The following is a 230,686-nucleotide window of genomic DNA, read 5'->3' as shown; positions in this document are numbered from 1 at the left end:
GCTCGGTAAATAGACAAGATAATATCCTTTTTTATCAGGATTAAGGTTACGGATCTTATGTCTTATAACAGGTTTTTTTATTTGAGGATGATAATTTTCAAAATGAAAACCTATTTTCCTTGCACTTGGAACATAGTATTTAAGAATAAGTTCCCCAAGAAAATCTTTTTTCTCAGGTTTTGGAGTCTCAGAAAAACTCATGGAAGCCTGATGACTAAGTTCAATCATTGGGAGTTTTTTCAACTTGCAGGCCCAACCCGTTAAAGGTTCATAGTCATTAATGATCAGATCATATTGTCTTAACTCTAATTCATTGATGGTTTTTACGGCCTGAAAAAATTTATTTTCAGTAAATGTTTTCCTATAGGATAAACCGCCGGTTTTATTATAGAGCAAAGAAATACCCTTATACTGAAAGTTAATATCGAAATCGGCCTTTAATTGCGATTGATGACCGCTGATTAATGTATCAACCGAAGCGTATTTTTTAAGAATAGGAATAATCTCCTGAGCTCTCGCCACATGCCCATTTCCTGTCCCCTGAAATGCATATAAGATTTTCATTCGGAAAAATTAGTTACTATTTTCAAAAGATCACTGGTATCAAGATCCTGAATTTCTTCTGTTTCATCATCTTGAAGCAAATGTTTATGATCATCATAATAGAAAATCTTCCATTCCTTGTCATGATATTCCAAGGCTGATAAATTTTCTATCCAGTCTCCCGAATTAAGATAAGTACAAGAGCCTTTTTTATTGACAACTTTACGGATTTGAGGTTGGTGTATGTGACCACAGATGACATAATCATAATGATTGTCTATTGCCAGTTCAGAAGCAGTTAATTCAAAGTCTCCAATATATTTTACCGCCTTTTTCACATTGTTTTTGATTTTTTTCGAAAATGAGTATTTTTCTCGTCCCATTTTCTCTAAGACCCAATTTACAACATTATTAATAACAATCAGCATATCATATCCCTTCCCACCAAGTTTTGCAATCCACTTGGAGTGTTGAACTGACGCATCAAATACATCACCATGAAAAATCCATGTTTTCTTTTGATCGATATTAAGACAAATTTTGTTACAGACCTTGAGCTTACCTAGTTCAAAATCGGTAAACTTCCTGAACATCTCATCATGATTTCCAGTGATATAGTATACCTCTGTATTTTTAGTGGCAAACGAGAGGATTTTTTTTATAACCTTTAAATGAGGTTTAGGGAAGTAAGACTTTTTAAATTGCCAGATGTCAATGATATCACCATTCAAAACCAGAATTTTGGGTTGAATTGAATTCAGATACCTTAGTAACTCTTTAGCCTTACATCCATAAGTTCCCAAATGCACATCCGAAATAACAACTAACTCAACATTTCTTTTCATAGTTTTATGCAAAGAAACTAATTGAAAGTTAACTGTATATGAATGTTATATTATTTTTTATAAAGAATTCATTAACTCCTCAGTAATTTCCATATTGTGATACACGTTCTGTACATCGTCATCTTCTTCAAAACGGTCAAGCATCTTCATGTTGGCTTTAAACTGCTCTTCAGTAACTTCTTTCGTATTGTTTGGAATTCTTTGAAGTTCCGCACTTTTAACTTCAATTTTAAGCTCATCCAGCTTATGAGATAAAGAACCAAAGTCTTCAAAAGCAGTGGTAATCATTATTTCTTCTTCATCTTTATCAATATCTTCTGCCCCTCCATCAATCATCTCCATTTCAAACTCATCCCAGTCCATTTTAACATGAGCAGGATCAATATAAAAAATACCCTTTCTGTCGAAGATAAATGCCAATTCACCATTCTTTCCAAGGTTACCATCAAACTTATTAAAAATAGCTCTTACATTCGCTACTGTTCTTGTTGTATTATTCGTTGTACACTCTACAAAAAATGCGACTCCTCCTTGTCCGTAACCCTCGTAAGTTACCTCCTCATAGTTTTCAGCATCCGCTCCACTTGCTTTTTTAATTGCTCTCTCTACATTATCTTTAGGCATGTTTGCCCCTTTTGCATTTTGGATACATCTTCTTAAAGCTGGATTTGCTTCAGGATCTGTTCCACCAGCTTTTACAGCTAATGCAATGTCTTTACCAATTTTAGAAAAAGTCTTGGCCATCTTATCCCAACGGGCCATTTTAGAAGCTTTTCTATATTCAAACGCTCTTCCCATTTTTATTTTTAAATTTTCAACAAAATTAGTTAAAAGTATACGAAAAAAAAATACCTCCAAAAAAATTGGAGGTATTCATTATTTAGAAAAATTAATTATTTTTTCTTTTTAGCTGTCGCTTTTTTAGCTGGAGCTTTTTTCTTAGCTGTAGCTTTTTTCTTAGCAGTAGCTTTCTTAACTGGAGCATCAGCGTAATCTTTCTTAGCGATTGTACTCCACTGGCTGTCATCTTCGATAGCAGTTACAACTACTTTTCTATCAGCTTGTCTTTCAGCATCAGAAGCCGTTGCAGGAACTGTAGCTTTAGCTTTACCAACACCTACTGATTTAACAGAGTTAGGATCAACACCTCTTGCATCTAAAGCAGCAACTACAGAAGCAGCTCTTTCTCTAGATAACTTCAAGTTGTAAACTTCAGAACCTTTAGCATCTGTTCTACCTTCTAATAGATAGTGACCTCCATCTTTTTTGATGATATCAGCAGCTCTATCCAATGCTGGTTTAGATTCAGCTTTGATTGTAGCTTTGTTGAAATCGAAATAAAGATTTCTGAATTCTTTTTCTACTTCAGTAGCAGTTTCTTTCTTAGGCTTAGGACATCCGTTGTATTCTGGTAATCCAGGAACTGTAGGACAAGCGTCATCTTTATCTAAGATACCGTCTCCGTCTGTATCTGGCCAAGGACAACCGTTGTTTTCAGCTGGACCTGCAACTGTAGGACAAGCATCATCTTTATCGATAACACCATCACCGTCAGTATCTGGCCAAGGGCAACCGTTGTTTTCAACTGGACCTGCTACATCTGGACATTGATCGTCTTTATCTGGAACTCCATCACCGTCAGTATCAGGACATCCTTGGAATTCTGGTAAACCTGGAGTATCAGGACAAAGATCATCTTTATCTAAGATACCATCCTTATCTCTATCTCTGTTACCAAATCTAAATAATAAAGATGCAGAAGCCTGCCAGAAGTTAGCAACGTTAGATTTATCACCAGGAGTTGATACGTAATCTCCTTGAACACCTAAACCGAAGTTTTTAGTTACCCAGAAGTTAGCACCTGCACCAGTAGAAACTGTAAAGAAGTTAGCTTTACCATTTTCGTTACCAGCATCTCCGTTGTATACTGTCTCTCCATCAACAGATTGTCTTGGGAAAGTAAGAGCAGTATAGTCATGTCTTAAATAGTTGGCACCAACTCTTAAGTAAGGGTCAAACCAAGATTCCTCGTCCCATAAAAGACCTGCAGCTTTAGCTTGGAAACCAAGACCTGTCATCAACATAAATTCTTTCCCCATGTTGAATCTTTTATTATCAACATTTCCTACGGAAGTCTGCCAGTCAATTACTAAACCTTTACCGATGTTTCTAGCAACAGTAAGTTTAGATAATGGAGGAGTAATAGAGAAGTTGTTCATATTGAACATTGTCTTCGTTAAATTTTTTGCAGCAAAAGTATTACTAAAGTCGCTTCGTACTGCCTTATGGTTCTCCGCATGAGCACCAACTCCGATCAACCACGGATTGTTGGTAGTCTGAGCGAATACAGTAGAAGCAACAGTAAGTGCCAATGCTGAAATTCCTAATTTTAGATTTTTCATAGAATTAAATGATTAAATAATTGATATTGCAAAATAAATATAATTTTTCTTTATATACAAAGTTTTTTGAATGATTTTTAACTTTTCTTTAATATTCTATCCAGGGTTCGTTTATTTTCTCTATCTTTTATCGCTTCCCTTTTATCAAAAAGCTTTTTCCCTCTTGCCAAGGCTATTAACACCTTTGCTTTTCCACTATCATTAATATATAACTTTAGAGGTATAATAGTGTTCCCTGCATCTTTTAACTTTTTCTCGAATTTTTGTAATTCTTTTTTGTGCAAGAGCAATTTCCGTTCCCTTTTTGTCTTATGATTGTAAAAAGTTCCTAATTTGTACTCATCGATCATCATATTAATGATGTATAATTCCCCATCAATAAACTGACAGAACGATTCTGTAATAGATGCTTTGGAAGAGCGTAAAGATTTTATTTCTGTCCCTGTTAAAACCATTCCTGCTTCAGTTTCTTCCATGATTTCATATTCGAAACGCGCTCTTCTATTTAATATGTTGACTGTTTTTTCGATCTTCATTAGATTAAAATTTCATTTGAAATATACAAAAATACCTTTCATTTAAAAACTTGACTATTACATTATTATAAAATACCCAAATTCTTTTCGTAATTTTGCGCCAAATTTACAAAACTATATGTTAACAGTATCTAACTTATCTTTACAATTCGGGAAAAGAGTTCTTTTTGACGAAGTAAACATCATGTTTGCTAAAGGAAATTGTTATGGGATTATCGGAGCTAATGGAGCGGGAAAATCAACATTTCTTAAAATATTAACTGGAAAACAAGACCCAACCACAGGAAGTGTATCATTAGAGCCTGGAAAAAGAATGTCTGTTTTAGAGCAGGATCACTTTGCATACGATCAATATAATGTTCTTGAAACAGTACTTAGAGGTAACAAAAAATTATTCGAGATAAAGGCAGAAATGGATGCCTTATACGCAAAAGAAGATTTCTCTGATGAAGATGGTATTAAAGCCGGAGAGCTAGGTGTTATTTATGATGAGATGGGAGGATGGAACTCAGAATCTGATGCACAGACTATGCTTTCCAATGTTGGGGTAAAAGACGATATGCATTGGCAGATGATGAGTGAACTTGAAAACAAGGACAAAGTAAAAGTTCTTTTGGCTCAAGCTCTTTTTGGAAACCCTGATGTATTGATTCTGGATGAACCTACGAATGACCTTGACATTGACACGATCTCTTGGTTGGAAAACTTCCTTGCAGATTATGAAAATACAGTTATTGTTGTATCTCACGACCGTCACTTCCTGGACACAGTTTGTACACATATCGGAGATTTAGATTATGCAAAACTTAATCTTTATACAGGTAACTATTCTTTCTGGTATCAAGCTTCTCAATTGGCAACAAGACAAAGAGCTCAGGCTAATAAGAAGGCCGAAGAAAAGAAAAAGGAACTTCAGGATTTCATCGCAAGATTTAGTTCAAACGTTGCTAAAGCAAAACAGGCAACAGCTAGAAAGAAAATGATCGACAAACTGAACATTGATGATATTAAACCATCTTCAAGAAGATATCCTGCAATTATTTTCGAGATGGAAAGAGAAGCTGGAGATCAAATTCTAGATGTAAAAGGTCTTGAAAAAACAAAAGACGGAGAATTACTTTTCTCAAATATTGATCTAAACCTTAAGAAAGGAGATAAGGTTGCTGTACTTTCTAAAAACTCTTTGGCCATTACAGAATTCTTCGAAATTTTAGCTGGAAACGTTGAAGCTGATAAAGGAGCAGTTGCTTGGGGAGTTACTACTAATCAGTCGCACATGCCTTTAGATAATACCAATTTCTTTCAAGAGGATATTAATTTAGTTGACTGGTTAAGACAGTTCACTAAAAATGATGAAGAACGTCATGAAGAATTTATGAGAGGATTCTTAGGAAGAATGTTATTCTCAGGAGATGAAGCTTTAAAATCTTGCAAAGTACTTTCAGGAGGTGAAAAAATGAGATGTATGTTCAGTAGAATGATGCTTCAGAAAGCCAACATTTTGTTACTTGATGAACCGACCAACCACTTAGACTTAGAGAGTATTACAACATTGAATAACTCTTTATCTAATTTCAAAGGAAATCTTTTACTGGCATCGCATGACCACGAAATGCTTCAAACGGTCTGTAACAGAATCATCGAATTAACTCCTAACGGAATTATTGACAGAGAAATGAGTTACGACGAATATCTTGCTGATAAAAAAGTAAAAGAATTAAGAGAAAAAATGTATTCTTAAATAATAAGACAACATAAAAAAACAAAAAAATCCTCAAATTAATTTGAGGATTTTTTTGTTTGGTACAAATTCTATTTTGTAAGTTTTGTCGTTGGCAAAGTAACGGTTCCCGGATCTTTCCATAAACCATCTTTTTCCGCTCTTTTCTTAATATTCTGAGCTCTTTTTTCACTATCCGGGTGAGAGTTGAACATCTTTTGAAAACCAGACTGAGTACTTCCTGAAGAAAGTAACGCTAATTTTTTAAATGCTGTATATTCTGCTACTACATTGTATTTATTCGCTTTCATAAAATCATAAGAGTAAGCATCCGCTTCTGATTCCTGTTTTTTACTATGGGAAGCATCTAAGAATGCATTTGCCATCTTACCTACCTGACTGTCATTAAGAGTAGCGACAGTAGATGAAGCTGAAGATGCAGCATCTAATGCTGCTGCTTTTAAATAAGCAGATTTAATAGCGTCTTTTGTGTCTTGATTCTTTACGTGACCAATTTCGTGACCTATTACAGCTAGTAATTCGTCATCCGTCATAACATCCATCAGAGATGAGAACACTCTTACACTTCCATCTGCACAGGCAAAAGCGTTTATATCTGTTACTTTATATACTTTGTAATTAAGATTAAGTCCGTCCTGTGATTTATGTTTACCAAAAAGCTTGTTCAGCCTAACTGTATATGGATCTTTCGCTCCTGCTACAGCATTGTTCTTATCCATCCAATCAACTGATTCTTTAGATAATTTCACAGCATCTTCGTTCGTAAATGTTAATGCTTTTGCTCCTTTAGTAGCTACATCTGTAATTTTTCCTAGGCTAATCTTTTGCCCTTGAAATGTATGTACTGCTCCAATTAAGCATACACATAGAATAATTTTTTTCATATTTAATTAAATTTTGGTTTAGGCAGCGAATATATCATTTTTTTAACGAAAAAAATCCTTTTCCGAAAAATTCCAGAAAAGGACTTACACCTAATATTAAGAAACCACTTTACACAATAAATAATGATGCAATTGATGTTGCATCACTGCCACTCAAAACTTCGTCATAAGCGGCAGATCCTGCTGCGGCTCCAAATGCAGTCGCGGTATTATATCCACCTTGGTTTGTGTTATCTTCACCTGCGTAAACAGCGTTAGTAGCGGAAGGCATATTTCCACCATTTGCTAATTCTATCCAACCTTTATTAGCTCTCATTCTTCTCACTTGCGAAGCATGCCTTGCTTCTACGGAATGAATTTGTAGAGCAGCCTGTAAGACCACTTTATTCGACATTACATTTCCAGCCTGTCCTTTGTATGCTCTTACTCCTGTATCCTCAAAAGCTTGCGCCAGGACAAGAAATTGATTGTAATCTGTAAATGGAGAGAAATTACCTCCAGCCGTAAAATCAAAATTAGGCTTTACTCCAGGCGTTACGCCTAAAGAGGTAAGAGTACTTTTCAAGAAACCTACATGCGCAGACTCATGCTTAGAGATCTGCATAAAAACTGTACGGTCAACATTAGGAATCAAACTTGCAGTAGACAGTCCGATCGCATAATATTCGTTTTCCAAATACTCTAAGGTCAAAGCTAATTGTAATGCTTCCGTTAAAGCACTTTTTAAAAAACTTCCAGGAACCGTTACATTTTGAGTTTCAGCTTTTGCAGGAGTCGATATAGCAAGTCCTAATCCTAAAGGGACTGATGCAATAGCTGCTTTTTTACCAAATGATGAAATATTGGTAAGCGTTTCTAATCTTGAAGCTTCTGTTGTAAAAAATTTATCATCAGAAAATTTATCTAGTAATTTTAGAATGTTCATAATAGTACGTTTTAAAAGTGAATAATTTAGTTAATGCCTCTTTCCTTCCATGTAAATGGAGTTTTTATAAATCCTCCAGCTGCCATTACCACATCTTTTGGTTCTTTAGCTACATCTAATCCGTTGGCATCAATCACATCATCTCCGGAAAAATCTGCTGATCCAGGATTAATAAGATTTCTTATTGCCGATGCATGTCTTGCTTCTACTGAAACAATTTTCCCTGCAATCACTAAATATTCTGGATTTGTAATATATTTTCCTGCTGCATTATAGGCCGCAACACCCGTGTCTTCAAGAGCTTTTGCTGTAGCCAGTACAGAACTTCTATTATTAAAATTTACACTTGGATATTGAAATTCAAGTGTTGGCAGTACATTAGCTGTTACTCCACTTATTGCCGCTTTAAAGAAATCACGGTGTATCACTTCATGATGGTACAGATCTGTAAACAATTCTTTTTCAGCGGTTGAAATTCCTGAGTAAAAATTATTGACCACTTTCGTATAAAAATCTGCTTCCAACTGTTCAAGGGCATAAGCATAATTTAATACACCTACATCTCCTTTTCCAAGATCGAATACCTGGTTATCCACCATCTGGAAATCATCATCATCACACCCCACTAATGCAAGGCCTGCCATAGCCAGACCAATGCCACCTAGTTTCAAGAAGTTTCTTCTGCCTGTATCCAGGGTGGTTCCCTGGTTAGAAATATTAATTGTCTTTTTCATAATATTAATTTTAAAGTGTTTAGTTATTTAATATCATTTACGACAATTAATTAAGTTTGGATTTACTAAATCTAAAATTTTATTAATTTTTATTAAAGTTTTCTTATTTCACTTATTAAATACATAAAAATCATGAGTCCGAATATTTAAAATAAATTGAAACTAAAATCAAATTTTCGTGTTATAAATTCTTTATTTTATATTCTCATATTAACAGTTTATCATTACTTTTTAAAATATATTTTCCCTATTTTTGTGAAATGAGTCAAAAATGGATTTTCAGACCTGAACCCGATGAAGAAGTTGTGGACAGATTAAGTTCGTCACTTGGTTTTGGAACTTTTGAATCTAAGCTTCTCGTTCTCAGAGGAATTGACAATTATCAAAAGGCCAGAGAATTCTTTAAACCAAATCTTACCGATATACACAGTCCGTTTTTAATGGCTGACATGCAAAAAGCCGTGGAGCGGATTGCAACCGCAATTGAAAATGGCGAAAAAATATTAGTTTACGGCGATTATGATGTAGATGGAACTACAGCCGTTGCTTTGATGTATTTATACCTCAGCAAAATAGTTCAAAAAAAATACCTTGATTATTATATTCCGGATAGAAATTCAGAAGGGTATGGTATCTCAACAGAGGGAATCGATTTTGCAAAAGAAAATGGATTTTCATTAATCATTGCTTTGGACTGTGGTATAAAAGCGATTGATATGATCAGCTACGCTCAGAATCTGGGTGTGGATTTTATTATCTGTGATCACCATTTACCTGGTGATGAAATCCCCAATGCCGTTGCTGTTTTGGATCCCAAGAGAAATGACTGCAGGTATCCTTTTAAGGAACTTTCAGGATGTGGTGTGGGTTTCAAATTATGTCAGGGATTAAATACAATTTATAAAATTCCGGATGCAGAATTATTTGAACTAACGGATCTTTTAGCTATTTCTATTGCTGCTGATATTGTTTCAATGACAGGAGAAAATAGAGTTTTAGCTAAAATGGGATTAAAAACCCTTAGAAAAACAAGAAATCTAGGATTAAGACTTTTAATTCCTGAAGATAAACTTTCCCATTTTGAAATCTCAAACATTGTTTTTGAGATCGCTCCTAAAATTAATGCTGCAGGAAGAATTTCACATGGCAAAGCTGCTGTAGAGCTGATGGTTTCGGATAATCTGAAACATGCTCATCAGATCGTAAGTGATATTATGGGACTTAACGATGAAAGGCGTGAGCTGGATATGAACTCTACGCTTTCTGCACTGAATCAAATTATTGAATCACAACAGGAGACGAAACTTACCACGATCGTTTACCACCCGGAGTGGAACAAGGGCGTCATTGGTATTGTAGCTTCCAGACTTATTGAAACTTACTATAAACCAACACTTGTTTTTACAGATGGTAATAATGGGGAGATGGTAGCTTCAGCAAGATCTGTATCGGATTTCGACGTACATGAAGCATTAGACCTTTGTTCAGAATATTTTCTGAAGTTTGGCGGACACCATGCTGCTGCAGGACTTTCAATGGAGAAATCCAAATTTGAAGCTTTCAAAGAAAAGTTTGAAAAAGTAGTCGCTGAGAAAATACAGGAACATCAGAAAGAGTCTTCTATTATAATAGATTCTGAAATTGAAATCGATGATATTAATAGAGAGTTTATTAATTTTCATAGAAAATTAGCTCCTTTTGGTCCACATAATATGAAACCCAATCTGGCTTTAAAAAATCAGAAGCTTTCAGGATATATAAAAACAATGGGGAAAGATAACAACCATGTTAAGTTTTATATAAAACAAGAATCTACCGGCAGGAATATTGAATGTGTTGGTTTCAAGTTAGGACAGTTCTCAGAAGATTTCAGAAACAAATATTTTGATTTAGCATTTACTTTAGAAGAAAATCACTGGAAAGGCAATGTAACGCATTACCTCAATATAAAGGATGTAAAATTTAGAGATTAGTCTTTAATTTAATAATGAAAAAAATAGGCCTCTTTTTCGGTTCGTTTAATCCAATTCATATTGGACATCTTATTTTAGCCAATTATATTTTAGAAAATTCGGATATGGATGAATTGTGGTTTGTTGTAAGTCCACAAAATCCATTTAAAGATAAAAAATCATTATTAAAAGATCATAACAGGTTAGACATGGTTCAGGCTGCCATAAAAAATTATCCCAACATGAGGGCTTCAAATGTAGAGTTTTCTCTACCGAGGCCAAGCTATACTATCGACACCCTTACCTATCTTACAGAAAAGCACCCGGACTATTCTTTTAGTTTAATTATGGGTGAAGATAATCTGGATAATCTTCATAAATGGAAGAATTATGACCTGCTGATCAAGAATCATCATATCATTGTTTATCCAAGAGTTTTTGAAGGTGAGAAAAAAGATTCAGAATATTTACAGCATGAAAATATTTCATTGATCAAGGCTCCTGTTATTGAGATCTCAGCCACCGAAATTCGCAATATGGTCAAGCAAGGTAAAAATGTCAGACCTATGCTTCCGCCAGAAGTTTTTGAATATTTGGATGGTAGCAGTTTTTATAAGTAATTTTGCAATTCAGGAAATGGGTTTGAGGATTTATGGCTTAGACTTATAATTTATAATTTAAGAAATGAACTTCATCGAAAAATTTTTCTCAAAATATTCTCAGGAAAAAATCATTAAATGGTTTAAACAAATCTGTATTGCAGAGGCAATTTCTTGTTTCCTGCTCTATGGTGTTGCCATGATCTGGAAAAGATATGATGATGAGGGCTTACTTCCCACAATTTTTATTATCGTAGTTGGAAATATCCATGGTCTTTTCTTTACCATTTATCTTTTGCTTTGTTTACCTGTGAGAAAAATTTTCAAATGGGATGATGAAGATTTCGTATTTGCACTACTTTCAGCATTCTTTCCTTTTGCCACGATATGGGTAGATAAAAAACTTGCCCGCTTCGACAGAGAATAAAAAAAGAGGCTTTAGATAGGCCCCTTTTTGTTTTTAATAATCTCTTTTCACATGTCCCGTTCCATTTACGGTGTGTGACGCTCCTGCACTATCCGTGTACGTTCCATTAAATGTAAAATCTGTGTAAGTTCCTACAGCTCCAGCGCTGGTTACTGTAAATGTGATCTGATTAGTAGTTCCATCAACAGTTATATTTTGGTATGCATTCGAATTATTTGTAACGGTTAAATAGTAATTATTTACCAGAACGCTGCCTGCAAGTAAATCCGCACCCTCATATCTAAAATAAGTTCCTACAGGAACAGGGCTTTGCGCTGAACTAATTAAGTTAGGTGAAACACTAATATTACTTAATATAAGCCTGGTAGCTTGATTATCTACTTTATAACTAATGAACTCTGAAACTGTATTACAGACTACAATATCTCCAAGATTTGTAATAGGCGCAGTTCCGGTAAAGTTAATCTCGCCACTTGTTTGAATATTAGTAATATCAATACCTTCCAATACAAACTGTTGATTACTTGAACATCCGAGAGAATTGATTGAAAAAGTTCCATTGGTCACTGGAACCACAATAGTCTGAAAATAATTTATTGCTCCGCCAAATCTAAGACTAGCAAAACCATCTGTGACATCAGCTCCAGAACAGGTTTTCAATGTTCCTTTGATCGTATACTGATTGGTTGAACTTGTTAAAGAAATATCGGGCAGTACAGTAGTAGCTCCTACGGGAAATGGCCCTACTGTTGAGCTATAAACTACCGTATTGCAATTGTCATAAATTTTTAGTTCAAGAGGCTCACCAGCAGGAACAACTCCCGAAACCATACCATCCCCATCTGTAATTCCATAACTTTCATAAGTCTGCGAATTTCTTTTTAATCCTATCATTGCATTACTCAATGGTTGGCCAGCAGCATTTTTCACTGTAACCTTTAATACCGCTTGCGGAAATTGTGCATCACAGTTCCACCAGGAGAAGTGACTTACATTGCCCACATACGTATTTCCAACTTTAGTTGCGGAACCTTCTTCCTGCCACATTCCTGTAATTTCACTAAATGACCACAAAGGGATTGTATTCGGTGAAGTTGCTAATTGAGCAGCATCTAGTGGGACAGTAATTTCTGCTGTATGACCGGTAGCAATCTGTAGATTTTGTCCAGAACTTCCCGTTAACTGTACATGAAGCATTCCATAGGTTTCCATAACTCTTGAATTTCCGTTCAAATTTGTTGCTAAAAAAGATCCAGGCATTAATTCGTTCAGATACTGATTGGAAGGACTTAAGTGGAATAATGCAACATCCACATTTCCACTATAGGCGTTTCCGGAAACATCATTAAAACTTCCGTCAAATTTCACTTTTGTTCCGTTCGAAAGAGAAACTGTCGCTGTAGCCCCAGAAGTAATGGATGCTGTAGTAATCGCAGGGATCATCATAATGTTTACCCTACTGTTTCCATTTGTAGGAACTAAAGTACGTGAAGCATTGATATAACCCGCCTTAGTTACTTTGATAAAAGCAAAGTTTTCTTTCACCTCGGCATTTTTAATTATAAAAAGACCTTTAGAATTTGTCTGCACTGTACTTGTTCCAATACTAACTGTTGCTCCGGAAATAGGACTTCCGTTCGTACTTAATACTAATCCCTGAAAATTTCTCTGAGCAGTATTTCCGAAATTAAAATTGGACTGCGGATTTGGCGTGATGTCAGATTCCATGTTAAAATCACTTATACACGAAAATAAGATCAGTAGTATTAATAAAAATAAAGGATAAATTTTTCTCATAAATTATTAATTTTTTATTGATACTAAAGTAGTCATAAAATAGAATACGAAATTACATTCTCCTTTTTATGTTAATTTTTTCAAATTTTCAGTTTTGATGTAACAACTTTAGCCGTCAAGTTGTCTAATAATAGAGTCAATATAAGGAAGGAAAAATTTTCAATTGAAATTTTAGTAACTGAAAATCAATACTTTATAGATGAAATAAAAACATTTTAAGTACTTTGTATTGCATAATACTAGATTTATTATATATCTTTGTAATGTTAAATAATAACAAATACAAGCTATTAACAAATAAAAAATAGAATCATGAAAACGTCCATTCTCTTTGCAGCCATATTTTTCACTGGATTTGTTTTTGCCCAACAGAAATCAGATACACTAAAAACTAAAAATATAGAGGGTATAAACTTAAAGAAACAGGTCTTCAAAAAACAAAGCGACCGCTTTATTTATGATGTTGCCTCTTCCCCTATTGCTAAAGGGACAAATACCTTCAACTTATTAAAGCAGACTCCAATGATCTCCAGTATTGATGGGAAAACATTAAAAATAATGGGGAAATCAGAAGTTGTTATTTACATCAACAATAAAAAATCCAATATGGATGCGGAGGCATTAATTGAAATGCTTAAAAACACACCATCTGAAGATATCCAGAAAATTGAAGTAATCACTGTTCCAGGTAGTGAGTTTCAAGTTGAATCTAATGACGGGGTAATTAACATTGTGATGAAAAAAAGCAGAAACAACGGTTATAATGGAACTTTAAAAATGCAAAATGAGCAGGCTTATTATAACAATCCTTCTGCAAGTGCTTCTTTCAATTTCCGAAAAGACAAATTAGCAGTTAACACAAATATCAGTACTGGAAGCTGGACAGACAGAGAAAAGTATAGACTTTCTAATGGAAACTCCACTTTTAAAAATGAGTCTTTTGGATTTAATGATGATCCAAATAAAAACTTTGGTGGTAGCGTGAATATTGATTATGAAATTACCAAAAAGCAAAGTCTGGGTTTCACATATAATATGAGATACAATAAAAGTTTCAATTCTATTCTGGATATTACAAACATTCAAAATGGGGTCTTAAAAAACAGAACTGTAAATAATGAAGATGCCCAGACAAGAAATCATTCTTTTAATTTAAACTATGAAATAAAAACGGATTCGTTAGGAAGTAAACTAACTTCTAATATCTCCTATTTATGGTTCAACAGAGACAAATCGAGCATTAATGAAACATTTCCCTTTTATAATGATGACGATAATAAATACGGGGCATTTAAACAATGGGTTCCGCAGATCATTAACAATTACGCAGCCAATGTAGATTACATCAAAAAAACAGCAAAAGGGAATTCATGGTTAATGGGAATTAGCTATAATAATACAAAAACAGACAACGATACCAGACAGGATGTTTATACAAAAGCAAGCGACAGTTTTGTAAATGATTTCGATCAAACCAATCATTTCATTTATAAAGAAAATATTCTAGGTCTTTATCTTACTTACGAAAGAAAATTAAGTGAGAAATTATCCGGAAAAATAGGAACCCGTTATGAGATGACCAGAAGTACTGGTGAGATATTAGGAAAAACAGGTTTTGATAGAAACTATAATAACCTGCTTCCGTATCTTAATTTCAACTATGCAATTAATGCAGACAATAATATAAGCTATACTTTTTCCAGCAGAATAAGAAGACCTCGATTTTGGGAATTAAATCCATCCAGAACTTATTTTACACCAGACAACTACACTCAGAACAATCCGTTCGTTTTAGCTTCTAAATATTATAATCAGGAAATCAATTATATGTTTAAGAATGCTTTCTATGCAAACCTAAGTTTTAACTATGTAGAAGATGCCTCAAACCAGGTGCCTCTGCAGGGGACTGTGACAAAACCTGAAAAAGATGAGAATGGAAAGATAGAACTTGATTCTAATGGGGATCCTATTATGGTTACTACAAAGTTTTTAAGATACATCAGAACTAATTATGGTAATAATAAGCAGCTTGGGTTGACATTGGGAATGAATAAATCCTGGTTCAAAGATATCTGGACAACGAATTACTCAGTTAATCTAGCTTATGCTATGTATTCCGGCACCGTATCTGAAGATCCAACTTCAAGACCCGTACCTGGCCAGACAGAAGTACTTACTCCTTATGTTATCGATGTGAAAAACTTTAATTTTTCTGCTCAGTTCAACAACACCATTCGTCTTTCGTCTAAAAAAGACTGGTTCCTGGGAATTAACTACTTCTATGCTGGAAAAAGCAAAATAGAAATTGGAGAATTAGGAACAAGACAAAGCCTGGATCTTAATATCAAAAAAATCGTAGGCGATTGGACCGTTTTGGTGGAAGTATATGATGTATTTAATCAAAACTTCAATAAAATAAAAGGTATTCAACCTGATGGAAGCTTCAACAATGTAACCAATTTTGAGTATCCAAGAATTTTCAGTGTAGGGGTCACCTATAATTTTGGAAATCAAAAACTGAAAAAAACCAGAGAAATGAAATCAGCCAATGATGCTGTAAAATCTAGAACTTAATATAATAAACTTCTTTAAGATTCTGTCTTAAACCATGTTCAGAATCGAAACCTCAACTTAAAAAAATAAATTCATGAAGACGCCACTACTCATCGCAGCTATATTTTTTACCGGACTAGCTTTTGCTCAGGAAAAAAAAACAGATTCAGTAAAAACTAAAAGTATAGAGGGAGTTACTTTAACGAAACAAGTATTTAAAAAGCAAAGTGATCGCTTTGTGTACGATGTTGCCGCTTCGCCTGTTGCTAAAGGAAATACAACATTTGATCTATTAAAACAAACTCCATTACTTTCATCTACCGATGATAAGACATTAAAAATTGCAGGAAAGAATAATGCTATAATCTATATCAATGGTAGAAAAACCAATATGGACGCTGATTCATTAGTTCAATTTCTTAAAAACACACCAGCAGAGAATATCCAAAAAATTGAGGTTATTACAGTTCCGGGAAGTGAGTACCAGGTAGAATCATCTGATGGGATCATCAATATCGTTTTAAAGAAAAAAATGAGTGATGGATTAAGTGGTAACATGAGAATGTCTAACTCTCAAAATAAGTTCAACGGAAGCGATGCCAGTTTTTCAGCCAATTACAGAAAGAATAAATTAGGAATCAGCGCTAATCTTAGTGGTGGCGAAAATATCGGTGCACAATCTTATATTTTAAGAAATGGAAATAGTTTATCATCCAATGAATCTGTAGGTGATATTAATGATCCAAATAAAAACCTTGGCGGTTATTTAAACATTGATTATCAATTAACAGAGAAGAGCAATCTAGCTTTATCTTGGAATACTTGGGCTAATAAAAGTTATAATTCTACAGTAAATTTATTTAATACTATCCGCTCTTATGATGATAAGAAAAAAGATTACATTACTAATTATACTAATTCCAGAAACAAGGAAGATGCAAGATCTTATAACAATTCAGTCAACTTAAATTATGAATTAAAAACCGATTCTTTAGGAAGTAAATTGAATGTAAATGCTGCTTATCTTAATTACAAAAGATTTCAGTTTACTGATAATAAAACTTATCTCGCCAATTCACTTGGCCAAGACACAGGTCTTAGTCAAACCATTTATCAGAACCTTCCACAGATAATCAATAATTTTTCTGGGACAGTAGATTATATCCAGAAATTAAAAAATGATTTTACGGTTTCAATAGGAGGAAATTACAATAAAACGAAAACGGATAATGACACTAAGAATGACACTTATAGGGTAAATCCCCCTGCTCCAATAAAAAAAGAAGAACACATGCCTAATCATTTTATATATGATGAAAATATTTATGGAGCCTATTTAACAATAGAAAAAAAATTCTCCGATAAGCTTTCTGGGAAAGTCGGAGCAAGGTATGAAATTACAAAAAGTTTAGGGACGGCTAACGCTCCTCTAAATCCAGATAAGACGATGCAATACCAAGAAATAAAAAGAAATTATAATAACTTTTTACCCTATCTAAGTTTCAATTATGCTATTAATGACAGCAATAATATATCATATTCATTTTCAAGTAGAATGAGAAGGCCTAGTTTCTGGGAAATAAATCCAGTTCGAAATATTTTAACCGATGATAATTACACTCAGAATAATCCGTTTGTAAAGGCTTCTTCTTCCTATAACCAGGAATTAACCTATATGTATAAAAGCTCCTATTTCTTGATTTTGAATCATTCATATTATAAAGATCAGATTACTCAGGTTCCATTACAGGGTTATCCCGTAGCACCGGATGGAACAGTTGGACCAAGAAATGTATTGCGTTACATTAGAACAAATTTCGGGGATAAACAAGAAATGTCTGCAATGTTAGGAATTCAAAAATCATTCTTTAAACAATACTTGACCACTAACTTCAACATTGGTTTTCAACATAACATCAATAATGGCAGTCTTGATACTGATCCAACAACCGGAGAGAGATTTAAAAATAAAGAAGGTGAGTTTATTACGTATACAAACAATATCAGATCTACAAGCATGGTCATTCAAACTAATAACACAGTACGTCTTGATAAAAAGAAAACATGGTTCTTAGGCGTAAATTATTTCTTTGTTGATAAACAGCAAATAGAACTTGGAATGCTGAAGAACTTAATGAGCTTGGATCTTAGTTTGAAAAAAATCTGGAACGAATGGACTTTTGCACTCAATGTAAATGATGTTTTAAAAACAAATATTGTAGAAATTGAAGATTATCAAGCCAATGGAAACTACAATTATGTAAGAAACGATCAATACAGAAGAGGTATGACTTTAAGCATCACTTACAATTTTGGTAATCAAAAAGTTAAAAAAGTAAGAGACATCGAGGGTGCTTCCGACGCCATCAAAAGCAGAACAAGATAAAAAAACATTCATTTCTTCATATCAATTATTTTATGGTAAGCTCGCTGATTTCTCAGCGAGTTTTCTATCTTTAGCCTGTATGAAAAATTTAATTATCATTTTTAGCTGGTCGTTAATACTGCTGTTCAGTATTGGTTGCAAGAAAAAAACGATTGATCTCGGTAATAAAATCTCTTTCGAAAGTCAGGAAAATATTTCTTACGGCAATGATTCTGAGCAGAAAGTGGATCTGTATATTCCTTCTAATTTAAATTACAAGCCCGATGTCTTTCTTTTTATACATGGCGGTGGCTGGCGTAGTGGAAACAAATCTCAACTCACATTTTTCGCTTTATCTATGATGCAAAAATTTCCAAAAGCCATTTTTGCGAATATCAATTACAGATTAGCATCAACGACCCATTTTGCCATTCCAAATCAGACCGATGACATCAGCAGTGCTATTGAGCATTTAGAAAAAACATTAAACTATAAACCAAGATTTGTGCTTTTAGGTAACAGTGCTGGTGGTCATTTATCAATGCTCTATGCCTATAAATTTGATAAAGATAAAAAAGTAAAAGCTGTTATTAATATTGTAGGACCTTCCGATCTGGCAGATTCTGGTTTTAAAAAATATTTCGATTATGCATTTGTTGAAAAGCATTTAATCAACCCAAAAGTTCTTTCTTCAGGAATATCTATGACCAATTTTATCAGTCCTGTGAAATGGATCAATACTACCTCAGCTCCTACGCTTTCTTATTACGGAAAAAATGACCAGGTCATCCCAATGTCACAAAAGGTAATTTTAGATTCTATTTTAGACAAAAACGGGATATTTCACGAGTCTTTTGGCTTTAAAGGAGGACATTTGGATTGGGACAAAGAAAATAACAGCTCTTTTCTAATTACCAAAATTGATCAGTTTCTGAAACAGGTGGACAAAAAGTAAACGCTCTGAACAGGTCAAAGCGTTTTTTTATTTAAATATTTAATTCTGATTCTTTAATATTTAAGAGCTTTTTTAGCTTCAAGGGCTGTAGTATTCAAAGTAGAAAGACATTTGGTAAAATTGTCCATATTTCTCAAGTCCCAAAAAGGTAGAAGAACTACAACGGAAAAATCTGTTTCCGGATCGTAAAGCATAGTTGAAAGATAACCCTCCGTAGCTCCATTATGCCCATATCCCACTCCCGGAACATATGAACATCCTAATGCATAATCAGAAGTTGTTGCCGGTCCTTTACTTTTTTTCATTTGTTCTACACTTGATGCATTAAGAACATTCTGACTTTTCATCATACTTCTTATGTAATCAGAAAGTGTAAGCATGGTCCCTACACCATTTCCCTCTGCAACATGAGCACTTGCATTTTTCTGATCGGTTATTTCATTATGATCTGTATATTTAATAAAGCCCTTTACATAAGGAATCGGCAACTGCTGATCAGGTGCCAATTCGGGGAATTTAATATCTAACGGAATCTTCGAAGAAGGTCCTACAATATGATCGTACATATAATTTCCATACGTTTTAGAAGTGTTTGATTTCTGAGAATAAACTCTTGAAATTATCTCTCCTAAAATTGAAAATCCTGTATTTGAATAATGATATACTGTATTGGGTAAGCCATACGTAAGATTATGATCTGTTAGAAGTTTCACATATTCCGTAGAAGTAAATTGATGATCGGGAAAATTCTCAAGCATATAATCTGCATAGGTTTCCCCATTTACATTGTATTGAGAGGTATCGTTTGTTACATCATATATTCCTGCGTTATGTTGTAGAATCTGACGAATGGTAATCTGATTTTTATTCGGAAAATTCCATTCTGCAGTATTGGGTACATAAGGAACATTTGTTCCGGGAATATTAGCTGTAATTTTATCATCAAGATGAAGCCATCCGTCCTGCATCATTTTTAAAATAGCTGTAGAGGTAAAATTTTTGGTATTACTCGCAAAACGAAAGTTCGTTTTCTTAGTTACAAGAGTTCCATTATTTCCCGTCACTGTACTAAAATAAGTTCCTTTTGGAGAAACAATATAAACACTTAGTGACGGAACATCTGTATTCAACTCTTTCTGAAGATCTGTATGAATCTTCCTTATCGCCGTATCGAGATCAGTTTGATAGTCTTCAACTTCACTACTCTTACACCCCAGGAAAGCGAGTAAGAATAGTGAGATTGATGCAATTTTTAGTTTTTCCATGGTTATATCGTTAATTTTTAGTTTTATTCTGATTTCATAATCTCCGTTCTTTCAGAAATCCCATTGGCATTAAACGCTTCAATTTGGAAATAGTAAGCATCTGTTCTATCCGCCCCTGTGAAAAAATATTCATTTTTGCCGTAAACCATAATGCTTCCATACAATTTATCCGGAGATTTCCCCCAATAGATAACATAGCCATCAGCTTCAGAATTCTGTTGCCATTTCATCCAGATACTTCTTCTTTCACCATATTTTTTGGCATCAGCCCGTAAAGGAACAAAGTTCTCGACTTTTGCAGGTTTTGTGCCTTCTCCTTTTCCGAATACTCTAAAGCCACTTAATGCAAATTTTCCTGTAGGCATTTTCAAATTTTCTATTTTTAGGAATCTTGCTTTAGCCGGTTTTTCAAGTTCTACATAATCGTGTGGAACATCCTTGGTATTTTTACTTTTATCTACAATAACATTCCATTTTTTACCATCGTTCGAACCATAGATTTTATACTGATGCATCTTTCCTAATGTCTTTCCTAAAAACTCTACATCCTGATCAGCATAATTAATCTGAATAGCATTGATAGTAGATACATCACCCAGATCAGTCTGAAACCATTCACCTTTATTTCCTGTTTTAGCACTCCAATATGTTTTTATATCTTCATCCACGGCATAGTTTGAGTGATAACCACCTAAAGTCGAAGAAACCTGAACCGGCTTATTATAGTTCAACAACATCCATCCCGTAAAAAGACCTTTGGAAAAATCTTTACCCTGAGCATATTGCGGAAGGTAAGTTGGATAATCTCCGTATGATGTATTGCAATACATTACATCATCTTTATCAAAACCTGCAGGCCAGATCCCCAACCTTCTTTCAAAATTATTTTTAGTGGAAATAAAAATCGTTGAAATATGCCACCAGTTTTTATAATTATCCTCAAAAGTTGCTCCATGTCCGGCTCCTCTTGCAAAACCACCAGGTTTATAGGAGAATGGATTATGCTGCTGGTATTCGAAACCCTCAAGAGGATTTTTACTGACATATACTCCATCAGAATAACCACTAAATTCGGTAGCCGGAGCTCCATACTGCATATAATATTTGTTATTATGTTTTGTCATCCAGGCACCTTCAACAAAAGGCTGTAGAAACACATTATCGTTGTATTCTCCAAAACGCTCCCAACCATGATCTTCAGGTTTTAATCTTAATATTGGTTTTACAAAACCTTCAGACTGTAAAGTTTTAACTTTTACCTCGGTTCCTAATAAAGGCCATTCATTACTTGAACCCCAGTATAAGTATAATTTATTTTTATCTTCATCATAATGAAAAGCCGGATCCCAAGCTCCAACTTTTAAAGTATCTACTGCAATTTTCCAGTCATCTTTGGTCGGATTGGTACTTTTCCAAATTGGAAAATCCTGTTCCCAGGTAGAGCCAAAAACGTATAGGGTATCTTTCATTGCCCAAACTGCAGGTGCATTAAGATCGTGAGTATATTTATTATCTCTAAGAAATTTCCTTTTTACAAACTTCCAGTCAAGCATATCATCACTATACCAATAGCCTTCCTGATTGGTGGAAAAAAGAAATAATTTATTTTTAAAATTAACAATAACAGGATCGGCCGTAGCTCGATGCTTCCCTTGCTTTGAAAAAGACTCAAAAGGAGTATATCCATAGTCTATATTAATTGGGTTGCAAAATGTTTTTTGCTGAGCATTCAAACTGATTCCCAATAAAACAGCTATCATAAATAAGTACGTCTGCATCTTCATAATTTTTACTTAAAATACAAATTTAACTAACTTTTTTCGGTTTTACCCACATAAAGCCGTCTAAAAGGTAATGGGGCAGTTTATACCGAATCATGAAACTCCAATTTTTCATAAAAAAACTTCTAACCCATTTTCAGAATTAGAAGTATTACAACTTGGATAGGAAATCCAAGCAATTATTTTTTATACAATAAATTATTTCCTAGGAAGGAAAACTTCTGCCAACATACAACGGGCACTTCCACCCCCATTTACTTCGATTGTATTTAAATCTGAATAAATGATTTCACAATATTTTTCAATTGCTGAGATCTGGTCTATGGTTAATGATTCATAAGCAGTCTGACTCATTATCAAGAATTTCTGTCCCTCTTTATTTTGGACCTGAAGCATATTTCCTGCGAACTGCTGCATCTGTTCTTCAGAAATTTCAATAATTTCCTTTCCTGAATTTTTAATCGTTTCAATTACCTTGCTTCTTTCCAGTTCACTATCGATGCAATCTAAGCAGATTACTACAAATTTGTCTGCAACACACATCATAACATTAGTATGATAGATAGGAAGTCTTTCTGAACCTACCGTTTGAAAAGAATGGAAAACAATAGGCTCGAATCCATATTTTGCGCAAAAATCTCTGAATAATTTTTCATCAAGTCTTAGAGAAACAGATCCATATGCAATCTTATTATCATGATCGAAGATCATACTTCCAGTTCCCTCTAAAAAATGTCCCTGAATTTCAGGAAGTGACCAATCATCAATTTCGGTTATTTCAAAACCTTTATTTTTTATTGTTTCTAAAATATCCTCTCTTCTTTCTACTCTTCTGTTTGAAGCGAACATAGGGTATAAAACTACTTTTCCATCATTATGGAAGCTTACCCAGTTATTGGGGAAGATAGAATCCGGAGTGTGGGGATCCAATGTATCTTTTATAGTGATCACATTGATTCCTTTGTTTCTTAACTTCTCAGCAAAAATATTGAATTCCCCAAGGGCTTTAGCCTGAACATCTGAATCTTTCTGTTCAACCTGAAAATAATTGTTTTCTGCAGTTTCTGCATTATAGCCGAAAGCGATCGGCTCTATCATTAATACGGTATCTGTTGTTTGCATTGTTTTTTAGATTTAAAAATTAAAAGATTGAGAGATTTAAAGATCAGAAAAATTATTTACCCTCACTCTCTTATTAATTACTATTCCCTAATCAAAGGCATTGTAGAGCAACGTAGAAGACCACCCATTTTTGAAATTTCACGATATGGGATTTCTTCTACAGTCATTCCCCATTCGTTTCTCAAATGGTTATTCATTCTTGTGAATGTCTGATCAGAAACTACTATTTCAGGAGAAATAGAGAAGATATTAGGAAACATTTCAAACATTTCTTCATCCGTAAGGTGGAAGCAATTCTCTTCTCCAAAAATATCTATGATCAAACGATAATCACTCTCATCTACGAAACCATTTTTATAAATAAGACATTTATCTTTTCCAATGGGATTAAATGTACAATCCAAATGCAGGATTCCCTCGAAAGGAATTTTATCATTTTTCTTTAGCTCTAGATCAATGATCCTTTTTTTTGGAAAATATTCTTTTAGAATTTCTATAGCGTATTCGTTGGTTCTAGCTGTCTTATAGTTTCTGTAATCTTCACTGAAACACGTGCCTATAAATAGAAAGTCATCCCAAACAATAACATCTCCGCCTTCAATATGAGCTGTTTCCGGAAGATTAATGATTTTTCTCCAAGCCACTTTTTCAAAAACTTTTTTATAAGCTTCCTGTTCATCAGCTCTGTCTGCAATTACGTTTGAAATAATCATTTTATCGTCAATCACAAAAGCTACATCTCTTGCAAAAACCTGATTGTAGTCATTGATAATGCTTGGACGCAATACCTCTACATCATATTTTTTCAATACTGCTTCAAAAGCATTCATTTCATCAATAATATCCGATTCTTTAGGATATATGTTGTGTTCGATTGAGTAATATGATTTGGCATCATAACTTTCCTCAAGGGTGGGAACGGGTCCCAAAGAATTAGGTTGGCCCAGAACAACTGATTTTAACCTCCCCGTTTCGTTTTTAATATTTAGTTTCATAAAGATTTATGCAATATACAAATATAGGTAAAGGTCTCTACCTGGAAAACTTTTGATTTAGTTTCTACCGAGAATTTGTTTTATATTAAAATATGGTATCATCAGCAATATCTCCTAATGACTAAGTTGCGTAGAATAAAGTCTATAAACGACTGTTTATCATCTATATTCGACTCAAAAAAGAGTATGCTATTTAAAAATAACTTCCTATATTAGTGATATAATTTTCATGAAAAATTAAAACTTTATTATTAACATCAAACATCAAAATCATGAACAAGACAAATCCAGTGCTAAGAAATGCACAAAAACTTGGAAGAGATCAACAAAAATCAATTATTGGAGGTGCTGGCCCAACTAAGCCAAGATACTGCTGTGAATGGAATGACGACGGAAGCTGCAGAATCTGGACGTGCGGAAACTGCGTATGCCCATAATATTTAAAAACAAAAACCTGCTAATTTTATAGCAGGTTTGTTTTTATCTTGTCCTATTTTCTTCATCAGATCTCTGAATTTCTTTACCTTGATATTTGGAACTCCCGAAATTATAACTTATCGCAATCAGTAATCTCTGACTATCCCACCAATGGATAAATCTGTTATCCATAATTTGTTTATGCCTAAATTCTACACGCTGGTCATAAGAATCAAAAATATTATTATAGCTGATCTTTGTGTTTAGTTTATTTTCAAACCATGATTTTTGAACAGAAAGATCTACCGTATATCTCGGTTTTATAATGTAAAGGCTATTCCCTGTTTTTGATTCATAATTAGCAAAAAGATTTACTGTATATCCTTTTGGTAAAGAAAATACTTGATTAAGCCTTAACTCATAATTATAAATTTTCAATGCGAATACTTCATCCAGATAAGGTCGAAACTCATAATTGTAAAAACCTGTGATTTGTGTATTTATATTCCACCATCTGGCAATTTTCAAAGGGAAACTAACTTCCAAATTAGCAAAATTACGATAAGGCAAATTTGTTCCTAAATATTCTAAAACATTGGTTTTAGGATCATATCGTGGATACCGAACCATCACATCGGTTTCTTTTCCTATACTTAAGCTTGTTATCCAGTTTTTATAACGGTAAGTTGCTTTAACCTGGCTGGTAAATGATGGTTGTAAATAAGGATTCCCAATCCAGTAATTCAGTGGACTGAAATAAAACCTGAAAGGATTGAGTTGTGAAAAAGCCGGCCGAGTAATTTTACGGCTATAGGAAATAGATAGCTCGTTCGATTTATTAAAATTGTAATTTACACTTAAAGAAGGCAGCCACTTTAAATAACTTCTTGCAACAATAGAGTCTGAACTAACTGCATTAGAAATGCTTTTTGTATTTTCAAACCTTATTCCCGCATTGATCTGAAGCTTGTCAAATTTCTGACTGTAAGCTAAATATCCTGCCAGTACCTGTTCTTTATATGAGAACTTATTGCTGCGTGTCGGGTCAAAAGTAAATTGGTTATTAACTGATAAAGTATCATATCTGATATTGTTGTTGGTATTGGTATCACTATATTTTATTCCGGTTTCAAAATTGGCATTTTTTACTTTTTGAGTAACATCAATCTGAGCAGTATAGATATTTATGGTATTGAGTAGATCCGATTTCCAATAGGACAAAAGTTCTGAGGTTGGTAAATCTTTACTGATAAAATCATCCTTTTGTTTATTACTTACTGAAAGGTAATTTCCAAGGAAATTAAGTTTGAAATTTTTGCCAGTGAAAGTATAATCAGCCGTCATCCCATAATTATCCTGAATATAATCAATAGGGTTTTCACTTCCTGTATCAAAGACCAATTGCGTCTCATTTTTATTAGTGGTATATAATGAGCCTGTTCGCATACGATCGCTATTTCTGAAATTACCTCTTAAAGTAAATCCTAATCTGTTTTTATCATTTAACCGATAATCAATTCCTGTTTGAACCGTAAGAATTCTTGCCTCATCTTTTTGATAGGTACCAGTTCTCATTACATTAGTATTAGCGAGCCGTTGTAATGCATTATATCGATATGTTGAAATCCCTTCGTTATATCCAAATTGTATTTGGTAGGCAACTTTTTCAGTGTTGTATGAAGTATTGAAAGTGTTTTCTCTATAATTAAACTTATTAATGGAAATGCTTCCGTTATAGGTTCCTTTCCAACCAAGGTTTCCATTTCTTTTTAGTCTGATATCAATAATACCTTTGAATTCTGCATCGTATTTAGAAGAAGGATTGGTATTGACCTCTATAGATTCAACTATTTCAGGGGACAAGGACCTTAGGTAAGCCTGAATTTCCTGAGCACTCATAACAAGAGGTTTTCCATCAATAAAAATGGCCGGGCTTATTCTTCCGCCAATGAAAATACCATCCTCCTGATTAACGGTGACGCCTGGTGTTTTCCTTAATACTTCCAGGACATGGGTCGAAGTCTTAAAGTCTTTATTATTGGCAACATTCATTACCATATTTCCATCATTCAATTTTATATTACGGGATGGAGACTGTATGACTACTTCAGCAATGGTATTACTGACGGGAATCATTTCAATGATAAAAACCTCGCTGGCCTTATCTACTATTTTGGTTTCATAACCCGCTTTTTGTGCAATAAAATAATAGTCATCTTCAACCTTTTCAAACTGAAAACGTCCTAAAGAATCGGTTATTTTTTTATCGACAGGTTGATTACTTAACTTATTTAGGAGGGAGACCTCTACCCTATAAAGATTTTCCTTCGTTTCCGAATCCAATATTTTTCCGTTGACAACTTTCTGGGCATTGGCAAAGAATGACAAAAACAACAGCATAATTAAAGTCCACAATCTGAGGCTCATAAATTTTATATTTTATGGGCCAAAAGTAGAATTCCCGAATAAAAATAGAGTTTTGAAGTTTAAATTCCGAAGTGCGGAATTATAAATTTGAACCTTGGAGCTCTTTTACAGAAGGTGTTTGAGATTGTCGATACAAAAGTGGTGTTGTATTTTTTATCTTTTTAAATGTTGAGAAAAATGTTGATTTAGAATTAAATCCTACTTCATATCCTATCTCTTCAATTTTTAGATAAGAGCCATTTTCGATTATTTCACAAGCTTCATTAATTCTGTATTCATTGATGTATGTTGAGAAACTTTTCTCCAGATTATCATTCAATAATTGTGAGAGCTGATGCGCTGAAATATTCATTTTCATTGCTAAGTCATTCAATTTCAAATTGGGGTTTTTATACAATTCTTCAGAATTCATCAGTCTCTCTAGTTTTGAAACAAAGTTATCTGCTCGTTCATCGGATATCTTTTTATTGGAATATCTGTTCGATTCTTTTAATTCAATCGACTGATATTTTTTATTAAATAGAATCAGAAAGTTTGCATACAAAACAAATGAAAATACAATACTTCCTCCTGCACAATATATTTGAACCCATCCTGTAGAAATTAACTGATAGGTTAAAAATATAATCACATTACTCAATAAAACAGGAAGGATAAATTTATGCGGTTCTTTTGAACTCTTCCCTGACAAAATATAATATTCATATACAGATAAAAGAACAAAAATTGTCCAGACAGAATAAATAAAAGTTCCAAAATAACTGTCCCAGGTAATAGGGAAAAATAAATACAAAAGACCAACGATTCCTAGAATCATTGTCAAAATACCAAAAGGTTTTCGACAGTCTTTAAGAACAAATTGTTTTTGTAAAAAAGAGGACCGAATGTAATAATACAAGGCGGGTCCGGTAAAAAAAAGTGCTGATAATCCCAGGTGAGGAATAATTCTGGGTAGATCAGGATAAAAATAAATACATACAGATATTCCGACCCTAATGCTTAATGTCAATAAAATTAATCCTAAAAAGAAATCTGGGATGTATTTAAGTTTTTTAACAAACAGCAGGTAAATTCCCAGTAAAAGCCCATTAAAAGCTCCCACTGCACTAAAGAAGAATAATAGCTGTTGTCCGAAAGTCATTGTAAATTAGTTTTTTATATCCGTAAATTTAATGAAATTATCATATTCCGTGTTATATTAATAACATTAAAATTCAATTCGATAGATGAAGACCATATAATTAATTTAAGTAAGAACTATTCATTTATCTTTTGATTTAATCTACTTAAAATAGAAGCTCGTAAACGTTCTTCATTCTTATCACCCCACTGTCCTAAAGCAGAAATTACGGGTATTAAAGTCTCACCAAAATCTGTAAGACTATATTCAACTTTAGGAGGTACTACGGGATAAATCTTTTTGGTAATTAATTCATGTTCTTCGAGCTCTTTCAAATGAACATTCAAAACTCTTCTGGAAGCATCTGGTATCTTCCGTTGCAATTCACTTGGCCTTTTACAGCCTTCTTTGATGAACCATAGCAAACGGATTTTCCATTTGCCATACAGGACTTCAGCTATAAGATCCAGTCCACAATTTAAATTAGGAGGAATTTTTCTTTCATACATTCAACAAAATTACTCAATGTTATAAAAATTACAATAGGGGATTAATTAATCCCTATATGAATCGTATTTCCCTACTTGTATGAATGTATCATACGTCTGAAATTTGTATAAAAATAAAATATGATACAACAATTCAATTTCAACAACGAATTATCTGGTAAGATCGCTTTAGTCACCGGAGGTACAAAAGGAGCGGGTAAAGCAATTACAGAAAGACTATTGAATGCTGGTGCTACAGTTATTGTCACGGCAAGAAATAAACCTGAATTTGCAGATGAAAATCTACATTTCATTTCTGCAGATTTAAGCACCTCTGAAGGAACACAAAAAGTGGTAAGTGAAGTGTTGGAAACCTTTAATAAGCTCGACATTTTAGTGAATACACTTGGTGGATCGGAAACCCCGGGTGGTGGTTTTTCGGTGCTTACAGATCAGGATTGGGAAACTACTTTACAAACTAATTTATTAGCTCCAGTTCGTTTAGACAGGGGACTTTTGCCTCAAATGATAAAACAAAAATCCGGCGTCATTATTCATATTGCCTCTATACAGGGGAGATTACCTTTGTATGATTCTACATTACCTTATGCTGCTGCTAAAGCTGGCTTAATAAATTACAGTAAGGGTCTTTCAAAAGAAGTTTCATCAAAAGGTGTACGTGTTCTTACAGTTTCTCCGGGATGGATTATGACCACTTCCGCAACGCGAATGATGGAACGAATAGCAGAAAGTTCAAACACTACAATCGAACAAGCAACCCAGAGTGTAATGGACGCTTTAGGTGGCATTTCTATTGGAAGACCTGCGCAACCAGAAGATATTGCAGAATTTGTCGGTTTCCTGGCATCTCCAAGAGCAAGTTACTTAACAGGAACAGAATATGTAATTGATGGTGGTACAATTCCAACGATCTAGTCAGAAAATAAAAAATCCCAAAGCAAGCTTTGGGATTTAATTTATTATTTAAACAGATATTATCTGTTTACCATATCGATATAGTCTCTTTGTTGAGCTCCTTGATATACCTGTCTTGGTCTTCCGATCGGATCTCCTTTCAATCTCATTTCTTTCCATTGAGAAATCCATCCTGGAAGTCTTCCTAATGCAAACATTACTGTAAACATTTCTGTAGGAATTCCTAAAGCTCTGTAGATAATACCTGAATAGAAATCTACGTTTGGATATAGCTTTCTTTCGATGAAGTATTCATCTTCAAGAGCTACTCTTTCTAACTGCATTGCAATATCTAAAGCTTTATCCTGAATTCCTAACGCATTAAGAATATCATCAGCTGCTTTCTTAATGATTTTTGCTCTTGGGTCGAAGTTTTTGTAAACTCTGTGTCCGAATCCCATTAGACGGAAGTTATCATTTTTATCTTTAGCTTTAGCAACATACTTAGATACATCACCACCATCTTTTTCAATTAATTCAAGCATTTCAATTACTGCCTGGTTAGCTCCACCGTGAAGTGGTCCCCAAAGCGCAGAAACACCTGCAGAAATAGAAGCAAAAAGACCTGTATGTGCAGAACCTACCATTCTTACTGTAGATGTAGAACAGTTTTGTTCGTGATCTGCGTGAAGAATTAATAATTTATCTAAAGCACCCACAACTACCGGATCTACTTCAAAGTCTTCGTTTGGTAATCTGAAAGCCATTTTGTAGAAGTTTTCTACATAGTTTAAGCTATTGTCACCATGATTAATAGATAACCCTTGAGTCTTTCTATAAGTCCAGGCACAAAGGTGAGAGAATTTGGCGATCATCAATTCAGCAGCATGATCCATTTCTTCTTTAGAATTTACGTTAACAGCTTTAGGGTTAAAGGCAGTTAATGCAGAAGTTAAAGAAGATAAAACTCCCATAGGATGAGCAGAACGAGGAAAAACATCAATGATCTTTTTCATTTCATCTGCGATGAAGTTATATTTTTTAATATTATTTTCGAAAGAACCGTATTGATCTTTATTAGGTAATTCACCATGTAATAAAAGGTACATTACTTCAGTAAAATTGGATTTTTCAGCAATCTGTTCAATTGGATATCCTCTGTAAAGCAATTCTCCTTGATCTCCGTCTAAGTAAGTGATGTCGCTAATTGTAGCTCCAGTATTTTTATAACCTAAATCCAGGGTTATTAGACCAGTTTGGTCTCTTAATTTTGAAATATCTATCCCTCTGTCTCCGATAGTACTATCCACGATGGGATATTCATATGAATTACCGTCGTAATTCAATATAACTTTGTTGTCTGACATTATTTATTTTTTTTTAAATTTACTAAAATTCCATAAAAAAACAGCAAACAAATTATCGTTCGCCGTTATTTATATTTTCAATTATCTTTTGATTTTAAATGCTTCTAATCCTGGGAAAATAGCAGTTTCACCTAATGCTTCTTCAATTCTTAATAACTGATTGTATTTAGCCATTCTATCCGATCTTGAAGCTGAACCAGTTTTGATCTGTCCGCAATTCATTGCCACAGCTAAGTCAGCAATTGTAGAATCTTCTGTCTCTCCTGATCTGTGAGACATTACAGAAGTGAATTTATTGTGCTGAGCCATTTGTACAGCATCCATTGTTTCAGAAAGAGAACCGATCTGGTTTACTTTTACAAGGATTGAATTTGCTATTCCTTCTTTAACACCTCTTGCTAATCTTTCAACATTGGTTACGAATAAATCATCTCCAACCAACTGAACTCTGTCTCCTATTTTATCTGTTAGCATTTTCCAACCATCCCAGTCATTTTCCTGCATACCATCTTCAATAGAGATAATCGGATATTTAGCAGCCAATTCTGCTAAGTAAGAAACCTGCTCACTGCTTGTAAACTGAGCTGCATCAGGAGTCTGGAATTTTCTATAATCATAAATTCCATCTTTATAGAATTCTGAAGCGGCACAGTCTAAAGCTAACATAATGTCATCACCAGGCTTATATCCAGCTTTTTCAATAGCCTGAAGCAATGTGTCCAGAGCATCTTCAGTTCCTTTGAAAGTAGGCGCAAAACCTCCTTCATCACCTACTGCAGTAGATAAACCTCTTGAATGAAGAATAGATTTTAAACTATGGAAGATTTCAGTTCCTTTTCTCAATGCATGAGAGAAAGAATCTGCTTTTACCGGCATGATCATAAATTCCTGGAATGCGATAGGTGCATCTGAGTGAGATCCCCCGTTGATCACATTCATCATAGGAACAGGAAGTGTATTTGCATTCACTCCACCTACATATTTATATAAAGGCATTCTTAATTCCGTTGCCGCTGCTTTAGCTGCTGCTAACGAAACCCCAAGAATAGCATTTGCTCCAAGATTTCCTTTATTATTGGTTCCATCAAGATCGATCATGATCTGATCCAGAAGATTTTGATCAAAAACAGGCAGACCCACCAATTCAGGAGCAATTACTTCTCTTACATTCTCAACAGCTTTAAGGACACCCTTTCCATTATATTCTGAACCACCATCACGTAATTCTACCGCTTCATGTTCTCCTGTAGAAGCTCCGGAAGGTACCGCAGCACGTCCCATTGCACCACTCTCCGTGAATACATCTACTTCAACTGTAGGATTCCCTCTCGAATCTAAAATTTGTCTCGCTTCAATGTAAGAAATGTAACTCATAATTTTTCTGTTTAAACTATCCGCAAAAATGCTTCCAGTTGTTTATTATTAATTAATATACTTGAGTTACAAATTTAATGAAAAAAATAGTGTCACGAAAAAAGTAGACTTTAATATTTGGTAATAAAACATAAAATTCCCCAAAGTTTTCATTACAAATTGGGGAATTTAAAAATGCATCACATAGTAACTGATTTTCGTCACTTATTTTATTGGATTAATTCATATTTTTCTCGTTCATCCGGAATAAGTCATTTAGAATCTAATATGTTATTTGTGCCCAAATATAAGTTTCATTGTTAGCTCCTGGAATTCTTGCTATTTTCTGTATTATAAATGTCCTGTTTTCTTTGAGAACATCTATAATTGCTCCTTTATTCCAGTCCTCGTCTTTTCTTTCCGGATGATTATCTCTGATATTTGCATCTGTATTTACTGAATATTTTGAATCTATTTTCAAGTCGTAAATACTATTTATTTTTAGTTCATTAATTATTGACTCTAATACTATCGAACTATTATTAATCGTCCCGATATATATCCATTTTTCATTTTTAATATTTTTATTTTCAACTCCATCGGTATATTTATCTTCCAACTCTTTACTTATTTTCTGTAAATCATTTTGTTTAGGTGTTACAGTGATCTTATTTAATTTTTGTTTTATTTTGTCACAATCTCCGCTAATACAGTCCGAAACTATTTCTTTTGCTTTTGAAAGTTTGTTAAGACTTAGCTGATGTATTGTAGCTTCTATAATACTTTTCTCATTTGGCCTTGTATCATTTGCAGGGGTCTTAAAAATGTTTGTAGCCACACTATCTAGTTTGATGAGACTATTAACGGAAGAGTTATCCTGTATAAATTTTGAATAATTAACAAGCCTTTCCTTATTTTGCCGTATACGAGTAACTTCCAAATTATATAAATCCTTAGATGCTTCTTTCAAGTTTTTAATGACATCTTTTTTCCACTCATCTTCATCCCCAAGTTTTGCATTTTCAATATTTTGTTTCAATAAATCAATTTTTTCAATGTTTGCATAAACCGAAGATTCTAAATTACTTCTATACTTATCTAATACAGGGATTATTTGTGGAGCAAATGTAATTTCTCCATCAGCATCACCATCTTTCATAGTTTTAATAAATGTTAGAACTGCTTTAAAATCAGCAAATGTTGAAATATCGAAATTATTATTTTCTGGTAAAGGAACCCGTGATTGTAGCCCCGTAATACCAATCGTTTTAATTGAAATATCTACCTTTTTTTTATTACTTTCAACATCCATTGCCAATTGAGCTAAAGAACCAACTCCATTTCCCTTAAATATAATATTTGAATCGTGAATGGTGAACTCAGCTCGAATTCCTACAGCATAACGGATGGTAGGTAGCTTATAGCACATAATATCTTTATATTGAAGGAAATCAATAACAAGATAACTTAACTTTTCACTTGCAGAAACATTTGCAATACCAAAAGCATTCAGAGCTGCCTTATTGTTACTTGTGAAGAAATATTGTTTAAACTGAAAACCGGCATCTAAATCTTTCAATTTTCTAGGTAAAGAAAATTTACAATTTACAAAACCCTTTTTCAATAGCTCATTTTCAGCAACCTTTCCTCTTTCAACTATTTTTCCCATCAATGAGATTGAATCATCAATACTTTTAGTACTTAATCCAAAAAGAATATTCTTTACGGCATCATATTCATTTACTGCTTGTGAGTAATAATAATCATCCGCATAAATTACATCATTTTCCATCACAGCTTTATTTTTTGTAAAACTGTTATTGTAAATACCGCAGGAATTTAGTACCACGATTAAAATCAAGAAAAAAAATTTAGTTTTCATGGCTTTTAGTTTTTAAAATTATATTTCAAATTTCCCACTAAATTAGACGCTGGTCAATTACACAAAAGGGTGATTATAATATGAGACAGCACCATTTTATTGGTGCTGTCTCATATTATATTTTTATAGAATTATATCTTAACTGTAAAAATTAAAGCAGTTCCTTTTTCTGAAGATGAGATTTGGTATTCTCCATCTAATTCTTTCATTCTCCGCTTCATATTTCTTAGACCATTCCCTTCAGGTTTATTGTTATCAATGCCAATTCCATTATCTGAAATTTTCATATTAAATTCATTGCCACTTTGTAGGAATGAAATTTCTAATTCACTTGCCTGACTGTGTTTATAAATATTATTTAACGATTCTTTTAGGCAGAGAAACATATTCCTCCTTAATTCAGCTGAAACAGCCGTATCGGAAATAACATCACCATCTTTTATTACAAATTTCATAGATGATTTCTTTAGGAAATTTTCAGCATATATCTTTGCATAAGTAACAAAATCACCAACAGTATCATTTCCTGAATTTAGATTCCAAAGCATTTCGCGCATCGAAACATTCATTTCCTCAGAAGTCTTTAGCATCTCATCAATGTCATTTCTTAAATCCCCATCCTCTGCCTTTTGTTTTAAAAATTCAGCCTGAAGCTTCAATGCCGAAATCCCTGCTCCAAGGTCATCGTGCATATCATGTGAAATCCGTTCCCGTTCCTGTTCTATTGATCTTTGTTTCTCAAGTTCTTTCTGGAGAAGCTGGTTTTGGTGTTCAGCTTCTTTGAGCTGTTTTTCCTTTATGTATAGTAGTTGTTTTCTGTTGTATAATAAAACTATAAAAATGATAAACCCAACGAATAGCATCATAACAATAATTGCTATAATATAAGTTTGCTTTATTTCCTCTGGTAACACTTTCATAATTTACACAATAGTCCTTTAAAAAAGATTATATAAGATGTAATCGTAACCAGTTGAAATATCCTATTTAATACAGCAAGAAACTCGTCATCTGATTTTTCAAATAAATACATAGGAGTTACTCTAAATAGAAAAAAAACAGCCCAGAGTAATAAAGATACACTTACCCAAAAGAATTGTTTAGATATTATGGGGATCTGACTATTATTTTTAAACTGGTTAAATAACCAAATTAGACCACAAAGTATAAATATAAAAGACATCATTATACCCAAATTGATAGAATATCCTTTACTACTAGGGTATAATACAACTCCAACAATTAATAGTACTGCATTTGATATGTACCTAATAAAGCGTTTTTCATTATATAGTTCTTTTAGATAAACATTTATGAAAAATAATGAATATACTATAGGCGATGTTGCATAAATTTCAACACCAATCACTCTAAAATAAAATAATATTTCATAAAATAAAACCAGTAGAAAGTATAGCCAAAAGCAATTATGCCTTGCCTTTTCATTATAAAATGAAGCAACAAGACACATCACTAGTAAAAAGTAATATATAAAATCTTGTATCATAGTTAACAAGTGCCTGGAGGACAAAGATGATAGGTATCAAAATAATAATTTGGATCTGGAATAAGTGTACCATCTATCTCACTTACAAAATTCATTACTAATGTTACCCTATTAAAGAAATCACTGTTGGATCTATCTTGGTTAATTCCAGTCACTAATTCCACTTGTGGATTATTTTTCCCTACTTTAAATTGATTAAATTTTTCCAGATCTATCTTATCAATCATAATTTTGGTAGGGCATGTATGGCCATTAGGGTTTTTCTTTATGTCCAGTAAATTTTTTAGATTCCCTTCAAACAACTTCCTTTGATTAACAAAATCACTCATTATGTTGCCACCGTTTACTCCATTGATATAATAGAACTGTTTATCAGTCGAGTTCCCATAAGCAACATCAAGATTCTTTTCTCTTTCTAATAAAAAAATGTCAATTTTATTACTTCCTTCATCCAACAAAAAATTTACAATATTGGGCTGAATAACAAACACTTTTTGTAAATATGAAAAGCTTTGACGGTTAAACATTCTAATTGAACCTTCTCCTATAGGTGCAGGTACAGGATTTGGATTCCTATAAAAATTCACCAAATTTAAGATATCCAAATCTCTTTTCTTACCAATTGAATCAATGTTTGAGATAGATGAACATAGATCTGAAATTGATATTAAGTCTTCTTTAGTGAGATTATTCAGATTATCAAATATTAATTTAATAATCTCTCTTTTTGTTTCTAACGTTCTCATGGTTTCTTAGTTTTTAAAATGGTTAAATTTATTGATCGCTTCTACTTTATTGCTTACATGCAATTTTCTATAGATATTTCCGACATGCTTTTTTACGGTATCCATGCTAATGCATTTCTGATCTGCAATTTCTTTGTATAACAGTCCTCGCGAAAGGAGTTCAAGAATTTCCTTCTCACGATTGGTCAGTTCATCATATCCTTTTACATCTGTGATCTTCTTTTCAAAATGATTCAAGACCCTTCTTGCTATAGAAAAGCTCATGGGAGCACCACCGTTATATACATCACGGATAGAAGTAAGAATCTTATCCATGCTTTCTCCTTTTATAAGATAGCCCATTGCACCAGCTTTTAGGGAATTGAAGATCTTTTCGTCATCTTCAAAACTCGTACACATAATAAACTGAGTATCCGGCATATCCTTACGTAATTTTTCTATGATTTCAATTCCAAGCATATCCTGAAGCTGAATATCCATCATGACAACGTTGGGAGAAATTTTAGAGAGATTGTTTAGTGCATCATTTCCATCATAAAACTGAGCGATCACTTTCATGTCAGTCTGGTAATTGATGACTTTCTTCAACGCATTGTTGTAGTTTTTTTCATCTTCTACTATAGCTATGGAAATGCTCATGTCCGTTATTTTTGTTTAATACAAATTTCAACAGAAAACAAAGTAGAATCAATTACACTTTTGTGTAATTTTAAATTTGAGTTCGTGGTTATTGGTTTGTTTTTTGTTTTTACTAAATTTAATCAAATTTCTCTTATCATTAAGAATTAATTAAATTGAACATATTAAAAATAATATACATGAAAAAAGAACTTCTAATAACAGCTTTACTTGCTGCATTATCATTTGTAAGTTGTAAAAAAGCTGAGAGTGGAAATAAAAACGTTCTCAAAATTGATAGCTCTGCTTCCATAATTACAGATGCCAATGGGAAAATTGACTCAGCCTCCGAAAACACATCAATTGTTGATGTGAATGGCAAAAGAATTGAAAAAACAGATTATGTTTATAAAGCAACCGACGGATCTTTGGTAAAAGTTGTTTTTAAGAATGATCCGAAAGAAACTACTGTTGCTATAACAAGTAATAAGAAAACCTTTACTCTTCCTAAAACAGAAAGCAAAGACGGGGAAACCATTTATAAAAAAGATGATATGACCGCAAGAGTGAAGGGTGATAGTTTACACCTTGAACAGGGTAATAATGTGATTGAATTGAAAAGAACGAAGATCTAATATGACTTCGTAATGATACTGTATCTTAAAATCCAGATTATAAAAACAAAAAAAACCGTTCAGTAATTGAACGGTTTTTTATATATATCTGAATGAATATTATTCTTCAGTTTTCTCTTCAGTAGAGTCTGCAGCTTCAGCTGTAGGAGCTTCCACTTTTTCTTCTACTACAGGAGCATCAGCAACTACAGCTTCTACTTTTTTAGCAGTTGTAGCTCTTCTACTTCTTCTTGTAGCTTTTTTCTCTTCAGCATTAGGATTGTAAAGCTCATTGAAATCTACTAACTCGATAAGAGCCATATCAGCAGCATCACCTTGTCTGAAACCAGTTTTGATGATTCTTGTATAACCGCCATTTCTCTCAGCGATTTTTGGAGCTACTGTTCTGAATAATTCAGTTACTGCTTCTTTACTTTGAAGATATGAAAAAACAATTCTTCTGTTATGTGTAGTATCTTCTTTTGCTTTTGTTAATAGGGGCTCAACATATACTCTTAAAGCTTTCGCTTTAGCTACAGTAGTGTTGATTCTTTTATGCTCAATTAGAGAACAAGCCATATTAGAAAGTAAAGCACTTCTATGAGAAGCTGTTCTTCCTAAGTGATTGAATTTTTTACCGTGTCTCATTATTAATTATTTATCAGCGTCTAACTTATATTTTGCAACGTCGAAACCGAAGTTAAGACCTTTTGAATGCACTAATTCTTCTAGTTCTGTCAAAGATTTTTTACCAAAATTTCTGAATTTCATCAAATCAGACTTACTGTAAGAAACTAATTCTCCTAACGTTTCTACTTCTGCCGCCTTCAAACAGTTTAGAGCTCTCACTGAAAGATCCATATCTGCTAATTTAGATTTAAGAAGTTGTCTTGTATGAAGAGTTTCTTCGTCATATTGGATAGATGCTTTTACAGCTTCAGTTTCAAGAGTGATTCTCTCATCAGAGAACAACATGAAGTGATAAATTAATATCTTCGAAGCTTCTGTTAAAGCATTTTGAGGACTGATGGAACCATCAGTTTCTATATCTAATACAAGTTTTTCGTAGTCTGTCTTTTGCTCTACACGATAATTTTCAATGCTGTATTGTACTTTCTTAATTGGCGTAAAAATAGAATCGATTGCAATAGTACCTACTGGTGCATTGTTCGACTTATTTTGTTCAGAAGGAACATACCCTCTACCCTTTTCTACATTGAAAGTAATTTCGAAAGTTACATCACTGTTTAGGTTACAAATAACCAACTCTGGATTCAAGATCTCAAATCCGTTGATTGATTTACCTAAATCTCCAGCAGTAATAATCGTTTGACCTGAAACCTTAGCGATAACCTGCTCATTAGACTGGTTTTCTGCTGTAGATTTTAATCTAACCTGCTTAAGGTTAAGAATAATTTCAGTAACGTCTTCGATTACTCCTGGAATAGTTGAAAATTCGTGCTCTACACCTTCTATTTTGATAGATGAAATAGCATATCCTTCCAGAGAAGAAAGCAACACTCTTCTCAAAGCATTACCTATTGTAAGCCCGAAACCTGGTTCTAAAGGTCTGAATTCAAATTGACCTTTAAATTCATCAGAGTTAAGTAAAATTACTTTATCGGGTTTTATGAATTGTAAAATTGCCATATTATTGGGTTGAGCAAAAATTTGATTAAAAAATTATTTAGAGTAAAGTTCGACGATAAGCTGTTCCTTGATGTCTTCCGGAATTTGGATTCTCTCAGGAGCAGATACGAAAGTACCTTCTTTTTTCTCATCGTTGAATTGTAACCACTCATAGTTTGCTTTTGATGCCAAAGCATCAGCAACAACCTCTAGAGATTTAGATTTTTCTCTTACAGCGATTACATCACCAGCTTTCACTAAATAAGACGGAATGTTAAGAATCTCACCATTCACAGTGATGTGTCTGTGAGAAGTTAACTGTCTTGCACCAGATCTTGTTTTAGCAAAACCTAATCTATATACAACGTTATCCAATCTTGATTCGCAAAGCTGTAATAAAACTTCACCTGTTACACCTTTACTTCTGTGTGCTTTATCGAATAAGTTTGCAAATTGCTTTTCTAAAATACCATAAGTATATTTAGCTTTTTGCTTTTCAGCTAACTGAACTGCATATTCTGATTTTTTAGCACCTCTTCTTTTGTTAGGACCATGTTGTCCTGGCGGTTGGTTTTTTCTCTTTTCGAAGTTTTTATCATCTCCGTAGATTGCAGCACCAAACTTTCTAGCAATCTTAGTTTTAGGTCCAATATATCTTGCCATAATGGGTAAATTCTAAAAATTAAACTCTTCTTCTTTTTGGTGGTCTACATCCATTGTGTGGCATAGGAGTCACATCAATGATTTCGCTAACTTCAATTCCTGAATTGTGAATAGTTCTGATAGCAGATTCTCTACCTGCACCTGGACCTTTCACAAACACCTTAACTCTTCTTAACCCAGCTTCGTGAGCAACATTAGAGCAATTTTCAGCTGCCATTTGAGCAGCAAATGGAGTATTCTTTTTAGAACCTCTGAAACCCATTTTACCGGCAGACGCCCAAGAGATAACTTCTCCGCTTTTATTTGTTAAAGAAATGATGATGTTATTGAAAGAAGCTTGAATATGCGCTTCACCAATAGCTTCAACTTTTACTTTTCTTTTTTTAACTACTTTAGTTTGTTTTGCCATAATTCCTAACGATTATTTACTTGCCTTTTTCTTGTTAGCAACAGTTTTTCTCTTTCCTTTACGGGTTCTAGAGTTGTTTTTCGTTCTCTGGCCTCTTAAAGGTAGTCCTAGTCTGTGACGTATTCCTCGTTGGCATCCTATGTCCATCAATCTCTTGATGTTCAATTGCACTTCAGAACGCAATTCTCCTTCTACTTTAACGTTTTCAGAGATGTAAGTTCTAATTGCAGCCAATTCATCGTCATTCCATTCGTTGACTTTCTTGTCTTCGCTGATACCGGCATTTTTAAGGATTTCAGAAGATGTACTTCTACCAACCCCATAAATATAAGTTAAACCGATAACGCCTCTTTTGTTTTTTGGTAAATCAATACCTGCAATTCTCGCCATAATTTAATATTAGCCTTGTCTTTGTTTAAATTTTGGGTTCTTCTTGTTGATTACGAAAAGCACACCTTTTCTGCGTACAATCTTGCAATCAGCGCTTCTTTTTTTTATTGATGCTCTAACTTTCATTTGATAGTATTTATTTTTTAACAATAGCCAAATGGAAACCCGAAGACTCCATTTGGCGTTTGTTTAATATCTAAAAGTAATTCTCCCTTTTGTCAAATCATAGGGAGACATTTCTAGTTTTACCTTATCACCAGGTAAAAGTTTAATATAATGCATTCTCATTTTACCAGAAATATGAGCGATAAGTATATGCCCATTTTCTAGCTCTACACGGAACTGGGCGTTCGAAAGTGCTTCCGTTATCACGCCGTCTTGTTCAATATGTTTTTGTTTTGCCATAAATTAATATCCAGTCGTTCTTGATAATTTAGACTGCATTAAGCCATCATAATGATGGTTCAGCAGATATGTATTAATCTGTTGAACAGTATCTAAAATAACTCCAACCATAATCAATAGTGATGTTCCCCCGAAAAATAGGGCGAACGCATCTGTCTGAACTAAGCTTCCGTGTACAATTGCCGGAAGGATTGCAAAGATAGATAAAAATATTGCACCTGGCAAGGTAATTTTTGATAAAATATCATCTAAATAATCAGCCGTCTCTTTTCCTGGTCTTACTTTCGGTACTAAACCTCCGTTTCTCTTTAAATCATCAGCCATTTGGTTAACCGGAATTGTAATCGCAGTATAGAAAAATGAAAAGATTATAATTAGCAATGCAAACAATACATTGTATTGCCAGCTAAAAACATTCTTGAAACCTGCAAGAAAAGTATTGGATTCGTCAAATTTGGTTAATAAACCTGGTACGAACATCAATGCCTGAGCAAAGATGATTGGCATAACTCCAGCCGCATTAACTTTCAATGGGATCCACTGTCTTGCTCCTTGCATAAGATTTTTATTTACACCTCCTCTTGCTTGCGCTCTGCTTACATATTGAATTGGAATTTTTCTCACAGCAACAGATAGTACTACTGCTAAGAGAACAACCAACATCCAGAATATTACCTCAATAAGGATCATAATAGACCCCATCCCTCCTTTTCCGTTCTGCACGGCCATTTCCTGTACAAATGCTTCAGGTAATCTAGATAAGATACCAACCATAATAAGGATAGAAATACCATTTCCGATTCCCTTGTCAGTAATTTTCTCACCTAGCCACATTGCAAATACTGAACCGGCAACCAAAATAACAATACTTGGTAACCAGAACATGATAGAATTTGGCTCTACATAATATGCAGACTGGAACTGAGCATACGGCAAAAATAATTGAGTAATAGAAGTTAAATAAGAAGGTGCCTGTACTAAACAAACTCCGATAGTTAACCATCTAGTTATTTGATTCAATGTATTTCTACCTGACTCTCCATCTTTCTGAAGTTTCTGAAGATAAGGAATTGCCATCCCCATCAACTGAACAATAATAGAAGCTGAAATATAAGGCATTATACCAAGTGCCATAACAGAAGCGTGGCTGAAAGCCCCCCCTGTAAACGACGAAAGCAAGCCAAGGAGACCTGCTCCTTGCTTGTTACCGCCTTGACTTTTATAATGCTCTAAGAGATCTCCTACTTGTGCAAGATTAATTGCAGGTAGAGAGATATAAGATGCGAATCTATACACAAGGATAATACCTAAAGTGAAGATAATTTTATCTCTTAATTCTTTAAGGCTCCAAATATTTTTGAGGGTTTGTATAAATTCTTTCATTAGTTACTATTATAATGTAATTGCTTTTCCACCTGCTTTAGCAATAAGCTCTTCAGCAGATTTAGTGAATTTGTCAGCAGAGATTGAAACCGCAGATTTCAATTCACCTCTACCCATAATCTTCACAATTTCGTTTTTAGTAGCTAAACCGTTTTCGATTAGAACTTCTTTAGTAATATCTCCTGTTATAGATTTATTTTCTATTAAAGTCTGGATAGAATCCAGGTTAATTGCTCTAAATTCTTTTCTGTTTACATTTTTGAAACCGAACTTAGGTAATCTTCTTTGTAAAGGCATCTGACCACCTTCGAAACCGATCTTCTGAGAATAACCAGCTCTAGCTTTTTGACCTTTGTGACCTTTTGTAGAAGTACCTCCTTTTCCACTACCTTGTCCTCTACCAATTCTTTTTGAATTAAAAGTAGAACCTGCAGCAGGTTTTATGTTGTTTAAATTCATTTTAATTTCTTTTTAAAATTATTTTTGAACTTCAAGTAAATGACTAACTGCAGCTATCATCCCTAAGATAGAAGGCGTAGCTTCGTGTTCTACAACTTGGTGAAGTTTCTTAAATCCTAATGCTTCAAGCGTTCTCTTTTGGGTTTTTGTTCTTCCAATAGCGCTTCTTACTTGCTTTACTTTGATTGTTGCCATTGTTTTTATATTAACCGTTAAACACTTTAGTTAAAGAAACTCCTCTCATTCTTGCAATTTCTTCAGGTCTTCTGATATCTAACAACGCTTTGAAAGTAGCTTTCACCACATTGTGAGGGTTAGAAGATCCTTTAGATTTTGAAAGGATATCGTGAATACCAGCAGATTCCAATACTGCTCTTACCGCACCACCGGCGATAAGTCCTGTACCGTGAGAAGCAGGTCTTAAGAAGATATCTGCACCACCGTATCTAGCAGTAGTTTGGTGAGGAATTGTATGGTTCATTACAGGAACTTTCACAAGATTTTTCTTAGCATCTTCAACTGCCTTAGCAATTGCAGAAGCAACTTCTTTAGATTTTCCTAAACCGTAACCAATAATTCCTTCTTCATTTCCAACAACAACAATAGCAGAAAACCCGAAAGCTCTACCACCTTTAGTTACTTTTGTTACTCTGTTTACAGCTACGAGACGATCTTTTAATTCTAATCCTCCCGGTTTTACTCTTTCTATATTATCTAGTCCTAACATATTTTCCGAAATTTAATGATTAGAATTTAAGTCCTCCTTCTCTCGCACCATCAGCTAGAGCTTTCACTCTTCCATGGTATACGAAACCGTTTCTATCAAACACAATACTTTCAATTCCTGCAGCAACTGCTTTAGCAGCAATAGCTTTACCAACAGCAGCAGAAACTTCAATTTTAGTTCCATTAGCGTCAACTCCTTTCTCTCTAGAAGAAGCAGATACTAAAGTTTTACCATTTTTATCGTCGATTAACTGAGCGTAAATTTCCTTATTACTCTTATATACCGATAATCTTGGCAATTCAGAAGATCCAGAGATTTTTCCTCTTACTCTTCTTTTTATTCTTATTCTTTTTTCTAATTTACTTAATGCCATTTTCTTATAATTTATTAAGCAGATTTACCAGCTTTACGTCTAACATTTTCACCAACGAATCTTACACCTTTTCCTTTGTACGGCTCAGGCTTTCTGAATGAGCGGATTTTTGCAGCCACCATTCCAAGAAGTTGCTTATCATAAGACGTTAAAGTAATAATTGGGTTTTTACCTTTTTCAGTCAATGTATCGATTACCACTTCTTTTGGAAGTTCTAAAACAATACCGTGAGAGAATCCTAAAGCTAATTCAAGTTTTTGACCTGAATGAGAAGCTCTGTATCCTACCCCTACTAGTTCTAACTGTTTTGTGAAACCTTCAGCAGTTCCTACAATCATGTTGTTGATCAACGCTCTGTATAAACCGTGAAGCGCTCTGTGTTGCTTAGAATCAGATGGTCTGTTAAAAGTCAGTTCTCCATCTTTTTGTTCTAAAGTAATTCCTTCTGTAAGTTCCTGGGTAAGTTCTCCCTTTGGACCTTTAACTGTTACAACACCGTTATTTTCAGTAACTGTAACACCTGAAGGAACTGTTATAATTGCTTTACCAATTCTTGACATTTTCCTTTGATTAAAAATTAATAAACATAGCAGATTACTTCACCGCCTACTTTCTCTTCTCTAGCTTTCTTATCTGTCATTACTCCTCTAGAAGTTGAGATAATAGCTACACCCAAACCGTTTAGTACTCTTGGAAGTTCAGTTGAACCTTTGTACTGTCTCAAACCTGGTCTTGAAGCTCTCTGAATAGATTTAATAGCTGGTTTGTTAGTTTGCTTGTCATACTTTAAAGCGATTTTGATTGTCCCTTGAACAGCGCTATCTTCAAACTTGAAGTTTAAGATATACCCTTGATCAAATAAGATTTTCGTAATCTCCTTTTTGATTTTCGATGCAGGAATTTCCACCACTTTGTGGCCTGCGCTTTGTGCGTTCCTTACTCTTGTTAGGAAATCTGAAATTGGATCTGTTACCATTTTTCTATTTTAAATTATTGGTTGAAGACAATCAGTATTGAAAAGACTTGAAGATTAAAATATCAGACTTCAGAAAATCTTAGGTCTGATATTTTTTTTCTTTAGTTTCCAGACAACTTAATTGTCCCGATTAATTATTAATTGTTACCAACTAGCTTTTTTCACTCCAGGGATAAGGCCATTGTTAGCCATTTCTCTGAAAGTTACTCTTGAAAGACCGAAAGTTCTCATGTAACCTCTTGGTCTACCTGTTAGTTTACATCTGTTGTGTAATCTTACAGGAGAAGCATTTTTAGGTAATTTTTGAAGTGCATCATAATCACCAGCTTCTTTTAAAGCTTTTCTTTTGTCAGCGTATTTAGCAACTAGTGCTTCTCTTTTGCGCTCACGCGCTTTCATTGATTCTTTAGCCATTTCTTAGTTCTTTTTAAATGGTAAACCGAAGTGAGTTAATAATGCTTTCGCTTCTTTATCTGTTTTCGCAGTAGTAACGAAAGTGATATCCATCCCTTGGATTTTTTTCACTTTGTCAATTACGATCTCAGGGAAGATAATCTGCTCAGTAATACCTAAGTTATAATTACCTCTACCATCAAAACCATCAGCTTTGATACCAGAAAAATCTCTAATACGTGGTAAAGCTGAAGCAGTAAGTCTGTCTAAGAATTCATACATTTTATGAGCTCTTAAAGTAACTTTAGCACCTACAGGCATTCCTTTTCTCAATTTGAAGGCAGCCTCATCTTTCTTAGAGATTGTACCTACAGCTTTTTGTCCAGTAATATTTGTAAGTTCTTCTACAGCATAATCAATGATCTTTTTGTCTGCAGTGGCATCACCTAATCCTTGAGATAGGATGATTTTTTCCAATTTAGGTACCTGCATTACAGATTTGTACCCAAATTCTTCCATCATTGCAGGAACAATTGTTTCGTTATATGCTTTCTTGGGTCTTGCTATATATTCCATGTGTTATTTAAAATTATAAAGTTTCACCCGTTTTTTTGTCGATTCTTACTTTCTTATCTCCTTCAGTTTTGTAACCTACTTTTACAGCTTTACCGTCTTTACCAACTAAAGCGATGTTTGAGATATGAATAGAAGCTTCTCTTTCTACGATTCCTCCTTGAGGATTTGAAGCTGAAGGCTTAACGTGTTTCTTAATGATGTTAAGTCCTGCAACGATTACTCTAGGGTCTTTTCCTTCTTTTTTGATCACTTCAATAACTTCACCAGTTTTACCTTTGATATCTTTCTTACCAGTAGTAATGATTACGTTATCTCCTCTTTTTATTTTTAACTTTGACATTTTCTTATAAAAATTTTAAAAATTAAAGTACTTCAGGAGCTAATGAAATGATTTTCATATATTCTTTGTCTCTCAACTCACGAGCAACTGGTCCGAAAACACGCGTTCCTCTCATTTCTCCTCCAGCGTTTAGTAAAACACAAGCATTGTCTTCGAATTTGATGTATGAACCATCTTTTCTTCTAACTGCTTTTTTAGTTCTTACTACAACTGCTTTAGATACCTGACCTTTCTTTGCGTTTCCTGATGGTGTAGAATCTTTAATAGTAACTACGATTTTATCACCAACTGAAGCATATCTTCTTCTGGTTCCTCCCAGAACTCTGATAACCAATACTTCTTTAGCACCTGTGTTATCAGCAACTTTTAATCTTGATTCTGTTTGTAACATTACTTAGCTTTTTCAATGATTCTTACTAATCTCCATCTTTTACTCTTGCTCATAGGTCTTGTTTCTTGGATAAGAACTGTATCTCCTTCTGTGCATTCGTTGTTCTCGTCGTGTGCAGTATATTTCTTCGTCTTTAATACGAATTTACCGTACATCGGGTGTTTCACTCTAGTAGTCTCACTTACAACAATGGTCTTTTCCATTTTATTGCTGGAAACTATTCCGATTCTTTCTTTTCTTAAGTTTCTTTCCATAATGTATGAAAATCTTATTGTTGTTTAGTGGTTAACTCTGTATTTAGTCTTGCGATTGTCTTTCTCAAATCTTTGATTTGAATTGGATTTTCAAGCGGACTGATTTTATGAGCTAATTTCATTTTTGTGAATTCAGCTTTTGCTTCAGTCAATTTAGCTTGAATATCTTCTGCGCTTAGATTTTTAATTTCAGCTTTTTTCATTGTATTCAAAGATTATAGAGGTTTAACAAAATCATTAGCAACTACAAAATTGGTAACTACCGGTAATTTTTGTGCAGCAAGTCTTAAAGCTTCCTTAGCGATGTCGTAAGATACTCCACCCACTTCGAACAAAATTTTACCCGGCTTTACTACAGCTACCCAATATTCCACAGCACCCTTACCTTTACCCATCCTTACTTCGGCAGGTTTTTTAGTAATAGGCTTATCTGGAAATATTTTGATCCATAGTTGACCTTCTCTCTTCATATATCTTGTAGCAGCAATACGTGCAGCTTCAATTTGTCTTGCAGTGATCCAAGCTCCTTCTGTAGCTTTGATTCCGAAAGTACCATAAGCAAGTTGATTACCTCTCTGAGCAATCCCCTTCATCTTCATCTTATGAACTTTACGAAATTTGGTTCTTTTTGGTTGTAACATAATTTCTTAAATTTTAGATTTTAGAATTTAGATTTTAAAAAAGTAACGGTCATTTAAAAACTATCCTCTAAAATTTTATTAATTATTTTTTTTATCTCTTGAAGGTCTTCTGTTATCTCTATCTCCACCTCTGTTTCCACCTCCTGAAGGTCCTTTTTTCTGTTGTCCTACTAGTGGAGAAAGTTCTCTTTTACCATAAACTTCACCTTTCATAATCCAAACTTTAACCCCAAGTCTACCGTAAGTAGTGTGAGCTTCTGCAATATGATAATCGATATCAGCTCTGAAAGTAGATAAAGGAATTCTTCCGTCTTTGAAAGATTCGCTTCTTGCCATTTCAGCACCGTTCAATCTACCAGAGATTTGAACTTTGATACCTTCAGCACCCATTCTCATTGTGCTTGCTATAGCCATTTTAACAGCTCTTCTATAAGAAATTCTGTTTTCAATTTGCTTAGAAATGCTATCAGCAACTAATACTGCATCAAGTTCAGGTCTTTTGATTTCGAAAATGTTGATTTGAATATCCTTACCTGTAAGTTTCTTCAATTCTTCTTTTAATTTATCAACTTCCTGACCTCCTTTACCGATGATAAGTCCCGGTCTAGCAGTAGTAATAGTAACTGTTACTAATTTTAATGTTCTTTCAATATAAATTTTTGAAATCCCACCTTTAGATAATCTAGCTTCAAGGTATCTTCTGATTTTGTAGTCTTCAGCGATTCTGTCTCCATAATCGTTTCCACCAAACCAGTTAGAATCCCATCCTCTGATGATACCTAATCTGTTACCAATTGGATTTGTCTTCTGTCCCATACCTTGATTAATTTTCTTTATTACCTAAGATTAATGTAACGTGGTTAGATCTTTTTCTGATTCTATGACCTCTACCTTGTGGAGCTGGTCTTAGTCTCTTCAATTGTCTTGCACTATCCACGAATATTTCTTTAATGATAAGGTTTGCTTCTTCTATATCAGCACCTTCATTTTTAGCCTGCCAGTTTGCCATAGCAGAAAGAAGTAATTTCTCTAACTTGTTAGAGGCTTCTTTTTTAGAATATTTTAGAATATAAAGAGCTTTATCTACCTGTTCTCCTCTAATGATATCAACTACTAATCTCATTTTTCTTGGAGAAGATGGGCAATTATTTAATGAAGCTTTTACAACATCTTTGTTAGCTTCTTTTCTTGCGATTGAACTATCTTGTTTTCTTGATCCCATGATTATCTGCTTCCTTTATTTTTATTACCACCATGACCTCTGAAAGATCTTGTTGGAGAAAATTCGCCTAACTTGTGACCAACCATGTTTTCAGTAACATAAACTGGGATAAAAGATTTCCCGTTGTGTACTGCAATAGTTTGTCCTACGAAGTCCGGAGAGATCATCGATGCTCTAGACCAAGTTTTAATAACTGTCTTCTTACCAGACTCTATGTTTGCCTGAACCTTCTTATCTAAAGTATATGCGATGAACGGTCCTTTTTTAAGTGATCTTGCCATAATTATTTTCTTTTAGATACGATGTAACGGTTAGACACTTTGTTTTTCTTTCTAGTTTTGTAACCTTTAGCCGGCATACCATTTCTAGATCTTGGGTGACCTCCAGAAGAACGTCCTTCCCCACCACCCATTGGGTGATCTACTGGGTTCATTACTACCGCTCTTGTTCTTGGTCTTCTACCTAACCATCTGCTTCTACCAGCCTTACCTGATACAGTTAACTGATGATCCGAGTTAGAAACCGAACCAATCATTGCATAACATTCAGTAAGGATCATTCTAGATTCTCCTGAAGGCAATTTGATGATTGCATATTTTCCGTCTCTTGAAGTTAATTGAGCTGAAGAACCAGCACTTCTTGCTAAAATAGCACCTTGTCCAGGTTTCATTTCAACACAAGAAATAACAGTACCCAATGGAATATTTTTCAATTTCATTGCGTTACCTACATTTGGTTCTACGCTTTCTCCTGAAACTACTTTCTGATCTACTTTAATACCGTTTGGAGCGATGATATATCTCTTCTCTCCGTCTGCGTACTCTAATAAAGCGATAAATGCAGTTCTGTTTGGATCGTATTCTACAGTTTTTACCGTTGCTTCAACATCATGCTTGTTTCTTTTGAAGTCGATAATTCTGTATTTCTTTTTGTGTCCACCTCCGGTGTAACGCATGGTCATTTTACCAGTTTGGTTACGTCCACCTGACTTACTAATACCAACTGTTAGAGATTTCTCTGGTTTGTTGGTAGTAATTTCCTCAAAATTGTTTACAATTCTGAATCTCTGTCCTGGGGTGATAGGTTTTAATTTTCTAACAGACATTACTATTATTTATAATTAATAATTAATTTACAGCGAAAATATCGATTACTTCTCCTTCAGCAAGAGTGATAACCGCTTTTTTCAATTTATTTGTCTTTCCTACTTGAAGACCTTTTTTAGTGTGTTTCGAAGAAACTTTAGGCGCATAAATCATGGTTCTAACGTCTGCTACTTTCACACCATAAGTTGCCTCTACAGCTTTCTTAATTTGGATTTTATTCGCCTTAGTATCTACCAAGAAAGAATAAGCACCTCTTAAATCTGTAAGATAGTTTGCTTTTTCTGAAATAACTGGTTTAATAATAACTGACATGATTTATTTCTTTAGATTTTCCTGGAATTTTTCAACTGCACCTTCTAAGAATACGATCTCACCTGCATTGATTAAGTCATATGAACTGATTTCATTGAACTTCATCACTTTAGTCTTAGGTAAGTTTCTTGAAGATAAATACACATTCTTGTTAGTATCAGGAAGAATGAATAAAGACTTCTTATCGCTTAATGCTAATGCATTCAAGATAGTAATGAAATCTTTAGTTTTAGGAGCAGCAATGCTCAAACCTTCCACAATTCTAATGCTGTTGTCTCTCATTTTCTGAGAAAGAACAGATTTTTTAGCTAATCTCTTAAGAGCTTTGTTCAATTTGAATCTGTAGTCTCTTGGCTTAGGTCCGAATACTCTACCTCCACCTCTGAAAGTTGGAGATTTAATATCACCATATCTAGCAGATCCAGATCCTTTTTGCTTCTTAAGTTTTTTAGTAGAAGCAGTAATTTCGCTTCTTTCTTTTGATTTATGAGTTCCTTGTCTTTGTGCAGCAAGGTACTGTTTCACTTCTAAGTAAACCGCGTGCTTATTTGGCTCAATACCGAATACAGATTCGTCTAGAGTTACTTTTTTTCCGGTCTCCTTTCCTGATGTATTTAATACTACTAGTTCCATTTTCTGATAATTACATAAGAATTTTTAGCTCCCGGAACAGCACCTTTTACTACTAAAAGATTTTGTTCTTGATCCACTTTTAATACTTGAAGGTTTTGAACAGTTACCTGCTTACCTCCCATTCTACCCGCCATTCTCATTCCTTTGAATACTCTCGAAGGATCCGATCCAGCACCGATAGAACCTGGAGCTCTAAGTCTGTTGTGCTGACCATGAGTAGCTTGCATTACACCTCCAAAGCCATGTCTTTTAACAACACCCTGGAAACCTTTACCTTTTGAAGTTCCTGTTACGTCAACAAATTCACCTTCAGCGAATAGATCAACTTTTACTTCTTCTCCTACTTTTACTTCATCAACGAATTCTCTGTAGAACTCTACTAATTTAGCTTTAGGAGCAGAACCAGCCTTTTTAAAATGGCCAGCTAACGCTTTACCAACGTTCTTTTCACTCTTGTCATCGAAACCCAATTGAACTGACTTGTAGCCGTCCTTTTCTATGGTTCTGACCTGTAAAACCGAGCACGGACCAGCTTGAATAACTGTACAAGGAATGTTTTTTCCTTCTTCGTTAAACAAAGACGTCATACCGATTTTTTTACCAATAATACCTGACATTGTTTATGTTATAATAAAATTTATCCTCTATTTACACCCATTTTTAGATGGTTAAAGTAATTTCCACGTTTGAGATGGGCATACTTTTCCCCTAAAATGAGTGTGCAAATTTATGGATAATTTTTAGATTGGCAAATTTTATAGCAAAATATTTTGATTTTTAGTAGCTTACAAAATAAAACATGCTTTAGAATGCATTTTGAACTTACCCCGGAACAAGGTGAAAGCTATCTCGTAATAACACTTAAACCCATTTCTTCAAGGTTCTTTTTATCTTCTTCCAGAATCGCTTCATCTGTGATTAAATAATCAACTTTATCCAAAGAAGCAATCTTTCCAAAGCCTTTCTTATTCAGCTTTGATGAATCAGCCAATATCATCACCTTATCGGAGCACTCTATCATGAGTTGATTAAGATGTGCTTCAGCTGCATTGGATGTACTGATTCCAAAATCCATATCAATCCCATCAACACCCAGAAATAGTTTATTACAAGAAAACTGAGCAAGAATGGTCTCAGAGATAGAACCTACGATTGAAGTGGAACTTTTTCTCACTTCCCCGCCTAACTGTATAATATTAATGTTGGGATTGTTACATAGCTCTAATGCAACCCTTAGTGACGAAGTAAGAACTGTAAGCCTTCCGAAGTTCACCAGCATCCTTGCAAGATAATGCATCGTAGTTCCAGAAGCCAGAATGATACAGTCGTTTTCTTCAATCAGCTTTAGAGCAGCTTTAGCAATACTTTGTTTTGCTTCTACATTAATTGTTTCTTTTTCATCTACATTCTTTTCATAAGCATATCTTACATGCTTACTCGCACCACCATGATTTCGAAAAAGAAGACCTAAGCTTTCTAAATAATTCAAATCCTTTCGAATCGTAACTGAAGAAACATTATACTTTTCACATAACTCCTGTACGAGAACATAGTCTTTTTTGTCCAGTTCATGCAGTATCTCGTTATGCCTTGGTATTAATTTTTCCATTCTTTTTCTTTCACCAAAGTTATTATTTTTTTTCAAGACATTAAAATTTCACTTATTTTCTTTTTAGTTTCATTTTTAATTATTAGCTTTGAATTCGAAACTTAACGAAACATTATGAAACGAAATGAAGAACTCAGCAAATTAACCACCGTAAAAGAATGGGACTTTCTGGTCATTGGTGGAGGAGCAAGCGGTTTAGGTTCGGCATTGGACGCAGTAAGCAGAGGATTTAAAACGTTACTGTTGGAATCTCACGATTTTGCGAAAGCGACTTCCAGCAGAAGTACAAAACTGGTACACGGTGGCGTACGGTATTTAGCACAGGGAGATATTGGTTTGGTAAAGGAAGCATTAAAGGAAAGAGGATTACTGGCAAAAAATGCCGCTCATGTAGTAAAGAATCAATCTTTCATCATTCCTAATTATACTTGGTGGGGAGGAATTTATTATAAAATTGGACTTTCGATTTACGATTTTCTTGCAGGAAAATTAAGCTTAGGCAAAACTCGATACATTAGTAAATTAAAAACAATTGAAAAGCTGCCAACTATTGAACAAAAAAACCTGGCAAGCGGGGTCGTTTATCAGGACGGACAGTTCGATGACGCACGATTGGCAGTTAACTTAACACAAACGATCATTGAAAAAGGTGGAACGGCTGTTAATTATGTTAAGGTAATTAATTTAATTAAAAACGATTCTGATAAAGTAATTGGTGTAGTTGCTGAAGACCAGTTTACAAAACAGCAATTCGAAATTCATGCAAAGGTGGTTATCAACGCAACCGGAGTTTTCACCAATGACATATTAAACATGAATAATCCAAAACACGGAAAATTTGTGGTTCCTAGTCAGGGAATCCATTTGGTTTTGGATAAATCTTTCTTAAAAAGCGATGATGCTATCATGATTCCGAAAACTTCGGATGGAAGAGTTCTATTTGTCGTTCCTTGGCACGACAGAGCTTTAGTAGGAACAACTGATACCTTACTGGAAAGCGAAAGTTTTGAGCCTCGTGCGCTGGAAGAAGAAATTAAATTTGTTCTAAATACAGCAAGACAATATCTATCAAAAAAACCAACACGGGAAGATGTAAAATCAGTGTATGCAGGGCTTCGCCCACTTGCTGCTCCAAAAGACGGAAGCAAAAGTACGAAAGAAGTTTCGCGAAGTCATAAAGTGGTAACATCTGATACAGGTTTGGTTTCTATCATTGGAGGAAAATGGACAACCTACCGTAAAATGGCACAAGACACGATAGATAAAGCCATGCAGGTTCATCAATTAGGAACAACAGCTTCTAAAACCGAACATCTTTCCATTCATGGGAATATGAATCCTGAAGCAGTTGATCGAACCAACCATTTATATGTCTACGGATCAGACATACCCGAAATCAAAAAACTACAACAGAGCAATCCTGAATTTTCAGAAAAAATACATCCTGATCATCCATTTACAGTTGCTGAAGCAATTTGGGCAATCCGAAGCGAAATGGCACAGACCATTGAGGATATCCTTGCCCGAAGAGTCCGTTTATTATTTTTAGATGCTAGAGCTGCGATCGACAGTGCACACAAAATCGCTTTCATCATCGCAAAAGAAAACGGATATTCAGAGCAGTGGGCCAATGAGCAGGAAAGAGAGTTTATCGAATTGGCGAAAGGATATTTACTGATTCCTTATTCACCAAGACCCATCTAACCTTAATTAATGTCACAGTATGAGTGAAAAGTTGATTCTCGCTCTGGACCAAGGTACAACCTCGTCAAGAGCCATTTTATTCAATCACAGCGGAGAAATAGAATTTGTTTCTCAGAAAAGTTTTGAACAGATATTTCCTACCCCCGGATGGGTAGAACATGACCCTAACGAAATTTGGTCTTCTCAGGTTTCGGTAGCAGCTGAAGTTATAGCTAAAGCAGGTATTTCAGGATTGGAAGTTGCCGCAATAGGTATTACCAATCAACGTGAAACTACGATCGTTTGGGATAAAGAATCTGGTGATCCTGTTTATAATGCTATCGTATGGCAAGACAGGAGAACGTCTAAATATTGTGACTCTTTAAAAGAGCAAGGATATACGGACATGATCAAAGAGAAAACGGGACTGGTACTGGATGCTTACTTTTCAGCGACTAAGCTAAAGTGGATCCTTGACAATGTAGAAGGAGCAAGAGAAAAAGCAGAAGCAGGTAAATTATGTTTTGGCACCGTTGATACCTGGTTGGTATGGAAACTTACACGTGGCAAAATGTTCATTACAGATGTTTCTAATGCGAGCCGAACTATGCTTCTTAATATCCAGACGTTAGAGTGGGATAATGAACTTTTAGAGTTATTTAATATTCCAAAAGCCATCCTGCCTGAAGTTAAGCAAAGCAGTGAGATCTATGGAGAAACAGCAACTACTCTATTTTCCACTAAAATTCCAATTGCAGGAATAGCAGGAGATCAACAGGCAGCTTTATTCGGACAAATGTGTACTACTCCAGGAATGGTTAAAAACACATATGGTACAGGATGCTTCCTATTAATGAATACAGGAAAAGAGGCCGTTCATTCTAAAAACAATTTACTTACCACTGTTGCATGGAAAATCAATGGTGAAGTAAATTATGCTTTAGAAGGCAGTGTTTTTGTTGGCGGTGCCGCAATACAGTGGGTGAGAGATGGCCTTAAATTGATCAACTCAGCTGATGAGATCAATGATCTTGCTAAAAGCGTTGAAGATAACGGCGGAGTTTATTTCGTTCCTGCGCTTACAGGTTTAGGAGCCCCTTACTGGGATCAATATGCCAGAGGAGCAATTGTCGGCATAACCCGTGGAACAACAAATGCACATATTGCAAGAGCAACTTTAGAAGGAATTGCATTCCAGGTTTACGATATTGTAAAAGCAATGGAGGCCGATGCAGGAACTGGTAGTCTTGAATTAAGAGTTGACGGTGGAGCTTCCAAAAGTGATTTACTGATGCAAATCCAATCAGATCTCCTAGGAGTCAAAATAACAAGACCAAAAACCTTAGAAACAACGGCATTGGGAGCTGCTTATCTTGCAGGCCTTGCTGTAGGGTATTGGAAGAACATTGATGAAATCCAATCTCAGTGGATCGTAGATAAACATTTCCAACCTGAACTGGAAAAAGAGAAAGCGGATAAAATGATCCATTTATGGAACAAAGCTGTAAAGCGCTCTCAAAACTGGATAGAAGATTAACTTCCATTAAACAAAACATAAACTATGACTCCATTTATAGCAGAAATTATCGGGACAATGCTTATGATACTACTCGGAAACGGCGTAGTGGCAAACGTTGTTTTAAAAGGAACGAAAGGTAACGGTTCCGGCTGGATTGTGATTACCACGGCTTGGGCTCTGGCAGTTTTCGTTGGTGTAACCATTGCAGGGCCAATCAGTGGTGCCCATCTGAATCCTGCAGTAACATTAGGTTTAGCCATCGCAGGAAAATTTTCATGGGACTTAGTTCCTACATATATCGCCGGAGAAATGATTGGTGCAATGTTAGGTGCTTTTTTGGTTTGGGTATTTAATAAAGACCATTTTGCCATTACAGAAGATGAAGGTGCAAAACTAGCTTGCTTCAGTACTGGCCCAGCGATTAGAAAACCTATTTCAAATCTCATTAGTGAAATCATTGGGACATTCGTTCTTGTTTTTGTGATCTTCCATTTTGCTGATCCAAATCTCACTTTAAACAATGATCCAAATGCTAAGATCGGTTTGGGAACAATTGGAGCTCTACCTGTTACATTGTTGGTTTGGGCAATCGGTCTATCTTTAGGAGGAACGACAGGTTATGCTATTAATCCTGCTCGTGATTTAGGACCAAGAATTATGCATGCAATTCTTCCTGTAAAAGGAGGAAGTGACTGGGGCTACGCCTGGATTCCTATTGCGGGACCTATTTTAGGGGCAACTCTTGCGGCTTTATTGCACCTCGCTTTAAGTTAACTAAAGAAAGTTTACACAATGAAAAAACTATTTTTTATATGCCTAATTATTTTAGGTACAGGGTCTCTTTTTGCCCAGGAGAATACAGAAACCAAAGACGAAGGTCGTCTAGATTTCACCGCTAATATTCAGAACAACCATTTATGGCGAGGATTAATTATTACAGATAAACCTGTGGTAATGGGAAATCTTTCTTACGCTCTGGATAAAGAAAAAAAATGGAAAGTCGGAATATGGGGCGCATCTTCTTTAACCGATGATAAAGATGGTACGCATTACAAGGAAATCAATTATTATGTTCAGTACTCAGATGGGCGGCTTTATATTGGATTATGGGATTTATTTAATTCCAGAAACATCAATACAACCGTTGCCTCAGATGACATCTTTAATTACTCTAATAGAAGAACGGCACATATTATTGATCTAAGGACCAATTATACTTTTGGACCCTCATTTCCTTTAAATGTTGAAGCTGATATTATGTTATATGGTGGAGCCAATGCTGGAGAAGTAGTTTTGGAGCCGGATGGAAGTTATAAAAAGAATAAATATTCTACTTATGTACAAGTGAGTTATCCTGTAATTGCCCATCAAAAGGTAAATCTCGATGCTTTCGTAGGTGGTGGATTTGCTTTTAATGACGGTACTTTTTTATATGGAAATGGAAAAAACAGTTTCGATATAGTGAATGTTGGTATAAAAGCAACTAAAGCTTTAAAAATAACAGAGCATTATACACTTCCAGTTTCTATGATGGCAATGTGGAATCCTTCTAATAAATATGCGAGAATTCAACTTGCAGCAACAGTATTCTAATACTCTTTTTTCTATATTAAATAAACCATTCCTTTATTGGGATGGTTTTATTTTTTACGCCTTTCTTTAAAACTTAAAAACTAACCTAAATACCGGGTTTTTACGGTCTAATTCTTGCCTAAATATTTTTAAATTTGATAAAAAAAATGAAAAAGGTATTCAGCTTATTTATTCTGTGTATAAGCATTTTTTCTTTCGCCCAGTCAAAAGCGCCCTTCACTGGCAAAAGATCCTTCAACATTGTGGAAGGTTATAGTGGAACCGGGACACCAGCCTATTATCTTGATGTAAAAAAGAATGGTGATGTATATTTTGGTTATGTTCAGGTAAATCAGGCTAGTGGAGAAGAGACCACTGAGGAAATGAATGCTGGAAAGTATAACCCTACAGTAATGAAAGCACAATTCAAGAAGTTTAATGAAATATTTTATGTAAAGTTTGATAAAGAAAAAATCTATCTTACTGACGAAAAAGGAAATATTCAGAAATCTGAAGATTGCTGTTCTGCCTTAGAAAGTGATAAAGGAAGTTGTACCTGTGAAAGCGTTTTTTATCAATAATGAAAATAGCCAAGTTTTTAATAGTCCTCATTTTGCTTACTTCATGTAGCAAAAAGACAGAGCATCCGTATACTTTTTATTACTGGAAAACGAAACTTTCGTTAGAGCTGGAAGAGAAAAAAGCCTTAAATGAAGTTACAACACCTTATTTATATACAAGATTTTTTGATATTGACAAGGTAAATGGGAGATTTGAGCCTGTAGCAGTTATTACCAAAGACCTTAGTTTTCAAACAGATAAACAAATAGTCCCAACAGTCTTTATAACAAATCCGACTTTCCTGAACATTTCAATGGACGAGATACAATTTCTCGCTAAACATGTTAACGATTTAATCCAAAAGAAAATTACTCAATATCATTTAAAAGTTAATCAGGAAATACAAATAGATTGTGACTGGACAGCAGGAACCCGTGATGATTATTTCAATTTTTTAAAAGAGCTAAAAAAAATCTCTGGTAAAGAAATAAATTGCACCCTTCGCCTTCACCAGGTAAAGGATAAAATGCAAATGGGCATACCTCCTGTGACAAAAGTTTATCTGATGTGTTATTCCACTTCTTCACCTTTGGAAACATCTGATAAAAATTCCATACTGGACGTCAATATTTTAAAAAGCTATCTTTCAAAACTAGAAAACTACCCTATCAAGAAAATTGATGTGGCGCTGCCTATTTATTCTTGGGGAATTGTTACAAACCACTTAGGAAAACATAAACTGATCAACGCATTATCTGACAAAGATCTGAAAAACCCAAACTTCAAAAAAATATCAGATCACGAAAGCGAAATTTTAAAAGACGGATTTTACTTTGGAAGTTATTTAAATAAAGGTTTTAAGATAAAAGTTGAACAAGTTACAAGTGAACAGCGTAATGATGTAATCTCGTTTTTGGATAAAAAAATATCGCAGTTTAATATTATTTATTATCAATTAGATAGTAAATTTGTTAGTAATCAAAATTTTAATCTAACATCTCAATTTCAGGGTGATTTTTAAAATTGCGAAACATTATAAAATCACAACAAAAAAACATCAAAAACCAATATGAAAAAGTATATTCTTTCTCTTGCCGTCGTGTCACTTTTCTATACGAAGTATGAAGCGTGTGCATGGTCAGACCCTGACTATGAATATTTTAATCTCTTTACTCAGAGCATCATAAAAGATAAATCTTATCTACCATTCCTTCATAGTTACTCGACAAGGTTTTACACAGATTTTAAATCATCTCAAATTCCGGATGAAAATATTGGAGCATGGAAAAAGTTCTTCGGTAATCAATTAAGTTACGCTGAAACAGATTATCTGGTGAATAAAATGGGTATGAATGACCTTAATGAATTAAAGAAAGGAAATCCAAATAATCAATTACTAAAAAAACTGGGTTCAGGATTCTATCAAAAATATCATGAAGGAATTGATTATTTAATTGAAGCTAAATACCTCGAACCCTATATGAGGATTAACTTCGTTGAAAACCCTAATTCTTATTTTTATGGAGGGACTCAAAATGATAAGAATGCTACAAACCTTGATTACAGCAAAACAATTTCTGCTTTAACTTCTCTATATAACGCTGCTAAGAATTCTGAAATCAAACAACGATATGGCTATCAGCTCGTACGTTTGAATCATTATACCAGAAATTACGATGCAGCAGTTCAGGCTTTCAAAACCTATGTTGAACCCATCAGATTGAAAGGAGCACCTTACTTTATGGCTCTCGACCAACTGGCAGGAGCACAAAGAGGTCTGGAAATGAACAGCGATGCCAACTGGAACTTCTTCCAGGTCTTTATGAATAGTGACAGCCGTAAAGAGTCAGCCTTTGTTTCTATGAAACTTTCGGATACGGCTTCTTTTAATAACATTTTAAAAAGAGCTGGAACTGATAATGAAAAAAACATGGCATATTTTCTTTTGGGATACGAAGATTTCACAAATCCAATTCCAATCATGGAAAAGATGTACGACATCAATCCTGATTCGGAAATTTTGAAAGTAATGGCCGTGAGAAGTATCAATGAACTGGAACGAACTTATCTTCCTACTTATTATTACACTTCCGATGACACAGATAATGCAACTGTTCAAAAAGAAGGATCCAAGACTTCTACGGAAGCAACGAAGACAGAAACAACAAAGGTGAAAGAAAAGGAGCTTTCATTCTGGCAGAAAATCGTTAGATTTTTTAAGAACCTGTTTGGTGGATCCAAATCAGACAAGACCGCCGATGGGAAATCTGATCAAAGCGATGATGAGCTATTAGATAATCCTAACAGAATTCCGTTCTACACAAAAAATGCAGGTTACTGGTATGGCGACAAAGATCAGAAAGATTTTCTGGATGATCTTGAAAAGTTTACCGAAAAGACGAAAGAGAAATCAAAAGATGAGTATTGGCAAATTGCAGATGCCTATCTGAAATTTCTGAAAAAAGATTACAAAGCAAGTACAGAAATCCTGGAAGACATCAAAACAACCAATCCAGAGTACCTTGAAGAAATAAAAAGAATGAAAGTTCTGAATGACATTGTATCTCAGCCTAAAATAACTTCAGAATATGAGGATCATTTAATGAAAGATTATCCTGAATATTTTATCGAAAAAGAGGTAAAAAAAGACAGCACAAGAACTGATTATGATGACTATTATGGTCCTGTTCCTTCTACCGCTTCTTTCCTTAAAGATGTTTTAGCAAACCGTTACTTCCTTCAGGGAGAAGATGGAAAGTCATTCTTGATGAGTAATAAACTTTCTGATCTTCAATATAACCCTAACTCCAGTTTAGTGAAGAGTGTTGAGGATTTTTATAAAAAACCAAATAAGAATCAGTTTGAACAACAGATCATTGCCAAAAACATGGATGATGTAGGAAATATTGATGCTTTTTTTGGAGTGATCTATGGCGACCGCGCAATGAGAATGGCTGACTTTGAAAAAGCTAAATCTTATTATCAGAAGGCTCAGGATTTTGTTGGGATTCCAAGAATCAATTATGACTGGGTTTCAAGTGAGCAACCAAAGGTTCCACACAAGTATGCAGACGGTGAATACAATGGTTTCAGAAATATTCCGAGCTATGTATTTGGTCATAATGTTTGGGAAAGCTTTGAAAGTATTGCTGGTATAAGTATGGAAAATGAAAATTACACTCAGTTTCCTTTCATTAAAACAACAATGAATAAACTTGAGTTAGCTGATGCAGCGATCCAGCTTAAAAAGATGAGCAGTGGAAAAGATGAAAAAGCGGCTAAAGCCAGTCAGCTTATTGGAAATTTATTATATAACACTTCTATTCTCGGTTATTACAGACAATTGTTCGTAATGGATGTCGACAACAGTAATGGAGGTAAATATGATTTTTGGAATACAGATAAGAAGACACCTTATCAGTATTATTACAAAAATTTCCTTGATAAATCTTATATGGAACCTGATAATTTTGATCTGGCTATTAACTATTATAAAAAGGCATTGGATCTATCGGCAAACAAAGAAGAGAAAGCAAGAATACTATTTCAGATGGCTAGTGCTGAACAGGGGAAATACTATCAGTATGAAGCAAACAACCCATCTAAGATCAGCTACTCTGATCCGAAGTACTCTGAAAAAAGTGATGCATATCAAAAACAGTTGGATGATACGAAGAATCAAAAGTTCCGTACCTATTTTGCATTATTGAAAACCCAGTACTCGGATACTGAGGCAGCTAAAAGCCTTATGGGAAGTTGTTCTTATTTTAGTTATTTCATGAAATAGCAGCTTTCACTTTATAAATAAAAAAAGGAATCATAATGATTCCTTTTTTTGTTTTTCCAGCCATTCATCATGTTTCTTTTTAAAGAGATCATGCTTATAATTCTGATTTCTCTTGGCAGCATCAATAGAATGAGACGTATGGATATCAACATCATCTTCAGCAAAATCAGCTAATTTTTCATAGTAAGTATGCAACTGATCTAATTCCTTTTCAGAGAGATCTTCAATATCTACAATCCGGTTGCTTGCTTTTTCATGAGCAGCAATGAGTTCGTTGAGTTTAATCTGTATGGCTTTTGAATCTTTATTCTGCGCTTTCTGAATTAGAAACACCATCAAAAAAGTAATTATTGTCGTTCCTGTGTTAATCACTAACTGCCAAGTTTCAGAATAGTGAAAAACAGGTCCGGAAAAAGCCCAAATCACAACAATAGCGGTTGCTCCGATAAACGCATATGAGCTTCCTGTAAATTTTGTTGCCCAATCTGAAAATTTTTCAAAAAAATTATTGCTCTTATGACTCATCGTGGATATTATTTTAAAGAATAAATGTATTAAATAATATTATTCTTTAAGCAATAAAATGCAAACAATAAAGCCTATTGATTTTCCAAAATCCTTCTCTAATTATTTAAAATCTGTAATTAACCTGAACTGCAAAATTTCTAGGCTGGATCTGATCTATATATCCGCCTCTGAAATAAGAATTATAACCAACGGTATCGAAAATATTATTGAAGAACACTCTCAAACCAAGTCCTTTTTTGAAAACATACCCTATTTGTGCATCTACCGTAGTATATTCAGGCATATTGAATGGTTTTTCACCAAGCTGAGTTCCGTTAATGTGACCACTGGCTGCATTAGAATATTTTTGTTTATAATCATCAACAGGTCTCGTTCCTACATAATAAATTCCAGCTCCCACATCAAACCCTTCGAAAGTTCCTCTACTAAATTTATAATTCAACCAGGCATTTGCTGAATTCTTTGGTGTATTAATTGGTGCAGAGCCATTAACAAATGAAGGACTATCTTTGTATTGAGCATCCACATAAGCCCATCCCGTCATTACCTGCAAATTTGGAAGGATCTTCCCAATCAATTCTACTTCTATCCCTTTTCTTTTCAGTTCTCCTGCCAGTGCATAAGTTCCTGTACTATTTCCACCTGTTAGTACTTCATATGATAAATTGTCAGTATTAATATTGAACATTGTAACATTGAATCTTAATCTTTCATTCAGCCAATCAGATTTAATCCCCACTTCCCATTGCTTAGTGGTTGAAGCTCCTACAGTTCCTCCTTCTAGTAATACATTATTTGCACCTCTTAAAGAAGTTGTACTTGTATAAGAGCCAAAAACGTTCATGTTTTCGATCGGTGAGATCATAAGCCCTAATGATGGATTCCATGCATAGCTAGGTTTTTTATCAGATCCGTTCAATCTGCTGTAACGAATTCCCAAATGTGCTTTAACATATTTATTAAAAGTAATAACATCTTGGGCCATTAAACCTAATGTTGGTGTTACCGTATTAACTATAGGATCTTTCGTTATCAAATCGAAGTTATTTGCATCGATACCGGAAGGTAGGATATTATTAATTTCATTAAGAACATTAATACGATCAATCTCCTTTGGTATGTAAGATTTTGTAGTAACATTAGATTCTTTCCAATCAAAACCAACCTGGAAGGTATGTTTCATAAATCCTGTCATCACGTCTGCTCCAATAAAATCAAATTGAAAAACTTTATTCAAATCTTCACGCTCAGATTTTGTCAAACTTCTATCTCTTATTTCATTTGGATTTTTTGGATCAATTGGAGCTAGCGCTGCTCCTGTCATATCAGCTTGATATGAAGAGCTCATAAATGCTGCTCTTATTTTCAGTTTATCATTTAATTTTCTTGTCGCAGTAGTAGAAAAATTAAAAGTCTCCATCTTTGCATTATCTGATGAAAATCCAAGAAATTTCCTGCCAGGCATCTTATATATTGCTTCTGTATCGCCTTTCGCCAAATTGACAGTTCCTCGATCGGGTGTAGTATTGTTGTGCATATAGTCCATCTCTACAACAATCTCAGTTTTATCATCCGGACGAATTGCAATTGAAGGATTAACGTAAATACGATCTGTATTAATAAATCTCCTAAAACTATTATTATCCTGATAAGCAGCGTTCAATCGTACAGCAACTTTCCCCTGAGAATCCAATACTCGCTGAAAATCTATAGTTGGTCTGTAAAAGTCCCAACTACCATATCTAAAGCCAACATTCGTTTGGTTGATAAATTTCGGAACTTTAGTTACCACATTAATAACGCCACCTGCAGAACCTAATCCATCTCCAATTCCCTGTGTAACTGCCGCTGACCCTTTTATTACCTGAATGCTTTCAACTCCTTGCATGTCTGTAAGCATGGCACCGGTTCTAAAATCAGAGTCCATCTGAACACCGTTTTTCAAAACAGGTACACCACGATAACCTCTTATCGACATACTTTCTCTTGTCCCACCATAGCTTCCAAACTGTGTAACACCTGGAATATTCTTAGCAACATCCGTTACGGTTAAGCCTCCTAAATCTTCTATTACTTTATAAGAAATTACTGAAATACTTTGAATCTGATCTCGGGTTTTAAGAGGCAGCCTTGTAATGGCTTCAAGACCGTCAGGCTGTTTTTTTCTTTCTCCAAATAACTCAACTTCTTCGATCGTTTTTTCTCTTCTAATAGTATCATTAAGCTTTTGTGCATTGGCAAAACCAATCCCTAATACTACTAAAGAAATAGATACTGTTTTTCTCATAATTCTTTTTTGCAAAATTATTATTTTTAATAATTCTAAATAAAAAATGAGAATTGACATATCTCAGCAAAAAGAATTATGATATACGAAATCTTAATTGTCTTTCAATATTTGCAAACATATTCTTAGTCATAATCGCGGGTCCTTATAGAATAAAACAGGAAACAACTCATTAGCTGCTTCCTATTAAAATTCGTTACACTTATTTTCATTCTATAATAGATACTGCCCAGTATAATATTCACCAATCTTTATATTGCTTAGCATTTATTAAACTTATCTCTTTAAAGTTTATTACAATTAAAAATCCGTCTCTTTAAAAGGGACGGATTTTTATATAATCACGGCTTAGTGCACGTTATCACACTTTAATTTCAACATCTACACCGCTTGGTAACTCTAATTTCATTAGAGCGTCCACAGTTTTAGAAGAAGAAGAATAGATATCCATCAATCTCTTGTGAGCTGAAAGTTGGAACTGTTCTCTAGCTTTCTTATTTACGTGTGGAGATCTCAACACAGTGAAGATTCTCTTATTAGTTGGCAATGGAATTGGTCCGTTTACAACAGCACCAGTAGCCTTTACCGTTTTTACGATTTTCTCAGCAGACTTGTCTACCAAGTTGTAATCGTAAGATTTTAGTTTTATTCTGATTCTTTGTGACATTTTTCTAATTTAAAAAATTAACCTTTAGATTTAGCGATAATTTCTTCCGCAACGTTCTGAGGAGTTTGAGCATATTTCTCTAATTCCATAGAAGAAGTAGCTCTTCCTGATGAAAGTGTTCTTAGAGTTGTTACATATCCAAACATTTCAGAAAGTGGAACAGATCCTTTGATAACTACAGCACCATTTTTCTCTTCCTGACCACTGATAGTTCCTCTTCTTTTGTTAAGGTCACCAATAATGTTACCCATATATTCTTCTGGAGTTACAACTTCCAGTTTCATGATAGGCTCCATAATTACTGGCTTAGCAGCACGTCCCGCTTCTTTAAATCCTATTTTAGCAGCTAATTCGAAAGAAAGAGCATCAGAATCCACCGCGTGGAAAGATCCGTCTTTAAGAACAACTTTAATACCTTCAACTTCGAAACCAGCCAAAGGACCGTTCTTCATTGCAGCTTTAAAGCCTTTTTCAATTGCAGGAACAAATTCTCTAGGAACGTTACCACCTTTGATTTCGTTAATAAATTCCAGACCGATTTTACCTTCGTCAGCAGGTCCTAATTCAAATACGATATCAGCAAATTTACCTTTACCACCAGATTGTTTTTTGTAAACTTCACGGTGACTAGCAACTTTTGTAAGATTTTCTTTGTATTCTACCTGAGGTTGACCCTGGTTTACTTCTACCTTGAATTCTCTTCTCATACGGTCTACAATGATATCCAAGTGAAGCTCACCCATTCCAGATATAATTGTTTGACCTGAAGCCTCGTCAGTTCTAACCGTAAACGTTGGATCTTCTTCAGCTAATTTAGCTAATGCGTTACCCATTTTATCTTGGTCAGCCTTCGTCTTAGGCTCAACAGCGATACCAATTACCGGATCAGGGAAAACCATCGATTCAAGAACGATTGGGTTTTTCTCGTCACACATTGTATCACCAGTTTTGATAGATTTGAATCCTACCGCAGCACCAATATCACCAGCTTCAATATATTCTACTGGATTTTGCTTGTTAGCGTGCATCTGATAGATTCTTGAGATTCTTTCTTTATCTCCAGAACGAGTGTTCAAGATATAAGAACCTGCATCTAATCTTCCAGAGTATGCTCTGAAGAATGCTAATCTTCCCACGAATGGGTCAGTAGCAATCTTAAATGCTAAAGCCGAGAAAGGCTCGTTTACGTCTGGTTTTCTTGTAATTTCAGCATCAGTTCTTGGATCAGTACCTTTGATATCGTCTTTATCCAATGGTGAAGGCAAGTATTTACATACTGCATCCAACATAAACTGTACTCCTTTATTTTTGAATGAAGAACCACAAGTCATTGGGATAATAGATAAATCGATAGTAGCTTTTCTAAGAGCTTCGTTGATTTCATCTTCAGAGATTGAATCTGGATCTTCGAAGAATTTCTCCATCAAAGTCTCATCGTAGTCAGCAACAGCTTCTACTAATTTCTCTCTATATTCTAGAACTTCAGCCTTCATATCCTCAGGAATTGGCACTACCTCGAAAGTAGCTCCTTGTCCTGCCTCATCCCAGATGATAGCTCTGTTTTTAATTAAGTCAACAACACCTTTAAAGTCTTCTTCAGCACCGATTGGTAAAACGATTGGAACTGCATTAGATCCTAACATAGTCTTAACCTGGTTTACCACGTTAAGGAAGTCAGCCCCTTGTCTGTCCATTTTGTTTACGAATCCCATTCTCGCTACTTTGTAGTTGTCAGCAAGTCTCCAGTTTGTTTCAGACTGAGGCTCTACTCCATCTACTGCAGAGAATAAGAATACCAATCCATCCAATACTCTTAAAGATCTGTTTACTTCTACTGTGAAGTCAACGTGTCCCGGTGTATCAATGATGTTGAAGTGGTAAGGTTTAGTTTCAGGTAAAGTTTTACCTTGATCAGTTGGGAAATTCCAGTTACAAGTTGTCGCTGCAGAAGTAATGGTAATACCTCTTTCTGCTTCTTGCTCCATCCAGTCCATTGTAGAAGCACCATCGTGAACTTCACCAATTTTATGGTTAACACCTGTATAGAATAAAATCCTTTCTGTAGTGGTAGTTTTCCCCGCATCAATGTGGGCAGCAATACCAATGTTTCTTGTAAATTTTAGATCTCTACTCATTTCTAATTAGAATTTAAAGTGTGAGAAAGCTTTGTTAGCTTCCGCCATTTTGTGAGTATCAGATTTCTTTTTGTATGCAGCACCTTCTTCTCTAGAAGCAGCAACAACTTCATTAGCTAATTTTAAAGCCATTGACTTATCATTTCTAGCTTTTGAATATTTGATTAACCATTTCATTGCCATAGAAATTTTTCTATCAGCTCTGATTGGCATAGGGATCTGAAAGTTAGCTCCACCTACTCTTCTTGAACGTACTTCTACATGAGGCATTACGTTAGTAAGGGCATCTTTCCAGATTTCAAGAGCTGTTTTTTCAGTCTCTCCTTTTTTATTTTCTACGATTTCTAATGCATCATAGAAAATTTTGAATGCGATAGACTTCTTACCGTCTAGCATTAAGTTATTTACGAATCTAGTTACCAATTGATCATTAAACTTTGGATCTGGTAACAACGGTCTTTTTTTCGCTTTTGTCTTTCTCATTGTTTTTGTACCTTATTTAATGATTATTTTTTCTTTCCTTTTGCTGGTGCAGCAGCTGCCTGACCTGGTTTAGGTCTCTTAGCTCCGTACTTAGATCTTCTCTGTGTTCTTCCATTAACACCAGCGGTGTCTAATGCACCTCTTACGATGTGGTAACGTACTCCCGGTAGGTCTTTCACCCTTCCGCCTCTCACCAATACTATCGAGTGCTCTTGAAGATTATGTCCTTCGCCCGGGATGTAGGCGTTGACTTCTTTACCGTTTGAAAGTCTTACCCTTGCAACTTTTCTAAGTGCAGAGTTAGGTTTCTTAGGAGTGGTAGTATACACTCTCGTACATACACCTCGTCTTTGTGGACAAGAATCAAGGGCAGCCGATTTGCTCTTCTTGGCAAGCGTGGCTCTTCCTTTTCTTACTAATTGTTGAATAGTAGGCATTTAATTGCTTTTTATTTTAAGGTGCAAAAATAGTAATTATTTTTTAATTGACAAGCAGTTAAGTCTTTTTATTCACATTTAAAAAGAAAACAAAATACTTATTTGAAAACATTTTTTATTATTTTGCCATTAGCATATTGTAATGGAACCCCCAGAAGTTCAGCCATGGTACTGGTTATATCAATCTGTTCATAATTGCCTGTACTAATTATTGTATTTTTCTTAAAATCCGGACCCATCGCAAAAAATTCGATATGTCGGCATCCATTGCAGTCATCTCCATGTTGTGCAAATCCCCCTTTCGAGTCTAAATGTCTTCCATGATCATTAGAAACGATAAGTGTCGTCTTATTTTTATAAGCAGACAGGGACTGGATATGATCCCAGATTTCTTTAATGGAGGTATCGGTTTTCTTTATGGCGTCAATATATCCATTCCAATTGCTGGCATGCCCATTGGAATCTACATCTTTCAAATTGATCACAATAATATTGGGAGAATACTTCTCCATCACCAATTTTACTTTATCCACAGTCACAGCATCAGGTCGATAACCTGAGCCATTACCATTGATTCCACAATCAATACTTGGCTGAAACTTTCCTTTCCAATCTTCAAGCTTACAGTCATTCAGTACTTCCAATTTATCTTTAGAAGTTATAATCCAGGCTTTAGTTTTATCTTCTCCTGTATATTTGAGCCACTGCTGCATAATAGATGGATATCCCGGCAACTCGGTCCCATTATTCTTAATATTCTCATATACACCACTACACATAGCACTGTGTCCTGGATTAGTATTGGTACTTCCATTATTTTTAAAATCACTGATAAATACACCCTGACTTAAAAGACTTACTCTATTGGGAATATTTTCTCTGTTGACATCTTCCCAAGTCTCAGACATACGAGGACCATCAACCACCAGTAAAACTATATTTTTCGTCTGGTATGTATACTGATTATCGATCACCGTTTGTACTTCTTGGTTGTCATTTGTACAAGAAATCACTAAAAGACCTAGGATAAAATACAATACAATTTTTTTCATAATTTTTTCTTATTTGTGTGTTTAATGTGTAAAGCTAGGGAAATAGACTTAATCGGTATATTAATAAATTATTAAATCTAAGAAACATGATTCAATCTATTACAATGTCTTTGTAAACATAAAATATGAAAACATAAGTATATGATCTCCTAGTCCATAATTTGGACATTTACCTTTTTATTCCAATTAAAACTTCTTATATTCTTTTTTAGCCTCTCTTCATTAGTTGGATCTATAGAATATATGGACACCTCATCTCTTGCTACAGTCACTTTATTTTTAATTTTCAAGGTGGCAGTTTTCTTCCAGGTTTTTGGAACATACCCCTGAAGCCAGGCTTCATAAACAACAGCAATTTCGTATTTGTTTTCTGAGCCATATTGGGTAAGAAAATCTTTAAGCTTATTATTAAAAAAACTTTTGTTCTCGTTAAACGGAATCATCTCTGTAGATCCCAAACCTGCAATATCTAATAAATGAATATCTGTATAGTATGTAATTGCTCCAATATCGTTAGCTACTATTTTGGAATCATTATAATAGGTGTGTAAAAATCTAGCGGATTGTATCTGCTGTTCATAAATATTTTTTCCACCATTCTCAAGAATACAATGTGCTACCCAGCCTTTATAGAAAAGAAGTATAATATTTATAACAACCAGTAAGGTAATGATCTTTTCTTTTCTAATATAATTATTAACATCAAAAAATAAATCTTTGACCCGTGGGATAAGCACCATAGAAAATCCTATAAGTAAATATGCTTCATAACGGAACATTCCCTTTAGATCCGCAAACATGCTATGGCATATCATCAGAAGAAAGAATACCACAAGTAAAAAATTACTGTTAATAGCATCCCTGAAACTCTTAGTCTTCAAATCTCTGTAAATGAAGACAGCTGACAATAAAACAGGGAAAAAACCAACTTTATAAAAGCTTATATTTAATATAAAATTATCAAGAAAGATGGTTTTAAGCTGTGACAGCAAATTTGAGTCTAAACTTAGTTTTGTTCCCTTTACTACTACAGAATTGGGGAAAAGATAACCATCTTGCCGATAGTTAAAATAGCAGAAAATCAAAATTGGAACAAATCCAACAACCAGTATACTCATTGCTTCTTTCCACTTTTTCATTAATATTAAAACAAAAGCAAAAATCACAAAGTAAAACATGCTTTCAAAACGGACAAGTCCCATTAGAAAAATGGTAAGATAAAATACTAAAACAGCATATCTTTTTTTATCTCGATAATAAAAGCAAAAAATATTAACGACAAAAAGAAATACCTGAAAGATGTGCTCCATACCCGATAACATCTGAATGTGCAAAACCACAAAAAATAAGGTGAATATGACCGCTAAAACAGTTTTTTTTACATCCTTAAAAAATTCAGCATAATATATTGATAGGAAATAAACTATTCCAATGCTAAAAAAAATATTAAAGTACAGTGGGATCTGATCGTTATTCCCAAAGACTTTTATTAAACAACTAAGAACAAAAGTAAACAATGGTGAAGAAGAAGTGGAAGAAAATTGATATCTCGTAATCCCCCACACCTCATGTAATGCAAAATTCTTTGCCATAGCAAGATGAATGTAAGCATCATCAATTGGATATATATAATGTCCATCCGTTTTTGAAACTGACTGAATATAATAGAACAGGCATACACCAAAAAATACGATGAGGGAAGAAAAGAAACTTTGTAAACCAATATTTCGGGATGACGACATTTTATGATAAATTATAAGAATACCAAAGATAAGTATCATCAATCAGGAACCTGCAACTTCGGCATAATATTTACTGCTTATATAGCATAAAAAAATAAACGTATGAAAAATGCAAGTATTATCGGTCTAAAGGAAACCGATTGTAAAAACATTTCAGAAAAGCTAAATACACTTTTAGCCAATTATTCCGTATTCTATCAAAACACCAGAGGTTCTCATTGGAATATTAAAGGCGATCAATTCTTTACTTTACATCCAAAATTTGAAGAGCTTTACAATAGCCTTGTATTAAAGATTGATGAGATTGCAGAAAGAATTTTGACATTAGGAGCAACACCAGCCCATAATTATTCAGATTATTTAAAAGTTGCCACTATAAAAGAGAGTAAAGAAGTAACTGATGGAACAAAAAGTGTGGAGAACATTTTAAGTTCTTTTAAAGTAGTATTGGATCTACAGAGAGAACTTTTGGATATTACCGATGCAGCCGGAGATGAAGGGACAAATTCCCAAATGAGCGATTATATCACTGAACAGGAAAAAGAAGTATGGATGTACAACTCTTATCTTGGTAAATAAGCGAACGAAAATCATCGATATATTTAAAAAAATCGTCTTACATTTAGACGATTTTTATTTTTAATTATTAAATTTGCGTTAAAATTACACAATATGCACGACGTACGATTGAATTCTATTCTAGACAACGATTTCTATAAAATAACCATGCAAAACGCAGTGGTGAAATTATTTCCAAGCACGATTGTAAAATATGAATTTATAAACAGAGGACAGCATCTTTTCCCGGAAGGTTTTGATGCAGCATTGAGAGAAGCAGTAACTAAAATGGCAGAACTCAAGCTTACCAAGGATGAGAAGAAATTTCTGGCAAGAACATGTCCTTATCTGGCTTTACCCTATCTTGATTTTCTTGAAGGTTATCATTATGATCCATCTGAAGTAAAAATTGTTCAAAAAGGAAATGACCTTACCGTTTCTGTGGAAGGTTTATGGTACAGAACCATTCTTTGGGAAGTTCCATTACTAGCCCTTATCAGTGAACTGCATTATGAAATGAACCATATGGAAAGAGATTCCAATGAGGTTGTGATGAATAAGACACTTGAGAAAGCTGACTCTTTGAACAGACTTGGTGTTACCTTTGCCGAGTTTGGAACGAGAAGAAGACACTCTTATAAGGTTCAGAACCTTGTTATGGAAGCTTTAACGCAAAGAAAAGATTCAACTTTTACCGGTAGTTCGAATGTGCATTTCGCTATGAAATTTGGTGTAAAACCTATTGGAACTCATGCCCACGAATGGTTTATGTTTCATGGTGCTGAATACGGTTTTAAGATGGCCAATGAATTAGCCCTGGAACACTGGGTAGATGTTTATAGAGGAGACCTGGGAGTTGCCCTTTCAGACACTTATACTACAGATGTTTTCTTTCAACAGTTTGACAAAAAATTCGCAAAACTTTTCGATGGGGTACGTCATGACAGTGGAGATGCCCTTGAATTTGCTGATAAAACAATTGCACACTATAAGAACAACGGAATTAATCCATTATTCAAATATATTATTTTCTCTGACGCCTTAAACCTTGAGAAAGTAGAAGAGATCACAAAATACTGTAAAGGAAAAATTGGTGTTTCATTTGGTATAGGAACCAATCTCACCAATGATGTTGGACTAAAACCTATGAATATTGTTATGAAATTAATTGGAGTACAAGCTCCGAATAAAGAATGGATTCCAACTGTAAAACTTTCTGATGAACATGGAAAATATACGGGTGATCCGAAAATGATTGAATTGGCAAAAGAGTTCTTAAGAATAAAAGATTAAGTTTTAGACACCAGATGTGAGACATCAGATATTAAACTTACAACTAAATAAATCATAACTATTATGAGATCAAAAATTTATTTTTCCCTTAGTCTTTTGATAGCAGCTTTATCTTTCGCTCAGGAGAAAAAAGCAGCAAAACCAAAATTCAATCAAGAACTGGCTACCTCATTGGGAGCTGACAAATATGGAATGAAAGCTTATACCATTGTCATGCTTACTACAGGATCCGCAAAGATTGAAGATAAAGTGAAAATGGGTGAATTAATGAAAGGACATATGGCTAATATTGGTAAGTTAGCGGATGAAGGTAAGATCATAGTTGCCGGGCCTTTTTTAGAAAAGAATAAAGAAACCTATCGTGGGATGTTTATTTTCAATACCAAATCCAAAGAGGAAGCCGAGCAATGGGTAAAAACAGATCCTGCAGTACAAGCCGGAGTTTTTAGTTACGAAATATTTCCATGGTATGGATCTGCTGCATTGCCTTTATATTTAAAACACCACGAAGAAATCAAAAAAGAAAATCCTTAAAAAAGGACTTTTTCACTAAATTTTCGGAGCCCAAACAAAATATAATCAGATAGAAAAGAATGTTAAAAACTTAAAAAGCATATTTAAAAACTTTGATTAATAGTTTCATTAGAAATATTGTTTCTTCAATTATCAGCTCAACTATTGTTCTCCCTGCTTTTTATAAATTTATTGTTTTATCGATTTTCGCTCTAAGTTTCTTATTCCACCTTATTTAATTATTGGATCATAAATAGTAATTACCGGAAAAACAAGCGATAATCCAGCTGTATTTATTGCTCCATTTTTAGCAACTGTGTTTAAAAACAATGTACTTAAGATATTTTAAATGCAAATATCATAATATATAAATATAACATTGATATAATACGTAGATTTGAATGTAAGTGATCATAACATGATACACTAAAGAAATGAGATAGGTTTGAATTTAAAAGAGGACCAATGAGAAAACTAGTTTTAAAAATGTCCGTGTCCGCTGACGGATTTGTCTGTGGACCAAATGGAGAAATTGATTGGCTACTGCGGACAAGAGATCAATCAGCATTTGATTGGATTGAAAAAACACTTTGGGATGCGGGAGTTCACATTATGGGTAGCAGGACATTTCATGATATGGTTGCCTATTGGCCCACATCACCAGACCCTCTGGCAGTTCCAATGAACGAAATACCAAAAGTTGTTTTTTCAAAGAAGGGTTTTGTAGAGCAAACTAGAGATGATTTAACAACCCAGGCTTTCAAAGACAGTTCACGTCAAGATGCCGAAAAAGGAATTGTTAAAACTACCATTTCTAAAAGTGCAGGAACCTGGTCAGAAGCCTCAATTGCGAGTGATATAGTTTCTGACATTACAAAACTTAAACAGCAAGACGGTAAGTTTATTCTGGCTCACGGGGGTGCCAGCTTTGCTCAAGACCTTGTTAAACATGAACTTATTGATGAATATCGACTGGTAATTCACCCTGTCATTCTTGGCAAAGGTATTCCATTGTTTGCATTGGCCCCAAATCCAATTGACTTAAAACTTGAAAGCTCATCCCACTTTGATTCAGGAATCATAGCCAATATCTACTCAACAATCGTAAAATGAAAACAACTTGCCACTTTTATTGTTGTTAGTGTACAAAGTTTTTTTCGCAGACAAAAATTTGTGATTTTGAAAAATTAAATTTTAAAGAAAAAACAAACAACCTTTTCATGAGTTTAAAAAATCCATTAGTATAAAAGATAAACTTAGTCTTTTATCCTAGTCTGGTTTCCTTATAACCTGCAATCACTGCCAAGATAAATCAAAATACATTAGAAAATGCTTTTCTATTATCACAGGAGGAGAAATTAAAATGAAAGCTGAGATTGTTGAGCAAAGTATGGGTTATCATATCAATCTTTATGACCTTCAAAAAAGAGTTCAAAATCACGTTCTAAAACCACATAAAATTTTCTTTTATTAGCAAAATAAATGTAAATTCATAATCTACAAAATAATTAGTCCAACAAACATATTGGATCTAGTCATAGTCTTTAAACTAACAATCAATCATAATTTTATGAAAAAAACAATTTTAGTCTTTATAATTATTCTAACAACAAACTTTAGTTTTGGGCAAAGTGTTCCCAAAGAATATCATGATAAAGTTAAAACTGCAGAATCACTTTATAATGCAAAAGAATTCAGAAATTCAGCAGACAGATATTCCGAAGCGTTTAAATCTAATGGCTGGCAGGGCTCTATAAATGACAGATATAATGCTGCTTGTTCGTGGGCATTGGCATCAGTCCCAGACAGTGCGTTCTTTCAACTTAACAGAGTCGCTGCAAAGTACACCAATTATAATCATATAACAACTGACACAGATTTAAACTCTTTACATGCCGATATCCGATGGAAACCATTATTGGAAAAAATCAAGCAGAACAAAGACAAAGCAGAAGCTAATCTTAATAAACCATTGGTAGAAATGCTAAGCAATATCTATATTGAAGATCAGAAATACAGAAAAGAAATTGATGGAATTGAGAAAAAGTATGGACAGAATTCAAAGGAAATAAAAGATCATTGGAAAATGATAGACGAAAAAGATTCTTTGAATTTAATAGAAGTAAAAAAAATTCTTGATAAATATGGCTGGGTAGGCCCTGATGTTGTGGGCGGCCAGGGAAGCACCACATTATTCCTTGTGATCCAGCATGCTGACCTCGCGACACAAGAAAAATATTTACCGATGATGAGAGATGCTGTAAAAAATGGTAAAGCACAGGGCAGCAGTTTAGCTTTGCTCGAAGACAGAGTAGCATTAAGACAAGGCAAAAAACAAATTTACGGCAGCCAAATCGGACGTGATCAACAAACACAGGTTTACTTTGTATCTCCTTTAGAAGACCCCGATAATGTAGATAAAAGACGTGCAGAAGTTGGACTTCCTCCTTTAGCAGAATATGTGAGTAATTGGCAAATTAAATGGGATGTTGAACAGTACAAAAAAGAATTACCTAAACTGGAAGAAAAAACAAAAAAGAAATAAAAATCCTTCATCCTATAAGAACGAGGTTCCCGATCTGCTCCCAATATGATCCTTCGCCAAACTTCATTCTACCGAGAATGACAATCATAAGCAAGGACAATATTTGTTATTTTAATGAAAGAAAAATCTTTATTTAAAATATTTCTTTTATAACGCAATAGTGATTTAATTTTTACTATTTTAGCCTGTAATTCAATTTCTTATAAATTATATTATAAGAAAGTCAAGAACAAAACAATTACTAAACAAAAAAAATTAAACCATGAAAAAGAACTTAACAAAACTTTCAAGAACAAATTTGAAAGATGTCTTTGGAGGAACTTTGTATCCTGCACAATGCCCTGGAGGATGTCCTGGCGAAGCCTTGATTAGATGTCCTGACGGCTCCACTACTATGACAAATTTTATATGTATGGGTGGAAGATGCGAACCAGCCGCAATGTGCAAACCCTTGGTTCTTGAACCTTTCCCGGATCCGATTATCATCACTCCGTAATCTGACCTATAATAGATAAAGTGAGCTTTCCGGCTCACTTTTTTTTGTTGACCGTAAAAACTGACAAACCTTAACCCGAAAAAAATCTTAACAAGTTTTACACCCAGCTTTTTTTCCTAATTTTGGGGAATGGAGATGACATATTTAATCGTTGGTTTTATTGTTGGCGGAATATTAGGCGCTATTGTTTTATACTATATCCTGAAATCATCAATGGTTTCAAGAACCTCTTATGATGAAATTAAAAATTTATCTATTAAGAATAGTTCAGATTTAGAAAATTCTAGCCTAAAAATCCAGGAACTTAATCAAAATATTAATATCGAAAAAGATCTTAACCAGCAGCAACTCGATCTATTAAATGATCTAAAAAATGAGTACGCTAAAATTTCTGCAGAACACTCCTCTTTACATACTCAGTTCCAGGAACAGAAACAGATCACTGCAAAACAAACTTCTCAACTTGAAAGTTTAATAACAGAAAAACAACATATTTTTGCCCGTAATTCAGAATTATCTGCAATTAATGATAGTTTAAAGAAATCCCTTGAAACTCAAAAGGAAGAAATGATAAAAATCCAGGAAGATTCAAAAATCCAATTTGAAAATTTAGCCAATAAAATCCTGGAGGAAAAATCAGAAAAATTTACCATACTGAATCAAAGTAATCTCAAAACAATTCTGGAACCATTTCAGGAAAAAATTGCAGATCTAAAAAACAGGGTCAATGAAGCTTATGAAAAAGAAAATAAAGAACGTTTTTCTTTAGCTGAAAAAGTAAGAGAGCTTGCCGTACTTAACCAGCAGATCTCTGAAGATGCAAAGAAGCTGACAAGAGCATTAAAAGGCGAAAGCAAAACACAGGGTAACTGGGGTGAAATGATCCTTGAAAGTATCCTTGAAAAGTCGGGGTTGGTAAAAGGAAGGGAATATTTTCTTGAACATGAACTTCGGGATGAAGATAACAAGGCATTATTTTCAGAATTTTCAGGAAAGAAAATGCGTCCTGATGCTGTGGTAAAATACCCTGATGAAAGAAATGTGATCATAGATTCAAAAGTTTCTTTAACAGCATTTACGGAGCTGGTAGATGAAACTGATCCTGATATCCATGCTATAAAACTTAACCAGCATTTAGGTTCTGTAAAAAACCATATTAATCAATTGAGCCAGAAAGCATATGATGATTATGGAAAATCTTTAGATTTTGTGATGATGTTTATCCCAAGTGAACCAGCCTATATTGCAGCAATGCAAGCTGATCAGAATCTTTGGAATTTTGCTTATGACAAAAGGATTCTTCTTTTAAATCCAAGCAATTTGATCACTTCCCTAAAACTGATCGCCGACTTGTGGAAACGTGAGTATCAAAATAAAAATTCCATGGAGATTGCAGATAGAGGAGCTAAATTGTATGATAAATTTGTAGGGTTCGTTGAGAACCTTGAAAAAGTAGGTAAGAATTTGGATCAGGCAAAGAATGTTTTCAATGATGCCTATAAGCAACTTTCAACAGGGAATGATAATCTGATCAACCAAACTCAAAAACTGAAATCACTAGGAATAAAGAATAAAAAGGAACTTCCTCAAAGTCTTATTGAAAACGGTGAAGCTACGCCGAATCTAGAATAATAATCCAATGAAAAGATCACAAATCGTTGTTATCGTAAGTCTTGCTATATTTATAATTTCCCTGACACAAACAGCTGTATATACAAAAGGGAATGAGATGCACGCATTTGCATGCTTCCTTTTAGGCTGGATGGATCTGTTTGGAGAAGGAGTTGCATGGCTTGCCAATCCTCTGTTTTTTATCGCATTATTCTTTTTGTTGTTGAAACAGGTGAAAATCTCAACCGTTTTTAGTTTTCTGGCGATCTGTATGTCTTTATACTATCTGTCTGCAGAATCAATAACCGTTGATGAAGCAGGACATAAATCTCCTATAGTCTCTTATGGTTTGGGATACTACCTTTGGATAGTAAGTGGTCTTTCTTTGTTTATTGGAAACCTCATTCTTTTAAGGTCTCCTTTGAAAGTGCAAGCTTAAAATAGAATTTCAATTTTGTAAGATGATTCAAATATTTTCTTTTACATCGTACCCTTATCCAAAATCTGAATCTCAAAAAGAAGTGCTAGTTTCTTCACTATCTGCAGGAATTCTGATTTACCTCTTCTTAATTATTTTTCAACCATTTGATACGGATCAATTCCATCATAAATATAAATATCTTTTACTCTTCCCTTATTCTATTATTTTTGGAATCTTTTTCTACATCATTAATCTTTTGGTTCTAAAGATCAATAATTGGAATGTGGGTAATGAATTAATAAAAATATCCAGCATTTTATTATTAGCATCTATTCCATCATATTTTTATAATTCACTAATAATTAGCCATGTACAACTCGACTTCGTCAATTACCTCTACATGCTTATGTATACTTTTGCGATCGGAATACCCATTTCTATTATTTATGTTTTATCAAGATATATTTATCTAAAAAAAGACCACGAAAATACTGCAATGAGGATTTCTGCTCAATTACAAGAAACACCTATTATAGATGACGACTTAAGTAAAAAAACTTTAGAAATCAGTACAGGCACCTCTAAACTAGAGATCTTGGAAGACGATTTCATCTATGCCCAATCTTTGGAAAATTATTGTGCTGTTTATTATAATGAAAATCATACTGTAAAAAAAGTTTTGCTGAGGATAAGCTCATCAAAGCTGTTGAATCAGGTAGAAACACACACCATTAAGAGATGTCATAGATCATACATTATCAATCTAAATAAAGTAAAAAACATTAAAGGAAATGCTCAGGGATACAAATTAAGTATAGAAAAAATAGACCTTGCAATTCCTGTTTCCAGAAGCTATGCCCCGTATGTAATTTCTTTACTGCAAAGTCTGAACGTATAATCTTTGTTATTCGTCACATTATTCTGCTTTTGGTCACATAGATTTGACAATCTCTTTATTAAGAAACATTTTTGCTCAAATTTTTTAACATGAGTAAAACTGTTTATTTTTATATTGTATTTGTTCTTGGGTTTCTTTCTTACTATTTTTTTGATCTTTTCTGCTTCAAACCCATTCAAAATTACAGCAAAGAGATCTTTGCCAGTAAAGCCTTTGCCCACATTATTGCCTATTCAATATCTTTGATTCCATTAATTATAACATTAAAAATCTTATTTCCACAAAAGAAGTTAGTGAATTTACTTTCTTTGAATAGATCCCCATTCATAGGATTTGCTTTAGCATTTACAGGCACCTTACCAATGTTGATCGGTTATTTTTTATTCTTCCAGTTAATTGAAAAAACCGATATTGAATCCTTATTTATCAATACAGTATCGTCATCTTTTTTTGAAGAGTTAATCTTCAGAGCTTTTTTAATCGGAATTTTATACAAATACAGCAGGTTGGGGTTCATTGGTTCTATACTGTTAGGTTCATTTCTTTTTGCACAGGTTCATTTATACCAAAGCAAAGATACTATTGAGATTATTGAAATATTTACAATTACCTTCTTAGGATCTGTCCTTTTTTCATGGATCTATATGGAGTGGAACCTTAACTTATGGACAGCAATTTTTGTTCATCTATTCATGAATTTATATTGGGAGATATTCAATGTTTCAGAAAATGTATCCGGCAACTTATATGGTAATCTCTTTAAATTCACATCAATACTTCTAATCATATTCATTACCATCTACTATAAGAAGAAAAAGAAAATTCCATTTGAAATCACAATGAAAAGTCTTTTCTTAAAAAGTAAGGAAACTGAACAATAAATTTTGCATAATTTTGCAGAATGCTAATAGAGAGTTTTCAGAACGATAAAATCAAGAATATTACCAAGCTTCTTACCGATAACAGATTCAGAAAGAAATCTAAAGTTTTTGTAGTGGAAGGACAGCAGGAAAATGAAAGGGCACAAAAGTTTGATTTTGAACCTATAGAATTTTTTATTTGTGAGAGTATCTTCAAAGGAGAAACACCTACTGGTAAAGTATATTATGTAAGTGAGAAAGTTTATGAAAAGATTGCATATCGCGGAAGTTCTGAAGGTATTATTGGAATTTATAAGATCAAAGAATCTGAACTTTCTTCTTTTAATCCTAAAGAAAATGCGACTATAATTATTGTTGAAGGTATTGAAAAGCCGGGAAATCTGGGAGCTATTTTAAGAAGCTGTGAAGCTTTTGGAATTGATGCATTAATTATAACTGACGCTAAAGCTGATTTTTACAACCCAAATGTAATTCGTTCCAGTGTTGGATGTCTTTTCGGAATGGAAGTCTTTCAAGCTGAAAATGAAGAGACCCTGGATTTTCTGAAAAGGAATCAGTTCAGTATCTATACAACGATTATGGATGAGAGTGCTGAAGACCTATATAAAAGGGATCTGACCCAAAAATCTGCCATTCTATTTGGAACAGAGCATTCAGGTTTAAGCGATTTTTGGATCGGTAAAGGTAAGAATACACTTATTCCAATGGTAGGAAGTATCGACTCTTTAAATCTGAGTAATGCCGTAGCGATTACCTGTTATGAATCTCTAAAACAGAAAAGACATTAAGAAAGCTAATAAAATATAAAGCATAAAAAAACCGCTTCGCCAGGCGAAACGGTTCTTTTATTTTAGTTAAGTTACTAAAATTATTTTTTAGTAGCGTCTTTAACTTCTTTAGCAGCTTCTTTAGTTGCATCTTTAGCAGCATCAGCAGCACCTTTAGCAGCATCAGCAGCACCAGCAGCAGCTCCTTTAGCAGCGTCAGCAGCAGCAGTAGTAGTTGCAGCAGCAGCACCTTTAGCAGCATCTACAGTAGCAGTAGCAGCAGAATCAACAACTTGAGCAGCAGAATCAGCTACAACAGCAGCAGAATCAGTAGCAGCAACAGCAGCAGAATCAGCAGCACCTTCAGTAGAAGTAGCTTCAGTTTTTTTACAAGCAACTAGAGAGATTGCAGCGATAGCAGCTACGAATAATGACTTTTTCATAATAAATTAAATTTAATTTTGTTAATATTGTTTTATAAAATTTTTCTTTCGTTCTATTAATTGAACAAGACAAAGGTATAGCAGATAGAAAATTTGTCTATGAAAAATAATTGTAATAACTTTGTAAAACAGTTTTACAAATAAATATTACTGAAAACCAATAACTTAATCACTTTATATACACTTGACAGATTTAGATCTATTACACTTTGAGCAGCTGAAAAAGGATGTACAGGCTCAATATCTAGAAGAATACACTCCTTCCTTTGATGATATTTCTAAGTGGAAGGGTATTGATATTATCTATTTCCAGGAAGATCTTCGCAAAAAGGCTAAGGGAAACATCAGCGAAAAATCATTTTACACCTATTTTAAAAATGCTCCTGTTACCAAATTACCGAGGATTGACATGCTCAATTTACTGAGTATTTATGCAGGTTACGACTCTTGGTATGAATTTAAGAAACAGCATCTTTTTGCAGGAGAATTATTGCAGGATGAGAAAGATCTTAGTGAAGAAGAAATGCTGGAGTTAGAGGAAACCGTCAATCAACTTCCACAAGTCATAAAATCTGAAGGACAATCACAAAAAAATGTGATAAAAGGGCCAGAAAACTCTGATTTACAAAAATCAAATACTGAAAATCAACCAATTAACCAAAATCAAAACTTTAACACTTCGGGAGAAATTAAAGATTCTGAGCCAAGTAAAAAATTCGTAAAAAAGAATGCATGGGCAATGATTACCTCAGTTTTAATTATCATTACGGGTGTCTTAGGTTTTAAGGATGAAATTTTTTCTAAAGAATATAAATATTGTTTTACGGATGCAGACAGAGGAGTTGCAGTAATTAATACTTTAGAAATAAAAGTTTTTAAAGAAAATGAATCTCCTATTCTATTCAAGATAAATCCTGGAGAATGCTTTAGATATTCAACTAAGGATAAAGTTCTTAAAATGCAGATTAGTGCACCTTTTTATGAGCCTCTTACTGTAAACCGAAGTTTAGAAAATGCCCCTAAAGAAGAAATGATCGAGATGAAGCCTGACGACTATAAAATGGCCGCATATTATTTCTCAATAAAAGATGTAAAAGGAGGTAATCCAGAGGAGCAATTCGCTCTTATTAAACAAAAGAGAAAACAATTAGAGAACCTGATCAGCAATAGCGCCGTAATTTATCAGGTCTATGACAATGACACTTATGGTATAGAAACTTTAGATAAGCAGAAATACATTACCCTCGTAACAACGCCTACCACATCACTTAAGAATCTAAGAGTGATTGAAATGAAAAAAGATGACAAAGGCAAAATAATATCTATTAAATTTAAAATTGCAAATACAGATGAAAAGAATAAATAATTTTTTAATTGCCCTATTGTTATTAGCTGCTTTTGTTTCCTGTAACAACAAGAAAAAGGAAGTGAGTGATTTGGATAAACTCAGAAACAGCACCAATACAAAAAGTTATCCTGCAGTTCAAATGGACAGTATGCAGGCCATTAACTCTATCACTAAGCAAAAAGTACAGGAGCTTTTAGACCTATCTACGCTATATTTATCCGGAAAAAGGAATACAGAAATTGACACTGTGATCTTTTCGCAAATGGAAAGTTACTTTCACAAGCCTGACAGTCTGACATTTAGAAAACTGTTTAAAGAATTAGACAGTCTAAAAGTAAAAACAGTGAAAGTAAATAACCTCCAGGTTCATAAAGACTATTATAAAAAAGACACTCTGGACTACGCAAAATTCAATGTTGAATATTTTGACGATAAGAATAGATCATTGGGAACATTTGAGAAAAATGCGCAGTATACACTTATTTCCAAACCTATTAAGTTTAAGAAAGAGTTTAAATTTTACTTTTTAAATTTTTACTCACCTCCAGCAAGGAAAGACAGTACCTCAGTGGGACTCACTAAATAATCTAAGGCGATATCATATTCCCAGATATCATCAATAATCTCATCGGGGTTGAAGTAATTCACTCCGATTTTTTTTGAATCTGAAGAAAGGTTTTCAAAAAAACCATCATAAAATCCTTTACCATATCCTACTCTATTCCCTTTGTGGTCACAATATAACAAGGGAGTTATTACATAATTAAAACTTTGCTCTCCAGAATCCTGATTGGAAATAGGTTCTGATATTCCCCATGCACTCATTACAAATTCAGTGTCTGAAAAAATTTCTACTGAAATAAGCTCTTGTTCCACAACTTTCGGAACAAAAACACGAATACCATGGTTTAAAAAGTATTGAACAAAAATCCGGGTATTAATCTCCAAAAACCTTTCGATAGGAAGAAAAATATGAACCTTTTGTCCTGCTGAAGGTTTAAAATAAGTAACGAAATTTTTGAAAATCCTTTCAGATAAGAAGAAAACCTCATCATGAGACAAGGTTTTTCTTTTTTGCATATATTTTTTTCTAAGCTCTGCTTTCAGCATGATCAGATTATTTTTATTAAAATACTTTTTACAAGACAAGCTTGTTGCTTCGTAAGAAGAGTTCGATGCTTCTACCTATTTTATGCGTTGTCAGAAGTTTGCAAAATTCTATACAACTTATCAGACAAACGGACTCTAAAAGGAAGTTCAAAAGTGATTTGATCTCCTTTTTTTGCCGTTTCACAAGGGCCTCCATTTACAAAAATCTCAGTAATTGTAAGCTCTTGATCGCCAGTTGTTGGACCAGAAATCAATACTTTATCACCTACTGAAAGTTCTTTGTTTTCAATTAAAAACTGTGCAATTTTTGATTTCGTATAATAATGTTCTGCCTTTCCAAGCAATACCTTTTTGACAGTTATTTTTTTTCGGATATCTTTTGTTACAGCTTTTGCTAAAGGCTTAGTTGCTAAATCGCCTGAATTTTTAAATTTCAAAGCTTCAGATTTACCTTTTCTGAAAACTTTATTTCCAACCTGCAATCCCTTTCTTAACTTCACCTGTTCTTCTAAAGGTAAATGTATGGTTTCCAAACATTCCGTAGAACAGCAATTTTCCATCGTTGCTTTGCATTCATCACATTGAATAAACAATAAATGGCAGGCATCATTAGAACAATTCGTATGGTTATCACATGGCTTACCACACTGATGGCATTGTGAAATAATATCATCTGTAATTCGCTCTCCCAATCGATGATCAAACACAAAGTTTTTACCAATAAATTTACTTTCTATACCTTCTTCTTTTATCTGACGTGTATATTCAATAATTCCGCCTTCCAATTGGAAAACATTCTTAAAACCCTGGTGTTTAAAGTAAGCACTGGCTTTTTCGCAACGAATTCCCCCTGTACAATACATTAAAAGGTTTTTATCTTCTTTAAAATCTTGTAATTGTTCGTTGATAATTGGTAAACTTTCTCTGAAATTTTCTACATCAGGAGTAATAGCACCTTCAAAATGCCCTACTTCACTTTCGTAGTGATTTCTAAAATCAACTACAATTGTATTTGGATCTTCAAGTAAATTATTAAATTCCTTTGCTTTTAAATGAACCCCTTTATTGGTAACATCAAAAGAATCATCACTCAAACCGTCAGCGACAATTTTATGTCTAACTTTAATGGTCAATTTTAAAAAAGAATGATCGTCCTGCTCAACGGCTACATTTAAACGAATTCCTTTCATAAATTCGTAAACTTCCAACGTATCGCGAAAAGCCTCAAATTGATCAGCAGGGATACTCATCTGAGCATTTATTCCTTCATGTGCAACATAAATACGGCCAAGAGCATCTAGTGCATTCCAGGCTATAAATAATTCGTCACGAAATTTTTTGGGATCTTCAATTTTGGCATACGCATAGAAAGACAATGTAAGACGTTCCTTACCAGCTTCATCAATAAGTTGAGCTCTTTCTTCTGCGCTTAAAGTGTTATACAGTTGCATGCTATAAACGGTTTAAGTAAGAAAAATATTTTTGCAAATATAATAATTTTTCAATTGAGTATATTGATCAGTCAAAATCACAATCTCGATGACATCGGAAAAATGATCTGTTGGATTCTTATTATTAATTACAGATATTTATTGATTTGAGACATTTTTATATTAATAATTAAACTTAACTTCATGACAATACTGCCATCTATATGTCATAATGTCTTTAATAATTTTTTAAGGTTCGTTAATTGGGATTTTAAGAATTATAGTATAATACATAAATTATTGCAATTGCTGTTAAATTTTAGTTAAAACTGAAACACATCATGATAATTGCATACCTATTTAGCATTAAATTTGTTTACCTTAAAACCTAAATTAATTAATAAAATAAAAGAAGATATACAATGAAGAGCACTTTAAAAAAACTATTACCATTTGCCGTAGTAGGAGTTATCTCAGGAGCTACTACCGTTGGCACAATACAATATTTTGGCCACGGAGCCAATAACGGCGACCAGTCTTATTTTACTTCTGCAGCCAATACTTCGTTCGTAGGAATGAATACCGGTACTACAGGGGATGATTTCGTAAAAGCAGCAAAGACAACAGTCCCGGCAGTAGTTACTATTAAAAATTACCAGAGCAGAACATCAAGCAGAGCTTCTGAACAGGATTTGTTTGACTTTTTCTTCGGAGATCCTTTTGGAGGAAGAGGTGGCGGACAGCAAAGACAGAAGCAACAGCAGCAAGCTCCTGATAATATGCCTTCAGGAATGGGTTCGGGGGTTATCATCTCACCAGACGGTTATATTATTTCTAATAACCACGTAGTAGCGGGTGCTAACAAACTGGAAGTTGTACTTAGCAATAAAAAGGCTTACATCGCTACACTAGTAGGTACTGACCCTAATACAGATATTTCCCTGTTAAAAATTGAAGAGAAAGGATTGCCATATCTGAATTTTGCCAATTCTGATAATATCGAAGTAGGACAATGGGTTCTTGCTGTTGGAAATCCACTTGGGTTGAACTCAACGGTTACAGCAGGTATTGTTTCAGCAAAAGGCAGAGGAATTGGTATTCTGGGATCTCAGGGGAAAGCAAGTAATCCTATTGAAAGCTTTATTCAAACCGATGCTGCTATTAATCCAGGAAACTCAGGAGGGGCATTGGTAAATGCAAATGGAGATCTTATCGGTATCAACTCTGCTATTCAGTCTACAACAGGATACTATCAAGGCTATGGATTTGCAATACCAGCTAACTTAGCAAGAAAAATTGTTGAAGACATTAAGAAGTTTGGAATTGTACAGAGAGGATTCTTAGGAGTTGCTTCTTTAGATCTTTCAGATGACCAACAGGTTGCCATGTATAATAAGCAGAAGAAAGCCAACATTAAAGTAGGCTCTGGTGTATATGTTACAGAGGTTACTGACAAGAGTGGTGCTGAAAATGCAGGAATTAAGAATGGTGATATTATCACAAAAATTGATGAAACAGCAATTACTGATTTTGCGGATCTTTCAATGGCTGTAGGAAGCAAGCGTCCTGGTGATAAGGTTCAGGTAACCTATACAAGAAACGGTAAAGAAAACGTGACAACTGTTACTTTAAAAGATCAGAATGGAGGAACTTCTGCCAGAACAAAGGCTGACTTAAGTGTTACAGAAAAAATCGGTGCTGAGTTCACTCCATTGAGTGATTCATTTAAAACCAGCTACGGATTAAATAGTGGTGTAATCGCTAAAAATGTGTCTGAAGGAAGTGAAATGGCTAAAATAGGTATTGTAGACAATTACATCATTATAGAAATAAATGGTAAGCCTGTCAATTCACAAGAAGATGTTGAAAAGGCTCTGAATAAATACCAAGGAAATGTCCAGGTGAAATTTGTAGACGAATATGGAAGAATGTATACCAAAGGTTTCAAAATGCCTTAACGGATATTACCTAAAAAATTCAATAAAAAAACGCTGCATCTGCAGCGTTTTTTTTTATTTCGTTTTATTCATTTTATCAGCGATTCTTTTTTTCCTATTCCTTTCATAAATTATTTCTACAATTTTACCTCCGATCCATGAAAAAGGAAAAAAGGTTAGAAATATTGATATTTTATAGAATGTAGGATGATAAGGAAATACAATTACATCCAGCATGGCAATAAACAACATTATAAAGCCTATTAGAATAGCGTAAGCAACTTTCGCATACTTCACAATAATTGCTGTAGCCACTCCGCCTATTGTTGTTCCCAAGCCTGAAATAAATAATAAGAATCCAAAAAAAGCATCATCGTTTCTCATGCTGTAAAGGAATCTTTGCCAATGTTCAAATGGAGCAAAAGCATCAAAAGTAATCCACTGCGGAAAAACTCTTATACCTAGAGTAATAATAAGGCCGGCTATAGTAAGCCCCACCAACACCGCAAATGTATTTCTTATAAAGCTCATTAATCCTGATGTGCAATCATCGAAATTTCAATATCAACATTCTTAGGCAGACAAGAAACCTGTACAGTTTCACGAGCCGGATAGCTTTCAGCATCCAGATATGATGCATAAATATCATTCATCACTGCAAAATCATCCATACTCTTAAGGAATATTGATGCCTTTACAACGTTTTTAAAAGTCATTCCAGCTTCCGTAAGGATAGCCTCAAGGTTTTTCATCACCTGATGTGTTTCTTTTTCAATTCCTTCTACCAATTTACCAGATGCCGGATCTACAGGAATCTGACCTGATATATATAAAACTCCGTTTGCAAAGTTTGCTTGCGAGTAAGGTCCGATTGCTGCAGGAGCATTAACTGTGTTTATTATTTTTTTCATTAGAATTTATTTTGGGTGCAAATATAAAATTTATTCTCAAAAGTCAATCTCATATTAGAAAGGTGCATTCGGTTGTGTAAAACTTCTGTCCTTATATTTAAGGGCGTCACTTAAAATATTAGCTTTTATCCCAATGAAAAAGTCATATACTTTGTACTGTCCAAAAGGTACCCAATTAAAATTGATTGTAAAACTTCGCTGATCTCTGGAGAAACCTATTCTCGTATATGCCAATTGTTTAGTGATCATATCATAGTGGGTACTCCCATTTATATTCCAGAATGGAGTAAGCTTAAGACTTCCATCCAATCCTACAGAAGCAATTTTATTACCAAAGCGGGATAAACTTCTGGAATACGCATAATTTGCATTAACATTTAAAGTCCATGCCTGATCAAAATGAGCGTAATGATCATCATCAAAATAATAATTTTCATTTCTTATTTCTCCCTTAGACTGATATTTCTTCGCGTAATCTGTTTTTTCTCCAAAGATCTCACTGCTTAAAGGATAGGATACCTGAATATTAAAGCCCTGTACACTAAAGCTTCCAAACTGTTCAGTTCTGATCCCTGTATCTGATCCCGGAGCAAAAAGAATTTTATATGGATCCAGTGACAAACTCGTATTCACGCTCAATTTATTTTCAAAAAACGAAGATTGTCCGTTAATTGTAAAGATAGACCATGGATGATCTTTAGCTGCAAAATTATAGCTTCCAGAAAGGTTTAGGGATTCAAATATCTTTATTTTTTTTACCCCTGTAGAGTCTTTCTTAGACTTCACCTTCATTTCGATATTATTCCCAATATTGAAACCTAAAGATCCCTGCATTCCGCTGGTAGGTGAACCTACAATTCCTTTATCAAAAATCGAATAAGGAGTTAAAGCTCCGTTTGCATCATAATAATTCTTATAATATCCAAAGCCCGCTGATCCAAAATCCGGTGAATAAGTAAATCCAATACTTGGAGTCATCATATGTCGTATTGCTTCAATTGCAGCGCCTTTTTTGAAATTAAGCATTCCATACAATGTGGTCTGTAAACTGGCAGTGGTTGAAAATGTGGAATATCCTGCAATTTTTTTATTGATTTGATCAACTACTTTATTGCTGTTATTACTCAAAGGATCATAATATCTTGTGAGTGTTTTTGTAGTTAATGCATTGTCTATTGTAGCTCCTAAACTGAATGTAAAATATTTGGCTACCGTTGTATTGGTTCCTAATGTTATATTATTTTTAAGACCTGTCTGAAGTTTATCCCACATCGCCTTTGTAAATAGCTCCCCTTCGTTGGTTGTCACAAAGTTTGTTAAATTCAAACCTGTATTTACGGTAATATTTTCTAAGAGACCTTGTCTTACACCTGTTTTTGATTTGAATAAATAAAACTGATTAATCGCTACGTTCATCTGAGGTAAGCGTAAATCCGCTAAACCTGTAGCAAAATTCTGGGAATATGATGCTGTTCCGGTAATAGTTGCAGGTAGCTTTAGAAACCTTTTAGTAAGCGATACCGTTGAATTTTGTTGAGTATTCAATACATTCTGATTGAATATATAATTATTGTTAATGGTGTTATTATAAAATTTGTTGCTTACAATATCCACTGAGGCTGAAAATGTAAGAAATGGATTTGCCTTTGTGTCCTGCGTATGTCTCCATGCAATTCTATAGGTACTGCTTCTGGAATAATCATCCAATCCTTTAATTCCCCTTATGGTAGTTCCAATATCTGCCGCGAAATTTCCAGAATACCGGTATTTCTTGGTATAATTCATTTCAGGTCTTACATTCCAGCTTCCTTTTGTGTAGATATCTGCAAGTACCTTCATGTCAAAATGCTCACCTATCGGCTGATAGTATCCGATCCCGTTCAGGAAAAACCCTACATCCTGTCGTTCTCCAAAACTCGGTATTAAAATCCCTGCTGATCTTTTACTGGAAAAAGGTAAGATGGCAAAAGGCATAATAAGTGGAGTTGGCACTTGTTCTATATACATTTGTATAGGTCCCGTAATGATCTGTGATTTCTCTTTGGTTTTAATTAATTTAATATTAGAGGCCAATAAATGATAATCCGCTGCAGTATCTTTTTTCTTCAGGAAATATTCATCCGTAGTATATAGGGCATGCCTCATAGCAAAGACGGAATCATTATATTTTTTAGTTTTATTAGCAATAATTACCCCCTCACTTTCCTCAGTTCTTGCGTTATATGCAATAGCTTGCTTTGTTTTGTAGTTGTAATTGAACTGATCGGTCTCATATTTTTTCCCTGCCTGTGTTGTGATCACAGGTTCTATAAATTTCTTCCCCAAAGAATCCTGTTTACCTCGGGCATAAATTAGGTTCTTTTGTTCATCAATAGAGATATAATCTGCATCTATCTGCATATCCTGATATTTCACCTGGGCCTTTTGGTTCAGGTATATCATTTTTTTTGGGAAATCTCTACGGATATTATCCGCCTTTGTCATAAGAACATCATCTAATGACTCTTTCTTTGCAACAATGGTATCCTTTTTGGAAATAGTATCATTAATTACCGTATTTTTAGGCAATTTCTCAGGCGTTTTCTGTGCTAAAAAATTGTTAAAAATTAGGATAATTAAAATTTGTAATATATTTTTGAGGACGGTTTTGGCCAATTTTTCTTATATATAATTAAGGCTCAAAATTAGTATAATTTTTAAAACTGTAAGATGTACAAACAAAAATTTAAAATAATTTTATCATTTCTCCTCATACTATCGAGTAATTTCTTTTTTTCACAAAAAAAATTCACACTCGTTTTAGACGCTGGACATGGGGGAAGTGATTCTGGTGCGAAGAGAACTTATAGCGATATTGGACTTTTAGCAGAAAAAGATGTAACCCTTTCCGTTGTGTTAAAAGTAGGAAGGATGCTTGAAAAAAATAAAGACTTTAAAGTAATCTATACCCGTAAATTCGACGAATACCCTTCTCTTTCCGATAGAACCAATCTTGCTAACAGAAGCAAAGCTGATCTTTTTATTTCCGTCCATTGTAATTCTGCACAGCGATCTTCGGCGTATGGAACAGAAACCTATGTTCAGGGACCCGATCAAAATGACACCAATCTGGAAGTGGCAAAAAGAGAAAATGATGTGATTTTTCTGGATGAAAAAGATAGACAGACCTTTGGTTCTTATGATGCCGGCTCACCGGAATCTTTAATTGCACTAAAGCTTCAGCAGAGCAAATATCTTGAATCCAGTCTTCTATTTGGAGGTTTGGTAGAAGATAATTTTGTAAATAAAGATAAAAGGTTCTCAAGAGGTGTTTTCCAAAAAAACTTACACGTTCTTCGTATGAATGCAATGCCTTCCGTTCTTATTGAAACCGGATTTATCAATCATGCAGAAGAAAGTCATTATTTAGCATCTGACAAAGGACAGGATGAGATTGCAGAAAGTATCTATCAGGCTATTATCGATTATAAGAAAGCAATTGACAGAAAATCCGGTGGCTCTTCTGTTATGGCCACTAAAAAGCCTGAGCCTGAAAAACTTGTAGAGGTGGCTTTAAAAAATGACTTCAGAATCCTGCTGATGAGTTCACCAACCAAATATAACGATGGTGACCCTGCTTTAAAAGGGCTAAACTATATTCTTCCGATAAAAGACAACGGCCAATATAAATACTATTATGGGGTAACCAATATGGCATCTATAAAAGATATCAATCTTAAAACAGCCAGAGATGCTGGATTTAAAAATGCATTTGCCGTAGGATTTATGCCTAACCAAAAAATAAGCACCGGATATTACACCATCGAGTTGTATGTTGGTGACAAATTGAATGGCAATTCGTTTATTCTCCAAACCCTAAAAGATGTAGAAAGGAATAAAGAAAACGGAACTTTCTACTATACTTATGGAAAAGTATACACTTTGGAGGATGCTGTAAAACTTCAGAAAGACCTTGAATCAAAGGGAATTAAGAATACTATCATACAAAAGGTTTACAGATAGAACAAAAAATAATTTTGAAGTTAAGAAGTAAATTATTACTTTTGCAACCTCAAAATTTGGCCTATTCGTCTAGTGGTTAGGACTCAAGATTTTCATTCTTGCAACAGGGGTTCGATTCCCCTATAGGCTACCAAATTTGATATCATGCCGGATTTAAAAATTCAAGAAGCGACATTGCTTTTTAAGAAAATCCACTCTAACCCAAAAAGTTACGACTTGAAAGTTAATGAAGATGGGATAATAGGCAGAGATGAGAAAATAAGTTTCAGGCTTTACAGGTATGGAGAAAGGGTAGCCTTTGAAGTAACCATAGATGGACTAACCTTCACCAATACTACTGGAGAATGGAACAATGCAATGATAATGTTGGGAAATATTATCAAGAAAATAGATAAAGAACAAGAAAATTTTAAAATAGAACAAGCAATAGACAAACTGAGAAAATATCTATCTGAAGAAAATTGATTTTTTTTAAAAATAAATTTGGCAGATAAGAAAAAAGTTTTTACTTTTGCACTCACATTTGAACGATATGGCAAATCATAAATCAGCATTAAAGAGAATTAGACAAAACGAAGTTAGAAAAGTTCGTAACAGATACTACCACAAGACTGCAAGATCAGCGATGAAGGTATTGAGAAATGAAGAAGACAAAGCTTCTGCTACAGAGCAATTGCCTAAAGTGATCTCTTTGTTGGATAAATTAGCTAAGAAAAATATTATCCACAAAAACAAAGCTGCTAACTTGAAAAGTAAATTAACTAAGCACGTTAATAAATTAGCGTAAACGGATAGTTGGCCCGTTCGTCTATCGGTTAGGACCTCAGATTTTCATTCTGGTAAGAGGGGTTCGACTCCCCTACGGGCTACAATAAGAGTTGTAAACTTATAAAAACAAAAACCTAACACACTAAGTCAAATTAGTGTAATCGTAGATGGCCCGTTCGTCTATCGGTTAGGACCTCAGATTTTCATTCTGGTAAGAGGGGTTCGACTCCCCTACGGGCTACGGAAGCTTAATAATCAGAGCTTATAAAAGCTGCAAACAGTGTTTGCAGCTTTTTGTTTTTTATCAACCAACCTGGTAAATGTTAATCCATTATAGTGAGTCCGCTCAAAATGGAACCAAAATTTTATAAATATACTTTTCTGGGAATGGCGAGCACTAAAATGGGAAACAGTGGTATCATCAATTCAATATTTCTCTTTAATTTTTATAATCATTTCTTTTCCATTTTCATTTTTGGGATTGAGCAAAACAGACCTCTTATAATGATCAAGAGCCCTTTTATTATCCCCTTTTAAAAAGTAAGCTTCTCCTAAACTATCATGAGCATTTGAAGAATTCGGATGGTATTTGACATTTTGAGCAAATATTTCAATTGCCTGATCAATATGTCCGCCTTTTAATCTTTGATAGCCACTCTCATTCATAAAATCCTCACCAGGCTGTACGCTATATCCAAATTCTTTGGTCAATTTTTGAAAATGCATCTGTATATCCCGATAAGATTTGACCGAGGTGGTATCTTGTGGATTGATAAACCAATCTTTATAGATAAATCGTAATCCATCATACATACTTTTATATCCTACAGAAAAGTGATCCTCTTCCTTATAGGAATTGTATTGCCATTTAAATGATTTTGGTGCCAACCTTTTCAACTGGCCCACGAGCGAGTCAGCGGCCAGCCTACCTCCAGGTTCCTCACCTAATGAAACCGGCATATATCCGGAAAGCTTTGGGTGCTCCTTAAGGAAACCGGAAAATCTTCCAAGAATTTCCATGTTACCGCTATAAATAGCAGGACTAATTACAATCTCCGACTGAAAAAGATCAGGTTCTTCTTCTTTGCAGTATACTGCGAATAACCCGCCCAGAGAATGCCCCGATAAAATGCGATAAGGTTCAGTTCTATAATTTTTATTAACATAGGGAATAAGTTCATCTTTTACAAATCTTAAAAAATCTTTTCCACCACCACTACTTGCCAGGCTATTGTCTATCTTACCGTTAAAGATCAGAGAATGTATGGGCGTGAAGTCCTTTATGCGGTCGTTATTTACAACTCCTACTACAATTAACTGAGGAATTCGATATCTGTCAGATAAAAATCTTTCAAGTTCCGTCACATAAGCAAAGTTCTGATCAGGGTCTAATAAATATAAGACAGGATATTTTTCATTAGATCCTTCGTAGTTGGATGGTGTGTAGATCCACAACGTCCTTTGCTCATTTAAGATTTTTGAAGTTATCACTACCTTCTTTTGATTTCTTTTAGGAAGCTCATCATTCTGAGCCCCTGCATATGATGACAAATTAATGAAAAGCCCTATGAGGATAAATTTGACTAATAAAGTCCTGTATAATAACCATTGTCTGTAGATAGTGAAATCGATCATGCGATTAGTATTTCTGATAAATTTACTAAATTAGCTATAAACAACACAAATTCAATCAATTATCAATCAGAAAATTTAAAATCAGACCTTCTCAAAACTTTCTGTTAATTTCATTTAATAAATTTTATATTTATCTATTAAATTATTTTTCAAATAAAATCAAATAACCTGATAAATTATGGGACATGTTGATACAGAAGATAAAAATTCTGAACAAAAGGATCTATTATTTCTTCATTTTGAAAACTATATTAAGGTCAGCGATGAGCTGAGATCTGCTTTGTCTAAAAGCATACATTTTATTACTTTTAAAAAAGGAGATCTCGTACATGATGCCGATAAAGTATGTATTCAATCTTATTTTATTCAAAAAGGGCTCTTAAGAACTTATTTTCTAAAAGACGGAAAAGAAATCAGTGAGTATTTTCCTTCCGAAGGCGAATGGTGTAATTCTCCAAAGAGCTTATATAAAAGAGAAAAGGATATTTATTATATCGATGCTATTGAAGATACCCAAACTTTCTGCCTACACGTAAATGATCTTGTTTACCTGTTTGATCATTTCCCTGAAATGGAACGTTATGCAAGGCTTTCTATGGGAACAGTTGTCGGTCACCTGATGGAGCGTATAGCCTCACTCCGGTTTGCATCGGCAAAAGAAAAATACGATCATTTCATTCAGACTTACAAAGGCATCTATCACAGGATTCCCTTAGGAATGACCGCTTCTTATTTAGGAATAACCCAGGAAACATTAAGCAGAATAAGGGCTCAAAAATAACTTTTTGATATAGGTCAAAAGTTTATCCGTTATTAAATACCAATTTTGAAAAAAATATTACATGGAATTTAATAAAACAACCTGGGCATTTTTAATTTTATTGTTAAACTTCAGCCCGATTTCTATATTCTCACAGGATACTTTAAAAACAGCTAATGTAGAGGCAATTTTATATGTAGGAAATGATAAAAGCCAACCACTTATAGTTGGTCTTGGCGGATCAGAAGGAGGCAATGCGTGGACAAAAGATTATTGGAAAAAAACACGACAAGAATTTATCGACAAAGGGTATGCTTTCTTGGCTATTGGATATTTTGGATGTAAAAATACACCATCCATATTAAACCAGATAGCCATTAACGATGTACATAATGCCATCATGGAGGCTTCTAAAAACAAAAAAATCAATAAAAACAAAATCGCAGTCATTGGAGGATCCAGAGGTGCGGATCTCGCATTACTATTAGGCAGCTATTATCAGGACATTTCTTGTGTCATTGGAATGTCATCCAGCAATGTTGTTTTTCCCGGCCATACCCAAGAGTTTACAACTTCCTGCTGGACGCTTAACGGGAAAGAGCTACCATTTGTTCCTGTAAATGAAGAAGCTGTTCCTTTTTTAATGAAGCATGATCTCAGGGGCACATTTGAAGCCATGCTAAAGGATACCATTGCAGAAGAAAAAGCCATTATAAAAGTAGAGAACATAAAAGGTTCGATTCTAATCTTATCCGGCACAAAAGATGAAATGATCCCTGCAGTACAAATGGGTAATAAAATGATTTCCAGACTTAAAAATAACAAATTCAGATATGCATATGAACATCAGATTTACGAAGGTTCTCATGCTGAACCCACGAAACATTTTGATAAAATATTCGCTTTTTTAGAAAAGAATTTTAAATAAAATCAAACCAGGCATTGACCCCACAACATTTATTATTCTTTTTACATTTATTTTTAGTTAAATAATTGCAGAAATATCTCAGATAATTTATACCTTTGCAGTCATCAGATGATAAGATGTATATGGCACAAATTCAAAGACGAACATTAGCTCAGGAAGTTGCAGAAAGGCTGACTGAAGGGATAATCAATAATGAATATGCTGTTGGTGAAAAACTTCCTATTGAGCCTGAGCTCATGAAAATTTATGGTGTTGGACGGTCAAGTATTCGGGAAGCCATAAAAATATTATCTATTAAGGGAGTATTAAATGTACAGCAGGGCGTTGGCACATTTGTAGTTTCCAAAAACATTCAGGAGTCTTTGGAAACCCAGATGGACAAAGCACAAATTGAAGATGTGTTTGAAGTAAGGTCTCTTCTGGAATCAAAAATTGCCGCAAGAGCAGCGATGTATCATACTGAAAAAGATTTAAAGACGATAAAATCCTATTTAGATCTCAGAGCCAAACTGGCTAAAGAAAATCAGGCTCTTGAATGTTATCAGGCGGATATTAATTTCCATGTAGCCATTGCAGAAGCTTGTGGCAATAGCCTTTTAAAAGAAATTTATAAAATAGCCAGTAAGCATGTGTTGAAAACGTATGAAAGCAGCCACAATAACAACACGGACTCTTTCATTGCTTCACAAAAAATACATACAGATCTTTATCTTTATATAGAAAAGAGAGACTCTGATCATGCTGCATTGACTGCACAGAAAATTGTTGAGAGACAATATTAAAATAATTATACCCATAACAAAATTCATCAGATGACATGATGAATTAAAGATTTTATTTCATGGAAAATATAAAGACCCAAACAATTGACACTTCTAAAATTGTTTACCCCATTTTATTTATGATCAGTTTTTCTCATTTTTTGAATGACCTGATCCAATCTACTATTCCTTCATTATACCCCATTCTAAAAGGTGAATTTAAATTATCATTTGCTCAGATTGGTATTATTACTCTGGTATTTCAACTTACCGCATCTATTTTGCAACCATTTGTAGGGATCTACACGGATAAGAAACCCAATCCAAGATCTCTTGCCATAGGAATGGCATTATCCATGGCTGGTTTATTACTTCTTGCAGCTGCACATCACTATTATGTCATCCTTATTGCTGTTGCATTTATCGGAATGGGATCTTCAGTATTTCATCCGGAAGCTTCACGGGTTGCCCAAATGGCTTCAGGAGGACAGAAGGGACTGGCACAGTCTATTTTTCAGGTGGGTGGTAATTCCGGAAGTGCCATAGGCCCATTATTAGTAGCCCTCATTGTACTTCCATTAGGACAGGGGTATGTCGGTTTATTTGCTATTGCTGCCTTTATTGGTATCATCCTTTTATGGAGAATTGGAAACTGGTATGCGGAAAGATTATCCATTAAAAAAACAGCTAAACATAAAGATTTAGTTGTTAACATAAATCTTTCCCGCAAAAAAGTAATGTTCTCGATCACGATCCTACTGGCTTTAGTATTTTCCAAATATATTTACTTAGCGTCCATGACGAATTATTTCACTTTCTTTCTGATTGATAAATTTCACATCTCCGTTAAAGACTCTCAGTTATATTTATTTATGTTTCTTGCTGCTGTTGCTGTAGGAACTATATTGGGTGGAAAATTGGGCGATAAATATGGCAGAAAGAAAATTATCTGGATTTCAATTTTGGGGGCTGCTCCATTTACTTTATGCCTTCCGTATCTTTCATTAGTATGGACCATAGTATTTGCTGTTCTAATAGGTTTGATCATTGCTTCAGCATTTTCTGCCATCTTAGTATATGCAACAGATCTTATGCCCGATAAAATTGGTCTGGTAGCCGGTTTATTTTTTGGTTTCATGTTTGGAATGGGCGGAATCGGATCCGCTGTTTTAGGTGCAGTGGCAGATGATACCAGTATTGCATATGTATTTAAAATTTGTGCCTTCTTACCACTTATGGGAATAATAACAGCTTTTTTACCTAACATTAAAGGATCAAAAAAAAGTAATTAATATCATATTATTTATAAAGCATATTAAAACTCTTTACGACGTCGTAAAGAGTTTTGTTTTTCTACGAAACTAAAGACCTTTTCGCTTATTTTGATATTAGGATTAATTTATCAATCCATCCTATTAATTATAAAATTCATAACCTAATTTTTACACCATTTAAATAATAATTTCACGGTTATATCTAGTTTCCTGCTATTTAAAAAAATAAATTGAATACTAAATCACATAAAAATGAAATAAATGCAACAACATAATCTTTTTATATGTAACTTTATAGAAACTAAAAATTTAAATTTTTAACCATGAAAACAAATCTATTAGCAGGCCAAAGTATGACGAAAAAAGTAGTCTTGGCGTCTTTACTGTTCCTTATGGGCACTATGTCTTTTGCACAAATCGTTAAAACGTATCCAAGCAGCCAAACAAATCGGGCTTACGGTATTTGTGTCGCTTGTTTTGTACAAAATCCAGAAAATGCAGTAGGAAGTAATGAAAATGATTATTCTACTCTACTCGTTCCTGTGGGATTATTAGGAAGAACAGAACAGACCCTGATCTTCTCTGCCACGAATATAGCTGCAGATACCAATAAGCTTGTCATTGGTATTGGTACAGATCAATCCATTCTAACTGCCCAGTTAATAGGTGGAGTATCAGTAGAAACATTCCTTGGAGATGTTTCTAATAACGATTATATGAACATCCATGATGATGTTCTTAAGCTTGGCGGTACAGACGCAAGCAGAGGAGCTCTTGAGCTTACCATGAACAAGCCTTATGATCGTGTTAAGATAAGCCTTAACTCTGGTTTGCTTAACCTTAATGGTGGTTTCCGTATTTATTATGCATACCAATACAAGGATCCACATATCAGCTTAATGGCTAACATCCAGGATGGACAGATTACCCTTGATGGAAAAATTCCTTTCGAAGGATCTGAAGTTACATTAGTTAATTCATCAGGAAAAGAAGTTCACCGTTCTACACTGCAATCTAAAACATTTGAATCCAGACAACCGGAAGGGTTCTATATCTTAACACTTAAGACGAAAGAAGGAAAATTATATTCCCGTAAAATTATGATTAAGTAAAAGACATACACTTTAAAAAATCAACACCGGCAAGCTAAAGCTTGCCGGTGTTATTTATTTTACACCCAATCGAATTCCATTAAAATCAGTACGTTAAATAAATTGCAAATAAGCCTGACAACGTATTAAAAGGAATCTTCCTGAAAATAAAAACCTCTACCAATAGCGGTAGAGGTTAATATCAAATTAAAAAATCATTACAGAAATTAATTCTTAATAAATTTCTGTTGATATACAGCTTTATCAGTAACTACTTTTAGAATATACATTCCTTTAGTAAGTGTGCTTACATTGATCTGTCCATTATTGAACGGAGCATTGACCACTTTTCCTGAAATATCAAAAATAGTAGTGTTCATCACTTTATCCTGTGTTTTAATATTAAGGATGTCTGTAGCCGGATTAGGATAAATTCCTAATTCAAGTTTTTTAACCTCAGCGGTTCCTAATGTTGAAGTACTAGCATTTACTGTAAGCGATTTCTCAACTACTTTTCCATTAGAGTTAAAGCTTAATACAACGGTAGCCGTTCCCGTGCTCTGAGGTGTTAAAACCAGCTCATCATTTGTATTGATTACAGCAGTAACAATACCCGGATTGCTATTAGATTTTATGGATTTTACAATAGCCATCGATAAATTATCCGTATCTGAAACTACTGTTTTTAAATCGATTGTTGTAGTACTGTTCACTGTGGTCTGAGATGGGAATGTACTTTTCACAACCGGAGCATTATTATCCGGGAATACAGCCACTGAAGGGAACCAATAATAATCATTTAATGTTTTAGTATTTGTAAGAGCTCCTGTATTACTGAATGTATGTATCCAGTTTTTCTGATAATGCGCTCCAAAACCACTTTCTGTCGTATTTAGAATGAGCTCATCGGTTACTGGGTTAACACGCAATGCAGCACCATAAGGAATTTGCTTATACGTACCGGTCTGCCCTGGAATTGCAGCAAAGTTTTCATTAAATGCTTTAGAGGTAACATCAAACTTCACAATCTTCGCTCCTGAAGAAAAAGCATTGATAGAATTGATCCAGTATAAAGCATTTTGCTGGGTACTGTATGTAAGTCTTCCTGCATACCACGCTCCCCAGTCACCGAAATACTTAGTCGTAGGAATTGCATATTCTAATGTCGCAAAAGTAGTAGGATTAATGCTCACTAATTTCTGTTCCTGAATACCCCATACACTTCCATCTTTCGCCTGCACAATTGAATAGAATGCACCAGCTATAGTCTGAACAACGGCATTGGTATTAGGATTAATAACCAGGATACCCCCATTTTGTGTTACAGCAAATACATATTGTGAAGTACGGATCATATTTCCGATCTGCCCTTTTCCACCAGTTCCGGGAACCAGGCTTCCAACCTGTAAATTATCAATATTAAATAAGAAAATCCCTGTAGTCGTTCCTATGTATCCTTTATGCTCATTAACTCCAAGGAATGATCTTCCATCACCGCCACCAATTGTGTTAAATCCAGCTATTTTCTGCATTGTGGTCGCATTCGCAATGACAAGTCTACCGCCCGGTGTATATTGAGTATCTCCTCCATCAGCAGCCTGTTTAGAAATAAAATAAAATTTATCCCCGTAAATGGTACCATATTGAGTAGTCGCTCCAAAAGACTGATTGTTATTTGCATTGCTGTACACTCGGTAGTTAATCTGTCCGTTATTATTAATAAAATTTACAGAACCATTGGTATGCCCAAACCAATCTTCATTCACCATAAAATAACCATCTGTAAATGTTGTTGGTGAAGAATAAGCTGACACCGGAGTCAGAGTTGTTGAAATAGGCTGATCAACCATTCCCGGATAAAAATTCCAGAGATCCCAAGAACCATCTTCTAAAACACGGCTGCTGGCACCCAAACTTGAATATCCAAAGGCTGCATCTGCAGGATTTTTCACCCAGTAAGACCAATATCCGGTAGTCCATCCGGACTTCCAATGATCATTCGCTCCATCTATTGATGTATAGTCATCAAAATCATATGCCGTTGTATTAACAATCCCATTTAACGGATATAATGGATACGTAAGGTTTCCGCTCTTGTAAAGTCCAATAGTCCCTTGTCCATTCAGATCAAATCCAAGTCCTCCTATTGCACTTCCAAAAGTTGTCCCCTGGTATAGTAAAGAATAAAAACGATGATCTGTCTGAGCAATTGCTTTCAACATATCTTCTCCTGTAGCATTTCCATCCCATTTAAATCCCCAAACTAAAGCATCAGGATTCTTACCGTCGTTCCATTGTACTACAAAAGCAGCCTTTTTAGAACCTGTCCCTACCCAATACTGAATATCAGAAAAATCAGTGACGGTAGTGGTCGTTTTAAGCTCATTCTTTTGCTTTGAATTCTGCTTAATATCATTTCGGGGTACCCCTTGAACCGTTACCTGTGCATTGGTAAAAAATGCAAAAAATAACAGTAATGTTAAAAGATAGATCTTTTTCATTTTTAAATAAATTTATTGTTGAATTTTTATTTTATATACAAATCATAAGCACCGGCTACTTCAGTAGAAACCTCTCCCAGCCAACCAGCTTCCTGGTTAACAGCAGTATGTACTTTTACAAAATCAATCCCCGGAAGTTTTACATATTTTCCATTTTTATCGACCGCCCAAGAAATATCTATATTGGAGGCTTCATCATTATTCGGAGCATTATCGGCATATCCGAAATCGTAAGACTTCCCTACCCAATAGGATCCGTTTCCGCTCTGATCGTAATAGTTATTCTGTATTTTTGTTCCTGAGAAACCATAAGAAGCATCGGAAATCCATAATGGATAAAAACTGTGATCATGAAATCCATTTTTTGTCTTAAAACCAGTATTTCCAAGATTATCCTGCCATTTAATGTATTCTATATCAGCCTGCCAGGGTTCATTTCCAGGAACAGGAGGCTTATTTTCATTAGGTTTGAAATAAGTAATACTGTAGTTTTTAACGGTTGTATTTTTAAAATACTCGCTTCCAGCAATTTCATACCATTCATTATCATCCGGTTTCCCATTTTTATTTCTGTCATAAGCGACCATAATAATTCCAGGCTCACAAGATCCTGAGCGAGGTTCATTTGCATTATTCCCCCAGAAAGCATTTCCAAGGATTTTGAAATCCCGCCCATTCATATTTGGTATGGTATGATCAAAGCCTAAAACTACATATCCTCCAAAACCACCTAAACTAATCATCGAGGTATTAGAACCCACCAAAGATCCTCTGGCTTTTTGAAGCATACTGCTGGAAGTATCTCCAACCATATATTCAGGAATTTCGTTGGTAAACTGTCCTACAGCAGGACGGAAATCCAATACATTGGAAACATATTTACTGTAAGAACCGGGTTCTTTATTGACGATAATTGTTGATTGATACGTTTTTACTTTTCCGTTCTGATCTATTTTTAAAGTAAGAGGGTATGTTTTAATATAGGGACTGATAAAGTCCAGCTCTGAGCCCTCAGAAATAATGGAGTCTTTAATGCTCCATGTCATTTTTCCTGAAACATTCGCGGCAATATTCAGAACGTTGAAACGGTTGATCGTATAAGATTCTTCCAAACCATTAAATGGTGAATCTTCATCTCTGTCACTTTTACATGCGGTCATTCCTACCAATAGAAATACCGCCAGTACAGTTTTTAAAATTTTAAAAATATTTCTGTCCATATCTTAGATTCAGTTTATTTGTATAAAAAGGTGAAGTGTGCCGGGATATTTCCACCCTCGGTTTTCCATTTAAAATGTCCACTTTTATTAAAGCAGTAGACAAATCCTGTAGACACATAATTCCGGGCGTCTGTAATGTAAATATCTTCTGTGATCGGATTTACAGCTATTCCGTAAGGTGCTTTAATACCATCTACGTATTCCTGGTCAATAATTTTATTGGAAATGATCTGCTCGGTTTTTACATCAATAATGCCAAATGATTTAGAATAAGAATGGGTATTGTAATTAAACTCATTCCCGTAATAATACAATTTGTCATTAACGATGGTCATTTCGCTTACTGCCACATGAAAATCTTTTTTCAGCACTCCTGTTGCAGCATCCACTAAATATAAACTTGAAGGGATGTTATAATAATCCCCTCTGGAGCTCACATATAAATCGCCGTAATTGTCTTTTTTAAGACGGTGAAGATTAATTGCCACATCCAATTTCCTGGTTTCTGTAAATGAATTGAGATCAATTACCGAAACCGTTTTATCATAATTAGGAACCATATACCCTCCCGAGTTAGCGACAAAAAGCTGATTGCCTACAATCTCCATTTCTTCAGGCTGATATCCCACTGTTACCTGTCTCTGAATGGAAAGTGAAACCGTATCAATTTCTACAACCTTTCCTTTAGGAGCATTAGGATTGATATCAACAGGTCCGGCATAACTGCTTGCAAACGCTTTTCCATCTTTAAATTTGATATATCTGCAATTCTGTAACTGAATTGTTTTAATACGCTTTGCTGTTTTAGCATCTAATACCTCAATTTTATTGGAAACATTTACAATCACATAGAGTTTACTTCCATAGATCTGGATATCATTTCCAACATCACCCAACTCCTTTACGACATTGGGATTGATTTCACCATAAATATTACGTCGGTACACTCCTGTTGTATAATCAAAAAAGTCCAGCGTACATTTATTACTTCCCATATTTCCCTCATTAAGAATATAAAACCCTTTAATAGCCGTATTTTCTGGCTGTGCCAGACCTTCCTCTTTTTGCTCACGGGGAATATATTCATCTGTTCTGCAAGAAAAGAAGAAAAGAAGCAGACCGATCAGGAGGCAAAAGTTTAATTTTCTCATAATGTAAAACTTACAATTAGTTTAAAAGTTCTTCCAGGCATAGGGTAATTCAGTACCACATCATAGTATTGATTGAAAATATTGTTGACCTCCAGGCTCGCTTTAATTTGATGTGTCTGCCAGTTGAATTTTTTTTGCACCGATAGATCGTGAGTATACCAAGGCTGAACATAATTGTATTGAATATTGTTTTGCTGGCCGTCATATCGTTCCCCTACATAAACAAAACTATAATTGAAACTCCAGTCTTTGTAATCTGCCATTGTCGTAAAGTTTCCACTATGCCATGGAGTATATGGAATCTGATCCCCGAAATAGCTTTCGCTTCGATCAGAAAAATCCCGTGCCCGCTGAAAGGTATAGTTGACCTGAGGTCTTATGGTTACATTTCCAAAATTCAGATCAGCCTGTACGTGAACATCAGTTCCCAGGATCTCTACATTTCCGAGATTCAGCATTGTCCATCGGAATAAGTTTCCTGTGGGAGCTGCAATAATTTTATCTTCCACCTTATTGAAATAGCCATCTACTGTAGCATAAACACCCTTTAAAATCTGATGATGATAGGATTTCCCATAGGTAAAACCTACGTTATACTGATTTGTAAATTCAGGTTTTAGAAAAGCATTTCCAATTACCGTATAATACAGATCATTGAAAGTAGGCATCCTGAAAATTCTCTTGTAAAAAGCTCTTATGGTTATCTCCTTAGAATTAAAAGGCTGATAGGACAGAAATGCCGCTGGTGTCCATTCTGTTTTATCCGGAGATTTAGAATTTTTCTCAACTTCTTCACTTACAAAAGTACCCAGAACACTTCCTAAAAATTTGAACCGCCGCCACTGGTAAGTCGTCGCAAAAGCCATTAATGTAGTATAACGGGTAGGGTAGGAAAAATTAAACAAATTGGCATCCAGATTATTATACTGAAAATCTACACTCGCACTTATATCCCAGTTGGATGTTATAGAATACATATTGGATGAAGAAACATATACTTCACGCTGGATATAACTGTTGCGAACAGGAAAAGCCGCTTCTGTAGAAACTGTATCTGCATAAAAAGTATAATCGTAAGCAAATTTTGCTCTAAGCTGTGTTTCAAATTTTGGAAATAGTTTTTTCCTTAAACTGGCTTGAACAAAGTAGCTTTCATCCCGTAATCTTTGTCCCCGTGCACCAAAACGATTATTAACAATCGCTGCCGGAATTCCACGATCAGACAGATAACCATATCCTCTCACACTCCAGTTTCCATCTTTTAAATCCCCATGAAGACTTGTTTCAAACCTTTTTGATTTAATATCAGAATCAAATCTTTTGGCAATTGTATCATTGGCAATTTCTCCATCAGGATATTTCTTTCTATATCTAAATTTATAAACTCCGTCACTTTGTATAAATTCAGAGCTGAAGCTTGCCGATATTTTCTCAGATATTTTTTGTTCTAACCGAAATGAAGGATTAAATAAATCAATGGAACTGTTTTTAAATCTTACGACAAGATTGGTTTTTTTATTTCCTTTAAAAGTTGGGATTTTTGGCTGCAGATAAATGGAACCCGAAGAACCAAAATCTTTTGCAGGCTGAAAAATTTCACTTTTCTGCCCGTTATAAAGAGAGATTTCTTCAAGATCATCAAGAGAAAATCGCCCTAAATCCACAATCCCATTTTGAGCATTTCCCAACTGGATACCATCATAGAAAACACCAACATGCTGGCTTCCCATGCTACGGATATTGATGGTTTTCAGACCTCCGATCCCGCCATAGTCCTTAATTTGAATCCCCGCAAAATACCGGAGAGCATCTGCTACGGAATGGCTGTTAAGTCTCTCTAATTGTTCTCCCGATATTACCTGTGCCGGAAGGATCTCTTTAAAGGTCTTTTTCTGAATATGTACAGGAACAATGACCTGTTCTTTAATAGTATCCCTCGACTGAGAAAAGAAAAGCTGAGCGAATAGCACAAGAATTGTGATAATCGTTTTATTCGTTTTATAAAAAGTAAATTTTGGTTCCATTAGCTCATTGAGAATAATTTTAATGCTAATGGATATAAGAAAGCAGCAATGATATTGTACAGCTATAACTGCACAGAATCATTGTTGTCCTAAGCTTTATTCCACGAAAGCATCAAACTTTAATCTTTCCGGCAGGTCTTCTGACTTACTCTATTTTTGAAATCCTTCCCATTAAAAAACAGTGGATATATGCTTCAAAAACTTTTGTAGAGCTTACAGCAGCGGGTCTGTTCCGGATTTACACCGGATTCCCTTTTAAGAGCTTTTTATGGCTCACCAGAATCCGGCAAAGATAGAAAATTCTGCTTAGAAACAATACGCAATCTAACAAAATGACAATCAACCACATATAAGCTAACATTCCGTTACTATTGCAACGGAATGTTGTGTGTCATTCTGAACACAGACTGTAAGTCGGCGAACGGAGTTCGGAAGTGGGGTGAAGAATCCCGATTAAGATTTACTTTATTCATTCATTAGATTGTGATTATAGAGATTGCTCCTTTGTCGGAATGACATTCCGGAGAGAACACAGAAGCTTAAAAAAAATCCTCTAAAGCATAACGCTCTAGAGGATTCGCTAAAAAAAATACATGATTATGAATATTGTACTATTCCTAATCACTCACAAAAATGAACAAAAATTATTTCCAAAAATTCCATACTTTGCCATCAAACATGGCAAAAGTCTTACTTCTTACGTCATAGCATATCGTTCCCGGATATGGACTTGGCATTGTCTCTACATTAGAGACATGGGGAAGGATCAATGCTTTAGTATCGGATTCCAGAACCAACGCTCCTCCTGTAGCAGCAGAAGTCGCGGCGCCTATGATCATACTGTTTACAGAGGCTGCCTGCGGGGTGGATGTGTTAAAAGTAACCACAGCAGTATCGCCGGGATCACTGAAGTTTACCACTCCCGAACTGGTAACACCCTGTATCATCTTGTTATACATTCGTATCGTTCCTGCAGAAGGAGTGGAGTTTGCCTCTGTTAATACCGGAAGGATGATCCCTTTGTTTTTTCCCGTAGGAAAATCCAGGATTCCGCTCCCTCTTATCGTTTCCGTTTCTACACCCATCTGAGCTCCGGCAATACCTGCTATACACAATGCCACTATAGATAAGGTTTTCTTTATATTGCTTATGCTGTATATATTTTTCATTATTCTGCTTTTTTGTTGATTGATCTTTCCGCAGACCGATTAGTCATTACACGATTTTTCAATACATTTCCATGAGGTTCCGTTGTATAAACTGAAACAGTTTTTAGAGGTATCATAGATCAGCATTCCTGCTACAGGATCGGTGATCTTACCGGGAACTGTTCTTGTAATTACCAGCCCGTTGAAGCCTGACTCCAGTGCGATAAAACCATTAGGAATCTTAGCCGGCCAATCCTTTTGCAAAGAACTGTACCCTGACATACCCATCTTTGTAAAAGCGGTAGGAGTCGCCGTAGAGGCTGGCTTCGTACAGGTAGTTACCACGCATACTCCTGTAATAGTGAATGTGCTTGGAGGTGAATCACATCTATTTACCGTATCTCTATAACTAACCGTATACACTCCTGCCTTGCTTACGCTGGTAGGGTCGGCTACTTCAGCTCCCGTACTGTCCCGCCATATCAGGACCAGGTTATGGGGATTAGGATTTAAAGGCACCACAAAGCTGTTTAAGTTAACCGATCCACTTCCGCAAGGAACAGAAGTCTGCCTAAGAACCGGGGCTACTTCAGCATTACACTTAAAGATCACTTTACTGATACTGTTATAAGTACCTGAATCTTTACCAAAATTAAGAGATATTCCCATTCCATTATCGGTATTAGGATTCGAATTAATTACATTTTTATAAGCTAAATCATTATCTAAATTACTATTCAAAGCAAAATAGTTCGCCGAATAATATCCACTCCATGGGGTTCCTGAAACATACTGGAAGGCCTCGTAAGTGCCTTGCTTTTGTACACCCACCGTATAATAGGGTGCCTGGCCAGTTACAAATCCCGGACCACTGTCCCCCCCATTAAGGTAAGTATCCCAGCCATGTGCTACTTTTACCAGCTCTGTGTTACCAGCAGGGATCTCTACTTCATAATCTATGGTCATAAATGTTTCAGGATTTCTGTAATAATAATATATAGTCAGAAAATAATCCCGCCCATTTTTAGTGGCCTTGAGGCGTATCTTATTATGTTCAATTCCATCGGCATCCGGACCTGTATCCTCCTGGCACGTATTTGAAACAATTGTAAGGCGACCTCCATCCGAAAACCCTGAAGAGGCTTTCAGTGTACCGGTCGTATATTGAGTACTCCCAATTCCCAGTATAAGACCATGCGTAGTACCAGGCACTGAATAAGGACTGGAAGTTCCGCTATCTAATCTGTCCTCACTTTTATAAATCTGGCCCTTTCCATTTCTTACAATCTGGATATTCCCGGCACCAGTCATAATAACACGAAGTCCGTCTGTGCCTTTTGTACCACCACTGTTATTAAGTGTAGTTCGTCCAGAACAAACTATAGTACAATTATTATCGCCCGGTGTAAAAGCATACACCTGGTTTGTGGCTGGTCTATTGAGATCTGAAGATTGAGTCGATGAGGCCGTAGGAGATGATGAAGCATTATTCAGCCATCTCTTATGGCTACTATCAGAGCCATAGAAAAGACCTATACTCAAACCACTTGGGCTACCTGATGCAAATTCCTGTTTATAAATATATTTTATTTCGTTAGTCTCTTCATAAAGTTTTACCTGAAAAGAAATATTTTTATCGTAAAAACCAGAACCATACCGTTTCCAGTCTCTCCATTCCATGGTAAAAACCCTGTTGGGAGCGGTACCGGAAGTAGCATAGCTGGCTTTCCCCAAACGACCATCCAAATCAGCCCAAAAGGGAGCTAAAAATCTTTTCCAGGATAAAGGTTCATTATTATTAGAACTATAAGGGCTTCCACCTTCAAATGACAATGTTCCATCAGAACTGGCATATACCTGGGTATAATCCTTACAGCCAAATTTAAAACTAAAACCGATAGGCAATGCTCCGCTAAATCCGGTATCAACCTGAATACTGCTTACCCCTGTGCCTCCCGTAAGATAGGTGAAGTTTCCCGACGATGCAGAAAAGGCATAGGGAGTAGTAGTATTTGCCATCCAATTTTGCGATTCCTGAGCTTTAAGCCCGGCCGGAAATATCAAGAGTAAGAGGGTCAGTATTGCAACGAAGCAACTGACCTTCTTCTGAAGATTTTCTTTCATTTTGTTTGTGTTTTAAGTTCGTAAAATTAGATGTTTGCCTGATCAACAGGAAACATTCAACCAGCTATTAGTATGCTATACATAACTGATTTACAATGCATTATACTGATATATTAAAAATAATTGATATACTACCAGAGAAAATATTTTAGATTTTTTTCAATAGAACAGTACGAATTAGAATCATTCTGACTACCTGGTAAAATTTGTTCGTAGAAATACATTGCCTGGAGAAATCTGACAAGTTTGCTTTTCAGGTAAAAAAGCAGATTTAAAACCGCAAAGAAAGATACCTTACCATTTCTCCTTAACCTCAATGTTTTTTTAAACATTTAATCTATTTTAAGTGCTGGAATACTGCGTAAGAAGAACACAGAAGTTTTTAAAAAAAATCTCTGATTCTACAAACTTCAATAGCGAAACATCTTTTTGCTAAATTAAACCCGATCACATGATCCTCAGGAAGTCTATTTTTTCTACATAAGTTAAATTTTTTTTTTGCACATTTGTAAAAATATCTGAGATGCAAAAAGAAAAATTACGTGCCCTAAGAAAGAAAAGAGGCCATACCCAACAGGAGATCGCTGATCTGCTTGCAACAGATGTATCCAACTACAGCAGAAAGGAAAGCGGCAATGTTAAGATCATAAGAGCCGAATGGGAGAAAATAGCAGGTTTTCTGGATGTTCCACTTGAAGACATCTACGAAGAGGATGAAGCGACCATTATTATAGAAAATCAGGTATTTAATGATAGTCAGGTATCTTCTGTCAATACTAATTTTTCCGGTGATAATGTTTCGAACTTCACCAATGATCTAAGCATAGAAATCATTAAAAATCTACAGGACTATATCAGCCTGCTAAAAGAAGAAATGATCAGCCTAAAAAAGAAAAACGAACCGGGGCAATAAGGCTTCCGTGTTAACTGATATACTGAAAAAGCATTCTTTAACAGGATGCTTTTTTTTAACCACAAAAGGCACAAAAGTTTTTAAACACTTTAGCTTTTTCAGTTAATATATGCTCTATAATAAGTACATATATGTTTTAATTTCTGTAAAGACCTTAGTACGATCGTATTTAAATAAAATATTTGTTTTCAAAGTAGAAACTTCCCGATACGATTTCTTCAAAACCTACTCGAAGTGACGTAGAATATTTCGGGTTGATTTACAGAGAGATATTCGATTTACCATCAGCTCGAGTGTATAATAGTTTATTTAAACACTTTTCTCTTTATAGTAAATTTACTTGTTTATCACTTTGCTAATCTAAAGGAGTGTTTTTCGTAATACAGAATGTAATCCTGCGAACGTAGTTCAGAAGAAAAATGTATAGAGAACATTCTTGTAATAAAACCACAAAAGTTTTTTAAACATTTAATTTATTTTAAGTACTAAAATGCTCCGTAAAAAGAACAAAAAAAATCTTTGATTTTTCTCTTGGAATAAGCTTCATAGCGAAGCCAATCTTTGCTAACTTAAATTATATAATATCGTTATAAATCTTTGCGTGAAAAAAAAAATCTGTTTAATCCGCTCGATCTGCGGGAGAAAAAAATAACTACTGTTTTTGATTAGCTCTAAGCTCTCTTAATCTCAGTCTTATCAAGTTAAATATTACTCCTGTCATTCAGAACGGAGTGAAGAATCTATAAAGATCCCCCGGATGACATTTTATAAAAAATGGCGGCTTCGAATACCTCAGCCACCATCATTTAAATATCATTACGATCTATATCATCATCAAATTCCAAAGTTGATAAAGACACTGAATCTGGATTTGGCTTCAATATTTCCACCGGCAAGATTCGTATAAGCGGGAAGCATCACCTCACTTCCGAGACTCCACTTGCTATAGGAAAGTTCGAAACCCAGTTTTCCGTATAATGCACTTCCGGCAGTATCCGGTAAGGCTTCATCAAACTGCTTATTCCTGTCATAGACTTCACCCTGCAGCCCAACTTTCCCTGAAAAGATCACCTTTTTATCCGCATGGATCTGATAGAATCCTGTTGCTGCATAATTCCACTGGTTACCAAACTGATAATATTTCCTGTTTTCAGTTTTAACGATATAATCTGTATTAACAATCAGGGCTACTTTATTTTTTTGATATTTATAATTCAGAACCATCTGATAATCCCAACTTCCTGTTCCCAGCTGAAAACTTGGATTAACTCCCGTAATGCCTTTTTCATCAAATTTCCCCAATGGAACTTTTACTCCCAATCCACCGTTTAACTGGTGTGAGGAATCTTTAGAACTGATCAGCTGATAGATCCCCATAAGATTAAGATCACCGAGTCCATTGATTTTAATATCACCCTGCATGGTCTTTTTCTCATGGAATTGAAAAGGAAGACTTCCATAAACACTTAATTTCTTTGTAATGGGAACTTTTCCCCACAACTGAATGGTATTGAAATACTGATCCTGCGTCAGATCTTTTACAAAAAGGTTCTCTTTTGCTTTATAATGCTGAGCAAAATATTTTATCCCGATAAACTGTGGATTCAGTAAAGACTCAAAGCCTGATGAACCATTACCGGCAGCACAACCACAGGCATCACAATCATCATCCAAAAATACCATTGAACTAAAACTATTTTCGGGAATATAAAGGCTGTCTTTAACTGGCTTAGCCTGAGCTATTGGAAATATCAACAGGCTAAATAGTGTTATAATTATGTTTTTCATGTTGAATTAAAATTTATTCCGAAAATTTTGGATTGGTTATAAAGTTCTTGTCAGATAACGTTTTCAGGAAAGCAATGATGGATTGTTTTTCTGTACTGTTTATCGCAATTCCAATATGCCCGTTTTGTTTTAACTGTGGATCAAGATTAGGATTGTCCTCTACATTATCCGAATAAAAATTGAGAACGGCATCCAAAGTATAAAACCGCCCATCATGCATATACGGCGCTGTATATTCTACATTCCTCAGACCAGGCACCCGAAATTTCATCCAGTCCATTTGATCTAATGTCACCCGGTAGCGGCCGGCATCTTTAAACTGAGTATTATAGTACATTCCGGTATTACGGAAACTTTCATCTGTAAACAGTTCTCCGCTGTGACAGGAAGCACATTTCTGCTGAAATAAAGCCATTCCCTGCGATTCAGCTGATGTCAGCATTTCTTTTCCCTGTTTATAGCGATCATACTTTGAATCTGCAGAAATCATAGTGACCATAAACTGAGATAAGGCTTTCAGTACCCTTTCCCCGGTAATATTTTCATCACCATAAGCTCCTTTAAAGAGCTTTTTGTACTTGTCATCTAAATTTAATTTAGAAATCACTTCCGGCATAGAGCTATCCATCTCATTAGCATCAGTAATTGGAATAATTGGCTGCTCATTAAGGTTATGGATCACTCCGTCCCACATGTATCTTTTTAAAAATGCCATATTTTGAATAGGCGGCGCATTTCGTATTCCTATCCTGTCATCCACTCCATGGCTTACATTATGCCCGTGGTGGGTAAAAGCATTTTCCTGAATATGACAAAAACCACATGAAATCGTATTATTACGCGAAAGCCTCCCTTCATAGAATAATTTCCGTCCCAGCTCCACTCCATTTCTGGTAACAGGATTTCCAGCCTGATCGAAACTCATTTCAGGAAAATAAGCAGGAAACTGAAGAGCATAAGCTTCATCTTTTTCTAAAGGCTCAATCACCTCATCTGAACATGATACGGTATTAAAAAAGCCAATACCTATTAACACCACTTTTAATAAACCCTTAATCCTCATCATTGTGGACATGATTTACAGAAAACATCTTCGTTAGATTATTGGTTACGCTTACCAAATGTGGGCTTGATCCCATCATCATGTCATTGGCAGTAGTTAATGTAAGCGGTGTATTTCCACTTAAATACTGATTAAGATCCGCAAGAATATGAATAGATGGTCTTATTTTATTGGTAACTCTTGCTGTGGTAGGAAGATCTAAAGTAATTTCCCTGTATAAATCCGGTGTATTATTAGCCGTCACATTCCCCATATTTCCGGTGTGGTTCATAAACTCTTTATCCGCTGTATTGCTTCCATATTTACCTTCCAGTTTTACAAAAACATATCCTGCAGCCCAGGACCATGACATTCCTTTCGCCTTTGCTCTATTCCAGAATTCTGCCTGCCCATCCATTCCAAGTAAATAAGCATTCTGACTAATTCCCAATCCGAATTTCACTTTTTTGTAGTTATTTTTCGGAACCCCGGTAAGATTTACATATACAATTCCAGCCACTGCATCCGCCTGGTCAATGATAAAAGCCCCTTTATCGGGATTATTTTCATTGTATTTAAATTCTTTTCCGTTCTCATCTATTAAACTGATATTGCTTACAACATATTTTAAAGTTGAAAACTGATGTTTTTGTCCACTCGAAGAAGTTTGTGTAGTTTGATTGAGAACAATTCCACCCAGGTTATTAAAACCGTTTTCAAATTTGATCTGAAGATTTCCTGGTGTTGTATCCTGTGGATGATCATCATCGTCATTGTTTTGACATGAAGAAACTGCAAATAGGGTAAAGGCAATAAAGAATAATGATAAAAATTTATAAATTTTCATTGTTGATTTTTTTAAGTTGTATTTGTTTAAATAGAATATAATTTGAATGTTAAAAAACATTCATTTTTTTGACCACAAAAGCCACAACAGCTCCAGATACTTTTGCATCTTAAAGGGAAGGTCTTATGATTAACCCGGGTTAAGGATGATTGTGTAACAGTGACGTCTTACGAAAAGATCCCGGTACATTTTTCTTCTGAACTAGGTTCGCAGGATCACCTCCTGTATTTCGAAAAACATTCGATCTTACGTTAGTTACTTTTGCCCTGAACTTAGATTAAAATTTGTGGTTAAAATATATAGACAACTTAAAAAACCGGCGGCCGGAAAATTAGTTTTAGAAAAAGAAAAGAATAATTCTTTTGATAGATAAAATTGAAATTGATCCGATATGGTTGATCTGTGTTTTTTATTTCTGTAATTTCCGGAAGGATATAAATATCGAGAATCTTTTGTCCGGAAGTTTTTCCCTTAGATAAAGGCGTTGATTCTGTATCATTGGTTTTAGCCAGTTCTTTGCTTAAATAACATATACCATTACAGTTAAGTTCTGGTTTATCTTTATTGACACAGAGTGTTTCAACTATATAATTATAATTTACAGCATATTCCATGATGGGGATCAGAGGCCTGAACACCATATAAAAAGTAAGGAATATGCTGCAAATATAGTTCATGAATTATTTCTTGCTTATCGCATTTTCATATCTCGTACTTACTTCTTTCCAGTTCAGCACGTTCCAGATAGCAGCCAGATAATCGGCTCTCTTATTCTGGTATTTTAAGTAATAAGCATGTTCCCAAACATCAATCCCTAAAACAGGAGTTCCTTTTTCCTCGACAACATCCATTAAAGGATTGTCCTGGTTAGGCGTTGAAGAAACGAATAGTTTCCCATTTTTATCAACAGAAAGCCAAGCCCATCCGGAGCCGAAACGCTCAGCACCTGCTTTACCTATTTTCTCTTTAAAAGCATCAAGACTGCCAAAAGTCTCAGTAATTGCTTTTAATAATTTAGCCGATGGCTGGGTGTTTTTCACAGGCGTTAACATCGTCCAGAAAAGCTCATGGTTAAAATGTCCGCCGGCATTATTTCTGATAGCAGGACTCAGTGTCGAAACCTTAGAAAGAATTTGAAACAAAGTTTCTTTCTCCTGCGGAGTTCCGGCAATAGCCTTATTCAGATTACTCACATAACCAGCAGCATGTTTTGTATAATGAATTTCCATTGTCTGTGCATCAATTGACCCTTCTAACGCATTGTAAGCGTAAGATAGTGGTGTTTGCTTAAACTGAGCAAAAGCAAATTGCGCCGCGAAAACTGCACTTAATGCAGCTATTTTCATAACCTTCATAATGTTTTGTATTTATGGTTTAACCTATTAATGTAATAACTTTTTAATATCTTCAATCAGCTTTTCCCTGTCAGGATGGTATTTCCCTGTAAGCTGCGTTTCTTTTCCCTCAGGATCTTTGTAGTTTAGTCCGGAGTAGTAAAGAACAGGCATATTGTCTTTGTTATACCGGCATCGGATATTTCCTTCCTGATCCACAAGAGCAATCATCCCACTGTGGTTAAGACTTTCCCCTTCATCTTCTTTATCCCCTACATAGATATTGAATTTATCGGCAAGACTTCCAATATAGGTTCTGTCGCCCGTTAAAAAGTGCCAGTCTGGAGATTTTACGCCCAGTCTTTCAGCATGTTGTTTTAAAGCTTCCGGAGTATCATTCTCCGGATCTATGCTAATAGAAATAATCCCAAATTCAGGACTGTTGATCTGTTCTTCAATAGCCCTCATATTGCTATTCATCACGGGACAAATAGTTGGACATTTACTAAAGAAAAACTCCACGAGATATACTTTCCCGAGCATATCTTTATGGGTGATCTTTTTATTATTCTGGTCGGTAAGTTCAAAATCAGGAACCTTCATTACAGTATAAAGATTCTTTTTAAAATAGCTCATTCCAAAACCTACACCCAGGAAGATCAATGCAATGATGGCAATATGAATTACAATCTTGCTTTTCGCACTTTTGGCTGTTGTTTTATTTCTGGACATATTTTTCAGGATTTTTATTGAACTCGTTTTTACAGGAAGCACTGCAAAAACCATACACCTTATTTTTATAGGTTGCTGTAAACTTTAAATAATCGGCGGTCTTCATATGACAGACAGGATCTTCGGCATTCACAACTTTTACATTTTTAAGATTCTCTTTAGGAGTATCCATGCTTTTACTATGCTTGACCTTAGGAGCTTCCTGGGCACAGGACAGCAGTGATATAGACAGCAGGGCTGTCAAAATGAGTTTATGTTTCATCAGATAGAAATGAAATTAATAATGGTAATACATGAAATAAATCGTAGTAACAGATTGAAAAATACCTTTGGAAATGTTATAAATCAATTCTGATCAGGCATTCTTAAAAAAGCACTAAAAGTTTAGTTTAATGAAACGATGATAAAGGGGGATGAAAAACCTTAGCGAAATATTCTGTAGTATGAGAATTCAGATAGCCTGAATTAGCTGTCTTTTGTAAGATATCAAATCCTTTTTCTCTGGAAAAATAAAGAATTTCATTGGAAAGGAATACATCCAATACGGAGATTTTTATCGTTTGTGGTCCGGATTGTTTTTCAGTTTTAGCCAATTCTTTCTCAACATAACATTTCCCTTTACAGGTAGACTCGGGCTTTGCTCTGTTTTCACAAAGATTCTTTACAATATAATCGTAATTCACCGCATAGTTGATCAATGGCAAAACAGGACGTATTGCAATGGTAAAAATAATGAATATGGAGATGAAAAACTTCAACGATTAATAACGATTAATTCTATACCACAAATATACTATTCAAAATGATCTTATGCCTAATTTATGATGAAAGTCATTGATATTTTTTTTAAAACAAAAGCTCTACTGATCGTCAGTAGAGCTTCATCTGGTTTTCGTTAAATGCTATGGCGCAAATTATTTTAATGAACAATGTTTTAAGGCGCAAAGATTTTATCGTCGATATTGCACTCTTATTAAAAGACCTTGTTCTACATATTACTAAAGTTTTGAGATTGACAATGTATAGGATGCTGGCCCATAATTAGAAGCTAAATGAACTACCCAGCTGCAACGTTCTATAATATGTAAGCCTTATTAAATCACCAGCATTTAAACTTTTTATAACTATAGGCGCAATAAATAAATTCCCCGGGCTCTCCCGGGGAATTCTTTAGATTAAAGTTCTTCTAGTAAAAGGTAGGTTCCTACGGTAGCTCTTGATGCCGCCCCCGAAATGTAATAATTACTAGCACTACCTCCCCCATATCGAATTTTTAATTCCACATAACTGGGATTAGGTCCTGTAGATAATATTATAATCGGAGGAGTGACTCCTCCATCATCCCACCTTTCAGTAGAAGATTCTGTATAACCTAATGTAGAAACTATAGTTGTAACATCCCCACCAGCTTGAAATATTGATGTGACGTATCCAGGATCAGTGTTAGAAGCACCACTGGAACTACCTCTAACTCCTATAAATCCCGTGACTTTAAAGTTTCTGTTGGGGGGTAAATTAATACGATCTTTAGCACTATTCAGGGATAATAAATTTGAGTTAAGCCCACTTATAGCACCATCATAAGTTACATTATAATCAGTACCTCTAACGGGTAGAACTTGGGGTCCCATTTTATTAACAACTACTATAACTTTAGAGTTTATCGCTGTATGGTCATTACTTTTTATTTTATTGACATTAACCTTTTTTATGTTTCCATCCGCATCAGGTGTTAAAACATATTTTGGGGCTGTAGTGATACTGTCCGTCTTTCTAATTCGGGCATCCCCGTTTACATCCAGTGTTGCAGTTGGAGTAGTCGTATTAATTCCTACCTGTGCTTGTAAATAAGCTCCCAGTAAAATACTGGAAATAAATAATAATTTTTTCATGTGTGTATTGTTAAAATTAAAAAATTGTGTGTATTGTATAAAGTGACTGTAGTCCCTGAAAAATCAGCGATTACCTCCAATAAGTGATCCATAGCTGAATATCCATATTCAACTATTTTATATGCTAAAAATCAATTATTGTATATTACAGAGTGTACTTCCATTGTCTCTAAAAAGAGCGGACTGATGTGTTTTAGGATAATTTTTTTTCAATGTGTTTTTTTATATTTAATTAATTTATTTAATGATTAGCAGCTATAACTACATCGATCATAGAGAGGAGGGATATGAATTAACTAAATTTCTGCAAAGAAAAACTCTTTTTTGCATAAAACAAAATATTAGTTGTTATCTTTTAAAATAAAATCATAAATCATACCTTATTATCTCATAATTAGGAAATTTAACGCCTTATTACCTATTTGGATTATTATTTTTCACATCGGAAGCAGGTACTCGGAAAATTCGAGTAACTGAACATTCTTCTCATTCGTTATTATCCTGGATCCCAAAACATTTTCTAATTCTTTGCAACATGAACCATACAGATTTTTGTGTGATATCTAAATTACGGCTTAGCTATAAAGATGAAATTCCCTTTTTGTGAAAAGTAACTAAAGCCCCATCAAAATTTCATTCTTTGTATTCTTACGGCATTCAGGATCGCAATCAGAGAAACTCCTACATCCGCAAATACAGCTTCCCACATGGTTGCCAAACCTCCGGCTCCCAGAATTAAAACAATTCCTTTAACAACAAATGCTAAGATGATATTCTGCCAAACGATCTGTTTTGTTTTCTTTCCAATATGAATTGCCATCGGAATTTTACTCGGCATATCATCCTGTATCACAACATCAGCGGTTTCAATTGTTGCATCACTTCCTAATCCACCCATCGCAATTCCTACATCACTTAAAGCGACAACGGGTGCATCATTCACTCCATCTCCGACAAAGGCAACCGTTTCATTTTTAGCCTTGATCTCCTTTACTTTATTCACTTTATCTTCCGGAAGTAAATCCCCATAAGCATTCTGAATTCCTAAAGTATCTGCTACATATTTTACCACTGAGGTTTTATCACCACTCAGCATGGTTGTTTTTATGTTTAATGCTCTTAGCTTGTTGATCGTCTGCTGAGCATCATCTTTAATACGGTCTGCAATGGTAAGATATCCTACAAATTTCTTATCATAACCTACTGCGATCAGGGTATATACAATATGATCAGGATTAATATCGTAGTTAATATTGAACTTATCCATTAATTTGAAGTTTCCAACTAACAATTCCTTTCCGTTAATTGTTGCTTTCAATCCATGTCCAGCAATTTCTTCTACATTTTCTAAAGGAAGCGAGTGATCTATTTCACCTACATATTCATGGATAGCCGTTGCTACAGGGTGGGTACTCTGGCTTTCTAAAACATTGACCAATTTTAATATTTCTTTTTTATCAAATTCAGGTTTAAAATCTACTTCCTGAACTTTAAAAACACCCTCTGTCATGGTTCCGGTCTTATCCATCACCACATTCTGAATATTAGCAAGAGCATCTAAGAAATTGCTTCCTTTAAACAAGATCCCATTTCTGCTTCCGGCTCCAATCCCGCCAAAATATCCCAATGGAATAGAAATTACCAAAGCACAAGGACAAGAAATCACCAAGAACACTAAGGCTCTGTATAACCAGTCTCTAAACTGATAATCCGCTACAAAAAAATAAGGCAATAAGGTAATTGCTATGGCAAGAAGCACCACAATCGGGGTATATACTTTTGCAAATTTTCTGATGAATAATTCGGTTGGTGCTTTCTGGGCAGTTGCATTTTGAACGAGTTCCAAAATTTTACTCAATTTACTGTCCTGATAAGCAGTAGTCACTTTAATCTGACTTACTGTATTTAAGTTAATCATTCCAGCCAGAACTGTTTCACCTTTTGATTTTGTATCAGGTTTACTTTCCCCTGTAAGGGCTGCTGTATTAAACGCTGCTGTTTCAGAAAGTAATTCGCCGTCCAACCCTAATTTCTCTCCAGACTTCAGCTGGATAATTTCACCAATACCTACAGTTTCAGCTTTTACAGTTTGTGGCTGACCATCTTTTAAAACCGTCACCTCATCGGGACGCTGATCTAATAGTGATTTAATATTACTTTTCGCTCTTGTAACAGCCAATGCCTGAAATACCTCTCCTACAGCATAAAACAGCATTACGGCTACTCCTTCCGGATATTGTGCAATAACAAATGCCCCTACTGTCGCAATTCCCATTAAAAAGAATTCTGAAAAAACATCACCTTTTATAATGCTTTCATAAGCTTCTCTTAATACGGGAAGTCCTACCGGAATATATGCCACTGAATACCAAGCGATACGAACCCAACCGGTAAACCATTCTGTTTTTATATAATTATCTAAAGCAACCCCTATCATTAAAAGAATAAAAGAGATCACCGCAGGTAAGAATAATTGAAACGTTGTTTTATCCGACGTATCGTGAGAATGCCCATGATCATGGCCGTCTCCTTCAAAGTGATCGTGCTTTTTTTCTTGAGGTTTTGTATCACAGCATTTTTCCATAACTTATAATTTTCAACAAAATTAATTTTAAAACAGTTGCAATACTATTGCAAACTTTCAAGACAGGTTTCACAAATACCTTTGGCAAAAAGTCTTATTTCATCAATCCTGAAATTTGTCTGTATATTTTCCGGAAACGAAATATCTTCCTTACATGTGGTTTGCTTGCATATCTTACAGTAGAAGTGAAGATGCCAGTCTTTGTGTGTTTTTTCATCACAATCATCATCACAAAGTTTATACTTGGTTGTTGTATTTTCCTGTATACTATGAACAATCCCTTTTTCTTCAAAGGTTTTCAACGTCCTGTAAATTGTTGTCCTGTCCGCGTTGTCAAAAGAATTTTCAATTTCAGACAACGATAAGGCCATTTCCTGAGAGCTTAAAAAATCATATACCAGAATCCGCATACTTGTCGGTTTGGTATTTTTATCTATCAGTTTATTTTCTATCTCTTTTTTCATTTTCTGCTATTTTAATTAAGAATGGACAGCCCCTTCCTTGTATCCCTCCTCCTCTATCTGAAAGGTCGTATGACTGATTTTAAACTTGGTCATCGCCTCTTCTGTAAGGGCTTCCAGCAACTGATTCTGAGTAATCGTATCGTCTTTAACAACATGAGCACTCATTGCATTAATTCCTGAAGTAAGTGACCATACATGAAGATCATGAAGGCTTTTTACTCCGCGAATTTGTTCTAAGGATTTACGAAGAAGATCTATATCCACATCTTTAGGTGTGCTTTCCAATAATACATTTACAGCTTCTTTCAGAAGGCGCCATGTCCTTGGAAAGATCAGCAATCCAATGGCTGCTGAGATCAATGGATCTGCATAATACCAATTGGTTGTAAGCATAATCACACCAGCAATCATCACCCCTATTGAAGTAAGCATATCTGAAAGCACTTCAAAATAAGCTCCTTTCATATTCAGACTTGCCTCGGAATCTTTTCTAAGGATCATCATGCCAACAATATTAACAACTAAACCAATTCCTGCGACAATCAACATCGATTTACTCTGCACTTCCGGTGGATTCTGAAATCGCTGATAAGCTTCATACAAAACATACAGGGAAATTCCCAATAGTACTACAGCATTAATTACAGCCGCTAATATTTCTGTTCGGTAATAGCCAAAAGTTTTTTTAGAATCAGCTTTACGCTCCCCTATTTTTATGGCGATAAATGCCAGAAGCAATCCCACCACATCGGTAAGCATATGTGCGGCATCAGCTAATAATGCAAGACTGTTAGTAATAACACCTCCAATAACCTCGGCTATAAGGTAGGTTCCACTTAAAGCTAATACAAGAAGAAGATTTTTTTTGTGTTTACTTGCCGCCGAAGCGGTCTGTGTATTTTTTTCGTTCATCATTTCAGAAATAGGTTTAATTACATTTCATAGTATAAAGGATTCTCTTTCTTCATAGGAACATTTTGTTCTCCAATCATCTGTCTCAGATTAATTTCTATAGTCTGCGCCAGGGAAGTCATTGGTGTATCAACAGGAGTATTTTCAAATGGATCCTGCATGATAATAGATGTTCTCTCAATGGCAATAAACATAGTGGGAACCAAAAAAGTAAGTGCGATCTCAACTATTAACTGGTTATCATCCAGACCAAATGGCAGTATAGCCGCAAACACATAAATTAATACATGAACTAAAATACTATAGGATCTCGGGAAAACAGTATTTTTAAGCCGTTCACATTTTCCCATACTGTCACAAAGTTTAGTTATTGCATCATTAAGCTGTAATTGCTGAAATTCTGAAATAGATTTTGCATACATTATTTCTTTAACCTGCTTAGAATGTTCATCGAGCAAAGCATTAGGAATATTAAACCCCGAAATTTTATTTGCACCCAGATAATCATGTACACGATCAGAAAAAGGCTGTTTTCTTAAGGATTCTCCAAGTGCGTACGTCCAGACAATCTGTCTTTCAGCAAACTTCTCAACTTCTTTATCATGACCTTCCGGTAAAAATTGCATGACCAATCTTACAAAAGTCCGCGAGTCATTCACAATAGCTCCCCAAACAATTCTTGCCTCCCACCATCGCTCATAGGATTGTGAAGTACGGAAAGCCAATAACAGAGATACTGCAGTTCCTATAAGTGCAGGCACATTCAACGGAAGTGATATCTTACGAAATCCAGGTAATAAATCTAAAAGTCCTATGGATACAGCAAATATAAAGAGGAAAAGCATCTGAGATTTTATTTCATTGACGAAATACCAAATGGATAATCTTTTATTTAATAACATAATTGTTCTTTTTAATTAAGTTTTAATCCTTTACGATCTATTATTTTCCAAAAAACCTGTTTTCATTTTTAACACTTTAAGTACAATGTAAATAATCATTGTAAAAATAGTTCCTGAAATGAAAAATAAGTTATGATCAGAATGATTTCTAATCCATTCCCCAATTAAATCAAACACCATGAAAATCAGAAACATGGCAAAAAGCCCGTTCTTTTCTTTCTTCAGCACCTTTTTTATACTAAAAGACAACTCATTCTTTGTAAACAACCCTAAGTTAGGGATAAAAACCGGTACTTTATCTGCCCATGATCTATATTTTTCACCAAATTTTCTTTCTAAAAATTGTTCTTCTGCATATATAATTCTTTCGTAATAGATCCAGTAAAAAAGAACAAAAGAAATGATAAACCATAAGTTCTCTGTAAACATTGCAAGGCCTAACCACATAAAGAAATTTCCCAAATACAATGGATTTCTTACTACGCTGTAAATTCCTGTTGTATTAAGAGTATCAGCCACCTGCCCTTCCGAAGTATTTCTTCCCGACGTATTCTTAGGTGTATATCCCACTGTGTATATTCTAATTCCGAGGCCAATCATACTTACGAATAAGCATGCAAATTCATAGAATATGGTACAGCTGTTTGTTTCTTCTTTTAAATTAGTTTGGATAGAAACTACTAAACCGACAAATAAAATACCTATCGGTAAAGTACTTCTATATTTAAACAGCCAGTTTCCCTGTTTTTCAAGTTCTTCTTTTAAAGCCATTTTTCAATTTTTTCTTATTTGTGTTTTTATTTAGATAATCTATTCATCATGTTCTCCGCCATTCGTAAGCTTGGCATTGACAAAAAATGCACTCTTTACAACTATTTTAGAATCCGAAGCAATTTCCCGTACCGGAGTAACAGCCGTATATCCCATATCAGTAGAACCTTTTACAACTTCTATTTTTTCAAAATTGACTGTTTTAATATTCTTTTTAGGTTTCCCGGCTTTTATCTCAGCTTCATCATGATCCTCTTCCGGCTTTTTATCCGTCTGTACAAAGACATAAAACTTTCCATCTGCTTCTACTATTGCTTCATTAGGGATTGCAGGAGTTGTGCTGTAATCGAGACTTACGATTCCGGTAATGTTCATACCGTCAATAAGACCTGTTTTATTTCCTGTAACATTACAGTGTACAGAAATTGTTTTGCTATCATTTTCGAATGATGACCCTATACTATACACTTTTGCATCATACTCCGTTTCAGGGTTATTGGTCAGTTTAAAATGTACGATCTGCCCCACTCTCATTTTTGGCAGATCTTTTTCAAAAATCTGCAGATCTAAATGTATCGATTGGTTATCAATAATTTCTGCAACAGGGGATGAAACATCTACATAGCTTCCTATCTGGGCAGCAATACTACTGATTGTCCCACTTATTGGAGCCGTAATTACCAGGCCGGATCTCATATTTGCATTATTTACACTTCCGGGATTTATTCCCATCATTTGAAGTTGTCTCAGCAAGGATGCCTTTCTTGTTCTTAACGTTTTCAATTCCGAATCAGAGCTTTGAAGATTTTTCTTTGCTCCGGCATCATTATCAAAAAGCTCCCGCTGTCTTCTGTATTCCTGCTCAGCAAAAGTGATCCTGCTGTTCGTAGTCAGATAGTCTTCCTGGAGCTGAATAAATTCAGGGTTTGCAATGGTTGCAATTACCTGTCCTTTATTTACAAAACTTCCTACCTGAACATTGAGTGTTTTTATAATTCCTCCATATAGAGAAGTTATTGTTGCTTTATTGTTGTTCGGAACTCTAAGTAATCCATTTGCTTTGATCGTTGCAGTCAATTCCTTCATTTCAATGGTTCCCAGTGTAATTCCTACTGCTTTCATTTGCTCTTCTGTAAGTGAAGCAATCGTTTGAGGAACTTCTGCAGGGCTTTCAGCTTTCTGTTCTGTTTTCCCCGCAGCAGTCTCAGCTACCTCTTTCTTTTTCTCACAACTAATGACGAATAAAGAAAGAAATGTAAAATATATGATGATGTGTTTTTTTCTCATTTTATTTATTAATTATTGAATTAATAGTAACTACAGATTGATTGACCTGCTGAATAGATTCTAAGTATTTTAATTGAATATTAGTAGCTGTCTGTAAGGCAAAAAGATATTCTACATAGGTGATTTCTCCTGTTCTATATCCTAATTGTGCTGCCTTCACTATTTTATCAGCGTTGGGAATAGCCTGCCCCACATAATAATCGTACTGCTGAGCATCCTGCTGATATTGGGTAAAAGCATTTTCCAATTGTGTGGAAAGCTGATTCTTTTTATATTTCGCATTGGTTTCCGCAACCTGCTTCTGATATTCTAATGATTTAATTCTGGCTTTTGTAGCTCCGAACGTTAATGGAATAGCAATTCCCAAAGTCACAGAATTAAAACGGTTTCCTGAATTGTAAAATACATCTTGTTCGTTTTTTTGGTATAATCCAATTAATGACTGGTTGGTATATCCAATACTGAACTCGGGAAGTCCCTGCGATTTTTCGACACTCTTATTTCTTTCGGCAATTTCCATTTCCTGATAAAAAGCTTTTATCGTCGGATTATTATCAACAGCTTTGATATCCAGAACATTTTCAGCTTTTAAAGGTTCATAATTTCCATTAAATGGAATTTCAAAATCCTCTGAAGTATTTAAGAGAACTTTCAGATTTTTATAAGCATTATTTAAATACACCTGATTTTGATTTAGCAGAAGGTTGATTTCCCCCTGTTGGGTTTCAGCAGTACTTATTTCTATTTTTTTGATATCCCCCGCTTTGAATCTTACCGTTGCAATACGGATAAAATCCCGGTAAAGGCTATCCAGATTCTTTAGTTGCGATTTATTGTACTGCAGATATTCTATCTGATAGTAATAAGAACGCACCTGCTTTACCAATTCATTAACTGATACTTCTTTATCGATCTGTTTACTTTTCACTGTTTCCGTGATCAAGTCTTTCCGTGCTTTAAAAATAGTGGGAAATGGAATACTTTGTGAGATCGCAAAAGACTGGTCAAATTTTGGACTGTTATATTGACCAAGCTGAGCGTCAAAACCAAGTTTTGGCAATTCTCTGGCCGTAGGTTTTAATGCTTCTGCAGCCTGAATACTCAGATCCTTGGATTTTAAAGACAGGTTATTTTCTACTGCCGTTGTTACTGCCTGTTCTACAGAAAGTGTTTTAGACTGTGCATTTAACGTTTGCCCCAACATTAAAAATCCAAGAATGATCACTGTTGTCAGAGGTTTCATTTTTATTTTCTTTAGTGGAATTTTTGTATTGAAAATCATATACAGCATCGGTAATACAAACAGTGTTAAAAAGGTGGCTGAAATTAATCCTCCTATTACTACTGTTGCCAAAGGTTTTTGAACCTCAGCCCCCGCTCCAGTTGATATCGCCATTGGTAAAAATCCTAATGAGGCCACTGTTGCCGTCATCAAAACAGGACGAAGTCTCGTTTTGGTTCCTTCAATAACTCTTTTTAGAATATCTTTTTCACCTTCTTTTTCTAGTTCATTAAAGGTTCCTATCAAAACGATCCCATTAAGAACCGCGACTCCAAATAATGCTATAAATCCTATTCCTGCACTTATACTGAATGGCATTCCTCTGAGAAGTAAGGCAAATATGCCACCAATAGCACTCATCGGAATAGCAGTAAAGATCAACGCAGCCTGTTTGAAGGAGTGAAAAGTGAAATACAGTAACATAAAGATCAAAAATAACGACACAGGAACAGCGATCGTTAGACGCTTACTTGCCTCCTGTAAATTTTCAAATTGTCCTCCATAAGTAAAATAATATCCTGATGGTAATTTTATCTGTTTTTCAAGCTTCACCTGAATATCTTTTACCACACTTTCAACATCACGCCCTTTTACATTAAATCCAATTACGATTCTTCGTTTCCCTTGCTCACGACTTATTTGCGCCGGACCCAGTTTATAACTGATATTAGCAACCTGTGAAAGAGGAATCTGAGCGCCAGTATTGGTTGTGATCATCAGATTATTCACATCATCGATATTCGTTCTGTTAAGACTGTCTAAACGAACAACTAAGTCAAAACGTCTTTCATTTTCAAAAACCTGTCCCGTGCTTTTCCCTGCAAAAGCAGTGCTTAAAGCATTATTAACATCTTCGATACTCAATCCATAATTAGCAATTCTGGTTCTATCATACTCCACATTGATCTGTGGAAGACCACTTACTTTTTCAATCTGTGGTGCAGTTGCTCCATCTACAGTCTGTATTGCTTTTCCTACTTTATCTGCGTAAATGGAAAGGGAATCAAGATTTTCACCAAAGATCTTCACCGCTACATCTTGTCTGATCCCTGTCATTAATTCGTTAAAACGCATCTGTATCGGTTGGTTCTTTTCAAAGAATACTCCCGGAATCGCCTCTAGTTTCTCACTGATCTCATCAGCCAGTTCCGTATATGATTTCTTTGTTTTCCATTCGCTTTGAGGTTTTAGAACCACAATCATATCAGTTGCTTCAGGTGGCATTGGATCGGTCGGCACTTCAGCGGATCCCGTTTTTCCAACGACCATTTTTACCTCATCAAATTGTTTAATAATTCTCGAAGCCTGCATTGAAGTTTCAAGACTTTGACTTAAAGAACTTCCTTGTGGCAAAATACAGTGGAATGCATAATCACCCTCTTGCAGCTGCGGAATAAATTCCCCTCCCATACCTTTAAATATAAAAGCAGCGACAACGAAAATGAAAATTGTTATAGAGACGATCATATATTTTAATCTAATCGCTTTTTGCAACAGCGGCTGATAAATGCGTTGCAGAAAATCCATTATTTTATCACTGATCGTTTTTTTATTTTTAATATTTTTTGAAAGAAACAATGCACTCACCATCGGAATATACGTTACAGATAAAATCGTTGCTCCGATAATGGCAAATCCTACCGTTTTTGCCATCGGGGTAAACATTTTCCCTTCTACTCCCGCTAAAGTAAGGATGGGAATATATACTATCAGAATAATGACTTGTCCAAATATGGCACTGTTCATCATTTTAGATGCGGCAGTTCCCACCTCCTTATCCATCTGGATCTGGGTAAGCCTTCCTTTACTTTTATGATTCAGTATATGTAATGTTGATTCCACAATGATGACAGCTCCATCTACAATTAATCCGAAATCAATAGCCCCTAAGCTCATTAAATTGGCACTGACTCCAAAAACATTCATCATTCCCAGAGCAAACAATAACGAAAGCGGAATTGCTGAGGCCACAATAAGACCAGCTCTAAGATTCCCCAGGAAAACAACAAGTACGAAGATGACAATAAGTGCACCTTCTATTAAGTTTTTTTCTACAGTCTTCATTGCTCTTCCAACCAGATCCGTCCTGTCAAGGAAAGGTTCGATCACCACGTCATTAGGAAGAGATTTTTGAATGGTTGGTATTTTAGCCTTAATATTATCTACGACTTCATTACTATTGGCTCCTTTCAGCATCATGACAACTCCACCTACCGCATCTACTTTTCCATTAAAGGTCATGGCACCGTAACGAACGGCGCTTCCAAAACGAACATCGGCTACATCTTTAATAAAAATCGGAACACTGCCTGTTTCATTTTTTACTGCAATGTTTTTAACATCCTCCAAAGAGGTTACCATACCTATTCCACGAATGAAATACGCATTGGGCTTCCTATCAATATAGGCTCCACCCGTATTTTGGTTGTTTTTTTCTAAAGAGGTAAATATATCTGTAATACTTACTCCCATTGCTTTAAGACGATTTGGGTTGATAGCTACTTCATATTGTTTCAATTCCCCCCCAAAACTATTGACCTCTGCAACTCCAGGAGTTCCATTCAGTTGTCTACGTACGATCCAGTCCTGCATTGTACGTAGTTCTTTAGCATTATATTTTTTCTCACTCCCTTTTTTGGGATGAAGGATATATTGGTATACTTCTCCTAATCCCGTACTTACAGGAGCCATTTCCGGAGTTCCAACACCTTTTGGTATTTCCTCAGCTGCTTCTTTTAATTTCTCACTAATGAGCTGCCGGGCAAAATAGACATCTACATCTTCTTTAAAAACTACGGTAATAACAGAAAGACCAAATCTTGAGATACTCCTTGTATCCTCAATCCCAGGAACATTGGCAATGCTCTGTTCGATCGGAAAAGTAACCAACTGCTCTACCTCCTGGCCGGCCAGGGTAGGGCATACAGTAATAATCTGCACCTGATTATTGGTAATATCAGGTACGGCATCTATAGGTAGTCTGGTAGCACTCCAAACTCCCCAAATAATCAATAACAAGGTCATAATACCTATGATAAACTTGTTATTGATGCTGAATTTTATGATTTTATCTAACACAAATAAGATTTATTTTATTGAAAATATACACACGATGGCATTTTAAAATGTCATGTGCAAAAGTATCATGAAGATCCTTGCAATGTAATTGCAAAGTTTCACGTAGGTTAGAAAGCATTACTTTCTAAAAGTCAATAAAATTAAATTTTAGGGGGTTGCCAGATATTCTCGTAAACCTGATAGGCAAAATCATTCTTTTGAAAAAGAATCTTTTTTGAAAAATAAGTCTGAACCTGTTTTGGAACACTTAGTAGGGGTTCTGTTTTGAAAGCTGTCACCGTAATCTGACAGCAGTTGCAGACACATAAAGGAGAACAGATATCGCCTTTGTCTTTTGTATGGGGCTGCCCGATACTTAGTGATGCATTAGTTGTAGATGAATTGGGTTGTTTATGCACATCTTCACATGGCATTAGAGATAATGCCATAAAATAGAATGCTAAAATCCATCTTAACAAGTTCATTGTGACAAAGGTATATTTTTTTTATTAAAAAAAAATTAAATCCCGATATTGTATATTTATTTTAGGCGATAGCCCGCAAAGAACTATATTTAAAATTTAACTAATCATTTATAAAAAACTATATTATTCTTCAGTCTTTTTAACCATACTATTGATAATCATTCAAAAATAGTAGAGATGAGAACCAATAAAAGACTATTAAAAATTACTTATGATTATTTCCTTGCCAATGAAATAATAGAGCATGATAAAAGTAAAAAGCTTAATCAATTCATGGTAATATTAGATTTATTAATCTATTATAGATATAAAGCAAGTAAAAGAAAATATCGAATTTTCAAGTAAATAAACCCACTTGCAAATACAAGGGGTTTATTTATATCATTTTTCAGCAAAAATAATCACTACAAATTTGGATTATTCTCCACTTCCTTCTGCGGAATCGTAAACAAGTAATATCTACTGTTGGGAGCAAATACAGATTGATCAGGGAAAGCAAATATAGAGTGTCCTCTCCCATTCACTGTTTTCACTGTACCATCCGGAGTTGTTATCTGCACTTTAATCGGTTGTCCACTCGCATCAGTGTATGGTTTTCTTGCTACCGTACCTTGAGTTCTGATAATATCAGACAAAGAGAACCCTTCCCCAAATAATTCTTTTCTTCTTTCAATCAGGACTTCTTTAATCACATCATTCTGTGCTAAAGGTCCAGTATACACATTGGCATGTCGGGCAGATTTTAATTGGTTTAAAATAGTCACCGCATTGGTCACATTTCCATTTCTGGCTTCTGCTTCTGCTTCAATTAAATACATCTCAGCAGCTCTCATGAAGACAATGTCTGCAATAAGATTGGCTTTAAATTTAAATTTAGCATATCTTAAAAGTCCTTCCCTTCCCGGAAGTCCATCCCATTGGAACAACTGATATCTGATGTCATTGGTATCAAACAGATCTTTAAAATAAGGATCGGCCATGAAACTGTAATAATAACTTCCTGAAGAAGAAACATCCAGATAATGAAAGGCATAACTTTCACCTGATTGTTCCTGCGTCTGGCCATGTCCCCAAATCCACTCCGCATTAGTAATATCATTAAATCCATCTTTATATTTTTCAGCGGCCATTAATGGAAATCCTGCTTTTGCTATTTGTGCAGCAGTAACCGCTTTAGCCCATTCTCCAGTATTCAGATAAGTTCTTGCCAACAGTCCGTTTACAACAGACCTGTCAATTTTATCCTTATTATTTCTGGTATAATTCTGCAACAAATTACTGGCTTCTGAAAGGTCATTTTTAATTAAAGTATAGATTTCCTCAAGGGTGGCTCTTTTCTTTCCTACCGAATTCGTTGTAGTAGGTTCAGTATAAATAGGCGCTACCAAAGCATTTTTATCTTTTAAATAACTGAACTGATAAAAACTAGCTAAATTCAAATAACAAAAAGCACGTAAAGCTTTTGCCTGTCCCTTAACCTGATCTTTTTTGGACTGACTCCCTTCTACTCCATCAATTCTTGCTATCACATTATTCATATTATTGATCGTGGAATATAACATACTCCAGATAAATTGCGAGCGACTTCCAGTATTGTTTACCAGATCGGTAAATGCATACGGAGATGCAAATCCATATTTATTTGTGAGAACCGCAACATCACTTCCCATAGTATCACTTGTTCTCAGCACAGTGGAATAACCAATATTAGCATAGGTAGTTCCATCATCATTAAATTTTGCCCAAGCTCCATTAATAACCGTTTCTGCACTTTCAGCAGTTTTAAAAACTTCTGCTTCATTTGCCTGGTTAGTAGGTGCTGTTTCCAGATCATTTGCACAACTGGAAAAAGACAGTGCTGCAATTATAAAGGCTATATATTTTATTTTTTTCATTGCTTTAATTTTAATTTTTAAAGGGTTGCCTGAAGGCCAAAAGTTATTGTTCTCATTGCAGGGTACCTATAATAGGTCGTTCCATCGAGCGTCTGCTCCGGATCCATTCCTTTATGCTTATAAAAAGTAAGTAGATTTTCAGCCTGAAGATAAATTCTAAATTTCTTTAAACCTAACTTCCCAAAATAGTCTGAAGGCAGTGTGTATCCAATGCTTACATTTTTCACTCTGGCATAGGTCCCCGAATACAGGAACCTTGAAGATGCAGATGTCCAGTTGTTTGTTTTCGTACTTAAAGCCGGTACATCAGTATTTGGATTTTCCGGCGTCCACCTGTTGATCATTTCAGCACTCCAGGCTCTTCCTGCACTGCTTCCATTAGACATTAGCATCGTGTAATCCGTATCAAGGATCTTACCTCCAACACTGAAGGTTACCAATCCTGAAAAATCAAAGTTTTTATAGGTTATGCTTGTGGTCAATCCACCGGAAAACTTAGGTAAAGAAGACCCTTGTAAGGTTTTTGTAGCTTTTGCATACTCTGAGGTTGTCCCTTCCACTGTATTTCCATTCGCATCCTGGTAGATGTATTTCCATAAAGGAGACCCATTGCCTGGATCAACACCCACCCATTCAGGAATAAAGAAATCATAGACTGAACCTCCAACCTGTAATAATTTGGTTCCTGTAACAATAGATCCTTTTGGAAGTTTTGTGATTTTATTTTTCAGAGTGGTTAAATTAAGATCAACGTCCCACTGGAAATCATCTGTTTTAACAGGTGTAGTAAATAATGAGAATTCAAACCCTGTATTTTTCAATTCACCAATATTGGCAGAATACCCGGTAAAACCAAGAGAAGGAGCTAATGGTCTGTCAAATAAAAGATCCTTACTCTGGCGTTGGAAATACTCTACATTCCCTTTAACTCTATTGTTAAGTATTGCAAACTCTAATCCTACATTTAAATTGAGATTTGTCTCCCATTTTAAATTCGGAGTTGGAAGTCTGCTTGCTACAGTTCCTCCTTCACCAAGATTATTGTAAAATGCATATAAACTCTGATAAGCATAATATGTACTTAATTTATCATTTCCCTGACCTCCGTAACTTGCACGAAGAGTAAGCTGATTAAAGAAATTCAAATTCTTAATAAAACTTTCATTTGAGGCTTTCCATGAACCTCCCACAGACCAGAAAGTTCCCCATCTATTTTCAGGTGAAAATCTTGAAGAACCATCCGCTCTTACAGACCCTGAAATAAAGTAAGTGTTTTTAAAATCATATTCTGCTTTACCTAAAAAACTCAGTAGACCTAATTTATCACTATTCCCACTGAATCCTCCCAACAGGGCAGCTGCATCCGGCTCATAATAATAAGGCAGAGAAAACTGACTTCTGTTTCCAGATATTGTTTGATATTCATAATGATAAAATTCCTGCCCTGCCAGAATATTGAAATGGTGCTGGTTGAATTTTTTATCATAGGTCAAAATATTACTGGTTGTATAAGATAGGGTTCTCGAATTTGTTTTCGTTACAGAACCACCTATTTCACTCCCCTCGCCCAACAATGGATTAGAATAATAATGTCCATTATAATTGACCAGGTCAACTGAGAAGCTTGATTTAAATTTTAACTCTGGTAAAAAAGTAAAGTCTAAAAATCCTTTTCCTGAAAAATTATCTTCTCTGTTTTCGTTTTTATCTAAAGGTAAAGTTGCCGCAGCATTTTGATTCTGCAAAGCACTTGTTGGTCTGTATTTTCCAAAGTCATAGATATTGTTTCCATTGGCATCCAGTATGTAACTTCCATCCGGATTTCTTTCATAATATGGATAAAAAGAAGGAATTACTCTTGCTGCATTAATGATATTATCTGTTCTTGAATCTGAAGAAGGTGGAGCTTCCTGAAGACTATTGGTATAACTTAAATTAGCACCAATAGTTAACCATTTTTTGACTTCATTATTAATTTTTAATCTGGTGCTGTATTTTTTAAAACCAGAACCAATGGCAATTCCTTTATCATCCAAATACCCTAATGAAAAAAAGTAATTCCCTTTCTCATTTCCACCGCTGAAATCAAGATCGACTTGATTTCTTGAAGCTACTCTCTGAAGAATATCCCGCCAGTCATCATTCCATAAAGCCTTAGCTCCAGGTAAAAGCTTTCCATCGGTTCCTACTGGCTGAGCATAATTTGGTCCATAAGGATTAATTCCCAATTCGTTCACCAAATTGTTTGTAGCCATCTGTGCTGCCTGTTGTGAAGATATCTGAGTTGATTGATATCCATTCCTCAAAGCTTCCCAATACAATTGAAAATACTGATCTGTATTTACCTGCTCATAATCTTTTACTGCTCTGCTGGAAAAACCCTGGCTCATATTAAAGTTGATTCGAGGCTCGCCTTTTTTTCCGGATTTTGTTGTTACTATTATAACACCATTTGCCCCTCGTGATCCATATAAAGAACTCGCTGTAGCATCTTTCAAAACACTGATAGACTCAATATCGTTTGGACTGATAGAATTAATGTTTCCATCAAAAGGAATTCCATCTACAACAAATAAAGGATTGCTTGAAGCACTGATAGATCCGATCCCTCTGATACGTATCGTTGCTGTGGCTCCAGGTTGTCCGGAGGAACTTACTGCCTGCAGTCCTGCCACTTGCCCTTCCAGTGCCTTGGTAATATTAGTAACTGGTCTGTTATTAATCTTTTCACTTGAGATTGTTGCTACAGAACCTGTATAACTTGTTTTTTTTGCTTTACCGTAAGCAACTACGACAACTTCATCAATATCTTTTTCCCGAAGTGTATCTTTTTTAGGCTTTGCTTCCTGACCATTCACACTCATAATTCCTAAGAAAAACAAAGCACTTGGTGGAATCCAAATTTTAGCCTTAAATAAATTTTTACTAACCATAATCAATTTTATTTATGAAATATTAAAAAATAACCCTTTGCGGAAAATACAGCAAAGGGCATCAATAAATTTGATTAACCTAATGCTTATTTTCCCTTAAAAGGCTGAATGTAACACCTTGCATTATGCAGGTTGTTAAGATTTCACAGGGTCAGTTCCCTCCATCTTTCTTTATAAGCCGATCGAAATATGGGTGCAAATCTAAAAACAATTAGTCTATAAAACAAGTAGACTATTAAATTTTTTATTAAAATTTCTCAAAAATTAACTAAATTTTTACATAAACTGCCTATCAATAGAGCTTTAGAAAAAATGTTAAATTTTCAAACATGAGAAATATCATTAAAAATAATGTAATCCACCTTATTGAAATAAAAGACAGAAATATAAATGCTAATCAAAAAAACTTTTTAATTTTATAGTATGAAAATTTTAATTGTAAACGGTCCAAATCTTAATTTGCTAGGAACGAGAGAACCGGAAATTTACGGAACAATTTCAATGGCGGAATATTTAGATAAATTAAGATCGGAATTTCCTACTCAAGAGCTGAACTATTATCAATCTAACATTGAAGGTGAACTGATCAACAGACTTCAGGAAGATAATTTTGATGCTTTAGTAATAAATCCGGGAGCTTTTACCCACTATTCTTATGCTATAGCTGATTGTTTAAAAAACATTCAAAAGCCTAAAATTGAAGTCCATATCAGCAACATTTATAAAAGAGAAGAGTTTCGTCAGAAGTCTGTGACTGCTGCATATACTGATGCGGTATTATCAGGCTTTGGCTTACAAGGTTACAGATTAGCGCTGTTGAGCTTCTAATTTTTGGTCACAAAAGAAAAAAATAAAAAAGCCTCATCAATGATGAGGCTTTAATTTTATATTAAGATGGTTTGTCTTAAATTGTTTGTTCCTGTAATTGCGGACCTGAAGCAATAAGCTTTTTCCCCTCTTCAGTATTACAATACTGTTCGAAGTTTTTAATGTATCTTGAAGCTAGATCTTTTGCTTTTTCTTCCCATTCAGTTGCATCATTATACGTATTTCTAGGATCTAGAATACCTTCCGTAACATTTGGTAAAGAAGTAGGAATCTCTAAATTCATAATTGGAATTCTCGTCTTAGGAGCATTTTCGATAGACCCATCAATGATCGCATCAATAATGGCTCTTGTATCTTTTAAAGAAATTCTTTTACCAGTACCATTCCAACCTGTATTTACCAAATAAGCTTTTGCACCGTGTTCTTTCATTTTACCAATCAGTGTTTTAGAATACATAGTTGGGTGTAATGTTAAGAATGCCTCACCAAATGCAGGTGAGAACGATGGTTCTGGAGAAGTAATTCCTCTTTCAGTTCCAGCTAATTTAGAAGTGTATCCACACAGGAAGTGATACTGAGCTTGGTTTTCATCCAATATAGAAACCGGAGGTAATACTCCGAACGCATCAGCAGAAAGATAAACTATCTTTTTTGCATGTCCGGCCTTAGAAGGCAAAACAATTTTGTTGATATGATAAATCGGGTAAGAAACTCTTGTATTTTCCGTGATTGAACCATCTGTATAATCAGAAACCCCATTATGAACAACAACATTTTCTAAAAGTGCATCTCTCTTAATCGCTCTGAAAATATCCGGTTCTTTTTCTTCTGATAAATCAATTACTTTAGCATAGCAACCACCTTCGTAATTGAATACTCCATTATTATCCCAACCGTGTTCGTCATCACCAATCAGATATCTTTTAGGATCTGCAGATAAAGTCGTTTTTCCTGTTCCGGAAAGACCAAAGAATAAGGCAACATCTCCTTCTTCACCTACATTTGCAGAACAGTGCATTGATGCCATACCTTTCAAAGGAAGATAATAATTCATCATAGCAAACATTCCTTTTTTCATTTCTCCTCCATACCATGTTCCACCAATGATCTGAAGTTTTTCAGTAAGGTTGAACATTACAAAGTTCTCAGAATTTAATCCCTGAGCCTCCCAGTTTGGATTAGTTGTTTTAGACCCATTCACTACAGTGAAATCCGGCTCTCCAAAGTTTTCCAGCTCAAAATGAGATGGACGGATGAACATATTAGTAACGAAATGCGCCTGCCATGCAACTTCTACAATGAATCTTACTTTAAGTCTTGTATCAGCATTTGTTCCACAAAAAGCATCTACAACATAAATTTTCTTAGAAGAAGAAAGTTGGTTTAGCACTAATTCTTTACAAGACTGAAAGATTTCTGCTGTTGTAGGTAAATTCACTTTACCATCCCAGAAAATTGTGTCTCTTGTAACATCATCCTGAACAATATATCTGTCTTTAGGAGAACGGCCTGTAAAAATTCCCGTTTTTACTGATACTGCACCAGATTCCGTAAGTTCAGCTCTTTCAAAACCCTGATTTTCGGGAGAAACTTCTGCTTGAAATAATTCCTCATAAGAAGGATTATATATTACTTCATAGTCTCCTTTAATCCCTAATTTTTGTAAATCCTGGATGATTTTAGCGTGTTTCATTTTACTTATATTTTCTATTTCTTTTTTTAGTCCAACAAAATTAAATATTAATTTATTGTTAAAGGTGGTTAAATATAATGATATAAGTCAGAATGACAAAGAAAAATGAAGAGTTGTAAATTGTTGTTTATGAGTTAATTATATTATCCCAATCAAAAATAGTATTAAAACCTTTTCCCCGAAAATAGTCCTTAAAGCCCCTGAATTTGGCACTCATCACAAAATCACCTCCCCATGCGCCCAAACTTTTTACAAAAAAGGGACAGTCTTCAAAAAGCCGATCCTTAACTGTTGGCATGTTCAGAAAGTGAGAAATTTTTTGTTCGTGAATCTCCATTAATCGTGAAAAATTATCCAATTTATTGCACAATAAAATTTCTTTTGTAAGATTTGAGAACTCTTCGATTAATTCATCAGATTTTACTTTAGATTTATAAAGATTAATAGCCTCTCTACTGTCTTGTTTCTGATTTAAATGAATAAAGATCAATTCATCTTTGAAAACAGGATTGAAGGTTACCTTTTTATAGTGTATTTCGGGTTTGTTTTGGTAAAGAACTGCAGATTTCTCTTTTGCAACAGCGATATCATAACCACTTCCGCCTAAGCTCATGGTATTTAACTGAAAAGCATTTATTCCTGCCCACTCGGAAAGATTATTCATTAAGGTAGAACTGCTTCCCAATCCAAAATCGGAAGGAAACTGAAGATTTGTTTTTAAATAATAGGAATCTGTTCCAGCAAGTTTGCTATTTGAAAATTGTTGTACATTCTTTAAAGTTTTTACAATAAACTCCGCACTTATAGGAATATTGGTATCCAGGATCTGCCACTCTTTATAATCAATGACAGCTTCTAACCAAAGTTTATTCTGATGATAGGCTTTCCAGAAAATTAATGACTTCCGATCATTTTTTTCATCAAAAAAAAACTCTTGTCCTAGTTTGGTTGGTACCGCTAGGACAAGAGCTCCATCTATTGCGAAATATTCTGAAGTCAGCATCAGCTTTCCTGGTGAAAATATCTCGCCCATATTATTTTGTTTAGATTGCAGAAGCAACGTCTACAGAACCATCAATCTTTTTGATCAATCCTTGAAGCGTCTTTCCTGGTCCAACTTCTACGAAGTTAGAAGCACCATCTTTAATCATATTCTGAACAGATTGCGTCCACTTTACAGGACCTGTTAGTTGTGCAATCAAGTTTTGTTTAATTTCGTCAGGGTTAGTAACCGCTGTTGTTGTAATATTCTGATAAACCGGAATAGTTGCTTTTCTAAATTTGGTAAGCTCAATTGCAGCAGCTAATTTCTCTTGTGCCGGCTGCATCAATGGAGAATGGAAAGCACCATTTACAGGTAATAATAACGCTCTTTTAGCACCTGCCTCTTTTAATTTTATACAAGCCTCTTCTACAGCTGCTGTTTCTCCGGAAATCACTAATTGTCCAGGACAGTTATAATTTGCCGGAACAACAATTCCGTTAATCTGAGCACAGATATCTTCAACTTTAGCATCTTCTAATCCCAAAATTGCAGCCATAGAACTTGGATTTGCATCACAAGCTTCCTGCATTGCTTTTGCTCTTTCAGAAACTAACTTAAGTCCATCATCAAAAGATAAAACTCCATTAGCAACAAGTGCTGAAAATTCACCTAAAGAATGACCTGCCACCATTTCAGCACCAAGACCGTTTACTGCTTTTAGAGCAGCTACTGAATGTATAAAAATAGAAGGTTGTGTAACCTCAGTTTTTTTAAGATCCTCATCCGCCCCATTAAACATAAGGGAGAGAATATCAAAACCTAAAATTTCATTGGCAGATTCCATCAAGTCCTTTATGTCTTTTCGAGAATCATATAATTCTTTTCCCATCCCAACGAATTGAGAACCCTGCCCAGGAAATACAAGTGCTTTCATCTATTAATTTAAAATATTATGCAAATATAAATATAATATTAAGAATTTCCTTAATGCAATCCTCTTCTCTAAGGAACCAATCGAATCACACGATAGCCTGTATTTACATAAGCACCATTAGCTTTGGACTTTACAAACTCAAACTTAGTCGCAAGCTGGGTCTGAATTTTATTCATTTGTTTAAAGATTTCTCCTTTTTTGTTCTCTCTTGTTAACATATCATTTACAACATCGAACCCAATGATTGCATATCTTGGAGGAGTCTTACAATATTTACTTTTATAGGCTGCAAGGATTTCCTTTTCAAAACTTCCATCTGTATTGATCTTTCTATCCATTAGATAAACCAGATTAACCTGACTAAGCTCGTCAACTTTTTTCTCAAAACTTGGGACATAATACATACTGAAAGCTTTTACTCCCTGCACTTCTTTTGACAATGCAATTATTTTATTTGAAAAAGCTTCCCCGGTACCATCATTATCACTGGCTAAAATTGCAATTACCGGCGCTGATTGTCCGGTCATCATATTTTGATCCGCTTTGATTTCTGCAGGAGAACCTACAATCATCACATTTGGATTTTTAACCGCCTTTTCAAGACCTGCCTTAATATAATTGGCGTTATCTTTTTTACCATCAGCAACTATATATATCTTTTGATCGGAATATACTGCCTTCACTTCATCTACGATCTTATCAGCATAGGTCTGATCATTCGTTTCAATAATAACCAAATTACTATAATTATACAGCTCAGGAGAGTTAGCAAATGGAGCTACAATAGGAATTTTTTGGGTTTTGGTAAAATCCAGTACGTCAATAACATTGGATTTAAAGAATGGGCCGATGATCAAATCTGTATTATTAGGATTGATTTGAGTTAATGAGTTTCTAAATGAAGCTTCATTTCCGGAATCCACAATTTTTATATCAAGTTTTTGTCCGGTTCTGGCATTTCTTTCAATAGCTAATTTCGCCCCTGTAAGGAAATCAATTGCCATGGTTCTGTATTGAGTCTCGTTTGTGCTATATCCGAAAGGAAGCATTAACACAACACTTAATGCATCTCCACTTTTCTTTATGTAAGCAGGGTCAAGTTTTTTTATTTTTAAAACCATCCCTGTTTTTAATCCATGTGATAAATCTGGGTTTAAAGCAATTAATTCATCAATGGATATCCCATATTTGTTAACAATAGAGAAAACAGTATCACCTTGTTGAACGGTATATGTTACATATTCATCTGCCAAAACTGTATTTGTATTGGATGAATTCGTTGATGATTTTTCGTTTCCTGAATCAATTTTAGCTTTGGTATTCACTGGCTCAGAAACAACAGCAGTCGTATTTGATTTCTTGACCTTAATAACCTCACCAGGTTTTAATCCTTTTTCTTCCAATCCAGGATTTAAAGTATACAGTTCTTGTTGGCTGATTCCAAACTGTTTTGTAATTCTATAGTAATTATCTTTTGACTGAATCGTATAACTTTCTTCGTCTGATGCATTATTTATAGCGATTACATCAACAGGTTTTTCAGTTGGCTTAGAAGCTACTACCGGCTGTTGGTCACCACCATATTTCTTAATACTATCAAAAGGCAGAGTAATTTCATCGCCAATTTTCATATGTGAATCCAATTCCGGATTCAATTTTCTTAAATCAGTTTCAGAAATACGGTATTGCTTTGTAATCCCATAAATAGTTTGTTTTGGCTGCAAAATGATTTTTCCAGTCTGAGAAGTCGGTTTAGCCTTTTCTACAACGGCAGCTTTAGTAATAGTACTTGCAGGACTTTTTACAGAACTTTTATCGGACTTAACCGTAAGCACATCACCAATAGCCAGTTTGCCTTCTTTAAATTTTGGATTTAGTTTCAGCAGTTCATCTACAGTTATGCCATATTTTCTAGCAATATTATAAGGATTATCTCCTTTAACTACGGTATGTGATTGTTGAGCAGAAACACCCAAAACCATACATAAACTGGATAGAATAAAAAACCTTTTTATCATAGTAGATACTTATAATTTACAAAAATACTCCTTTAAAATTAAATGGCAACAATTATTAATTTTGATTCTTGAACCACCATTTCTTCTAAACAAGTTTCAAGCCATGAATATCCATAATCCGCAAAAAATACACTAAAATTATAAACTCTTTCCTGCCAGGTTTTAGAAGGATGTACATCTAAAAATAAATTTTCCAGCCTTTCAAGTAATTCATTTTGTTTTATTTTTTCGGCATGTAGAAGACGTTTTTTCATCCTTTTAAAAGATTTAAGCTGTCTTACCTCTTCTGCCTTAACCATATTTCCAAAAGACCTCTCAGTCGTTTCAGCAATAGCTCTTAAATCGGAAAAACTATTAATCAAAAGACTTTCCTTTTCTTCTAATACTTTAACAACAGCACTGTCATCCAAAATCTTTCCATTGGTTATAGTAGCGAAATTCTGGAAAAAATCATCAATTTTCAGATTTAATTTATCTATTTTCTTTAGGGTTTTATCTTGAAGAAAAAGCATTGAATTTCTCGGAATAAGAATGGGAAATGGAATGTTAATCGTATCAAAATAATCCTTTAATTCCAACCAATACATGATTTCAGCATTACCTCCTATATATGCTAAATTAGGCAATACCTTTTCCTGATATACTGGTCTCATCAATGCATTTGGGCTAAATCTCTCAGGAGAATCTTCTAACTCATTTAAAATCTCTTCCCTGCTAAATTGAAGACCTTTATCAATAATAATGTATTTGTTTCCATCAAAGTCGATCCTATCTCTAGTTTCTGAAAAGTAAAAGAGATTGATTTCCCGAGGATTCACCTGAACCTTTCCATACTTCCCAGTCAGAAAGTTCACTTTTTCTTTTGATACATTATACAAACTGGAATTAAGAATCTCATCTTTGAAAATATCTTTTATCTGATTTTTCAATTCCTTAGAATCTCCATCAATGATCAGTAATCCAAAGTCAGAGAAAAGTCTGTTGACCAAAATTTTAATGGCGTCAGTAAGTGTATTTCCAACCTTATATGCTTCTTTAAGCATTAAAATAAGTTCCGTCCCAAAAACAGAATCTTTGAATTCCTTTTCAAATTCAGAAATGAAAAATGTATCACTTACTTCGATTCTTCCAACGGGTCCACCTGACTTTTCATTAATCTCGTAGTAGTTATTTTCCGTTTTAAAATGATTGATCTCAGCAAAATCATGATCTTCTGAAGCCATCCAATAAACGGGAACAAAATTAAAATCCGGAAAATGAACTTTTAAGTAAGAACAGGTTTTAATAGTCTGTAAAATTTTATAGACAAAAAAAACAGGCCCTGAAAATAAGTTTAATTGATGTCCTGTTGTAATTGTAAATGTATCCGGAAGTTTTAAATTTTCCAGGTTTTCCTTTTGCCTAGTCGAAAGCTTAAGGTTTGAAAGTTGTTGTTCAAGCACATTAAAGAGTACATCCCTCTGTTCTGATGTAAAAGATTCTTGTTTCAGATGAATCTGTTTTGTAAAATGTTCTAAAGAAAATGTACTTTCCTCAAAGCCCTCAATTTTCTGATCTAAAAAATCTTTTATTAATTGAGGTATGTTTTCTATATCATTAAATGATATTTTATTAATTGTTTTCAACTGTAATTTAGCTTTTTAGTTGAACAAATACCAAACAATTCCAAGGTTCAATCTGAAGTCATAAACCGGATAATGTGGAAATGCATAGGCTTTATTAGATGATATGAGAGTGCCAATTTGCTGTCCTTCAACAAAGAAGAACATTTTTTTCACTTTCATATTAATGTAAATATCGGCAATGGGCTGCCCTCCAATTGAAAATGAATCAGCTCTTGGTAAAATGTATTCATTAAGTATTGGAAAATATTCTCTTGAAGCAAACTTCGAGAAATAATAAACTTTCAAACCTGCCTGTATTTCAGCAGCATTTTTAAATGCTTTTGCCTGATAGAAAAAATTAACTCTTCCTATAAACCCAGGCATCGGATATAATTCTTTATTTGTCAATGCATTCTGAAATTGCACTCTTGTATTTAAATGATACCTACCAAAACTGAATGTTGCATCTCCTCCGATCTGAGAGATATTCAATGAGCTTTGACTTTGCTTTGGCATTGACGCTGCATCAAGATAGGTGTAGTTATCAATTCTAAAATAGTTAACGAACAATTCTGTTTTAAACCATTTAAGATTGATATTTCCTCCAATCTCAGTTATTGACTGATTTTTCACATCCTGCAGAACATAATTGAATTTATTATATACTGAAGTGTTTAAAAGATAATTGAATGTAGGATAGGTGCTCTGGAAATTTACTTTAGCATTTACAAAGTAATCTTTAATAGGTTCAAATTTTATATTATTTGTTGTTTTTAGATAAGTCCCGAATTGACTGCCATTTGAAAATTCTACAAATGAATTTAATTGGATTTTATCTAAAAGTTTCACCTGAAGATTTCCTACAGCCCCAATTCTGCTTTCTTTAATTTCGTTAGGAATTTGTGAAAGCGGCAAGGTAGTCTGCGTTGCACCAAATTTCAGCATTTGATAACGTACTCCAGCATCTAGCTTAAATTTTTCATTATCCCAAACCAAACTCACCGTATTGCTTAGATTATTTGAATATTTCTTGGTAGAAAGAGGAAAGCCGCTGACAATTTCTGATGGAGCATCGTACCAATATCCTTCTAGAGCCCCTTCTGTGTAATAGTATTTATTTCCCTGATTAAAAATAGTATGTCTTATCCTAAAAGGAAATTTTTCAGAATTAAAAGGTGTAAACTGATGACTTAAGTAATATCTCCTATAGCCAAACTGCGAACTTGAAGAAGCCAGATTTACTTCAGCATTGAGCCTGTTTCGAAAATCACTATTTCCACTTTGAAAAAGATCGTCCGCAACAATCCCTCCATTCTCCTGGTTATTCACATTTTGATGTAGGTAATGAGCAAACAATTCATAGTTCCCACTTTTACTAATGTAATGTCCCGAGAACAAAGTGTTATTATTGGCTGCTAACGAATTTCTATAAAGACCTTGCGACCGAAGTCCCATATATTCCAAGGCAAAATTAAAACGCTTTCCAATATTTTGAGTATATGTAGATTTCAAAATAGCCCCATTCTTTATTGAATTATGATATATAAAAGTGGCCGTTGGCGTTTTTACATCATAATATTTAACATCACTAATTCCTATAATCCCATATGATTTATTGGAAGGTAATAATGATAAATTTTGTTCTGCATTTACCTCATAAGAAAGAGGATTAAATCCAGATCCTACATTGGGAAACTGAACCCTTCCAAAGTTATCTTTGTTATTATATTGTGAAAAGATATAGGTTTTATCATAGGTCATTACTGTATCAAATATTTTCTTTTCAGAAAATTGGGTCTGATACAGATAATCATTGATAGTAGGTTTAAATATTTTTAAAGAATCCTTCTTTCCTGAATCAATAACCAGAGTATCTGCCAGTTTTTTTTCAAGCCTATTAGAATCTGTTTTATTAACTACCTGTGCATTAGAGAGACCACTAAAGAAGATAATTATAAAAAATAGGTATTTCATTCGCTAATTTTGAAATACAAAAGTACATGTTTTTTTAATAAATTAATGCTGATTTATAAACTCAACTAACTTTATAAGATCCGCTTCTTTGCCAAAATTGATTTTGTTCGACTTTATAAAATTTTCAAGTTCCTTTTTATCTATAGAGAAAGCTTCTGCAGCATCTGATATATTCTTAGGAAATTTATTGAACTGATTATTTTTTAAAATAAGATACAGGTCTTTATCCTTTGCATAATAATCATTAGCATCCTTAGTATATGCATTCGTGCTTTTCTCTCCCTTTAGCAATTCTATGTTTTCTTTTTTATAAAGTGAATATTTTAAATTATCGACTAATAATACTAAGTATCCAGCTTTTGTTTTACCATTGTAGGTATAAGTAAGAGATTTATAAGTTTTATTGAGTGTCGGAAATTGTATTTTAAGATTATTTAGTTTATTTGCATAATATATTTCTTCACCTTCTTTAAATTCCATTTCATCTTCATACGCATTATAACGAAGATCCTGAACATTCTTACTAAAATCTTTTATAATTACTTTCTCAAATTTTTCACCATTGATATATGGACTTCCTTCTATGACATATTCTTTAGTTGTTGGTCGATTTGCTCTCATAAAAAAAGTTCCTGGAGAATAAGATATGTTTTCATTACCGACCTGAGCATTCATCAATGATATTGTGAAGCTACATGCAATTAAAAGTATTTTTTTCATAGTACCATTTTACAACAAAAATAACAAAATAAAAGCCACTTCATTAAGAAGCGGCTTAAATTAATGCTATAATTAGTATAATTAATTAGAGTTATCGTATCCTGGATTTGGTCTAACCAACGTTCCAGTAAGATCCGTTTCCTGTCTTGGGATAGGGAATGCATTAAGATCTTGGTTAGTACTAGCTCCAGCTGGTCTTGGAACTGCAATACCCCATCTTCTTAAATCCCATTGTCTAAGACCTTCACCAAGTAGCTCTTTCATTCTCTCTTTTCTTAGCATATCCATATCAACAGAAGTAACTGCGGTTAATCCTCTATTAGTAATAATTTTATTGTAATGAATAAGTGCTTGTGCAGAGCTACCTCCGTTTAGTTCGGCTTCAACTCCATTTAACAAAATTTCTTCATAACGAAGCATTTTGATGTTATCAGCACCAACTCCTTGTGTATATTTACCAACACCAGAGGCATTAGAATTGTACGAGAGAAATCTTTGTCCTCCTACTAGTGTAATAAATGCTTTTCGCACATCATTAGTAGCGTACTCATCTTGTGTAGCTGCATTTACTACAAGATTTCCATAACCATTAGGGTTAAGTCTTTGTCTATAAGAACTTGTAGACAATGATGAATTAATACCAACAGCCAATTCAAAAATAGAGTTAGGAGCGGCTCCGTTCATTGTGAATCTAAAAGTTTCTTGCAATAGTGCTGCAGGCGCAACGGAATAAGCTCCACTATTAACAATATCATTTGTAAGAGATCTTACTTTTGCATAATCTCCTTTATAAAGATAAAATCTAGACATCAATCCTTTTACAGAATTAATTGTAAGTTCAGTTTTAACTGTATTGCCAGCAGAACCATTAGCGGTCATCAATTCTAATGCTTTAGTAAAATCAGCATCGATTTGTGCTTCGGTTTGTGCTATGGTAGCTCTTGGCATACGAGCTTTTGGATCATATTTTAATGGCAGTACTACTCCTAAAGACTCACCTCCAGCAATATATTTTTGTCCATACAATCTAAAAGCATCAAAAAATGCAATAGCTCTAAGTGCATAAGCCTGCCCTTGAGCATATCTTGAGTTCTTTCTATCATTATCGGTTCCCTGAATAGTAGCCATATCAGTGTTAATAACAATATTCGCTTTAGCTACTAGTTCATAGATTTTATTATATGTATCTACTGCATATGCATCATTAGAAAGCATTGTGTAGTTCATTACATTCTGATAATATCCACCCGCTAAATTACTGATCATTTCATCGGATCTTACTTCTCCATAAGCCAGGAAGTCAGCACCATAATAAGTATTTGAGCGCATAGCCGTATATCCTCCTCTAACAAACGCCTGAACTTCATTATCAGTCTTTAAAGGGGCTTGTTCTACCTCTTGGAAAAACTCTCTATCTACAAAGTCATCGGAACATGCTACATTAGTCATTGCAACACCGATTGACAATAATCCTATTTTTATTATTTTATTCATTTTTTCTTTTTTTAGAAGCTAATATTAACACCAAATAAATAAGACTTTAACACAGGTAAACTTAAGTTAGTACTTCCTGAAATATTGGTCTCTGGATCAAATTTCAATCTATCATCAAAATTATGAGTCCATGCATTATTAGCCATTACATAAAGTTGTACTGAGTTAAGCCCTGTTCCATTAAGGAAGTCACCTTTAAATGTGTAGCCAAATCTTGCATTACTTAATCTGATGTAATCTGCATCATACAAATATCTTGTAGAAGCTCCATTAGAACGCTTGTTACCACCATATAAAGGTTTTGGATTTGATGCATTTGTATTTTGAGGAGTCCAGTAATCTCCCATAACATCCCCATATCCTGGATAATTTAGAGAATACTGCCCATCACTATAGGTATAATTTGCCCAGTTATCGTAAATCTTACCTCCAAATCCATATGTAAATTGAAGATCTAAAGCAAATCCTTTATATGAAATGCTCGTATTTGCTCCTCCAAATATTGTACTTAGGAATGATCCCTGAACAGCTTGTTGTGCTTTATTGTAATCGTTAGTTGTTTCACCGTCAACCCCATTGATATACCATAGAGGATCACCATTAGATGGGTCTACTCCCGCCCATTTTCTTAGGAAGAAAGTACGAACACCTTCTCCAACTCTAAGCGTTGTAGTACCTGTATTTACAGTCCCTCCATATAACTCTGTAACTTCATTTTTAAGAGTAGAAAGATTCGCACCAACAGACCAATTTACTTGATTTCTGTCTCCTTTAAAGATATCTGCATTTACTGCGAATTCAAAACCTTTATTTACAAGCGTTCCTACGTTGTCCAACATTACACCATATCTCAATGTTCCATTATCATTAAGAATTGCACCTTGTGATGGAGATAATGGTAGGTTATAAATCAGGTCATTTGTTTTCTTGTTATAGTATTCAGCAGTAACTGTAATTCTATTTTTTAAGAATCCTAAATCGATACCAACGTTAAATGGATTAACGGTTTCCCAAGATAAGTTTGGATTATAGATATTATAATATCTTGCTGCAGCACTGTCATTATAATTATCATCATATAAATACAAAGCATATGGGTTAGCAGTCACCTGGTTTCCTAATTTACCATAAGATGCTCTGAATTTAGCCATAGAAATAGCATTCATATCTTTAATAAAGCTTAATCTTGCCAAATCAACCCCTGCACCTACAGACCAGAAGTTACCTGCTTTACTACCTGGAGTAAATTGAGATAGAACGTCTCTACGGTATGATGCATCTAACAATAATAATTTGTCATAATCGTAGTGTCCCGTTGCCGCATAACCATATCTTGATGTAATATTTTGAGTTCCAGAATAACCATAAGGAACTACAAAATTGCTTATGGTCTGAAGCGTTGGAGTACCTACTGTAATAGCAGTATTCATCAAGAATTTTCTGTCCGTCTTATAGGCTTCCTGAATCAATGATGCTCCTACATTATGCTTTCCAAATTTCTGAGAATAATCTAAAATATTCTGTACGTTAAAGTTAAAATATCTGTTTACAGAACTTCTTTTATATCCACCGTAACCATAACCATCTCCATGAAGAGGATTCCAATAGGTATCTTCTTCAACATTGATATATTCAGGAGAGAATACAAATCTATAAGTTAAATTCTTTAGAATCTTGTATTCAACATTTAGGTTAGCAAAAGCTCTGAATGTCCCAGCCTGGATATAATTATTTTCAAGTAAATAACCTACGTTGAACTGATTATTACTTAATCTGCTGTTAGCAGGATTACCCAAATACCAAGATCCATCTGGATTTCTTGCAGGATCTGTTGGCCTGTTAAAGTACTGAGCCAACATTGGGTTAGCAAAACCACCGCCATCACTTAAAGTTCTGGTTTTACTGTGTGAGATTTGAAAATCAGTACTGATTTTCAATTTATCAGTTGCCTGATAACTCAATTTTGTAGTATATGATAATCTTTTAAAGAAAGAATTCAAAATAATACTGTTTTGATCAAACATGCTGGCAGCGGCATAATAGGTGAACTTATCATTTCCTCCTGACATACTGAAATCAGTATTTTGTTGATAACCATCCTTTCTTACAATATCTAACCAATTAGTATCGTATGGGGAGTTCATAATACCCATTGCCTGTGCATTTGCAGAAGCTGATATCTTACCGGTTAAAGCACCACTCCCTATCTGATCAATTGAATAATTGCTGTTTAGTGAATTATTGAACATATCCTTTAAATAGGTCTTATATTCTCCAGCAGTATAGTTTCTGGCCATATCAACAGCTTGTTGGTTAAAACCACTGTTAAATGATAAATTAAATCTCGGCTTTCCTTTTTTACCAGATTTGGTAGTAATTACAATTACACCAGCCCCAGCATCAGCTCCATAAACTGCAGTAGAAACTGCATCTTTTAAAACGGTAATACTTTCTACATCATCAGGACTTAAGTTAGCTAGAATATTTGTAAGAGAAGACGTTCCATTGGCAGTACCTAAGCTTCCATTAGCAATTCTAACACCATCAAGAATATAAATAGGTGATGTTACCCCATTAATAGAAGATACCCCTCTAACTCTAACATTTGCAAATCCACCTGGCTGGCCAGAGGCACTACCCGTTTGAACCCCGGTTACTCTACCTTGCAACATTTTATCAACAGAAGCAACTGGCAAATCTTCAATTGCTTTAGCTGTCATAGTACTTGTAGCTCCTGTAATTTCCTGCACAGTCTTTTTTTGCCCAAACCCTACCATAACAACTTCCTCGATCTGAGTTTCCTTCACAGTGTCGTTGGTTTTCTTTTGAGCAATCACAGCTTGGCCTGTAAAAAACAAAACACCAGCTGTTAATACACGTAATTTCACATTCATATTAACAAATTTTAATATATTAAGGGAGCAAATATGTTAATAAATATTAACACTTACAAGTTTTTGAGGTCGTGGTAAATATCCCGTTTACTTTCAATTACGATTAATAATTTGTCAAAACCACTTGAATTTAACAAAAAATAACATTTGTCTTTTTTATAAAACAAATATTTTACTTTTCAAAATATTTTTAACAAATTTTTATCATCTTAAAAAATATTATTTAGAATAATTATAAATTATATTTTTGAAAACAAAAAAGACCACTTTGAGTAAAGTGGTCTTTTTTTCTATAAATAGTGAATTATTTCAACTTTTTCTTAACGGCAACTTCTTCATAAACTTCAAGAATATCACCAATTTCAATGTCATTGTAACCTTTTAAGTTCAATCCACATTCGTATCCTTTCGTTACTTCTCTTACATCATCTTTAAAACGTTTTAAGCTTTCCAGTTCACCGTCGAATTTAACGATACCATCTCTTAAAACTCTTACTTTTCCACTTCTTGTAACTTTTCCTGAAAGAACCATACATCCTGCAATTGTTCCAACCTTCGAAATCTTAAATACTTCTCTGATCTCAACATTACCAATTACCTGTTCTTTAATTTCTGGAGAAAGCATACCTTCCATTGCTTCTTTAACCTCATCAATAGCAGCATAGATCACAGAGTATGTTCTGATCTCAATCTCTTCTTTATCTGCTAATTCTTTAGCATTACCACCAGCTCTAACATTAAATCCAATAATGATAGCATCTGATGCAGTAGCAAGGTTCACATCAGATTCAGTGATCTGACCAACCCCTTTATGCAAGATATTTACACTGATTTCTTCAGTAGAAAGTCTTTGTAACTGATCTGAAAGTGCTTCAACAGAACCATCCACGTCACCTTTTAAGATGATGTTCAATTCTTTGAATTCACCCAGTGCAATTCTTCTTCCAAGTTCTTCAAGCGTAGTGTGCTTCTTAGTTCTTATTGAAAGTTCTCTTTGAAGCTGCTCTCTCTTATTAGCGATCGTTTTAGCTTCTCCTTCATCTTCATATACTTTAAACTTATCACCTGCAGTAGGAGCTCCATCTAAACCTAAAATAGTAACAGGAATTGATGGACCTGCTTCCGTAAGATTTCTACCCCTTTCGTCAAGCATTGCTTTTACCTTACCATGGTTTTTACCTGCCAGTACATAGTCACCAACTTTTAAAGTTCCTGTTTGTACAAGCATGGTAGCAACATACCCTCTTCCTTTATCTAGTGAAGCCTCAATAACAACACCTTGAGCATTTCTATCTGGATTAGCTTTTAGATCAAGCATTTCTGCCTGAAGTAATACTTTCTCTAATAGAACATCCATGTTATTACCAAACTTTGCTGAAATTTCCTGTGCCTGAACATTACCACCCCATTCTTCAACTAAAATATTCATACCAGAAAGTTGCTGACGAATATTATCAGGATTTGCAGATGGTCTGTCAACTTTATTCAATGCAATAATCATTGGTACACCTGCAGCCTGCGCGTGAGAAATAGCTTCTCTGGTTTGAGGCATTACATCATCATCTGCTGCAATTACAATAATTGCAATATCCGTGATCTGAGCACCTCTGGCTCTCATTGCAGTAAATGCTTCGTGACCCGGTGTATCTAAGAATGTTATTCTTTGTCCATTTTCCAGTTTCACGTTATAGGCTCCAATATGCTGTGTAATACCTCCTGATTCACCAGCAATAACATTTGTTTTTCTGATGTAGTCAAGTAGGGACGTTTTACCGTGGTCAACGTGTCCCATTACCGTTACAATTGGTGCTCTTGGAGAAAGATCCTCCTCTGTATCCATATCCTCTTCAGACTCTACCTCTTCCAGGTCTGCATCTGAGAATTCAATTTTATAACCAAATTCATCTGCAACTAATAACAACGTATCAGCTTCAAGTCTTTGGTTCATTGTTACCATAACTCCTAATGAGAAACAAGCAGAAATAACTTCCGTTGGTGAAACATTCATTAAACTAGCTAATTCACCTACTGTAATAAACTCAGTAACTTTTAATGTTCTGTCTTGAGCATCAATTTCCTGCTGACGTTCATCTTGTTCTCTACGGTAAGTTCTCTTATCTTTTCTATGCTTAGCAGACTTAGATTTACCTCCTTTATTTGTTAATTTCTCAAGGGTTTCTTTAATCTGGTTCTTAACTTGTTCATCAGTTAATTCAACAGGCATAGTTCTCTGCCCAGGTCTGTTGTTATTGTTTCCACCCGGACCTTTTTTGAACCCTCCTCCTTGACCTGGAGGACGACTTCCCTGATTGTTATTATTATAAGGACGGTTTCCACCTGGCCCACTTTGACCCGGGGGACGGTTTCCACCTGGCCCACCTTGTCCTTGAGGACGGTTACCACCAGGCCCACCTTGACCTTGGGGACGATTCTGACCGCCTCCCTGGTTATTGTTATTACCACCACCTTGTTGGTTGTTTCCTGTATTCTGTTGATTAGGACCACCAGGTTTTTCTATTCTTTTTCTTTTCTTTTTCGCCCCTGAATTTGGCTTTGGAGCAAATTGAGTTAAGTCAATTTTCTCACCAACAATTTTAGGACCGTCTAATTTTTGATAAACTGTTTCAATTTTCTGAGGCTCTTGAGGCTGCTCATCATTTTTTTTAGGCTCTTCTTTCACCTCAGCAATTGGTTTATTTTCAGTTTCAACAACTGGTTTCGGAGTTTCTTTCACAACTTCAATTGGTTTTTCTTCAGCTTTTTTCTCCTCCACTTTTGGTTTATCTTTTTTAACAGGTCTGTTTCTGGTTTCTATTTGAGATAAATCAATTTTATCCAGAACTTTAAATTCCTGTTTTTCGGGAGCTGCTTTAACTTCAGCTTCCGGTTCTGGCACTACCTCTTCCTTCTTCTCTTCAACAGGAGCCACAGGAATAACAGGAGCATCAGAAGTTTCTTCAACTTCAGGTTTTTTAGAATCCAAATCTATTTTACCTAAAATCTTAGTTTCTGGTTTATTAGCTTTAGCTCTTATTACTTCAGGGGTTTTCTTTTCTTCAATTTCCAGTTTTTCTTCTGGAACCTTAATGATCACCACCTCATGGGAAGCTTTACGTTGTTCGCCATCCTTGGCAAACTCAGCCTCCAATGCAGAATATGCCGCTTCTTCTAATTGAGCGTTAGGATTGTTTTCAACCTCGAAATCCTTTGACTGTAAAAACTCTACTAATCTGGACATCGAAATGTTGAATTCCTTAACCGCTTTATTTAATCTTATTTTTGGCATTTATATTATTTACTATTTTTTTAATTCTTAAAATTAAAGTATTTCTTTTTTACTTTTTGTTAAAATTTATTCAAAAATCTTAATCTTCAAATTCTTCTCTCAGAATGCGTTTTACATCTTCAATAGTTTCCTCTTCCAAGTCAACCATATTTAAAAGACTCTCAGTATCTTTATCTAATACCGATTTCGCAGTAGTAAGACCTACTTTCTTAAATTCATCCAAAATCCACTGCTCGATATCGTCATTAAATTCTCTCAAATCAACATCGTCATCCTCGCTAGACTCTCTATATACATCAATTTCATATCCTGTCAACCAAGAAGCCAATCTGATATTCTGACCTTGTTTTCCGATTACCTTAGAAATTTCTTCTACAGGGGTATAAACTAATGCATAGCTACTGTTCTCATTGATGTCAATTTTATTGATAGTAACATTTCCTAATGCTCTTTTCACTAAAATTTCAGGATTCTTAGACCACTGAATAACATCTATATTCTCATTTTTCAACTCTCTTACAACTCCATGAATTCTGGATCCTTTAACACCCACACAAGCACCAACCGGATCAATTCTATCATCATAAGCATCTACTGCAATTTTTGCCTTTTCTCCAGGAATCCTTACTACTTTTTTCAGCATGATCGTTCCATCTTGGATCTCAGGAATTTCAAGCTCCAATAGTTTTTCAAGAAACTTAGGTGCAGTTCTTGAAATAATGATCTGCGGCTTAGATCCTTTAAAATCTACTGATTCAACAATAGCTCTGATATTTTCACCTTTTTTAAAGAAGTCTGAAGGAATCTGATTTTCTTTTGGTAAAATAAATTCATTTCCCTCATCATCCAACAAAATTACATGTTTGTGACGAATATGGTGAATCTCTCCAACTACAATCTCTCCAATTCTATCTCTGAACTGCTCGTATAACATTGCATTATTGTGTTCCTGCAGTTTTGTAGCTAAAATTTGCTTTAAAGTTAAAATATTCCTTCTTCCTAATTGTGCAACAGGAATTTCCATCGTGAAATCTTCACCTACTTCAAAAGTCGGGTCGATTTTTTTTGCTTCAGAAATCTCAATTTCCAAATCATCATCTTCCGACATTTCATCCTCAACAATTGTTTTATTTAAAAATATCTGAAAATCTCCTTTATCGGGGTTTACAATTACATCAAAATGATCATCTGAATCAAATCTCTTTCTTAAAAGAGTTTTCAGTGAATCTTCAATAATTGCCATAAGATCAATCTTACTGATCCCCTTTTCGTCTTTAAAATCACCAAAGGATTCAATCAACGCTATATTATCCATTTATTCTTTTTTCTTTTTAAAATTTAATTACTACTAATGCCTTTTTAATCTCAGAGTAAGGAATTTCCTTTTCCTCTTCCACATCTACCTTACCTTTTCCAATATCTTTTGGTTTACGGTAACGCAAAACAAGTGTGATTTTCTCTTCATCCACTTTTGACAATTCACCCTCAATTTTAGAAGAATCTTCAAGTAAAATCTCAATCTCTCTTCCTATATTTTTGTTAAACTGCCTTGGAGTTGACATTGGCTCACTTAATCCAGCAGACATTACCTGAAGGCTAAAATCATGCTCTTCGCGATCCATATTGAACTCTATTGCACGACTTGCATCAAGACAGTCCTGCAAAGAAACTCCATTATCACCATCTAAAATCACCGTAATATCATCCCCCGCAGAAATCTTTAAATCAGTAAGAAATAAATCTTTTCTGGTCTCGAGGAATCCATTTAATAATTCTTCAATTTTCTTTCTAAACTCCATAAATTTTATGCTTGATCTACAGTACGAAAAAAGGCTTTCTTCCGAAGCCTTCCCATTTTTTTCCGTAAATCCTCTGCAAATATAATATTTTTTTTCTAAAAAAGCAAAATCATCTTATTATCAGATAAATAACCATAGGATCTATTAACATTAAATTTAAAGAGGTGTTGAAAGTATTTTTATTATTTTTGTCCTGAATTTTAAAAACATACATTTTGAATATAACAATTGTAGGAACGGGTTATGTAGGATTAGTTACAGGAACTACCCTTGCAGAACTTGGCAATTCAGTATACTGTGTTGATATTGATGAAAAGAAAGTAGAAGGTATGAAAAACGGCATTGTTCCCATTTATGAGCCGAACCTTGAAGAAATGTTCCACAGAAACATTCAATCCCAAAGATTATTTTTCACCACCAATTTAAAGGAAGCGTTAGACAAAAGTGAAGTTGTATACCTCGCACTCCCTACCCCTCCGGGAGAAGATGGTTCAGCGGATCTGTCCTATGTACTTGGTGTGGCTAATGACATTGGAGAAATGATGACAGAATATAAAGTCATCGTTAATAAAAGTACGGTTCCTGTAGGAACTGCAGATAAAGTAAGAGAAGTGATCTCTTCAAAAACAGACATTTCTTTTGACGTTGTCTCTAATCCAGAATTTCTGAGAGAAGGTTTTGCTGTAGAAGATTCAATGAATCCTGCGAGAGTAGTGGTAGGATCAAGTTCTGAAAGAGCAAAGAATATCATGTCTAAAATTTATCAACCATTTACCAATACTGGGATTCCAATTATTTTCATGGATGAAAAATCATCTGAACTTACCAAGTATGCCTCAAATTCTTTCTTAGCGGTAAAAATTACTTTTATGAATGAGATCGCCAATTACTGTGAAAAAGTGGGTGCTGATGTAGATAAAGTGAGACTGGGAATGGGAAGTGATGATAGAATTGGACACCGCTTTTTATTTCCTGGAATCGGATATGGGGGAAGTTGTTTTCCTAAAGATGTGAAGGCTTTAATAAAATCCGGAAAGCAAGAAGATTTTAATTTTCAAATTTTAGAAGCAACCGAAAATGTAAACATTGCTCAAAAAGTAATTTTGGTTTCGGAAATTGAAAAATACTTTGACGGAAACCTTAAAGGAAAAAAAATAGCAGTATGGGGATTAGCCTTTAAGGCAAATACAGATGACATCCGCGAAGCATCTTCTTTAGATAATATAGATCTTTTATTGAAAAAGGGAGCCGAGATAGTTGCCTATGATCTTGTCGCAGAAAATAATGTTCAAAAGATCATTGGGAATCAAATTCAATATGCAAAAACAATGTATGAAGCTTTAGAAGAAGCAGATGCATTATTTATTGCAACAGAATGGCCGGAATTCAAAAATCCAAATTTTGAACTTATGGCAGAGAAGATGAAAAACAAGGTTATTTTCGATGGAAGAAATATGTATCCCTTGGAAGTCCCTAAGCAATATGGATTCTATTATAAAAGTATAGGAAGACAAACGGTACTTAATTAATGAATTCAAAAATAACACACGCTATTCTTTACCAGTATATAGGCTACTGCTATAACATTAACATTTAAGAAAAAGAACAAGTCTATACATTATATTATAGATGGTGTAAAATGTATCTTAATACTTTTACTATCTTTAACCTTTAACTTTTTTCAAAATATTAAAATGAAAAATATAATCATCACAGGAGGAGCAGGTTTTATCGGCTCTCATGTTGTAAGAGAATTTGTAAAAAATAATCCCAATACAACAATCATTAATCTTGATGCTCTTACCTACGCAGGAAATCTGGAAAATTTAAAAGATATCGAAAACGAACCCAATTATATTTTCGAAAAAGCAGACATAACAAAACCTGAGGAACTAAGAACGGTTTTTGAAAAATATAATCCGGATGCCGTAATACATTTAGCTGCTGAAAGCCATGTAGACAGAAGTATTACCGACCCTATGGCATTTATCAATACAAACGTTAATGGTACTGCCAACCTTCTTAATCTATGTAAAGAATTCTGGACCTTAAATCCAGATCATACTCATGGGAGATTTCCAAACGAACCCAGACAAAACTTATTCTATCATGTTTCTACTGACGAAGTATATGGAAGCTTAGGCGAAACAGGATTTTTTCTGGAGACAACAGCTTATGATCCGCAGTCTCCTTATTCCGCTTCTAAAGCAGCGTCTGACCATTTAGTACGAGCATATGGAAATACCTATGGTATGCCTTTTATCGTTTCTAACTGTTCAAATAATTATGGCCCAAATCATTTCCCAGAAAAGTTAATTCCGCTTTGTATTTTTAATATTATCAACGAAAAGCCATTGCCTATTTATGGAGATGGGAAATATACAAGAGATTGGTTATTTGTAATTGATCACGCAAGAGCTATTCATCAGATTTTCAATGAAGCTAAAACGGGAGAAACCTATAATATCGGAGGCTTTAATGAATGGCAAAATATTGATTTGGTAAAAGAACTGATCAGTCAGATGGATTCTAAACTTGGAAAACAAGAAGGTTATTCCGAAAAGCTGATCACTTTCGTAAAAGACAGACCGGGACATGACAAACGTTACGCTATTGATGCTACAAAACTGAACAAGGATCTGGGCTGGGAACCATCTGTAACTTTTGAACAAGGATTATCAAAAACTATTGACTGGTATCTTGAAAACAAGGAATGGCTTGAGAATGTAACTTCCGGAGATTATCAGAAATACTACGAAAATCAATATAATTAATTTATAAATACAAACAGATGAAAGGTATTATCCTTGCCGGAGGCTCCGGAACAAGACTTTATCCCCTTACAATTGCCGTAAGTAAGCAGTTGATGCCGGTTTATGACAAACCAATGATTTATTACCCCCTCTCAACATTATTATTAGCCGGAATTAAAGACATACTTATCATTACTACCCCTCATGATCAGGAAGGCTTTATTAAACTTTTAGGAGACGGCTCTCAGATAGGCTGCAATATAGAGTACATGGTCCAGCCAAGTCCCGATGGTCTGGCACAAGCATTTATCCTTGGAGATTCTTTTATTGGAAATGATCCTGTAGCATTAGTGCTTGGGGATAATATTTTTTATGGCTCAGAAATGGGAACTTTATTAAAAAACAAAACAAATCCTGATGGAGGTGTTGTTTTTGCTTACCATGTTTCTGATCCCGAAAGATATGGTGTTGTAGAATTTGATCAGGATTTCAAGGCTGTATCTATAGAAGAAAAGCCTGTTCATCCAAAATCAAATTATGCAGTTCCTGGTTTATATTTTTATGACAATGAAGTTGTAGAGATCGCTAAAAACATACAACCCTCAGCTCGTGGCGAGCTCGAAATCACAGATGTAAACAATGTCTATCTTAAAAAAGGAAAACTTGAAGTTGGTGTTTTAGACAGGGGAACGGCCTGGTTAGACACAGGAACATTTGACTCTCTTCATGATGCCTCAGAGTTTGTAAGTGTTATTGAAAAAAGACAAGGCTTCAAAATTGGATGTATTGAAGAAATTGCATTCAGAAATAAATTTATTGACGAGGAGAAGCTTTTAAACACGGCTTTAAAATATGGGAAAAGTGGGTATGGAAAATATCTCACTCAACTTGTAAACAAATAATTTTTACCATAGAAATTTATAAAGCTGTTGTCTTCATTGGTTACAGCTTTTGTTTATAATAATAAATATCAATATATTAGTTATTATTTTTGGTTTTTACATGAATAACAATTCATAATATCTGGAACTATGAGAAAATTAATTATTGTAAATTTGCATAAACTTAACACAAATGATTGAACCACAACAAAAGTGGACAGAAACAATTGAAGCTAATCATTCTCTCTTTGATTTAAAATTCAAAGAGGTATGGAGATATAAGGATCTTATTTATATGTTTGTAAAGAGAGACTTTGTATCCAGCTTTAAACAAACCGTGCTTGGACCCATATGGTTTTTTATCAATCCTATTTTTACAACAATTACCTATTTAATTGTTTTTGGAAGAATAGCCAAACTACCAACTGACGGAGCTCCACCTCTACTTTTTTATCTGGCTGGAATTACGCTTTGGAACTATTTTTCAACTTCATTAACGGGTACATCCTATACCTTCGCCGGAAATGCTGGCATCTTTGGAAAAGTTTATTTTCCAAGATTGGTAACTCCTTTATCAATTGTAATTTCCAACCTAATGAGGTTTGGTGTACAATTCATACTATTTATAATGGTATGGGGATATTATTTCGCAAAAGGAGAAGCACATCCAAATATCTGGATACTTGCTACCCCCTTCCTGGTTATTCTTATGGCGCTTTTTGCATTAGGTGTGGGAATGATTTTTTCTTCTCTCACAACAAAATATAAGGATTTGAATATGCTTCTTGGATTTGGTGTAAGTTTATATATGTATGCTACCCCAGTTATATATCCGACATCTTCACTTCCTGCAGGTTTCAAAAGCCTGGCTTATTATAATCCTTTGACAGGTATTTTCGAATGCTTTAAATATGCATGGCTGGGTGTTGGAAATTTTTCTCCACTCATGCTAGGAATCAGTACGGGCATAATCCTGGTACTTCTAGCGATAGGAACTGTTATTTTTAACAGGGTTGAAAAAACTTTTATGGATACTGTATAATTAAAACAGTAAAAAACTGTTAGAATTTATAGTAGAAGTCTAATTCTTTAAATTAAAAAACATGCTGGCTTTAAAAGCTGAAAATATATCAAAACAGTACCGCTTAGGACAAGTGGGTACAGGAACTCTTACTCATGATCTAAACAGATTCTGGTATAGAGTAAGAGGCAAAGAAGATCCCTATTTAAAAATTGGAGACACCAATGACAGAACGACAAAAGGCGATTCTGAATATGTATGGTCACTTCGTGATATCGACTTTGAAGTAGAACAGGGAGATGCTGTTGGAATCATTGGCAGAAATGGAGCTGGTAAATCTACTTTATTAAAACTTTTAAGTAAAGTAACTAAACCTACCACAGGCAAAATATACACGCAAGGAAGAATTGCATCATTATTGGAAGTAGGAACTGGATTTCATCCTGAAATGACGGGCCGGGAAAATGTTTTCCTAAATGGTGCTATTTTAGGAATGACGCGTAAAGAAATCAAGCGCAAATTTGATGAAATAGTAGATTTTTCTGGTGTTGAAAGATATATCGATACCCCAGTAAAAAGATATTCTTCGGGGATGTATGTGCGATTAGCCTTTGCCGTTGCGGCCCATCTTGAATCAGAAATTCTTATCGTAGATGAAGTTCTAGCTGTTGGAGATGCCGATTTTCAAAAAAAATGCCTTGGAAAGATGGGTGATGTTACGAAAGGAGAAGGAAGAACTATTCTTTTTGTAAGCCATAATATGACCGCTATAAAAGAACTTTGTAAAAGTGGGCTTTTATTAAATCAGGGGCATCTGGATTATTCTGGAAATATTCTACAAACTATTACAGAGTATCAAAAAAATGCAGAAAGACAAAGTAGTTATATCCATGAGGGTTCTCTGGAGACAGCTTTAGGAAATGAAAATATCAGGATATTGGAATTCTCTACGAAACCAATACAAGGACCATTTCTAGATATTGAATCTGGGATTAAAATAAGATTGAGATTTTATAATTTCAAAGAGAATATCAATCTGGATACTACATTCGAATTGAGAACCTATGAAGAAGCTGTAGTTTTTCATACGGGAGCCTTCGTAGCAACAAACAACAGTTCCCGAAAAAAAGAATACATAGTAGAATTTGAAATTCCTTCCAATCTTCTTAATGCAGGAAATTATTATTTCAAATTAATTTTCGGGGAAGATCAAAAAATCCCTCTTTATATAGCCAATGAAATTATAGGTTTTGAAGTTGAGAATGTTAAACGTGGTACTAATATAAATTCTCTACCGGGAATTATTAGACCAGATTTTAAATATGATATAAAATAACAGTAATGGACAAGGTTCAATATTTTGATTTAGATAAAATTGGTAATTCTTCTCTTGGCTTTATTACAGTAGCCGAGGGCTTAAAGAACGTGCCTTTTGATGTCAAACGTGTATATTGGACTTACTATACTCCTCAAGATGTGATGAGAGGAGGTCATGCTCATAAAAATCTTAAGCAAATCATATTTGCTGTATCAGGAACAATAGAGTTTAATATCGAAGATAAAAATGGTAATAAAGAAACCTTTATACTAGATAATCCTTCTAGAGGAATATATATCCCAAAATTAATCTGGCGGGATATTAAATTCTCACACAGTGCGGTATTACTCTGTTTAGCATCTGAACTTTACGACGAAAACGACTACTTTAGAAGTTATGAAGAATTTACCTCATACCCTTCTCCATCTGAAGTGTTACATCTGGTAGATTATACTGAAGAAATTCTGGATAAATCGTGGAATTGGCTTAATGATCCTGAAATTAAAAAGCTTACTAATACACCTGATTTTACAAGAGAAGATCAGAAAATATGGTTTAGCAAACTTGAGGATATGAAAAACTATGATATTAAAGGTATTGCTTTTGGTGAGCAAATTATTGGCGTTGCAGGTCTAAAAAAAATTGACCTCAACAACAAAGATGCTGAGTATTTTGGTTATATCGGAGAAAAGCAATTTTGGGGGAAAGGTCTAAGCAAACAAATATTATCTGAAATATTGCGCAGTGCAAAGGAAGAGCACAAGTTAGAAAGCATCTATCTAAATGTTATTCCTGATAATATTAGAGCTATCAAAGCTTATGAAAATTTTGGATTCAGAATAGAGTTGATCGTAAAAGATAACGTAAAAATGTCTTTAAAGTTATAATGGATATAGAACTAACACGATATCATGTTACCCAGAAAGTCATTTGGGATACTTTCATAAGGGAAAGCAAAAATGGATTATTCTTTTTTGAAAGGGATTATATGGATTATCATGCTGACCGCTTTACTGATCATTCTTTGATTTTCATTAAAAAAGATCAGATCATTGCTGCTTTTCCAGCGAATGAAATAGATAAGGAAATTTTTTCTCACGCCGGATTAACTTATGGATCTTTGGTTATCAGTGAAAAAACTAAAACTGTTGAGGTCTTAGAAATATTTACACTTTTAATCAACTACTACAAGAATAGTGGTTTTAGCAAATTACTTTATAAAGCAATTCCGTCTATCTTCTTTGAGCAACCTTCGCAGGAAGACCTGTATGCTTTATTTTTAAATAATGCACAACTTATCAGACGAGATATCTCTTCGGTGTTACCTATCCAAAATAGGTTACCTTTAGCGAATTCACCTGCAAGAAGATATAAAAAATGTTCCAAGTTAAATCTTGAGATTAAAGAGAATAAAAATTTTGAAAATTACTGGACACTTCTAACAAATGTCCTTGCATCAAACCATGGAGCTAAACCTGTACACAGTCTACAGGAAATTCAACAGTTAGCAGAAAAATTCCCAAATAATATCAAACTATACGAAGTTACAGAAAATGAAGAGCTACTGAGTGGTACCTTAATTTTCGACTTTGGTAAAGTCCTTCATACACAATACCTCGCGAATTCTGAGAAGGGCAGGGAAATTGGTGCTTTGGACTATCTTATTATCAAGCTGCTTGAAGAACAATTTCAAGACAGACCCTATTTTAGTTTCGGAATCTCTACTGAAAATCAGGGAAGATTTTTAAATGAAGGTCTGATCAACCAAAAAGAGATGTATGGTGGGAGGGCTATTTGTAATGATTTTTATGAAATTACTTTAAATTAAAACCAAATGATTAGTTTTTTAAATTTAAAAAAAATAAACCTTAAATATCAAGAAGAAATTGAAAACAAACTTTTGGAAGTTTTCAGGAGCGGATGGTATTTATTGGGAGATGAGCTTAAGAATTTCGAAACCAATTTAGCTCATTATATTGGTTCAAAATATGCTTTAGGAGTAGCAAACGGACTGGATGCTTTACGATTAATATTCCGCGCCTACATAGAGCTGGGCATTATGAAACCTGGAGATGAGGTCATTGTCCCTGCAAACACTTACATCGCTTCTATTCTGGCTTTATCGGATAATGGATTAATCCCTGTTTTTGTAGAGCCGGAAATAAATACATACAATATTGACATTTCAAAAATTGAAGAAAAACTCACTTCGAAAACAAAAGCAATACTAATCGTTCATCTGCAGGGTAGAATTGTTTTTTCTGAAGAATTAAGAAAAATAGCACAGGACCATAAACTAAAAATTGTAGAGGATAATGCACAGGCTATCGGAGCAGAATGGAATAATATTAAATCAGGAAACCTGGGTGATGCAGCTGGATTCAGCTTTTATCCCGGTAAAAATTTAGGTGCTCTGGGTGATGCTGGTGCAGTAACAACAAATGATAAAGATTTATTTGAGACCATCCGTGCATTAGGAAACTATGGTTCTAATCAAAAATATGTCAACATATACAAGGGTCTTAATTCCAGATTGGACGAAATACAAGCTGGAGTACTGGATATTAAATTAAAGTATATTGAAGAAGAAAATGATGCGCGAAGACTAATTGCGAAAAAATTCATTGAGGAAATAACTAATCCAAAAATCATTCTTCCAGAAAATCCAGAAGATGAAAAGGAACATGTATGGCATGTGTTTGTTATTAGAACAGAAAATAGAGACAATCTTCAAAGCTACCTCAATGAAAAAGGGATCCACACAATTATCCATTACCCTATTCCACCTCATAAGCAAGAAGCTTATAAAGAAATGAATATGCTATCTTTTCCAATTAGTGAAAAGATACATGAGGAAGTATTGAGTTTACCTATTTCATCTATTTTAGATACGGAAGAAATTGAAACCATTATTAAAGCTATAAATGAATATTAATGGTGAACAATCCTTTAGTAACAGTTATTATCGTTTCATATAATCATTCCGGTTATATTAAAGAATGCCTGGATAGCATAAAAAATCAAACTTATGAGAACATTCAATTAATTGTAGGAGATGATGCTTCACCAGATAATTCTGTAGAAGTCTTCGAAAATTGGATTAATGACAATAAGTATACTGCTGAAAAAAATTTCCATTCCAAGAATACTGGTTTAGCTGAGATGCTTAATGAATGTATAAAATTCGCTAAAGGAAAGTATATTAAACTTATTGCAGCTGACGATTATTTGCACCCGGAGTTTTTGGAAAAATGTGTAAAAACATTGGAAAACAAAGATGATAAGTTTGCTGTGGTTTTTTCATCAGCATATATTGTAGAGGAAGATAAAAATTTAGTTGAGTATTATGGGAATTTTGATTTCTATAGAGATGAATATCAGTTTAGAAAACTTGAGAAAACAAGAAATTTTGTACCGGCTGTCAGCGCATTGATCAAAACTAAAGCTCTTCTTGAAACAGGATCTTATAATAAAGATATTCTTTTGGAAGATTACGATAAATGGTTACAAATAAATGAAAAACATTTTTTTGCTTTTATTCCAGAACACCTTGCTTATTATAGAAAGCACGAAGAAAACATTTCAACCTTAAAGGCCCGAGTGGTTTTCGTTGAAGAAATACTGTTGAGACTACAATATGACACAGAGTTAGATAATAAATCGGAACTTAATAATAGTGTCAAGAAAATTTATATTACATCAACTAACAAGAAAGAACTAAAAAAGACTTTTGAAAAATATAATCAGTACAAGGGAAAAGAACCTTGGCTGAATTTTTGTTTGAAATATCGTTTACCTATTAAACTCTATCATCTAAAATATAAATTTTTCTAATGTTCTTAAGGCTAAAAAATTATATCCATAGAAAAATAGCTTCTTTTATTACTGATCTTGAAGTACAAAAAAAGAAGAAACTTTGGCGGGCTTTTAACGCAAAACCAACTATTACAATTCACCATACTTTTGCCCCTCAAGATGTTAATATCTTTAAAGGAAATGAGGGCGAATTTGGTAATATAGCTATTGGTGAACGGTTTTTCGTGAGAGATTACTGTAATATTTCAGTGTTTCCAAATGCTTCACTAACTATTGGCAGTGGGGTGTTCTTTAATAATTATTCTTCAATTAATTGTATCGATAATATTACCATTGGTGATGATACTATATTCGGAGAAGGTGTAAAATTATATGATCACAATCATGAGTACGGGTTCAATCCCAATTTCTTTATAGATAAAACAGCCTTTAAGACTTCACCGATAATTATAGGTAATAATTGCTGGATAGGAAGTAATACAGTCATATTAAAAGGAGTTAACATCGGCGACAATTGTATTATTGGTGCTGGATGTGTTATTCATAAATCTATCCCGGCTAATACTATTGTAAAAAACAGTCAAAATTTAATATTCGAATCTTTGCAAAATGAATGAAACAAAAAAAATATTAGTTATATCTCATGAAGCATCTTTATCAGGTGCTCCAATACTATTGTTGAGTGTATTAAAAAAGCTTAAACAAGAAAAAAAGAATTTTATCATTGATATTCTATTATTAAGAGCAGGACAGCTTTTTGAAGATTTTGCTAAAATTTCTGACAACAAAATTATTGTAGCTAGTTATTATAATCAATCATTTTCTTTTATCAATAGAAATTTTAAAAAACTTCAGGCTGCATTTTTTCCAACAGCAGAAACCAGAGAGGAACAGATTGAAAAGATAACCGGAAGATTATTTTCTAACAATTATGATTTGGTATATGGAAATACTGCAGAAACACTAATTTGGACAATACCCTTTTACAAAAAGAACATTCCTACCATTGTAGCCATCCACGAACTGGCTTTTGGAGTAGAAAGTTCTTACTCAAAAGAATTTATTTTGGAAAACGTATCCAATGTTTCTACTATTATTGCGGGATCAAATGCTGTAGCAGAGAATCTGATTACCAGATATGGAGCAAAACCAGAAAAAATTAAAGTCATTCATTCTTTTGTCGATGAAGTAATTGATATTCAAAAAGATACGACAGCTTTAAAAAAAGAGCTCAATATTTCTGATAATGAATTAGTTATTGGTATTGCAAGCTCTCAGGAATTGCGTAAAGGAACGGATTTAGTACCTCTCCTTGTAAAAAAAATAGCAGATCAGACAGATAAAGATTTTAAATTCATTAACCTTGGTGGAACTTCCAAAATTGGTCCTGTAAAATGTTCAAAGCTAGATGCTGAAAAACTTGGAGTAGATGATAAAATCATATATGTAGATCACAACAAATTTCCAAACGACTATATTAATATTTTTGATATTTTCCTTTTACTATCCCGGGAAGATCCGTTTCCTCTTGTGATGCTTACTGCAGCAAAACTTAAAAAACCTATTGTTGCATTTGAACAAAGTGGCGGCGCAGTAGAATTTCTTGAAAATGGTTTTGGTGTTCTTGCCCCTTATCTTGATTTGGATACTATGGCTTCTGAGATCGTTAAGCTATTACAGAGCAAAGAATTAAGAGAAAATTATGGAATTAAAATCCAGAATAAATTAGAACTGGAATATTCTGAAAAAAGACTGACTACTGATATCTTTCAGACGATGGACAATCTATTGAAATAAAATTAGTGAATACTTTTATATGATCTCTATCATTATATCTTCATATCTTCCTCAGTATTTCTCTGCATTGGAAAATAATATTGCAGAAACGATTGGTGTACCCTACGAAATTATCAAAATTGATAATCCTGGATTAATGGGGATCTGCAAGGCATACAATATAGGAGCAGAAAAAGCTAAATATGAGTATTTTTTATTCATCCATGAGGATATTTTATTTCATACAGATAAATGGGGCGAGAAATTAATAACCCACCTCAACCGACCTGGAACAGGTGTTATCGGACTTGCCGGCTCTTCCTATGTCCCTGTTGCACCTTCCAGTTGGACCGTTTCAGAAAAATATAATTTCATCAATATTTTGCAGGGAAATAAAGAAAATGCCGAATCCTATCTAATTAATAAAGTCTCTGGAAATACAAATCCGGTTTATGCCGTAGATGGTGTATTTCTAGGTATTATAAAGGAAAATTTCTTTGATTTTAAATTCGATGAAGATATTAATGGGTTTCACGGTTATGATCTGGATTTTACATTAAGGGTATCAAAAAGACTTCAAAATTACGTAATCGATAATATACTTATACAACATTTCTCTGGCGGAAATCTGGATAAAAAGTGGTTGGATTCCAACATAAAAATTAAAGAAAAAATTGGATCTGATTTTCAAAAAACAATTGACAATACCACCGAGAAAAAAATATTTTCCGGCTTTTTACATAAATATTTTGAATACTACCCGATTAATAGGAAAACGCTTTTATTTACACTAAAATTTTATCCTTATAAGTATTTAGATTTCAGACAACATCTATTTTTTATTAAAAAATATTTTAATTACATTAGATATGCATCTCAGATTAATAGAAAATTAAAAGTAGATCTTTAATTTTATTTTTAATAATACTAACTTTAACAATAATTAGTTACACACAATATCAAAAGACACAATATGATCATAGGAAACGGGCTTATTGCTAGTTCATTACAAAATATCGATTCGGACAAAATACTTTTCTTCGCTTCAGGAGTTTCAAATTCTCTTGAAACAAAAAAAGCAGAATTTGAAAGAGAATTCAATCTTTTAAGCAACGCCCTTGAAAATTACAGCGAAAAGAAGTTTATCTATTTCTCCACATTGAGTGTTCAGGATCAATCAAAACAGGACAGCTTTTATGTACTGCATAAGTTGGAAATGGAAAATTATATTAAAAGTAAATCTGACAATTACCTTATTCTAAGAATTGGTAATATCGTAGGGAAAGGTGGAAATCCTAATACTCTTTTTAATTTTCTTAAAACAAAAATTAAAACCAATAGTAAATTCATACTTCACCGAAATGCCAGAAGATTATTATTAGATATCGATGACATTGCCAATTTTTTAGAAAGTACATGCCAGTCTGTGAAAAATGAAACAATAAACTTTGCATATCCTTATTATTATGATTTAAGGGAAATTATAGATGCCATCCAAAATAGAATGGATCAGAAAGCAAATTATGATGAAGCAGATGAAGGGGATTTTTACAAAGTCGATTTTGATAAAAACACCAACAGCTTTTTCTCTGGAATAGAGCCTACTGATTATTTGAAAAATTTAGCTGAAAAATATACTTAAAAAAAAATCAATGCCAAGGATTTATCTTATTATTGTCACTTATAATGCCATGAAATGGGCAGAAAGATGCTTTACAAGCTTAAGGCGATCTTCGGTTCCTATACAGTGTATTGTTGTAGATAATGGATCAACAGATAATACACAGGAGTATATAAAAACAAATTTCCCGGAAGTAGATTTCATTCAGTCTTCAGAGAATCTGGGATTTGGTAAAGCCAATAATATAGGTATTGAAAAAGCTCATAAAGTAGGTGCTGATTTTTTCTATCTGATGAATCAGGATGCATGGCTTTACCCTGATAGTCTTGAAAAGTTGCTTGATATTTACAGTAAGCATCCCAAACAAGAAGAAATTGGGATCATCAGCCCCATGCAAATTGATGGAACAGAAAAATATCTGGATATCTTTTTAGATAAATATATTGCTACAAATTTTGAAAAGACAAGGCTGATATCTGACCTGTATTTTCAAACACTGAAACCTTTTTATGAAATTAAGTTTATTAATGCTGCTCATTGGCTTCTTCCAAAGCATACCATAGAAACTGTAGGTGGATTTAACCCTTACTTTTTTCACTATGGAGAAGACGATGAGTATACAAACCGGGTATTATTTCACGAGAAAAAAACGCTACTTGTCCCTGGCAGTAAAGCAGTTCATGATGGAAAACAATTTTTAACTAAAATTGATTATAATAAATTTCCAAATCTGAGTATAGAAACTAAAATTATAAATCCTAACCTGAATAATGCATTATATTTAGAAAAGAAATCTCTTAAGCAAAGCATTGTAAAGAATATTATCACAGGAAATATTAGCACTTATAAAAAACTATCTTTAAAGTATAAAAAGATTTCAAAGGAAGAAAAAAAATTAGCTGAAATACGTAGTAAAGTAATGCAAATAGGACCAACATTCCTGAATCTGTAAGTTATCAATGAAAGATTTATTACAATAACATTTCTTTTATCACATAAATAAAACACAATATGAAAATCCTGGACAGAATAAAAAAAAAGATAGAGCTATTTTCTCATTCAGGCTCAAATTATCAATGTCCATTTTGTGGCTACAAATCGAAAGATCTGGAAATTGTAGGACATAATTTACCTGTATTAATAGAAAAACATGTCATTGGAGGCGGGCGTAGAGCGGCAGGATGCTATAAATGTAATTCCAGAGACAGAGAAAGACTTTTATATGCTTTTGTTATTAAAGAATTAAATCTTCCAAAAGACATCAGTGTATTACATATCGCACCAGAACCTAAATTATCAAAGATTCTTTTAAGCCAGAATTTAAAGGAATATATTTGTGGAGATCTGCTCACAGGGAATTACCATTATCCAGACCATGTAAAAAATATTAATATTTTAAGTATCCCTTACGAGAACAATTATTTCGATCTGGTGATTTGTAATCATGTTTTAGAACATATTCCTGACGATGCAAAAGCCATGAAAGAACTTTTAAGGGTATTAAAGCCTGAAGGAAAAGCTATTTTACAGGTCCCTATTTCTAAGAATAATCAACAGACCTACGAAGACTTTTCTATTTCCGACCCTCAAAAAAGAAAAGAACTTTTTGGTCAGTTTGATCATGTAAGAATATATGGTCAAGACTATGTAATACGATTAGAAAATGCTGGTTTTATAGTAGAGAGAGTAAATATTTCTGATAAATATAAAAAATTTGGAGTGAATCCTGAGGAAGATATTTTCTTTTGTAAAAGAGGGATGTCATAATTTAAAATAAAATGGTATTATGTGTGGAATAGCAGGAATAATAGCTCCAAACGCTAGAAATTATACAAACGAAATAAAAAAAATGACTGATGTACTGGTACATCGCGGTCCAGATTCTTCACATCATGAATTTTATGAAAATGCAACTTTAGGTCATCGAAGACTTTCAATTATAGATCTCTCAGAGAATGGAAAACAACCGATGTTTTCAAATTCGAAAAACGAATGCATTGTACTGAACGGTGAAATTTATGGATATCTTGATATTAAAAAAAGATATCCGGAATATCCTTATCATGGAACTTCGGATACAGAAGTTATTCTTGCAATGTATCAGAGAAAGCAGGAAAACCTCATCCATGATCTCCCAGGAATGTTTGCTTTTGCAATTTGGGATGACCAGAAACAGCAATTATTTTGTGCCAGAGATCGTTTTGGAGAAAAGCCATTCTTCTATGCTATCGGAAGTAACAACGAATTCATTTTTGCCTCGGAGATTAAAGCTATATTAGCTTCTGGATTAATTCAGCCCGAAGTAAATTCTGAAGCCTTAGCTCACTATCTGCAACATGGATATGTAAATACCTATCAAAGTATTTACAAAAACATTTTCACGCTTCCTCCTGCTCATCAACTAATTTGGAAAAATGGAAAAGTTATCGTTTCACGTTACTATAGCTTACCGGCAAAGGATAGGAATATAAGTTTATCTGATGCAAAGGAAGAATTCTTATACCTCTTAAAAAATGCTGTTAAAAAACAGCTTATAGCAGATGTGGAAGTTGGAAGTTTTTTAAGTGGCGGATTAGATTCGTCCTCCATAGTAGCCCTGGTCAATGAATTTATGCCAAAACAAACGACTATTAGCTTTGGGTATGATCATAAAGATAGTGAATTAAAATATGCTAAAGAAATTGCCGATAAATACCAAACCAATCATATTGAGGTTCACGAAAAAAAACAGGATATAGCAGCATCACTCTTAAAGATTTCTCCATTCTTAGATGAACCTTTTGCTGACATCTCTTATCTTCCACATTATGAGATTTGTAGAAATGCCAGAAAAAATCTTACTGTAGTCCTTTCTGGGGATGCCGGTGATGAACTATTTGGAGGGTATCATTTTTATAAAGTCGAAAATGAATTAAAAAACCACTTTAGCTATAAAAATATAATTACTCAATTCGGATTAAAGATTTATCAAAAGTTGAGAGAAACTTCTTTTGTTACACAAAGCAATTTACAGTATTCTTCTATTTTAGATTTTCATCAGAATTCCGTTAGAAATGCATTCTCTAAAAAAGAACAAAATCTGCTCGGGATTCTAACAGATTATCAGCAACCCTACAGTTTCACACCCAATTCTGACTCATTGAACGATATTATGCGGGTAGATCTGGAAAATTATGTTCCAGGAAATATGATGATGAAATCCGACAGAATGGCCATGGCGAATTCATTGGAAGTGAGAACGCCTTTCCTTGATGTTGATTTTGCTGAGTTTTGCATACAATTACCTGAACAACTGAAGTTAAATAGTGAAAATGATAAAATTATACTTCGGGAAACAATGGGGGCATATTGGACAGAAACGATTAGAAAACGTCACAAGCAAGGATTTGGAATGAGTGTTAAGAGTTGGTTTGAAGAAGATAATCTCATCAATCTATCCAATGAATTGCTTAAAGATCGAAATCAGAAAATTTTCAATTATATAGATTTTGAGGGTGCTCAAAAATTTCTGAACAAGGATCATAAACATTGGAATTTGTTACAACTTGCTCTTTGGGCCCATAACAATCAATCTGTATTATAATGCTTGAAATTTCTGTTATTATCCCGGTTTATAATGCGGCTGAATTTTTAGAAAAATCAGTTCAGTCTGCATTGCAATTTAAAGAAGTTAAGGAAGTTATTTTAGTTGAAGATAAATCAACAGATAATTCACTGGAAATTTGCAAAAGATTAGCTGACCAAAATCTAAAAGTATTACTATTTCAACATGCTGATAAAGAAAATCATGGCGCAGGCGCCTCAAGGAATCTGGGAATAGAAAAATCAACAGGGAATTTCATTACATTTTTAGATGCTGATGATTATTATCTACCCAATCGTTTTGACGGAGAAAAAGAAATATTTACTGATTCTAAGGTTCAAGGGGTCTTTGGAGCCATTGGTATTGAATATTTAACTGAAAAGGGAAAACAGGAATTTCAATCGAAATTCAGTGATACTTCCCTTACAACTGTAAATTATTCCGCTGAAGGAAGGGAAGTTTTTAAAGGACTTTTAGGATTAACAACTAAGACTTTCGGTACATTCTTCCATTTAAATGCTCTTACAATAAGAAGATCAGCGATTGAAGCATCTAATTTAAAATTCAACAAGACACTTAGAGTTCATCAGGATTCGGATTTTATTATTAAACTGGCTTATCACTGTTATTTAAAATCAGGGATTATAGATCAGCCCGTGGCCATACGAGGAATACATGACGATAACAGAATTACTAAAATTGTGAAATACTCCCCTCAGTATAAACAAAGACAGCTTCTTTTCTGGAAATCTTTATATGACTGGGCCCGCGATCAGAAGATACCTTCAGAATTTAAAGAAAAAATTTACTTAAGATATAAGTCCTTCGACTTATCTCAAAAAACGGGAGCAATAAAATATTATAATATCTTTATTGAAGCTCTTAAGAATCCCAATATATTAAAAACACAGTATAGGTTTAATTATCAAAAATCGATGAAATGAAAATCTCAGTAATCATTCCCGTTTATAACGCTGAAAAATATGTTTCTCAGGCTGTAGAATCAGCGCTCCAGTTTGATGAAGTATTTGAAGTCGTTTTAGTGGAAGACAAATCACCAGATCAATCTTTACGGACTTGCCAGGAATTAGCCGCGAAGCATAGCAAAGTAAAATTATATCAACATCCCGACAAAGAAAATCATGGCGCGGGTCCAAGCAGAAACCTGGGAATACAGAATTCAACTGGAGATTTCATCGCATTTTTAGATGCGGACGATTATTTTCTTCCCAATCGTTTTGATGCAGAAAAACAACTTTTCAAAAATCCCAAAGTAGAAGGTGTTTATGGGGCTATTGGCGTACATTATTACACTGAAAAAGCTAAAGAACAATATTTTAAATTATTTAAAAATGTATTAACCACAGTTTACAAAAAACATGATCCTAAAGATGTTTTTCCAGGGTTGATCCATAAGTTAGGAAGTTTTGGACTATTTAGTATTGATGCTCTAACTGTTCGTAGAGAGTCTCTTTTGGCGAAGTTAACTCCTTTATTCAAGCCAATGAAACTTCACGAAGACACAGAGTTTTTATTTCGCCTTTCATATTATCTTGATTTATATCCCGGAATTATAGATGAAGCTATAGCAATGAGAGGAGTGCATGAAAGCAATAGAATCACCAAAGTAGATTCTAATAAGATAAAGCATACGATCTCAAGAGTTATCCTTTGGAATGAAGCTTATAATTGGGCAAAAGATGAGGCTAATATTCCAGAAGACATTAAAACACATATCAAAAGGATGCAACGTAGTTTCGAAATAGCAAATTCTCCAAAATTAAAAAAATGGGCAATGATTATAAAATATTTATTCGTTGATTATCAGAGCATAAGATCAGGATTATATAACATCAACTTTAGATATTCTTTAATTTCGTAATCTTGCATATTCGTACCGTACCGTTTTACTTATTTAATTAATTGGCAACCATGAAAATATCTGTCATCATTCCTGTTTATAATGCAGAGAATTACATTTCTCAAGCTGTAGAATCAGCGCTTCAGTTTGATGAAGTATTTGAAATAATTCTCGTGGAGGATAAATCTCCAGATAATGCACTCCTACTTTGTGAAAAACTCGCAGAAAAATACGACAGCGTAAAACTTTATCAACATCCTGATAAACAAAATCATGGTGCCGGAGCTTCCAGAAATCTTGGAATAATGAATGCAACAGGAGATTTCATCGCATTTTTAGATGCAGACGATTATTACCTGCCTAATCGTTTTGATGCAGAAAAAGAACTTTTTCAAAATCCTGAGGTAGAAGGTGTGTATGGCGCTATAGGAGTACATTATTGCTCAGAAAAAGCCAAAGAACAATACTACAAAGTTTTTGAAAACCGCCTAACCACAGTATACAAAAAACATGATTCAAAAGAAGTTTTTCCCGGACTTCTTAATATGAAAGGGAGCTTTGGACTTTTCAGCCTTGATGGATTAACGATCAGGAAAAGTTCTCTTTCAAAAGTCAGTCCTTTTTTCAAAACCGGACTTAGACTTCATCAGGATACAGAATTTATTTTCCGTTTATCTTACTACCTTAATCTTTACCCCGGAATACTTGATAACGCTGTTGCAGTAAGGGGAGTCCATGAAAATAATAGAATCACGCAAGTAGATATTGGGAAAATAAAGCCATCTTCTACAAGGATTCTGCTTTGGAGTGAAGTACATAATTGGGCTAAAAATGAATCTTCAATTCCAGATCATATTAAGAAGCATATTGAAAGAACATACCGAAGCTATCAGATAGCCGAAGCTTCTGTCCCAAAAAAATGGGGAATGATCATGAAATATTTATTTACTGATTATAATAGTATTCGTTCCGGTCTATATAATATTAATTTTAGAAAATATTTATTTTAATTCTTTTGTATTCCATTAAGCGTCAATTCTCTTACTTTATAAAAACGCCTACATACTTACCATCAATTTCTACAATAGTTGTGTCAATATCATTTTTCTCACAAAAATCCTGGTAAGCTGAATTATCCCCGATATCATCACTGATAAATACCCCGCCACTTCTTAAGTGTGTATACAATTGATTATATGCCCAGAACATTCCGTTATAGCTTTTGTCCGAATCATAATGAACCACATCAAAAACTTGATTTTCATTGAATATTTTTGGCAGAGACTCCTTATCTGCAAAGCGAAAAAGTTTCCAGTATTTTTTTAGATCTTCAGGAACTACATATCCTACGTACTGATCTCCATTTTGTCCTAAATAGGGCATATCAGAACTATACAAAGTTCCATTTCTTTTTTCCAGCGACAACAGTGAGGCTAGTGAAGACCACCCATAGGCAACTCCCGTCTCTACTACATTCTTACCTTCAGAAAATTCACAAGCATAATAGATAAGCTCTAATGCTCCCGGACCGCCCATTTTAATGGGACATTCTTTTTCTTTTTGTGCCGCTTTATCCAAAACATCCTTATATTCCGTTTTAAATGTGGAGGCATCAATCCCAAAAAGATTGAAAACAGCTTCTTTCTGCGAAATAGCCTTTGACCGTGCCCAAGAATTCGTTTTTTCTTTTCCTTTGAAGGCATTATTTCTATTCACAGTATTCTTCAAAATTTTCCTTCCTAATTCGGGATAAAGGTCTGGCCTTTTAAGGTATGCTACAAATGTTTTAAAAACTCTTTTTAATTCACCCATCGTGTTTACTTTGTTACAAAAGTATATTTTTTTTTAGCTACATTTGTTTAAAGCTAAATCTTTTTTAATATAAAAAAAGCAGAAGCTATTATGTTCAAAATGGTTTTATACCTACAGTTTTGCATGAACAGAAAATAAAATTAATTAAAAACACATGCTTTCCAAAATTTTTGAAACACTTCAAAGGAAAAAACAGATTTCCATTTTTCACAAACACCCTAAAGTTATTTTAGGAAATATAAAATTGGGAATTAATAATCATTTTGTGATCTATAAGAATATCAAAAAAATAAACCTTGGAAATGACATCCGTTTTCGTAATTATATTCACATTTTAGTTCAGGATGAAGCAACATTAGAAATAGGAAACAATGTTTTCATGAACAATTTTTGCTCTATTAATTGCCTCGATCACATTTCGATTGGCGAAAATACATTATTTGGCGAAAATGTAAAGTTGTATGATCATAATCATGCTTATCAAAGTTCTCCTGAATTCAAAATATTTCAAAACCAATTTACTAAAGCTCCGATAAAAATCGGGAAAAACTGTTGGTTAGGTAGTAACGTTACAGTATTAAAAGGTGTCAGTATTGGTGATAATTGTATAATTGGTGCGGGCTGTACTATTTATAAAGATATTCCTGCAAATACAACTGTTATGAATAAGCAGGAATTAATTTTCAAATCTTAATTAAAATGAAATTTTCAGTTCTTATTGCACATTATAATAATGCCGATTACTTTAAAGACTGTTACGAAAGTCTTCAACAACAGACCTACACAGACTGGGAGGCAATCATTGTAGATGACTGTTCTAATCAAGCAGAAAAGGAAGCTGTAAGATCTATAATTGAAGGTGACAGCAGATTTATTTTCTTTGAAAATGAGTCCAATCAGGGAGTTGGATATACAAAAAGAAAATGTATTGAATTGGCCAATGGAGAAATCTGTGGATTTGTAGATCCTGATGACGCCATTTTTCCTACAGCAATTGAAAAGTCTATCACGACTTTCCAGAATAAAAAAAATGTCGTTCTTACCTACTCCAGATTTTTAGCCTGCGATGAAAATTTAACTCCTCTTTATCCTTTCAAATCTGCAAAACAAATTCTCAATAACGATCCTTATTTTTTCAATTTCCCAGTTCAGATCGCACACTTTGTGGCATTTAGAAGAGAGGCATATTTAAGAACTGAAGGCATAGACTCTAGTCTTACGAGTGCTGTTGACCAAGATCTATATTTAAAAATACTAGATCTGGGAAGCGCTTACTTTATTAATGAAAACTTATATAAGTATAGACTTCATCCTAATGGTGTTTCTCAAGCAAAATCGAAAGGAAAAGCAAAAGATTCATTTGCAAAAGTTATCTTTAACACCTTAAAAAGAAGAAACATTACTTCTATAAATAAAAAAACAGTCCCTGAAAACTTTCAAAGTCCTCAAGAAATTTTTAACTTACTTGATTATCAGACAAAGAGAATTTATAGACTTAAAATCAAAATATTAACTTTTTTCCAATCAGAATAGAAATCTTCAAAATATTATGGCTACTGCCAGAAATTATCTTTGAGATCTGTTCAATTTATAGAATATACCTAACACTTTTCGACACAAAAAATTATTACAAAAATCCCAAATGCAGGAGAATAAAAAAATAAAAGTTCTTTTCAGACATCGTTCTATGGAAATGGGTGGTGTAGAAAAAGTTGTATTAAGTATGCTTAATAATCTTAACAGGGATAAGTTTGACATGACAATATGTTTAAATATTAACCAGGGAGAACTACGTAATGAATTTCCAAATCATGTCAGGAAAGTATATATAGCTGAGGGTAAAGAAGATTTTTCTAAAAATCCTGTTATTCAAAAGATTCAATTAGCAAAAAGAAGACTTAAACTTGATAAAGCAGCAAAAAATCCAAAGATTGCTGATCAACTGCTAAATGACACCTACGATGTAGAAATTGCAACAGGTTATACAGTTTATAAAACAGTACTAAATTCTACGAACAAGAAATCAAAAAAAATCGCATGGCTTCATTCTGATTTATCGCTAGAAGGTTTTGCTCCCTATCGGGATGAAATCTTCAAAAACATGCAACAGTTCGACTATATTATATATGGTTCACAACAATGCAAGGATATCTTAAGTGAAAAATATCCTGATCTCAAACTTCCACCAGGAGAAGTAATTTTAAATGCGATTCCAATTGAAGAATTAAAGATAAAGGCAAAAGCATTTAATCCTGACTTTGGTACAGCTCCCACCTTTGTCTCTGTTGGAAGATTACATTATAGAAAAGGATACAGAACACTTTTAGAAACCCATAAAAAACTTATTGATGACGGCTTCCATCATCATATTACTGTTATTGGAAATGGGGAAGATTACGATTTGTTATCTAAAAGAATCAAGGAACTGGAGGTACAGAACTCCTTTAAACTACTCGGCACACAAATGAACCCATATCCCTATGTTGCCAATGCAGATTTTTATATTATGCCTTCAGAAAGCGAGGGCTGGCCACTAATTATCGCCGAGACATTAATTCTTCAAAAACCTATATTAGCAACTAAAGTTGGTGGAGTTCCGGAAATGATCACCCATAAGGAATCCGGATATTTAACCGATTATTCTGACGAAGGTTTATATAATGGTATTAAAGAATTTTTAACCAATAAAAATCTGATTGAACATATTCAGGAGAATTTAAAAGATATTGAGAAACGTTTTGACAATGAGAAAATCTTCAAAAGTGTAGAAAGCATTATTGAAAATCTTTACCAGAACAAAACTCCCACTACATAGTTTCCATAAATTAAGTAAGCAAAAGTATACTACACAAATTTAAAAAGATGAATCCCTTTATTGAAAATTTATACCAATCTTTTCTACAAAATAATACAAAGACCTGTCTACGTATTCAGGATCAAACCCATACTTATGGAGATATTTTAGATTTATCCCATCAAATCAGAATCCAATTACAAAAAGTCGATTCTCAAAATGTAGGAATTTATCTTACAGATGATGTATACATGTATGCCTCAATACTTGCCATTTGGTTTACAGGAAAAACCTATGTTCCGATTCATCCTGAATTTCCTTTTAATAAGAACCTGGATGTGATTCAGCAGGCTGATATTGAAGTAATTTTAACCTCCATAGAAATAGAGGCGAATTATCAAATTTCTATTATTGACACAAAGGAAGTTTACCCCTTAGAAGCTATTTTACCTGTTGACTCATCCATTCACAACAATGCTTATATTCTTTTCACATCAGGTAGTACCGGAAAGCCCAAAGGAGTTCCCATTCAATTTTCAAACTTATATTATTTTTCTGAATCTTTTCATTCAACTTTTGGAAACTTAAATCCTAATGATCGTGTTTTGCAGATGTTTGAGCTCACTTTTGACTTATCTGTGATGAGCTATCTTATTCCCTGGCTAAATGGAGCTGCAGTTATTGGTCTTCATAAAAAAGAAACTAAATTTTTACAAATTCTCGATTTACTGGAAGCTAATGAAATTACGGTAGCCCTTATGGTTCCAAGCATTTTAAATTTAATTATTCCTTATTTAGATCCTGAAGTAAAAAATGAAAGTCTGAGACTCAATTTATTCTGCGGTGAAGCATTATTAACAAAACAAATTAAAGGTTGGAAAGATTTTATTCCTAATGCAAATATCTACAATGTATATGGCCCAACAGAAAACACCATTTTCTGTACTCAATACAAAATAGAAGATCCTATAAAAGAGAAAAATGGTATTATTAGTATTGGAAAATCAATGGTCAATACAACAATGACTTTTTCTGATAACGAAACAAATGAAGGGGAACTATTATTATCAGGAAAATTACTTACACACTCTTATTGGAAGAATGAAGAAAAAACAAATGAGGTTTTTGTTGAAAAAGATAAAGAAATATTCTATAAAACGGGAGACTGGTGCTTAAGGGATATTGAGGGTGATTATTTTTATCTCAACCGAATAGATTTCCAGGCTAAGATAAATGGTTTTAGAGTAGAACTGTCTGAAATTGAATTTTTTTCAAATCAAAAACTGAATAACGCTATTAGTGTTGCTCTCATCTATAAAGATAAAAACAACAATGATCTTCTTATCCTCTTTATTAATGATATGAATGTAGAGGATGAAATAATTATTTCATATTTAAAAGATAACCTTCCTGAATATTGTATTCCTTCAAAAATTGTCAAACTAGAAAAGTTTCCCATCAACACTTCAGGAAAGATAGATAGAAATGAACTAAAAAATAAATTATGATTAGTATAAGAAAAGCGATAAAAGCTGACATCCCTTTGATTATAAAAGGAATTTTAGCTATTGAAACTAATTCAAAATCTTTATCAGATACTTATAGTAATCTATTTGAAACTGATCTCTCAACCACCAAGGAGTATTTAAGTCAATTTTTTTTAGATGAAGAAAATGTCGATACAGAGCTTTCTTTAAATTCTTATATAATAGCGGAAGTTGATGGAAAAGCTGCCGGCTGCTGTGCTCTTATTTTTACAGATAAGAATTATTACCAAAATAAAAGTGAACTATTTCCTATCCATTTAAGAAGCGAGCATTTAAATTCGTTTATTAACAATGTAAAAAATTTACCTGAAACCAAGACATATTCCGAAAACAAGTATCTTATTCAATATGTCTTTGTAGATGACGATTATAGAAATAGAGGCATCGCTGAATATTTATTAAAACATGTCATTTCACAGATGGAACCTCAAGCCAACGACCTTTATATAGATGTATTGGAAAGCAGCCCGCATCTTATAAAATATTACGCCAAATTTGGTTTTAGAGAATATAAAACTATTAATATCGATACTTCAGATCATAAGATCTATCCTAGTGTTCAAAAGATAATCCTGCGAAAAACATTTACAGATTAATCAAACTTTTCTATTCCTATTGCTTCTGTAAGGTCTCCAATAGTATTAATATTCCTGAAAGATCTTGGATTTAAACTTACCCCAAATTGATTTTCAACCAACTGCATTACCAATACAGCTGATAAAGATCCATAGCTTTCCAATTCTTTGAAATTAGTATCTGAGGTTATTATAGTTTGTTCGTTAAGTTCCTGTTTAAGCAGTTCACAAAAATGTTCGATCTTCATTGTGTTATAATATTTGGACAGGCAAATTTATAAAATAATTTCTAACTTTGTTTTTACTATGATGATATATAAAATTATTAACAAAATATCTACCTTAATTCAGGATTTCCAACATTCTGTTTACCTTAAAATATGCATCCATAACGGTTTAAAATTAGGCAAAAATGTTGTGGTAAGAAATCATGTTTCTTTTGGCTCTGAACCATTTCTAGTTGAGATTGGACAAGACACAAGAATCGCTTCTGGAGTAACTTTTGTAACCCATTCCGGAGCTACTACAAATATAAGAAAGCTGAAAGGCTATGAGGAAGTAAGAAATTTTGGATGGATAAAAGTTGGTGAAAATTGTGCTATTGGCAGCAATTCCGTCATATTACAAAATGTGGAAATAGGAAATAATTGTGTTCTTGGTGCCAATTCGGTTCTTTCCGAATCTATGCCGGAACATACTGTCTATGCGGGAAACCCAGCTAAGTATATTTGTGAAGTAGAAGATTATGCTGATGTATTGAAAAAAACGACAGTTGAATATCCTCTTCATTTAGAAAAAAACAGGAAAGAGCTTAATCAATGGCTGAAGTTGAATTTACCTCAAAAATTCAAAACTAAGAAATAGTGCCAAAGAAAAAAATACTTATCCGAATTGGTTCCCTCCGCCATGGAGGTGCAGAAAAGGTATTGGTTACTTTTCTGAAAAACCTATCGCCGGATCGATATGAGATTGATCTTCTTTTAAACTTATATTCCGGGAAATATTTACAGGAAGTTCCAACCTGGATCAATGTAATTTATCTTAACAAGGGAGAAATGATTACAACAAACCGTATCCAGGATATTCCAAAAAAGATCACACGGGTTATTTACCAAAAGCTTCTGAAAAAATTCCCTGATCTTCTGTATAGTGGAAAATTAAAAGGTAAAAAATATGATATTGAGTTTGCTGCTATTCATGGGATGCGTGATGAAATTTTAGACTCCCCTCATACTTCATCTAAAAAGATAGTTTGGATTCATAACGATCTCTCTGAAGTAAAAGGATACAATGATCATGAGATTAAAAAGTTTTTTGGTTTTGATAAGATCCTGGTTATTTCAGAAAAAATTGAAAAACTATTTTACGGTTTAGCTAAAAATGAATCTGAGAAACGAAAAATTGTTAGGATCTATAATCCTCTAGATACTCAGGAAATCCTAACTAAAGCTGAGAAGCCTGTCCAAAAATATAGCTTTGAGGGATCTGTTCCTACTTTTGTCTCGGTAGGAACTGTATTTCCACAAAAAGGCTTTGACAGACTTTTAAAGGTTCACAAAAAAATCCTTGATGAAGGTTTAGAACATAAAGTTTTAATAATTGGTGATGGTTATGATTTTGAGAATATCAAAAAATTAAAATCTGAACTTAATATTGATAAAACTGCTACTATGTTAGGATTTACAGATAATCCTTATCCTTATTTTAAAAATGCTGATTTTTATATTCTAAGTTCCAGGTATGAAGGTTTTCCAACCGTTCTATTTGAAGCAATCACGTTAAAAAAGAAAATGATCACCACAGAGGTATCTGGAGCAAGAGAAATGTTAAATAACGGAGAGTTGGGCTTAATTGTGGAAAATTCAGAAGACGGAATTTATTCTGGGATGAAACAGGCTTTACTGCATCCTGAGACATTTCTGCATTATTCTGAAAAACTAAATGAGTATAAGATGCCCTTTAATCTTGAAAACTCTGTTAATAAAATAACTGATATTTTAGACGAATTATAATTAACTTTATCATTTACAACTTACACAGACTGCTATTATGCCAGAAAAACACACCACTATTCAAAAAGATTTTTATAGAGAAAATGGAAAATGGCTTTCAAAATTTGAAATCTGGGCAAAATGTGTAAACCCCAACCTTCATTTTATTTATATTCTAAGAAAATCTCAGCAACATCAGAAGAAGTCTGTTCCTGGATTATTCTGGAGATTTGTATTAAGACATCATCAGATTAAATATGGCTTTCAGATCTACCCTGAAACTCAGATTGGAGAAGGCTTTTATCTTGGGCATTGGGGAAGTCTGGTCATCAATCCAAATACAAAAATCGGCAACAATTGTAATATTGCCCAAGGTGTTACTATCGGGCAGCAAAACCGGGGAAAGAACACAGGAATTCCTGTCATTGGAAATGAGGTATGGATTGGCGCCAACGCTGTAATTGTCGGAGGTATAACTATTGGAAACAACGTTTTAATTGCTCCCAACTCATATGTAAATTTCGATGTCCCTTCTAATTCTGTGGTAGTAGGCAATCCGGGGAAAATTTATCCAAGGGAAGATGCTACTGAGGGCTATATCAATAATAAAGTCTAAAAAAGAAGCCCCTATCCGATCCTTATTTTTTCGCTTTTAAGAATATTTTAATTTCCTAACTATTTCATTGTACCTAATTGTTTGTACTTTTATCTTAATTTAAGAACGTTTAAATTATTGACATGAAAAGGATTCAATATAATTTATGGCAGTATTTGACTAATTTTGGGGTATTAATGTATGATTTTAAACATATTTTAATATTAAACTTTGTTAAAAGAGATTTACTTTTCGTCAAAAATTATATTTTTGCATGATTATTGATTTAGTCTATTGGATTTGAAAATAATTTAAACGAAATAAATAATTATAAACTTTAAAAAATTTATTTTATGTCCCAATCGTACGAAGTTATTTTCGAGAACAACAAAAAATGGGTAGAATCAAAAATTTCAGAAGACCCACATTATTTCGAAGAATTAGCTAAAACTCAGCATCCTGACTATCTATATATCGGATGTTCAGATAGTAGAGCTACAGCTGAAGAATTAATGGGTGCTAAACCGGGAGAAGTTTTTGTTCACAGAAACATTGCCAATGTAGTTAATACTTTAGATATGAGTTCAACAGCAGTTATTCAATATGCTGTGGAACATTTGAAAGTAAAACACATTATTGTTTGTGGACATTACAATTGCGGTGGTGTAAAAGCAGCGATGACCCCTCAAGACTTAGGATTGCTAAATCCATGGTTGAGAAATATTCGTGATGTTTACAGATTGCATCAAGCTGAACTGGATTCTATTCAAGATGAAGGTAAACGTTATGACAGGTTAGTGGAACTTAATGTTCTCGAGCAGTGTATCAACGTAATTAAAATGGCATGTGTACAGGAAAGATACATCTTAGAAGAGTATCCTGTCGTGCATGGCTGGGTTTTCGACCTTAGAACCGGTAAAATTATTGATTTAGATATTGATTTCGAAAAAGTTTTGAAAGACATTCAGAAAATCTATAATCTTACGGAATCGGATTGGGTTATGAATAGAAAAACAACTTAGTTTTTCAAAAAAAAGAGTGTGAAATGAAATTCTGGAGTATTATTGTATTAACGGTTTTCCTAAACTTTACAGCGTTGCCAAGCATTGCTGTAATTGCAGGTTGGGATCTACTGAGAACCAATATAATAATTAATGAAGAAGAACCACACTCTCATCCTTCTTCTTTTACTGTTTATGAAAAGACACTTCCAAAAACTTTGGATGTTTTTGATTATCTAAAGTTTTTTGAATCTGATCCAAAAGAAAGATCTTTTGTTCTGATAGATGATTCCTTTCACCTATCTCCCCTACTTACTATATTTTCTCCGCCTCCGGAAGCCTAATTTTAAATAACTCCGTAATAAATTATTCATATCAATTTGATATTGAATACACTTGCTTTAAAATTAAAATTCCAATCTTTTATAACTGATTATTCAAGAATAATTCAGTCAGTTATATTATAGTATTTTTCGAAAAGAATCATGAAAAAAACATCATTATTAGGAGGAATCAAGGAGAATTTCCCTTCAGGACTCGTTGTATTTTTAGTGGCACTTCCATTATGTCTGGGAATTGCCTTGGCATCAGGAGCACCACCCTTATCTGGTATTATATCAGGTATTGTAGGTGGTCTAGTTGTAGGCGCTATGAGTAATTCGAATATTTCGGTTTCTGGTCCTGCTGCAGGCTTAACAGCTATTGTTTTAACTGCTATTACTGATCTGGGTGCATTCGAACTATTTCTTTGTGCAGGCATTATTGCAGGTATCATTCAATTGGTTTTAGGATTCATAAGAGCCGGCAGTATCTCGAATTATTTCCCCAACAATGTTATTGAAGGAATGCTAGCTGCAATTGGAATCATCATCATCTTAAAGCAGATCCCGCATGCACTTGGATTTGATAAGGATTATGAAGGCCATGAATCAATCTTTGACAAGGGTTTAAACTTCAATTATTTCACAGAATTGTTTGGAGCAATTCATCCTGGAGCTATCATTGTGACATTAGTTTCTGTTGGGCTCCTTTTACTTTGGGATAAAGTTCCTGTATTGAAAAGAATGAAAATGCTTCCTGGAGCTTTGGTTGCTGTAGTAACAGGTATCTTATTGAATGAGGTCTTCAAAATGACTGGAAGCGCATTGGCTATAAAAACTGAACATTTAGTTTCCCTGCCTGTTCCAAAAACTATTGATGATTTTAAAAACCTTATCATATTACCTGATTTTACCGGGTTCACAAATCCTAAAGTTTGGATTGTTGGAGCAACCATTGCTATTGTAGCCTCCATTGAAACATTGCTATGTATTGAAGCATCAGACAGATTAGATAAACAAAGAAGGATTACTGACACTAATTTAGAGCTAAAAGCACAGGGAATCGGAAACCTTATCAGTTCATTCATTGGTGGACTTCCGATGACTTCTGTTGTTGTAAGAAGTTCTGCAAACGCAAATGCAGGAGCAACATCTAAAGTTTCAGCAATGATTCATGGTGTACTACTTTTGGTTTGTGTGCTTTCTATACCATTTCTATTAAATTTAATACCTTTAGCTACTTTAGCTGCTGTATTAATTTTGGTAGGATATAAATTAGCGAAACCTGCTACTTTTAAACATTTCTGGCATTTAGGAAAATTTCAATTTATTCCATTTGTAGCAACAGTGGCAGCAGTGGTTGCAACGGATTTACTTAAAGGTGTAGGAATTGGTTTAGCTATCTCTGTTTTCTATATCCTGCAGGGAAATATGAAACGTGCTTATTATCTAAGTAGAGAAAAGCTGGATGATGCAGACGAAATTACAATAAAGCTTGCTGAAGAAGTATCCTTTTTGAACAAGGCGGCTATCAAAAAAACACTAAAAAACATAAAGCCAAATTCATCAGTAATTATTGATGCAAGAGGAACTTCTTATATAGCAACAGATGTTTTGGAAATGATTCAGGATTTCGCTAATATCCGGGCGAAAGAAGAAGATATCACTGTGGAACTTTTAGGGTTCAAAACATCATATCGAGATTACGAAAAAGATGAAGATTCTCATATCGTAATTACTCATAAAAGAGCCATGTAAACTCTTTAACATCAATTATTTTTTAACTAAAAATTCAAAAAACAACGAAATTAAATGAAAGCACATACATACGAAACTCAGTCGACGATTACTCCTGAAAAAGCATTAGACTTTTTAAAAGAAGGAAACCAAAGATTTGTAAACAATCTCAAAGCAAACAGGGATCTTCTGGAACAGGTAAATGCCACGCGTGAAGGACAATGGCCTTTTGCAGTGGTTTTAAGTTGTATAGACAGCCGTACATCTGCAGAGCTTATCTTCGATCAGGGACTGGGAGATGTTTTCAGCATCAGAATTGCCGGTAATTTTATCAATCAGGACATTCTTGGCTCAATGGAATTTGGCTGCAATGTTGCAGGCTCTAAGCTCATTGTAGTTTTAGGCCACACTAAATGTGGCGCTTTAAAAGGTGGACTGGATGCTGCACAAATAGAAGGAATGGGAATGGATAACTTAAACTATCTGATCAATCATTTTGACCCGATCATTAATGAAGTGATAGAAGAAAATGAGGAACGTTCTTCAAAGAACAGTTCGCTTTTGGAAAGATTAAATCAGCAGAACGTAAAAAATGCGATCGAGGATATCCGCAAACAGAGTTCAACACTTAAAAATCTTGAAGACCAAGGTAAGATCAAAATCATTGGAGCTAACTATGATGTTGAAACAGGTGTTGTTAGCTGGTTATAAGATATGAAAATTCATATTTCAGCTCCCAAAAAAATCAGGTCTATAAAATATGTTTAGATAAATTGATTGGGAATTAATTTTAAATGCATAACAAAAGACCATCGTAAACGATGGTCTTTTTTATTAATTCTTTCTATATCTTAAGCGATAATTATTTTGCGTTGAAAGCTGACATTGTATTATTAATTCCGGCAAATACAAATGACAGACATGCTTTAGAAAATTTATCAATTCTCTCCGGAAGCTTCTCTCTCTCCTCTTCATTCCAGGTACCCAGTACATAATCAACCTGCCTGCCTTCTGAAAAATCTGCAGAGATCCCAAAACGAAGTCTGGCATAATTTTGAGTCTGTAACACTTCATTAATATTTTTAAGCCCATTATGCCCTGCATCAGAACCCTTCATTTTCATCCTCAGTGTTCCAAAAGGCAGCACCAAATCATCGGTTACTATCAATACATTTTCAAGAGGAATATTTTCTTTCTGCATCCAGTATTTAACGGCATTCCCGGAAAGATTCATGTAGGTATCCGGCTTTAACACCAGTACTTTTCTTCCTTTATATTTTCCTTCTGCCATCCATCCAAAATTCGTAGTATTAAAAGAAGCATCAAGAGTTTCAGCTATCTTTTCCGCAACTTTAAAACCTATATTATGACGTGTATTTTCATATTCAGGGCCTTTATTTCCCAGTCCTACTATTAAATATTTCATTTGAAATTTTTTGCAAAATTAAGAGATAAAAAATAAAAAAACCCAATCCGATAAAGAATTGAGTTTATATATTGTTTATAGAATTATTATAAAGGTTTATAAACATAGTTTATTCCAAATCCTTTTGTTACGTAAGTTTGAGGATCATAATGATAATCTGTACTAAAAATAGCCGGCACTGGAATAGGAGTTGTAAGATCCGTAATTGCCATTCTTTTAGGACTGTTCGGCGAAAGTATCAAACTTCTTCTATCATTGATCTCAGTAGATAAAATAACTGATATTTTATACGCAAACGGAAGAAGTGTATATCCACTAATCTGATTATCAAAATTGGAATAGTCATAGCCAAGCTTAGCAGTAGGCGCACCAAATACACCTCCAGCCATAGGCCCATATTGTCTTACAACTTTAGATACGTTATCTCCTAAATATTCATAAGTTGTTTCAGAATAGTTCGTATAATCAAAAGGATTTGCGTCCTCACCTGTTCTCATCGTAATCTTCGCCAATTTACTTGTTGTTGGGCTATAGACAAGATCATAAATAGTTTTTGTCTTTCTTAAAACGGTCCAGGGTCCCGGAGGAGTTCCTGGCGGTACACCCGGAGTTCTGTCATATACAGTTCGTTTCTCAGAAATAGTTGTCAATCTTCCGTTATTACCATAAGTAAACATTTGTGTATATGATGTACTATCCACATCTAAAGTCCCGTCATTATCAGAATCAACAAATCCATTGAAATTAACGTTACTTAAATTGTTTCCACTAAACTGTACATCAGTAACAGAAGCTCCTTTTGTAAGAACTCTGGATAAAAGCAATCCGTTATAATGATATTCTGCAATAGTATCAGCATCTGTAATCTCTCTATATAGTGCTCTTGGTCCTGTTAATCCAGGATTGTTATGCATATCGATAAGTGGGTTACCATCTTCATCAGTCAGATCTTTACAAGAATGAATGGAAGAAAAACCAGCAAACAGTAAAATAAAATAGAAAAGTTGTTTCATTTCCAAGGGGGATTATTTATTTTTCCACAAATATAATTTTTTTTTAAATAAAAAGTATATATTTATTCATATTATAATAAAACTAGCAATTAAATAAAGGCACTATACTGCATTATAAATATATTGATAAAGAATAAGTTTAGTTATAAACACCCATAATAAATCCACGAATCAATCTTTTGATGCCGGTAACTGTAATTTAGGAATTTAATAAAATCTACCCTCACTAAAACATAAAAAAATCTAAAAGAAATATCTTTTAGATTTTTTATTTAATATTATCAAAATTAATACGGTTGTAATACTTGAGTTGTCAATACTGACTGAGCCATATCATCATTTAAGAAAGCAGTATTTACAGCTTTTCCTGTTCCTAAAGTTCCTGCATTAAGGTTTCTCTTTGTACAGGCAGCTTTTACACTGTAATTATTTTTAGGAGTAAGATTTGTGAGGGTTGCATTAAGATTAAAAATCTTATTTGTCCCGTCACCGCCTACTAAAACATCCGTTCTTACAGCCTTAAGAGCATTATCAACAAAGATACCACATGCATAACTTATTGATGCATTTGCATTAGTTGTTTTTTGAGTAGTGGTCTGAAATGTAAATACCACCTTATTCGTTGCATTAGTTATAGAAAAGGTATCAACTGCTCCTGCTAAAACAGTCCATGTCGCATCTAAAGCAACATTTTCAGTATAGGGTGCTGTTGATCCATTAGCCCCTGAAAAAGTTGCACCAACCTTATCAGAAACAGTATTTATAGAAAACAGGGCCATACTTCCTTGCCCGTCGGCAATTTTTATACTTTTCCAGTCATTACTTAATAAATCGGAATTATTGTGAAAAATCTCTCCGGCATTCCCTGCACTTCCTTTTACAGCATCGGTTCCGCCTGTTCTTAGTTCCTTATTTACATTTAAATCTCCATTAATATCAAGTGTATTTACAGGGGTCGTTGTATTTATACCCACCTGAGCATTAGATAAACCAATAGCCAATAGTAGTGTTACTAAAAATATTTTTTTCATGATCTAGTTTAAAATTGTGTTAAATACCTGAGGAATCTCATATACATCAACCTTCAAAGAAGATTGAGCAATAAAGCTATCAATATTAGTTGCTACGTTAATTCCTATTCCTAAAGTTATATTACTTGTATTATAAGATTGTAATCTTGAACAAGCGACACTAACAGTGTGTGTACCTTTCGTAAGATTTTGAGCAATTCCAATTTGGTTATGAGTTAAGAAAGTATTACTTGCACTACTTGCCTTAATATTTCCTTGTCTAAGATTTACCAATTTGTTATCGACAAAAATCCCACAGGCATAGTCAATTGAAGTATCTGTTGTACCACCTGCTGGAAAATTCGTATGAACTACTGTTTCAAACTGAAAATAAGTTTTACTATCTGTACTATTTACCTGAAAAGGTTGTGATAGAGAAGTGATTTTTTTAAAATTCGTAAAAGTACTAAAATCACCTCCTTTTGTAAAGCTTGTGGATCTGGTACTACCAGTAGTAGACTCTTCAGATCCAGTGAAAGTAACTCCAGTTCGATCTGAGAAGGAGTTATTAAATATTAGATAAAATTGATTAGGTTCATATTCAGGGATTCTAAGGGTTTTCCATATTGGAGGATAATTTTCTCCTTGTGAAACTAATATTTGCCCATTAGTTCCCTGAACGAGACTATTGTCTGTTGTATTTAAAACAACCAGTTTTTTACGAAGATTAACATCTCCATTTACATCTAATTTCGCTTTAGGTGTTACTGTTTTTATTCCTATCTGCGCAGAAAGAGATAGCCCTATTGATAAAAATAGGATTGATAATATATTTTTCATGAATTAATTGGCTTTGTAGGTTACATATTCAATAATGTCGATCTTTAGATCTGATTCCAAGGTAAATGCATTGGAAACTGTATTGGTATTCGAGATGTTACGTCCAATCGAAAATTGGCTATTAACATCAGACGTTGTAATTTTCCTACAAGCTACTTCAATTTTCTGAGGCCCTAAAGGAACATTTTGTTCAGTATAATTAAGCGTGAAGATATAATCCTGAAACCCTCCTTTAGCGGTATTATTTGTTGAAGAAACTTTGTCAGGACGAACAGCAACAAGTTTACCTCCTCTAAAAACTCCGCATGTAAAGCTTATATTTTGTGAAGTGGTAGCTGCAGGAGCTTTCATTTCAATTCCTGTCTGAAACTGATAGGTAATTCTGTTTCTTGGATTTTTTACCGTGAAATTGTTTTCAAGACCTTCAATCTTAACCCATTTGCCTTTACCCGTATCCGTAATATCATCTCCCACAGTATTTGTGAAAATGTTATCACCTGCCACACCATTGGATAAAGTGGTAACACCTTTTTGATCCAGTGACAAATACGAATTAATCAGCTTGTACTGTCCTTCTTCCATAAAGGATACATTGATTGATTTCCAAACCGGAGGTAGATTTTCCCCCTGCGAAACTAAAACTTGACCGTTTAGTCCGGCATTTCCTATAAGAGCTGGAGTACCTCCTACTCTTAATTCTTTTCTTAGAGTGGTTTTCCCGTTAACATCGAGAGTCGAATTAGGGACATTTGTGTCAATTCCCACCTGTGCGTGCGCATAAACAGAGCAAAACACTGTTATGCAATAATAGATAGTTTTTTTCATAATAAGCGCCGCAAAGATACATATTTTTAATGTAAAACTCTATTATTTAATTATTTGTACCATAGAAATATAACTATAGGGTATTAGAATTCTTCATACAAAAAAGTAGAATTATCTTTAATACAGGGGAGAACCGAGCTATAACTCCAATATTGATTTAAGTAAAATATTTACTTCATCTACATTTTTCACCTTATCTTTTCGCATCATCAGGTTATTTCCTTCTTTTCCTATTTTTTCTTTAAGCTGAGCTTCTGATGGGTTTTGAGTTAAATAATTTATAATATGTTTAAACTTATCCGTCTGATAAAATTTATCTTGAGGGTTGCTTGGAAAATATCCTAAAAAGACCCCGTTTTTCATCACGATCTTTTCAAAACCAATGTCAGCTGCCAGCCATTTCAGAGAAACGCTTTTTAATAGATTAATAGCTTCTTTTGGTAAATTTCCAAATCGATCAATAAGCTCTGATTCAAACTTTTGAAGATCTTTTTCATTATCAATTTCAGCAATCTTTTGATACAGCAATAATCTTTCTTCGGTATTTGAAATATAAAAGTCAGGAAGCATCAGCTCCAAATCAGTATCAATATTGACTTCTTTTACAGATTTAAAAAGCTTTTGTCTATCTTCTTCATTTTCAAATAAATTTTCAAAATCTTCGTCATCCTTTAATTCCTCTAAAGCTTCCTGCATTAATTTCTGATAGGTCTCAAACCCCATTTCATTAATAAAGCCACTTTGCTCAGCTCCTAACAAATCTCCGGCTCCACGGATCTCAAGATCCTTCATTGCAATTTGAAAACCACTTCCCAAATCTGAAAACTGCTCTATAGCTTCCAGTCTCTTTCTTGCATCGGAAGTCATCATATCATACGGCGGAGTGATCAGATAACAGAAAGCCTTCCTGTTACTTCGTCCCACTCTTCCTCGCATCTGATGAAGATCGGCCATACCAAATCTGTGGGCATCATTGATGAAAATTGTATTCGCATTGGGAACATCCACTCCACTTTCAATAATTGTTGTAGAAACCAAAACGTCATATTTCCCTTCCATAAAATCCAGAACATTTTTTTCCAACTGCTTTCCTTCCATCTGGCCGTGTCCGGTGATTACTCTTGCATCAGGAACCAATCTTTGGATCAATCCTGCTATATCTTTCAGGTTTTCAATCCTGTTATTGATAAAATAAACCTGTCCATCTCTTTGCAATTCATACGAAACAGCATCGCGAAGAATCTCCTCATTAAAGCCAATAATCTGAGTATCTACAGGTTGTCTATTTGGCGGTGGCGTTTTAATAACTGATAAATCTCTTGCTGCCATCAGAGAAAACTGCAATGTCCTTGGAATAGGCGTCGCAGTTAATGTCAAGGTGTCAACATTACTTTTAAGTGTCTTTAGTTTATCCTTAACAGAAACTCCAAATTTATGCTCCTCATCAATGATCAACAACCCAAGATCTTTAAATTTTACGCTATTGCTTGCCAATTGATGGGTCCCAATAATAATATCAACTTTCCCATTTTTCAACCCCTCCAAAGTCTCCGATTTTTGTTTTGCCGTTCTGAATCTGTTAACATATGAAACGGTTACCGGAAAATCTTTCAGTCTTTCTTTAAAACTTCTGAAATGCTGAAATGCAAGAATTGTAGTAGGAACTAAAACCGCGACCTGTTTTCCATCTGTTGCGGCCTTAAAAGCCGCCCGGATAGCAACTTCTGTTTTACCAAAACCTACATCTCCACATACCAGACGATCCATTACCGTACTGGCCTCCATATCTGCTTTCACATCTAGAGTTGCTTTTTCCTGATCTGGAGTATCTTCATAAATAAAACTGGCTTCCAGTTCATTTTGCAGATAGGAATCGGGAGTATATGCAAAACCCTGAGCTGTCTTTCTCTGCGCATACAGTCTGATCAGATCAAAAGCAATTTGTTTTACTTTCGCTTTCGTTTTCTGTTTTAAAGATTTCCACGCCGGTGAACCTAATTTACTTAAAACTACTTCTTTCCCATCCGGTCCGTTATATTTGGATATTTTATGTAATGAATGAATACTTACATATAATAGATCTCCATTTTTGTACGTTAACTTAAAACATTCCTGAATTTTTCCATCATTATTTACCTTCACCAATCCCATGAACTTACCAATTCCATGGTCGATATGTGCAATATAATCCCCTATTTTTAAAGACATTAAATCCTTTAAAGTGAGTTGTTCGGATTTTGCAAAGGTATTTTTGGCCTTATACCTTTGATACCTATCAAAAATCTGATGGTCGGTATACACAGAAATCTTATGATTATTATCTACGAAGCCTTCGTGAAGTTCAGATTTAAAACTTTTGAAAATTGTTTCATGTTCCAACTCTTCAAAAATTGACTCCAGTCTTTCTTTTTGTTTTTCTGTTGAGAAAGAGATCCAGGTATCAAAACCCTCACTTTGCTTTTCTTCAAGATCCTGAATAAGCAATTCAAAATTCTTATGAAAAGAAGGCTGCGAAGTTTGTTCAATACTGATATCAAAAGTTTTCACACCCTCAATCCCGATACTACTGAAATCAATTGTTTTAAATTTTTTATAATCAAATAAAAACTCCTGATCAGAAATAAACAATTCCTGAGGCGTTCTATGAGCAATATCTTTACTTAATGTTTCATATTTCTCGAGCGACTTCTCATAAAAAGATTTAAGCTTTTGTAATCCTACAACTCCATTTCTAGAAATCACAAAACTTTCATCTGGCAGGAGCTGGAGCAAGGAAACTCTACTTCCTGAAACTGAAAAATTCATATTTGAAACCAATTGAAACTCCTTTACTTTATCAACTGAAAGCTGTGTTTCAATATCAAAAGTCTTGATGTTTTCCACTTCATTTCCAAAGAAAGTTATTCTATAAGGTCTTTCATTAGAATAAGAGAAGACATCTACAATCCCGCCACGAACAGAAAATTCTCCAGGTTCGGAAACGAAATCCGCCTGCTGAAACTGATAATGAGACAGCAATTCATCAACAAAGTCAAAATCCAATTGATCGCCTACTTTTATCTGGTGCGAAATCGCTTTAAAATCTTCTTTCTTAATAACTTTTTCTGACAAGGCTCCAATATAAGCAACAATTACTCTTGGAGATTTGCCGGAGTTTATTTTATTTAAAACCTCAGTTCTTAAAACCAGATTTGCATTTTGAGTTTTCTCAACCTGATAGGGTTCAAGATGGGTAGCTGGAAAATAAAGAACTTTATCCTTACCCAACAAATCTTCCATTTCCGTATTGGCATAGAGAGCATCCTCCTTATCATCTATGAGATAAAGAATATTCTTCTTTTGCGTAAGGAAAAGCTCAGCTATAAAAACAGAAGTTGAAGATCCTGCACTTCCTTTTACAGAAATATGCTGATGAGTCTCAAGTTGGGTGAAAATTTCTTTTCCAAACTCCTTTTGCAATAAATCGGGAAGAAATTTTTCTTTGATGGTCTTTAACTGCATAGTATATAGATATAAACGCCAAAATCGATTTCAGAACTTTTCCGAAACCGTTTAGTATGCAAAGATAATGAAAAGACAGCATTTTGCGACTTTATCATTTTCGAAAACCACAAACAAAACTCACAAACAAAATAAATTTATTAAATTTTTAGAATTAATTATGTATTTTTAACAACATAACATCAAACAAAATATAATATGACTAAAAAATTACTATTTTTATTAAGCATCTTCCTTTTAAATCTCACTATGGCTCAAAGTGGTTTTGAGTATTCAAGGTCTTGGGGAACCTATTTCGGACCCGTGGGTGGAAGGTCATGGACTGCATTATTCGACACTAAACCTATACTTTTTGACTCTCAGGATAATATTTATGTAAAAGGATTAGTCACAGGAATCATCAGCTATAACACCCCCTATTATCAACAATTTAGCATAGGCAATGGTCAACCCTATTCATTTGGCTCAGGCCCTTATCCTCAGTCACTGTACAATGCAAAGTTTACTTCTGCAGGAAACCTCTCATTTTATGAGTATGATCAATTTCATCAAAATATTCCAGGCACTTTCCATAAGGAACTTATGTATATTGATTCACAAGATAACAAATACTATCAGTATCATTCCGGCGGCAATCTCCCGGTATCAGTAACTCCCGGTGTATGGATGCCTGCCACATCAGCGTATCCTTCTGTAATTCTTGCAAAATTATCAGCAAACAATACATTAATATGGGCTACATATCTTCCATCATTAGCAAGAATTACAACTGACGACTCTCAAAATGTTTATGTTTCAGGACTCACATATTCAGCACAGGACATAGCAACTCCGGGAGTCTTTCAAGAAAATTACCAGGTAATGACTATAGGTGGAGCCCAAATACCTAACGGATATCTAATAAAGCTAAATCCCAGTGGACAAAGAATATGGGGAACCTATTATCCAGGTTATGGTTCTGCAATCCAATATCATAACAACGGCCTATATATGATGGTAAGTCAAGAATTTGCATCTAATCAAATTTCAATTCCATCACCAGGTGCTTTTCAAACATTAAAATCAACAGGAGCAATTATGAAGATGAATGCGAATACAGGAACCAGAGATTGGGGGACGTATTATGGAGTAGGATTCGGAAATAATGGAATGACCAATTTTGAAGTCAACGACACTGGTTTATATATTGCAGGAAGAGATTATCTATCATCTGATCCAGCTACGAATAGTAACAATTATTATGGTACTCCTGGAAGTTACCAACCCCAAATGGCCGGAAATTCAGACATCTTTCTTAGTAAATTTGATCATTCCGGAAACAGAATCTGGAGCACCTACATGGGCGGAACGGGCAACGAAACCTCTCAAGGATCTCAAAAACCCCTTGCAATTACAGGAAATGATATCTACGTCTGTGGTTTGACTTATGGAGGAGGAAGTAATATATCAACCCCTAATGTTTATCAACAGAGCCCTCAGCAAAATAACAGCAATTCGGTAAACCGATTTTTCGCAAAATTTAATTCAAGTGGCTCTCTTCAGTGGAGCTCATATTATGGTGGAAGTAGTGAAAGACTAAACGAACCCCTCAATATAGCGATCCACAAAAGTGCGTTGTATCTTTATGGAGAAACTACGGCACAAACCGGATATACAAGTGAAGGCTGCTGGCAATCTCAGATTATCGATCCAAACCCAACAGTGGTAGGTCAAGAGAAAAATGTAACTTTTCTAGCAAAGTTTGATATAAAAACATTAAGCACCTCTGAAACCTCACAATTCAATGATCTGGCACTTTATAATAATCCAAATAATGGAAACTTTACTCTCAAGGGCAACATCCTTGAAAAAGAAAACTACAAAATTAGTCTATATGATATTTCAGGAAAACTCATCTATGAGGAAAACATGCAAAAAAACAATGAACAGAAATTTGTACTTCAGAACAAACTCGAGAACGGAACCTATATAATAAGCATTACAAGAAATTCTGGAGATTTCCAGAAAAGCTTTAAAATGGTGGTTAAAAAATAAAACTAAAACCTCATTCTGCTCTAAATCCAAAAACAAATACCCTTGATTTTAATTCAAACACAAAAAACAATTAAAAACAATAAACATTTCACAATATTTATTAAATTTTTTAAAACAAAAGTTAAAAAAAAGCCTTTTTTATGACGTGGCATAATGTTTGGCAATTTGATCATTACCAAACATTAAAGATCGTATTATGAAAAAAGCAATTAAAATTTTAGGAATTTTCATGTTGATATTTTGTACTGTCATTACAATATCTTCATGTAGTGATGATGATGACCCAGTTAACAATGACTTCTTTGCAGGTACTTATAAAGGAACTGTTTCTTACAATGATGGAGGTTCTACCAACATTAACACTAACGATGGGAGCGTATTCGTTACAAAAATCGCAAGTGGCACAAAATATAATTTTGCATTCTCAAATAGTATTCCGGATCTCAATGGAATTGAATTTGAACAAAAAGGAGATCATACATTGGTGATGATAGGCTCAACAGGAACATCTTATATAAGAATAGATAACAACGAATTGAAAATACTCTTTATTAAAGATGGTAAAACGTGGACAGCTAATTGTACACGATAAAAATATCACACTTATTTACCGAGCCCGTTTCTATTCCAGAAGCGGGTTTTTCCGTGTATTACGATGAGCTTTAATGTTTTTTTAATCTGTAATAAACTTTAGTTAAGTTTCTGGAAGCTAGTTTTTTCAGCCTGTTTTTTGCATACCTTTACTTAACAAAACCAAAATAATATAATCCCTATGAAAAAATTATTAACGGCAATGTCACTGGTCTTAGGGCTAGGCCTTGCTACTGCTCAGCAAACTACTCCAGCAACTGCAACAAAAACAGCTCCGGTTAGTACTGTTAAAGTTAGTCAAGAAGCTCCAAAAACTTCAAAAACAACTGAAGCTAAAATGACTAAGCCAGCTGCGACTTCTACCTCTAAAGACGGAATGAAAATGAAAAAGGATGGAACTCCAGATAAACGATACAAAGAAAACAAACATTTAAAAAAAGACGGCACACCCGACAAAAGGTACAAAGCCAATAAATAAACTCAACATATAGTTGTTATTTTCATAATCAAATTTCGAAGAACCGATGAACTCATCATCGGTTTTTTTTATTTTCAAATTTCATTAAAATACCCTCAAATTCTTTAGTTATTTATAAATTTGAACCATGTTAAGCTTCCTTAAGAAAAATATAGCGCTGGCCTGGGCAAAAAAACATGTTCAAAAAGCCGAAGAATTCAAGAGAAATCCTGAAAGAGATCAGGAGAAATTACTTCTATCTTTGATCACGACTGCAAAAAAAACTCTTTTTGGAAGGGAACATAATTTTGAGAACATTCATTCTATAAAAGATTTTCAGGAAAAAGTTTCTATTGCTGACTATGAAGATCTAAAGCCCTATATCGAAAGAGTAAAAAAAGGGCAGGCTAATATTCTCTGGACCGACACTCCAGAATATTTTGCAAAAACCTCGGGAACAACTTCAGGATCAAAATATATTCCTATTTCTAAAGAGGCCATGCCTTTCCAGATAGCGGGTGCACAAAGTGCACTATTTCATTACATTGCTCAAAAAGAAAATGCTGATTTCGTTAAAGGAAAGATGATCTTCCTGCAAGGAAGCCCCGTGCTTGAAGAAGTTTATGGAATAAAGACAGGACGTCTTTCAGGAATTGTAGCCCACCATATTCCTAACTACCTTCAAAAGAATCGTCTTCCAAGCTGGAAAACTAATATTATAGATGACTGGGAAACCAAGGTTGATAAAATCATTGAAGAAACTGAAAAAGAAAACATGACCTTAATTTCCGGAATCCCACCGTGGCTGATCATGTATTTCGAAAAGCTAACTGAGAAACACGGAAAAAAGATTAAACAACTTTTTCCTAATCTTCAACTTATCGTTACTGGTGGTGTTAACTATGAGCCATACCGCGATAAAATGGAAGATCTTCTAGGAGGAGATGTTGATATTATTCAAACTTTTCCAGCTTCTGAAGGTTTTTTTGCTTTCCAGGACGACCACAAGAAAGAAGGACTTCTTCTTTTAACAAATCATGGTATCTTTTATGAGTTCATTCCTTTAGAGGAATATGGAAAACCTAACGCAAGAAGGCTTACCTTAAAAGACGTTGAACTGAATAAAGATTATGCACTAATTTTAACAACCAATTCAGGACTATGGGCTTACTCCATTGGGGATGTAGTCCGGTTTATTGATAAAAAACCTTATCGGATTTTAGTAAGCGGAAGAACCAAACACTTCACCTCTGCTTTCGGGGAACATGTAATTGCATTTGAAGTAGAAGCGGCCATAAAAGCCACTTTAGAAAAATACCCTGCTCAAATTATAGAATTTCATCTCGCCCCACAAGTAAATCCAGAAGAGGGACTTCCCTATCACGAATGGTTTATTGAATTTGAAAGAGAGCCTGGGGATTTACAAATTTTCAAAAACGAACTGGATGATCAACTAAGAAAAAGAAACACTTATTATGACGATCTTATTTCAGGAAATATCTTACAAAAGCTTCACATCAGTCCATTGAGAAAAAATGCTTTTCAGGAATATGCCAAATCTCAGGGAAAACTTGGCGGCCAGAATAAGACTCCAAGATTAGCAAATGATAGAAAAATTGCCGATTTATTAGAAATCTACAAATTTTAATCATATTTTTTCAATTCCAAAAACATATATTCAAAAAAAATTATAAATTTGAAAAACTAAATAAAAATAATGAAAGCATCTGTACTTTTAAAATCATCTTTACTGACATCTTTATTTTTTATCTCTTCATGTGCTACTACAAAATACAGTGAAGATGTTTCGAAAAATAATTACTCCAATCTAGAAGCAGGAAGAATGTACATTGTCACTATGAAAGACGGTTCTAAAAAACAAAAAATGTTATTCCGTAATATACAGGGTGATAATATTGTAGGAACTGCCGGAAAAAAAGACAGTACAGAGGTAATTATTCCTAAGGCCAATGTTGCTGCGGTTAAGGACAGATCAAGAGCAAGAGTAGCTGGAGGTGCCGTTATAATCGGTGCTGCCGCCGCTGCTGCTATCGTAGTAAGTGCTTCAAGAGCAGATTAAATAGATTTTATCTTTCAAAATACATTTGATTTATCATTTGAAAAATCAATAAGCTAATAGCTCTAAATAAATATTTAGAGCTATTTTTGCGTATGATTTCCTTTACTCCGTTAAAAACACTACAAAATATTGAATTTAGAAATCTTCTTACGGGAAGATTTTTTATCGTTTTAGCCTTCAGAATGCTTGCTACCTTACTTGGATGGTGGGTATATCAATTAACAAAAGATCCATTTTCAATAGGATTAATAGGTCTTTCAGAGGTCATACCAGCTGTTAGCTGCGCATTATATGCAGGACATGTAATTGATATGAATGAGAAAAAAAGGCTTTTATTAATTTGCAATTATGCCTATATATTCCTCATAGGCTTGCTTCTTATTCCTGCTTTTTTTGATGTTGAAATGCATTTTACAGGCCATCAGATCACCTATTTTATTTATAGTGTGATTTTTTTTACAGGAATCGCAAGAGCTTTTATTGGCCCAATCGTTCCATCGATGATCCCAAAAATTGTAAAAAAAGAAAATCTACCTAATGCAGTAACTCTCAACCAGGCTACATTTCTGATATCTTCAGTGTGTGGACATGCAGCCGGAGGTATTTTGATAGGCTTTTTTGGCGTAAAATGGACATTAGTAGTTATTATCTTATTAATTTTCACAGCATCTCTCTTTTTCTGGCAACTTAAAAAACAACATTCTGAATATAAAAAAGACAGTGTAAATGTTATAGAAAGCATGCGCGAAGGTATTTCGTACATATTCAAGACCAAAGAAATTTTGGGAGCACTGTGTTTAGATATGTTTGCTGTCCTTTTTGGTGGTGCTGTAGCTATGATTCCGGTGTATGCTACCGATATATTAAAAGTAGGCGCAGAAGGATTTGGTTTATTAAATGCCGCATCAGACATCGGCTCTATGTGTATTATTACTACTTTATCAATCATTCCGTTAAGAAAGAACCAAGGGAAAATACTTCTTGCTGTGGTTACAGGATTTGGACTTTGCATAATAGGGTTTGGATTATCAAACATATACTGGTTATCATTTATGTTTTTGGTGTTAAGTGGGATGTTGGATGGAATTTCAGTTGTCATACGAGGCACTATTGTACAATTAAAAACACCAGATCACATCAGGGGACGCGTTCTGAGCGTAAATTCTATCTTTATTATGTCTAGTAATGAAATGGGGCAATTTGAAAGTGGATTATCCGCAAAGCTCCTTGGGGTAGTCCGTTCGGTCGTATTTGGCGGAACAATGACCGTACTTATTGCATTAATTGTAGGAAGTACCAATTCTAAACTAAGAAAAATGCAATATTAAACACATATTTACCGTTCTATTAAATAAATCTTAAAAACATTAATTGAAGATTAATAATTTTTTATATTTGTCGTATAAAATCCCCCCTTATGAAAAAAACTTTACTCACTTTTTATTTTGTATTGTTTAGTGTACTTATTTCTGCCCAGAGTAGTTACGAGAATACACTGAATCAAAAAGCAGAAAAAATATCGTCTGCAAAAACCGTCGCTGATTACGAAAAGCTTTTCAGAGAGTTTTCGGAATTAAAAAAATCCAGAGATCCTTACAGGTGGAAAGCGTATTATTATGCTGGCCTTGTATTATACAAGGAAGGTGAATTTATTATAAACAGCGGCAATAAGAAAGCAGATACTAGATATACTAACAGCCTCGCTGAAAAGTTTGTTGCAGGAAGTTTAGAATTACAACCTGATAATAAAGAAATCACTGATTTACTAAATCTTATTCGAGAGCAGAGAACAAAGTTTGAAGCCGTTAAAACTGCAAAATAGTTTTACAGTACAAATTTACTTCTATTTAAAAAAAAAATTATGAAAAAAACATTACTCTTTATAGCCTTTTTGGTATCTCATATTTTTTTCGCACAAAATAACGACTGCTCAACAGCAATACCTATCTGTAGTAATGCAGATATTACCCTTACACCCACTGGAACCGGAAACAGTGATGAAGGGAATGCAGGTTGTTTAGGCGGAGAAAACAACTCTATTTGGTTTACCTTCAGTACACTTACTGCAGGTACTTTGACATTTGCGATTGATCCTGTTAATAATGTGGATTATGACTGGGCTCTTTATGGCCCTAATAACACCTGTGCAGAGATTCAAACCATAATGCCACTCAGATGCTCTTATGATTCGCCATCACCTGGACAGTACATAACAGGACTTAACCTCACTTCACTTGATACATCGGAAGATGCAGGTACTGATAATTTAGGAAACCCATCAGATGGTATGGTAAAATATATCGATGTTCTGCCAGGACAAGTATATTATCTGTTAGTTGATCAATTTTCCGGCGCCAGCTCACAGTTTTCACTAACCTTCGGAGGATCTGCAGGATTACTTACTCCTTTTGGAGATCCTGTTTTACAGCCATATCCGTTTGTTACACCTGGCCCAAATCATGATGGTATTCTTGACATTTGTAATTTAAATTTTGATTTCTCTACTTTGACTTCAGGAATATTAAATGGTAACCCTAGCTTCATTATTAAGTATTATAAAACAGCTACTGATGCTTTGGATGATGTAAATCCAATCATTGGCCAAACTGTTGTAAATCCAGCTACAACTTACACTTATGTTATCAGCTATTTTGACCCTACAAGTCCAGCCAGTTTTTTAAATAAGTGCAAAGAATTTGGAACGATAAAATTCGTAGACAGGTCATTCACACTCACTCCAGGATCACTTACTTCCTGTAGTAATAACAACTCCGGAACAGGAACCTATGACTTATCAACTGCAGACGTTGGTGCAGGTGCCATTCCTGGTCTGACATTTCAATATTATCCTTCACTAGCTGATGCTAATAACGGAACAAGTGAAATCACAAACCCTTATGTTTATGTTGCTCCTTCAGGATCTGCCTACGTAAAAGCAACCAATCAGTTTGGATGTACAGCAATAGCCGAAATCAAGCTAAACTTCCATCCAATTGTAACGGTATTAGAACCTACTATAAGATCTTGTTTTATTGAAACAAACCCTTCAACAGCATTGTTTAATCTTCCAGCCGCTATCGTAACATCTCTGTCTGGAACCACTAAAAAATATTACCCATCTATGACAGATGCTGTAAACGCTACAAATGAAATTTTGCCAGCCGCAGCTGCAGCATATGTAGCTCCGAACGGTGTTGTTTACGTTAGGGTATCAAATTCAAACAATTGTTTCACTGTTGCAAAGATTACCTTGATCGTATTACCTCCGGTAAAATCTACAGTTTTGGTTGATAAGATCATCTGTATGGAAGATAGAACAACTTTAGATGCAGGCCCTGGATTTGCTTCTTATTTATGGAGCACCGGTGCTACAACGCAGGCAATTACAGACGTCCCGGTTGGAACTTACTGGGTAAAATTAAAAACAGGAGAATGTATTACAACCCAAACAGTAACAGTTCATCCTACCGAACAACCAGTTATAACGAATGTAGATATTTCAACGAATACCATTACTGTAAATGTTATTGGAGGCACTCCACCTTATAAATATTCAATTGATAATATCAACTGGCAGGATTCAAATGTATTTAATAATATCCCTAGAGGAGATACTCAAATTTATGTGAAAGATTCTTATGATTGTGAACCTATTGACGTCACTGTTGTAGTTCCTAATTTAATTAATGTGATCACTCCTAATAATGATGGTATTAATGATGTAATTGACTATTCTGCGTTAGCAGGCAAGCAAAATTTAGTATTAAGCATATTTGACCGATATGGTGCTAAGATTTTCCAGGCTGATAAAACTAATGGCTATAAGTGGGATGGTACTACCAATGGAAATAAAAAAGTTTCAACTGGAACTTACTGGTATTCTGTAACCTGGAATGAGAATGATAAGAAAAATACGCCTATCAAATTCTCTAGCTGGATTATGGTTAAAAACAGAGAATAATCATATTTTTTAGTAAAAACCGCTTTTTCAAGCGGTTTTTATTAATTCGTGCGAATAATAACTTAAATATTTTGTTATTTTCGCTATTTTTGTTACATTAAATTCATTTCAAAATGAGAAAATTACTACTTATTTTTATTTTATTTTTGTCCCAATTATATTTTTCACAATCGGACTGTATTACTGCAATTCCGGTATGTGGAAACTCAGACATTTCCTATAATCCAAGTAATCATGGTACTATTGCGGAACCAACATCAAATAGTTGTTTAAATTTAGAACACTTTTCTGTTTGGTATGTATTTACTGCCGCAACTACAGGAACGATTGAATTTACCATAACTCCATATACGGTCCCTAATGTATTTCAATACGATTATGACTTCGCGGTATATGGACCAAACATTGATTGTGCTACCTGGGATTTTGGTAATGCAATCAGATGTAATTTCTCTGGTACAAGCGGAGCAACGGGATTAAGTTCTACAATAACAGGAGACAAATGGGAAGCACCGTTGGATGTAATTGCTGGAGAAACATACTATCTTCTTATAGATAACTATCTTCCAGACAATCCTTATGGTTTTTCTTTAACCTGGGGAGGAACTGCTGCTCTGACTTCTCCATTTAACGACCCTGCATTAACCCCTAATCCATTTATCGCACCAGGAGTGCCTGGTCCTACACCAGATTCTCCTAATGAGATTTTAAAATGTGCACTACCAAGTTCATTTGATTTTAATACTTTAACTGCAGGAATTATAAATGGTAATCCTAATTTTTCGATAACCTATCATAGTGATAACAATGATGCGATAACAGGAAACAACCCTTTACCTACTCCCACAGTTGTAAATGGAACCACTATTTATTATTACAGAATAACATATACCGACCCAACGAATCCCGACAACCCGATTAATAAATGTTTTATAACTGGGAAGTTTAAATTCAGGCAAGGTAATATTGTCGCCAAAGATGCTACTCTTTTCGAATGTAATAACAATGGTGCTGGAACTGCAACCTATAATTTAACATTAGCTGATACCTTTAGTGATCCAACTGCGATAAAGAAATACTATCCTACATTAGCTGATTTAAATGCTGGGACTAATCAGATTATGAATCCAGCAGCCTATGTTTCAGCTGAAAAGAAAGTGTATGTAAAAGTAACTTCAACAGAAGGATGTTCAGATGACTCTGAGATCACTTTAAAATTCCATCCTGTTGTAGTAGTTAATGATGCTACTATCGAATCTTGTTATATAGATACTAATATAACGACAGCATCATTTGATTTAACCACTGCTAATGTCTCAAATCAAGCACCGATTACTAAAAAGTTTTATACTACACTGGCCAATGCTGTAAGTGGAACAAGCCCAATAGCTAATCCTCTGGCGTACGTCTCTACTAACGGTGAGGTATATGTAAAAGTATTCAATGCTAACTTATGTTATGCTATTGCTAAAATTACCCTTAAAGTTTTACCTCCGGTAAAATCTAACGTTCTGAAGGATGTTACTATTTGTTTAGAAGATAAGACAACGTTAGATGCAGGACCTGGTTTCGACGGGTATGAATGGAGCACGGGAGCAACAACCCAAGCCATTACGAATGTACCTGTAGGATCTTATTGGGTAAAGTTAAAAACAGGAATTTGCTACACGGTACAGCAAGTAAATGTATATGCTTCGCAACAACCCGTTATTACGAGTGTTGATATTTCAAACAATACAATTACAGTAAATGTTTCAGGAGGCAAAGCGCCATATAAATACTCTCTAGATGGTGTTAACTGGCAGGATTCAAATGTATTCACAGGTCTTCCTAGAGGAGAAAACAAAATCTATGTTATAGATTCTTTTGACTGTACACCTATTGATATTCAAGTAACAGTTCCAAATTTAGTTAATGCTATCACTCCAAATGGAGACAACGTAAATGATTATGTAGACTACTCTGAATTAGGATACAAGAAAAATCTCGTTTTCATTGTTTATGATAGATACGGAAATAAATTGTACGAGGCTGATAAAATGAGAGGATACAGATGGGATGGTACTTCTGGTGGTAAAAAAATTATAACCGGTACTTATTGGTTCACGATCTCATGGAACGAAAATGATAAAAACAATACTCAAACGAATTATAGCGGATGGATATTGGTAAAAAACAGAGAATAATTTATATAATTAATCAAATCTAAAAAATCACCTCAATATTGAGGTGATTTTTTTATCAACATATTTTATCTTTTATTGGCGGTATTTTAGTACCTATTAAGAATAATTTGTTGAATACTATTTTTTAATTATTTTTTAAATAAACTATCTTTGCAACATGGCGCAGAAAGAAACATTATCATCTCTTACGCATGGAAACTTTGCGAAGGAACTGTCAATTGCTGATGGAAAAATGCCTCCTAATGCAGTAGATTTTGAAAGATTGATTATAGGAACTTTTTTAATTGATAAGAAAGGACTAGACCATTCCATTGACTTACTTACTCCTGAAGTTTTTTATGACCCCAGACATCAGGTGATCTTTACTACCATATTGAAATTGTATGAAGGTAACCATCCTGTAGATTTAATGACCATTATACAGGAGCTAAAAAAGGAGGAAAAACTACATTTAGCAGGTGGCGATCATTATATTATTGATCTAACGATGGGAGTTAGCTCATCTGCGCATATTGAATATCACGTTCGTGTTATTCTTGAAAAATATATTTTAAGAAGTTTAATTAACGTTTCTGCCAACGTTATCGACTCTTCATATAAAGAATCAACTGACGTATTTGAACTACTGGATAAAGCGGAACAATCATTCTTTGAAATTACTAACGGTACTATTAAAAAAGGTTTCGATACAGCAAATTCATTGGTAAAACAAGCTATTGATACTATTAAATCTTTAAAAGATAAAGAAGGCCTTTCAGGGGTTCCATCGGGATTCAGAGATGTCGATAAAGAAACAGGAGGTTGGCAAAATTCTGACCTTATTATTATTGCTGCACGTCCGGCGATGGGTAAAACTGCATTTCTTCTTTCCATGGCAAGAAATATTGCGGTAGGGCACAAAATCCCTATGGTTCTTTTCTCTCTGGAGATGGCATCAGTACAGCTTATCACAAGGATGATCGCTTCTGAAACAAGAATTTCTTCCGAAAAATTAAGGAAAGGAACATTGGATGATGAAGAATGGCAAAGACTGTTCTCCAATGTATCCGAATTGGAAAATGCACCTCTTTTTATTGATGAAACTCCCTCACTTTCCATATTCGATTTCAGGGCAAAATGCCGAAGACTAGTTATGCAACATGGCGTTAGACTGATCATGGTTGACTACCTTCAGCTAATGACCGCAGGAGGTGGAGGAAAAGGAGGCGGAAACCGTGAACAGGAAATTTCTATGATTTCACGTTCATTAAAAGCTATTGCAAAAGAATTGAATGTACCAGTAATTGCGCTTTCTCAGCTTTCAAGAAGTGTGGAAACCCGTCCTGGAAAAAGACCTCAACTTTCCGATTTAAGGGAATCAGGAGCAATTGAGCAGGATGCCGATATTGTATCTTTTATATTTAGACCGGAATATTATAAAATTGCCGTTTGGGATAACGATGAGGAAGGACAGGAAAGTTCAACAGAAAATCAAGCAGAACTAATTATTGCAAAACACAGAAATGGTGCTACGGCAGATGTAAGATTATCATTCTTGAAACATTTTGCAAAATTTGGAGATGTAGAGGCTGCGATGGGAGGAGCTCCAGGATATCCATCTAATTTTAATTCTAATGAACCTAGTGGTTTTGACAAGATAAAAACCACCATTCAACCAGGTGCGGCATTTGATCTTCCAGATAACTCTCAGCTCTCAGGATCTTCTATGAATGATTTTGATGATGATGATGATTTCCCATTTTAAATAATTAAATACAACCATTCTTACAGATCAGAAAGTTTTGAGAATTGAAATATATACCGACGGAGCATGTAGTGGAAATCCTGGAAAAGGAGGATATGGAATTCTGATGCGCGTTCCAGAAAAAAATTATCAAAAAACTTTTTCTAAAGGTTTCCGAAAAACAACAAATAACAGAATGGAACTTTTAGCTGTTATTACAGCTTTAGAAAAACTGAAATCAACAGAAAATGACATTCATGTTTTTACAGACAGTAAATATGTTTCAGATGCCATTAATCAAAATTGGATTTCAGGCTGGATAAAAAGAGGTTGGAAAAACGTAAAGAACCCTGATCTGTGGAAAAAGTTCGTTATACTCTATAATCAGCACAGTCCAAAAATGCACTGGATAAAAGGACATGCCGGTCATTTCGAAAATGAGTTGTGTGATAAACTTGCAGTTGCCGCCGCAGCATCTTCTCATTTAGAAATTGACACCTTTTTTGAAGATCTTGAAAATAATTCCCTGTTTTAAAGAAAACTCCTCAAATGGAATCTATATCAGTATTTCCAACTATTCTACACCTTGAATTAGTTATTTCACTAGCTTAATTAACTTTTATTAAAATATTATTAATCTTTTCTGCAAAATTAACACTGAATACATATTTATTACTTAGGATTTAATATATTTACACGTCCAATTTTTAAACATCCTAATTAATGAATAAAAAATTACTATTTTATTTTACTCTGGTTTTATTCTGCTTATCCGGAAAACTCTTTTCACAAACTTATCAGCTCACAGGAAATCCCGTGAATACTACAGGTTGGACCGTAGTTCCTTCTGCAGTAGTAAATGGAGATTTTGTTATGCTTACTGATGACTTAACAAATAAATCCGGAGCTATAAAGCTTAATGATCCCATTAATCTAAAATACTGTGACAAATGGAGAATTGAATTTGATTTCAGAATGGATGGAAATGGAACATCTGCTGGAAGAGGAGATGGCTTTTCATTTTGGTATCTACAAAATCCTCCAATAACAAGTCAACTGGGCTCTGGTTTAGGAATCCCGCAAAATGCAATCGGCTTAATGATTGGTTTTGACCTTTACAACAATACAACAGCAGGTCAGATGAATAAAGTACATCTTGCCTATGGTGTTGTACAAAATACCACTGATACAAACAATATCGAATATTTTAATACTCCCGGAAGTTCATTTCACTCTGCTGATCTAACGTCTACCCTTCCTTTGGTAGGCCCCACCTTTAAACATGTTGAGGTGACCGGAGAAGTGGATCCTGCAACACCAACTAACTGGATTATTACTTTAAAAATTGATGGAACCTCAGTTATTAACCAATCTTTTGCACCTGCCGGAGCAGCAGCAGCAATAACCCAGGGATATTTTGGCTTCTCTGCATCTACAGGAGCAGCATCTGTAAGAAACTCCATTAAAAATGTAAAGATATATACGGACAAAGTTGCAATATTACAAAACTCTGCAACACAATCTTTCTGTCCCAATCCTTCCACAGGGAACGGTGTTGTGAATTTAACTACATTCAATTCGCAGTTTGTAACTACACCAGCGAACTATACATTTACTTACTATGTTCTAGGTAGCTCAACACCAATTGCGAATCCTACCAATTATCAATTCAATGCCAATACAACGATATCCGTTGTCATAAAAGACAATGCAGGAGTCCTATGCGATAATCCTGACGGAAAAATACTCCTCGTTCTCGCTCCGTTCACAGCAAGTAATGTAACAATATCTGAATGTAACAATAATAAAGCTGGCATAGCAACATTTAACCTTGTAACAGCACCTGTAACAGGAGTACCTGGCGTCATTAAGAAATTCTATAAAACGTTAAATGACCTCAACGCGGGAACCAATGAGATTACAAACCCAGCAACTTACACTTCTGCTCCAGGAATTGTTTATGTGAAAGTAACAACCCCTCAAGGCTGTACTGGAACAGCACAAATCACCCTTGCATTTCTTCCTGAAGTAGTTGCTAATGATGACACTATACGTTCATGTTTTATTGATACAAATATTACATCCGGTTTATTTAATCTAACCACAGCCAACATAACAACACAAACTGGAGTTATCAAAAAATATTATACAACCCTGGCAAATGCTGTAGGTGGTACTAACGAAATAGTAAATCCGGCAGCATATGTTTCCACTACCGGCGTAGTCTATGTTAAAGTAACTGATGCCAATAATTGTTATACTATTGTAAAGATCAATCTTGTTGTTTTACCTCCGGTACAATCCTCCGTTCTTAAAGATCAGACAATTTGTATCGATGAAACAGCAACTTTAGATGCAGGTCCGGGTTTTGATGGTTATCTATGGAATACAGGAGCAACCACTCAATCTATTCAAAATGTTCCTGTAGGAATTTACTCAGTTTTGCTAAAAACAGGAAACTGCCTTACCAATCAGATCGTAAGAGTAAAAGCAGCTCCACAACCTGTTATTACAAGCATTGATATTACCAACAGCACAATCACCGTCAATGTAAATGGTGGCACTCCACCCTACAAATTTTCTTTAGATGGTGTTACATGGCAGGATTCAAACATATTTTCAGGTTTATCAAGAGGAGAACATAAAATATTTGTTAAAGATTTTTACAACTGTAACCCTATTGATGTACAAATCACTGTTCCTAATCTTATCAATGCTATTACACCAAACGGAGATAACGTAAATGACTATATCGACTATTCTGCCCTTGCTTACAAAAAGAATCTGGTATTCATTGTTTATGATAGATATGGAAATAAGCTATATGAAGCCGATAAATTGAGAAATTACAGATGGGATGGCACTTCCGGTGGTAAAAAAATATCTACTGCTACTTACTGGTATACGATCTCTTGGAATGAAAATGACAAAAACAATACTCAAACAAATTACAATGGCTGGGTATTGGTTAAAAATAGAGAATAATAAAGAAAAGATCACTCCATTATCGGTAGTGGTCTTTTTTATTACTTAAGTTTTATTATAAAACAAAAAGGACTTGAATTAATTAAATGGAAAAACAATAACACTTTACTCCACTCACCTCAATGAAAAAAACTTTACTCTTCTGCCTTCTTATCATCTTGATCAATCTGCCCAGTATTCTTTTCTCTCAGACATATCAACTTTCGGGTAACCCAGTAAATACTACAGGATGGGATCTTGTTTCAAGCGCAAATGTAAATACTGATTTTATACAACTTACCGCGGATCAAGGAAATCAATATGGTGCTATTAAACTAACCAACCCAATCAATCTGAGGTATTGTGACAAATGGAAGGTAGAATTCGATTTTAGGATCGACGGAAATGGGACTGCCCAATTCGGGAGAGGGGACGGCTTTACCTTTTGGTATCTGGCTAATCCTCCAACAGGATTTGTTTCAGGAGGCGGATTAGGAATCCCGGCTAATGCTTCAGGTTTAATGGTTGGGTTTGATATTTTTAACAACACCACAGAAGGACAAATGAGCAAGGTTCATATTTTGTATGGAACCAACAACTCTCTTAACAACAATATAGAATATAATAATACTGCCGGCAGTACATTCCACTCTCCTGATTTGAATCCCACACAGCCATTTGTCGGCGCAACCTACAAACATGTAGAAGTAAATGGTGAAACAGATCTTGCCAATCCTACCAACTGGCTTATTAAGGTAAGAATAGACGGGGTACTTATTGCAGATCAATCTTTTGCCCCATCTGGAGGTGCAATTGGAATGACTCAGGGATATTTCGGGTTTTCAGCAGCAACTGGAGGAGCAAGCGCGAGACATTCTATTAAAAATGCTAAAATTTTCGTAGATAAAGTGCCTATTTTACAAAGCACTATTACTCCTTTCGTATGTGTAAATCCTGCGACAGGAAACGGAACTGTAGATTTAACATCATACAATTCTCAGTTCGTAAATAATCCGGCAAATTATATTTTTACTTATTATGTTCTGGGCAACTCGACACCTATTGCCAATCCAACAAGTTTTCAGTATACAGGAGCCACAACAATCACAGTTGTTGTTAAAGATCCTTCCTCCACATTATGCGATAATGGAGATGGAGTCATTCAACTGAACCCAACTCCTTTTGCAGCAGATGATGTTACCATAACAGGATGCAACAACAATAATGCAGGAACAGCTACATTTGATCTAACCACGGCTGCAGTTACAACTGTTCCTGGGGTCATAAAGCAATATTACCCGTCATTGACAGACCTTAATGCCGGCACTAATGAAATTATGAATCCAACTGCTTATGCATCTCCTGTAGGATCTGTTTTTGTAAAAGTGACCACTCCACAGGGTTGTGTAGATGTTGCACAAATCACTCTAAACATCTATCCTGTTGTTGTTGTAAATGATACAACCCTTAGATCTTGTTTTCTGGAATCAAATCCATCTATGGCATCATTCAACCTCACAGCCGCAGCAGTGGCCACACAGGTTGGAATTTCTAAAAAATATTATCCATCTCTGACAGATGCCATAAATGGGACAAATGAAATCACAACACCCGCAGCATATATTGCTCCGAACGGAGTCATTTACATTAAAGTCACTAACGGAAACGGATGCTATGCTGTAGCCAAAGTCACACTAATTGTACTCGCTCCCGTATTGTCTACTGTCCTACAGGATAAAACAATTTGTATTGAAGACAAAACAACATTAGATGCAGGTCCTGGTTTTGCATCTTACTTATGGAGTACCGGGGCAACAACTCAGGCTATTACCAATGTAGGAGTAGGTGTTTATTGGGTTAAATTAAAAACAGGCGAATGTATTGCTACACAAACTGTAAAAGTTCATCCCGCAGAACAGCCGGTTATTACCAATGTAGATATTTCAACCACCACAATAACAATAAATGTAATTGGCGGAACTCCTCCGTATCAATATTCATTAGACAATATTATCTGGCAGAACTCCAATGTGTTTGCTAATCTACCTAGAGGAGAAAGCACTGTATTTGTAAAAGATGCCTATGATTGTGAACCGATCAATGTTACTGTAACAATTCCAAATATAATTAATGTGATTACTCCTAACGGAGATGGTATTAATGATGTAATTGATTATTCGGCATTAGCAAATAAACAAAACCTTGTGTTCAATATATTTGACAGGTATGGAGCTAAGATTCACCAAGGAGATAAGTCTACAAAATATAGATGGGATGGAACCATAGGTGGTAGAAAAGTTCCTACAGGAAGCTATTGGTACTCTGTTTCATGGAATGAAAATGACAAAAAGAATACTTCTATCAAGTATTCCGGTTGGGTTCTAGTAAAGAATAGAGATTAACTAAAATAGGTAATCAAGAGATAAAGAATCACTCCTTAAAACAGAAGTGATTCTTTTTATCAAATCAGACCCAAAGACGTATTTTGTATAAACTAAAACTAAAAATTAAAATCTATTATTTATCATACTTAAAATATCTCAAAAACAAATAACCTAATAACAATGAAAAAAACTATACTTTTTTATTTCCTTCTTATTTTACTTTGTCTTCCAATACAGCTCATATCACAAACTTATCAGCTAGCAGGTAATCCTGTAAATACTACGGGATGGACAATGGTTGCTCCCACCGTTGTGAATACGGATTTTGTACAGCTTACGCCCGACACCAATGATAAATCAGGTTCTATAAGATTAAATGAGCCTATAAACTTAAAGTATTGTGACAAGTGGAGAGTAGAGTTCGATTTTAGAATGGACTCCAATCAAACTTATACCGGCGACGGTATCGCGTTTTGGTATCTGGCCAATCCACCAATCGCAAGCATCCTCGGTTCCGGGCTAGGTGTATCTCAAAATGCAATCGGTTTTATTACGGCTTTTGACACTTATAACAATGCTACAGGAAGCTCAGGAATGAGTAAAGTACATGTTGCCTATGGACAAGTTCAAAATACGACAGACACCAATAATGTCGAGTTTTATAATGTTCCGGGAAGCTCTTTTCACTCAGCAGATCTTAATTCAACACAACCATTCCAAGGAACAACTTACAAACATGTTGAAGTAAGCGGAGAGGTAGACCCCGCAGCTCCTGCCAATTGGATCGTAAAAATAACACTTGATGGTACATTAATCGTAAACCAATCCTTTGCACCTTCAGGAGCTGCAGCCGCAATGACTGTTGGGTATTTCGGTTTTTCAGCATCTACAGGAGGAGCAAGAGCCAGACACTCTATTAAAAATGTAAAAGTTTATGTTGATAAAATCCCTCTTTTACAAACTGCAATTACAAAATCGATTTGCCCAGATTTAGCTGGAATGGCAACTATTGATCTTACGACATTAAACTCACAGTTTACAACAACACCTACTAATTATACCTTTACATATTACATTACAGGAAGTGGAACACCAATTCCTAATCCCACAAATTTCCAATACACTTCAGATACCAATATTTCTGTCGTTATAAAAGACCCAACATCTGTATTATGCGACAATAATGACGCAACAGTAACTTTAAAAGTTGCTCCAATTGTCACTGTAAACGATACCACTTTAAGATCCTGTTTCCTTGAGGCAAATCCCTCAACAGCATTATTTAATCTTACGACCGCTATTGTAACAGGAACTCCGGGAGTATTGACTAAAAAATATTATCCATCTCTAGCAGATGCTCAAAACGGAACAAACGAAATAGCCACTCCAACTGCTTATATTGCACCAAACGGAGTCGTGTATATCAGAGTCACCAACTCAAACGGGTGTTACGCAGTGGCTAAAGTCACTCTAATTGTACTAGCTCCCGTACTTTCTACTGTTCTAAAAGACAAAATAATTTGTATAGAGGACAAAACTACTTTGGATGCAGGTCCAGGTTTTGCATCTTATCTTTGGAGCACAGGAGCAACAACACAGGCTATTACCAATGTAGGAGTAGGTGTTTATTGGGTTAAACTAAAAACAGGAGAATGTGTTGCCACTCAAAACGTAAAAGTATATCCTGCTGAACAACCAGTTATTACCAATGTAGATATTTCAAGCAGCACGATCACAGTAAATGCCATTGGTGGAACTCCTCCATATCAATACTCATTAGACAATATCAACTGGCAAGATTCTAATGTGTTCACTAACTTACCAAGAGGGGAATGCAACCTATTTGTAAAAGATGCCTATGATTGTGAACCAATCGACATTACCATAACTATTCCTAATTTAATTAATGTAATTACTCCTAATGGAGATGGAGTAAATGATGTAATAGATTATTCAGCCCTTGCTGGTAAACAAAATCTGGTATTTAGCATCTACGATAGATATGGTGCTAAAATCCATCAGGGTGACAAATCTAATAAATACACTTGGGACGGAACTATTGGCGGTAGAAAGGTTTCCACAGGAAGCTACTGGTTTTCTGTAACATGGAATGAAAATGACAAAAAGAACACTCCGATTAAATATTCAGGTTGGATATTGGTGAAGAATAGAGAATAATATAAACATTCATTCATATCAAAAGGGTTGCTTCAAAAATGGAGCAATCCTTTTTTTGTGTTATTTATAAACAGATAATTCATAACAACTCCATTTTATTCATATTCAATTCTTAAATTTGTCCTATGAATTATTTGGAAGCTTTAAGCAGAAGATATTCTGTAAAAAAATTCAATAAAGAGATTATACCTCAGGAAACACTTCATAATATTCTTGAGTCAGGAAAACTGTCTGCAAGTTCTTTGGGGCTGCAACCTTATAAAATCTTAGTTGTTGAAAGCGAGGAAATGAAACAAAAACTAATTCCGGCTTTTTATAATCCATCTCAAATTTCTACATGCTCTCATCTCATTGTTATTATTTCAAAAAAAACAATTGACGAAAGCTACATCCGGGGCTATTTCAATCACATTTCTGAAGTAAGAGATATTCCTTTAGAAAACCTAAATCTTTTTAAAAATAGTATAAGCCAGCACGTTAATCAAAAAAACCAGGATGAAATTTTCAACTGGGCAGAAAAGCAATCGTATATCGTTTTAGCAAATTTAATGTATGCGGCAGCTATTGAAAATATAGACACCTGCCCAATGGAAGGTTTTCGTGAAGATTTAATTGAAAAAATCCTGGATATAAACCCGGAAACAGAAAAAGTAACTGTTACACTGGCAATTGGCTACCGTTCTGAAGAAGATCTCTTTCAGCACATGAAAAAAGTAAGGAAACCAAACGAAAAATTGTTTAAATTTATTTAATGATTAGACCATTGTCTTAAAGCAAGCATATGATAAAAGCGGATGTATTAATAATTGGTTCCGGAATCTCGGGACTTTCTTATGCCATTAAAGTTTCTGAACAACTTCCTGATGCCAAGATAATCATAGTAACAAAGTCCGATGAGGATGAAAGCAACACTAAATATGCACAAGGCGGCTTAGCTGTGGTTACAGATTTCAAAAAAGACAATTTCGACAAACACATTGAAGATACTATGCGCGCCGGTGACGGTGAAAGTAAACGTGATGTTGTTGAAATGGTCGTAAAAGAAGCTCCTAAAAGATTCAATGAAATTGTAGAATGGGGTGCAAAATTCGACATGAAAAATGGTGAGTTTGCACTAGGTAGAGAAGGCGGACATACGGAAAACAGAATTGTTCACCATAAAGACATTACCGGTTTTGAAATTGAAAGAGCCCTTTTACAAACGGCCAAAAACAGCCCAAATATTGAGATATTAGATCATCATTATGTCATTGATATCATCACACAACATCATGTTCCGGGAAAAGAATTAAATGAAGGTGACATCCATTGTTATGGTGCATATATTTTGGATGAAAAATCCAAAGCCATTAAAAAGATCACTTCAAAAATAACACTTGTGGCAACAGGAGGTGCAGGACATGTTTATAAAAACACAACCAACCCAACCATTGCAACTGGTGACGGGATTGCTTTTGTTGCACGAGCGAAAGGAAATGTTTCTAATATGCAGTATTACCAATTCCATCCAACAGCATTGTATAGCAAAATTGATGGAATGCTTTTCTTAATTTCTGAAGCCGTTCGGGGAGATGGGGCTAAACTTAGAACCAAGAGAGGGGAGAAATTCATGCACAAATATGACGAACGTGAAGAACTTGCATCAAGAGATATCGTAGCCAGAGCCATTGATAACGAAATGAAAATCTCCGGTGATGAATATGTAGGCCTAGACTGCAGAGAAATGAATAAAGAAAAATTCCTGGATCATTTCCCCAACATTTATAAAAAATGCAGAGAAGAAGCCATCGATCCTTTTACACAACTCATCCCGGTTGTTCCCGCTTGCCATTACTTGATGGGCGGAATTGAAGTCGACAAAGACGGACAATCATCAATCAATAATTTATTTGCAGTCGGAGAATGTACCAATTCAGGGTTACATGGAGCCAACAGACTAGCTTCCAACTCTTTACTTGAAGGTCTCGTTTTTGGACATAATGCAGCAATTAAAACAGTAGAATTGTTGAATAAAAATAATTTCAATTTTGATGACTTAAAAGCTGTACCGGAATGGAATGAAGAAGGAATGAAAATTATCGATGAAATGGTCATCGTTAGTTATCTTAGAAAACAGCTTCAGGAAATGATGAGTGATTTAGTAGGTATCGTAAGAAGCAACAGACGTCTGAAGATGGCACTGCAAAAACATCATGAAATAGCAGCTGCTGTTGACGAGATCTACCACTACTCTATTCTTTCTCCTCAATTATCAGAACTAAGAAACTTAACAACCGTTGCCTACCTCATCATTACCCAATCTATGGAAATGACAGAGAACAAAGGAGCATTTTACAATAAAGATTTAGCTTAAAAAGCATACCATATGAAAAAGCCAAACTACGTAACAGATAAGGCACTTAAAACTTTTATAAAATCAGCTCTTGAAGAGGATATTCAGGACGGGGATCACTCCACGTTATCCACAATTCCCAAAGATCTTAAACAAAGTGCCAAACTTTTAGTAAAGCAAAATTGTATTCTTGCTGGGGTTGAATTAGCCGAAATTATCTTTAAGACTTTCGATAAAAATTTAAAAGTAGAGACTTTTATCAAAGATGGAGAGGCAGCCAAAGTAGGCGATGTTGCCTTTATTGTTACTGGAAGTGCTCAATCTATACTTTCTACGGAACGACTCATCTTAAACTGCATGCAGAGAATGAGTGGAATTTCAACACTTACCCACGAATGGGATTCAAGATTAGTGGGTACTAAAACCAAATTATTAGATACCAGAAAAACAACTCCCAATTTTAGAATTTGTGAAAAATGGGCTGTTTCTATTGGCGGAGGTACCAATCATCGATATGGCCTTTATGATATGATCATGCTGAAAGACAATCACATTGATTATAATGGCAGCATTACCAATGCCGTAAAAATGGCTAAAGATTATATCAAAAAAAATAAGAAAAAGCTTAAAATTGAGGTTGAAACCAGAAATTTAGATGAAGTTCAGGAAGCAATTAAAGCAAAAGTAGACAGAATCATGCTTGATAATATGGATGTAAAAATGATGAAACAAGCCGTAGATATGATTAATGGTTCTTGCGAATCTGAAGCATCAGGAGGAATCACCAGAGATGAACTTAAAGAAATCGCAACTACAGGTGTGACCTACATCTCTGCAGGAGCCCTTACTCACTCCGCTGAGAACATTGATTTAAGCCTCAAAGCCGTGAAGTAACGTTGTATTTTTAACAAAAATAAGCATGCTTTTTTACATATTATGCAATGCATTTTTTTAACACAAAAACACTGCTTTTAGTTAAAATACTACTAATCAACACGTTAATAATTCTTAATATTAGTTAAAAATTAACATTGAGTTAATATTGGTTAAATTTTATTTATCGACTTTTGCATAAAATTTAAATCTAACTATTACTAACGATTATGAAATTAATCAACAAATCGATACTGACTGTAGTAATTACATTGTCTACAGCTAGTGTTTATTACGCTCAAGAAACACAGGACACAATCAAAAGGTCTAAAGACATTGAGGAGGTAATTTTACAAGGTGTAACCGATATCGCTAAAGATAGAAAGACACCTGTTGCAGCTTCTACTATTAAAGCAGCACAAATTATCGAAAGATTAGGTAACCAAGAACTTACTGAGATTTTAAACACTACACCTTCTGTGTATGCTACTAAATCAGGAGGAGGTTTTGGAGACGGAGGTATTGTGATGAGAGGTTTTGAATCTCGAAATATCGCTGTAATGGTAAACGGTATGCCTGTAAATGATATGGAGGGTGGTACAGTGTACTATTCTAACTGGACAGGCTTATCTGATGTTACAAGTTTCATCCAAACTCAAAGAGGTTTAGGCTCATCTAAATTAGGAATTGCTTCTGTTGGAGGAACAATTAACTTTATTACCCGTTCAGCAGATATGAAGAAAGGTGGTGTAATAAGATTGGGCGTTGGTAATAACGATTACTTAAAAACATCATTTGCTTACAATACAGGAAAATTAAACAACGGATGGTCTTCATCATTCTTAATAAGCAGAACTGCTGGTAGCACTTATATTCAAAATACAGATTTTGAATCTTATGCATATTATTTTGCTTTAGGTTGGGAGCCAAGCAAAAAGCATAACTTCCAATTTATGATTACGTCATCTCCTCAATGGCATGATCAGAGATCTTTCGCACCTTCTATTTCAGACTATATTAAGTATAATCCGGATAAGGATGGAAAACCAGACAGAACTTATAACTCAGACTGGGGATACTATACAAACGCTGAAGGCAGAAAAGTTGCACTTGCCAATAGATCTAATTATTATTCAAAACCAGTACTTATGTTTAACTGGGATTGGACAATGAGTGAAAAATCCAAGTTAAGTACTGTTGCCTACATGTCTAACGGTAGAGGTGGAGGAACTGCAGATATTGGTAGAGTAAACAATAAAACAATTAACGGTACTGATGCAAATGGCCAGCCATATTTTAGAGACGCACAAGGTCTATACAATTATGACCAAATTTTTAAAGAAAATGCTGCTATCGACGTAAATGCTGCTGGAAATGGAGCAACTTTAATTCGTAGATCAAGTATCAATTCTCACAACTGGTATGGTATTTTAGCAAACTTCCAACACAAGATCAATGATAACTGGAATTTCTCAGTTGGAACAGATAACAGATATTATTATGGATACCATTATCAGGTTGCTTCTGATTTATATGGAGCAAGCGGCTATAAGGATAACACTAATAAAAACATTGCCCCTAATGTCATTAATCAGACTTATGATTACCAAAAGTTGGTTTGGAACCCATTTGGAGGAAGCCAAGTTCCTCTAGAGAACAGATTAGCTTTCAGTAATGATGGTGAAGTTCTTTGGTACAGTGGATTTGGTCAGGTTGAATATACCAATGATAAAATATCTGCCTTCTTACAAGGGTCAGTTTCAAACCAAGGTTATCAAAGAATTGATGAGTTTGTAATTGATGGCGTTACAAAACAAAGAGATCAGATCGTTAATAGAAAGACTGGATTCAAAAACTTATTTGGATACAATGTTAAGGGAGGACTTAACTATAACATCAACGAAAATCACAATGTGTTTGGAAACATTGGTTACTATAGTAAGCAACCTTTCATGAATGCAGTTTATCCAAGTAATCAGCAGGTTGTTAACCCTCAGTTAACTAACGAGAAAATATTCTCTGCAGAAGTTGGATACGGATTCAGATCTTCTAAATTTAATGCTAATGTTAACATTTATAGAACAGAATGGAAAGACAGAGCATTAAGAAGAAATATTACGGTTCCAAACGTAACAGATGCTTATGCAGAAATGAATGGCATTACAGAAATCCACCAAGGTATTGAAGTTGATGCAAACTATAAACTTAATAATTTTGTAGAGTTTAACGGAATGTTCTCTTGGGGAGATTATTATTACAAAGGAAATGCAACCGGATCAACATTCGATGGAAACAACCAACCTTTGACAGTTGCAGGAGATTCAAATGTAACAACACTTTACATCGATAAGGTTAAAGTAGGAGGATCAAGCAACAACAGTATTCCACAAATGACAGCGTCATTAGGAGCTACTATTAAACCTGTAAAAGACTTGAGTATTTATGGAGGTTGGAGATTCGTTGGTAAATTATATTCTTCTATTGATATTGCTACATTCTCAAATATTGCTAATCAAGACAGAGGAGTATTACAATTACCTGATTATAACCTAACAGATATTGGTATATCATACAAAATTAGATTAAGAGATAACAGCCAGTATTTTACAGTGGGAGCAAACATTTATAATTTATTTGATACTACTTATATTGCCGATGGTGCTACAAACACTTTTGGTAGTGATAAAATTACTGCTAATAACGATCCTGACAAAGGGAAAACTTATGAACAAGCAGGTAGAATGTATAAAGGTATAGCTGATGGAAACCGTGTATATTTTGGTTTCGGAAGAACTTGGTCCGCAACATTATCTTTCAACTTCTAATAATACAATTTTAGATTTTATAAATATCAATCCCAGCTTTGGCTGGGATTTTTTGTTATCTTTGTGATCAGAAAAATAGAAAAATAGGATATGGATTTTTACAAGATTTTACTTAGTGCCCATAAAGGGTTTGGGTATCTGGAGCTTCTTTTAGTAGCATTATTTATTATTGCACTTTTAGGAACCATGTTTGGTTTCAGTGGGAAAGTGAATAAATTTTTGAAGAAGATTACCCTCTTCACGATGATTTTCTTTCATGTTCAGTTTTTAATTGGGATCATTATGCTGATCACTAATTTTACAAAAGGATTGGATATGGGATCAGTAATGAAAAATGCAGACCTAAGGTTCCAGTATGTAGAACATCCATTTTCTATGCTAATTGCAGCAGTATTGATGACGATCATCAATAAAAAAGTAAAATCCAATGATACCATTTCTTTAGGAATTGTCATTATGGGATTAATTGCAGTTGGTTTATTTGCATTCGCGTTCCCTTGGACAAGAGTCTTTGGGGCATAATATATTAACTTAAACATTGTAATCATTAAGATGAAAGTAGCTGTAGTAGGTTCAACAGGAATGGTTGGACAAGTTATGCTTAAAGTATTGGAGGAGAGAAACTTTCCTATCACAGAATTAATTCCGGTCGCTTCGGAAAGATCTATTGGTAAGAAGGTGAAGTATAAACAGGAAGAGTATACGATTGTAAGCATTAATGACGCTATAGCTGCCAAACCTGATATTGCAATTTTCTCAGCCGGAGGTTCTACATCGCTTGAGTTTGCACCAAAATTTGCAGAAGCCGGAATAACGGTAATTGATAATTCTTCAGCATGGAGAATGGATCCTACAAAAAAACTTGTAGTTCCGGAGATTAATGCAAATGTATTAACTGCTGAAGATAAGATTATTGCTAATCCAAATTGTTCTACAATTCAGTTGGTGATGGTTTTAGGACCACTTAACAAAAAATATGACCTTAAAAGAGTTGTTGTCTCTACTTACCAGTCTGTAACAGGAACTGGAAAAGCAGCGGTTGATCAATTGAATGCTGAAATCAATGGTGACAATTCTGTAGCGAAAGTATATCCTTACCAGATCTTTAAAAATGCTTTACCGCATTGCGACGTTTTCAGTGATGATGATTATACTAAAGAAGAAATTAAATTAATGAAAGAGCCTAAGAAAATTCTAGGTGATGATACATTTAATTTAACAGCAACTGCAGTAAGAGTTCCCGTTCAGGGAGGACATTCTGAAAGTGTAAATATCGAATTTGAAAACGAATTTGAACTTGACGAGGTAAGAAAAATCTTATCTGAAACCCCAGGAGTTATTGTAATAGATGATGTTAAAAACAACCTCTATCCAATGCCTTTAGATTCTGAGGGAAAAGATGAGGTCTTCGTTGGAAGAATACGGCGAGATCTTTCTCAGCCGAAAACGCTCAATCTCTGGATTGTAGCTGATAATCTGCGAAAAGGAGCTGCAACGAACGCAGTACAGATTGCAGAATACCTGGTAGCAAACAACTTAGTATAAACTAACAAAATAAAAAAGAGTCTCAAAATTGAGATTCTTTTTTTTATCAAACTTATGAACATTCAGAGTACGAATAAAAATAAAATAGGTTTTCAGAAGTGGATTGCAACTTTTGGAATAATCTTATTTATCGGAAAAATTATCGCCTGGAAACTCACCAATTCAGATGCCGTATTTTCTGATGCCATGGAAAGCATCGTTAATGTAATCAGTGCATTTATGGGACTGTATTCTTTACATCTTGCTGCCAAACCCAAGGATGAAGATCATCCTTATGGGCACGGAAAGGTAGAATTTGTAACCTCGGGTATAGAAGGAGCTTTGATCGCTATTGCAGGGATTATGATCATCTATGAGGGTGTCAATAGTCTGATCGTCGGAAAGATACTTAACAAATTAGATTGGGGGATTGCTATTATAGCAGCTACCGCCGTGGTTAATTATTTATTGGGTTATATTTCCATAAAAAAAGGGGAAACTGATAATTCACTGGTACTCATATCCTCAGGAAAACACCTCCAATCTGATACAATTACGACACTTGGTGTCGTGCTCAGTTTAATTGTCGTCTACTTTACTAAAATATATTGGCTGGATTCTGTCGTAGCACTTATTTTTGGAGGGTACATCATCTTCGTAGGGTATAAAATTGTTCGAAAGTCACTAAGTGGAATTATGGACGAGCAGGATCCTGAAATATTAATCCAAATTGTTCAGATACTCGAAAATAACAGAAAAACTGAATGGATAGATATTCACAATATGAAAATACAACAGTTTGGATCTTCTCTTCATATTGATGCACATATTACGCTTCCCTGGTATTACAGCCTTCGTGATGCTCACAAAGAAATGGAAAATGTAATTATTCTTTTAGCTAAAAATATGAAGCGTACTATCGAATTTAATTTTCATATGGATGATTGTAAGACCATTTCATGTCCCATATGCCAGATTATGGACTGCCCGGTCCGTGAAAGAGAATTCGTAAAAAGAATAGAATGGACAACCGGTAACATTATACTTGAAATCAAACACACTGTAAAATAAAAATTTTTACTAGCCTCCCTTTACCATCTGTTTTCTATAATAAAACATTGGAACGATTAAAAGTATTGCCAAAGGCTGAATCACAAACCGTCTCATATAGAAAGAAAAAAGATAACCTATTTCAAATTTATTGTAAATACAATACAGATAAATAGGAAAAGTAATCAGGAAAATTATCATTATCAATATACCTCCCTGCATTGTCCATGTTTTATCTTTAAATAAAAAATGAATAATTAAACAAGAGAAAAGTAAGTTTAAAATAAATCTGAATACATATCCCAGAATTAACTGCCCCCATTCAAAAGAAGGAAATATCATACTTTTATCAGCTTCATGAAAATAACCCAGGAATGGGTCATAAAACAATTTGTCCTCAAGTATTCGCACACTTATAAGACCACAGATTCCGATTATTACTAAAAACCAATTAAGAATTTTCATTTTTTAAAGCAAAGAATTTAATCCATATAAGCCAAAGTACAACTACTGTCCCATAAATAATGGCAGGAAAAAGAAAATCATGAGCAATTCTCTCATATTGTTTAAAGTCACTTACAACAATATTTAGGCCTACAATTCGTAGAATATTCATTATATAAAGCAAAAAAAGGCCAATAAATGCAAAAATAAAAGTTTTGAGGCCTTTATAAAAAGCAAAAACAAAAGAAATAAATAGGATCATAACTGAAATAGCATTACATCCTTCTACCATTCTTGTCACATAAACTTTTTTCACATAAAACCAGACCTGTTCTTTTGAAACATCATTATACAACTGTGTAGGATAGTGTAAAGCATTTTGGATCCAGCTTACCTGTTCCGCAATTATTCGTGAAAAAGGATCTAGTCCTGATTCTTTAAAACTATTCAGGTAAAACTGATAACAAAAAAGCAGCACCAGATAGATGATGATGAACCTCAACAGAATACTTAAAACTGGTTTAAAATCCTTTAGCATGATGCAAAGATAAAAATTAGACTGTAATTTAGTATATTTGTTTCCATATTATGACTTCTGAAAACGCACAACGATTTTTTGAAAACTATATAGGTGAAAAATCTTCTGAGTTCGTCACATTGGCTCAAAGCGGATCCGCGAGGGTGAATTTTTGGGCAAAAGCAGACAACAAAAAATACATTATTACTTATAATGAGAATATCCAGGAGAACGAAAGTTTCTTCTATTATTCAACAGTTTTTTCCAAACTAACCCTTAATACTCCTACTATTTTTGCTATTTCCGAAGATCGGAAAATGTACATTCAGGAATTTTTAGGTGAAAATACCTTATCTGAAATCATTTCAAATGAGGGCTTATCGGAAAAAGTAAAATCTTTGGTAAAGCAAACACTAGAAAAACTTTTCCAGCTACAGAAACAGACACAAGGAAAAATTGACTTTAGTAAAACATTTGAATATGAAAGCTACGATGAACTTCCGGTCATTCATGATCTGTATTATTTCAAGAACTTTATTGCTGATGTCTTGGAACTCGAATATCATAAATCAACCTTACTAAAGGAATTTAAGAAAATTTCAATTCGTATTGAAAATCTTGAGCCACAGGGAATAATGATCAGAGACTTTCAGTCAAGAAATATCATGATAAACGAAAATAACAATGTTTCTTTTATCGACTATCAGTCCGCTATGAAAGGGCCTTTAATGTATGATGTAATTTCTTTTCTTTTTCAGGCTAAAGCCAATTTCCCTGAAGATTTAAAAAATGAGATGCTAGAGTTCTATATTGCTCAGTTTGAAAATAAAGAAACAGAACACCAACTAAAAGACTCGGTAAAGCCGCTTCAAATGATGAGATTCCTTCAGGTTCTGGGTGCCTATGGTTTTAGAGGGCTTATTCAAAGAAAAAAACATTTTATATCAAGTATAGAACAGGGTATTGAAAATATAATACAGTTTGCTGAAAAATGGGACCATATGAAAGAGTATCCTGAACTAAAAAAAGTAATACAACAATTAGCTCTTGATAAAACGAAGTCAAAAATTAATGAGATCTTAAACGATAAATAGATTCTCTCCTATTTTAAAGCTTCCTAATCCTTAATTAAGTTTAATAAGCCTTTGGTTTAAAAATAAAAAATAAAAATGCTACACATAGATATACACAGCTTCTCATATAAAAAAGGAGGAATACCAAAAGATGATTCTGGAAATGGGGGTGGTTTCACTTTTGATTGCAGGGGAATTTTAAATCCTGGAAGAATTGAAGAATATAAAACCCAGACAGGCAATGATATCGGGGTTCAGGAATTTCTGGAGAGCGAAACTGAAATGCCAAAATTTTTAGAACTGGTAAAAAGTATTATATCCATTAATATCGACAATTATCTTTCAAGAGGATTTGAAAATCTTCAGGTAAACTTCGGATGCACTGGTGGACAGCATAGATCGGTATATTCTGCAATAAAAATAGCTGAATATATCAAGCAAAAGTATCCGGAAGGAACAGAAATAAGCCTACATCATGATGAGCAGCATCATCTTAATTCGTAAGCGATAAGCGATAAATTATAAATGATTAATTTACACACTGCTTATTTTATCAATGATCATTCATCATCTATCAACAATAACAAATGAAAGCTTTAATTTTTGCAGCCGGAAAAGGAACACGTCTAAAGCCTTTTACAGACCATCATCCAAAAGCGTTGGTTAAGGTAAATGAGGTTCCACTATTAGAAAGAAATATCAAATATCTTAAAAGTTTCGGGATCAACGATTTTGTCATAAATATTCATCATTTCGGAGATCAGATTGTTGATTTTTTAAAGGAAAACAACAATTTTAATTGCAAAATTGAAATCTCTGATGAAAGGGAGGAATTGCTTGAAACCGGCGGTGGTTTAATTTTTGCTAGAAAACTCCTTGATCATGGAGAAGATTTTCTGATCATGAATGCGGATATTCTTACTGATATAAATATTACTGATCTTGTTACCTATCACAAAAAGATAAAAGATTTTGCTACTTTAGCCGTTTCGGACAGAGAAAGTTCGAGAAAGCTTCTTTTCAATGATGATTTGGTACTAAGAGGGTGGTTAAATGTACAAACCGGAGAACAAAGGCTTGCAGAATTCAATAAAGGATTTAAGGCATTAGCTTTTAGTGGTGTCCATTGCATTAACCCCTCTATCTTTGAGAAAATAAAAAGAAAAGGCAAGTTTTCTGTTATGGAAGAATATCTGGATCTTATGCACACAGAAAAAATCCATGGTTATGTACACGACTGTCTTTTGATAGATGTTGGAAGACCGGAATCTGTAATAGAAGCTGAAAAACACTTTAAATAATTTGAAATGGAAATTAATGAAACCAGGGATGAAAGTTTAGTAAATCCAGAACTTGATATAAACGAAACAAAACTACAAAATAGCCTAAGGCAAAAAACCTGGGATGAGATCATTACAAAAGACAGTTGGATGGTTTTTAAGGTAATGGCTGAGTTTGTGGATGGTTATGAAAAATTGGCAAAAATTGGACCTTGTGTCTCTATTTTTGGATCTGCAAGATTGAAGCCGGACAGCAAATACTATGAAATGGCTGTAGAAATTGCAGAAAAAATAACCAAAATAGGCTTTGGTATTATTACAGGTGGAGGCCCCGGGATTATGGAAGCAGGAAATAAAGGTGCTTTTAATGCTGAAGGAAAATCTATTGGTTTAAATATCGACCTCCCTTTTGAACAACATTTCAATCCTTATATCAATAAATCCTATTCAATGAATTTCGATTACTTTTTCGTGAGAAAAGTAATGTTTGTAAAATATTCTCAGGGATTCGTTGTAATGCCTGGAGGATTTGGGACCCTTGATGAACTTACAGAAGCGATTACCCTTATTCAAACTAACAAAATCGGAAGATTCCCTATCGTATTGGTTGGTTCTGAATTCTGGAATGGTTTACTGGAATGGTTCAAAGCAACTTTATTAAAAGAAGGAATGATTGCTGAAGATGATCTGGATCTTTATAGAGTGGTAGATACTGCTGATGAAGCTGTAGCGCACATTAAAGCATTTTATGACAAGTATGCTGTAAATGTCAATTTCTAATTGGCATATTATTTGTGACTTATAAATAACAATTATGATTGTAAATCTATTAATTAAGATGAAAAAACTTTTATATATATCAGGAATTTTAACATGTTTTGTGTTAATGAGTTTTATGTATGTAGACTTTTTCTCCTCAATGACAAAAGTTGATTATATTGATGGAAGCAAAACATTGAAGTTCACCACAAAAATGAATACAAGTCATATTTCTGATGCTATTAAAATAAATCCCAATACAGCAGGATTTGAAGCAGAAGTAAAAAAATATGTAAATAATAATTTTGATGTGTACGTCAACGGTTCGCCTAAAACAATAACATTTACCGGAAGTCAAGTAAGCGGAGAAACTGTATGGGTATATTTTGAGACTGGCGGTGTTTCAGATATCAATACCTTAAAGATTAAAAATACAATACTTCTAAGTGCCTTTCCAAAGCAGAGTAACATCGTTACTATTTCTTATAAAGGAAGTCAGAAAGTAATGAATTTCCAACGTGGAAAAGAAGTAAACGAAGTATCTTTCTAAAAAAGAATCAATTTAAATAATAAAGCCACTACACCTGTAGTGGCTTTTCAGTTGGTGTAGTATAATACAAAAGTCTGTTTATAATTTCTTTTAATTCCCAACTACTCTTATATTATCCAGTTGCCATATTGCGGAAGCGGAAACCGCAGAGGTATATTTAAAGCCAATAATAATATCCTTATTCAAATAAGCATTCAGATTAATATTGCCGGAATAAGTCCAGGTGTTAAACAAATTAGCATCCTGATCAAATACAGCAGATAGTGGTTCCCACAGCGTTGTTGCAGGATTTCCTGTATAATTTTTAGTCACAAAAACTTCCAGTGGGTTACCATTATTTTTAACATCAGTATCGAAAGATAAAAAAGCGGAAGAAAACCCTTGCAAAGAAATGGGTTTTGAGATCAACCAATCTTCGTTATCTTTATTTAAACCATTCATTACCACACATGGTTTTGGGTTTCCAAACTGCTGAATATTCCAGATCTCAGCTCCTTGGATACTTATATTGAACCAATCATCTAGGTTTCCATCAAAACCTTCAAAGAAAAATCTTTTCCCTATAAAATTAACATCATTTAAATTTCGTATTTGCATCCGCCAGGAAGAATTATAGCGGTTTATAACAAACGTAAGGCTCCCTTTTCCTTCCGGAATCGACGTTGCTCCAAATGTAAAAAACCCCGCGTTTCTTAATATTGTAGAGTTTCCATTGGTATCCACAATACTTCTATCTGTATCAACTCCAGAACCCGCTACATAATTAACATAGCTTTTCCCTAATTCAGAAGCTGCAAACTGAACATTAGGTACTTTAACCAATATATTCAAATAATCAGTCTTCTGAGCTTGTTTCAGGTCTGCCAGTTCTAAAGGTTTTATAACTTCAATATCCAAACTTGACCCATTACATACACCACAAATATATTTACTGAATAAAGTACCAGGTATTCTTCCTATTGCATACGTTGGATCTACTGAGCCAATCTTCACCACGCCTCTATCAGTTCCTAATCTTAATCCTTTTGCATTAATTCTGATATGTGCTCCTACAGGAAAATCGGCATAATTACCTGCTTTATCAATTTCAATTTGTAGTCCTGCAGTAGGGTTTTCAGATTTATCCTGAAAAGAAATTGTTTTATAGAAATTTCCGTTTTCATCAGAAGAGATCACATAACCGTCAAAAATCTGATCCGTATTAATTAAAATAAAACCATTTGCCGGAGCCTGTGCTTTGAAATCTGCCATTGTCATTGTGGGAGCAGAAAACTTATTTGTACATCTGATTGGAGGGGTATCCCAATCATCTTTTTGTACACAAGAACTAAGAGAAACTGTAGCAAAGACAATTCCTGTTATTAAACTAAAATATTTTTTTCTATTCATTTTGTTGTTTTAAAAATAGTTAATGATAAGTGCTAAAATCTAAATTGCAGGTTAACAAAATAAGATCTTCCCTGAGTATACCAGTATTTTGGTCCGAACAAAGTAAATTCTCTGTCATTATCTTGCATAAAATTTGAGAATTTAGCATTTCTTGTTTGTTCAAAACCTCCAGTAATATATCTTTTGTTATTCATAATATTATTTACTGAGGCCGAAAGCAAAACATAATACTTCCTGATAGACCACGATTTACCAGCATTCGCATTAAAGAAAAATGAAGATGGTAATTTATTCGGCTTTAATACCCTTCTTAATTCAGATGTTGTCAGGTTATAATAAGGAGTTGAAGAATTATTATTTTGGACAAATGATTCTGTTCTTATTAATGCCGAAGGATCCAGATAACTATCATCAAAATAGTTCCAGTTGCCCCCAAACCACCAGTATTTAGGTGAATTATATTTAAACCCAAAGGAATAGGCTTGTTGTGGGGTACCTCCCTGTCGATAATTTTTAATGTATGCTTTTCCTACGTTCATATAAGAAAGACCGTTGGAAAAAACACCTGCTGCATCTGAAGCGAAGTAAGTGACAGGATCATTCTGATAAGTGAACTGTCCATAACTTATTAGTCCCTGTAAAGATAAGGTTGGAGTAATTTTAGCATCAATCCCTAGCTCTACACCTAAATTTCTTTTTTTCACATCAGTCATTATCTGGGTTATAAAAGCGCTCTGCACTGATGTCTCATTTCCCTGATCATCAATATTATTTAATT

General features: G+C 34.4%; 213 protein-coding genes, 3 tRNA genes and 2 riboswitches (2 of these 218 running past the window's edge). Of the genes, 101 read left to right on the top strand and 115 right to left on the bottom strand.

Translation table 11 applies throughout. From position 1 onward, the window contains the following. The 5 genes from AC3WRL_RS09970 to smpB all read right to left on the bottom strand — a co-directional run. Positions 1 to 564, bottom strand: the 5' portion of a protein-coding gene (locus AC3WRL_RS09970; RefSeq protein WP_214831176.1) for a glycosyltransferase family protein. It extends 408 nt beyond the left edge of the window; only the first 564 of its 972 coding nucleotides appear in the window; it begins with the start codon at positions 562 to 564; the stop codon falls past the left edge of the window. Continuing rightward, positions 561 to 1,388, bottom strand: a complete 828-nt coding sequence (locus AC3WRL_RS09965; protein ID WP_214831175.1) for a UDP-2,3-diacylglucosamine diphosphatase — start codon at positions 1,386 to 1,388, stop codon at positions 561 to 563. The genes AC3WRL_RS09970 and AC3WRL_RS09965 overlap by 4 nt, the downstream gene beginning before the upstream one ends. A 57-nt stretch (positions 1,389 to 1,445) precedes the next feature. Next, positions 1,446 to 2,186, bottom strand: coding sequence for a YebC/PmpR family DNA-binding transcriptional regulator (locus AC3WRL_RS09960; RefSeq protein WP_214831174.1), 741 nt, complete (start codon positions 2,184 to 2,186; stop codon positions 1,446 to 1,448). Positions 2,187 to 2,281: 95 nt separating this feature from the next. Continuing rightward, positions 2,282 to 3,790: an OmpA family protein gene (locus tag AC3WRL_RS09955; RefSeq protein WP_492330195.1), complete on the bottom strand. Its 1,509-nt coding sequence runs from the start codon at positions 3,788 to 3,790 to the stop codon at positions 2,282 to 2,284. Positions 3,791 to 3,867: 77 nt separating this feature from the next. Then, complete coding sequence (gene smpB / locus AC3WRL_RS09950) at positions 3,868 to 4,326, bottom strand: SsrA-binding protein SmpB (RefSeq protein WP_214831172.1); 459 nt, start codon at positions 4,324 to 4,326, stop codon at positions 3,868 to 3,870. A 118-nt stretch (positions 4,327 to 4,444) separates the two neighbouring features. Between smpB and AC3WRL_RS09945 the strand changes: the two genes are divergently transcribed. Continuing rightward, positions 4,445 to 6,067, top strand: coding sequence for an ABC-F family ATP-binding cassette domain-containing protein (locus tag AC3WRL_RS09945; protein WP_214831171.1), 1,623 nt, complete (start codon positions 4,445 to 4,447; stop codon positions 6,065 to 6,067). 71 nt (positions 6,068 to 6,138) lie between these two features. Here AC3WRL_RS09945 and AC3WRL_RS09940 read toward each other — a convergent pair whose 3' ends face one another. The 3 genes from AC3WRL_RS09940 to AC3WRL_RS09930 all read right to left on the bottom strand — a co-directional run bounded on the left by AC3WRL_RS09940 (position 6,139) and on the right by AC3WRL_RS09930 (position 8,610). After that, entirely contained in the window at positions 6,139 to 6,951 is an 813-nt protein-coding gene (locus tag AC3WRL_RS09940) for a M48 family metallopeptidase (RefSeq protein WP_214831170.1), read from the bottom strand. Positions 6,952 to 7,060: 109 nt separating this feature from the next. After that, a complete protein-coding gene (locus AC3WRL_RS09935) occupies positions 7,061 to 7,876 on the bottom strand; it encodes a ferritin-like domain-containing protein (protein WP_492330194.1) in 816 nt (271 codons plus the stop codon). A 26-nt stretch (positions 7,877 to 7,902) separates the two neighbouring features. Beyond that, positions 7,903 to 8,610, bottom strand: a complete 708-nt coding sequence (locus AC3WRL_RS09930) for a ferritin-like domain-containing protein (RefSeq protein WP_214831168.1) — start codon at positions 8,608 to 8,610, stop codon at positions 7,903 to 7,905. 260 nt (positions 8,611 to 8,870) lie between these two features. Here AC3WRL_RS09930 and recJ point away from each other — a divergent pair, with 260 nt between their 5' ends. From recJ to AC3WRL_RS09915, 3 genes are all read left to right on the top strand, one after another. Further along, positions 8,871 to 10,583, top strand: a complete 1,713-nt coding sequence (recJ, locus tag AC3WRL_RS09925; RefSeq protein WP_214831167.1) for a single-stranded-DNA-specific exonuclease RecJ — start codon at positions 8,871 to 8,873, stop codon at positions 10,581 to 10,583. A 14-nt stretch (positions 10,584 to 10,597) separates the two neighbouring features. Beyond that, positions 10,598 to 11,182 carry a nicotinate (nicotinamide) nucleotide adenylyltransferase gene (gene nadD / locus AC3WRL_RS09920; protein ID WP_214831166.1) on the top strand — a complete coding sequence of 195 codons (585 nt, stop codon included), beginning with the start codon at positions 10,598 to 10,600 and terminating at the stop codon, positions 11,180 to 11,182. Positions 11,183 to 11,246: 64 nt separating this feature from the next. Further along, positions 11,247 to 11,588 carry a DUF3817 domain-containing protein gene (locus AC3WRL_RS09915; protein WP_492330193.1) on the top strand — a complete coding sequence of 114 codons (342 nt, stop codon included), beginning with the start codon at positions 11,247 to 11,249 and terminating at the stop codon, positions 11,586 to 11,588. Between the two features lie 33 nt (positions 11,589 to 11,621). Here AC3WRL_RS09915 and AC3WRL_RS09910 read toward each other — a convergent pair whose 3' ends face one another. Then, positions 11,622 to 13,385, bottom strand: a complete 1,764-nt coding sequence (locus AC3WRL_RS09910) for a hypothetical protein (protein ID WP_492330192.1) — start codon at positions 13,383 to 13,385, stop codon at positions 11,622 to 11,624. A gap of 312 nt (positions 13,386 to 13,697) precedes the next feature. Between AC3WRL_RS09910 and AC3WRL_RS09905 the strand changes: the two genes are divergently transcribed. The 3 genes from AC3WRL_RS09905 to AC3WRL_RS09895 all read left to right on the top strand — a co-directional run bounded on the left by AC3WRL_RS09905 (position 13,698) and on the right by AC3WRL_RS09895 (position 19,258). After that, the gene (locus AC3WRL_RS09905) at positions 13,698 to 15,959 is read left to right on the top strand and encodes a TonB-dependent receptor domain-containing protein (RefSeq protein ID WP_492330191.1); all 2,262 of its coding nucleotides are present in this window, start codon (positions 13,698 to 13,700) and stop codon (positions 15,957 to 15,959) included. Between the two features lie 73 nt (positions 15,960 to 16,032). Then, on the top strand, positions 16,033 to 18,324 hold the full coding sequence (locus AC3WRL_RS09900) for a TonB-dependent receptor domain-containing protein (RefSeq protein WP_492330190.1): 2,292 nt from the start codon (positions 16,033 to 16,035) through the stop codon (positions 18,322 to 18,324). A 79-nt stretch (positions 18,325 to 18,403) separates the two neighbouring features. Further along, positions 18,404 to 19,258, top strand: a complete 855-nt coding sequence (locus AC3WRL_RS09895) for an alpha/beta hydrolase fold domain-containing protein (RefSeq protein WP_492330189.1) — start codon at positions 18,404 to 18,406, stop codon at positions 19,256 to 19,258. A gap of 53 nt (positions 19,259 to 19,311) precedes the next feature. On the opposite strand, the gene AC3WRL_RS09890 is transcribed toward AC3WRL_RS09895, so the two are convergent. The 4 genes from AC3WRL_RS09890 to AC3WRL_RS09875 form a co-directional block, all read right to left on the bottom strand. Further along, on the bottom strand, positions 19,312 to 20,523 hold the full coding sequence (locus tag AC3WRL_RS09890) for a serine hydrolase domain-containing protein (protein ID WP_214831160.1): 1,212 nt from the start codon (positions 20,521 to 20,523) through the stop codon (positions 19,312 to 19,314). 23 nt (positions 20,524 to 20,546) lie between these two features. After that, the gene (locus AC3WRL_RS09885; RefSeq protein ID WP_214831159.1) at positions 20,547 to 22,301 is read right to left on the bottom strand and encodes a discoidin domain-containing protein; all 1,755 of its coding nucleotides are present in this window, start codon (positions 22,299 to 22,301) and stop codon (positions 20,547 to 20,549) included. 201 nt (positions 22,302 to 22,502) lie between these two features. Further along, positions 22,503 to 23,426, bottom strand: a complete 924-nt coding sequence (gene ctlX / locus AC3WRL_RS09880; RefSeq protein WP_492330188.1) for a citrulline utilization hydrolase CtlX — start codon at positions 23,424 to 23,426, stop codon at positions 22,503 to 22,505. A gap of 80 nt (positions 23,427 to 23,506) precedes the next feature. Beyond that, the gene (locus AC3WRL_RS09875; RefSeq protein ID WP_214831157.1) at positions 23,507 to 24,421 is read right to left on the bottom strand and encodes a dimethylarginine dimethylaminohydrolase family protein; all 915 of its coding nucleotides are present in this window, start codon (positions 24,419 to 24,421) and stop codon (positions 23,507 to 23,509) included. Positions 24,422 to 24,693: 272 nt separating this feature from the next. On the opposite strand from AC3WRL_RS09875, the gene AC3WRL_RS09870 reads away from it, so the two are divergent. Continuing rightward, positions 24,694 to 24,858 (top strand): hypothetical protein, encoded by a 165-nt coding sequence (locus tag AC3WRL_RS09870; protein WP_214831156.1) that lies wholly within the window; start codon positions 24,694 to 24,696, stop codon positions 24,856 to 24,858. Positions 24,859 to 24,901: 43 nt separating this feature from the next. On the opposite strand, the gene AC3WRL_RS09865 is transcribed toward AC3WRL_RS09870, so the two are convergent. The 3 genes from AC3WRL_RS09865 to AC3WRL_RS09855 all read right to left on the bottom strand — a co-directional run bounded on the left by AC3WRL_RS09865 (position 24,902) and on the right by AC3WRL_RS09855 (position 28,894). Beyond that, entirely contained in the window at positions 24,902 to 27,265 is a 2,364-nt protein-coding gene (locus tag AC3WRL_RS09865) for a TonB-dependent receptor domain-containing protein (RefSeq protein ID WP_492330187.1), read from the bottom strand. Positions 27,266 to 27,344: 79 nt separating this feature from the next. Further along, on the bottom strand, positions 27,345 to 28,406 hold the full coding sequence (locus AC3WRL_RS09860; protein WP_492330186.1) for a helix-turn-helix domain-containing protein: 1,062 nt from the start codon (positions 28,404 to 28,406) through the stop codon (positions 27,345 to 27,347). A gap of 116 nt (positions 28,407 to 28,522) precedes the next feature. After that, positions 28,523 to 28,894, bottom strand: a complete 372-nt coding sequence (locus AC3WRL_RS09855; RefSeq protein ID WP_214831154.1) for a winged helix-turn-helix transcriptional regulator — start codon at positions 28,892 to 28,894, stop codon at positions 28,523 to 28,525. Between the two features lie 120 nt (positions 28,895 to 29,014). Between AC3WRL_RS09855 and AC3WRL_RS09850 the strand changes: the two genes are divergently transcribed. Continuing rightward, positions 29,015 to 29,809 carry an SDR family oxidoreductase gene (locus AC3WRL_RS09850; RefSeq protein ID WP_492330185.1) on the top strand — a complete coding sequence of 265 codons (795 nt, stop codon included), beginning with the start codon at positions 29,015 to 29,017 and terminating at the stop codon, positions 29,807 to 29,809. A gap of 59 nt (positions 29,810 to 29,868) precedes the next feature. Here AC3WRL_RS09850 and AC3WRL_RS09845 read toward each other — a convergent pair whose 3' ends face one another. The 6 genes from AC3WRL_RS09845 to AC3WRL_RS09820 all read right to left on the bottom strand — a co-directional run bounded on the left by AC3WRL_RS09845 (position 29,869) and on the right by AC3WRL_RS09820 (position 37,282). Beyond that, positions 29,869 to 31,155, bottom strand: a complete 1,287-nt coding sequence (locus AC3WRL_RS09845; protein ID WP_214831152.1) for a citrate synthase — start codon at positions 31,153 to 31,155, stop codon at positions 29,869 to 29,871. An 81-nt stretch (positions 31,156 to 31,236) separates the two neighbouring features. Next, positions 31,237 to 32,529, bottom strand: a complete 1,293-nt coding sequence (gene eno, locus AC3WRL_RS09840; RefSeq protein ID WP_214831151.1) for a phosphopyruvate hydratase — start codon at positions 32,527 to 32,529, stop codon at positions 31,237 to 31,239. 262 nt (positions 32,530 to 32,791) lie between these two features. Beyond that, positions 32,792 to 34,390: a hypothetical protein gene (locus AC3WRL_RS09835; protein WP_214831150.1), complete on the bottom strand. Its 1,599-nt coding sequence runs from the start codon at positions 34,388 to 34,390 to the stop codon at positions 32,792 to 32,794. A gap of 131 nt (positions 34,391 to 34,521) precedes the next feature. After that, a complete protein-coding gene (locus tag AC3WRL_RS09830; RefSeq protein ID WP_214831149.1) occupies positions 34,522 to 35,310 on the bottom strand; it encodes a sensor histidine kinase in 789 nt (262 codons plus the stop codon). A 589-nt stretch (positions 35,311 to 35,899) separates the two neighbouring features. Continuing rightward, entirely contained in the window at positions 35,900 to 36,643 is a 744-nt protein-coding gene (locus AC3WRL_RS09825; protein WP_492330184.1) for a hypothetical protein, read from the bottom strand. A 6-nt stretch (positions 36,644 to 36,649) separates the two neighbouring features. Continuing rightward, entirely contained in the window at positions 36,650 to 37,282 is a 633-nt protein-coding gene (locus AC3WRL_RS09820) for a response regulator transcription factor (RefSeq protein WP_214831147.1), read from the bottom strand. A 179-nt stretch (positions 37,283 to 37,461) separates the two neighbouring features. On the opposite strand from AC3WRL_RS09820, the gene AC3WRL_RS09815 reads away from it, so the two are divergent. Then, positions 37,462 to 37,896, top strand: coding sequence for a hypothetical protein (locus AC3WRL_RS09815; protein WP_492330183.1), 435 nt, complete (start codon positions 37,462 to 37,464; stop codon positions 37,894 to 37,896). Positions 37,897 to 37,995: 99 nt separating this feature from the next. On the opposite strand, the gene rplQ is transcribed toward AC3WRL_RS09815, so the two are convergent. From rplQ to AC3WRL_RS09670, 29 genes are all read right to left on the bottom strand, one after another. Beyond that, entirely contained in the window at positions 37,996 to 38,523 is a 528-nt protein-coding gene (gene rplQ, locus AC3WRL_RS09810) for a 50S ribosomal protein L17 (RefSeq protein ID WP_214831145.1), read from the bottom strand. Between the two features lie 6 nt (positions 38,524 to 38,529). Continuing rightward, positions 38,530 to 39,525 (bottom strand): DNA-directed RNA polymerase subunit alpha, encoded by a 996-nt coding sequence (locus AC3WRL_RS09805; RefSeq protein WP_214831144.1) that lies wholly within the window; start codon positions 39,523 to 39,525, stop codon positions 38,530 to 38,532. Between the two features lie 33 nt (positions 39,526 to 39,558). After that, a complete protein-coding gene (gene rpsD, locus AC3WRL_RS09800; RefSeq protein ID WP_214831143.1) occupies positions 39,559 to 40,167 on the bottom strand; it encodes a 30S ribosomal protein S4 in 609 nt (202 codons plus the stop codon). A gap of 19 nt (positions 40,168 to 40,186) precedes the next feature. Further along, positions 40,187 to 40,576, bottom strand: a complete 390-nt coding sequence (gene rpsK, locus AC3WRL_RS09795; RefSeq protein ID WP_089028777.1) for a 30S ribosomal protein S11 — start codon at positions 40,574 to 40,576, stop codon at positions 40,187 to 40,189. A gap of 12 nt (positions 40,577 to 40,588) precedes the next feature. Further along, positions 40,589 to 40,966 carry a 30S ribosomal protein S13 gene (gene rpsM, locus AC3WRL_RS09790; protein ID WP_214831142.1) on the bottom strand — a complete coding sequence of 126 codons (378 nt, stop codon included), beginning with the start codon at positions 40,964 to 40,966 and terminating at the stop codon, positions 40,589 to 40,591. A gap of 9 nt (positions 40,967 to 40,975) precedes the next feature. Further along, positions 40,976 to 41,092 (bottom strand): 50S ribosomal protein L36, encoded by a 117-nt coding sequence (gene rpmJ / locus AC3WRL_RS09785; protein WP_007839480.1) that lies wholly within the window; start codon positions 41,090 to 41,092, stop codon positions 40,976 to 40,978. Positions 41,093 to 41,155: 63 nt separating this feature from the next. Next, positions 41,156 to 41,371: a translation initiation factor IF-1 gene (infA, locus tag AC3WRL_RS09780; RefSeq protein ID WP_034684855.1), complete on the bottom strand. Its 216-nt coding sequence runs from the start codon at positions 41,369 to 41,371 to the stop codon at positions 41,156 to 41,158. A 3-nt stretch (positions 41,372 to 41,374) separates the two neighbouring features. After that, positions 41,375 to 42,754, bottom strand: coding sequence for a preprotein translocase subunit SecY (secY, locus tag AC3WRL_RS09775; RefSeq protein ID WP_089028776.1), 1,380 nt, complete (start codon positions 42,752 to 42,754; stop codon positions 41,375 to 41,377). 9 nt (positions 42,755 to 42,763) lie between these two features. Further along, positions 42,764 to 43,213, bottom strand: coding sequence for a 50S ribosomal protein L15 (gene rplO, locus AC3WRL_RS09770; protein ID WP_214831141.1), 450 nt, complete (start codon positions 43,211 to 43,213; stop codon positions 42,764 to 42,766). A gap of 18 nt (positions 43,214 to 43,231) precedes the next feature. Beyond that, positions 43,232 to 43,408 (bottom strand): 50S ribosomal protein L30, encoded by a 177-nt coding sequence (gene rpmD, locus AC3WRL_RS09765; protein ID WP_007839493.1) that lies wholly within the window; start codon positions 43,406 to 43,408, stop codon positions 43,232 to 43,234. A gap of 10 nt (positions 43,409 to 43,418) precedes the next feature. Further along, on the bottom strand, positions 43,419 to 43,940 hold the full coding sequence (gene rpsE, locus AC3WRL_RS09760) for a 30S ribosomal protein S5 (RefSeq protein WP_214831140.1): 522 nt from the start codon (positions 43,938 to 43,940) through the stop codon (positions 43,419 to 43,421). Between the two features lie 19 nt (positions 43,941 to 43,959). Then, positions 43,960 to 44,313, bottom strand: coding sequence for a 50S ribosomal protein L18 (gene rplR / locus AC3WRL_RS09755; protein WP_214831139.1), 354 nt, complete (start codon positions 44,311 to 44,313; stop codon positions 43,960 to 43,962). A 14-nt stretch (positions 44,314 to 44,327) separates the two neighbouring features. Continuing rightward, on the bottom strand, positions 44,328 to 44,873 hold the full coding sequence (gene rplF / locus AC3WRL_RS09750; RefSeq protein WP_214831138.1) for a 50S ribosomal protein L6: 546 nt from the start codon (positions 44,871 to 44,873) through the stop codon (positions 44,328 to 44,330). A gap of 17 nt (positions 44,874 to 44,890) precedes the next feature. After that, complete coding sequence (gene rpsH, locus AC3WRL_RS09745; protein ID WP_214831137.1) at positions 44,891 to 45,289, bottom strand: 30S ribosomal protein S8; 399 nt, start codon at positions 45,287 to 45,289, stop codon at positions 44,891 to 44,893. Between the two features lie 144 nt (positions 45,290 to 45,433). Next, positions 45,434 to 45,703: a 30S ribosomal protein S14 gene (gene rpsN / locus AC3WRL_RS09740; RefSeq protein WP_214831136.1), complete on the bottom strand. Its 270-nt coding sequence runs from the start codon at positions 45,701 to 45,703 to the stop codon at positions 45,434 to 45,436. A gap of 3 nt (positions 45,704 to 45,706) precedes the next feature. Next, on the bottom strand, positions 45,707 to 46,258 hold the full coding sequence (gene rplE, locus AC3WRL_RS09735) for a 50S ribosomal protein L5 (protein WP_214831135.1): 552 nt from the start codon (positions 46,256 to 46,258) through the stop codon (positions 45,707 to 45,709). A 13-nt stretch (positions 46,259 to 46,271) separates the two neighbouring features. Next, positions 46,272 to 46,598, bottom strand: a complete 327-nt coding sequence (rplX, locus tag AC3WRL_RS09730) for a 50S ribosomal protein L24 (RefSeq protein ID WP_179469468.1) — start codon at positions 46,596 to 46,598, stop codon at positions 46,272 to 46,274. A 22-nt stretch (positions 46,599 to 46,620) separates the two neighbouring features. Continuing rightward, a complete protein-coding gene (rplN, locus tag AC3WRL_RS09725; protein WP_034684837.1) occupies positions 46,621 to 46,989 on the bottom strand; it encodes a 50S ribosomal protein L14 in 369 nt (122 codons plus the stop codon). After that, complete coding sequence (gene rpsQ, locus AC3WRL_RS09720) at positions 46,989 to 47,246, bottom strand: 30S ribosomal protein S17 (protein WP_052186088.1); 258 nt, start codon at positions 47,244 to 47,246, stop codon at positions 46,989 to 46,991. Before rpsQ ends, rplN begins: the two co-directional genes overlap by 1 nt. An 11-nt stretch (positions 47,247 to 47,257) precedes the next feature. Continuing rightward, positions 47,258 to 47,446 (bottom strand): 50S ribosomal protein L29, encoded by a 189-nt coding sequence (gene rpmC, locus AC3WRL_RS09715; RefSeq protein ID WP_200241614.1) that lies wholly within the window; start codon positions 47,444 to 47,446, stop codon positions 47,258 to 47,260. A 12-nt stretch (positions 47,447 to 47,458) separates the two neighbouring features. Then, complete coding sequence (gene rplP, locus AC3WRL_RS09710) at positions 47,459 to 47,884, bottom strand: 50S ribosomal protein L16 (RefSeq protein ID WP_054512044.1); 426 nt, start codon at positions 47,882 to 47,884, stop codon at positions 47,459 to 47,461. Positions 47,885 to 47,962: 78 nt separating this feature from the next. Further along, positions 47,963 to 48,700: a 30S ribosomal protein S3 gene (gene rpsC / locus AC3WRL_RS09705; RefSeq protein WP_214831134.1), complete on the bottom strand. Its 738-nt coding sequence runs from the start codon at positions 48,698 to 48,700 to the stop codon at positions 47,963 to 47,965. 7 nt (positions 48,701 to 48,707) lie between these two features. Then, positions 48,708 to 49,106: a 50S ribosomal protein L22 gene (rplV, locus tag AC3WRL_RS09700; protein ID WP_214831133.1), complete on the bottom strand. Its 399-nt coding sequence runs from the start codon at positions 49,104 to 49,106 to the stop codon at positions 48,708 to 48,710. Between the two features lie 2 nt (positions 49,107 to 49,108). After that, positions 49,109 to 49,387 carry a 30S ribosomal protein S19 gene (gene rpsS / locus AC3WRL_RS09695; RefSeq protein WP_027387215.1) on the bottom strand — a complete coding sequence of 93 codons (279 nt, stop codon included), beginning with the start codon at positions 49,385 to 49,387 and terminating at the stop codon, positions 49,109 to 49,111. Between the two features lie 2 nt (positions 49,388 to 49,389). Then, on the bottom strand, positions 49,390 to 50,211 hold the full coding sequence (rplB, locus tag AC3WRL_RS09690) for a 50S ribosomal protein L2 (RefSeq protein ID WP_214831132.1): 822 nt from the start codon (positions 50,209 to 50,211) through the stop codon (positions 49,390 to 49,392). A gap of 22 nt (positions 50,212 to 50,233) precedes the next feature. Next, positions 50,234 to 50,524 carry a 50S ribosomal protein L23 gene (gene rplW, locus AC3WRL_RS09685; protein WP_214831131.1) on the bottom strand — a complete coding sequence of 97 codons (291 nt, stop codon included), beginning with the start codon at positions 50,522 to 50,524 and terminating at the stop codon, positions 50,234 to 50,236. A gap of 3 nt (positions 50,525 to 50,527) precedes the next feature. After that, the gene (gene rplD, locus AC3WRL_RS09680; RefSeq protein ID WP_214831130.1) at positions 50,528 to 51,157 is read right to left on the bottom strand and encodes a 50S ribosomal protein L4; all 630 of its coding nucleotides are present in this window, start codon (positions 51,155 to 51,157) and stop codon (positions 50,528 to 50,530) included. Beyond that, on the bottom strand, positions 51,148 to 51,774 hold the full coding sequence (gene rplC, locus AC3WRL_RS09675; protein WP_034738787.1) for a 50S ribosomal protein L3: 627 nt from the start codon (positions 51,772 to 51,774) through the stop codon (positions 51,148 to 51,150). The genes rplD and rplC overlap by 10 nt, the downstream gene beginning before the upstream one ends. A gap of 227 nt (positions 51,775 to 52,001) precedes the next feature. Next, positions 52,002 to 52,766: a DeoR/GlpR family DNA-binding transcription regulator gene (locus AC3WRL_RS09670; RefSeq protein WP_214831129.1), complete on the bottom strand. Its 765-nt coding sequence runs from the start codon at positions 52,764 to 52,766 to the stop codon at positions 52,002 to 52,004. Positions 52,767 to 52,880: 114 nt separating this feature from the next. Between AC3WRL_RS09670 and AC3WRL_RS09665 the strand changes: the two genes are divergently transcribed. The 7 genes from AC3WRL_RS09665 (at position 52,881) to AC3WRL_RS09635 (ending at position 61,888) form a co-directional block, all read left to right on the top strand. Then, positions 52,881 to 54,470, top strand: coding sequence for a glycerol-3-phosphate dehydrogenase/oxidase (locus AC3WRL_RS09665; RefSeq protein ID WP_214831128.1), 1,590 nt, complete (start codon positions 52,881 to 52,883; stop codon positions 54,468 to 54,470). A gap of 19 nt (positions 54,471 to 54,489) precedes the next feature. After that, positions 54,490 to 55,986 carry a glycerol kinase GlpK gene (gene glpK, locus AC3WRL_RS09660; RefSeq protein ID WP_214831127.1) on the top strand — a complete coding sequence of 499 codons (1,497 nt, stop codon included), beginning with the start codon at positions 54,490 to 54,492 and terminating at the stop codon, positions 55,984 to 55,986. A 24-nt stretch (positions 55,987 to 56,010) separates the two neighbouring features. Further along, on the top strand, positions 56,011 to 56,742 hold the full coding sequence (locus tag AC3WRL_RS09655) for an MIP/aquaporin family protein (RefSeq protein ID WP_214831126.1): 732 nt from the start codon (positions 56,011 to 56,013) through the stop codon (positions 56,740 to 56,742). Between the two features lie 18 nt (positions 56,743 to 56,760). Beyond that, positions 56,761 to 57,561 carry a hypothetical protein gene (locus AC3WRL_RS09650; RefSeq protein WP_492330182.1) on the top strand — a complete coding sequence of 267 codons (801 nt, stop codon included), beginning with the start codon at positions 56,761 to 56,763 and terminating at the stop codon, positions 57,559 to 57,561. Between the two features lie 146 nt (positions 57,562 to 57,707). Then, positions 57,708 to 58,121: a hypothetical protein gene (locus tag AC3WRL_RS09645; RefSeq protein ID WP_261510952.1), complete on the top strand. Its 414-nt coding sequence runs from the start codon at positions 57,708 to 57,710 to the stop codon at positions 58,119 to 58,121. Beyond that, positions 58,121 to 59,122: a hypothetical protein gene (locus tag AC3WRL_RS09640; RefSeq protein ID WP_214831123.1), complete on the top strand. Its 1,002-nt coding sequence runs from the start codon at positions 58,121 to 58,123 to the stop codon at positions 59,120 to 59,122. The genes AC3WRL_RS09645 and AC3WRL_RS09640 overlap by 1 nt, the downstream gene beginning before the upstream one ends. A 48-nt stretch (positions 59,123 to 59,170) precedes the next feature. Further along, positions 59,171 to 61,888, top strand: coding sequence for a hypothetical protein (locus AC3WRL_RS09635; protein WP_261510950.1), 2,718 nt, complete (start codon positions 59,171 to 59,173; stop codon positions 61,886 to 61,888). Positions 61,889 to 61,918: 30 nt separating this feature from the next. On the opposite strand, the gene AC3WRL_RS09630 is transcribed toward AC3WRL_RS09635, so the two are convergent. The 8 genes from AC3WRL_RS09630 to AC3WRL_RS09595 form a co-directional block, all read right to left on the bottom strand. After that, the gene (locus AC3WRL_RS09630; RefSeq protein ID WP_214831121.1) at positions 61,919 to 62,413 is read right to left on the bottom strand and encodes a low affinity iron permease family protein; all 495 of its coding nucleotides are present in this window, start codon (positions 62,411 to 62,413) and stop codon (positions 61,919 to 61,921) included. Positions 62,414 to 62,519: 106 nt separating this feature from the next. Further along, positions 62,520 to 64,703, bottom strand: a complete 2,184-nt coding sequence (locus AC3WRL_RS09625; RefSeq protein ID WP_261510948.1) for a TonB-dependent siderophore receptor — start codon at positions 64,701 to 64,703, stop codon at positions 62,520 to 62,522. A gap of 361 nt (positions 64,704 to 65,064) precedes the next feature. After that, complete coding sequence (rpsJ, locus tag AC3WRL_RS09620; RefSeq protein ID WP_002661363.1) at positions 65,065 to 65,370, bottom strand: 30S ribosomal protein S10; 306 nt, start codon at positions 65,368 to 65,370, stop codon at positions 65,065 to 65,067. Positions 65,371 to 65,387: 17 nt separating this feature from the next. Next, the gene (gene fusA, locus AC3WRL_RS09615; protein WP_214831119.1) at positions 65,388 to 67,505 is read right to left on the bottom strand and encodes an elongation factor G; all 2,118 of its coding nucleotides are present in this window, start codon (positions 67,503 to 67,505) and stop codon (positions 65,388 to 65,390) included. 6 nt (positions 67,506 to 67,511) lie between these two features. Beyond that, entirely contained in the window at positions 67,512 to 67,988 is a 477-nt protein-coding gene (gene rpsG, locus AC3WRL_RS09610; protein ID WP_034684795.1) for a 30S ribosomal protein S7, read from the bottom strand. 23 nt (positions 67,989 to 68,011) lie between these two features. Next, positions 68,012 to 68,425: a 30S ribosomal protein S12 gene (gene rpsL, locus AC3WRL_RS09605; RefSeq protein ID WP_002983146.1), complete on the bottom strand. Its 414-nt coding sequence runs from the start codon at positions 68,423 to 68,425 to the stop codon at positions 68,012 to 68,014. A gap of 98 nt (positions 68,426 to 68,523) precedes the next feature. Beyond that, entirely contained in the window at positions 68,524 to 69,477 is a 954-nt protein-coding gene (locus tag AC3WRL_RS09600; RefSeq protein WP_492330181.1) for a sulfatase-like hydrolase/transferase, read from the bottom strand. 149 nt (positions 69,478 to 69,626) lie between these two features. After that, positions 69,627 to 71,219: a DUF8728 domain-containing protein gene (locus tag AC3WRL_RS09595; RefSeq protein ID WP_214831117.1), complete on the bottom strand. Its 1,593-nt coding sequence runs from the start codon at positions 71,217 to 71,219 to the stop codon at positions 69,627 to 69,629. A gap of 102 nt (positions 71,220 to 71,321) precedes the next feature. On the opposite strand from AC3WRL_RS09595, the gene AC3WRL_RS09590 reads away from it, so the two are divergent. The 11 genes from AC3WRL_RS09590 (at position 71,322) to AC3WRL_RS09540 (ending at position 81,223) form a co-directional block, all read left to right on the top strand. Next, positions 71,322 to 71,798, top strand: coding sequence for a Dps family protein (locus tag AC3WRL_RS09590; RefSeq protein ID WP_214831116.1), 477 nt, complete (start codon positions 71,322 to 71,324; stop codon positions 71,796 to 71,798). A 93-nt stretch (positions 71,799 to 71,891) separates the two neighbouring features. Beyond that, complete coding sequence (pncB, locus tag AC3WRL_RS09585; protein WP_214831115.1) at positions 71,892 to 73,070, top strand: nicotinate phosphoribosyltransferase; 1,179 nt, start codon at positions 71,892 to 71,894, stop codon at positions 73,068 to 73,070. A gap of 63 nt (positions 73,071 to 73,133) precedes the next feature. Further along, a complete protein-coding gene (locus tag AC3WRL_RS09580; protein WP_492330180.1) occupies positions 73,134 to 73,604 on the top strand; it encodes a YciI family protein in 471 nt (156 codons plus the stop codon). A gap of 444 nt (positions 73,605 to 74,048) precedes the next feature. After that, the gene (locus AC3WRL_RS09575; protein WP_492330179.1) at positions 74,049 to 74,696 is read left to right on the top strand and encodes a dihydrofolate reductase family protein; all 648 of its coding nucleotides are present in this window, start codon (positions 74,049 to 74,051) and stop codon (positions 74,694 to 74,696) included. A gap of 457 nt (positions 74,697 to 75,153) precedes the next feature. Continuing rightward, a complete protein-coding gene (locus AC3WRL_RS09570; RefSeq protein WP_214831112.1) occupies positions 75,154 to 76,128 on the top strand; it encodes a DUF6624 domain-containing protein in 975 nt (324 codons plus the stop codon). Positions 76,129 to 76,390: 262 nt separating this feature from the next. Further along, positions 76,391 to 76,624 carry a hypothetical protein gene (locus tag AC3WRL_RS09565; protein ID WP_214831111.1) on the top strand — a complete coding sequence of 78 codons (234 nt, stop codon included), beginning with the start codon at positions 76,391 to 76,393 and terminating at the stop codon, positions 76,622 to 76,624. A gap of 129 nt (positions 76,625 to 76,753) precedes the next feature. Further along, positions 76,754 to 78,256: a DNA recombination protein RmuC gene (locus AC3WRL_RS09560; protein WP_390882521.1), complete on the top strand. Its 1,503-nt coding sequence runs from the start codon at positions 76,754 to 76,756 to the stop codon at positions 78,254 to 78,256. A gap of 7 nt (positions 78,257 to 78,263) precedes the next feature. Then, positions 78,264 to 78,674, top strand: coding sequence for a hypothetical protein (locus tag AC3WRL_RS09555; RefSeq protein WP_492330178.1), 411 nt, complete (start codon positions 78,264 to 78,266; stop codon positions 78,672 to 78,674). A 22-nt stretch (positions 78,675 to 78,696) separates the two neighbouring features. Beyond that, positions 78,697 to 79,554, top strand: coding sequence for a LytTR family transcriptional regulator DNA-binding domain-containing protein (locus tag AC3WRL_RS09550; RefSeq protein WP_492330177.1), 858 nt, complete (start codon positions 78,697 to 78,699; stop codon positions 79,552 to 79,554). An 89-nt stretch (positions 79,555 to 79,643) separates the two neighbouring features. Next, a complete protein-coding gene (locus AC3WRL_RS09545) occupies positions 79,644 to 80,435 on the top strand; it encodes a CPBP family intramembrane glutamic endopeptidase (RefSeq protein WP_492330176.1) in 792 nt (263 codons plus the stop codon). A 20-nt stretch (positions 80,436 to 80,455) separates the two neighbouring features. After that, positions 80,456 to 81,223 (top strand): TrmH family RNA methyltransferase, encoded by a 768-nt coding sequence (locus tag AC3WRL_RS09540; protein WP_214831107.1) that lies wholly within the window; start codon positions 80,456 to 80,458, stop codon positions 81,221 to 81,223. An 80-nt stretch (positions 81,224 to 81,303) separates the two neighbouring features. Here AC3WRL_RS09540 and AC3WRL_RS09535 read toward each other — a convergent pair whose 3' ends face one another. Further along, positions 81,304 to 81,645, bottom strand: a complete 342-nt coding sequence (locus tag AC3WRL_RS09535; protein ID WP_261510941.1) for a hypothetical protein — start codon at positions 81,643 to 81,645, stop codon at positions 81,304 to 81,306. 184 nt (positions 81,646 to 81,829) lie between these two features. On the opposite strand from AC3WRL_RS09535, the gene AC3WRL_RS09530 reads away from it, so the two are divergent. Together AC3WRL_RS09530 and AC3WRL_RS09525 are read left to right on the top strand one after the other, a co-directional pair. Next, positions 81,830 to 83,011, top strand: a complete 1,182-nt coding sequence (locus AC3WRL_RS09530; protein ID WP_214831105.1) for a hypothetical protein — start codon at positions 81,830 to 81,832, stop codon at positions 83,009 to 83,011. After that, positions 82,995 to 83,579, top strand: a complete 585-nt coding sequence (locus tag AC3WRL_RS09525; RefSeq protein WP_214831104.1) for a hypothetical protein — start codon at positions 82,995 to 82,997, stop codon at positions 83,577 to 83,579. Before AC3WRL_RS09530 ends, AC3WRL_RS09525 begins: the two co-directional genes overlap by 17 nt. Here AC3WRL_RS09525 and AC3WRL_RS09520 read toward each other — a convergent pair. Both AC3WRL_RS09520 and trhO read right to left on the bottom strand, forming a co-directional pair. Continuing rightward, entirely contained in the window at positions 83,528 to 84,103 is a 576-nt protein-coding gene (locus AC3WRL_RS09520; protein ID WP_492330175.1) for a 5-formyltetrahydrofolate cyclo-ligase, read from the bottom strand. The two genes, AC3WRL_RS09525 and AC3WRL_RS09520, sit on opposite strands and share 52 nt — an antisense overlap. Positions 84,104 to 84,183: 80 nt before the next feature. After that, positions 84,184 to 85,554, bottom strand: coding sequence for an oxygen-dependent tRNA uridine(34) hydroxylase TrhO (gene trhO / locus AC3WRL_RS09515; RefSeq protein WP_492330174.1), 1,371 nt, complete (start codon positions 85,552 to 85,554; stop codon positions 84,184 to 84,186). Between the two features lie 401 nt (positions 85,555 to 85,955). Here trhO and AC3WRL_RS09510 point away from each other — a divergent pair, with 401 nt between their 5' ends. Further along, a complete protein-coding gene (locus AC3WRL_RS09510) occupies positions 85,956 to 87,491 on the top strand; it encodes a trypsin-like peptidase domain-containing protein (RefSeq protein ID WP_214831101.1) in 1,536 nt (511 codons plus the stop codon). A 54-nt stretch (positions 87,492 to 87,545) separates the two neighbouring features. Here AC3WRL_RS09510 and AC3WRL_RS09505 read toward each other — a convergent pair whose 3' ends face one another. Genes AC3WRL_RS09505 through AC3WRL_RS09495 form a run of 3 tightly spaced genes read right to left on the bottom strand, consistent with a single transcriptional unit; the run spans position 87,546 to position 91,036 of the window. Further along, positions 87,546 to 88,001, bottom strand: coding sequence for a hypothetical protein (locus AC3WRL_RS09505; protein ID WP_214831100.1), 456 nt, complete (start codon positions 87,999 to 88,001; stop codon positions 87,546 to 87,548). Beyond that, the gene (locus AC3WRL_RS09500; RefSeq protein WP_214831099.1) at positions 88,001 to 88,381 is read right to left on the bottom strand and encodes a RidA family protein; all 381 of its coding nucleotides are present in this window, start codon (positions 88,379 to 88,381) and stop codon (positions 88,001 to 88,003) included. Before AC3WRL_RS09500 ends, AC3WRL_RS09505 begins: the two co-directional genes overlap by 1 nt. Positions 88,382 to 88,435: 54 nt before the next feature. Next, entirely contained in the window at positions 88,436 to 91,036 is a 2,601-nt protein-coding gene (locus tag AC3WRL_RS09495) for a putative LPS assembly protein LptD (RefSeq protein WP_214831098.1), read from the bottom strand. 54 nt (positions 91,037 to 91,090) lie between these two features. Here AC3WRL_RS09495 and AC3WRL_RS09490 point away from each other — a divergent pair, with 54 nt between their 5' ends. The 6 genes from AC3WRL_RS09490 to AC3WRL_RS09465 all read left to right on the top strand — a co-directional run bounded on the left by AC3WRL_RS09490 (position 91,091) and on the right by AC3WRL_RS09465 (position 93,392). Further along, a complete protein-coding gene (locus AC3WRL_RS09490; protein WP_214831097.1) occupies positions 91,091 to 92,383 on the top strand; it encodes an N-acetylmuramoyl-L-alanine amidase family protein in 1,293 nt (430 codons plus the stop codon). 58 nt (positions 92,384 to 92,441) lie between these two features. Beyond that, a tRNA-Glu gene (locus AC3WRL_RS09485) sits at positions 92,442 to 92,516 on the top strand. 11 nt (positions 92,517 to 92,527) lie between these two features. Further along, a complete protein-coding gene (locus AC3WRL_RS09480; RefSeq protein ID WP_214831096.1) occupies positions 92,528 to 92,848 on the top strand; it encodes a hypothetical protein in 321 nt (106 codons plus the stop codon). A gap of 67 nt (positions 92,849 to 92,915) precedes the next feature. Beyond that, complete coding sequence (gene rpsT, locus AC3WRL_RS09475; RefSeq protein WP_492330173.1) at positions 92,916 to 93,170, top strand: 30S ribosomal protein S20; 255 nt, start codon at positions 92,916 to 92,918, stop codon at positions 93,168 to 93,170. Between the two features lie 10 nt (positions 93,171 to 93,180). Further along, a tRNA-Glu gene (locus AC3WRL_RS09470) sits at positions 93,181 to 93,252 on the top strand. A 68-nt stretch (positions 93,253 to 93,320) separates the two neighbouring features. Beyond that, positions 93,321 to 93,392: transfer RNA gene (locus AC3WRL_RS09465), tRNA-Glu, on the top strand. Positions 93,393 to 93,577: 185 nt separating this feature from the next. Here AC3WRL_RS09465 and AC3WRL_RS09460 read toward each other — a convergent pair. Beyond that, on the bottom strand, positions 93,578 to 94,786 hold the full coding sequence (locus AC3WRL_RS09460; protein WP_492330172.1) for an alpha/beta hydrolase-fold protein: 1,209 nt from the start codon (positions 94,784 to 94,786) through the stop codon (positions 93,578 to 93,580). 178 nt (positions 94,787 to 94,964) lie between these two features. On the opposite strand from AC3WRL_RS09460, the gene AC3WRL_RS09455 reads away from it, so the two are divergent. The 5 genes from AC3WRL_RS09455 to AC3WRL_RS09435 all read left to right on the top strand — a co-directional run bounded on the left by AC3WRL_RS09455 (position 94,965) and on the right by AC3WRL_RS09435 (position 99,621). Further along, complete coding sequence (locus tag AC3WRL_RS09455; protein WP_492330171.1) at positions 94,965 to 95,567, top strand: Crp/Fnr family transcriptional regulator; 603 nt, start codon at positions 94,965 to 94,967, stop codon at positions 95,565 to 95,567. Positions 95,568 to 95,628: 61 nt separating this feature from the next. Then, positions 95,629 to 96,474 (top strand): acyl-CoA thioester hydrolase/BAAT C-terminal domain-containing protein, encoded by an 846-nt coding sequence (locus AC3WRL_RS09450; RefSeq protein WP_214830879.1) that lies wholly within the window; start codon positions 95,629 to 95,631, stop codon positions 96,472 to 96,474. Positions 96,475 to 96,596: 122 nt separating this feature from the next. Next, the gene (locus AC3WRL_RS09445; RefSeq protein ID WP_214830878.1) at positions 96,597 to 97,256 is read left to right on the top strand and encodes a FadR/GntR family transcriptional regulator; all 660 of its coding nucleotides are present in this window, start codon (positions 96,597 to 96,599) and stop codon (positions 97,254 to 97,256) included. A gap of 59 nt (positions 97,257 to 97,315) precedes the next feature. After that, positions 97,316 to 98,527, top strand: coding sequence for an MFS transporter (locus AC3WRL_RS09440; protein ID WP_214830876.1), 1,212 nt, complete (start codon positions 97,316 to 97,318; stop codon positions 98,525 to 98,527). A 305-nt stretch (positions 98,528 to 98,832) separates the two neighbouring features. Beyond that, positions 98,833 to 99,621 (top strand): T9SS type A sorting domain-containing protein, encoded by a 789-nt coding sequence (locus tag AC3WRL_RS09435; protein WP_261510935.1) that lies wholly within the window; start codon positions 98,833 to 98,835, stop codon positions 99,619 to 99,621. 206 nt (positions 99,622 to 99,827) lie between these two features. Here AC3WRL_RS09435 and AC3WRL_RS09430 read toward each other — a convergent pair whose 3' ends face one another. The 6 genes from AC3WRL_RS09430 to AC3WRL_RS09405 form a co-directional block, all read right to left on the bottom strand. Continuing rightward, a complete protein-coding gene (locus AC3WRL_RS09430) occupies positions 99,828 to 102,101 on the bottom strand; it encodes a T9SS type A sorting domain-containing protein (RefSeq protein ID WP_492330170.1) in 2,274 nt (757 codons plus the stop codon). 26 nt (positions 102,102 to 102,127) lie between these two features. Next, positions 102,128 to 103,321 (bottom strand): cell surface protein, encoded by a 1,194-nt coding sequence (locus AC3WRL_RS09425; RefSeq protein ID WP_492330169.1) that lies wholly within the window; start codon positions 103,319 to 103,321, stop codon positions 102,128 to 102,130. Positions 103,322 to 103,335: 14 nt separating this feature from the next. Next, positions 103,336 to 104,472, bottom strand: a complete 1,137-nt coding sequence (locus tag AC3WRL_RS09420; RefSeq protein WP_492330168.1) for a YncE family protein — start codon at positions 104,470 to 104,472, stop codon at positions 103,336 to 103,338. Beyond that, positions 104,469 to 106,496, bottom strand: coding sequence for a TonB-dependent receptor plug domain-containing protein (locus AC3WRL_RS09415; RefSeq protein ID WP_492330167.1), 2,028 nt, complete (start codon positions 106,494 to 106,496; stop codon positions 104,469 to 104,471). Before AC3WRL_RS09415 ends, AC3WRL_RS09420 begins: the two co-directional genes overlap by 4 nt. Before the next feature lie 113 nt (positions 106,497 to 106,609). Beyond that, positions 106,610 to 106,792: riboswitch (cobalamin riboswitch) on the bottom strand. Between the two features lie 348 nt (positions 106,793 to 107,140). Continuing rightward, positions 107,141 to 107,665, bottom strand: a complete 525-nt coding sequence (locus AC3WRL_RS09410) for a hypothetical protein (protein ID WP_492330166.1) — start codon at positions 107,663 to 107,665, stop codon at positions 107,141 to 107,143. Between the two features lie 39 nt (positions 107,666 to 107,704). After that, positions 107,705 to 109,768, bottom strand: coding sequence for a hypothetical protein (locus tag AC3WRL_RS09405; RefSeq protein ID WP_492330165.1), 2,064 nt, complete (start codon positions 109,766 to 109,768; stop codon positions 107,705 to 107,707). Positions 109,769 to 110,291: 523 nt separating this feature from the next. Here AC3WRL_RS09405 and AC3WRL_RS09400 point away from each other — a divergent pair. Then, a complete protein-coding gene (locus tag AC3WRL_RS09400) occupies positions 110,292 to 110,681 on the top strand; it encodes a helix-turn-helix domain-containing protein (protein WP_214830860.1) in 390 nt (129 codons plus the stop codon). Positions 110,682 to 111,515: 834 nt separating this feature from the next. On the opposite strand, the gene AC3WRL_RS09395 is transcribed toward AC3WRL_RS09400, so the two are convergent. The 19 genes from AC3WRL_RS09395 to AC3WRL_RS09305 all read right to left on the bottom strand — a co-directional run bounded on the left by AC3WRL_RS09395 (position 111,516) and on the right by AC3WRL_RS09305 (position 134,888). Next, positions 111,516 to 112,469, bottom strand: a complete 954-nt coding sequence (locus tag AC3WRL_RS09395; RefSeq protein WP_492330164.1) for a transporter — start codon at positions 112,467 to 112,469, stop codon at positions 111,516 to 111,518. A 13-nt stretch (positions 112,470 to 112,482) separates the two neighbouring features. Next, a complete protein-coding gene (locus AC3WRL_RS09390) occupies positions 112,483 to 113,532 on the bottom strand; it encodes a cytochrome-c peroxidase (RefSeq protein WP_492330250.1) in 1,050 nt (349 codons plus the stop codon). Continuing rightward, complete coding sequence (locus AC3WRL_RS09385; protein WP_492330163.1) at positions 113,522 to 114,358, bottom strand: MbnP family protein; 837 nt, start codon at positions 114,356 to 114,358, stop codon at positions 113,522 to 113,524. Before AC3WRL_RS09385 ends, AC3WRL_RS09390 begins: the two co-directional genes overlap by 11 nt. 308 nt (positions 114,359 to 114,666) lie before the next feature. Then, entirely contained in the window at positions 114,667 to 115,035 is a 369-nt protein-coding gene (locus tag AC3WRL_RS09380; protein ID WP_492330162.1) for a hypothetical protein, read from the bottom strand. A 3-nt stretch (positions 115,036 to 115,038) separates the two neighbouring features. Further along, positions 115,039 to 115,713, bottom strand: a complete 675-nt coding sequence (locus tag AC3WRL_RS09375) for a superoxide dismutase (protein ID WP_214830851.1) — start codon at positions 115,711 to 115,713, stop codon at positions 115,039 to 115,041. Positions 115,714 to 115,740: 27 nt separating this feature from the next. Next, positions 115,741 to 116,424, bottom strand: a complete 684-nt coding sequence (locus AC3WRL_RS09370; RefSeq protein WP_492330161.1) for an SCO family protein — start codon at positions 116,422 to 116,424, stop codon at positions 115,741 to 115,743. Continuing rightward, entirely contained in the window at positions 116,411 to 116,686 is a 276-nt protein-coding gene (locus tag AC3WRL_RS09365) for a YHS domain-containing protein (protein WP_214830847.1), read from the bottom strand. The genes AC3WRL_RS09370 and AC3WRL_RS09365 overlap by 14 nt, the downstream gene beginning before the upstream one ends. A 127-nt stretch (positions 116,687 to 116,813) precedes the next feature. Then, entirely contained in the window at positions 116,814 to 117,182 is a 369-nt protein-coding gene (locus AC3WRL_RS09360; RefSeq protein WP_492330160.1) for a hypothetical protein, read from the bottom strand. 417 nt (positions 117,183 to 117,599) lie between these two features. Then, the gene (locus tag AC3WRL_RS09355) at positions 117,600 to 118,316 is read right to left on the bottom strand and encodes a hypothetical protein (protein WP_492330159.1); all 717 of its coding nucleotides are present in this window, start codon (positions 118,314 to 118,316) and stop codon (positions 117,600 to 117,602) included. Between the two features lie 625 nt (positions 118,317 to 118,941). After that, positions 118,942 to 120,900 carry a heavy metal translocating P-type ATPase gene (locus tag AC3WRL_RS09350; protein WP_492330158.1) on the bottom strand — a complete coding sequence of 653 codons (1,959 nt, stop codon included), beginning with the start codon at positions 120,898 to 120,900 and terminating at the stop codon, positions 118,942 to 118,944. A 44-nt stretch (positions 120,901 to 120,944) separates the two neighbouring features. Further along, a complete protein-coding gene (locus tag AC3WRL_RS09345; RefSeq protein WP_214830829.1) occupies positions 120,945 to 121,364 on the bottom strand; it encodes a Fur family transcriptional regulator in 420 nt (139 codons plus the stop codon). 15 nt (positions 121,365 to 121,379) lie between these two features. Further along, complete coding sequence (locus tag AC3WRL_RS09340; protein ID WP_214831315.1) at positions 121,380 to 122,276, bottom strand: cation diffusion facilitator family transporter; 897 nt, start codon at positions 122,274 to 122,276, stop codon at positions 121,380 to 121,382. 20 nt (positions 122,277 to 122,296) lie between these two features. Then, a complete protein-coding gene (locus AC3WRL_RS09335) occupies positions 122,297 to 123,178 on the bottom strand; it encodes a bestrophin family protein (protein ID WP_492330157.1) in 882 nt (293 codons plus the stop codon). 30 nt (positions 123,179 to 123,208) lie between these two features. Further along, positions 123,209 to 123,949, bottom strand: coding sequence for a methyltransferase family protein (locus AC3WRL_RS09330; RefSeq protein WP_214830824.1), 741 nt, complete (start codon positions 123,947 to 123,949; stop codon positions 123,209 to 123,211). Between the two features lie 39 nt (positions 123,950 to 123,988). After that, positions 123,989 to 125,236 carry an efflux RND transporter periplasmic adaptor subunit gene (locus AC3WRL_RS09325; protein WP_492330156.1) on the bottom strand — a complete coding sequence of 416 codons (1,248 nt, stop codon included), beginning with the start codon at positions 125,234 to 125,236 and terminating at the stop codon, positions 123,989 to 123,991. A gap of 1 nt (position 125,237) precedes the next feature. After that, a complete protein-coding gene (locus AC3WRL_RS09320) occupies positions 125,238 to 129,596 on the bottom strand; it encodes a CusA/CzcA family heavy metal efflux RND transporter (RefSeq protein WP_492330155.1) in 4,359 nt (1,452 codons plus the stop codon). Positions 129,597 to 129,736: 140 nt separating this feature from the next. Beyond that, complete coding sequence (locus tag AC3WRL_RS09315; RefSeq protein ID WP_214830818.1) at positions 129,737 to 130,060, bottom strand: DUF6660 family protein; 324 nt, start codon at positions 130,058 to 130,060, stop codon at positions 129,737 to 129,739. A gap of 404 nt (positions 130,061 to 130,464) precedes the next feature. After that, a complete protein-coding gene (locus AC3WRL_RS09310) occupies positions 130,465 to 131,955 on the bottom strand; it encodes a RagB/SusD family nutrient uptake outer membrane protein (RefSeq protein WP_492330154.1) in 1,491 nt (496 codons plus the stop codon). A gap of 17 nt (positions 131,956 to 131,972) precedes the next feature. Continuing rightward, positions 131,973 to 134,888 carry a SusC/RagA family TonB-linked outer membrane protein gene (locus AC3WRL_RS09305; RefSeq protein WP_492330153.1) on the bottom strand — a complete coding sequence of 972 codons (2,916 nt, stop codon included), beginning with the start codon at positions 134,886 to 134,888 and terminating at the stop codon, positions 131,973 to 131,975. 83 nt (positions 134,889 to 134,971) lie between these two features. After that, a riboswitch (SAM riboswitch) is annotated at positions 134,972 to 135,068 on the bottom strand. Between the two features lie 243 nt (positions 135,069 to 135,311). Here AC3WRL_RS09305 and AC3WRL_RS09300 point away from each other — a divergent pair. Continuing rightward, complete coding sequence (locus tag AC3WRL_RS09300; RefSeq protein ID WP_214830812.1) at positions 135,312 to 135,716, top strand: type II 3-dehydroquinate dehydratase; 405 nt, start codon at positions 135,312 to 135,314, stop codon at positions 135,714 to 135,716. 76 nt (positions 135,717 to 135,792) lie between these two features. On the opposite strand, the gene pckA is transcribed toward AC3WRL_RS09300, so the two are convergent. From pckA to rimP, 12 genes are all read right to left on the bottom strand, one after another. After that, positions 135,793 to 137,409, bottom strand: a complete 1,617-nt coding sequence (pckA, locus tag AC3WRL_RS09295) for a phosphoenolpyruvate carboxykinase (ATP) (protein ID WP_214830810.1) — start codon at positions 137,407 to 137,409, stop codon at positions 135,793 to 135,795. Positions 137,410 to 137,536: 127 nt separating this feature from the next. After that, on the bottom strand, positions 137,537 to 138,442 hold the full coding sequence (locus AC3WRL_RS09290) for a GYDIA family GHMP kinase (RefSeq protein WP_492330152.1): 906 nt from the start codon (positions 138,440 to 138,442) through the stop codon (positions 137,537 to 137,539). A 10-nt stretch (positions 138,443 to 138,452) separates the two neighbouring features. Next, positions 138,453 to 139,328, bottom strand: coding sequence for an ACP S-malonyltransferase (gene fabD / locus AC3WRL_RS09285; protein WP_214830800.1), 876 nt, complete (start codon positions 139,326 to 139,328; stop codon positions 138,453 to 138,455). Between the two features lie 68 nt (positions 139,329 to 139,396). Continuing rightward, a complete protein-coding gene (locus AC3WRL_RS09280) occupies positions 139,397 to 141,346 on the bottom strand; it encodes a LysM peptidoglycan-binding domain-containing protein (protein ID WP_492330151.1) in 1,950 nt (649 codons plus the stop codon). Between the two features lie 38 nt (positions 141,347 to 141,384). Then, entirely contained in the window at positions 141,385 to 142,971 is a 1,587-nt protein-coding gene (bshC, locus tag AC3WRL_RS09275; RefSeq protein ID WP_492330150.1) for a bacillithiol biosynthesis cysteine-adding enzyme BshC, read from the bottom strand. A 15-nt stretch (positions 142,972 to 142,986) separates the two neighbouring features. Next, positions 142,987 to 144,924, bottom strand: a complete 1,938-nt coding sequence (locus AC3WRL_RS09270) for a putative porin (RefSeq protein ID WP_492330149.1) — start codon at positions 144,922 to 144,924, stop codon at positions 142,987 to 142,989. Positions 144,925 to 144,966: 42 nt separating this feature from the next. Beyond that, the gene (locus tag AC3WRL_RS09265) at positions 144,967 to 145,644 is read right to left on the bottom strand and encodes a hypothetical protein (protein ID WP_492330148.1); all 678 of its coding nucleotides are present in this window, start codon (positions 145,642 to 145,644) and stop codon (positions 144,967 to 144,969) included. Between the two features lie 81 nt (positions 145,645 to 145,725). Further along, entirely contained in the window at positions 145,726 to 147,138 is a 1,413-nt protein-coding gene (locus AC3WRL_RS09260; protein ID WP_261510913.1) for a RagB/SusD family nutrient uptake outer membrane protein, read from the bottom strand. 11 nt (positions 147,139 to 147,149) lie between these two features. Beyond that, positions 147,150 to 150,032: a SusC/RagA family TonB-linked outer membrane protein gene (locus tag AC3WRL_RS09255; RefSeq protein WP_261510912.1), complete on the bottom strand. Its 2,883-nt coding sequence runs from the start codon at positions 150,030 to 150,032 to the stop codon at positions 147,150 to 147,152. A gap of 304 nt (positions 150,033 to 150,336) precedes the next feature. Continuing rightward, positions 150,337 to 153,318 (bottom strand): translation initiation factor IF-2, encoded by a 2,982-nt coding sequence (infB, locus tag AC3WRL_RS09250; protein WP_261510911.1) that lies wholly within the window; start codon positions 153,316 to 153,318, stop codon positions 150,337 to 150,339. Positions 153,319 to 153,397: 79 nt separating this feature from the next. Continuing rightward, positions 153,398 to 154,633 carry a transcription termination factor NusA gene (nusA, locus tag AC3WRL_RS09245; protein WP_172282359.1) on the bottom strand — a complete coding sequence of 412 codons (1,236 nt, stop codon included), beginning with the start codon at positions 154,631 to 154,633 and terminating at the stop codon, positions 153,398 to 153,400. Between the two features lie 16 nt (positions 154,634 to 154,649). Further along, positions 154,650 to 155,117 carry a ribosome assembly cofactor RimP gene (gene rimP, locus AC3WRL_RS09240; RefSeq protein ID WP_214830779.1) on the bottom strand — a complete coding sequence of 156 codons (468 nt, stop codon included), beginning with the start codon at positions 155,115 to 155,117 and terminating at the stop codon, positions 154,650 to 154,652. Between the two features lie 215 nt (positions 155,118 to 155,332). On the opposite strand from rimP, the gene AC3WRL_RS09235 reads away from it, so the two are divergent. The 19 genes from AC3WRL_RS09235 to AC3WRL_RS09145 all read left to right on the top strand — a co-directional run bounded on the left by AC3WRL_RS09235 (position 155,333) and on the right by AC3WRL_RS09145 (position 174,757). Continuing rightward, positions 155,333 to 156,646 (top strand): UDP-glucose dehydrogenase family protein, encoded by a 1,314-nt coding sequence (locus AC3WRL_RS09235; protein WP_261510910.1) that lies wholly within the window; start codon positions 155,333 to 155,335, stop codon positions 156,644 to 156,646. Positions 156,647 to 156,811: 165 nt separating this feature from the next. Further along, entirely contained in the window at positions 156,812 to 157,891 is a 1,080-nt protein-coding gene (gene rfbB, locus AC3WRL_RS09230) for a dTDP-glucose 4,6-dehydratase (protein ID WP_214830775.1), read from the top strand. Between the two features lie 17 nt (positions 157,892 to 157,908). Further along, positions 157,909 to 158,772, top strand: coding sequence for a glucose-1-phosphate thymidylyltransferase RfbA (rfbA, locus tag AC3WRL_RS09225; protein ID WP_214830772.1), 864 nt, complete (start codon positions 157,909 to 157,911; stop codon positions 158,770 to 158,772). A gap of 172 nt (positions 158,773 to 158,944) precedes the next feature. Continuing rightward, a complete protein-coding gene (locus tag AC3WRL_RS09220) occupies positions 158,945 to 159,793 on the top strand; it encodes an ABC transporter permease (RefSeq protein WP_261510909.1) in 849 nt (282 codons plus the stop codon). 61 nt (positions 159,794 to 159,854) lie between these two features. Then, complete coding sequence (locus AC3WRL_RS09215; RefSeq protein ID WP_214830769.1) at positions 159,855 to 161,108, top strand: ABC transporter ATP-binding protein; 1,254 nt, start codon at positions 159,855 to 159,857, stop codon at positions 161,106 to 161,108. Between the two features lie 5 nt (positions 161,109 to 161,113). Continuing rightward, positions 161,114 to 161,977 carry a GNAT family N-acetyltransferase gene (locus AC3WRL_RS09210; protein ID WP_261510908.1) on the top strand — a complete coding sequence of 288 codons (864 nt, stop codon included), beginning with the start codon at positions 161,114 to 161,116 and terminating at the stop codon, positions 161,975 to 161,977. Beyond that, positions 161,977 to 162,918, top strand: coding sequence for a GNAT family N-acetyltransferase (locus AC3WRL_RS09205; RefSeq protein ID WP_492330147.1), 942 nt, complete (start codon positions 161,977 to 161,979; stop codon positions 162,916 to 162,918). The genes AC3WRL_RS09210 and AC3WRL_RS09205 overlap by 1 nt, the downstream gene beginning before the upstream one ends. Positions 162,919 to 162,924: 6 nt before the next feature. After that, positions 162,925 to 164,025, top strand: coding sequence for a DegT/DnrJ/EryC1/StrS family aminotransferase (locus AC3WRL_RS09200; protein ID WP_492330146.1), 1,101 nt, complete (start codon positions 162,925 to 162,927; stop codon positions 164,023 to 164,025). Continuing rightward, positions 164,025 to 164,924: a glycosyltransferase family 2 protein gene (locus AC3WRL_RS09195; protein ID WP_214830761.1), complete on the top strand. Its 900-nt coding sequence runs from the start codon at positions 164,025 to 164,027 to the stop codon at positions 164,922 to 164,924. Before AC3WRL_RS09200 ends, AC3WRL_RS09195 begins: the two co-directional genes overlap by 1 nt. Further along, complete coding sequence (locus AC3WRL_RS09190; RefSeq protein ID WP_492330145.1) at positions 164,924 to 165,523, top strand: acyltransferase; 600 nt, start codon at positions 164,924 to 164,926, stop codon at positions 165,521 to 165,523. The genes AC3WRL_RS09195 and AC3WRL_RS09190 overlap by 1 nt, the downstream gene beginning before the upstream one ends. Continuing rightward, positions 165,516 to 166,703 carry a glycosyltransferase family 4 protein gene (locus AC3WRL_RS09185; protein WP_492330144.1) on the top strand — a complete coding sequence of 396 codons (1,188 nt, stop codon included), beginning with the start codon at positions 165,516 to 165,518 and terminating at the stop codon, positions 166,701 to 166,703. The genes AC3WRL_RS09190 and AC3WRL_RS09185 overlap by 8 nt, the downstream gene beginning before the upstream one ends. A gap of 19 nt (positions 166,704 to 166,722) precedes the next feature. Further along, on the top strand, positions 166,723 to 167,592 hold the full coding sequence (locus tag AC3WRL_RS09180) for a glycosyltransferase (protein WP_492330143.1): 870 nt from the start codon (positions 166,723 to 166,725) through the stop codon (positions 167,590 to 167,592). A gap of 63 nt (positions 167,593 to 167,655) precedes the next feature. Further along, positions 167,656 to 168,324 carry an NAD-dependent epimerase/dehydratase family protein gene (locus AC3WRL_RS09175; RefSeq protein ID WP_492330142.1) on the top strand — a complete coding sequence of 223 codons (669 nt, stop codon included), beginning with the start codon at positions 167,656 to 167,658 and terminating at the stop codon, positions 168,322 to 168,324. 10 nt (positions 168,325 to 168,334) lie between these two features. Then, positions 168,335 to 169,255: a glycosyltransferase family 2 protein gene (locus tag AC3WRL_RS09170; protein WP_492330141.1), complete on the top strand. Its 921-nt coding sequence runs from the start codon at positions 168,335 to 168,337 to the stop codon at positions 169,253 to 169,255. A 59-nt stretch (positions 169,256 to 169,314) separates the two neighbouring features. After that, the gene (locus tag AC3WRL_RS09165; protein WP_214830750.1) at positions 169,315 to 170,070 is read left to right on the top strand and encodes a class I SAM-dependent methyltransferase; all 756 of its coding nucleotides are present in this window, start codon (positions 169,315 to 169,317) and stop codon (positions 170,068 to 170,070) included. A gap of 19 nt (positions 170,071 to 170,089) precedes the next feature. Next, entirely contained in the window at positions 170,090 to 171,886 is a 1,797-nt protein-coding gene (gene asnB / locus AC3WRL_RS09160; protein ID WP_492330140.1) for an asparagine synthase (glutamine-hydrolyzing), read from the top strand. After that, positions 171,886 to 172,830, top strand: a complete 945-nt coding sequence (locus tag AC3WRL_RS09155) for a glycosyltransferase family 2 protein (RefSeq protein ID WP_492330139.1) — start codon at positions 171,886 to 171,888, stop codon at positions 172,828 to 172,830. Before asnB ends, AC3WRL_RS09155 begins: the two co-directional genes overlap by 1 nt. Then, positions 172,827 to 173,768 (top strand): glycosyltransferase family 2 protein, encoded by a 942-nt coding sequence (locus tag AC3WRL_RS09150; RefSeq protein WP_492330138.1) that lies wholly within the window; start codon positions 172,827 to 172,829, stop codon positions 173,766 to 173,768. Before AC3WRL_RS09155 ends, AC3WRL_RS09150 begins: the two co-directional genes overlap by 4 nt. A 50-nt stretch (positions 173,769 to 173,818) precedes the next feature. Beyond that, positions 173,819 to 174,757 carry a glycosyltransferase family 2 protein gene (locus AC3WRL_RS09145; RefSeq protein ID WP_492330137.1) on the top strand — a complete coding sequence of 313 codons (939 nt, stop codon included), beginning with the start codon at positions 173,819 to 173,821 and terminating at the stop codon, positions 174,755 to 174,757. Between the two features lie 31 nt (positions 174,758 to 174,788). Here AC3WRL_RS09145 and AC3WRL_RS09140 read toward each other — a convergent pair whose 3' ends face one another. Further along, positions 174,789 to 175,559 carry a class I SAM-dependent methyltransferase gene (locus AC3WRL_RS09140; protein WP_492330136.1) on the bottom strand — a complete coding sequence of 257 codons (771 nt, stop codon included), beginning with the start codon at positions 175,557 to 175,559 and terminating at the stop codon, positions 174,789 to 174,791. Positions 175,560 to 175,713: 154 nt separating this feature from the next. Here AC3WRL_RS09140 and AC3WRL_RS09135 point away from each other — a divergent pair, with 154 nt between their 5' ends. From AC3WRL_RS09135 to AC3WRL_RS09115, 5 genes are all read left to right on the top strand, one after another. Next, the gene (locus AC3WRL_RS09135; protein WP_261510890.1) at positions 175,714 to 176,253 is read left to right on the top strand and encodes an acyltransferase; all 540 of its coding nucleotides are present in this window, start codon (positions 175,714 to 175,716) and stop codon (positions 176,251 to 176,253) included. A gap of 5 nt (positions 176,254 to 176,258) precedes the next feature. Further along, positions 176,259 to 177,092 carry a glycosyltransferase family 2 protein gene (locus AC3WRL_RS09130; protein ID WP_214830730.1) on the top strand — a complete coding sequence of 278 codons (834 nt, stop codon included), beginning with the start codon at positions 176,259 to 176,261 and terminating at the stop codon, positions 177,090 to 177,092. A 109-nt stretch (positions 177,093 to 177,201) separates the two neighbouring features. Further along, the gene (locus AC3WRL_RS09125; protein ID WP_492330135.1) at positions 177,202 to 178,374 is read left to right on the top strand and encodes a glycosyltransferase; all 1,173 of its coding nucleotides are present in this window, start codon (positions 177,202 to 177,204) and stop codon (positions 178,372 to 178,374) included. A 47-nt stretch (positions 178,375 to 178,421) separates the two neighbouring features. Next, positions 178,422 to 179,861 (top strand): AMP-binding protein, encoded by a 1,440-nt coding sequence (locus AC3WRL_RS09120; protein WP_492330134.1) that lies wholly within the window; start codon positions 178,422 to 178,424, stop codon positions 179,859 to 179,861. Beyond that, positions 179,858 to 180,496, top strand: a complete 639-nt coding sequence (locus AC3WRL_RS09115) for a GNAT family N-acetyltransferase (protein WP_492330133.1) — start codon at positions 179,858 to 179,860, stop codon at positions 180,494 to 180,496. The genes AC3WRL_RS09120 and AC3WRL_RS09115 overlap by 4 nt, the downstream gene beginning before the upstream one ends. Here AC3WRL_RS09115 and AC3WRL_RS09110 read toward each other — a convergent pair. Then, positions 180,493 to 180,723, bottom strand: coding sequence for an acyl carrier protein (locus AC3WRL_RS09110; RefSeq protein WP_214830723.1), 231 nt, complete (start codon positions 180,721 to 180,723; stop codon positions 180,493 to 180,495). The genes AC3WRL_RS09115 and AC3WRL_RS09110 overlap by 4 nt on opposite strands. A gap of 58 nt (positions 180,724 to 180,781) precedes the next feature. On the opposite strand from AC3WRL_RS09110, the gene AC3WRL_RS09105 reads away from it, so the two are divergent. From AC3WRL_RS09105 to AC3WRL_RS09075, 7 genes are all read left to right on the top strand, one after another. Further along, positions 180,782 to 181,339: an acyltransferase gene (locus AC3WRL_RS09105; RefSeq protein ID WP_492330132.1), complete on the top strand. Its 558-nt coding sequence runs from the start codon at positions 180,782 to 180,784 to the stop codon at positions 181,337 to 181,339. Further along, on the top strand, positions 181,339 to 182,487 hold the full coding sequence (locus AC3WRL_RS09100; RefSeq protein WP_492330131.1) for a glycosyltransferase: 1,149 nt from the start codon (positions 181,339 to 181,341) through the stop codon (positions 182,485 to 182,487). The genes AC3WRL_RS09105 and AC3WRL_RS09100 overlap by 1 nt, the downstream gene beginning before the upstream one ends. 37 nt (positions 182,488 to 182,524) lie before the next feature. Beyond that, on the top strand, positions 182,525 to 183,082 hold the full coding sequence (locus AC3WRL_RS09095) for a serine O-acetyltransferase (protein WP_214830717.1): 558 nt from the start codon (positions 182,525 to 182,527) through the stop codon (positions 183,080 to 183,082). Between the two features lie 332 nt (positions 183,083 to 183,414). Continuing rightward, complete coding sequence (locus AC3WRL_RS09090) at positions 183,415 to 184,083, top strand: carbonic anhydrase (protein WP_261510876.1); 669 nt, start codon at positions 183,415 to 183,417, stop codon at positions 184,081 to 184,083. Positions 184,084 to 184,106: 23 nt separating this feature from the next. Further along, positions 184,107 to 184,406 carry a hypothetical protein gene (locus AC3WRL_RS09085; RefSeq protein ID WP_214830713.1) on the top strand — a complete coding sequence of 100 codons (300 nt, stop codon included), beginning with the start codon at positions 184,107 to 184,109 and terminating at the stop codon, positions 184,404 to 184,406. 141 nt (positions 184,407 to 184,547) lie between these two features. Beyond that, positions 184,548 to 186,140 (top strand): SulP family inorganic anion transporter, encoded by a 1,593-nt coding sequence (locus tag AC3WRL_RS09080; protein ID WP_261510874.1) that lies wholly within the window; start codon positions 184,548 to 184,550, stop codon positions 186,138 to 186,140. Positions 186,141 to 186,194: 54 nt separating this feature from the next. Then, positions 186,195 to 186,830 (top strand): carbonic anhydrase, encoded by a 636-nt coding sequence (locus tag AC3WRL_RS09075; RefSeq protein WP_214830709.1) that lies wholly within the window; start codon positions 186,195 to 186,197, stop codon positions 186,828 to 186,830. Positions 186,831 to 186,981: 151 nt separating this feature from the next. On the opposite strand, the gene pth is transcribed toward AC3WRL_RS09075, so the two are convergent. The 6 genes from pth to mfd all read right to left on the bottom strand — a co-directional run bounded on the left by pth (position 186,982) and on the right by mfd (position 194,734). Beyond that, positions 186,982 to 187,545, bottom strand: coding sequence for an aminoacyl-tRNA hydrolase (gene pth / locus AC3WRL_RS09070; protein ID WP_214830707.1), 564 nt, complete (start codon positions 187,543 to 187,545; stop codon positions 186,982 to 186,984). A gap of 86 nt (positions 187,546 to 187,631) precedes the next feature. Continuing rightward, positions 187,632 to 188,558, bottom strand: a complete 927-nt coding sequence (locus AC3WRL_RS09065; protein ID WP_261510871.1) for a hypothetical protein — start codon at positions 188,556 to 188,558, stop codon at positions 187,632 to 187,634. Positions 188,559 to 188,845: 287 nt separating this feature from the next. Further along, positions 188,846 to 189,589 carry a hypothetical protein gene (locus AC3WRL_RS09060; protein ID WP_214830691.1) on the bottom strand — a complete coding sequence of 248 codons (744 nt, stop codon included), beginning with the start codon at positions 189,587 to 189,589 and terminating at the stop codon, positions 188,846 to 188,848. Between the two features lie 3 nt (positions 189,590 to 189,592). Next, on the bottom strand, positions 189,593 to 190,408 hold the full coding sequence (locus AC3WRL_RS09055; RefSeq protein ID WP_261510869.1) for a hypothetical protein: 816 nt from the start codon (positions 190,406 to 190,408) through the stop codon (positions 189,593 to 189,595). 3 nt (positions 190,409 to 190,411) lie between these two features. Then, positions 190,412 to 191,233: a hypothetical protein gene (locus AC3WRL_RS09050; RefSeq protein WP_214830687.1), complete on the bottom strand. Its 822-nt coding sequence runs from the start codon at positions 191,231 to 191,233 to the stop codon at positions 190,412 to 190,414. A 138-nt stretch (positions 191,234 to 191,371) separates the two neighbouring features. Further along, on the bottom strand, positions 191,372 to 194,734 hold the full coding sequence (mfd, locus tag AC3WRL_RS09045) for a transcription-repair coupling factor (protein WP_261510867.1): 3,363 nt from the start codon (positions 194,732 to 194,734) through the stop codon (positions 191,372 to 191,374). Positions 194,735 to 194,932: 198 nt separating this feature from the next. Between mfd and AC3WRL_RS09040 the strand changes: the two genes are divergently transcribed. The 21 genes from AC3WRL_RS09040 (at position 194,933) to AC3WRL_RS08940 (ending at position 223,917) form a co-directional block, all read left to right on the top strand. Beyond that, positions 194,933 to 196,768 carry a T9SS type A sorting domain-containing protein gene (locus AC3WRL_RS09040; RefSeq protein WP_492330130.1) on the top strand — a complete coding sequence of 612 codons (1,836 nt, stop codon included), beginning with the start codon at positions 194,933 to 194,935 and terminating at the stop codon, positions 196,766 to 196,768. Between the two features lie 196 nt (positions 196,769 to 196,964). After that, positions 196,965 to 197,360 (top strand): hypothetical protein, encoded by a 396-nt coding sequence (locus AC3WRL_RS09035; RefSeq protein ID WP_214830682.1) that lies wholly within the window; start codon positions 196,965 to 196,967, stop codon positions 197,358 to 197,360. 180 nt (positions 197,361 to 197,540) lie between these two features. Then, a complete protein-coding gene (locus AC3WRL_RS09030; protein WP_214830680.1) occupies positions 197,541 to 197,837 on the top strand; it encodes a hypothetical protein in 297 nt (98 codons plus the stop codon). Between the two features lie 127 nt (positions 197,838 to 197,964). Continuing rightward, positions 197,965 to 199,464, top strand: coding sequence for a GH3 auxin-responsive promoter family protein (locus AC3WRL_RS09025; RefSeq protein WP_492330129.1), 1,500 nt, complete (start codon positions 197,965 to 197,967; stop codon positions 199,462 to 199,464). A 69-nt stretch (positions 199,465 to 199,533) separates the two neighbouring features. Beyond that, positions 199,534 to 199,896, top strand: a complete 363-nt coding sequence (locus tag AC3WRL_RS09020) for a hypothetical protein (RefSeq protein ID WP_214830676.1) — start codon at positions 199,534 to 199,536, stop codon at positions 199,894 to 199,896. A 92-nt stretch (positions 199,897 to 199,988) separates the two neighbouring features. Continuing rightward, positions 199,989 to 201,224 carry an MFS transporter gene (locus tag AC3WRL_RS09015; protein WP_261510859.1) on the top strand — a complete coding sequence of 412 codons (1,236 nt, stop codon included), beginning with the start codon at positions 199,989 to 199,991 and terminating at the stop codon, positions 201,222 to 201,224. An 89-nt stretch (positions 201,225 to 201,313) separates the two neighbouring features. Beyond that, positions 201,314 to 201,718 (top strand): hypothetical protein, encoded by a 405-nt coding sequence (locus AC3WRL_RS09010; RefSeq protein WP_214830672.1) that lies wholly within the window; start codon positions 201,314 to 201,316, stop codon positions 201,716 to 201,718. Between the two features lie 39 nt (positions 201,719 to 201,757). Then, on the top strand, positions 201,758 to 203,857 hold the full coding sequence (locus AC3WRL_RS09005; RefSeq protein ID WP_214830670.1) for an FIDD domain-containing protein: 2,100 nt from the start codon (positions 201,758 to 201,760) through the stop codon (positions 203,855 to 203,857). A 113-nt stretch (positions 203,858 to 203,970) separates the two neighbouring features. After that, positions 203,971 to 206,043 carry an FIDD domain-containing protein gene (locus AC3WRL_RS09000; RefSeq protein WP_261510857.1) on the top strand — a complete coding sequence of 691 codons (2,073 nt, stop codon included), beginning with the start codon at positions 203,971 to 203,973 and terminating at the stop codon, positions 206,041 to 206,043. A 157-nt stretch (positions 206,044 to 206,200) separates the two neighbouring features. Beyond that, a complete protein-coding gene (dnaB, locus tag AC3WRL_RS08995; protein ID WP_214830666.1) occupies positions 206,201 to 207,787 on the top strand; it encodes a replicative DNA helicase in 1,587 nt (528 codons plus the stop codon). 37 nt (positions 207,788 to 207,824) lie between these two features. Then, on the top strand, positions 207,825 to 208,301 hold the full coding sequence (gene rnhA / locus AC3WRL_RS08990) for a ribonuclease HI (protein ID WP_214830664.1): 477 nt from the start codon (positions 207,825 to 207,827) through the stop codon (positions 208,299 to 208,301). Between the two features lie 188 nt (positions 208,302 to 208,489). Beyond that, positions 208,490 to 210,751: an FIDD domain-containing protein gene (locus tag AC3WRL_RS08985; RefSeq protein WP_492330128.1), complete on the top strand. Its 2,262-nt coding sequence runs from the start codon at positions 208,490 to 208,492 to the stop codon at positions 210,749 to 210,751. 122 nt (positions 210,752 to 210,873) lie between these two features. Further along, positions 210,874 to 213,132 (top strand): FIDD domain-containing protein, encoded by a 2,259-nt coding sequence (locus AC3WRL_RS08980; RefSeq protein ID WP_492330127.1) that lies wholly within the window; start codon positions 210,874 to 210,876, stop codon positions 213,130 to 213,132. Between the two features lie 162 nt (positions 213,133 to 213,294). After that, on the top strand, positions 213,295 to 215,292 hold the full coding sequence (locus AC3WRL_RS08975) for an FIDD domain-containing protein (RefSeq protein WP_214830650.1): 1,998 nt from the start codon (positions 213,295 to 213,297) through the stop codon (positions 215,290 to 215,292). Positions 215,293 to 215,417: 125 nt separating this feature from the next. Next, positions 215,418 to 216,044 (top strand): NAD(P)H-dependent oxidoreductase, encoded by a 627-nt coding sequence (locus AC3WRL_RS08970; protein ID WP_214830648.1) that lies wholly within the window; start codon positions 215,418 to 215,420, stop codon positions 216,042 to 216,044. Positions 216,045 to 216,073: 29 nt separating this feature from the next. Beyond that, positions 216,074 to 217,645, top strand: coding sequence for an L-aspartate oxidase (gene nadB, locus AC3WRL_RS08965; protein WP_214830646.1), 1,572 nt, complete (start codon positions 216,074 to 216,076; stop codon positions 217,643 to 217,645). Positions 217,646 to 217,657: 12 nt separating this feature from the next. After that, entirely contained in the window at positions 217,658 to 218,518 is an 861-nt protein-coding gene (nadC, locus tag AC3WRL_RS08960) for a carboxylating nicotinate-nucleotide diphosphorylase (RefSeq protein ID WP_492330126.1), read from the top strand. 209 nt (positions 218,519 to 218,727) lie between these two features. Beyond that, positions 218,728 to 221,322 carry a TonB-dependent receptor gene (locus AC3WRL_RS08955; protein WP_214830636.1) on the top strand — a complete coding sequence of 865 codons (2,595 nt, stop codon included), beginning with the start codon at positions 218,728 to 218,730 and terminating at the stop codon, positions 221,320 to 221,322. A 90-nt stretch (positions 221,323 to 221,412) separates the two neighbouring features. Next, the gene (locus tag AC3WRL_RS08950; RefSeq protein ID WP_214830634.1) at positions 221,413 to 221,844 is read left to right on the top strand and encodes a hypothetical protein; all 432 of its coding nucleotides are present in this window, start codon (positions 221,413 to 221,415) and stop codon (positions 221,842 to 221,844) included. A 30-nt stretch (positions 221,845 to 221,874) separates the two neighbouring features. After that, positions 221,875 to 222,867 (top strand): aspartate-semialdehyde dehydrogenase, encoded by a 993-nt coding sequence (locus tag AC3WRL_RS08945; RefSeq protein ID WP_214830632.1) that lies wholly within the window; start codon positions 221,875 to 221,877, stop codon positions 222,865 to 222,867. Between the two features lie 54 nt (positions 222,868 to 222,921). After that, the gene (locus AC3WRL_RS08940; RefSeq protein WP_261510844.1) at positions 222,922 to 223,917 is read left to right on the top strand and encodes a cation diffusion facilitator family transporter; all 996 of its coding nucleotides are present in this window, start codon (positions 222,922 to 222,924) and stop codon (positions 223,915 to 223,917) included. 9 nt (positions 223,918 to 223,926) lie between these two features. On the opposite strand, the gene AC3WRL_RS08935 is transcribed toward AC3WRL_RS08940, so the two are convergent. Further along, a complete protein-coding gene (locus AC3WRL_RS08935; protein WP_214830622.1) occupies positions 223,927 to 224,361 on the bottom strand; it encodes an exosortase F system-associated membrane protein in 435 nt (144 codons plus the stop codon). Then, positions 224,348 to 224,878 (bottom strand): exosortase family protein XrtF, encoded by a 531-nt coding sequence (gene xrtF, locus AC3WRL_RS08930; protein WP_261510840.1) that lies wholly within the window; start codon positions 224,876 to 224,878, stop codon positions 224,348 to 224,350. Before xrtF ends, AC3WRL_RS08935 begins: the two co-directional genes overlap by 14 nt. A gap of 50 nt (positions 224,879 to 224,928) precedes the next feature. On the opposite strand from xrtF, the gene AC3WRL_RS08925 reads away from it, so the two are divergent. The 5 genes from AC3WRL_RS08925 to AC3WRL_RS08905 all read left to right on the top strand — a co-directional run bounded on the left by AC3WRL_RS08925 (position 224,929) and on the right by AC3WRL_RS08905 (position 228,519). Continuing rightward, on the top strand, positions 224,929 to 225,951 hold the full coding sequence (locus AC3WRL_RS08925) for an aminoglycoside phosphotransferase family protein (RefSeq protein ID WP_261510838.1): 1,023 nt from the start codon (positions 224,929 to 224,931) through the stop codon (positions 225,949 to 225,951). Positions 225,952 to 226,026: 75 nt separating this feature from the next. After that, complete coding sequence (locus AC3WRL_RS08920) at positions 226,027 to 226,434, top strand: RapZ C-terminal domain-containing protein (protein WP_214830615.1); 408 nt, start codon at positions 226,027 to 226,029, stop codon at positions 226,432 to 226,434. Positions 226,435 to 226,517: 83 nt separating this feature from the next. Continuing rightward, on the top strand, positions 226,518 to 227,231 hold the full coding sequence (locus AC3WRL_RS08915; RefSeq protein WP_214830613.1) for a nucleotidyltransferase family protein: 714 nt from the start codon (positions 226,518 to 226,520) through the stop codon (positions 227,229 to 227,231). A gap of 6 nt (positions 227,232 to 227,237) precedes the next feature. Continuing rightward, a complete protein-coding gene (locus AC3WRL_RS08910; protein ID WP_214830611.1) occupies positions 227,238 to 227,990 on the top strand; it encodes an LOG family protein in 753 nt (250 codons plus the stop codon). 58 nt (positions 227,991 to 228,048) lie between these two features. After that, positions 228,049 to 228,519 (top strand): DUF6702 family protein, encoded by a 471-nt coding sequence (locus AC3WRL_RS08905; protein WP_251040574.1) that lies wholly within the window; start codon positions 228,049 to 228,051, stop codon positions 228,517 to 228,519. Positions 228,520 to 228,609: 90 nt separating this feature from the next. Here AC3WRL_RS08905 and AC3WRL_RS08900 read toward each other — a convergent pair whose 3' ends face one another. Continuing rightward, the gene (locus AC3WRL_RS08900; RefSeq protein ID WP_261510834.1) at positions 228,610 to 229,908 is read right to left on the bottom strand and encodes a M949_1556 family lipoprotein; all 1,299 of its coding nucleotides are present in this window, start codon (positions 229,906 to 229,908) and stop codon (positions 228,610 to 228,612) included. Positions 229,909 to 229,940: 32 nt separating this feature from the next. After that, on the bottom strand, positions 229,941 to 230,686 hold the final stretch of the coding sequence (locus AC3WRL_RS08895) for a carboxypeptidase regulatory-like domain-containing protein (protein WP_492330125.1). Its footprint extends 2,122 nt past the window's final position; the window shows 746 of its 2,868 coding nt (coding positions 2,123–2,868); the start codon falls outside the window, past its right edge; the stop codon is at positions 229,941 to 229,943.

The sequence above is a fragment of the Chryseobacterium sp. FW101-FHT12H09 genome (assembly GCF_058790395.1).
Note: the sequence above shows the minus strand (reverse complement) of the source record. Positions and strands in the feature narration are given on the sequence as shown.

Excerpts from the sequence above, each read along its gene's own strand:
- AC3WRL_RS09095 (WP_214830717.1), top strand. The coding sequence starts at position 182,525 with ATGCCAGAAAAACACACCACTATTCAAAAAGATTTTTATAGAGAAAAT.
- nadC (WP_492330126.1), top strand. The coding sequence starts at position 217,658 with ATGAAAAAGCCAAACTACGTAACAGATAAGGCACTTAAAACTTTTATA.
- AC3WRL_RS09200 (WP_492330146.1), top strand. The coding sequence starts at position 162,925 with ATGATTAGTTTTTTAAATTTAAAAAAAATAAACCTTAAATATCAAGAA.
- AC3WRL_RS09435 (WP_261510935.1), top strand. The coding sequence starts at position 98,833 with ATGAAAACAAATCTATTAGCAGGCCAAAGTATGACGAAAAAAGTAGTC.
- nadD (WP_214831166.1), top strand. The coding sequence starts at position 10,598 with ATGAAAAAAATAGGCCTCTTTTTCGGTTCGTTTAATCCAATTCATATT.
- rpsJ (WP_002661363.1), bottom strand. The coding sequence starts at position 65,370 with ATGTCACAAAGAATCAGAATAAAACTAAAATCTTACGATTACAACTTG.
- AC3WRL_RS09390 (WP_492330250.1), bottom strand. The coding sequence starts at position 113,532 with ATGAGGATTAAGGGTTTATTAAAAGTGGTGTTAATAGGTATTGGCTTT.
- AC3WRL_RS09065 (WP_261510871.1), bottom strand. The coding sequence starts at position 188,558 with ATGAAACAACTTTTCTATTTTATTTTACTGTTTGCTGGTTTTTCTTCC.
- rplQ (WP_214831145.1), bottom strand. The coding sequence starts at position 38,523 with ATGAGACACGGTAAAAAATTCAATCACTTAGGAAGAACAGCTTCTCAT.
- rpmD (WP_007839493.1), bottom strand. The coding sequence starts at position 43,408 with ATGGCAACAATCAAAGTAAAGCAAGTAAGAAGCGCTATTGGAAGAACA.
- rpsT (WP_492330173.1), top strand. The coding sequence starts at position 92,916 with ATGGCAAATCATAAATCAGCATTAAAGAGAATTAGACAAAACGAAGTT.
- AC3WRL_RS09575 (WP_492330179.1), top strand. The coding sequence starts at position 74,049 with ATGAGAAAACTAGTTTTAAAAATGTCCGTGTCCGCTGACGGATTTGTC.
- AC3WRL_RS09535 (WP_261510941.1), bottom strand. The coding sequence starts at position 81,645 with ATGAAAAAGTCATTATTCGTAGCTGCTATCGCTGCAATCTCTCTAGTT.
- AC3WRL_RS09895 (WP_492330189.1), top strand. The coding sequence starts at position 18,404 with ATGAAAAATTTAATTATCATTTTTAGCTGGTCGTTAATACTGCTGTTC.
- rpsE (WP_214831140.1), bottom strand. The coding sequence starts at position 43,940 with ATGTTAGGACTAGATAATATAGAAAGAGTAAAACCGGGAGGATTAGAA.
- fusA (WP_214831119.1), bottom strand. The coding sequence starts at position 67,505 with ATGAGTAGAGATCTAAAATTTACAAGAAACATTGGTATTGCTGCCCAC.
- AC3WRL_RS09640 (WP_214831123.1), top strand. The coding sequence starts at position 58,121 with ATGAAAATAGCCAAGTTTTTAATAGTCCTCATTTTGCTTACTTCATGT.
- AC3WRL_RS09580 (WP_492330180.1), top strand. The coding sequence starts at position 73,134 with ATGAGATCAAAAATTTATTTTTCCCTTAGTCTTTTGATAGCAGCTTTA.
- AC3WRL_RS09395 (WP_492330164.1), bottom strand. The coding sequence starts at position 112,469 with ATGAAAAACATAATTATAACACTATTTAGCCTGTTGATATTTCCAATA.
- pncB (WP_214831115.1), top strand. The coding sequence starts at position 71,892 with ATGCACGACGTACGATTGAATTCTATTCTAGACAACGATTTCTATAAA.
- AC3WRL_RS09410 (WP_492330166.1), bottom strand. The coding sequence starts at position 107,665 with ATGAAAAATATATACAGCATAAGCAATATAAAGAAAACCTTATCTATA.
- AC3WRL_RS09325 (WP_492330156.1), bottom strand. The coding sequence starts at position 125,236 with ATGAGAAAAAAACACATCATCATATATTTTACATTTCTTTCTTTATTC.
- rplN (WP_034684837.1), bottom strand. The coding sequence starts at position 46,989 with ATGTTACAAACAGAATCAAGATTAAAAGTTGCTGATAACACAGGTGCT.
- AC3WRL_RS09025 (WP_492330129.1), top strand. The coding sequence starts at position 197,965 with ATGTTAAGCTTCCTTAAGAAAAATATAGCGCTGGCCTGGGCAAAAAAA.
- AC3WRL_RS09280 (WP_492330151.1), bottom strand. The coding sequence starts at position 141,346 with ATGATAAAAAGGTTTTTTATTCTATCCAGTTTATGTATGGTTTTGGGT.
- trhO (WP_492330174.1), bottom strand. The coding sequence starts at position 85,554 with ATGCAACTGTATAACACTTTAAGCGCAGAAGAAAGAGCTCAACTTATT.
- AC3WRL_RS09460 (WP_492330172.1), bottom strand. The coding sequence starts at position 94,786 with ATGATCGATTTCACTATCTACAGACAATGGTTATTATACAGGACTTTA.
- AC3WRL_RS09055 (WP_261510869.1), bottom strand. The coding sequence starts at position 190,408 with ATGAAAAATATATTATCAATCCTATTTTTATCAATAGGGCTATCTCTT.
- AC3WRL_RS09540 (WP_214831107.1), top strand. The coding sequence starts at position 80,456 with ATGCTAATAGAGAGTTTTCAGAACGATAAAATCAAGAATATTACCAAG.
- AC3WRL_RS09195 (WP_214830761.1), top strand. The coding sequence starts at position 164,025 with ATGGTGAACAATCCTTTAGTAACAGTTATTATCGTTTCATATAATCAT.
- AC3WRL_RS09115 (WP_492330133.1), top strand. The coding sequence starts at position 179,858 with ATGATTAGTATAAGAAAAGCGATAAAAGCTGACATCCCTTTGATTATA.
- AC3WRL_RS09265 (WP_492330148.1), bottom strand. The coding sequence starts at position 145,644 with ATGAAAAAAATACTTTTAATTGCATGTAGCTTCACAATATCATTGATG.
- AC3WRL_RS09020 (WP_214830676.1), top strand. The coding sequence starts at position 199,534 with ATGAAAGCATCTGTACTTTTAAAATCATCTTTACTGACATCTTTATTT.
- AC3WRL_RS09400 (WP_214830860.1), top strand. The coding sequence starts at position 110,292 with ATGCAAAAAGAAAAATTACGTGCCCTAAGAAAGAAAAGAGGCCATACC.
- AC3WRL_RS08985 (WP_492330128.1), top strand. The coding sequence starts at position 208,490 with ATGAATAAAAAATTACTATTTTATTTTACTCTGGTTTTATTCTGCTTA.
- AC3WRL_RS09405 (WP_492330165.1), bottom strand. The coding sequence starts at position 109,768 with ATGAAAGAAAATCTTCAGAAGAAGGTCAGTTGCTTCGTTGCAATACTG.
- rfbA (WP_214830772.1), top strand. The coding sequence starts at position 157,909 with ATGAAAGGTATTATCCTTGCCGGAGGCTCCGGAACAAGACTTTATCCC.
- AC3WRL_RS09430 (WP_492330170.1), bottom strand. The coding sequence starts at position 102,101 with ATGAAAAAGATCTATCTTTTAACATTACTGTTATTTTTTGCATTTTTT.
- rplP (WP_054512044.1), bottom strand. The coding sequence starts at position 47,884 with ATGTTACAACCAAAAAGAACCAAATTTCGTAAAGTTCATAAGATGAAG.
- AC3WRL_RS09015 (WP_261510859.1), top strand. The coding sequence starts at position 199,989 with ATGATTTCCTTTACTCCGTTAAAAACACTACAAAATATTGAATTTAGA.
- AC3WRL_RS09635 (WP_261510950.1), top strand. The coding sequence starts at position 59,171 with ATGAAAAAGTATATTCTTTCTCTTGCCGTCGTGTCACTTTTCTATACG.
- AC3WRL_RS09595 (WP_214831117.1), bottom strand. The coding sequence starts at position 71,219 with ATGTCGTCATCCCGAAATATTGGTTTACAAAGTTTCTTTTCTTCCCTC.
- AC3WRL_RS09545 (WP_492330176.1), top strand. The coding sequence starts at position 79,644 with ATGAGTAAAACTGTTTATTTTTATATTGTATTTGTTCTTGGGTTTCTT.
- AC3WRL_RS09850 (WP_492330185.1), top strand. The coding sequence starts at position 29,015 with ATGATACAACAATTCAATTTCAACAACGAATTATCTGGTAAGATCGCT.
- AC3WRL_RS09050 (WP_214830687.1), bottom strand. The coding sequence starts at position 191,233 with ATGAAAAAAACTATCTATTATTGCATAACAGTGTTTTGCTCTGTTTAT.
- AC3WRL_RS09805 (WP_214831144.1), bottom strand. The coding sequence starts at position 39,525 with ATGGCAATTTTACAATTCATAAAACCCGATAAAGTAATTTTACTTAAC.
- AC3WRL_RS09035 (WP_214830682.1), top strand. The coding sequence starts at position 196,965 with ATGAAAAAAGCAATTAAAATTTTAGGAATTTTCATGTTGATATTTTGT.
- AC3WRL_RS08925 (WP_261510838.1), top strand. The coding sequence starts at position 224,929 with ATGACTTCTGAAAACGCACAACGATTTTTTGAAAACTATATAGGTGAA.
- AC3WRL_RS08955 (WP_214830636.1), top strand. The coding sequence starts at position 218,728 with ATGAAATTAATCAACAAATCGATACTGACTGTAGTAATTACATTGTCT.
- AC3WRL_RS09155 (WP_492330139.1), top strand. The coding sequence starts at position 171,886 with ATGCTTGAAATTTCTGTTATTATCCCGGTTTATAATGCGGCTGAATTT.
- AC3WRL_RS09255 (WP_261510912.1), bottom strand. The coding sequence starts at position 150,032 with ATGAATGTGAAATTACGTGTATTAACAGCTGGTGTTTTGTTTTTTACA.
- rpmC (WP_200241614.1), bottom strand. The coding sequence starts at position 47,446 with ATGAAAAAAGCTGAAATTAAAAATCTAAGCGCAGAAGATATTCAAGCT.
- AC3WRL_RS09270 (WP_492330149.1), bottom strand. The coding sequence starts at position 144,924 with ATGAAATACCTATTTTTTATAATTATCTTCTTTAGTGGTCTCTCTAAT.
- AC3WRL_RS09005 (WP_214830670.1), top strand. The coding sequence starts at position 201,758 with ATGAAAAAAACATTACTCTTTATAGCCTTTTTGGTATCTCATATTTTT.
- AC3WRL_RS09875 (WP_214831157.1), bottom strand. The coding sequence starts at position 24,421 with ATGAAACTAAATATTAAAAACGAAACGGGGAGGTTAAAATCAGTTGTT.
- AC3WRL_RS09180 (WP_492330143.1), top strand. The coding sequence starts at position 166,723 with ATGATCTCTATCATTATATCTTCATATCTTCCTCAGTATTTCTCTGCA.
- AC3WRL_RS09520 (WP_492330175.1), bottom strand. The coding sequence starts at position 84,103 with ATGCTGAAAGCAGAGCTTAGAAAAAAATATATGCAAAAAAGAAAAACC.
- AC3WRL_RS09140 (WP_492330136.1), bottom strand. The coding sequence starts at position 175,559 with ATGGGTGAATTAAAAAGAGTTTTTAAAACATTTGTAGCATACCTTAAA.
- AC3WRL_RS09145 (WP_492330137.1), top strand. The coding sequence starts at position 173,819 with ATGAAAATATCTGTCATCATTCCTGTTTATAATGCAGAGAATTACATT.
- rplW (WP_214831131.1), bottom strand. The coding sequence starts at position 50,524 with ATGTCAGTTATTATTAAACCAGTTATTTCAGAAAAAGCAAACTATCTT.
- rplV (WP_214831133.1), bottom strand. The coding sequence starts at position 49,106 with ATGGGATCAAGAAAACAAGATAGTTCAATCGCAAGAAAAGAAGCTAAC.
- AC3WRL_RS09860 (WP_492330186.1), bottom strand. The coding sequence starts at position 28,406 with ATGACTTTCGGACAACAGCTATTATTCTTCTTTAGTGCAGTGGGAGCT.
- AC3WRL_RS09000 (WP_261510857.1), top strand. The coding sequence starts at position 203,971 with ATGAGAAAATTACTACTTATTTTTATTTTATTTTTGTCCCAATTATAT.
- AC3WRL_RS09060 (WP_214830691.1), bottom strand. The coding sequence starts at position 189,589 with ATGAAAAAAATATTTTTAGTAACACTACTATTGGCTATTGGTTTATCT.
- AC3WRL_RS09370 (WP_492330161.1), bottom strand. The coding sequence starts at position 116,424 with ATGTCCAGAAATAAAACAACAGCCAAAAGTGCGAAAAGCAAGATTGTA.
- AC3WRL_RS09185 (WP_492330144.1), top strand. The coding sequence starts at position 165,516 with ATGAATGAAACAAAAAAAATATTAGTTATATCTCATGAAGCATCTTTA.
- secY (WP_089028776.1), bottom strand. The coding sequence starts at position 42,754 with ATGAAAGAATTTATACAAACCCTCAAAAATATTTGGAGCCTTAAAGAA.
- AC3WRL_RS09075 (WP_214830709.1), top strand. The coding sequence starts at position 186,195 with ATGAAAGCACATACATACGAAACTCAGTCGACGATTACTCCTGAAAAA.
- rplF (WP_214831138.1), bottom strand. The coding sequence starts at position 44,873 with ATGTCAAGAATTGGTAAAGCAATTATAACAGTTCCTTCAGGTGTTACA.
- AC3WRL_RS09590 (WP_214831116.1), top strand. The coding sequence starts at position 71,322 with ATGAAAAATGCAAGTATTATCGGTCTAAAGGAAACCGATTGTAAAAAC.
- rplD (WP_214831130.1), bottom strand. The coding sequence starts at position 51,157 with ATGGAACTAGTAGTATTAAATACATCAGGAAAGGAGACCGGAAAAAAA.
- AC3WRL_RS09940 (WP_214831170.1), bottom strand. The coding sequence starts at position 6,951 with ATGAAAAAAATTATTCTATGTGTATGCTTAATTGGAGCAGTACATACA.
- AC3WRL_RS09910 (WP_492330192.1), bottom strand. The coding sequence starts at position 13,385 with ATGAGAAAAATTTATCCTTTATTTTTATTAATACTACTGATCTTATTT.
- AC3WRL_RS09960 (WP_214831174.1), bottom strand. The coding sequence starts at position 2,186 with ATGGGAAGAGCGTTTGAATATAGAAAAGCTTCTAAAATGGCCCGTTGG.
- AC3WRL_RS09110 (WP_214830723.1), bottom strand. The coding sequence starts at position 180,723 with ATGAAGATCGAACATTTTTGTGAACTGCTTAAACAGGAACTTAACGAA.
- AC3WRL_RS09345 (WP_214830829.1), bottom strand. The coding sequence starts at position 121,364 with ATGAAAAAAGAGATAGAAAATAAACTGATAGATAAAAATACCAAACCG.
- AC3WRL_RS09330 (WP_214830824.1), bottom strand. The coding sequence starts at position 123,949 with ATGGCTTTAAAAGAAGAACTTGAAAAACAGGGAAACTGGCTGTTTAAA.
- rplX (WP_179469468.1), bottom strand. The coding sequence starts at position 46,598 with ATGTCAAAGTTAAAAATAAAAAGAGGAGATAACGTAATCATTACTACT.
- AC3WRL_RS09105 (WP_492330132.1), top strand. The coding sequence starts at position 180,782 with ATGATGATATATAAAATTATTAACAAAATATCTACCTTAATTCAGGAT.
- AC3WRL_RS09955 (WP_492330195.1), bottom strand. The coding sequence starts at position 3,790 with ATGAAAAATCTAAAATTAGGAATTTCAGCATTGGCACTTACTGTTGCT.
- AC3WRL_RS08920 (WP_214830615.1), top strand. The coding sequence starts at position 226,027 with ATGCTACACATAGATATACACAGCTTCTCATATAAAAAAGGAGGAATA.
- AC3WRL_RS09290 (WP_492330152.1), bottom strand. The coding sequence starts at position 138,442 with ATGGGCGAGATATTTTCACCAGGAAAGCTGATGCTGACTTCAGAATAT.
- rpmJ (WP_007839480.1), bottom strand. The coding sequence starts at position 41,092 with ATGAAAGTTAGAGCATCAATAAAAAAAAGAAGCGCTGATTGCAAGATT.
- AC3WRL_RS09040 (WP_492330130.1), top strand. The coding sequence starts at position 194,933 with ATGACTAAAAAATTACTATTTTTATTAAGCATCTTCCTTTTAAATCTC.
- AC3WRL_RS09375 (WP_214830851.1), bottom strand. The coding sequence starts at position 115,713 with ATGAAGGTTATGAAAATAGCTGCATTAAGTGCAGTTTTCGCGGCGCAA.
- nadB (WP_214830646.1), top strand. The coding sequence starts at position 216,074 with ATGATAAAAGCGGATGTATTAATAATTGGTTCCGGAATCTCGGGACTT.
- AC3WRL_RS09450 (WP_214830879.1), top strand. The coding sequence starts at position 95,629 with ATGGAATTTAATAAAACAACCTGGGCATTTTTAATTTTATTGTTAAAC.
- AC3WRL_RS08950 (WP_214830634.1), top strand. The coding sequence starts at position 221,413 with ATGGATTTTTACAAGATTTTACTTAGTGCCCATAAAGGGTTTGGGTAT.
- AC3WRL_RS09555 (WP_492330178.1), top strand. The coding sequence starts at position 78,264 with ATGAAAAGATCACAAATCGTTGTTATCGTAAGTCTTGCTATATTTATA.
- AC3WRL_RS09825 (WP_492330184.1), bottom strand. The coding sequence starts at position 36,643 with ATGAGAACGTTAGAAACAAAAAGAGAGATTATTAAATTAATATTTGAT.
- AC3WRL_RS09500 (WP_214831099.1), bottom strand. The coding sequence starts at position 88,381 with ATGAAAAAAATAATAAACACAGTTAATGCTCCTGCAGCAATCGGACCT.
- AC3WRL_RS09310 (WP_492330154.1), bottom strand. The coding sequence starts at position 131,955 with ATGAAAAAAATAAAATATATAGCCTTTATAATTGCAGCACTGTCTTTT.
- AC3WRL_RS09480 (WP_214831096.1), top strand. The coding sequence starts at position 92,528 with ATGCCGGATTTAAAAATTCAAGAAGCGACATTGCTTTTTAAGAAAATC.
- AC3WRL_RS09415 (WP_492330167.1), bottom strand. The coding sequence starts at position 106,496 with ATGGAACCAAAATTTACTTTTTATAAAACGAATAAAACGATTATCACA.
- AC3WRL_RS09130 (WP_214830730.1), top strand. The coding sequence starts at position 176,259 with ATGAAATTTTCAGTTCTTATTGCACATTATAATAATGCCGATTACTTT.
- infA (WP_034684855.1), bottom strand. The coding sequence starts at position 41,371 with ATGGCAAAACAAAAACATATTGAACAAGACGGCGTGATAACGGAAGCA.
- AC3WRL_RS09885 (WP_214831159.1), bottom strand. The coding sequence starts at position 22,301 with ATGCAGACGTACTTATTTATGATAGCTGTTTTATTGGGAATCAGTTTG.
- AC3WRL_RS09085 (WP_214830713.1), top strand. The coding sequence starts at position 184,107 with ATGAAATTCTGGAGTATTATTGTATTAACGGTTTTCCTAAACTTTACA.
- AC3WRL_RS09350 (WP_492330158.1), bottom strand. The coding sequence starts at position 120,900 with ATGGAAAAATGCTGTGATACAAAACCTCAAGAAAAAAAGCACGATCAC.
- AC3WRL_RS09870 (WP_214831156.1), top strand. The coding sequence starts at position 24,694 with ATGAACAAGACAAATCCAGTGCTAAGAAATGCACAAAAACTTGGAAGA.
- AC3WRL_RS09865 (WP_492330187.1), bottom strand. The coding sequence starts at position 27,265 with ATGAGCCTCAGATTGTGGACTTTAATTATGCTGTTGTTTTTGTCATTC.
- rpsK (WP_089028777.1), bottom strand. The coding sequence starts at position 40,576 with ATGGCAAAACAAACTAAAGTAGTTAAAAAAAGAAAAGTAAAAGTTGAA.
- infB (WP_261510911.1), bottom strand. The coding sequence starts at position 153,318 with ATGCCAAAAATAAGATTAAATAAAGCGGTTAAGGAATTCAACATTTCG.
- AC3WRL_RS09560 (WP_390882521.1), top strand. The coding sequence starts at position 76,754 with ATGGAGATGACATATTTAATCGTTGGTTTTATTGTTGGCGGAATATTA.
- dnaB (WP_214830666.1), top strand. The coding sequence starts at position 206,201 with ATGGCGCAGAAAGAAACATTATCATCTCTTACGCATGGAAACTTTGCG.
- rpsD (WP_214831143.1), bottom strand. The coding sequence starts at position 40,167 with ATGGCAAGATATATTGGACCTAAAACTAAGATTGCTAGAAAGTTTGGT.
- AC3WRL_RS08980 (WP_492330127.1), top strand. The coding sequence starts at position 210,874 with ATGAAAAAAACTTTACTCTTCTGCCTTCTTATCATCTTGATCAATCTG.
- rplE (WP_214831135.1), bottom strand. The coding sequence starts at position 46,258 with ATGGAATATATAGCAAGACCCAAGAAAGCATATAACGAAACAATTGTT.
- AC3WRL_RS08905 (WP_251040574.1), top strand. The coding sequence starts at position 228,049 with ATGAAAAAACTTTTATATATATCAGGAATTTTAACATGTTTTGTGTTA.
- AC3WRL_RS09820 (WP_214831147.1), bottom strand. The coding sequence starts at position 37,282 with ATGAGCATTTCCATAGCTATAGTAGAAGATGAAAAAAACTACAACAAT.
- AC3WRL_RS09210 (WP_261510908.1), top strand. The coding sequence starts at position 161,114 with ATGGACAAGGTTCAATATTTTGATTTAGATAAAATTGGTAATTCTTCT.
- AC3WRL_RS08915 (WP_214830613.1), top strand. The coding sequence starts at position 226,518 with ATGAAAGCTTTAATTTTTGCAGCCGGAAAAGGAACACGTCTAAAGCCT.
- AC3WRL_RS09300 (WP_214830812.1), top strand. The coding sequence starts at position 135,312 with ATGAAAATTTTAATTGTAAACGGTCCAAATCTTAATTTGCTAGGAACG.
- rpsG (WP_034684795.1), bottom strand. The coding sequence starts at position 67,988 with ATGAGAAAGACAAAAGCGAAAAAAAGACCGTTGTTACCAGATCCAAAG.
- AC3WRL_RS09125 (WP_492330135.1), top strand. The coding sequence starts at position 177,202 with ATGCAGGAGAATAAAAAAATAAAAGTTCTTTTCAGACATCGTTCTATG.
- AC3WRL_RS08935 (WP_214830622.1), bottom strand. The coding sequence starts at position 224,361 with ATGAAAATTCTTAATTGGTTTTTAGTAATAATCGGAATCTGTGGTCTT.
- AC3WRL_RS09510 (WP_214831101.1), top strand. The coding sequence starts at position 85,956 with ATGAAGAGCACTTTAAAAAAACTATTACCATTTGCCGTAGTAGGAGTT.
- AC3WRL_RS09420 (WP_492330168.1), bottom strand. The coding sequence starts at position 104,472 with ATGAGAAAATTAAACTTTTGCCTCCTGATCGGTCTGCTTCTTTTCTTC.
- AC3WRL_RS09425 (WP_492330169.1), bottom strand. The coding sequence starts at position 103,321 with ATGGACAGAAATATTTTTAAAATTTTAAAAACTGTACTGGCGGTATTT.
- AC3WRL_RS09630 (WP_214831121.1), bottom strand. The coding sequence starts at position 62,413 with ATGAGTCATAAGAGCAATAATTTTTTTGAAAAATTTTCAGATTGGGCA.
- AC3WRL_RS09670 (WP_214831129.1), bottom strand. The coding sequence starts at position 52,766 with ATGGAAAAATTAATACCAAGGCATAACGAGATACTGCATGAACTGGAC.
- AC3WRL_RS09030 (WP_214830680.1), top strand. The coding sequence starts at position 197,541 with ATGAAAAAATTATTAACGGCAATGTCACTGGTCTTAGGGCTAGGCCTT.
- AC3WRL_RS09385 (WP_492330163.1), bottom strand. The coding sequence starts at position 114,358 with ATGAAAATTTATAAATTTTTATCATTATTCTTTATTGCCTTTACCCTA.
- AC3WRL_RS09190 (WP_492330145.1), top strand. The coding sequence starts at position 164,924 with ATGTTCTTAAGGCTAAAAAATTATATCCATAGAAAAATAGCTTCTTTT.
- pth (WP_214830707.1), bottom strand. The coding sequence starts at position 187,545 with ATGAAATATTTAATAGTAGGACTGGGAAATAAAGGCCCTGAATATGAA.
- AC3WRL_RS09505 (WP_214831100.1), bottom strand. The coding sequence starts at position 88,001 with ATGAGCTTTATAAGAAATACATTTGCGGTGTTGGTGGGGCTTACTATA.
- AC3WRL_RS09010 (WP_214830672.1), top strand. The coding sequence starts at position 201,314 with ATGAAAAAAACTTTACTCACTTTTTATTTTGTATTGTTTAGTGTACTT.
- AC3WRL_RS09260 (WP_261510913.1), bottom strand. The coding sequence starts at position 147,138 with ATGAATAAAATAATAAAAATAGGATTATTGTCAATCGGTGTTGCAATG.
- AC3WRL_RS09565 (WP_214831111.1), top strand. The coding sequence starts at position 76,391 with ATGAAAAAGAACTTAACAAAACTTTCAAGAACAAATTTGAAAGATGTC.
- AC3WRL_RS09650 (WP_492330182.1), top strand. The coding sequence starts at position 56,761 with ATGAAAAAACTATTTTTTATATGCCTAATTATTTTAGGTACAGGGTCT.
- asnB (WP_492330140.1), top strand. The coding sequence starts at position 170,090 with ATGTGTGGAATAGCAGGAATAATAGCTCCAAACGCTAGAAATTATACA.
- glpK (WP_214831127.1), top strand. The coding sequence starts at position 54,490 with ATGAGTGAAAAGTTGATTCTCGCTCTGGACCAAGGTACAACCTCGTCA.
- AC3WRL_RS09930 (WP_214831168.1), bottom strand. The coding sequence starts at position 8,610 with ATGAAAAAGACAATTAATATTTCTAACCAGGGAACCACCCTGGATACA.
- AC3WRL_RS09655 (WP_214831126.1), top strand. The coding sequence starts at position 56,011 with ATGACTCCATTTATAGCAGAAATTATCGGGACAATGCTTATGATACTA.
- nusA (WP_172282359.1), bottom strand. The coding sequence starts at position 154,633 with ATGGATAATATAGCGTTGATTGAATCCTTTGGTGATTTTAAAGACGAA.
- AC3WRL_RS09965 (WP_214831175.1), bottom strand. The coding sequence starts at position 1,388 with ATGAAAAGAAATGTTGAGTTAGTTGTTATTTCGGATGTGCATTTGGGA.
- AC3WRL_RS08975 (WP_214830650.1), top strand. The coding sequence starts at position 213,295 with ATGAAAAAAACTATACTTTTTTATTTCCTTCTTATTTTACTTTGTCTT.
- AC3WRL_RS09135 (WP_261510890.1), top strand. The coding sequence starts at position 175,714 with ATGCTTTCCAAAATTTTTGAAACACTTCAAAGGAAAAAACAGATTTCC.
- AC3WRL_RS09440 (WP_214830876.1), top strand. The coding sequence starts at position 97,316 with ATGGAAAATATAAAGACCCAAACAATTGACACTTCTAAAATTGTTTAC.
- AC3WRL_RS09835 (WP_214831150.1), bottom strand. The coding sequence starts at position 34,390 with ATGAAAACTAAATTTTTTTTCTTGATTTTAATCGTGGTACTAAATTCC.
- AC3WRL_RS09935 (WP_492330194.1), bottom strand. The coding sequence starts at position 7,876 with ATGAACATTCTAAAATTACTAGATAAATTTTCTGATGATAAATTTTTT.
- AC3WRL_RS09855 (WP_214831154.1), bottom strand. The coding sequence starts at position 28,894 with ATGTATGAAAGAAAAATTCCTCCTAATTTAAATTGTGGACTGGATCTT.
- smpB (WP_214831172.1), bottom strand. The coding sequence starts at position 4,326 with ATGAAGATCGAAAAAACAGTCAACATATTAAATAGAAGAGCGCGTTTC.
- rplB (WP_214831132.1), bottom strand. The coding sequence starts at position 50,211 with ATGTCTGTTAGAAAATTAAAACCTATCACCCCAGGACAGAGATTCAGA.
- eno (WP_214831151.1), bottom strand. The coding sequence starts at position 32,529 with ATGAGTTACATTTCTTACATTGAAGCGAGACAAATTTTAGATTCGAGA.
- AC3WRL_RS09150 (WP_492330138.1), top strand. The coding sequence starts at position 172,827 with ATGAAAATCTCAGTAATCATTCCCGTTTATAACGCTGAAAAATATGTT.
- AC3WRL_RS09365 (WP_214830847.1), bottom strand. The coding sequence starts at position 116,686 with ATGAAACATAAACTCATTTTGACAGCCCTGCTGTCTATATCACTGCTG.
- AC3WRL_RS09205 (WP_492330147.1), top strand. The coding sequence starts at position 161,977 with ATGGATATAGAACTAACACGATATCATGTTACCCAGAAAGTCATTTGG.
- AC3WRL_RS09120 (WP_492330134.1), top strand. The coding sequence starts at position 178,422 with ATGAATCCCTTTATTGAAAATTTATACCAATCTTTTCTACAAAATAAT.
- AC3WRL_RS09170 (WP_492330141.1), top strand. The coding sequence starts at position 168,335 with ATGCCAAGGATTTATCTTATTATTGTCACTTATAATGCCATGAAATGG.
- AC3WRL_RS09165 (WP_214830750.1), top strand. The coding sequence starts at position 169,315 with ATGAAAATCCTGGACAGAATAAAAAAAAAGATAGAGCTATTTTCTCAT.
- AC3WRL_RS08940 (WP_261510844.1), top strand. The coding sequence starts at position 222,922 with ATGAACATTCAGAGTACGAATAAAAATAAAATAGGTTTTCAGAAGTGG.
- AC3WRL_RS09315 (WP_214830818.1), bottom strand. The coding sequence starts at position 130,060 with ATGAACTTGTTAAGATGGATTTTAGCATTCTATTTTATGGCATTATCT.
- AC3WRL_RS09600 (WP_492330181.1), bottom strand. The coding sequence starts at position 69,477 with ATGAAAAAAATTGTATTGTATTTTATCCTAGGTCTTTTAGTGATTTCT.
- rpsC (WP_214831134.1), bottom strand. The coding sequence starts at position 48,700 with ATGGGACAGAAGACAAATCCAATTGGTAACAGATTAGGTATCATCAGA.
- AC3WRL_RS09445 (WP_214830878.1), top strand. The coding sequence starts at position 96,597 with ATGGCACAAATTCAAAGACGAACATTAGCTCAGGAAGTTGCAGAAAGG.
- pckA (WP_214830810.1), bottom strand. The coding sequence starts at position 137,409 with ATGAAACACGCTAAAATCATCCAGGATTTACAAAAATTAGGGATTAAA.
- AC3WRL_RS09220 (WP_261510909.1), top strand. The coding sequence starts at position 158,945 with ATGATTGAACCACAACAAAAGTGGACAGAAACAATTGAAGCTAATCAT.
- AC3WRL_RS08945 (WP_214830632.1), top strand. The coding sequence starts at position 221,875 with ATGAAAGTAGCTGTAGTAGGTTCAACAGGAATGGTTGGACAAGTTATG.
- AC3WRL_RS09905 (WP_492330191.1), top strand. The coding sequence starts at position 13,698 with ATGAAAACGTCCATTCTCTTTGCAGCCATATTTTTCACTGGATTTGTT.
- recJ (WP_214831167.1), top strand. The coding sequence starts at position 8,871 with ATGAGTCAAAAATGGATTTTCAGACCTGAACCCGATGAAGAAGTTGTG.
- rpsS (WP_027387215.1), bottom strand. The coding sequence starts at position 49,387 with ATGGCAAGATCACTTAAAAAAGGACCGTTCATCGCATATACTTTAGAT.
- AC3WRL_RS09335 (WP_492330157.1), bottom strand. The coding sequence starts at position 123,178 with ATGTTATTAAATAAAAGATTATCCATTTGGTATTTCGTCAATGAAATA.
- rpsM (WP_214831142.1), bottom strand. The coding sequence starts at position 40,966 with ATGGCGAGAATTGCAGGTATTGATTTACCAAAAAACAAAAGAGGCGTT.
- AC3WRL_RS09890 (WP_214831160.1), bottom strand. The coding sequence starts at position 20,523 with ATGGAAAAACTAAAAATTGCATCAATCTCACTATTCTTACTCGCTTTC.
- AC3WRL_RS09900 (WP_492330190.1), top strand. The coding sequence starts at position 16,033 with ATGAAGACGCCACTACTCATCGCAGCTATATTTTTTACCGGACTAGCT.
- xrtF (WP_261510840.1), bottom strand. The coding sequence starts at position 224,878 with ATGCTAAAGGATTTTAAACCAGTTTTAAGTATTCTGTTGAGGTTCATC.
- AC3WRL_RS09945 (WP_214831171.1), top strand. The coding sequence starts at position 4,445 with ATGTTAACAGTATCTAACTTATCTTTACAATTCGGGAAAAGAGTTCTT.
- AC3WRL_RS09815 (WP_492330183.1), top strand. The coding sequence starts at position 37,462 with ATGAAAAAAGAACTTCTAATAACAGCTTTACTTGCTGCATTATCATTT.
- AC3WRL_RS09455 (WP_492330171.1), top strand. The coding sequence starts at position 94,965 with ATGGGACATGTTGATACAGAAGATAAAAATTCTGAACAAAAGGATCTA.
- AC3WRL_RS09625 (WP_261510948.1), bottom strand. The coding sequence starts at position 64,703 with ATGAGAAAAACAGTATCTATTTCTTTAGTAGTATTAGGGATTGGTTTT.
- AC3WRL_RS09175 (WP_492330142.1), top strand. The coding sequence starts at position 167,656 with ATGATCATAGGAAACGGGCTTATTGCTAGTTCATTACAAAATATCGAT.
- rpsH (WP_214831137.1), bottom strand. The coding sequence starts at position 45,289 with ATGGTAACAGATCCAATTTCAGATTTCCTAACAAGAGTAAGGAACGCA.
- AC3WRL_RS09845 (WP_214831152.1), bottom strand. The coding sequence starts at position 31,155 with ATGTCAGACAACAAAGTTATATTGAATTACGACGGTAATTCATATGAA.
- AC3WRL_RS09665 (WP_214831128.1), top strand. The coding sequence starts at position 52,881 with ATGAAACGAAATGAAGAACTCAGCAAATTAACCACCGTAAAAGAATGG.
- AC3WRL_RS09340 (WP_214831315.1), bottom strand. The coding sequence starts at position 122,276 with ATGAACGAAAAAAATACACAGACCGCTTCGGCGGCAAGTAAACACAAA.
- AC3WRL_RS09490 (WP_214831097.1), top strand. The coding sequence starts at position 91,091 with ATGTACAAACAAAAATTTAAAATAATTTTATCATTTCTCCTCATACTA.
- AC3WRL_RS09645 (WP_261510952.1), top strand. The coding sequence starts at position 57,708 with ATGAAAAAGGTATTCAGCTTATTTATTCTGTGTATAAGCATTTTTTCT.
- AC3WRL_RS09080 (WP_261510874.1), top strand. The coding sequence starts at position 184,548 with ATGAAAAAAACATCATTATTAGGAGGAATCAAGGAGAATTTCCCTTCA.
- AC3WRL_RS09380 (WP_492330162.1), bottom strand. The coding sequence starts at position 115,035 with ATGAACTATATTTGCAGCATATTCCTTACTTTTTATATGGTGTTCAGG.
- rpsN (WP_214831136.1), bottom strand. The coding sequence starts at position 45,703 with ATGGCTAAAGAATCAATGAAAGCGCGTGAGCGCAAAAGAGAAGCACTA.
- AC3WRL_RS08900 (WP_261510834.1), bottom strand. The coding sequence starts at position 229,908 with ATGAATAGAAAAAAATATTTTAGTTTAATAACAGGAATTGTCTTTGCT.
- fabD (WP_214830800.1), bottom strand. The coding sequence starts at position 139,328 with ATGAAAGCACTTGTATTTCCTGGGCAGGGTTCTCAATTCGTTGGGATG.
- AC3WRL_RS09305 (WP_492330153.1), bottom strand. The coding sequence starts at position 134,888 with ATGGTTAGTAAAAATTTATTTAAGGCTAAAATTTGGATTCCACCAAGT.
- AC3WRL_RS09090 (WP_261510876.1), top strand. The coding sequence starts at position 183,415 with ATGTCCCAATCGTACGAAGTTATTTTCGAGAACAACAAAAAATGGGTA.
- AC3WRL_RS09570 (WP_214831112.1), top strand. The coding sequence starts at position 75,154 with ATGAAAAAAACAATTTTAGTCTTTATAATTATTCTAACAACAAACTTT.
- AC3WRL_RS09830 (WP_214831149.1), bottom strand. The coding sequence starts at position 35,310 with ATGAAAGTGTTACCAGAGGAAATAAAGCAAACTTATATTATAGCAATT.
- AC3WRL_RS09915 (WP_492330193.1), top strand. The coding sequence starts at position 11,247 with ATGAACTTCATCGAAAAATTTTTCTCAAAATATTCTCAGGAAAAAATC.
- rfbB (WP_214830775.1), top strand. The coding sequence starts at position 156,812 with ATGAAAAATATAATCATCACAGGAGGAGCAGGTTTTATCGGCTCTCAT.
- rimP (WP_214830779.1), bottom strand. The coding sequence starts at position 155,117 with ATGGAGTTTAGAAAGAAAATTGAAGAATTATTAAATGGATTCCTCGAG.
- mfd (WP_261510867.1), bottom strand. The coding sequence starts at position 194,734 with ATGCAGTTAAAGACCATCAAAGAAAAATTTCTTCCCGATTTATTGCAA.
- AC3WRL_RS08910 (WP_214830611.1), top strand. The coding sequence starts at position 227,238 with ATGGAAATTAATGAAACCAGGGATGAAAGTTTAGTAAATCCAGAACTT.
- AC3WRL_RS09355 (WP_492330159.1), bottom strand. The coding sequence starts at position 118,316 with ATGAAAAAATTATTATTTATTTCCAGTATTTTACTGGGAGCTTATTTA.
- rplO (WP_214831141.1), bottom strand. The coding sequence starts at position 43,213 with ATGAATTTAAACAACATAAAACCTGCTGCAGGTTCTACTTTTAATTCA.
- AC3WRL_RS09550 (WP_492330177.1), top strand. The coding sequence starts at position 78,697 with ATGATTCAAATATTTTCTTTTACATCGTACCCTTATCCAAAATCTGAA.
- AC3WRL_RS08970 (WP_214830648.1), top strand. The coding sequence starts at position 215,418 with ATGAATTATTTGGAAGCTTTAAGCAGAAGATATTCTGTAAAAAAATTC.
- rplR (WP_214831139.1), bottom strand. The coding sequence starts at position 44,313 with ATGGCATTAAGTAAATTAGAAAAAAGAATAAGAATAAAAAGAAGAGTA.
- AC3WRL_RS09215 (WP_214830769.1), top strand. The coding sequence starts at position 159,855 with ATGCTGGCTTTAAAAGCTGAAAATATATCAAAACAGTACCGCTTAGGA.
- AC3WRL_RS09525 (WP_214831104.1), top strand. The coding sequence starts at position 82,995 with ATGAAAAGAATAAATAATTTTTTAATTGCCCTATTGTTATTAGCTGCT.
- ctlX (WP_492330188.1), bottom strand. The coding sequence starts at position 23,426 with ATGCAAACAACAGATACCGTATTAATGATAGAGCCGATCGCTTTCGGC.
- rpsL (WP_002983146.1), bottom strand. The coding sequence starts at position 68,425 with ATGCCTACTATTCAACAATTAGTAAGAAAAGGAAGAGCCACGCTTGCC.
- rplC (WP_034738787.1), bottom strand. The coding sequence starts at position 51,774 with ATGTCAGGTATTATTGGTAAAAAAATCGGTATGACGTCTTTGTTTAAC.